This is a genomic window from Xanthomonas sp. NCPPB 3442 (genome assembly GCF_056725145.1).
On the sequence record NZ_CM161514.1, the window covers coordinates 1382907 to 1613592 of the forward strand.

Genomic DNA, 230686 nt, shown 5'->3' on the forward strand with positions numbered 1-230686 from the left:
ATAGGCGATCCAGGCGCATAACAAATGCCCCAGCAGATTGCCTAGCTTTAGGGATGTGCTGGAGTCGCCGCCGATGGCGACATTCAAAGCCAGGCTGGCCATGGCAAGCGAGCGATGAAACAGCCAGTTGCCGTTGCCGGCGGCCATGTCCCAGAAGCCGATCTGTCCCTGATGCCAGGATTGCACCAACAGCAGGTGCTGCTGATCGTCCATCAGGAAGGGACCATTTAGCCCCGGCCAGTAAAGTATGGCGGTCAACAGCGTCATGCCGAGCAGCAAGATGGTCGACTTAAGGGATCTCTTGTCCATTGGCATTATTCTCAAGCAATAAAAAAGAACCCCGGTTTCCCGGGGTTCTTCGTCAAAGCGTACCGATTACTGCTTGGTGCCCTGGCAGGAGCCCGGACGATACTTAGCCTGCACGCTGCCGCCGCAGGTCCAGTCGACCTGGAAGGTCGACGGATCCACCTTGCCGGTCAGGATGATATTGCCGGTCGCGCCGGAGACAGCGCTGACGGCGGTGATCACACAACCGCTGTTGCTGACGCCGCTCACATAGGTAGACGACTGGCTCTCAAGCACGCTGCTGCTGGGGCAGTTGCCATTGTTCGCAGCGACATACTCCGAGATGGTGGTACGACCCGACGAAGCAGCCAGTACGACTTCCGAGACCTTGGCCTTCTTGGTGTAGTCGGAGTAGGCCGGCAGTGCGATGGCGGCCAGGATGGCGATGATGGCGATCACAATCATCAGTTCGATCAGGGTGAAGCCCTGTTGCATATTCTTTTTCATTGATTCGGCCTTGGCTTGGATTGGAATTGGGACTGGATAGAGCACTTCGCTGACCGTTGCCCTGGTTGGCAGGGATCGGGCCGTGGCTATGCCTGACTACCACGTGTTGATCCAAGCAAACGACGTGCCAACTCCAGCAGCTTGCCGTTTAACAAGCGCTCAGGCGAACTCTTCCGGAGATGCAGTTCTACGCGGAGACCAAAGGGGTCGGAAGGTGACCAAATTTGTCACTGTTTCTGGCCCGTTTGCGCAAGTGGTGCGGTCGGTTCGCAGCACTTATGCTGTTCACGACGACACGCAGGCATTCGATGCGCGGTCAGGCCCATCCCGAACGCGGCAATCTGATGATACGTGAAGTAGCTCTAATTTTTTTCGTGACATGCTCGACTATCGGGAGCCAGCTGCTGGTAAAGCATGGGCTGACCCAAATCGCTGCTCGGATGCCAGCGCCCTCGGCGCGCGAGTGGTTATTGGCGGCGGTGCTGTCGCCCAGTGTGATCACTGCGGTGGCGGTGCAGGGCATTGGGTTTCTGGTCTGGATGCTGGTGGTTCGCCACGTCAAGCTGGGTGTTGCGTTTGCGATTTCCGGGGCCTTCTTCTATCTCCTGCTGGCCCTGCTCAGCTGGTTGCTCTACGGGGAGCGATTGACGCCGTGGCAATGGGTTGGGTTGGTGCTGATCTCCACCGGGGTTGCGCTGGTTTCGCTCACCGCGCAGGCAGGCTAAGGGGATGCCCGCCACAGTCGACCATGCGTTCGTAGTGCCCGCATACGGTGATTCGCCTTACCTAGACGCTTGTCTGCGCTCGCTGGTCGCGCAGTCGTCGCCATCGCCGATCTGGATCAGCACGTCCACCCCCAGCCCGCAAATTGCGGGACTGGCGGCGTGCTACGGCGCAAGGTTGGTAGTGCATACCGATGCGCCGCGGGGCATCGGTCACGACTGGAATCTGGCTCTGGGTACGGTGTCTGCGCGCTGGGTCACATTGGCGCATCAGGACGATGTCTATCTGCCCGACTTCGCAAGTGAGACCAAGGCGGCCATCGCGCAGGAGCCTGGTGCCGTATTGATCATGACCGGTTACGGCGAACTGGCGGGCGAGCAGCGGCGCATAATGACGCCGATGTTGGTGGTCAAGTGGATCTTGCAGGAGATGGGTTTTCTGGGGGCATCCGTGATTCGCTCAAGGACTTCGAAGCGGCGCCTGTTGATGTTTGGGTGCGCGGTACCATGCCCGTCGGTGACCGTTCGCAAGGACGCCGGCTGGGGCGTTTTTCGGGAAGATCTTAGGTTGAACCTGGATTGGGACGCGTGGACGCGCGCAGCCGATCAGCAAGGGTCGTTCGTGCGTGTGCGCAAGGTATCCATGCTGCATCGTGTGCATGCAGCAAGTACCACCAGCGACGGGGTGCTGTCGGGCATGCGAGCCAAGGAGGACCTGATGATGTTCCAGCGCTTTTGGCCTCGTGCGGTTGCTGCGTTGTTGGCGCGCGTCTACCGTCTCTCCTACAGCGCTGGGGGATGACGATGCAGGCTGCAGTGCAGTACGCCACCAATGCGTGGCCCAGGACCGACGAGGCCAGGTTCGAGGTGCGCCTGGCGGTTGTCATTCCCTGCTACCGGGTCAGGAGCAAGGTGCTCGATGTGCTGGCTTCCATTCCCGCGCAGGTCGAACGCATCTACGTGGTTGACGATCAGTGCCCCGACGCCAGCGGCACCTGGGTGGAGGAGCATTGCGCGGATCCGCGGGTGGTGGTGTGTCGCAATCCCTCCAACCTGGGCGTCGGGGGGGCCACGATCAATGGCTATCGGTCCGCGGTTGCCGATGGCATGGAGATCATCGTAAAAATGGATGGCGATGGTCAGATGGATCCGGATGCGTTACCGGAGCTGATCGGGCCGATCGTTCGAGGCGAAGCCGATTACACCAAGGGCAACCGCTTCTACGACCTGGCGCAGATCGGCCGGATGCCCAAGATGCGGATTATCGGGAATGCCGCATTGTCGTTTCTGACCAAGCTGTCTTCTGGATACTGGGACATTTTCGATCCGACCAATGGCTACACAGCCGTGCATGCGAGCGTGGTGGCACGCATGCCGCTGGACAAGATCAGTCGCCGGTATTTTTTTGAAAGCGACATGCTGTTTCGCTTGAATATCATCCGGGCGGTGGTGGTCGATGTGCCGATGGATGCACGGTATGGCGACGAAGTCAGTAACCTGAGTGTGCGCAAGATCGTCCTGGATTTCGCCATCCGACATGTACGCAACTTTGGAAAGCGTATCTTCTACAACTATTTCCTGCGCGACCTGTCCCTGGCATCGTTGGAACTGGTTGCAGGCGTGCTGTTCCTGTTCTCCGGTGCGACGGCCGGCGTGTTCTTCTGGCTGCAATCGGCGCAGACCGGGTATTTCAGTTCTGCAGGTAGCGTGATGCTCGCAGCGCTGCAGGTGATCGTGGGGATTCAGCTCATCCTGGGTTTCCTCGCCTACGATATCGCTGCCGTGCCCGCGCGGACTCTGCACCTGCTGGTCAATAGAAAATCGGATGAGGGTAGGCGTGGCTGACTTCGATGAGCGCTACACCAGCTATCAGGCCGATCGTGCCATGCTGAGGAAGCTGGTGCGCAGTGCCTATCTGCGAAGTGCGAAATCGTTGTTGAGTGGCCCGACGCTGGATTTCGGCTGTGGCGTAGGGGAGTTGCTTGGCCGGCTGCCTGTAGGCTCCAGGGGGCTGGAGTACAACGATGCCACTGTTGCGTATTGCCGCAGCCGGGGTCTCCCAGTAGATCACTACGACGGTTTCGCCGATGATTGGCAGTTGAGCGTGATTCCCGATTCGATTCGGTTCGAATCGATGGTGGTCAGTCATGTCCTCGAGCATCTTGAGGCGCCGGCAACAATTTTCAGCAAGCTGGCTCGGGCAGCTCATCGTTTGGGCGTACAAAGACTGCTGGTGATTGTGCCGGGAAAGGCGGGTTTTCGCAGCGATCCCACACACTTGACCTTCATTGATGCCGAGTTTCTTTCGCGCCCTGACCTGTTGGCCGAGACAGGTTTCAGATTGAAAAGGTCGCGCTATTTCCCGCTTGATCAACGCTGGTTAGGTGATTGGCTCACGCATCACGAAATGCAGGCACTCTATGTAAGTAGTTCTGAGGCGCAGCACCTCGCCGCAGGGTTGATCCAGGATACTAGTCACGGATCGATGGATTGATGGATTGTGGGCATGCAGGCGACCAGGCTGGTAGGGCGGTCATGCGCCACTGCCAATGCCGCGATACTATAAACACGGAGAAATTAGGGTAGGACCTATGAATAGCGTCGTCACAGCTAACTTGGCTGGTATTACGGGAATCGCCCGGCGTCTTGTGCAGGACGGTGCCTTGGATGAAGGCGCGGCGCGTGCTGCGATGGATCAGGCCGCTACTGCAAAGGTCCCGTTGCCTCAATGGTTCTCGGAGAAAAAGTTGGTGACAGCTTCGCAGCTGGCGGCCGCCAATGCAGTCGAGTTCGGCATGCCGCTGCTGGATGTATCGGCGTTCGATGCCAACCAGAACGCGGTCAAGCTGGTCAGTGAGGAGCTGCTCCAGAAGCACCAGGTGCTGCCGCTGTTCAAGCGCGGCAACCGGTTGTTCATAGGGGTGAGCAACCCGACACAGACTCGCGCGCTGGACGACATCAAGTTCCATACGAACTTAGTGGTCGAGGCGATCCTCGTCGACGAAGATCAGATCCGCCGGACGCTCGAGCAGTGGCAGGCCAGCAATGCGTCGTTGGGTTCTTCGCTTGGCAACGACGACGAGGAAATGGGGGATCTGGACGTCTCGGCCGGCGACGAGGACATGGGCGCCGGCGGGGATTCCGGGGTCGATGCCAAGGGCGACGACACGCCGGTGGTGAAGTTCGTCAACAAGGTGCTGGTGGATGCGATCAGGCGGGGAGCCTCGGACATCCATTTCGAGCCGTATGAAGACGACTACCGGGTGCGCTTGCGCATCGACGGCTTGTTGAAGAACGTGGCGAAGGCGCCGGTGAAGCTGAACCAGCGCATCGCAGCGCGCTTGAAGGTGATGTCGCAGCTGGATATCGCCGAGAAGCGGGTGCCGCAGGACGGGCGCATCAAGCTCAATCTGTCCAAGACCAAGCAGATCGACTTTCGTGTCAGCACCTTGCCGACCCTGTTCGGTGAAAAGGTGGTGCTGCGTATCCTGGACGGCAGCGCGGCCAAGCTGGGCATCGACAAGCTGGGCTATGAGGCGGACCAGCAGAAGCTGTTCCTGGAGGCGATCCACAAGCCGTACGGGATGGTGCTGGTGACCGGGCCGACCGGCTCGGGCAAGACGGTGTCGTTGTATACGGCGCTGGGCATCCTCAACGACGAGACACGCAATATCTCCACCGCGGAGGACCCGGTCGAAATCCGCCTGCCTGGCGTCAATCAGGTACAGCAGAACAACAAGCGTGGCATGACCTTTGCAGCAGCGCTGCGCTCGTTCCTGCGTCAGGACCCGGACATCATCATGGTCGGCGAAATCCGTGACCTGGAGACGGCCGAGATTGCGATCAAGGCGGCGCAGACCGGTCACATGGTGTTGTCGACGTTGCACACCAACGATGCGCCGCAGACCATCGCACGCTTGATGAACATGGGCATCGCGCCCTACAACATTACCTCGTCGGTGACCTTGGTGATCGCGCAACGTCTGGCGCGGCGGTTGTGCAACAACTGCAAGCGCAAGTCGACGCTGCCTGACAACGCCTTGCTGGCCGAAGGATTCACCCCCGCACAGCTTGCTGCCGGGATCGAGCTGTATGAGGCGGTCGGTTGCGACGAGTGCACCGAAGGCTACAAGGGGCGTACGGGTATCTACCAGGTCATGCCGATGACCGACGAGATCGGCGCGATCGTGCTGGAGGGCGGCAATGCGATGCAGATCGCCGAGGCCGCGCAGGCGATCGGTATCCGCGATTTGCGGCAGTCGGCCTTGATGAAGGCTGCCCACGGGGTGACCAGCCTGGCCGAGATCAATCGCGTGACAAAGGATTGAGTCCAGATATCAGAAGGCTCTACAGCTGCACATTCCTGCCGGGTGTGCAGAAATTATTCCTGGCTGACGTCGCCCATTGAGATTTAATGCCAGCTGGGCGGCGGCATCGTGGACACCAAACCTATCATTCCGCCCCATAGCATCCCATTTTTCGGTCCAGTCGGAGTTGTGGGTGATCGATCACAAATAATCGTTTGATAATGCTCATTGCGTTGACAACGGCCAAGTTGCGTCCAGATAATTTTCGGGCAGGGGATTCCCAAATGCTGTGCTGATCTGAGCCTCGTCGATTGGCAGAGTGCCGAAGGAGTTGCGCAATGATTGAGCTAAAAGCCCATCATTTTGCTGTTTTTCTGTGTGGAATTTTGTCTTGTAGTTCAGTGGATGCTGCGGTCAAAACGATTACGGCTAGCGCTCGTAATGGTGGTTCGACGCAAGGGAGCGCGATAGCGTCAAACTTATCAGTTGTGACCTGCACACAAGCAACTGGAGGAGGGGAGGCGGGCACCTTCTGCTCGGTTCAGGCTCCTGGGTGGAACGGGGTTCTCTCGGTAGGTGAATCGATAGGTACAAATGCCCCAGGTAATGTCGTTCTCAATTGCATCGGTTCCTACGCAGCAAGTGGTGGTGGTCTGAGCTGTGCGGCAAGAATTGATGACACGACGTGTTCACCCGAGCAGACCATCTTTGGCTCTGCGCGGAATGGCAGCTCGTTCCGCGGTCTGGCTCCTGTCAAATCTGCAGCCATCATCCAATGCACTCAGGCCTCGGGCAGCGTTACCGGTACAACCTGTGGCATACAGTCTCCAGGCTACAGCGGAAGTTTGACGCCTGGTCAGTCAGTGGCCTCAAATGGACCTGGGACTGTATCGCTTTCCTGTGGCGGGCAGTACTCGGCAAACGGTGGCGGTCTTTCCTGCTCTGCGCAGGTAAGCCAAGTTTGTCCCTGATGATCATGCGAGTCTTTTGGGAGGCGCTGTCAACAAGAAATCTCGGGCATGATTTCAAGTGAGCTCTTGAAGTCAGTGCGTTTTTCGTTGGAGCTTAGATCTGGCAAGATTTAAGCTCCAATTCCAGATTTTCCAGCGGAACGTAGTTAAGCAGTATCGTAGGTGCAGGACAAGCGACTCGATCATCTGATGCATTCAGTGAGACATTGTGAGCTTTACTGCTGCTGCGAGAACTTCTAACTAGGCAGGGAAGAATTTCTTGGTCAGCATTGGGTGCAAGGCATTCAAGCGTCACGCACGATGCTTTTCCCGGCTACGTGTTCCTTCATAGCGAGGTGCATTGCGAGTGGCAACTCAGTCCATCCCCAGCTTCTTCAACTTGTAACGCAGCGCGCGAAACGTGATGCCCAGCTGCGCCGCAGTCTTGGTCTTGTTCCAGCGGTTTTCTTCCAGCGCCTTCTGAATCGCGGCGCGCTCCAATTGCTCGATGTAGGACGGCAGCGCGGCTGAGGCCGGGTCGATGTCCACGACGGCTTCGCGCGGTTCGGCCGCGGCACCTCCGTTGGGGACAGCCAGACGGTGGCCGCCGTGAGCGGGCAGGCGCAGGTCGGTGGCGCTGATCTGGTCGTCTTCGGCCAGGGCCAGGGCGCGTTCGAGGATGTTTTCCAGTTCGCGCACGTTGCCTGGGAAGCCGTAGTGATTCAATGCGTCGAGCGCCGACTGGGTCAGCAGCGGAATGGGGCGGCCATGGCTGTGCGCCAGGCGCGCGATGATGGCAGCGGCCAGCTGCGGCAGGTCGCCACCGCGTTCGCGCAGCGGCGGCACACGCAACTCGATTACGTTGATGCGGTAGTACAAGTCATGCCGAAAGCGGCCGTCGGAGACCAGGTCGCCCAGGTCCTTATGGGTGGCCGAGAGGATGCGCACATCCACCAGCGATTCGCTGGATGCGCCGACCGGTCGCACCGACTTTTCCTGGATGGCGCGCAGCAGCTTGACCTGCATCTGCAACGGTAATTCGGCCACTTCGTCCAGGAACAAGGTGCCGCCATGCGCGGCCTGGAACAGGCCGGGCTTGTCGGCATGCGCGCCGGTGAAGCTGCCCTTCTTGTGGCCGAAGAATTCGCTTTCCATCAATTCGGCGGGAATGGCGCCGCAGTTGACCGGCACGAACGGGCCGGCGGCGCGTGCGCCTTGTTCGTGGATGGTGCGTGCGACCAGTTCCTTGCCCACGCCGGATTCGCCGACGATGTAGACCGGCGCCTGGCTGCGCGCAACCTTGCCGATGGTGGCGCGCAGGCTTTCCATGGCACTGGAGTCCCCGAGCAGGCGGCTGGCCTGTTCCGGTGGCGGCGGTGGCGGAGCGGGACGGTCGCGATTGTTCAATTCCAGCGCGTGCTTGACCAGGCCGCGCAGCACGCCGATGTCGACCGGCTTGCTGACGAAATCGAAGGCGCCGGCTTTCAGCGCTTCCACGGCCAGGTCCATGCTGCCGAAGGCGGTGATCATCGCCACCGGCGTCTGCGGGTAGTGTTTTGCGATTTCGGTGACCAGTTCGATGCCGTTGCCGTCCGGCAACCGCATGTCGGTCAGGCACAGATCGTAGGGGTTGTTGGCCAGCAACTCGCGCGCCTCGGCCAGGTTCGCCGCGGTGCTGATGCGCAAGCCCATGCGGCCCAGGGTGAGAACAAGCAACTCGCGGATATCACGCTCGTCATCGACAACCAGGGCGCTTTTGGGTTCGTTCATGGGACGCACGATAGCCCAGCGTGATGATGGTCGACAATTGTCGAGCAGGTGGCGGCCCAACGATTCACCTGCTGCGCGGGTGCATCACTGCGGCATTCAGCGCGTTTGCAAGGCGCCGATGCCAGTCGGCGATGTGGGGCTATCGATGGGCTGCGTTGCCAAACGCGTCTGCCTCCGACAGCCTTGCTGGCGTAAGCCCACACGCCCCGCAGCCAGGCACAGCGTTGGGTTTGTGTCTTCGCCAGTTGCAACGTTCTGCTATCGAACAAGTGCCGCGCTGCGCGATATCGCCACATCAGGCATCCCGCTCAGCCGATAGCCGAGCACTCACTTGCCGAGCAATCCGTTGGGTCCTTGCAACGAAATCCGGAAGCACGCACCGCCGCCGGGGACCGCGACATAGTCCAGTTGCGCCTGGTTGGCGCGGCAGAGTTCCTGGGCGATGTACAGCCCCAGGCCGGTGCCGTGCTCGGAGGTGGTGTAGAACGGGCGGAACAGTTGCGCCGCCACGGCCTCCGGGATGCCTGGGCCGCGGTCGATCACATCGATCACTGCCTTGCGCTCGAGGCGCTCGACGTGCAGCTTGACCCGCGCCGGTTCGTCCATCACCCGGCCGTACTTGAGTGCGTTGTGCACCAGCGCGGTGAGGATCTGATGCAGGTGCTTGGGGTCGACCAACGCATGCACGGAGCTCCCCTGGATGCTGGCCTCCAGGATGTCGGTTTCCATCGACAAGGTCTGGCGATATTCGACCACGAAGCGGCGCACGAATGCGGCCAGGTCCAGGTTGTCCGGGGTGGCGCGTTCCCGGCGCGCCAGTGCGAGCACGCTTTCGACGATGCCGTTGGTGCGCTGACATTGCTGGTGGATGATCTGCAGCAGGCGGCGGTCGGCATCGCCGATGTCCGGCGATTCTTCCAGCAACTGCGAGGCGTAGCTGATGGCGGCCAGCGGGTTGCGGATCTCGTGCGCCAGGCTGGCCGAGAAGCGTCCCATGGCCGACAGGGTCAGTGACTCGGCACGGCGCGACACCACCGTGGCATCGTCCAGAAACACCAGCACCAGATCGCTGTCGGCGAGCAGGCGCACGAAGCGCGGCTGCACCTCCGGGCGGTCGGCGCCGAGTTGCAGCGGGGCTTCTTCCTGGCGCCAGCCGCTACGCCAGCGCTGCAGCCGGCGCGCCAGCTCCGGGGTGAGCGCCACCAGCGACAGGTCGGTGGACGGGGTGCGTTGGTCGCCATCGCCCAGCAAGCTCAGCGCTGCTTCGTTGGCCAACGAGATGTGGTTGTGGGTATCCACCACCAGCACGCCGGTGCGCATGCGCCGGATGATCAGCTCGTTGATCTCGTACAGATTGGCGACCTGGGCGCCGCGTTCTTCGGCCAGCATCTGGTTGCGACGGGCGCGGGCGGCGATTTGTTCGCAGATGAAGGCCACCGCGACGTAGCTGGTGGCAAACATCGCAAGCTCGGCCACCGGACGAGTGGCGCCGCCGCCTTCGAGCAGGGTCCACAGGTATTCCAGAAGGATGGCGGCGCTGGCGAGCACCGCGATGCTCATGCCGTAGCGCAGCCGCAACAGGATCGAGGCGGCCGCCACGTTGAACAGCAGCATCATCGCAATCCCGGCGCTGGCACCGGGCAGGGCGTGCGTGGCCAGGGTGGCGGCAAGGATGTCGGCCACTACCGCGCACAGCACGGTGGGGGTGAGGCGGCGTTCGCCGCGGCCCCAGAACAGCAGCGGGATCGCCATGCACAGGTAGCCGATCGCCACGCCGGCGGCCAGGCGCGGGTAGCGCGGATCGGGAATGGCGTCGGACAAGGGGCTGAACACCAGCGCGGCGATCAGGCCGGCCACCAGCACCCGGTACAACGAGAAAAAGTACAGCTCGCGCTGCGGCGCGGACTGGATCCGGGCGATGAGCGATGCGATGGATGCCAAGCCGATTCCCCGCTGGAGCGAGCCGCGAGTATAGGCAGGTGCGCGGCCTGCGCAGCGCTTGCGCACAGAGTCGGCCTGCGCGCAAGCGCTGCGATCGGGCGGCCAATCCCGGGCAATTTTGCGCCGCACGGCGTGGTCGGCCACAATAGGCGGCCCGTTCGCGTCCCATGACGTGCCGCCCCGGCGGTCTGCGTTGCACGCAGCGGTCGTTTCCTTTTCCCACGGTGACGCATGAATTTCCACGAATACCAGTCAAAACAGCTGCTTGCCGAGTACGGCATCCCCGTTCCGGCCGGCAAGGTCGCGGCGACCCCGGACGAAGCGGTTGAAGTCGCCAATTCCCTGGGCAATGGCCCCTGGATGGTGAAGGCGCAGATCCACGCGGGCGGCCGCGGTAAGGCTGGCGGCGTCAAGTTCTGCAAGACCACCGACGACGTGAAGGCCGCAGCCGCCAAGATGCTCGGCACCAAGATGTCCACCTACCAGACCGCCGGCGTCGAGCTGCCGATCAACCTGGTGCTGGTCACCACGGCCGGTGAGATCGTCAAGGAGCTGTACCTGTCGATCCTGGTCGACCGCGGCACCAAGACCATCACCTATATCGCCTCTTCCGAAGGCGGCGTGGAGATCGAGCAGGTGGCTGCCGAGACGCCGGAGCTGATCCACGCGCTCAACGTCGATTTCGTCGAAGGCGTGCAGGGCTACCATGGCCGCGATTTCGGCTTCAAGCTCGGCCTCAACGCCAAGCAGGCCGGCCAGTTCGCCAGCATCATGGTGAACCTGTATCGCCTGTTCAACGAAAAGGACCTGGCGCTGGTTGAAATCAACCCGCTGGCGATCCTGGACGACGGCAACCTGTACGCGCTCGACGGCAAGTTCGACAGCGACGACAACGCCGCGTTCCGTCAGAAGCAGCTGGTCGCCATGCGCGACAAGACGCAGGAAGACGAGACCGAAGTGACCGCGTCGGAGCTGGACATCAACTACGTCACCATGGACGGCAACATCGGTTGCATGGTCAACGGCGCAGGCCTGGCCATGGCTACCATGGACGTGATCAAGCTCAATGGCGGCGAGCCGGCGAACTTCCTGGACGTGGGCGGCGGTGCGAACAAGCAGCGCGTCATCGAAGCGTTCAAGCTGATCCTGTCCTCGGACAAGGTCGAAGGCATCTTCGTCAACATCTTCGGCGGCATCGTCCGCTGCGACATGATCGCCGAAGGCATCATCGCCGCGGTCAAGGAAGTGGGCGTCAAGGTTCCGGTCGTGGTGCGCCTGGAAGGCACCAACGTGGAAGAAGGCAAGCAGCTGCTGCGCGATAGCGGCATGGCCATCATCCCGGCCGACAACATCAACGACGGCGCCAAGAAAGTCGTTGAAGCTGTCAAGAACGCCGCCTGATCCACGACACCGAAGGAACTATCCATGTCCGTTTTGATTAACAAGAACACCAAGGTGATCGTGCAGGGCTTTACCGGCCAGCAGGGCACCTTCCACGCCACTCAGATGGTCGAGTACGGCACCCAGGTCGTCGGCGGCGTGACGCCCGGCAAGGGCGGCACCACCCACATCAATCTGCCGGTGTTCAACACCGTCGCCGATGCGGTCCAGGCCACCGGCGCCGATGCGTCGGTGATCTACGTGCCGCCGCCGTACGCGGCCGATGCGATTCTGGAAGCGGCTGCGGCCGGCATCAAGGTCATCGTCTGCATCACCGAGGGCATCCCGGTGCTGGACATGCTGCGCGTCAAGAACGTGCTGACCCGTTCGCATCCGGACACCGTGCTGATCGGGCCGAACTGCCCCGGCGTGATCACCCCGGGCGAGTGCAAGATCGGCATCATGCCAGGCCACATCCACAAGCCGGGCAAGATCGGCATCGTGTCGCGTTCGGGCACGCTGACCTATGAAGCGGTCAAGCAGACCACCGAAGTGGGCCTGGGCCAGAGCACCTGCATCGGCATCGGTGGCGACCCGATCAACGGCCTGAACTTCGTCGACTGCCTCAAGCTGTTCAACGAAGACCCGCAGACCGAAGGCATCATCATGGTGGGTGAAATCGGTGGCGACGCCGAGGAAGCCGGTGCCGAGTACATCAAGAACCACGTCAAGAAGCCGGTGGTCGGCTTCATCGCCGGTGCCTCCGCGCCGGCCGGCAAGCGCATGGGCCATGCCGGTGCGATCGCGTCCGGTGGCAAGGGCACGGCCGAAGGCAAGTTCGCGGCGATGGAAGCCGCCGGCGTCAAGACCGTCCGCTCGCCGGGCGATCTGGGTGCGGCGATTGCGGCGCTGGTGAAGTAAGTCTTACCAGTGTGGTGTCGCAGAAAGCCGCCTTCGGGCGGCTTTCTGCGTTTACGGGGATACCTGATGCAGATGGCAGGGATTGCGCACTGTACGACGCACGCTGGGCCGACTGTTCGGCTCCATGCCTATGTCGATGCTAAAGCCCTGAATTGCACAAGGAGCGCATCATGCAAAGTGTGTCACAAGTGTGCTACTTTGGGTCCGCCATTCGGTCCCCCGAGGTTGCCATGTCCACGACCACCATCCGTCTGCCCGACGAACTGAAAGCGCGTGTCGCCAGGGCGGCGAAAGATGCCGGAACCACGGCGCACGGCTTTATCGTCGACGCCATCGCGGAAAAAATCGATGCATACGAGCGCCGCACGGCATTTCATGCCGAGGCGCAGCAACGCTGGGCTGCCATCCAGGAGGGCGCCAACACGCTGTCCTGGGCGGACGTACGCCAGTACATGCAGCAACTTGCCGATGGAGACGACCCCGCGCCACCGGTGGCCAGCGCCGTCGAGCGCTGACAGGTGACCAGGATCGTGCTTGCCGCGCGCGTTGCCGACGATGCACGCCGTCTGGTCGCCTATCTGCTGGAACACGATGCAGCCAATGTGCAGCGAAAACTCGCAGGTGTCTTCCAGGCCATCGATGCATTGGCGGACAATCCACTGATAGGGCGCGCGGTGCAGGGCGGATTCCGCGAACTGGTCATCGGTCGCGATGCCAGCGGCTATCTTGCGCTCTATCGTTACGCACCGTTGGACGACACCGTGTACGTGCTGGCGATCCGTTCGCAGCGCGAAGCGGGTTACCTTGAAAGCCTGTTTTGATGGAGTCAGCAGTGACAGCACACACCCTCCGCATCGCCATGGCCCAGTTCGACTTCCCGGTCGGCGGCGTGACGCAGAATACCGATCGCATCATCGAGTACATCGCAGCGGCGCGCGACGAGTTCGAGGCCGACATCGTGCTGTTTCCCGAATTGGCGATCAGCGGGTATCCGCCGGAAGACCTGCTGTTACGACCGGGATTCCTCGCTCATTGCGAACAGGCGCTGGCGCGGATTGCGGCGGCCACGCGCGGCATCGTGGCAGTGGTCGGCTGGCCGCAAAGCGCCGGCAGCGTGGTCTACAACGCCGCCAGCGTGTTGCGCGACGGGCGGATCGAAGCGACCTACCGCAAGCGCGAATTGCCCAACTATGCGGTGTTCGACGAGCGTCGTTATTTCGACGTGGATCCGGATGGCGAGAACTGCGTGGTCACGGTCAAGGGCGTGCAGGTGGGCGTGGTGATCTGCGAAGACCTCTGGTTCGCCGAGCCCTTGGCCAACACGGTACGGGCGGGCGCGGAGTTGGTGCTGGTGCCCAATGCCTCGCCGTACGAGCGTGGCAAGCATGCCCAACGCGATGCATTGCTGGCCGAACGCACCCGCGAGAGCGGGGCAGCGATTGCCTATCTCAACGTCGTGGGCGGGCAGGATGCACTGGTGTTCGATGGCGCCTCGGTGGTGGCCGATGGCGACGGCACCGTGCATCCCGCCGCTGCAGCCTTCGTGGACCAGTGGCTGGTGGTGGACTATGCGGCCGGCGAGCGCAGCTTCACTCCGGTGGTGTGGGTGGATGACGGCGACGAAAGCATGGATGCGCTGGCCTGGCGTGCGGTGGTGCGCGGGCTGCAGGACTATTGCCGCAAGAACGGCTTCAGCAAGGTCTGGCTGGGCTTGTCCGGCGGCATCGACTCGGCACTGGTGTTGGCGATGGCGGTGGATGCGCTGGGCGGCGACAACGTGACCGCCGTGCGCCTGCCGTCGCGCTACACCGCCACCCTGTCCAACGACCTGGCCGACGAGCAATGCCGCGCGCTGGGCGTGAAGCTGGAGACCATCGCGATCGAACCGGCTTTCGAAGGCCTGCTCGGCGCGCTGGGGCCTATGTTCGAAGGCACCCAGCCGGACATCACCGAAGAAAACCTGCAGTCGCGCAGCCGTGGCGTGATCTTGATGGCGCTGTCGAACAAGTTCGGCGGGCTGGTGCTGACCACCGGTAACAAGAGCGAATACGCAGTGGGTTACGCCACCATCTATGGCGACATGTGCGGTGGCTATGCGCCGCTCAAGGACCTGTACAAGACGGAGGTGTTCGGCCTGGCGAAATGGCGCAACACCGTCGGCGGCGCGCCGGTGATTCCGCCGGCGGTGATCTCGCGCCCGCCGTCGGCAGAGCTGCGCGCCAACCAGACCGACCAGGATTCGCTGCCGCCGTACGATGTGCTCGACGGCATCCTGTATCGCTACGTCGACCAGGAGCAGTCGCGCGACGACATCGTTGCGGCCGGCTACGCGGCCGATACCGTCGAGCATGTGCTGCGTCTGGTGCGGCTCAACGAGTGGAAGCGCCATCAGTCCGCGCCCGGGCCCAAGGTGTCGCGGCGTGCATTCGGTCGCGAACGGCGCTATCCGATCACCAACGGGTATCGCGGGCAGTAATCCGGACGGCTGATCCGGTCACTCGGCTGACGCAGTGGCTGCCGCTGCGCTGGCTGACGGCTGGGCGAACCGCGTGAGCAGATCCAGGGGCGGTTTTGGTCGGGCCAGGTCGTACATCAGGCCAAAGTGGCCTTCAGGCCCCTGGATGGTGGCCTGGTCCAGTAATTCGTAGACATTCACCTCGGCCACCACGTCGGCGTAGTTGTCACGCACGTTGCGCAACAGCTGCGCCAGGCTGTCGTAACAGCCCCGATCACCTGCGGTGCCGCCAGTGGTGCTGCCTGTATAGATCTCCGCACAGTTCAGCTCGTTGAAGAACACCGGGGTGTTGTAGGTACGCGCGGCAGTGCGCAGCTGGCCCAGATACAGGTCCGTCCAATAGCCGGCATCCTGGTAGAACGCGTAGTAGTGGAAGCTGATGTGGTCGAAGTTGAAGCCGGCCGCCTTGGCTTTTGCCAAAAACCACAGCGAGCCGTTGCGATCGCCCGGGCAACGCGCGTTGGCGCTGCGATCGTCGCTATTGCAGGCGGTGATGTTGATGGTGAAGCGCAAACCTGCGCCCAGTTCGTCGGAAGCCTGGCGCATGCCCAGATACATCGTGGTCATTGCGGCGATGCGGGTATCGGCTTCGGCGCGGACCAGATCCTGTTCGTTGCCGATTTCCCAGACCTTGATGTCTGCGGCATAGCGGCGTGCCAGCTGGTAGCCGATCTCGCGCGACATCGGGTAGACCATCGGGCGCAGGGTGATGCCGTACTTGCGCGCCAAGGGGACGAGCGCATCCAGCGTGGCGTAATCGCGCGGATCGATATCGAACCGGTAGCTGCGCAGGTTGCGCGCTGCCAGCAGTTTGAAGCGTGCCTCGGCCTGGGTCATGGCGTAGCCGGGACGGCTGTCGTGCGCGTTGACGCCGTAGACGATGGGGGCCGCCGCGGTGGCGCTGGCGGTCAGGGCCGCCAGCGAGAGCATGAGCAGCAACGCGATGGTGGCACGAGACATGCGGCTTCCTTGGCTGGCGCTCGAAGGAGTCGGAGCTGGTTCGGGATGAGTATAGACAGCAGACCCAAGGGCATTGGGTGACCTGGTGCCGGTTCCAGGATGCGCGCACCGGCTCCGGCCATGCGTCTGCGCGCGTGGGAACCAATTGCTCGGTGGGCGCATCAGCGGCGGCAATCGCCGCCGATCGTCGTCGGTGCAGCACTTGCCGTCCTGCCGTCATCGTCGCGGCAACAAAAAAGAGGCCTTTCGGCCTCTTTTCGGTCGTGCGCTGCGCCTGATATCTCAGTCGCGATTCATCTGCGAATTGCTCTGCCCGGTCGCGGCAGATTTTTCGCCGGCAAACGGGTTGAGCTTGCGGATGGCCCACGGGTATTTCGGCCAGTTGCCGGTCAGCCACGGATGCTGCGGGTCGTTGAGCTCCAGCACGCGGCGTGCGTCGGCTGCCAAGGTCTTGTTGCCCAGGTGCGTGTAGGCCTCGGCCAGTACCGCGACCGCGTCGTACTGGAAGGCGCTCTGCGGATAGGTTTCGAGCAGGTAGTTGGCACGACCGGCGGCCGACACCCAGGCATCGCGGCGCAGGTAGTACAGCGCGTTGTCCAATTCGTGCTGGGCGAAGATGTCGCGCAGCTCGATCATGCGCTTGCGTGCGTCGGCGGCGTAACGGCTGTTCGGGTAGCGATCGGTGACGGTATTGAAATCGTTGTAAGCCTGCTGCGGCGAAGACAGGTCGCGGCGGCTCGGGTCCAGCGACCACACGCGGCGCAGGAACACCGTGTCGCGGTTGCTGTTGGCCAGGCCGCGCAGGTAGTACAGATACGAGATGTTGCGGTGGGTCGGGTAGGTCCGGATGAAGCGGTCGACGCTGGAGACCGCGTCGTCGTGCTTGCCGGCCTTGTACTGGGCGTAGGCGGTTTCGATCATCGCCTGCTCGGTGTACGGGCCATACGGGTACTGGGCGATCAGGCGCTTGTAGCTGGCTTCTGCGCCGGCCCAGTTGCCTTTCTCCATCAGGTTATGACCCTTGCCGTAGAGCTGCTCGACCGGCATGCCCTCGTCGGGATTCTTGTCCTTGGCGCCGCGGTGGCAGCCGGTGACGACGAACGCCATGACCAGCATGAGGGCAATCAGGCGCGCAGGCGCGGAAAACGTGGACCGTCGGATCATGGGTCTGGGCAGGACGCATCAGGAAAACGAGAGCGCGATGATAGCCTAGTGGCCTGTCCGGCGACTGACTCCCGCCGCCCGGACCCCCAAATTCCCGCTTTTTGCCCGAGTGCCCGTGTCCATGTCCGACCCATCTGCCGAACCCCTCGACCCGTCCATCCGCCAGGCGATCGTGCCCGACAACGCCGCCGGACGCCGTTTCGACGCGGTGCTGGCCGAGCTGTTCCCGGAATTTTCGCGCTCGCGGTTGTCGGAATGGATCAAGTCCGGCGACGCGCTGCTGGACGGTGAAATGGCGCGCCCGCGCGATACCTTGCGCGGCGGCGAGAGCGTGCAGCTGCAGGTGGTGCTGGAAACCCAGACCCACGCCGCGCCGCAGGACATTCCGCTGAGCGTGCTGTACGAAGACGAGCAGGTGCTGGTGATCGACAAGCCGGCCGGCCTGGTGGTGCATCCGGGCGCCGGCAATCCGGACCAGACCCTGGTCAATGCGCTGCTGTTCCGCGACCCGGCGCTGGCCTCGGTGCCGCGCGCCGGGGTGGTGCATCGCCTGGACAAGGACACCAGCGGCGTGATGGTGGTGGCGCGCACCGTGCAGGCGCAGACCGCGCTGGTGGAGCAGCTGTCCGCGCGCGAGGTGCATCGCCAGTATCTGGCCGTGGTGGTGGGCGCGCTGGTCTCCGGCGGCACCGTCAACGCCCCGATCGATCGCCACCCGCGCGACCGCCTGAAGATGGCGGTGCGCGACGACGGCCGCGATGCGGTCACCCATTACCGCCTGCGCGAGCGTTTCCGTGCGCACACCGCGCTGGAGTGCCGGCTCGAAACCGGGCGTACCCACCAGATTCGCGTGCACATGGCGCACCTGAAGTCGCCGATCGTCGGCGACCCGCTGTACGGCGGCGCGCTCAAGCTGCCCAAGGGCGCTACCGACGAGCTGGTGCACGAACTGCGCAGCTTCAAGCGCCAGGCGCTGCACGCCGAAACCCTGGAATTCCTGCATCCGGTCAGCGGCGAGCCGGTCCGCGCCAGTGCGCCGGTGCCGGCCGATCTGCAGCGCCTGATGACCGTGCTGCGCGAAGACAGCGCACGCGCCGCCGAGCTGGCACGCCGCTGAGATGCCCATGGCTGCGCCCTTCACCCTGCCAGCCGACTGGCCGGCGCCACCGCGCATCCGTGCGCTCACCACGCTGCGTCACGGTCTGGGCGGCTCGCTGCCGCCGTTCGATACGCTCAACCTTGGCAACCGCAACAGCGCCGAAGGCGATGTGCCCGAGCAGGTGGAGCGCAACCGGGCACTGCTTGCCGCGGCACTGCAACTGCCGAGCTCGCCTCAGTGGTTGCGGCAGGTGCACGGCGTGGACGTGGTACGGGTGGATGCACCGCCCGCTGCACCCGATTCCACCGACCACGCGGCGGATCAGCCGCCAGGCGCGCACGAACCGGTTGCCGATGCTGCGGTGACCTCGGCGCCTGGCGTAGTACTGGCAATCCTCACGGCCGATTGCCTGCCGGTCGTGTTCGCTGCCGTCGATGGCAGCGAGGTCGCTGCTGCGCATGCCGGTTGGCGCGGGCTGGCCGACGGCGTACTGGAGCGCAGCGTGGCGGCGATGCGGACGCCACCGCAGCAACTGGTGGCCTGGCTGGGTCCTGCCGCGGGGCCCCAGGTGTATGAGATCGGCGAGGACGTGTTCGGCGCCTTCGTTGCGCACGATGCACAGGCGCAACAGGCGTTTGTCGCCACGCGCCCGGGGCACTGGCGGGTGGATCTGTATGCGCTGGCACGTCAGCGGCTGCAGCGGGCCGGTGTGCCGGCCGCTGCGGTGTATGGCGGCGGGTTGTGCACCATTTCCGATCCGCAGCGCTTTTTCTCGCATCGCCGCGATCGCCGCAGCGGACGCATGGCCACGCTGGCCTGGATCGCGCCCTGAGCGTGCCGCTGTTCGCACAGGTGCTGGGGCAGGACGCGTTCGCGCAACTGCCTGCGCCGGTGCGCGCGCTGCATTCGGTGCAGCAGCGGCAGACCTTCGCCGGCCGGGCCAGGATTCAACGCGGCACGCATGCGCTGGTTCCGTTGCTGGCGCTGCTGAGCCGCTTGCCGCGCACTGGCGAGGTGGCGGTGGAAGTGGATTTTCTGGCCGACGCGCGCGGCGAGCGCTGGCATCGGCGCTTTGATGGCATGCCGATGCATTCGCGGCTATGGCGTCATGGAGCCAGCTTGCGCGAACACCTGGGCGCGGTGCGCTTTGAATTTTCGCTGCAGGCCGATGCGCAATCGTTGTATTGGCAGGCCACCGGCGTGTGGGCGTTCGGGATGATTCGGTTACCTGCCCGCTGGTTCCGGCAGGTGCGCTGCCGCGAGCATGCCGACGGCGGCCGTTATGCGTTTCTGGTGGACGTGCAGTTGCCGCTGGTAGGACCGTTCATTCGTTATGAGGGCTGGCTTGAACCGCGCTGATCAATCGCCTGTTGCGCCACCTGCGGCGCGGGCCACCATCGTCTTCGATGGCGTGTGCCTGCTCTGCAATGGCTGGGTCAAATTCCTGCTGCGCCACGATCGGCGTGGGCGCTATCGCTTTGCTGCCATGCAGGGGCAAGCCGGGCGCGCACTGTTGCAGCAGCACGGTCTGGATCCGGACGACCCTTTGTCGTTTCTACTGGTGGACACCACCGGTGCCTGGACCGATAGCGACGCGATCGTGCGCGTGCTTGCGGGATTGGGCGGGCTCTGGCGGCTGAGTGGGGTGCTGCGCCTGATCCCGCATCGCGTGCGCGATCTCGGCTACCGGCTGATCGCACGCAATCGTTATCGCTGGTTCGGCCGCAGCGATCACTGCATGTTGCCCACGCCCGAGCAGCACGCGCGGTTTCTGGACTGAGGCAGTGCACCCGGCATCGGGGCGCTGGCCTGAGGCGCGCTGCATCGCATTGCGATGCAATTCAATGCGAACCTACGCTGGGACGAGGCGATGCGGCGCATCGCTCGGCTGGCCTCAGCAGCGCAGCTGTTGATGGATGGCATTTCCGCAGAAACCCGGTCGCGCCCGGGTGCGCTCCTACGAATCGCTGCGCATGCCGGGCCTATGCCGCGTTGTGGAAGCTGGCGCGTGCGACGTGGGAGGCGCCGGGACGGGTGTCGGATTGCAGGCGGAAGATCGAGACCGCATCGGCCAGTTCCACGGCCTGTTCTTCCAGGCTGCGCGCAGCGGCGGTGGCTTCTTCCACCAGCGCAGCGTTACGTTGGGTCACCTCGTCCAACTGCGCGACCGTGCGGTTGACCTGCTCGATGCCGCTGGACTGCTCGGCGCTGGCCGAGGTGATCTCGCTCATGATGTCGGTGACGTGTTTGACCGAGCCGACGATCTCGCGCATGGTCGCGCCGGCGCGGTGCACCAGGCCCGAACCCAGTTCCACCTTGTCGGTGGAGTCGGCGATGAGCGTCTTGATTTCCTTGGCCGCATCGGCCGAGCGCCGTGCCAATGCACGCACTTCCGAGGCAACCACCGCAAAACCGCGGCCCTGTTCGCCGGCACGCGCGGCTTCCACTGCGGCGTTGAGCGCCAGGATGTTGGTCTGGAACGCGATGCCGTCGATCACACCGATGATCTCGCCGATCTTGCGCGAGGCGGTGCTGATCTGGCCCATGGTGGCGACCACCTCGTCCATCACCTGGCCGCCGCTCTGCGCCACGTCGCCGGTGCCGACGACCAGGCGATTGGCCTGCAGCGCGCTCTCGGCGTTTTGCTTCACGGTGGAGGTGAGTTCTTCCATCGAGCTGGCGGTTTCTTCCAGGTTGGCCGCCTGTTGCTCGGTGCGCTCGGAAAGATCCATGTTGCCGGCGGCAATTTCCACTGCGGCCTGGCGGATGGTGTCCGATGCGGCCTGGATGCCGCCGATGATTTCGGTGAGGCGGGTGACGGTCTGGTTGGTATCGTCGCGCAAGCGCGCGAAGATACCGTGCGCATCGCCGTCCACACGCTGGGTCAGGTCGCCTTCGGCCAGCGCGCCGATCACGCGCGCCAATGCGGCCAGATGGGTTTCCACCGAGTCGTAGATGCGGTTGATGCCTTGCGCCAGGGTCAGCAACACACCGTCCATGCCATCGATCTGCATGCGACGGCTGAAATCGCCGGCCGAGGCGGCGTCGATGATCTGGATCAGTGCCTGCTCGGCGTTGACCTGCGCGGTGACGTCCATCCACTGCGCGATGGTGCCGAGCTTGGTGCCGTCGGCGGCGATGATCGGGCTGTACACGAAGTCGATCTGGCGGCCGAAGAATGGCGCACGCACGGCCTTGGAGGCATTCAACGCGCGCATGCGGTCGATCGCGGCCTGGCTGTCGGGATAGATGTCGCCGATGCTGCCGCCGACGAAGCCTTCGGCATGGAAGCTGGGACGGAAGCTCTGCACATCCGGCTCGATCAGCTTGAGCATGGCGAGCAGTTTGCGGTTGGCAAACAGCACCTGGCCATCGTCGTCGGCGATGCGGATCATGGTGTCCAGATCGTCCAGCGCCTTGATCACGAACTGGCCATGGCGCAGGCCTTGCTCCATCACATCGATGCGGATGGCGAGCTTGTCCTGGGCATCCTGTAGCGCGTGCAGCAACGGTGCGAGGTCGCCGGAGGCGTTGCGCAGGTCCAGTCGCTGGGTGCGTCCTTCGCCGATCGCCACCACCGCACGCATTGCCTGTTGCAACTGCGTGTCGTGACGCCGGCGCGACCACCACCAGAGCCCGGCGCTCGCCGCGCCCAACACCAGCAGGGCGGGCAGCACGCGCCCGAGCCCGCTCAGGAAGCTGCCGGGTACCAGCGTGGCGGCATAGCAGGCCAGCAATGCCAGCAGCGCGACATGTGCAGCGGCGGGCAGCCATGTAGTCCAGGTGGCGCGCGCAACGTGCCGACCGGCGGGCGGTTGGGCAACGGGGGCGGCATCGTGTGCAAGCGACATAGGCTGAGTCCAGCTGGATGATCTGAGAAGGGGGAGCGGCATCGGCAGTCCATGGCCCGCAATGGGGGTATCGGCGGCTGAGTCCGAATCATGATGATGTGAAGGTGCCGTTCGTCGGAATGTGACAACCAGGTCCCGAAATGGCGTGATGTCCTTGATATGAAAGCGATTTCAGTTCGGCAGGGTATGCGTGCCCGTGGCGATCGATGCGCTAACACGTTGACTCAAATGTAAATTCTGCGTGAAAAATGTCCGCGCGGAGCGAATGCCCGGCATGTCAGCGAACTGCTATTGGGAGCGGGCAAATCCCATCGAAGTTGGGGCTGATTCGGTTGCCAACGGCCTGCGCGCTGGATTCGCACTTGCGCAGCATCTGACTGCCGCATGGGAGCGCCATCCTGGGAGGTTGGCCTGGGTTCGGATGTCTGAAACTCAGGTCTGACAGCAAGCGCGTTGGCCACGCGTCATACGCTGGGCCGACATCGCCGGCTTTGCCCCCAGGTGCCTTCGCCGTAGCGGCAAGCGCGCACAAAAAAACCGGCCGTCTCGCGACGACCGGTTGATTGGTGCATCCGTCGGCCCTGGACCGACGGCAGGCGGCCTATGCGCCAGAGCGCAGCCAGGCGGTGATGCGCAGCGGCCAAGGCAGTGCAGACTGCATGCGCTCATGCGCATCGGCGTACCGCCTGGCCGCGTGGTGCTTGGAGCGCTGCCGTTACTTGGCAGGCGCGGCCTGCGCATCGTCCGGCAGGGCCCAGGCAATGACGCTGTCGCCCGACTTGGTTTCCATGCGGTCGTGTCCACCGACGGCGGCCACGATGTATTGCTTGCCGTTGATGGTGTAGCTCATCGGCGCTGCCTGCGGGCCGGCGGGGACGCGGGTCTCCAGACCTGCTTGCCGGTGCGGGTGTCGAAGCCGCGCATGAAGTCGTCCAGGGTCGCGCCGATGAAGGTCACCCCGCCAGCGGTGGCCAGCGAGCCGCTGTTGTTGGGCGTGCCGATCTCGAACTTGGTCTTGGACGGAATGCCCATCGGCCCCTGGTCGTAACCGGTGCCCAGCGGACGGCGCCAGATCACCTGCTGCGTGCGCAGGTCAACGCCGGCGATGTAGCCCCACGGCGGGGCCACGCACGGGGTGTTGAGCGGCGACATCCACGGCTCCTTGCGGGCGCCGTAGGCCAGGCCCTTCTGCGCCATGTAGCCGGGCGTCTTGCTCTTGCCGTCGAACACCGACACCACGCCCAGCTCATTCATTTTTTCGCGGGTATACACCTGCAGGGTGTACGGCAGGCGATTGCTGTTCATCACCATGATGCCGCGCTGCAGGTCCACCGAAACACCGCCCCAGTTGATGCCGCCGTGGTTGCCGGTGAAGGCCAGCGACCCCTGCAGGGTGGGCGGGGTGAACATGCCTTCGTAGCGCAGTTGCTTGAACTGGATACGGCAGACCAACTGGTCGAACGGGGTCATGCCCCAGGCATCGGATTCGATGATTTTTTCGAACTCGCGGCTCGGCGCGCCCACAGTGTTGGGCATGCCCGGCGAGATCGGTTGCGTGGCAGCGGTCCAGTCGCCGTGGTCGGTTCCCTGCGGTACCGGGATCTGCTTGACCGGCATGATCGGCTCGCCGGTGGCGCGGTCCAGCACGAACACCTGGCCGGACTTGGTGGCCTGGATCACCGCAGCACGCGTACCGCCGCCAGCGATCGGCCAATCGACCAGGTTCGGCTGCGGGCCGATGTCGTAATCCCACAGGTCGTGGTTGACGGTACGGAAATGCCAGCGTTCCTTGCCAGTAGCGGCATCCACCGCAACCAGCGAGGCGGTGTATTCCTCGTCCTGCGGGGTGCGGCCCTTGCCGAAGAAATCGCCGGACGCATTGCCGGTGGGCAGATAGACCAGGCCCAGCTCGTCGTCGGCGGCCATCAGCGACCACACGTTCGGGGTTGAGCGCGTGTAGGTCTGGCCGGCCGGCGGCTCGGCGGTGATCGCCGGGTTACCCAGGTCCCAGGCCCAGCGCAGCTGGCCGGTGAGCGCATCGAAGCCGCGCACCACGCCGGACGGCGCATCGCCTTCCTGGCCATCGCGGACCTGGCCGGTCGGCTGGATCACCACGCCGCGCATCACCACCGGCGGCGAGGTCGGGCCGACGAAACCCGGCTTGGTGTTGCCGGTGCCCGCATTCAGATCGACATAGCCGTTGTTGCCGAAGCTGGTGCACAGCTTGCCGGTCTGCGCGTCCAGCGCGCCAAGGCGGCCATCGACCATCGGCCAGAAGATCCGGGTCGGGCACTCGGCGGTGCCTTCGGGTGCCTGGTAATACGACACGCCACGGCAGGTGGTGGCAGCCACGCCCGCCATCGCCTTCGGGTTGGTCTGCGGATCGAAGCGCCAGCGCTCCTTGCCGTTGGCTGCTTCCACCGCGATCACCTTCTGGGTGGGGGTGCAGATGTAGAGCAGGTCGCCGACCTTGAGCGGGGTGTTCTGGAAGGCGTAGCCCAGCTTGGAGTCCTTGGGCTTCAGGTCGCCGGTGTGGAACTCCCACGCAACCTTGAGATTCTTCACGTTGTCCGGGGTGATCTGCGCGCCGGGCGTGTAGTGGTTGGACAGATTGGAGCCCGCATAGGAGGTCCAGTTGCTGGCGTCGTGATTGGCCGCGACGTTGCCGTCGGGGCTTGGCACGGTGCCGCGGCTGAAGGCCGTGGCGCTGTCGGCCGGCAGCTTGGAGGCATCGGCCAGCTCGACATTGCGCGGCATCAACAGCGGCCACAGGATCAGCGCCGCACCCAGGATTGGCAGCACGCCGGTCACCAGCGCATAGCCCAGGCCGGACAACGGCTGCATGCGACGACGCGCCACACCCCAGAAGGGCAGCAACACCAGCCCCAGCACCGACATCATGGCCAGGCGCGGCACCAAGCCCCAGCCATCCAGGCCCACTTCCCACAGTGCCCAGGCGATGGTGCCGGCCAGCGTGGCGCCAAACAGCCACAGCCCGGCGCGCTTGCCCAGCGCGAGCAGGACGCCCGCCAGGAACAGGGCAATACCCGCGATCAGGTAATACCAGGAGCCGCCGACGGCCACCAGGCGGCCGCCTTGATAGGCGAGCACCGCACCGAGCACGGCGATCACCACGGCATAGGCCACCAGCAACCAGGTGCCTAGCCCACGTTTTGAGGATTGATCAGTCATTTTGAGATGTCAGGAAGGACTCGGGCACCAGCGAGCGGTGGCGAGTCGTGGAGGGAGAGCGATCGCAGGCGCCATCACGCGGCCCGGATCCAGAGACGAACGTTGAACGCTATGAACGCGCAGCCCCTCCCAGGGTCCTCGGCGCTAATCATGTGAATATTTTAGACCCCCACACGCCCTTTGTCCGTGACGGAATAGGAACCAGCGTTCCAACCTGCACGTTTGGCATAGCGGAAACATGCGGATGTCGAACGCTTTGCCAAGTGCGGTCCGTTGCTTGCAGAGCCGGGGTCGACATGCGCTGCTGCTCAGCGCGACCACGATGGAAGCGCAGGGCGTAGCGGCGCACGTGGCGTTGCCTGTGACTGCCATGTCGAGTGCAGCGACAGGCTATCGAGGTCCGAGGTATTCATCCCCTTGCGAGTCGGGGCAGCATGGTCGGACATCGCCGCGGCTCGATGTAGCTGCATCATGCAGGAAGTCCTCCGGGAACTACGGACTTCAGGTTGATTGCGCCGCACCTTCATCGGCCTTTCGGCCACTTTCTTCCTCATGAAGGAGGGCAATGTCGCGGCGGAAGAAGGTTTGTCCTACACCTCAGAGAGCGCTTGCAGATAGCGCTGGCGCCAGTGGTTGATGTTGTTCTTGCGCAGGTGGTCCATCATTGCATGCCAGCGTTCGATGCGGCTTGCCAACGGCATGCTTGCCGCTGTGGCGATCGCGTCGGCCACACCGTCCAGATCGTGCGGGTTGACCAGCAGCGCTTCCTTCATTTCATCGGCTGCACCTGCAAACAGCGACAACACCAGCACGCCCGGGTCTGCCGGGTCCTGCGCGGCCACAAATTCCTTGGCAACCAGGTTCATGCCATCGCGCAGTGGCGTGACCAGACACACCGAGGCCGCGCGATAGAAGCCTGTCAGCGTGGCATGGCTGAAGTTTTGGTTGACGTAGCGCAGCGGCGTCCAGTCCGGCTCTGCATGTCCGCCATTGATGTGGCCGGCGATCTGTTCGAGCTGGCTGCGCAATTGACGGTATTCGGTGACATCGCCGCGCGAGACCGGTGCAATTTGCAGATAGGTCAGGCTGCCGGATTGATCCGGATACCGCTCCAGGTAACGCTCGAAGCCCTGAAAGCGCTCCGGCAACCCTTTAGAATAATCCAGGCGGTCCACGCCGATGGCCAACTGTCGGCCACGCAGGCTTTCGCGCAGATCACGCACCGCCTGCTTGCCGGCAGAGGCCTTGGCCTGGTGGGCAATCAGGTCGGTATCGATCCCGATCGGGAACGAAGAGGCGGTGAAGCGGCGCCCACCGGGGCCTTCCACCATATCGCCTTCCAGAATGCGGCCACCGCCGAACAGGCGCACATAGGCCTTGAAACGTTCGGCATCGCGCTGGGTCTGGAAGCCGACCAGGTCGTATGCGTAGAAGGTACTGAACAGGCGCGCGTGATCGGGCATGGCCTGCACCAGATCGGCCGACGGCATCGGCACGTGCAGGAAGAAACCCATCTTGCAGCCCACGCCCAGCTCGCGCAGCATCGCGCCGAGCGGAATCATGTGGTAATCGTGGATCCACAGCGTGTCGCTGTCTTTCAGCAGCGGCGCGAGTTTTTCGGCAAACAGCCGGTTGACGCGCATATAGCCTTCGCGGGTGGCGCGATCGTAATCGACCAGGTCCAGGCGGAAGTGCAGCAAGGGCCACAGCGTGCGATTGGCGAAGCCGTTGTAGTACGAATCGATGTCGCGCTTGTTGAGGTCCATGGTGACGAAGGTGATGTCGCCTTCGGTCTGCTCGTGCATGCCGCCGCTGTCGCCGCGCACGGTCTTGCCGCTCCAGCCGAACCACATGCCGCCGCGTTCCTTGAGCGCCGCCAACAGGCCAACCGCCAGGCCACCGGCGCGGGTTTCGCCGGGCACCGCAACGCGGTTGGATACCACCACCAAACGACTCATGACGCCTCCTGCCAGCTCCGCGACAAGCGCATCGCTGCGATGATCAAGCCAACATGCGAATAGGTCTGAGGGAAATTGCCCCAGGCTTCGCCGTCCTCGAACGATAGATCTTCCGACAGCAAGCCCAGGTGATTGCGGCGCGAAAGGATGCGCTCGAACAATTCACGCGCCTCGTCCTTGCGCCCTATCGCCGCCAGCGCATCGATGTACCAGAACGTGCAGATGGTGAAGCTGGTTTCCGGCTCACCGAAGTCATCCGGTGCGATGTAGCGGTATAGCGCATCGCCGTGCTTGAGCACGCGACCGACCGCCTCGACCGTGCGCACGAAGCGGCTGTCGTCGTTGGCGACGATGCCGATATCGGCCAGCAGCAACAGCGATGCATCGAGCCGGTGGCCGCCGAGGGTGTCGGTGAAATGGCCGCGCTCCTCGCTCCAGGCCTCGCTCAACACGCGTTCGCGGATGCTGTCGGCACGTTCGCGCCAGTAGCTGCTGCGCTCGGGCAGCACCAGCCGGTCGGCGATCTTGGACAGGCGATCGCAGGCCGCCCAGCACATCGCCGCGGTGTAGGTATGCACTTCGGCACGGCCGCGAAATTCCCACAGGCCGGCATCGGGCACGTTATGCAACGCATAGGCGCGCTCGCCCAGCGGTTCAAGCCGGCGGAAGGTGTCGGCATCGCCTTGATCCTTCAGGCGCAGGTCGAAGAACAGCTGTGTGGACGCCAGCACCACGCTGCCATAGACATCGTGCTGCTGCTGGATCCACGCCAGGTTGCCGCGCCGCACCGGGCCCATGCCGCGGTAGCCGGCCATGGTATCGACTTCGTGTTCTTCCAGTTGCGATTCGAAGCCGATGCCGTACAGCGGCTGCATGGTGCCGTCGGTAGTGGCGATATTGAAGATGTAGCCGATGAACTGCTCCATCGTGCGGGTCGCGCCGAGCCGGTTGAGCGCACGCACCACGAAGGCGGCGTCGCGCAGCCAGCAATAGCGGTAGTCCCAGTTGCGCGGCGTGTTGGGCGCTTCCGGAATCGAGGTGGTCATCGCCGCGATGATCGCGCCGCTGTCTTCGTACTGGCACAACTTCAGCGTGATTGCGCTGCGAATCACCGCTTCCTGCCAGTCCAGCGGAATGGACAGGTAGCGCACCCATTCGCGCCAGTATTCTTCGGTGCGTTCCTGCGCTTCCTGCACGTAACCGGTGAGCGAGCGGGTCAGCGATTCGTCCACGCCCAGCACCAGGCTCACCGGATGGCTAAGCACGAACGGCAAGCCGTCGCGTACGAAGCGCACCGGCACATCGGTGGTCAGGCGCAGGGTGAATTCCGGCAACACCCAACGGATGTGATTGCTGCCCCAGGTGGTGTCCGGCGTGCGGCCGCCCCAGTCGGCCAGCGGGCGGGCGCGCACGATGATGCGCGGGTTGCCGCTCAGTGGCCGGATCTGGCGGATGATGCTCACAGGCCGATAGAAGCGTCCGTTGTTGCGCCAGCGCGGCGCGAAGTCGATCACTTCCAGTTCGCCACCGTGGCGATCGCGCAACACTGTGCGCAGCACGGCGGTATTGGGCAGGTAGTGCTGCTCGCTGCTGGCAAAATCTTCCAGTTCCACGGCAAAGTCGCCGCCTTCGGTCTTGGGCGAAAGCAGCGTGCAAAAGGCCGGGTCGCCGTCGAATGCCGGCAGGCAACTCCACACCACACGTGCCTGCCGATCGACCAATGCACCGAAACTGCAGTTGCCGATGACGCCCAGATCCAGGTTTGGCTCGGTCATGGAGTGCAAACGATCCTGTTGAAGTGAATGAGAGAAGGTGCGCTGTGCTCAGCGGCTGCGTGCGTTGCGTTGCAACCACGCGTGTACGTCGGCGGTGCCACCGACGCGAAAGCGCGCGCTGGTCTGTGCGCGATCGCCGACCAGCACGCTCCAGCCGCCGAGCCGGTTGGCGGCGTCGAAGCCGAATTCGTCAGTGAGGTCGTCGCCGACGAACACCGGGGTGCGGCCGGCGAAGGTGCCGTGCTGCATCAGCTGCTCGACCGCCAGACCCTTGTTGCTGCCTTCGGGCACGAATTCCACCACGTGGTCGCCTGGCTGGAGGCGATAACCGGAAAGCTGTGCGATTTCCTGCTGCGCGAAGGCGAGCACCTCGGGGCCGGCCTGCGGTCGGGCGCGCCAGTGCAGCGCCACGCTGGCACCCTTGTCTTCGACCAGCACGCCTGGATGCTGGTGCGTCAGCGCCGCGGCACGTTGATGCAGGCCGTGCAGCCACTCGGACGTGTCCTGCGGCATGGCCGCGCGTGCCGCGAGATCGCTACGCAGTTGGTGCCCGTGCAGACCGGCGGCCGGCAGCAGCAATGGCGCGAACAGGGCGTCCAGCTGGGCAAGCGGCCGGCCGCTGACCAGCGCAACGGCGCCGTTGAGACGCTCGCTCAGCAGGCCGATGGCCTCGCGCACTTCGGGCAATAGCTTCACCGCCTCGGGGCGGTCGGCAAAGTCGATGAGGGTGCCGTCCACGTCCAGAAACAATGCACAGGCATCGTCCAGCAATGGCGGCGACGGTAGGGGGGAATGCGCGTCTGCCATTGCGCTAGTGTGCGCAATGGGGTGTGAGATTCAGGTTATGGAACGGCGGAGATTCGTGAGTCGGGATTGGGGATTCGCACGAAGTACGATGTTTGCCAATCCCGAATCCCGAATCCCGAATCCCGAATCCCGAATCAGAAGCTGTACCGCACCCGCCCATACCAATACGCGCCGTTGCTGCCGATCGGCGAGAGCACGTCGTAGGGCAGGTTGCCGAAGTAGGCGATGTCGTCGATGGAACGGTCCGAGTAGTTGTCCAGGATGTTCTGCCCGCCGATGGCCAGCGTCCATTGCGTGCCCAGGTGATATTCGGCTTCCAGGTCCAGTTGCCACTCGGCGCCGTAGGTCTGGCGCGGCACGAAGCCGCCACCGAAATCGAACACGCGCGTGGCGCTGCCGTAGCGGTTGACGCGGGTCTGCAGGTTCCAGTGCTCGTTGCTCCAGTTCGCGGCAAGCGAGGCGCGGGTGCGCGGTGCGGCGTCGGTGAGCGTGTTGCTTTCTTCCACGCCGAACAGCACGTACTCCGGGTTCAATGCGAGCAACTGGGCCGGGGTGGCGATGATGTTTTCCAACTCGGTCTTGGCGTAGCTGTAGGTGCCGGTCAGCAGCAGGTCGCCGCCGAAGGCGTACTGACGCCAGTTGGCAACCAGCTCGGCGCCGCGGGTGCGGGTATCGGCGGCGTTGAGGAAATAGCTGGCGCTCTGCACCCCGGTGACGCCGTAGTTCTGCTGCACGAAGCTGGTCAGCGCATCGCCGGTGATGTCTTCGGACAGCGCAATGCGGTCGTCGATATCGATCTGGAAAAAGTCCAGCGACACGTCGAAGTGATCGCCCAGCTTGCTGGTGAAGCCCAGGCTGTAATTGACCGACTTTTCCGGCTTCAGATCGGTGGCGCCCAGTCCGCGCGCGATGGGGTTGTTGACCGACAGCAGGCGACCCTGGGTCAGGCGGCCGGCGGCGTCGTAACCGGTGGAAGTGGCTTCATAGCCGATCTGGCTGAGCGAAGGCGCACGCACGTTGTTGGAGATGGCGCCACGCAGCGCAAAGGCCGGTGCAAATGCGTAGCGTGCGGCCAGTTTGCCGGTCCACTGGCTGCCGAAATCCTGGTAATGCTCGTAGCGGCCAGCCAGGTCGGTGGAGAACTTGTCGCCGAACTGGCTGGAGACGTTGGCGTAGGCGCTGGCCACGTTGCGCGACAGGTCGGCTTCGTCCTGCGGGGTGAGCCCGCCGCCGGCCTGCGAGCCGGTGGGACGATCGGTGAACGGGCCGGCCGCGTAGCTGGCCGGATCGCCGGCGTGGGTGCGGTATTGCTCGCGGCGGAACTCGGCGCCGGTGCCGAAGGTATGGGTGGCGCCGGCGGCGTCGAACACGCGGGTCAGGTCGAAATTGCCCACCGTCTGCGCGAAGGCGAAATCACCGGTCTTGAAGCGTGTGGGGCTGCCGGGTCCCAGCGATGCATTGAGCGAATTGCGTAGCCGGTAGGTGAAGTCGTTGCGGCCGTAGTTGACGCTGGCGTCGTAATCCCAGCTGCCCCATTGCCCGCGTGCACCAGCCACGAGTTGCAGGTCGCGATTCTCGCCTTCGGAGATCGGGCGGTAGCCGTTGGGGTAGATCTCGCGCCAGTTGGCGCTGCCGTCCGGGTAACGGAAGTAATTGGCGCCTTCGGTATCGCGCTGGTTGTAGGTGCCGAAGGCGTAGAACTCGCCGCTGGCGCTGAATGGCACCTTGGTGTTGAGCCAGGCATTCAGGCCCTTGTTGGCGCCATCGCCGAGCACGTAATTGCGCTGGCCCCGCAGCGCCAGATTGGCCGGGGTCTGTTCTTCGAACGAGGGAATCTGGTCGAAGCCGGCGCGGTTGGTGGCCTCGCGGTTCTTCAGCTCCAGGCCGACCTTGAAGAAGCCGCCGTCGTCGCCCAGCAGCGTGCCCACTTTTGCGCTGGCATAGCTGGTCTGGCCGTCGGTGACGCGGCGGTCGATCGGCTTCACGTCGGTGTTGTAGGCGCCGAAGCTGGCTTCCAGTTTGCCGCGCTCGGGGTTGTCGTCCAGGATCACGTTGATGACGCCGGCAATCGCATCCGAGCCGTATTGCGCGCCGGCCCCGTCGCGCAGCACTTCGATGCGCTTGATCGCGTTGATCGGGATGGAATTGAAATCCACCGGCGTGGTGCCCTTGCCGATCTTGCTGTCGGTGTTGACCAGCGCCGAGGTATGGCGGCGCTTGCCGTTGACAAGCACCAGCACCTGGTCGGGCGAGAGCCCGCGCAGCTGCGCGGCGCGGATATGGTCGGCGCCGCCGGAGTTGGACTGACGCGGGAAGTTGAAGGAAGGCAGCAGCGCCTGCAGCGCGCTGCCCAACTCGCCGTTGACCACGCCGGCCTTGCGGATGTCTTCGGCGGTGAGCACGTCCACCGGCACGGTGGATTCCAGCACGGTACGGTCGCTGGCACGGGTGCCGGTGACGATCACGGTGTCCAGGGTGGTGGCACCGGCATCGGCCTGCTGGGCTTGCGCGTTGGCGCTGAGCACGGCGGCGATGGCCAGGCCAATCACCGAAAGGGTGGGGCGGGTCATGCTGTTCTCTCTCCTGCAACTGCAACGCGCCGCGCGGTCGGCATCCGGCCGGGCTGGGGCGCAAGGGGGCGGATCGTCCACATTCATCCGGATGGAAAGATATTATCGCGTTGTTCAGGGCGGCGCGAGATGGCACAGTGCGTGCGCGCCGGCATGAGCTGATATCGGCCTTGCATGAGCCTGCCCCAAGTGCCCCCCAGACCTGTTGTGGAGAAGTCGATGAAGTTGCTGCCGTCTTGCCTGCTTGCCGCCATGCTGGCGTTGACCGCTTGCGCCACCACGCCCGGCACCGTGCCGACCGCGACCACTGCCAGCCTGCAGGGCGATGCAGCGCGGCCGGCGGCGGCACGGGGTTGGGTGCGCAGCGAGTTGTATTTCGGCGTGGGCGAAGAATCCGGCCCGGCCGACCGCCCGCAGACCCGCACCATCGACGAAACCCAATGGCGCGCGTTTCTGGACAAGGAAGTGACCCCGCGCTTTCCCGATGGTCTGACCGTGTTCGACGCCTACGGTCAATGGTTGTTCCGCGGCGCAAAGGAGCCGAACCGGCTGGGCACCAAGGTGCTGGTGATCCTGCACGAGGACACCCCGCAACGGCGCAACGACATCGAAGCGATCCGGCTGGCCTGGAAGCAGGCCACCGGACACCAGTCGGTGCTGTGGTCGCGGCAGCCGGTGGAGGTGTCGTTCTGAGTCCGCTGGCCGGCTTGCGCACCGACAGGTCCGTGCAGTTGCCGACCGCCACGCTCGCCAGCGTCGATCGGCGTATGTCGCGCGTCTTCATGCATTGGCGGGCATCGCGTGCGCAGCCGGCGAGCGAGTGTCTGCGCACCGCTTCGAGCCAGCTGCGCATGCGCCTTGGCTTCTTGCATTTGTCGCCCGTCCGCGCCGCTCGCGCACTGTTGGTTGCGATGGCAGGCGGGCTGGCGTTCGGCGCTGCGGCAGACGACACAAGCCTTCGTCTGACGCTGGATGCGCAGACCCGTGCGACCGCCACCTTGGTCGGCCAGCGCCTGCATGTGGTGCTGTCTCCCGGCGATGCCGAACAGTGGTTCGACGCGAATGTGGACGATGGCGAGGGCGGCGTGCAGCTGCGCAGCGACGACTACAACTTCGACGGGCGCCCGGATCTTGCGGTGTCGGCGATGCTGGGTCAGGTCAACGAGGCGGTCTGGGTCTTTGTGTTCGATCCTGCACAGCGCCGTTTTCATGCGCTCGCTGCACCGACGCGCCCGGCGGTGCAGTGCGAGGGATTCTTCAATCTGGTTGCCGATCAACAGCAGCGCAGCCTGACCAGTTCCTGCCGCGGTGGGCCGATGTGGTATGCGGATGTCTACCGCTACGACGCTGGCGGGCGGTTGTACGTTTGGCGGACGCAGCAGCGGATCGAGTCGCCGCAAATCCAGGCGTTGCTGGATTCGGGAAGCGAGGATGGCATGCCGCTGTCGGTGTGGCCGATGTACGACCCGCGCGGCGTCAAGGTGGCAAGCGAAATCGGTACCACGCTCGAGGAACCGATGCCGGTGCAACTGCACGTACAGGTGAGGCGTTTGCCGCTGTACGCCACGCCGACGGCCACCGTCACCAAACGCTATCTGGTGCGCGGCGATCAGGCCGATGCGCTGGACGTCAGCGCCGATGGTACGCGGTTGCAGGTGCGTTATCGCAGCGCCGGCCGCAGCGACAGCGTGGGCTGGATCGAGGTGGATGCGGCGATGCAGTAGCGGGCGATGGCGCCGGGCTGCCTGCTCACGGACAGCCCGACGGCCCCTGGCCACGACACGCTCTGATCCACCGCGCCGCTGTCGTCCCCGCAATGCAGCGGCTACCATCGGCCGACCCCCACGCTTCTCTGGTTCTCATGTCGGCTCCCTCTTCGCGTCCTGCGGCTGCGCCGCGCTGGTTCGTCGCTGGCGATCTCAATGGTTTCTTCGGCCTGGTGGTCGACAACCTGTCTATCCTTGGCTTCATCGCGATGGCCCTGGTCGGCATCTTCCAGTTCCCGGCCGACGTCGTGTTCCAGCGCATGTTCCCCGGCACCGCGTTCGGCGTGCTGGTGGGCAACCTGCTGTACACCCTGATGGCGCGGCGGCTGGCCGCACGCACCGGGCGCGACGACGTCACTGCCATGCCGCTGGGCCTGGATGCGCCCACCAGCATCGGCATGGCGCTGCTGGTGCTCGGCCCGGCATTTGCCGGCTTCAAAGCGCAAGGGCTGGATCCGCAGGCCGCCGCGATCGCCACCTGGAAACTGGGCATGGCCGCGTTGGTGGTGATGGGCCTGCTCAAGCTGGTGCTGTCCTTCGCAGGCGAAGCGGTGACGCGCGCGCTGCCGCGGGCGGCCCTGCTCGGTTCCATCGCCGGTATCGCGCTGGTGCTGATGGGCTTGCTGCCATTGCTGGAAACGCTCCGTTCGCCGGTAGCCGGCTTCGTTACCTTGGGCCTGCTGCTGTATGTGCTGCTCGCCAAGGGCCGCCTGCCGACCAAATTGCCCGGCGTGCTGGTGGCGTTCGTGATCGGCACCGCGTTGTATTACGGGCTTGGCCTGGCGGGATTGGGTGCCCCCGGCTTCGCCTTGCCGGCGTGGAATCCGCCGCAGATCGTGCTGCCGCTGCCGACGCTGGGCTTTATCGACGGCCTGCCGGCCACGGTGGCGTACCTGCCGTTGCTGTTGCCGTTCGGCTTGTTGATGGTGGTGGGCGGCATCAACGTCAGCGAGAGCGCGCGCGCGGCCGGCGACGATTACCGCACCCGCGACATCCTGCTGGTGGAAGCCTTGGCCACGCTGGTGGCCGGCGTCTGCGGCGGCGTTGCGCAGACCACGCCCTACATCGGCCAGCCCGCTTACAAGCACATGGGCGCGCGCTCCGGTTACACGCTGCTGACCGGGGTGTTCATCGGGATCGGCGGCATGCTTGGCGTGATCAGCGGCTTGGTGCAGTGGCTGCCGCTGGCCGTGCTGGCGCCAATCATCGTGTATGTCTCCATCGACATCACCACCCAGGCATTCCAGGCCACGCCCAGGCAGCATGCCGGTGCGATGGTGCTGGGCTTTCTGCCGTCGGTCGCGTACCTGCTGACGATCAAGGCGCCGGGCTGGATTGCACCGGATCAGCTGGTCGCGCTGACCACCAAGGTCGACGGCCACGGGTTGCCGGAGCTGGCAGTGATCTTCGCGCTGGGCAATGGCTTCATCATCACCGCGATGCTATGGATCGCCACGGTGGCGGCGATGATCGACGGCCGCTTGCGACGCGGCGCGGCGTTCCTGCTGGTAGCTGCCGGGCTGACCCTGTTCGGCCTGATCCACTCGGTGGACCCGCGCGGCGGCATCTACCTGCCGTGGTCGCTGCAAGGCCTGGCGCGGGTGATCAGCTGGCAGTTCGTCGGTGCCTATGTGGCGCTGGCGGCGACGCTGCTGCTGCTGTCGCTGCTGCCGGCGCGCAAGGAGGCGTTGCAGTGACTTATCGGATGCGTGTCGTGCAGAGCATTGTGGCTGGCGCTTTGGTGCTGAGCGCTGGCGCCGCATGGTCGGCGTCGTTCGACTGCAAGCAGGCGGGCACGCCGGTGGAAAAGCGGCTGTGCGCGGTGCCGGCGCTCGGCCAGCTGGACGATCAGCTGGATGAGGCCTACCGCGGCGTGCTGGACACCACACCGCGCGCCTCGCTCACCGCAGTGCGCGATCAGCAACGCGCCTGGTTGCGCCAGCGCAATGCCTGCGCGCAGGACGCCAAGGTAGATGCCTGCCTGCAACGCAGTTTGAAGACCAGGGTCGATGCGCTGGGCAAGACACTCGACGCCCAGCAGCAAACGCTGGACCGCATCATCGCCAGCATCCCGAAAACGCCAGCGGACGCTGCGCGCCAGTTGCAGGGCTACGACGCGCCGCTGGCATCGGCATGGCTGGCGTATCTGCATGACTTCGTGCCCGCCGCTGGCGTGGATGCGGCGTTGGCGAGCGCGCGTTTTGAAAGCGCACGCAAGGCGTTGCGCAAGACCGACGATTTCGCAGCGTCCTTGCTCGACGATGTGGAAGGCGCGCCTGCCATGCAACAGCAACAGCGTGTGCTGACCTTGTTGCGCATGTGGATCGAGCGCGAAGATCGTTCCGAGCGGCCGTATGTGCATTGCTTCATCTTCGCTGCAGTGGGCGAGCCGGCTTATGAGGCGTTCGGCCCGCTCTATGGTTCGACACGCGACAGTTTCGCGCCGATCTGCGAGCCGCCCGGTGGGCTGTTCGCGCGACCGAGCTGGAAACAGCTGGATGACGGATTCGCAGGACTGATCGAAGCCTTGAGCAAGGACGCAGGCACCATTCGCTATGCCAGCTACGCCGAGTGGCAGATCATCGCGCTCCGGGCTGCCGTGTCGCCGGCACTGTATCTGCAGCCGGAGTTGCGCAAGCGCTACGGCAACGATCCGGAGCAGGCGATTGCTGCGTGGTCCGGCGACGACAGCGACTGGCCGGCAGCCGAGCGCAACGCTGCGCGCGCGCTGTTGCCGAAGGTGCGCGCAGAGACGGCCGCCTGGCTGGTAAGCGAAAAGCACATGCCGGCCAGGCAGGCCGAACAGGTTGCCGCTGCAATTGTCGCGGCTTGGGTGAACGCGCGATTGGATTTCGCCGGCTAAGCGGCGTGGATCGCGCAGCGAAGCTTCTGCCTCTCCGCTGCAGGGCCCTTGCCCGCCCACCATCGCAGGACACGCTGCAAGTACGTCTCTGTGGCTCCTTGGCGGCATTCATGCCGCCAAGAATCCCACGACGGTGAGACAGCCGGCGAGCCGGGCGCTGCGTTTCCCATGGTTGCGAGCGTAGTGCGTCACGTCCAGCGTCAAGCGGCTCAACGAGCGACACCGTAAATCGATGGAACCACCGCGGCATCCCACGGTCACACACTGGATGCTGTCGATGTCAGGAGTTCCACGATGCAAAGCAAATCCTCGCGCTGGCCGTGGTTGTTGGCGGTCCCCTTGATCGCTGGCGCCGCGTGGTGGCTGTTCAGCGGCCCGCCCGATCCGCAGGGCACCTTGCCTGCACCCATCAGCCGTACCGCCAGTGCCGTGGCCGCTGCGGTCAGCCCACAGCCGACGCCGGCCAGTGGCGAGCCGCGTCATCCGGTGCCGGCAGCATCGGCCGACGCTGCCGATGCTGCGATTCCTGCGTTGGCGCAAAGCGACGATGCCGCGTGGCAAGCGCTGCTGGCGTTGGTGCAGGACGATGACGCGTTGTCGATCGTATTGCGCAAGCACCTGATCGAACGCGTGGTGGTGATGATCGACAACCTCACCCAACCCAGCATCAGCCGCCGTGCCTTGGTGCTGCAGCCGGTGCCTGGCGAGTTGCAGGTGGCCGGCGGAGGCGATCATCCGGTGCTCGATCAGGCCAATGCGGCCCGCTATGCACCTTACGTGGCCGCATTCACCAGCGTGGATGCGCAGGCCATGGCGCGCGGCTATGTGCGCTTCTATCCGCTGTTTCAGCAGGCGTACGCGGATCTGGGCGCGCCGGATCGTTACTTCAACGACCGCGTCATCGATGTGATCGACCACTTGCTGCGCACGCCTGAGCCGACGCAGCCGATCGGCGTGCAACGCGACGACCGTGGCCGCTACCGCTTCGTCGACCCATCGCTGGAATCGCTGTCGGTGGGGCAGAAGGCACTGCTGCGCCTGGGGCCGACGCAAGCGGCTGCAGTCAAGGCGCAACTGCAGCGGATTCGCACGGCCTTGCTGCAGGGGCGCTGAGGCCGCTGGCTTCCCGCTACCGGAGAGCGAACGCCGCATGTCAGGCGACCTGCGGCCTTCGCACCTGGGTGGGTGCGTACGTACACGACGTAACGCTGCACGCGTCGCTCAGGGTCAGGTGGCGTGGTTGCGTGATCGATCGCGGCAATCAGCACCGCGGGCCGCGCCGCACCCTCATGCGGCGCCAGCCTGTTGCGACCGGCCGCAGCGCCCTCGCTGCCGCTGCCTATGCCGCATCCAGCTCCGGGTAATGGCGGAAGATGCCGTTGGTATTGAAGGACACGCGTCGTTCGGACGCCAGATAGGCCGCAACGCGCGGCCGTTGCGCCACGTGCCGCTGCAGCGCCTTCAGCCCTGGCAAGTTTTTGGCCAACGTCGCCATGCGTTTGGGGAACATGTACTCCAGGCCACTCACCAACTGGAACAACGATAGATCCACGTACGAATGCGTGCCGAGCACGTGCGTGCCGCCAGCCTGTTGCAGTACCTGCTCGAAATAGCCCAGGAATTTGGGCAAGCGGTTTTCACGCAGGTCCTGTGCACGCTTGGCCGCTTCGGCTTGTTGGTCTTCGTAATACAGGCCGGTTGCGATCGGGTGGTGCGTATCGTGCACCTCGGCCACCAGATCGGCGATGGTCAGCTGCAATTGCAGCGCCTGTAGCCGCTGTGGTTCCGAATCGGGCACCAATTGCAGCTGTGGCCCGATAAAGTGCAGGATCGCCGCGACCTGTGCCACCACCACGTCGCCGGCTTTGAGAAATGGTGGTGCGAACGGCTGCGCGCCCACCTGCTCGCCCTGCAAAAACGCCGTCATGACCTCGTCGCCCTGGATACGTGCGACATCGGTGTAGGCCGCGCCGGCGTCTTCCAGTGCCAGTCGCACGAATTCGCCGCGGCCTTGCAGACCGGTCCAGTAATACAGCTGATAATGCATGCGCCGCTCCGCATGTCGGGCGCTGCAGGGTAGAAAAACGATGGCTAGACGGGCGTGATCGATGCGTCAGCAGGTTGTGACTCCGCACAGTTCGGTTGTGCCTGCAGCCAGGCGAGCTTGCACGCACGTGGCTGGCGCTTGAGCGCGCACTCCGCGCGCGAAGCGCTGGCGCGGTCCGGGTACCGGTGGCTGGCGAGCAGCTGCACGGGCGGATTGGCACGCGTGTAACGCGCACCAGTGCCACGCAGATGGGCCTGGAAGCGCCGCTCCAGATCGTTGGTAATGCCGGCGTAATAGCTGCCGTTGCGACATAGCAGCAGGTAGAGGTGCCAGGGCTTGGGAGCATCCATCGGCGCATTATCGCCACTCATGCGCGATTGCGCAGCGTGCATGCATGACAGAGCTTGGTGCATTCGCTACCGCCAACGCACCGGGACTGATTAACCGCCTAAGCATTGGTTACTGGACGCTTGGGGCGCCGGCAGACAGCATGCCGTATCGCATCGCTCGGTCGAGCCGGTCTTGTTGCCTGCACGCCAGTCGTGCGGCGCCGGGCCGGTCGCGCGCAGGCGCAGCAGGCGCTGGACGCGGTGGGCCTGGGCATGCGCGGCAACGCGTGGCCGTCCACGCTGTCCGGCGGCCAACGTCGGCCGGTGGCGCCGGCACGTGCATTGGTGCATCGGCCGCGGCTGTTGCTGCTGGACGAACCGTTGGGGCGCTGGATGCATCGAGCCGTATCGTGATGCAGCAACTAATCGTGATGCAGCAGCAAATCGTGCGGTTGTGGCGGCAGCACGGGTTTGCGTTGGTGTTGGTCACCCACGACGTGGCCGAGGCGAGCGCGCTGGCCGATCGCATCGTGGTGCTCGATCACGGCAAGGTCGGCCTGGATGTGGCGGGCCCGTGCCGCATCCGCGTGCGCCCGGGCTGCCGGCGCTGGCGACGATCCAGGCACAGGTGCTGTCGCGTCTGCTGGGCGCGACACAGGTGCCGGAGCCAGCTGCCCCGAAGGCGCAGATGCGCCATGCGGCACCCCGCGAGACGACGGCACAGGAAGCCTCGCCGTTGCAACGCATCCCCCAGCCCCGCGCGTGTGGGGCTCAGCTCCCGCGACCATACCGGCCCCTGCGCGCCGTTTCACCCACCGCCCAGGGCGACACGCGGCGTGGCTGGCGGGTGCGTCACCCTGCGGAAGCCACCAGCACTTACACCGCCACTTACACCGCTTCGCCAAGCCGCCTGGGCAGCGCCGGCCTGGCCGCTTGCATCTCCAGCACCGGCAAACCTTGAAACCTCGCTCGCCAACCGCATCTGCACGGTATCGCCGGCGGTGCCGGCCACCTGTTCAGAGGATCTCCCATGCGGATGGACAAGCTCACCTCGCGGTTCCAGCAGGCGCTGGCCGACGCGCAGTCGCTGGCTGTGGGCCGCGACCACAACATCATCGAGCCGGTGCACGTGCTGGCCGCGCTGCTCGACCAGAGCGGCGGCAGCACGCGCCCGCTGCTGTCGCAGGCCGGCGTCAACGTACCGCTGCTGCGCGAGCGCCTGGGCGAGGCGCTGGACACGCTGCCCAAGGTGTCCGGGCAGGAAGGCAATCTGTCGATCGGCAACGATCTCAATCGCCTGCTCAACCAGACCGACAAGCTCGCCCAGCAACATGGCGACGCGTTCATCGCCAGCGAATGGTTCGTGCTGGCCGCTGCCGACGATGCCAGCCCGCTGGGCGTGGCGTTGCGCGCGGCCGGTGGCGACAAGAAGAAGATCGAAGCGGCCATCGACAAGCTGCGTGGCGGGGAAACCGTGCAGTCTGAAAACGCCGAAGAACAGCGCCAGGCGCTGGAGAAATACACCATCGACCTGACCGCACGCGCCGAGAGCGGCAAGCTCGATCCAGTGATCGGCCGCGACGAGGAAATCCGCCGCACCATCCAGGTGCTGCAACGGCGCACCAAGAACAACCCGGTGCTGATCGGCGAACCCGGCGTGGGCAAGACCGCCATTGTCGAAGGCCTGGCCCAGCGCATCATCAACGGCGAAGTGCCCGAAGGCCTGCGCGGCAAGCGCGTGCTCTCGCTGGACATGGGCGCGTTGATCGCCGGCGCCAAATTCCGCGGCGAATTCGAAGAGCGCCTGAAGGCGGTGCTCAGCGACCTGTCGAAGAACGAGGGCCAGATCATCCTGTTCATCGACGAGCTGCACACCATGGTCGGGGCCGGCAAGGCCGATGGCGCGATGGATGCCGGCAACATGCTCAAGCCGGCGCTGGCACGCGGCGAGCTGCATTGCATCGGCGCCACCACGCTGGACGAATACCGCAAGTACATCGAAAAAGACGCCGCACTGGAGCGCCGTTTCCAGAAAGTGTTCGTGGGCGAGCCGACGGTGGAAGACACCATCGCGATCCTGCGCGGCCTGAAGGAGCGCTACGCGGTGCATCACGGCGTGGAGATCACCGACCCGGCCATCGTGGCCGCGGCCACGCTGTCCAACCGCTACATCACCGACCGCCAGCTGCCGGACAAGGCCATCGACCTGATGGACGAAGCGGCCTCGCGTATCCGCATGGAGATCGACTCCAAGCCCGAAGAACTCGACCGCCTGGAGCGCCGCCTGATCCAGCTCAAGATCCAGCGCGAGATGCTCAAGAAGGAAAAGGACGAGGCCTCGCGGCAACGCCTGGCTGATCTGGAAAGCGATATCGACAAGCTCGAACGCGAGTTTTCCGACCTCAATGAAGTGTGGAAGTCGGAAAAGGCCGCGCTGCAGGGCACCACCAAGATCAAGGAGCAGATCGAGCACGCAAAGCTGGAACTGGAGGCCGCACAGCGCCGCCAGGACTACGCCAAGATGAGCGAGATCCAGTACGGCGTGCTGCCGCAACTGGAAAAGCAGATGCTGCTGGCCAACGAGGTGGAACACCACGATTTCAAGCTGGTGCAGGACCGCGTGACCGCCGAGGAAATCGCCGAAGTGGTGTCGCGCTGGACCGGCATTCCGGTCAACAAGATGCTCGAAGGCGAGCGCGACAAGTTGTTGCGCATGGAAGACGAATTGCATCATCGCGTGGTCGGTCAGAACGAGGCGATCAAGGTGGTGTCCGATGCGGTGCGCCGCTCGCGTGCCGGCCTGTCCGATCCCAATCGTCCCAGCGGTTCGTTTCTGTTCCTGGGTCCCACCGGCGTGGGCAAGACCGAGCTGTGCAAGGCGCTGGCGGATTTCCTGTTCGACAGCACCGAAGCGATGATCCGCATCGACATGAGCGAGTTCATGGAGAAGCACTCGGTGGCGCGGCTGATCGGTGCGCCTCCGGGCTATGTGGGCTATGAAGAGGGCGGTTATCTCACCGAGGCCGTGCGTCGTCGTCCGTATTCGCTGATCCTGCTGGACGAAGTGGAAAAGGCGCACGCAGATGTGTTCAACATCCTGCTGCAGGTGCTCGACGATGGCCGTCTCACCGATGGCCAGGGCCGCACCGTGGACTTCCGCAATACCGTCATCGTGATGACCTCCAACCTGGGTTCGCACCAGATCCAGGAGCTGTCCGGCGACGATAGTGCCGAGGCGTACACGCAGATGAAGGCGGCGGTGATGGGCGTGGTGCAGGCGCACTTCCGTCCGGAGTTCATCAACCGGCTGGACGACATCGTGGTGTTCCACCCGCTGGACAAGGCACAGATCAAGTCGATTGCGCGCATCCAGCTGCAGGGCCTGGAAAAGCGTCTGGCCGAGCGCGGCCTGAAGCTGGACCTGGACGATGCGGCGCTGGAGCTGTTGGGCAATGTCGGCTTCGACCCGGTCTACGGTGCGCGACCGCTGAAGCGCGCAATCCAGTCGCAGGTGGAAAACCCGCTGGCGCAGCAGATCCTGTCGGGCCAGTACGCCAGCGGCGAGACCGTGCGCGTGCGTGCGCAAGGTGGGCATCTGGAGTTTGGCAAGGGGTGATCGTAGGATGGGTCGTCCCGCAGGATGCGGGGTGACCCATCCTTGTCATGCCGTGGGTCTGTAGTGCGTCCACGCTGCCGCGTTTCGCCCCCCAACGCGTGATTCATCTGGCAAGGAATTTCAGATGCGCCTTGTGTATGTTCCGATCTACATCGGTGTTGCCATGGGAATGGCCGGTAGCCTCTACGCAGGCGACGCGCCGGATATCTTTGCCGCGCTCAAGGCCTATGACGCCAAGGACTATGCGCGTTGTGCCGAGGTGATGGACGCACTGCAGCGCGCGTCCAGCGAACTTCCAGAAAACGGTGAACTTCTGCGTGCAGAATGCCTGGCCGCGGCGGGAAAGACAGACCAGGCCCTGCGGTATCTCGATGTCCAGATTCCGCGCGGGCGGATCTCCATCGATGATCTGCGCAGCAAGGACCTGCCGGGCCTGAATCGGCTGCGAAAGATGGATGGGTGGCCTGCGCTGCTGGCGAAAGCCGAGCGCGTCAATGCGCAGCAGCAGGCAACACTGAATCCACAATTGCGCCAGGAGCTGATCGCGCGCGTAGAGAAGGATCAGCATGTGCGCAATGCGGCGATCGCCGCTGGGGGCAAGCCCGCCGACTGGGCATCCATTGCGCCGGTGGATGCCGACAACACCGCATGGCTCAAGCAAGTCGTCGCGACCCAGGGTTGGCCGGGCCGGCGCCTGGTGGGGGAAGATGGCGCCAAGGCGGCATGGATCCTGGTACAGCATGCCGACGCCGATCCAGCGTTTCAGGCGCAGGTTCTGGCGTTGATGGAAGCGGCGCTGGCCACGCAGGAGGTGGCGCCTGACGATGTTGCGTTGCTCACCGATCGCGTCTTGCTTGCGCAAGGCAAGCCGCAGCGCTACGGCACCCAATTCAAGAACGATGCGGATGGCGGCATGTCATTGCAGCCTACCGAAGACGAAGCGGGGCTGGGCGAACGCCGCCGTCGTATGGGGTTACCGCCCATGGATCAGTACAAAAAGATGTTGCAGGACGCTTACCGACAGCCTGCGCATTGATCGGCGCATTGAGTGGGGGCAGTATCGCCAGGGCCACTGTATGCGAGTGGGTCCGCCATGCCGGACGTGATCGTTGGCGATGTCGTCATGGCGCGCCGTCATAAGAGGCGATGCGGCAGCCGCGTATCGTCGGGCCCTCTATCCAGAGCGAGCCTTGCCATGACCGATCCGCAGTGGAAGCCAGAAACCATCGCCGTGCATGGGGGCTATCGTCCCGATCCCACCACCCGCGCGGTGGCGGTGCCGATCTACCAGACCGTGGCCTATGCCTTCGACGATACCCAGCATGGTGCGGATCTGTTCGATCTGAAGGTGCAGGGCAACATCTACAGCCGCATCATGAACCCCACCAACGACGTGCTGGAGCAGCGCGTGGCGGCGCTGGAAGGCGGCATCGGGGCGCTGGCGCTGGCATCCGGGCAGGCGGCGGTGACCTATGCGATCCAGACCATCGCCGAGGCCGGCGACAACATCGTGTCGTCCAGCGCGCTGTACGGCGGCACCTACAATCTGTTCGCGCATACGCTACCGCAGTTCGGCATCGCTACGCGCTTTGCCGACTATCGCGATCCGCAGGCCTTTGCCGGGCTGATCGACGAACGCACCAAGGCCGTGTTCGTCGAATCGATCGGCAACCCGCGCGGCAACATCACCGACATCGAAGCGGTGGCCGCCGTGGCGCATGCGCACGGCGTGCCGCTGATCGTGGACAACACCGTGGCCACGCCGTCGCTGCTGCGGCCGATCGACTTCGGTGCCGACATCGTGGTGCATTCGCTGACCAAGTATTTGGGCGGGCATGGCAACAGCATCGGCGGCGCGATCGTGGATAGCGGGCGCTTTCCGTGGGCCGCGCACAAGGCGCGCTTCCCGCGCCTCAACGAGCCGGATGTGAGCTACCACGGGGTGGTGTATACCGACGCGCTGGGCGAGGCCGCCTACATCGGCCGTGCGCGGGTGGTTCCGCTGCGCAATACCGGTGCGGCGTTGTCGCCGTTCAATGCGTTCCTGATCCTGCAAGGCATCGAAACGCTGGCGCTGCGCATGGAACGCATCAATGCCAACGCGCTGGCGGTCGCCCGTTATCTGCAGCAGCATGCGCGCGTTGCCTGGGTCAATTACGCCGCGTTGCCGGATCATCCCGAGCATGCATTGGCGCAGAAGTATCTGGGCGGCCATGGCTCGGGCGTGCTGACCTTCGGCTTGCCCGGCGGGCGCGCGGCCGGTGCCCGCTTCCTGGATGCGCTGCAGCTGTTCACACGGCTGGTGAATATCGGCGATGCCAAGTCGCTGGCGACGCATCCGGCCTCCACCACGCACCGCCAGCTCGGCCCGGCCGAACTGGAACATGCCGGTGTGAGCGAGGACACCGTGCGCTTGTCGATCGGCATCGAGCATATTGATGATCTGCTGGCGGATCTGGAGCAGGCGCTGCAGGGGGCGTGAGATGCACACAAGGCTGCGCTCGCACCCTCATCCGGCGCTGCGCGCCACCTTCTCCCGAAGGGAGAAGGGAACAGGCCCCTCTCCCTTTGGGAGAGGGGTTGGGGTGAGGGTACGTAGGCGAAGCCCACTCGTATGTGAGAGATGAAGCTCGGTGGCGGACATGCGTGCAACCAGCATGCTGCTTCCATGCATCGCATGAGGCTTTGCTCCATAGCCTCATCCGGCGCCGCGCGCCACCTTCTCCCGGCGGGAGAAGGAATTGGCAATTCCCTCGTTAGGCGCTTGGCGACGCGCTGCGCCTGGTCGGCCGCCACCCCCGGAGCGGCGCCGCCAATCCTGTTACCATGCGTGCCCCTGAGGTGACTGCCGGCTGACCGGTGGTTTAAACGGGAATTCGGTGCGCGCATCGCCTTGGCGGGACGCAATTCCGGAGCTGCCCCCGCAACGGTGGGCGAGACAAGGGTCTGCACGACACGCCACTGTGCATCGCATGGGAAGGCGCAGATCCGGGGAGCGACCGCTTCCGCTCGCAAGCCCGGAGACCGGCCTGAAGGGATTGACCCGGCACGCGGTGGGCGTGGCCCTGTGCATCCGGTGCTCGCGCGCCGGACGCCTGGCCCGTTGCTGCCTGTCGACCCCATTGCCTCCGCGCGGGTAGGCGCGGTTCCAGGAGCAGCAGTCGATGTCCGTTTCTTCCGTTTTGCCGCGTCGCACCGTGCTGGCCGCGGCGCTGTCGCTATGCGCGACCAACCTGGCGCAGGCCGAGGCTGCCATCGATTTCGACGAGGTGGTGGTGACCGCCTCGCGTACCGCACAGACCCAGGACCAGGCCCTGGCACCGGTCACGGTGATCGACCGCGCACAGATCGAGCGTCGTCAGGTCAATTCGCTGCAGGACCTGTTGCGCGGCGAAGCGGGCGTGTCGCTGGCCAACAATGGCGGACCCGGCAAGGCGACCTCGCTGTTCCTGCGCGGCACGGAGTCGGACCATCTGGTGGTATTGATCGACGGGGTACGCATCGGTTCGGCCACCGCCGGCGGTGCGGCGTTGCAGGATCTGCCGATCGAGCAGATCGAACGCGTCGAGATCGTGCGCGGGCCGTTTTCCAGCCTGTACGGCTCCGAAGCGCTGGGCGGGGTGATCCAGATCTTCACCCGTCGTCCGCAAGGCCGTTTCGTGCCCACACTCAGCGTGGCGACCGGCAGCGACAACGCGCGCCGCTACGGCGCGGGCATTGCGGGGCGCAGCCCCGGCGATCCGAGCGAAGCCGGTGGTTGGTATGCGGTGAACGCGGTGCACGACGAAACCGACGGTATCAACGCGTATCTGGATACCAGCTCCAGCGCCTATGACCCGGACCGCGACGGCTATCGCAACGATTCGTTGAGCGCGCAGGGCGGCTGGCGTTTCAATCGCCAGTGGGATGCCGATGTGCATGCAGTGCGCGCGCAGAGCCGTAACGAATACGACGGTTCGGCATTCGGCGGCAATCTGGGCAAGGGCGTGCAGCAGGCCATCGGCGGCCGCGTGCGGTACGCGCCGAACGAGGCGCTCACGCTCACTGCCAGCGTGGGCGCCAGCGCCGATCTGAGCGATGCGTATTACCAAGGCGCCTACCTGTCGACCTACGACACCCGCCGCAAGCAGGGTGCGTTGCAGGCCGATCTCGACACCGGCCCCGGTCTGCTCACGGTCGGCTTCGATTGGCAGCGGGACGCCATCGCCAGCAGCGACAATTACGATGCCGACAGCCGCATCGACCGCGCCGCATTTGTGCAGTGGCAGCAGACTTTTGGCAGTCAATCGCTGCAAGCCAGCCTGCGCCGCAACGACAACAGCCAGTTCGGCGGCAAGACTACCGGCAGCCTGCTGTGGGGTTGGGATCTGGCCGAGCATCTGCGCTTGACGGCCAGCTACGGCACTGCGTTCAAGGCACCCACCTTCAACGAGTTGTACTACCCCGATTACGGAAACCCGCTGCTCGGGCCGGAAACCTCCAGGAGTGCCGAGCTCGGTCTGCGCGGTCGCTACGATTGGGGCACCTGGACGCTCAGCGCGTTCCAGACCCGTATCGACGATCTCATCGCCTACGACGCGTCGTTGGTGGATGCCACGCACCCGTTCGGGCAGCCGAACAATATCGATCGGGCGCGCATCCGCGGCGTGGAAGCCGGCTACGACACCGCGCTGGCCGGCTGGACCGTGCGCAGCGCGTTGACCTGGCTTGCGCCGCAGGCCGATGGTGAAGTCAATCATGGCAATTGGTTGCCGCGGCGTGCACGCCAGAGCGGGCGTATCGATGCCGACCGCAGCATCGGTGCATTCGGCATTGGCGCGAGCCTGTTCGGTTCGGGTGCTCGCTACGACGATCTGGCCAATACCGATCGGTTGGCCGGCTACGGCTTGCTGGATCTGCGCGTGAGTTATGCAGTGAATGCGGACTGGAAGGTGCAATTTGCCGCCAACAATGTGTTCGACCGCCACTACGAAACCGCACGCTGGTATGCCCAGCCAGGCCGCAATTATCTGCTGACCTTCCGCTACCAACCGGCGCACTGAGAGCAGCCGACGACACGACCGCGCAGCCACCGCATGGTTGCGGGCGGTGCCCGGATCCGCATGGACCAGGCGGATACTGCGTTTGCTCCTGCTGTCCGCATGCGCCTGGCGAGTGCGCGCGACATTGTGTTAGCCCGTCCAAGCGCGCCGCCGACACCGGCTGCGCAGTCGGCGCTTGCCGCTGGATGCAAGGATCGCTACGGTTTGCAGGGGGCGATCATTTGCCAGATGTCTGTTGCGCCATCCGGGTGGCGATCGAAAATCTGAAGGAAACTATCGATGCCGCCTTTATCCCGCTCGTGCGAACGCCTGGTGTTCATCGCTTCGATGCTGCTGATGACCGCGACCCGCTTCCATCATGTCAGTGACTGGCTGCACCTGCCGGATGCCTCCATGGCGGTGTTCTTTCTCGGTGGCCTGGCATTGCGGCGGCACGGCGACTTCGTTGCCTTGCTGGGGTTGTCGGTGGCGATCGATTGGGCTGCAGTGCGCCTGGCCGGCGTCAGCGACTTCTGCATCACGGCGGCCTACGCGGCCTTGCCGGTGGCCTATGGCGTGCTCTGGTACGCCGGGCGCGCATCTCTCGCACGTGGGCGGCCAGGCGCTGCGTCGCTGAGCATCGCCTGGGGTCTGGGCACCTTGGCCGCCGTGCTGTCGTTCTTGATCTCCAATGGCGCGTTCTACTGGTGGGGCGGGCGCTATGCCGACCCGCACTGGGCGCAGTACCTGCAGCGCGCCTGGCAGTGGGGGCCGTTGTTCGTGCGCACGACAGCGCTGTATCTGGCGGTGGTGCTGGCAGCCGCATGGTGCGTGCTGCGCTGGCGTCATCTGCACGCCGCAGCGCCGTTGTCCACGCCATCGGATGTGTCGTGATGGTGGCGCGGCGCGCTGCAGCGACACCGTTGCCGTTGCCGTTGCACGGCACAGCGGCCAGAGCGTGCGGCATCGCACTTGCCGGCTTGATGGTCTGTGCGCGCGGCGAGCATTTTGCAAATGTGGATGCCTTGCCCACGGCCTCATGGGCGGTATTTTTTCTGGCCGGTGCGCTGCTACGCCCGCTGTGGATGTTGCCGCTGCTGTTCGGGATCGTATCGCTGCTGGATCTGATCGGCCTGGCCTCGGGCAGCAGCAGCGACTGGTGCCTGTCGCCGGCGTACTGGGCGTTGGCATTGGCGTACGCCGCGTTGTGGTGGGGCGGGCTACTGTTTGCATCGCAACTGCAGCGCCAGGCCTGGCGTTGCGTCACCGGGCCGCTGTTGGCCTTGCTGATCAGCGGCAGCGCCGCCTATGTGCTCTCCAAGGCCGGTTTCTATTTCCTGTCTGGTCGCTACCCGCATGCCACGCTCAGCGGGTTCATTGCGCGCATGCCGGCGGACTATCCACACGCCCTTGCAACACTGGCCGGCTATATCGGCCTGGCTTTCGCCCTGTTGGCTGCACACCGCGCCGCTGGTGCACGTCCACCCATGGGAGCACGCGCATGACCGCCCCCGAGCACGATGAGGCGCATTACCGCGAACGCGCGCAGCGCAAGAAGGAATTGGTCGACCGGCGCATTGCACGTGCAGTGATCGACCGCGGTGTGCTGCTGGTCAATACCGGCAATGGCAAGGGCAAGAGCTCGTCCGGCTTCGGCATGCTGGCGCGCTCGCTTGGGCATGGCCTGCATTGCGGCGTGGTGCAATTCATCAAGGGCACGTTTTCGACCGGCGAAGAGGCGTTTTTCCGTCGCTTTCCGGATCTGCTCGATTACCACGTCATGGGCGAAGGCTTCACCTGGGAAACCCAGGACCGCGCACGCGACATCGCCGCCGCGCAGGCGGCCTGGCAGCGTGCGCGCGGCATGCTGGCCGATGCGCGCTACGACTTCTTGCTGCTGGACGAACTCAACATCGCCCTGGTGAAGGACTACATCGCGCTGGATGAGGTGCTTGCCGCCGTGGCCGCGCGGCCGCCCGGCCAGCATGTGGTGATTACCGGGCGCGGCGCGCCGGCCGGGTTGATCGAGGTCGCCGACACCGTGACAGAGATGCGCCTGGTCAAGCACGCCTTCAATGCCGGCATCAAGGCGCAACTCGGCATCGAGCTGTAGCCGTGGGCGTGCGCGCGCAATGCCTTGCATGGCTCGGCATGTTGGCTGGCATGCGCCGGGACTGCACGCCATGCTGCTGGTGACTGCCACCGTTGCCGTGCTGCTGGATTTGCTGCTCGGCGAGCCGCGGCGCGGACATCCGCTGGTGTTGTTCGGCACCTGGGCGCAACGTATCGAAGCGCGCCTGCACTCCAACCGACGCAGCGCGGGCGTCCTGGCGTGGTGCGTGAGCGTGTTGCCGTTGACCTGCGTCGCTGCAGTGGTGCAATGGGGGCTGTGGTGCGTGTCGCCCTGGGCGGCGGCCGCGTTTGCCGCGATCACGCTGTATCTGGCGCTGGGCCTGCGTAGCCTGGGCGAACACGCGCAAGCGGTGATCGATGCGCTGCAGGTCACTGATCTGCCTGCCGCCCGCGCTGCAGTGGGTCGTATCGTCAGCCGCGATACGGCTGCGCTGGACGCTACCCAAGTCGCTGCCGCAGCGACCGAGTCGGTCTTGGAAAACGGCAGCGACGCCGTGTTCGCCGCGCTGTTCTGGGGCGTCGCGCTGGGCGCACCGGGCGCGGTGTTGTACCGGCTGTCCAATACGCTGGATGCCATGTGGGGCTATCGCACGCCGCGCTACGTCAACTTCGGCTGGGCCGCGGCGCGCATCGACGATGCGTTGAACTGGCTGCCGGCGCGGCTCACCGCAGCGACCTACGCCGTGCTGGGTCGCACCCGTGCGGGCATGCGCTGCGCGTGGCGGCAGGGACGCGGCTGGAAGAGCCCCAATGCCGGCCCCGTGATGGCGGCGGGCGCAGGCGCGCTGCATGTCCGATTGGGCGGGCCTGCGCCGTACCACGGCCATTGGCAGCCGCGCCCCGCGCTGGGCGAGGGCGCGGCAGCAAGCGCAAACAGCGTGCAACGCGCATTGCGGCTGGTGCGTGCCGGGGTCGCGTTCTGGCTGCTGCTGGGCGCGCTGGCAACCGCGCTGGCGATGCGATGATCGGCACGCGGATGGCCTGGCGTTGCACCAACACGCACCGGCGCACCGTTCACGCCGGCGCAGGTAGCGCCGCTCCATTACCGGGAGTGCGCAATGCTTGAACATGGCGGGCGCCTGCGCCGCGCTGCGCAGGCTTACAACATTCCGCTCGCGCACTGGCTGGACCTGTCCACCGGCGTGAGCCCGTTCGCCTGGCCGGTGCCCGCCATTCCGGAACATGCGTGGCAGCGCTTGCCGGAAGACGACGATGGCCTGGCAGAGTGCGCGGCTGCCTATTACGGCGCGCCGCAGGTACTGCCGGTGGCCGGCTCGCAGGCGGCGATTCAGGCCTTGCCACTGCTGCGCGCGCCCGGCCGCGTCGGCGTACTTACGCCTGGCTACGCCGAGCATGCACAGGCATGGCGGCGTGCCGGGCATCAGGTCGTGCCGATGAGCGCCGCGCAATTGCTGCACGCAGGTGAGACGCTGGATGTGGCCGTGCTGATTCATCCCAATAATCCATGCGCCGAGTGCTTCGATCCCGACACGCTGCTGCAGTTGCATGCGCGGCTTGCAGCACGCGGCGGGTGGCTGGTGATCGACGAGGCCTTCATGGATGCGACCCCGCGACACAGCGTCTGCGCTTTCAGCCAGCGGCCCGGTCTGGTGGTGCTGCGCTCGGTGGGCAAGTTCTTCGGCATGGCAGGCGCACGTGCGGGCTTTGTCTGCGCAGATCGCGCATTGCTGGATGCCGTGCGCGAACGCTTGGGACCATGGACGCTGAGCGGGCCGGCGCGATGGGCCGTACAGCAGGCATTGGCCGATACGCCGTGGCAGGTTCAGGCACGTGCGCGTCTGCACGCGGCCTCGCAGCGGCTTGCGCAGCTGTTGCATGCGCATGCGATCGTACCTACCGCAGGCACGGCGTTCTTTCAGTGGTGCCGGCGCGACGACGCGGCTGCCTTGCACGTCGCGCTGGCGCAACGCGGCATTTTGACGCGGCTGTTCGACACACCGAACAGTCTGCGCCTGGGTCTTCCACCCGACGCCGCGGGCGAGGCGCGCCTGGGCGTGGCACTGCGCCAGGTGCTGGCATGAGCGCGCGCGTCCTGATGGTGCAGGGCTGCACCTCCGATGCGGGCAAGAGCACGCTGGTGGCCGCGCTGTGCCGGTGGCTGCATCGGCAGGGCATTGCGGTGGCGCCATTCAAGCCGCAGAACATGGCGTTGAATTCGGCAGTGACGGTGGACGGTGGCGAAATCGGCCGCGCGCAGGCATTGCAGGCACAGGCATGCGGGCTGGAGCCGCAGACCGATTTCAACCCGGTGTTGCTCAAGCCCGACAGCGATACCGGTGTGCAGGTCATCGTGCACGGGCATCCGGTCGCCACCCTGGATGCGGTGGGCTATCACGCCTACAAGGCGACCGCATTCAACGCCGTGTTGGCCTCGCACACGCGCCTGGTCGAGCGCTTCGATGTGGTGCTGGTGGAAGGTGCCGGCAGCCCGGCCGAGATCAATTTGCGCGACAACGACATCGCCAACATGGGCTATGCCGAAGCGGTGGACTGCGCCGTGATCCTGGTGGCCGACATCGACCGCGGCGGCGTGTTCGCTCATCTGGTCGGCACGCTGGCGTTGCTCTCGGCCAGCGAGCGCGCACGCGTTGCCGGTGTTGTGATCAACCGGTTTCGCGGAGATCTGGCGCTGCTGCAGCCCGGCCTGGCGTGGCTGGAGCGCGAAACGGGCAAGCCGGTGCTCGGCGTCCTTCCGTATCTGCACGGCCTGCAGCTGGATGCCGAAGATGCGGTGCCACGCAACGCGCCGCAGAAACCACAGTCGCAATTGCGCGTGGTGGTGCCGGTGCTGCCGCGCATCAGCAATCACACCGATATCGACGCGTTGCTGGCGCATCCGCAGGTGGATGTGCATTTGATCGGTCCCGGGCAGACGCCGCCGCCGTGCGATCTGATCCTGCTGCCGGGCAGCAAATCCACCCGGCACGATCTGCAGTGGCTGCGCACGCACGGGTGGGACACCGCCATTGCCCGTCACCTGCGCTACGGCGGAAAACTGCTTGGCATCTGCGGTGGTCTGCAGATGCTGGGCACCCATCTCCACGACCCGGATGGCATCGAGGGGGCAGCGGGCAGCAGCCCCGGTCTTGGGTGGCTGTCGCTGCAAACCACGCTGCAGCCGCACAAGCAACTGCATCGCGTGCACGGGCGCCTGCTGCTGGGCGATGCCAGTGTCAGCGGCTATGAAATTCACTGCGGTCTCAGCAGCGGCGCCGCGCTGGCACGGCCATTGCTGCAGCTGGACGATGGGCGTACCGATGGCGCCATCTCCGACGACGGCCAGGTGCTCGGCACCTATGTGCATGGGGTGTTCGACCACCCGCAGGCACTGGCTGCATTGCTGGCGTGGGCCGGTCTGGCGCAGGCCGCGCCACTGGATCTTGCCGCGCTGCGCGAAGCCAGCCTGGAGCGTCTGGCCGATGCGGTGCACACGCATCTGGATACCGCGGCACTGACACGCCTCATCAGCAGGGAACCGGCATGCGGCAACTGATTCTTGGCGGCGCCCGTTCGGGCAAGAGCGCGCTGGCCGAGCGCATCGCGGCAGGGTCCGGGCGCGCAGTGACTTACCTGGCCACAGCGCAAGCCTTCGATGGCGAAATGCATCGGCGCATTGCCCATCACCGCAGCGAACGCCCCGCGCATTGGCAGTGCGTGGAAGAGCCCATCGCGCTGGCGGCGACGTTGCAGGCGCATGCCGCGCCGGATCGCTGCGTGCTGGTGGATTGCCTGACCCTGTGGCTGAGCAATCTGCTCGGCCACCCGGATGCAGGCATGTTCGCGCGCGAGCGCGATGCGCTGCTGGCAACGCTGCCGCAGTTGCCGGGGCAGATCCTGCTGGTCAGCAACGAAGTGGGGCAGGGCATCGTGCCGTTGGGCGAACTCACGCGTCGGTTTGTGGACGAGGCTGGCTGGCTGCATCAGGCATTGGCGCTACAGTGCGAGCGTGTGATGTTGGTGGTGGCAGGATTGCCGATGGTGTTGAAGGAGAGCGCGTGTGAGTAGCGATTGGATCTTTGGTGCCTGCGCAGTGCCGGACGCGCGCATGCGCTCTGCCGCGCTTGCCCGGCAGGAACAGCTGACCAAGCCGCCCGGCGCATTGGGCCGGCTGGAACACCTGGCAGTGCAGCTGGCCGCCTGGCAACGCACCGACCGGCCCGGAGTGCAGCGGGTCTGGATCGCGGTGTATGCCGCCGACCATGGCGTAGCGGCCGAAGGAGTCTCGGCATTTCCGCAGGCAGTGACCGGCGAGATGGTGCGCAATTTCGCACGCGGTGGCGCCGCCATTGCGGTACTGGCGCGCGAGCTGGGCGCGCGGCTGGAAGTGGTGAATCTGGGCGTGGTCAACGACCCCGGCGACCTGCCGCGGGTGCGGCGTGCCTGGATTGCGCCCAGCAGCGCCAATATCTGCGAGCAGCCGGCGATGACGGCCACCCAATTGCGCGATGCGCTCGCCGCCGGCGCCGACAGCATCGCGCAGGCCAAGAGTTGCGATACCCAGCTATTTGTCGGCGGCGAGATGGGCATCGGCAACACCACCGCCGCCGCGGCGCTGGGCTGCGCCTTGCTGTCGCAGTTTCCGCAGGCGATGGCCGGCGCAGGCACCGGCCTGGATGCCGAAGGCATCGCGCACAAGGCCACCGTGATCACGCGTGCGCTGGCCTTGCATGCCGATGCATCGAGCCCGCTGGAGCGTCTGCGCCGGCTGGGCGGATTCGAAATCGCTGCCTTGGTCGGCGCCTATATCGCCGCCGCGCAGGCCGGCATCCCGGTGCTGGTGGATGGCTTCATCACCACGGCGGCGGCACTGGTGGCCACTCGCCTGAATCCCGGCGTGCGCGAGTGGTTGTTGTTCGGGCATCGCTCGCAGGAGCGTGGGCATGCAGCGCTGCTGCGCGCAATGGATGCCGAGCCCTTGCTGCAACTGGACCTGCGTCTGGGCGAAGCCAGCGGCGCGGCGGTGGCGATTCCGCTGCTGCGCAGCGCCTGCGCCTTGCATAACGGCATGGCGACGTTTGCCGAAGCCGGGGTGTCGGACGCATGAGCGCGCAAATCACCTTGTTGCGGCATGGCGACACCGGGCAACGCAGCTATCGCGGCCAGCTCGACGACCCGCTCACCGAACTGGGCTGGCAGCAATTGCGTGCGGCCACTGCCGATGGCACGTGGGACGCAGTCGTGGCGTCCACGTTGCAGCGCTGCGCGTTGTTCGCCACCGAGCTTGCCCACGCGCGTGCCATTCCGCTGCAGCTGGACCGGCGCCTGCGCGAATATCACTTCGGCCGCTGGCAGGGCGTGCCCGTGGCCGACATCGATCGCGACGAAGGGCAAGCGCTGGGCCGCTTCTGGGCCGACCCGCTGCGCCATCCGCCACCGCAGGCCGAACCGTTTACCGACTTCTGCGCGCGCCTGTCGGCCGCGCTCGATGCCATCGTCGCCCGCTACCCGGCACAGCGCGTGCTGGTGGTCACCCACGGCGGCGCCATCCGCGCGTTGCAGTGCCTGGTCGCCGGGAGTGGGTTCTGCCGGATGACCGAACTGGCAGTGCCGCATGCGTCGCTGCATCCGCTGGCCTGGCCGCCGACCGACGCGGCTGGCGGCTTGAGATCGCCGGTCTCATCCGCGGCATTGCCACCGGCGCACGACACCGAATGATCGACGGGCTGCTGGCAGCGATCGGGTTCCTGACCCGCATCCCGGTGCCCGCCCGGGTGTTCACGCGCGCAGGCGCGCAGGCGCGTTCGCTGTGCTGGTACCCGCTGGTGGGCGTGTTGCTCGGTGGGGTGGTGTGCGGGTTGGCCTGGTGCCTGCGCGAGGTGGCGCCGTTGCTGGGCGCAGCGCTGCTGTTGAGCGCCTGGGTATGGCTGACCGGCGCGTTGCATCTGGATGGCCTGGCCGACACGACCGATGCGTGGGTCGGCGGCATGGGCGAGCGCGCGCGCTCGCTGGCGATCATGAAGGACCCCGCCAGCGGCCCGATGGCAGTCACCGCAGTGGTGCTGGTGTTGCTGCTCAAATGCGCCGCACTGGCCAGCCTGCTGGCGCAGGCGCCGACTACGCTATGGCTGGCGCCTCTACTGGCGCGCAGCGCGCTGGTTGCCGCGTTCCTAAGTACGCCGTATGTGCGCGCCGGCGGGCTGGGCAGCGCGCTGTCGGGCGCCCCGCGTGCAGGCCTGTGGCTGGCGCTGAGCGCCGGCACCGCGGTGTGCATCGTTGCCGGGCTGGCCACCGCGGCGTTGTGCGTTGGTATCACCGCACTGGTGTTCGCACTCTGGCGCCGCGCCTGCCTGCAGCGCCTTGGCGGCATGACCGGCGATACCTGCGGCGCATTGGTGGAACTGACCGAAACGGCCGTGCTGGTGACGCTGGCGCTGTGGTCGGCTTGAACAGGCAGGCGCTGCAGCTGACGCAATCGTCCTCACGACTGATGCCCCAGCCCCCGAGTCGTCTGCGCCTGCGTAGCGGCCGTGGGCGCTGCGACCAACGGCATCCGTCAGCGTGCGTCATCTGTTGAGTTCTCCGGCGCAGGTGCAACGCCAGCGTCGCTCGTGGCTTCCCGGCACTCAGAGAAGTCCCTTGTTTGGTCTATAAGCCTAACGAGGGCATTCCGCAACAAGGCTTAGCATTTCCGACGTCGCTGCAGCACAATCGACCTGGAAGCGCCAGGTTCCGGCAGAAGCTTCAAAATTGCGTACTCAAATTTTGAGAACGTCTTGATATCAGTAACATACGTGCGCGGTAGAACGCGAGTTTGTAAAACGGGTAAGGAAGCGCTCATGACACGACAAATCACAAAACTCGTAATCGGTGCGGGCATGATGGTCATCGCAACGCAAGTCGGGGCCAGCAATTTTCTGATCGATATGCAAGGTGCAGCCGGAAAGCGTGTCAACGTCTACGCCAGTGACGCAATTATGGACCACACACCGATCAATGCTGATCTCGCAAATCCTGACTCAAGCCGTGTCATTCAGATTGATTTGACGATGGTCTATGAAGCGGTCGACCAACCCCTATGGTTGGAATATCAACTTCAGTTCAAATGCCCCAAGTCGCTTCGGCGCGGCCGTGGCGCACCCAAGCGCAAGGCTGATTCAACCGGCATATTGGACACGCCGGATTCCGTAGAATTCCGGGTGGCCAGCGGCGCAAAGACCATGAAACAGGATCCGGCGATCATCGATCTCCAGCCCACCGATTGGCAAAGCACGACCAGCTACACGATGCGACAGGCATGGAATGTAGCCTGCAACAGTGCCAGCATTGGCGATGCCAAACAAGCTGCGGTGGTCGATCATGTAATTAAGTCCGATACATTGCGAGCGAAACTGGCAGCCATTGGCTTGAATGGACTGGAACTGGTCCCCGCCGGACTGTCGATGAGTTCGCTTGCCGATTTTACCTGGGAAACGCTGTGGTCTGACGTGCCGAAGCCCGCGATCAATGGCGGCCGCAAGCTGACGCCAGCAGAATCGACAGCGCTCAAGGCAAAATTGGCACAAGCGCAGCAACAAGTAGCCGAAGCCCAGGGGAAGGTGCAGGGCAATCTGGCAGCAATGAAGGCCGATATGGACTTTACTCAGACCGCCGCTGAATACCGTGGAAAAAGGCGTTTATCGCGCAGTGAATCGCTCCTGATCCAGGTGTGGCTGGGTAAGACTGAGCAAGAGGTCGTCGCCGCAAACGGCAACCCCGCTGTCCGTCAGGCCGGGATCGCGCGGACGCTCTCTTATGGGCAGGCCTTTGACAATCGCGTCATGTGGCAGAATCTTGTGACCGGCGCGACTTACAATGGCGGCGGTTATAAAAGTTGCAACGTCCGCTATGCGCTGATCCCGGACAGCGCCGGGATGCTGAGGGTTGCCGATGTGAATATCTTCGTTGAGTCAAGTGGCGACACAAGTGGGATGGGTCGCGCCTGCACCGACATCTTGAACGTGCCAAACGGCTGAAGTGATGGTCTATTTTCGAGCCGCGCTCATGCAAGCCGAAAGCTGGCGATACGCCAGCTGCAACTGGACAACTTTTGACCGGAACACCTCTTTCCCCTGAAGCTGGATGGCGAGCTCATTACTGTCCGGCTTTTCCTGTACCGATTTCTGCACGTCGATGGTCAGCAACAACGCCCCACTGCTCTGGCCAGGCATGCTCACATGGGCGGCCTGAACATTCTGCGTAGGGTGGTTGGTGGATGACAACGTGATCGGAGCAATCTCGGGCTTTGTCACCGGGGGGATTGCCTCGCTGATGAACCAAAGAGTGCCATGACCCTTTTTCGCCATCCCAGCGTCGGCGGGACCGCGAAACGACAAGGTGGAATTTGGCGTGATGAAATTAACCGAGCAGTGGTAACCGGTGTTGACGGGTTCGCGTACCAGCACCCAATTGCCCTCAATCCCTTTGTAGAAGGATTCGCTGAACATCGGCTTGTTCGGATCCGCGCCCCCGAGCAACTCAGGGGCGATTTGAGCAGCGCAGGGGCTAGTCCATGCCATGGTGACTACTAAGCCGATCAGCCAATTCTTCATCTGAAATCGTTCTCCATTCGTTGGTCATTGACATACGGTTTCGTGCATTCTTGTCGTGACCCCATGCAAGCGGCTACGGGCCCATAGCTTAGCCTTCCAGGATTGCAGTGGGAGTTCTACCCCGTTTTCACGGACACTGACAAGAAGGTCGACTCAGGCCATGATGAGTTGTCCGTGTCAAAGCCTAGGAAGGTCAGTGCCGAGTTCAAGCGCGGTGCGGTTGAGCAACGGTTCCGAGCGTGCAGCTTCCAGCATCCGGCGCCATTCCTGCGCTTGGCAGGCGGTGAGCGACAGCCATGCCAAATCTTCCGGGAGCAGCTCGCGACCCTCGGGGAGTGATCAGGCGATCACCGAGGAAATAGAACCGGTCCGAGGGCTGGTCAGATCTATACGCTGATGCGGGTCGAACTCACTCATGCCGCGATCTCATCCTTGGCGGGGGTCTGAGGGCGCAGGCAAGAGCCGAGCCAGAGGCCAACTGATGGATGGTGCGCCGGCAATTGCTGCCGGTCCGGGTAATGCTGCCTGGCGGAAGCTAAAACCGCTAGAAAGTTGCGGAAATCGCACCAAACCCGACATGTTGCTCGTCATTGACATGCAAGAAGCTGGAATTTGAGAGGTCTAGTGGGCCATTCAGACCATCCCTAGGAGAATTGCCACTGGGCAACGATCCGTTTGGCTAACGTCTACGAAATTTCTGCACAGCTACTTCGAGTCACCTCAGGAAATTGCGGCAACAGCATATCTGCCTGTGAGCCTGCCGACGCACGCCTGAGCGTTGTTCGTCCGCAATCGGTAAGTCAATGCCCCTCCGTTAGAAACACCTTTTGCGGCGGCGGGTGCATCAGAAAGTGCTGGTGCGAAATATTCCACGCATACGCGCCCGCCAGCGGGAAGGCCAGGCAATCGCCGGGTGCGAGTGCGGCCACCGGTTGCTGGCGTGCCAGCACATCCTTGGGCGTGCATAACTGGCCGACCAGGGTGACCGGCGTGTCGCTGATCACGGGGGTGCGGGTGCCGCGCAATACGCGGAATGGATGATCGTGCGCCTGCGCGGCCGGCGTGCGGAAGTGATGGGTGCCGCCGCGTGCGATCGCAAACCAGGCGCCGTGGCTGCGTTTGAGATCGAGCACTTCCATCAGGTACCAACCGCAGCTGGCGCTGACATAGCGCCCCGGTTCCAGACGCAAGCGCAGGTCTGTACCGTGTTCGCCCAGCAGGGCGGGTAGCCCGGCACAGAAGCGGGCCCAGTCGAACGACGCGTCCGGTGCCAGGTAGTCCACACCGAAGCCGCCACCGGCGTTTACCCGCAGTGGACCAAGCGCATAGGTCTGTCGCCATTGCTGCACGGTGTGCAGGTAGGCGGCCACCAGATGCAGCTGCGCGGCGGCGCTGCGTTGATGCGACATCAGATGGAAATGGAAGCCTTCCAGGCGCAGCGATGGATTGGCCTGCACTCGCCGGATTGCTGCACCCAGATCGCTTGGATCCAGGCCGAACGGCGAGGGTTGCCCGCCCATCATCAGGCGCGTGCTCTGCGCGCCGGGTACGGCGATATTCATGCGCAGGAATACGGGCACGCAGCGGCCGGCGTGCGCTGCAATTGCTGCCAGGCGTTCGAGTTCGCTCAGGCTTTCCACATGCACGGTGCAGTCGGGCAGGGCGGCTGCCTGGGCGAGTTCGGTATCGAGTTTGCCCGGGCCACCGAACAACAACGGTGCCTGCGGTTGCTGCGCATGCAGCCAGGCGAGTTCGCCGCCGGATGCGGCTTCGAAGCCATCCACGTGCGCTGCCAGCGTTTGCAGAATCGGCGGTTCTGCATTGGCTTTGGCTGCATAGAACAGCTCGCACTGCGCCGGCAGCTGCGCACGCATCCAGGCCGCATGCGTGTCCAATGCCGCCAGATCGTAGACATACGCGCAGATCGGGCCTTCGCAGCGGTCGCGCACCTGCGGCAAGGCAGCAAGCAGTGCGGCGGTGTCGATGTGCAGACTCACGCCGCCACCTGCCGCTGCGCCGTGATGCGGGGGATGGGGTTGGGCAGCGCGGTGTAGTCGGATTGGCGGTCGGCACGCTGCCAGAGACGGGTCCCCAGATTGTTCTTGCCCGGCAGCGGCGCGCCGTCGACCAGACCCTGCAGCGCCGCTTGCGCGCCATGGCGTTGTTGCCAGCGCAGCGCGATCTCGCCCACGCATTGCCATAGCCGCGCTTCGAGTGCGGCATCACCTTCGCCCAGATGAAAGATGGCCTCGGCCAGATTGTTGACCAGCGCGCAATACGCCACCCGGTTCCAGCCCTGTTCTGGGGTGTAGTACAGCGATTGGCGTGCGCGTTCGCCGACGCCGCGCAGGCGCGCCGCCGGCCAGTGATGGGCGAGCAGCTTGGTGCCTTCCAGGTCGCGGACCCACACCCGCGTCGGCCAGCCGTCGGCAAAGCCGATCACGGTGTTTTGCAGATGCGGCTCCAGCGCGATGCCGTGCTGGAACAGCGCGCTCCACACTCCGTCCAGCAGCAGGCCGGCGTAGGCGCGGAACCACAGCAGCGTTGCGGTTCGGTGGCCCATCTGCGCGCTGCCGAGCGCCCGCAGGCGCGCGGCGCACACGCTATTGCCCTGCGCATCGCAGGTGAACAAGGCCGCAGCCACCTGCGGTTGCCAGCGTGCACGTTGCGCGGCGGGAATGTTTTGCCGGTACAGAATGCCGAAGCTCTCCGACAAGGTGCGCGCCGCCAACGGGTCGGCGGCATGCAATGCGGGATCGACCGACGCTACGTCCAGCGAAGTCGCCGCCGGCTCCAGCATCACATCGAAGCCCGGCACCTGTGTGGCCAGGGCACGCCAGCTCGGTGCCAACAGCTCGGTGAGCGCAACCGCGCTCTCCAGTTCGTACCATGCATTCTTGCGCACGCAGTTGGTGAGCCGCACATGCACCGAGCACTTGAGGAAATACGCAAGTTCCGGGTGGTACAGCGTGCGGACCGACGAGGTGGGCCGCAGTGCATCGCCTAATGGGCCGACCGGCGTAATCAGGCCGCGTGCCTGCAAGCTGCGCAGCAAGGGGGCGTCGAGCAGCCGCTGCGCTTCCCAGGGGTGGCAGGGATAGAGATCGTCGCTGCCGCTGAGCTGCTTTAATGTCGCGCGCACGTCGCGTCCCTGGATGCGCAGCAGGCGCGGGTCGATGCGGAACCAGAACAGCTGGAACGACGCGCGCGCTTCCGGTGCGCAGGCCAGCACCTGATCCAGATCCACACCCTCGCGGCTCTTGGGCGTCGGGTGCAGTGCATGCCCCCACAGCATCGATTGTTCGGCGTCGATCATCGCCTCGCCGGTAGCGGCGGCGACCTGGGCCTGGCGCAATAACGCAGCGGTGACGGCCGCGCTATTGGCGCTTTGCGCCAGCAGCTCCGGGTTGATGTCCTGCGCGCTGCCCAGGGCCTGCAACAGGCAGCGTGCCAGCGTTTGCGCATCCAGACTATGCCACGGCTTGCCGGCGCTCTTGAGAAACGGCGCAGAGGCGAACCGGCAGCGGCCCAGGCGATCGGCAAAGGCGATGCGCACGCACAGCGTCCCGACCTCGCCCAGATCGATGCGCAGCCAGCGTTGTTCGGCCACGCGCGGGCCGGGTCGATCCAGCCCGCGATAGTCGAACTGCACCGCACGCTGCGGAATCGCGAATTCGCGCAGATAGCAGTTCAACCAGCAGCTGCAGGCCTGCGCGTCGGCCATGCTGTCGTACCAGGGGTCATGCATCGTGTGCGGCGACATCGGCAGTTCTCCTCGAAGGAAAGCGCACCAGAACGGTGAGCGCAGCAACGGTCGCGGCCAGTGCCGCAGCCAGGAAAGGGGTAGCGGGGCCGGACGCCTGTGCCAGTGCGCCGGCAGCGGCACCGGCGAACACGCCGGCCCATTTGCCACAGGCATCGAAGCGACCGAACAGGCGCCCGGCGCCATGCCCGCTGGCAATGTGCGCCAGGCTGCGGTTGAGCCCACGCAGCCCGAACAACATGCCGAAGCCAAACAACAGCCGCGCTGCCGCCAATGTGACGGCATCGTGCAACAGCGCCTGCCACACGCAGGCCACCGCAAACAACGCCAGGCCCGGCACCAGCCACGCCTCGCTATCACCGCGTCGCCACCAGGGCAGCACCACCAGATAGACCAGATGCGGCAGGCTGTAGAGCAAACCGGCAAGCGCATCGTGGCCGGCGCCGCGCGCAAGCGCATACGGAATGAAATACGGGAATGTCACCACCATCGCGAAGCAGAACAAGAACTGTGCGAGCAGCAGGGCTAGCCACAACGGCGCGGCATGGGTGCGCGGCGATGCAGGCGATGGAGCTGCGTGCCCGGAAGACGTAGCAGCCTTGCCGGCAGTGTGTTCTCGCGCAGCAGGCCGATCGGCCGGCAGTCGCCACGTCAACGCAAACGCCATCAATGGCAGCAACGCCAGTGCGCGATACAGCGATTGCGCAGGACCCAGCGCCAGTGCCACGCCCAGCAGTGCCGGTGCGCTCACCATGGCAAGGCGGGCCGAATACTGTGTCCAGTCCAATGCACGCGCCAACGGGCCGGCCTGCGGCTGGCTGGCCAGATACGCATTGGCCGCCGCCAGCGAGCCGCCACAGGTGCCTTGTACGAGCAGGCCGATCACCAGCCAGGTCAGCGACGGCGCGAAGCCGGCAATCGCAAAGCCCAGCGCCAGGCCCAGTTGTGCGCGCAGCAGCGAACGTTTGCGTCCATGGCGGTCCGCCCAACGCCCCCAGCTGCTTGCCGTCAGTGCGGTGCAGAGCGTGGGCAAGACATACAGCACGCCGCTCCAGCCCACCGCGGCCGAGGGTGCAAGTTCGGCCAACACCTGCGGCAGAAACAGCGGCATGCCCAACGCCGTGAATGCCGCCAGATAATGCGCAGCCAGCACCGGACCCAGGATGCGCCTCATCGCGGCACGCCCGCTTGCCTGCGCGGCGGTTGTCGCGTATCCGCGAACGCATCGCCGAATGGATTGGGCGCGCTGTCGCCGTAGAACTTGTTGATGTCGGTGGCGCCGGTGAGGTGCTTGCTGAGCAGGCTGCCGGCGCTGAGCAGGTATTTCACCGGCAGCCGTGGCGCGGCCAACAGCCGGCGCGCAGGGCCGGTATCGATGCCATCGGCGTCCAGTTGCGCCAGCGTCGCAACGAACTGGTCCTGCAGCTGCGCGTATAACGGTGCGCGCAATGCGGGTTGCCATTCGGCCAGGCCTTCCAGCACCGCCTGCAGATCCAGCTGCAGCACGATCGTGCAGAACATCTGCGCCAATGCCTGTGGATCGTCCACCGCAATACGCGCATCCTGCAGCGGGCCCATTGCATCCGGCTCCGGCAGCGCCGCGCGCAACTGCGGCAGCGCAATCCGCGCAGCGTCGTTGTCCTTCATCAACAGGCGCGTGGCTTGGCCATCGGCATACACCAGCACGCTGTTTTGCTGATTGGCTTCCAGTGCAATGCCATAACGCAGCCACAGGCGCAGATGTACGGCAAGCAGCAGTTCGGTGTAGTCGCGCCACCAATGCAGCAGGTCGCCATGCGCAAAACGCTCGGCAAGATGGATCGCCATCGGGCGGCCATCGGGCATGGGCGCGCATAGCGCAGCCACCGGGACCAGCGTGGCATCGTCCAGCGCTGGGTAGCGCCGCACCAGATAGGCCAGATGCCGCGTCTGCCCGACATGCCCGCCGTGCGACTCGTCGACGAATACGCAGCGGCCTTGCAGCGCAGGATCCAGCGCATCGATGCGCCGCAACGCGCGCTCCATCCAGTGCCCGTCATACAGCGTGGACGGCTTGATCAAACGCAGGTTGAGGGCGCCCAGCGTGCGCATCGGAATGGGCAATTTGAGATGCAGGTGTGGATGCCGCAGCGGCACCAGCGTGCGCACCGACAGCGTGGGGCGCACGTCCAGCCAGGCGTTGGGCGCTCGCAGCACGTTCTCGGGCAGTGCGAAGCCCTCCTGCTCCAGGCGCTCCCACACAAGCGGATGCACCGGCCAGGGCAGATGCGTGGCGGCCATCTCGGGCGGCAGGCCCAGGCTGGCGAAATCCGGCCACAGCTCGGCCGGCGGGGCGCTGGTGCCTTGCGCCAACGCCTGCGGAACCGCCAGCCAACGCAGCGCGAAGGTCGGCGCGAATTCCGGCGCGTAGTGGCGCAGCTCGGCCGCATCCAGCCCGGCCTTGGCGCGCGCGGTGGGATAGAACGGATGGTCGCGGTAGCTGGCCAGTTGGTCGCAGCGGTAGGCGCGCTCGGCGGCATCGCGGTGATGCAGCGCAGTGCGCAACGCCGGTGCCTGCGCGTGGTAGGCCTGCCGCGCCAGCCCGCGGTGCGCGGCGGCGCAGTCGGCTTCGTCGGCGTAGGCGCGATGCAGCTGTTGCGTTTCGCTGTCGAGTTCTGCGCTCAGGCGGTGCAGCCAGGCATGCGCGCCACGTTCGACATGCACGCCGTCGTCGCTGCGCACAATCCAGCTGTCGCCGCAGGCACCGATGTCCTGCAGCACGCCTTGACGATGGATCGGCAGCCACATCGTGCCGCCGGGCAGGTGAGCGATGCGCCACCAGCCGTGCACCGGGCTGGGGTCGGTCCACTGCGCCAGCACCTGCGCATCCGGCACCGCCGCACTGCCGCGGGTTGCAATTCCACGCAGGTCTTCGCGCAGGCAGGCATCGATGATGCGGGTGGCGATGTAGCGTTGGTCGGCCATGCTGCTCATGCGCGCAGTTCCGCGCCGTCGATGCGCCACTGCAGGCCCGCTTCGGCCTGCACCACTGCGTGTTGCAGTGTCTGCGCATCGCGTGCCAACGCACTCAGCACGCCCAGGTAATCCTTGTTGGAATGGCTCAGGCGGATGCGCTCGCCCGGTGCGCGCATCCGCCGGTACTGCACGTCGCTGTGCGCATCGCGCTGGCGGCGGTCTTCGCTGGCGGCGACCAATTCGCCGTCGTGTTCGGCCACGTAGTAGCGCAGCAAAGCATGCGCATGGGCACTGCGGAGCTGTGGCAACGGCAGGCCCAGATGCGGTGCCAGCGCCGCGTTGAACCATTGCTTGGAAAACATCTCGTCGAGCAGGAATTCGCGCCGATCGCCGATGCTGCGGTAATTGATTTCCACCAGCACCGGGCCATCGGCGGTGAGGATGAATTCGCTATGGCACAGCCCGAAGCCGACACCGAACGCGCGCAGCTGTTGCAGCGCCTGCGCGATCACCGGCGTGTCCACGTTGGCATCCCACTGCGCTTCGCATTCGACGAAATGCGGCGGCGGCGACAATCGCACCTTGAAGCCGCCGATGGCTTGCAGGTGCTTGCCATCGCCCAGCGTTTCCAGCGTAAACAGCGCACCTTCCAGCATGCTTTCCAACAGCACGGTGCGCTGCGGATGGCGCTGCCATCCATCGTCCAGGTACGCCTGCAATTGCGCTGCATCGGTGCAGCAGCGCACATCCAGGCTCGCCACGCCCTCGCGGGGCTTGGCCACCACAGGCCATGGAATCTGGGCCGGCAACGCCGCGCCCGGCGCCAGCGTGCAAAACCACGGGCAGGGCAGTCCACGCGCACGCAAGCGTTGGCGCATCGCAGCCTTGTTCTTGGCGGCGTAGCACACCTGCCAGTCCTTGCCCGGCAGGCCAAGCGCTGCGGCCACCAGCGCGGCGCTGGTCTGCAGATGGTCGCTATTGCTGAACACCGCGCGCGGGGTGATGTCTGCATCGTGCAGTACGTCGAGGACGCCGAGCGGATTGAACACATCGCATTCGATCACCCGCTGCGGTGCATGGGCGGGATGCTCGCGGAAATAGGCCAGGTGATCGAGCCGGTGGTCGGTCAGCAACCATACGGGCAGGCCCAGCGCGCGCGCGGCGGGCAGGAAACCTTCGGTGATGGCCGGATGGCAGACATGGGTGAGGATCACCAACGGTGCAGCGGATGTCGCAGTCATGGCAGCTCTCGTTCGACAGGACGGTGGGGGAAACCGGTACTGAACGGGCTGCCTGGCGCCATGGCGGCGTTGGGTGGCCTGCGATACGTCGATCGCATGCCGCGTGCTGCGGCAATGATGCGTGCCTCATGCACGCCGTGTTGTCTTGGCGGCTGTCAGTACGACCGCCGTCGCTTCGCGCGCAACCTACGCCTGTGTGCGTCGGTCGTGTGCAGCGCTTGCCAGGTGATGCAGGTTCAAAACGTGTACTCCAGTCCGGCAGTGACGGTGCGCGCAGGCGCGGCCTGACGCCCCCAGGGGCTGGTGTCCACGCCACGGAACCAGTATTGCCGGTCGAACAGGTTGTTGATCGCCAACGATGCGCTGAACTTCTGTCCATCGCGTTCGAACAAGGTATGGCTCACTTGCGTGTTCCACACCATGTAGGCCGGCAACTGACCCACCGAAGCGATGGCATTCTCCTGCACGGTGTTGGCAGCGTCGCTGAAGGCCTTGCTGAAGTAATAGCCGGAAAGCGCGACAGTGGTGTGACCAAGCGCGTAAGTGCCGCCCAGCGTGATCTGGTTGCGCGAGGTGTAAGGCACGCGCAAGCCGCGGAATGCACCCGATTCCTGGCTGGCATCCAGATAGGCATAACTGGCGTTGAGGGTGAGCGCACGCAGTTGCTCCGGGCTCCATTGCAGTTCCAGCTCGCCACCTTGATGGCGGGTCTTGCCGAGATTGCGGAACACGCGCGTGGTGTTGTCGAGCTGAATCTGCTGATCGAAATCGATGAGGTAGCCGCCCAGCTGGACACGTGTCCGCTCGTTGGGCTGATAGCGCGCGCCCGCCTCGTAATTCCATGCCAGTTCGGCATCCAGGTTGTTGCCGAAGATGATCTGGGTGACCTGCGGCGCACGCATCGAACGCTGCCCGTCGGCGTAGAAAAACCATTGCTCGTTTGCCTGGAAGCCCAACGTCAGCCCCGGCAGGACATCGCGCGTCTGGTTGAGCGTGCTGACGCCGGTGGCGCGATTGAAATAGCGCGAATCCAGGCGTTCGTAGCGCAGGCCCGGCGTAATCGTCACGCGCTCGCCCGGCAGGGTGATGGCGTTGCTGAGGTATGCGGCCAACGCGCGGTCTTCGAACCGCCAATCGCGCACGGTGGTGAACAGCCCGTCGCGCAGACGCAGATTGCCCACCAGAAAATCGATGTCCTCGCGCACTGCACGCACCCCGGCAGTCCACTGCTGACGCACGCCACCGGCATCGCCCATGCTCCAGCTCAGCCGTGGCTCGCTGCCGACCACGCGGAAATCGCGCGGTGCGGTCTGGCGCAGTTGCGGCGGCAGGTCCGAGCGCCACGTTTCGGTGGAGGCCTGGCGCATGCCGACAATGAAATTGCGACTGCTGCGTGCACTGAAGTTGCTCCAATCCAGGCGCACCTCCTGCATCGGACCCCAATCGCCCAGCAGCTGTTCGTAGCTCAGCGACGCACGTGTGGTGCGGCCGTTGAAGCTGTCCAGCGGGCGGGTGGACTGGCGCGGGTCGCGCCGGTAATCGTCCGGACTGAGGGCACCGGCCAGGTCCATGTCGACCAGATAACGCTGCACGCTGGCCTTGAGCAGCTTGGTGTCGTCCAGCCACCATTCGGCACGGACGCGCAGATTGCTGATGTCGGTGTCGCTATGCGCGCGCCAGTACTCGCCATAGGTGCGATTGGCATCGACCTGCATCCCGAAGTTATCGGTGAGATATCCGCCGCTGCTGAGCGCACTGTCCTGCAGGAACCGGCCCTGGCCGCCGGCAGTGACCTTGTGCGCCAGCGTGGTGCTCCACGCGCTCGGGATCTCCTTGCTGACCAGGTTGATCACCCCGCCCACGTTGTTCGGCCCGTACTGCACCGCCGCGCCGCCGCGCACGATGTCGATGCGGTCGATCTGGCTCAGTCCTACCGGAAACAGCGACAGGCTGGTCTGCCCATACGGGGCCAACGCCAATGGAATGCCGTCTTCGAGCACCTGCACGCGACCGCTGCGGCTTTCGTACAGACCGCGCAGCATCAGCTGCGGCAGTGCGCCGGTGCCGGTTTCGTCGAAGATCTTGATGCCGGGCACGCGCTGCAATGCATCGTCCAGAGAACGGTTGCCGCCATTGCGCAACTGCTCGCGGTCGATCACCTGGCGGCTGCCGGCATAACGCTGCACATCGTCGGGTTTGGAGCGACCGAGCAGGCTGCCTTGCACCTGGATCGCATCCAGTGCACGAATCGGCGTGCCGCCACCGCTGGCATCAAGCGCATCGGTCGTCGGCGTATCGCTTGCGCGCGCCAGCTGCGGGAGCGTCAGCGTGCTCGCCGCGATAGCGATGGCCAGGGCGTGGAAACGGAACGTCGACATCTACGGCGTGCTCCTGCAGGCGGGAGGTGATTGGGGGACGGCAAGGCTGGCCAAATGGCCGCGCAGGGCGCGTTGGATCAGCGCGCGGTCTTCGCCGGCCAGCAGCCAGCGCAGCTCCGGCTGCTGCAGCCAGTGCGCACGCTGCGCGTCAGTGCGCGGGTTGGGGCAGAACGGGACGTTTGCAGCAAGACACTGCGCATGCAGTTGCAGCAGCAATTCCCACACCTGCGGATGAGTGGGCTGCGGGCCCAGACCCAGATCCAGCGCAAGATCCAGCGCACCTTCCATCACCAGGGCCACGCCTGGGATGGCAAGAATCTCCGGCAGGGCAGCCACGCCGGCGGCGCTTTCGATCATCGGCACGATACGGGTGTTCGCATTGGCATGCGCAATGTAGGTGGGCAGATCGACATTGCCAAAGCCGGTGACACGGCCGCCGGTGATGCCGCGCCGGCCCAGCGGCGGGAAGCGCGCCGCGGCGATGGCGTTGCCGATCTGCGCCGCAGACTCGGTACGCGGAACCACGATTCCGCGCGCGCCGGCATCCAGCACGCGGCCAATCAGTTTTTCGTCCACCTCCGGCACGCGCACCCAGGCCTCGCAGCCCGACAACTCGCAGGCGCGGATGGCATGTTCCAGCGTGTCGGGCGCGTGCAGCACATGCTCCAGATCGAGCACCACGAAGCCATAGCCGATGCGGCCCAGCAATTCGCAGAGCTGCACGCTTGGCAATGCGTTGAGGATGCCGACTGCAATCGCCATGGAAGAGGCCGCCGAGGAAACGGGCGCTCATCCTGCACTTGATGGGAATGATTATCAAGTGTGTCTAGCGGTCTTTTTGGGTAACCACTGCGGCGTGATTCCGATGGGTTAGCTTGGAGCCTGTAGACAGTCATCCCCCACACCCGGATCGTTGCTGCGCACTTGGAACTGTTCAACAGCACGTGTCTTACGCCGAACCCAATGTTGTTGCTGCCCAGGAAACGCCGTAGCCTTGAGGAAACAAGGCGTTTATCGGCCAACCACTATGTACCGCACTTCAGCCGCGCTGCTATACATCTCTCTGACGATTTCGCTGTGCGCGTGCGGAGCAAAGGAGACCACGATGCAATCGAGGGACGCGCAGGCGCGCGACGAAGACGGCGATCCGATCTATCGGAAGAACCAGCATCCGAAGCAGGCCTATAGGGTGACCATGACCATTGAGAATGCGCCGGGGCCGTTTGGGGCTGCGTCAGCTAAAGCGTTTTACGACATGAAGGATCGTGATCAGTGCGCGCCATTCGATGCTTCATTGGGGATGTCGACAAAGCCAAAAGAACACGCGATACCTGTTGCTTTTCAGAAGATCAACGATACGGTTTTCACGGCGATGATTTATATGGATGGCATGGTCGATGCTGACTACTACGGCAAGGGCGTCTGCCACTGGGAATTTGGAGGTTTCGGTGTTTCCCTGAAGGCGACAGGTGGCAGGGCGGAAACAGCTTTCTCGCCTAGTCTAGAAAAAAAATACTTTGACGAACTTAAGCAAAAAACAACTTTTTTTTGGTCAGGGGGGTATCCCAGGAGTAATTTGGAAGACTATGTCGATTTTGGCGAAGAGTCTGCTGACAAATACGCAGAGCCAAATCGAAGTAACTTATTTCGTATAAATCTCAAGGCGGAAAGGGCGGCCCCATGAGTCTCACCAGCCAGCAGTACGCCGCACTGACCCGCGATGGCTACGACAAGCCTGAAGATACCGGAGAGCGAAGCGCTGTTGTAAATATCGGCGGTCTACCTGTCCGACGTTTGCAATACGTGGACAAGCCGTCAGGCTACCAAGGCGTCATCTACGAGAGAGCCGATACCAGGGAAATAGTGGTTGTCCACCGAGGAAGCGAGTTTGATCGCCAGCCCTTACTGGACGGTGCACTGGCCGACGGTGGGATGGTCGCGACTCGCCACAATGCGCAGGTAGCAGACGCCATCACGTTTACGCAGCGCGCCTTGAAATATGCAGAGCAAAAGCATCTCAGTACCGGTCTACCAATCCCCGATGTGACGGTTGCTGGCCACTCGCTCGGTGGCAATTTGGCACAAGTCACTGCGCATCACTTCGGCCTTAAGGGGCAGACCTTCGACGCCTACGGCGCGGTCAGTCTGGATCGGCGGATTCCGGAAGGCGGCAGCGATGTGATCAATCACGTTATGGCCGGCGATGCAGTCAGCGCCGCAAGCCGCCATTACGGCCAAGTCAAGGTCTATGCCATACCGCAGGAAATTGCTGTCCTAAAGGCCGCGGACTACGTCAACGACCGCAGTGCGCTGGACGCGCGTGATCCGCTTTCGGCGGCTGTCAGGTTGGGTGAATCGCATCGCATGCATAACTTCCTGCCAGTCGATGGGGCCGGCAAAGCGGATACCTCCGTCTTGGAAGACCCTTCAACGCAGCAGCTCGCTCGGCGGTACGCGCCGATGATCGAGAAGTATCGCGGCGACATCGAGACGCTACGGTCCGGCTTGACGGTGTACTCGCGTGGAATCCCTGGGCTGGCCCGCGATGGGGTCGATCACCTGCGCGGTCCGTTGGAACCGGGAACAGGACGTCGAGAGATGGATGCGCCGACCTGGCAACAGCAGATGCAGCAATTCCAGCATGACCGCGAGCGCAGCCATGTGCCGCAGGCGTGGCAGGTGCCGCTCAAGGGAGAGGCGCAGGGAGCGCATGATGCGCGTGCGATGTCGCCGACTCACAGCGGAAATATGCCCTCGTTGAAGGACGACCCAAGCGCATTTCTCGATCGCATGTTGGCCGCCGCACAGAGCGGCGACCGTGATCAGTTCCGTCAGATGACGCAGAGCCTTGCCAATGAGCCGCATGGCCGCGCATTGCACGCCGAGGCCGTCGAGACGGTGAACCAGCAGGAACAGCAGGCGGCCCGGCAGGCGATGCAGGCACAGCGGCAACAGGCCGAGTCGCAGCAGCAAGAGACCATGCGCATCGGCGCACGCAGCCTGTAGTCGTCATCACCAGGAAGACTGGAGGCACGATGGACGTACAAGACCCGATGGCGCTGGTCAGCAAAGCCGCCATGCTGATGGAACAGTTCGAGCGTCGATGCGCCGAACTGGAACAACTTCAACGCCGCCTTGCCCAGCAGTTGGAGCAAGTCGCCCAGTCGTTGCCAAACGTGGTCACCCGTTCGGCCGAGCAGACGCTGCAGCGCGTACCCGACACCTTGATTCGGAGCATTCAGCAGGGCTTGGATCAACCTGTCGCCGGTTTCGAAAAGCGGCTGCAGCAGGCCGGTGGTTTGATCGGGGAAGGCGCGCAATCATTGTCCGATCAGCTCAAGCGCATCGAGCGCGGGCAGCGCCTGCTGCTGTGGAAAGGCGCTGCGGTTGTCCTGGGAGGTCTACTGCTGTTGTTGGGCGGCGGTGGGTGGTTGTTGACCCAATATCGTCAGGAAATACGTGACAATCGGTTGCGTGCCGAGTTGCTGCGCGCTTACAACGGCGCCGACGTAATGCTTTGCGGCGACCGTTTATGCGCGAACGTGGACACCAAGGGCGCTGCGTACGGCGATCGTCGTCAGTACCGACCGGTCAAGCCACGCTGATGTTGATAGCGGCTGTCGTGTGTCTTGGTGACGGCCGCGTGGCGATGCAATCGGCAGTAGCTACCCCATAGTGAGTCCATTGGGTAATGTGCGTCGTCTTGGCGCTGAGCACTGGGGGCATCGAACCAGCAACTGTCACGACGCCGGCACGTTCAACGCGCGGTACGGCGGGGTGGACATCACCATTTCGGCCAGCGAATAGGCCAGTTCGCGCTCGGCCAGTACCGCGCCGTCGGCGCCGTGTTCGAGCAGGTGCTTGACCTCGGCGTCGCTGTGGGCGCGCGCCAGCAGTGTCAGCGAGGGGTTGATGGCGCGCAGCTTGGCCAGTGCTTCGCCGGCTTCCAGCGGCTGCGGAATGGCCAGGATTGCGATCTTGGCATGCTCCGGGCGTGCCTCGGCCAGCACGCGGTCGGCCGCTGCGCTGCCCCGGATGCCGGGAATACCAGCCGCATGGGCCTTGGCGACGTGGTCGCCGTTGTCGTCGATCACCAGCACCGGCACGCCGCGGCTGCGCAGCAATTGCGCCAGCGAACTGCCGACGCGGCCGTAGCCGATCACGATGGCATGCCCATCGGCCGGCAATGGCGGGCCAGGCGGTAGTTCCGGTTCCACGGCGGCGGGCGCGTCCTGCGCCTGCTTGGCCTGCCAGCGGTCCAGCCACGAGAACAGGAACGGGTTGGCCACGATCGACAGTAGCGCGCCGGCCAGGATCAGGTCGCGCCCGGTTTCCGGCAGGATCGCCAGTTGCACGCCCAGGCCGGCCAGGATGAAGGAAAACTCGCCAATCTGCGCCAGACTGGTGGAAATGGTGAGCGCCGTGCCGGTGGGGTGGCCGAACGCGCGCACGATCAAAAATGCCGCCAGCGACTTGCCCACGGTAATGGTCAGAAAGGTCGCCAGAACCTGCCACGGGTGCGCGATCAGGATCATCGGGTCGAACAACATGCCCACCGAGACAAAGAACAACACCGCAAACGCATCGCGCAACGGCAGCGAATCGTTGGCGGCCTTATGGCTGAGTTCCGATTCCTTGAGCAGCATGCCGGCGAAGAACGCGCCGAGCGCGAACGACACACCAAACAACGTGGCCGACACGAATGCCACGCCCAGCGCGATACCGAGCACGGCCAGGGTGAACAGTTCGCGCGAGCCGGTTGCCGCCACTTTTTCCAACGACCAGGGGATCACGCGCCGGCCGATCACCAGCATCGCTGCGACGAACGCCACCATCTTTAGCAAGGTCACGCCCAGCGCGGCCAGCAGCGAGGGCGATTGCGCATCGTGCGTCGTGGCTGGTGCGCCGCTACCGAGCACATCCGCCAGCGCCGGGAGCAACACCAATGCCAGCACCATCACCAGGTCTTCGACAATCAGCCAGCCCACCGCGATGCGGCCGCGCTGGGTGTCCAGCAAACGGCGTTCTTCCAGCGCACGCAACAGCACCACCGTACTGGCCACCGACAGCGCCAGGCCGAACACCAAGCCGTGAATCAGCGACCAGCCCATGCTCCACGCCAGCGCCCAGCCGAGCAGGGTGGCGACCACGATCTGCGCCAATGCGCCAGGCACCGCGATCCACTTCACTTCCATCAAATCGTCGAGCGAAAAATGCAGCCCCACGCCGAACATCAGCAACATCACACCCAGTTCGGACAGCTGGTTGGCGATGGTCTGGTCGGCCACGAATCCCGGCGTAAACGGCCCTACGCACACGCCGGCCAGCAGGTAGCCGACCAACGGCGAGAGCTTCACCTTCTGCGCGAGCGTGCCAAGGATGAAGGCGACCGCGAGGCCGACGGCGATGATGTCGATGAGGCTGGTGTCGTGATGCATTCCAATCCGTTGTGAGAGTGTCCGGGAGATCGTCGAGCCAGCCAACGGCACTGCGCCGGGCGTCGCCTGCGGGCATTGCGTGGTCATGGCTGGAGTCCGGCAGGGGGAACTGGACCGCAAGACAGGTCCGGTTGGCCGGACGCCCATAGTACACAGCGCATGATTAACGCGATGCGACACGCAGCGCATGCGTGCAGACAGATGCATGCGTCAGGTGGCGCGTAAACCGCTGTCGCCTGCGCCTGCGCCTGCGAGCTGAGACGCACGGCGCAAGTCCGGCATGCCGAGTCAACATTGACGACACCGCTTCGCGCTTGCGCAAGGCCGGGGCGCGACGCATACAGATAATCCGGGCATTCCGTGGAGCACCTGCGTCCTTGGGCAGGTGTACGCATGCATCGCCCCTATTTCGGGGGAGATGCCACATGAGCCAGGCCATGCATCTCAGCGATTTGGCAACACCCCAGTTCCGCCACGATCCCTATCCGACATACGCACGCCTGCGCGAAGAAGGCCCACTGGTGCAGGTGGCGGACGGGCGGCTGATGTCCGGCCGCTACGCCGTGGTCGATCGCCTGCTCAGCGACCGTCGGGTCGGTCGCGACTATCTGCAAAGCATTCGTCTGCGTTACGGCGAGGCGGCGGTGCACCTGCCGCTGTTCCAGGGTATGAGCCGCATGTTCCTGCTGCTCAATCCGCCGCTGCACACGCAGTTGCGCGGACTGATGACGCAGGCCTTCGGTGCGCGGCAGATGGAGTCCATGCGTGAGGTAGCCAGCGATACCGCCGCCGGGTTGATCGACGCTTTCCAGGCCAACGGCCACTGCGATCTGCTGGCCGAGTTCGCGTTCCCGCTGCCGATCGCCATCATCTGCCGGATGCTGGATATCGATGCAGCCGATGTCACCGCGCTGAGTCACGCGACCAGCGCGCTGGCGAAAGTCTTCGATCCGATGATGACGGCGGAAGAACTGCAGGCCACCAGCGTTGCGTACGACCAGCTGGCAACATACTTCCACGGCGTGATCGCGCAACGTCGCAGCGCTGGCGGCGACGATCTGATCGCGCGCTTCATCCAGGCCGAGGACAACGGCCGCCGCCTGAGCGAGGAGGAGATCGTCTCCAACGTGATCCTGCTGTTCTTTGCCGGCCACGAAACCACCTCCAACATGATCTGCAATGCGCTGGTCGCGCTGCATCGGCATCCGCAGCAATTGCGCCTGCTGCAGGAAACCCCGGGCCTGCTGCCCAATGCAGTGCTCGAATGCATGCGCTACGACAGCTCGGTGCAGATGGCCACGCGCACCGCCTTGCAGGATTTCCAGATCGAGGGCGTGGCGGTTCCCCGGGGCGCCATGCTGTATCTGATGCTGGGCGCGGCCAATCACGACACGCTGCAGTTCACCGACCCGCAGGTGCTGGATATCCGCCGCCAGCAGGGCCGCGCGCTGTCGCTCGGTGGTGGTATCCACCACTGCCTGGGCAACCGGCTGGCCATGATCGAAGTGGAAGCCGCGCTGGCCTGCCTGCTTGCGCGTCTGCCGGCGCTTCGGTTGGAGCAGCTGGACACGCTGAGCTGGAACGACCGCGCCAACCTGCGCGGTGTCGACACGCTGCTCGCCTCCTGGTGAGCAGCGGCCAGGCAGTGCAGTGACGTGACCAGCCGGGACGGCATCGCAGCGGCAATCACTGCGCTGGCGATCGTCGCGGCAGATGACGCACGGCCGCGGCACCCGAATCGAGATGCCCACAACGACAAACACCGCCGATCACGCGGCGGTGTTTGCGGATACACATGCGCGGATCGGCAGGTTCGCTCGAGCCGGCCGATCAGAAGCGGTATGTCACCCGGCCGTACCAGTAGCGACCGTTGAAGCCGAACGGCGACAACGAGGAATACTGCAGACCGCTGGCGCGATCGTCGTAGCCGGTGGTCAGCTGTGCCTTGGTCGGATACTGGTTGGTGACGTTGTCGGCACCCACGGTGAAGGTCAGCGCCTGCCAGGTGTAGTTGGCCGCCAGATTGAGGATCCAGCGCGCCGAATAGGTCTGGTCCTGGCTGCCGTCGGCCGGATCGCCGATGCGCTTGATCGCGCCATAGCGGGTGGCATTGCCGTTGAGCGAGAAGCCGCCCAAGGTCCAGTCCGCTGCCAGCATGTACTTGGTGCGTGGCGTGGATTCGGTCAACAGGCCCTGGCTGGCACGTCCGAAGTTCGGATTGGACAGCTCCAGGATCTTGGTCTTGTTGTAATTGGCGCTGGCGCTCAGGTTGAGGCTGCCGCCGGCACCGAGATCGGCCCGATAGCTGTTCACCCAGTCGACGCCGCGCGTGCGGCTGGTGGCGCCGTTGACGAAGAATTGCACCGCACCCACCTGGCCGATCGGCTGGGCGAGCTGGATCTGGTCCGAATACAGGATCTGGTCCCAGATGCGGATCTGGTACACGTCCAGCGTCGAGGTGAAGTTGGCGGTCGGCTGCCAGACGCTGCCGATCCCGTAGTTGGTGGACTTTTCCGGGCTCAGCGGACGCGCGCCCAGCTGCACGGCGATCGTGTCGGAAGTGCGATAGGTGCCGACCTGGATCAGCTGCCCGTCCTGCGGCAGGGTCACCACCGAGGCGTAGTTCTGCTGCGCCAGCGAGGGCGCACGGAAGCCGTTGGAAACCGTGGCACGCATGGAGAACGTATCGGTGAATGCATAGCGTGCCGACAGCTTGCCCGAGCGGGTGGAACCGGCATCGCTGTAGTTCTCGTAACGCCCGGCGATGCCACCGGACAGCTTGTCGGTCAGGTCCGCTTCCAGCGCTGCGTAGGCCGCGTTGCTGTGACGGCCGAACTTGCCCGCTACCGAGGGCTCCAGACCGGAGAACACCTGCGCACCGCCGGGGTACGGGGTTCCGGTCTCCGGGTTGATGGTGTCGGGGTCGAAGAAATACGACGCCGGCGAGCCGGCGACGATCTCGTAGCGGTCCTGGCGATGTTCCACACCGAAGGCCAGATTGACCGGATAGGCCAGGCCCCAATCGAAGGACTTGTTGAAGTCGGCGTTGAGCGTGCCTTGTTCGGTTTCGAAACCACCGGAATTGAAGTTCGTCGGCGAGCTGCCCGTGCTCCAGTACAGATTGGTGTTGATGCTGTTGAGGATGTTGAAGGTCATGTCGTTCTTGCCATAGGTGGCCGACACGTCCCAATGCCAGTCGCTGGCCGTGGTGCCCTTGACGCCGAGCACCGCCGAGCGGTCGTTGATCGGGTTGTAGATCTGCGGCAGGAAGCCGTTGGGATACACCGCCTGCACGTTGCGGTCGGTGTTGTCGTAGGCACGGTAGTAGCCGTTGGAGGTCACTTCGCGGCGGCTGAGGCTCAGATGGCCATACAGCTCGACGTTGGGCGTGAAGTCATAACCGAACGCGACCAGGCCCTGGTAGAACCTGGCATCCGGATCGCCATGGCGCTGGTAGGGCACGCCGCTGGGATTGGCGGCGCCGGCAAGCGTGGTGGCGCGATTGGTGTTCTCGCTGCGGTTGGTGTCCATCGAATTCTGGTAATTCCACGACAGCCGCACCCAGCCAGGCGCGGTGTCGCCGCTGGTGGCGCCGAACGGCAGGCCGACCGAGCCGTCGACGCCGTTCTGTGCGCCGTCGCCCTTGTCCATGATGCCGCCATTGACCGAAATGGTGTTGCTGCCGGCCGCGGCGCCATGCTTGAGCACGATGTTGACCACGCCGGCGATCGCGTCGGAGCCGTATTGCGCCGACGCGCCATCGCGCAGCACCTCGATGCGGGCGATCGCCGACATCGGCAGCGAGTTGAGATCGGCCGGCGCTGAACCACGACCGACATAGGGGTTGTAGTTCACCAGCGAGGAGGTGTGATAGCGCTTGCCGTCGACCAGCACCAGCACGTTGTCCGGCGACAGCCCGCGCAGCGTGGCGGGACGGGCGGCGTCGTTGCCGTCGGCGATGGCCGGGCGCGGGAAGTTCAGCGACGGCAACAGCTTGCCGAGCGCGGTGGCGACATCGGTGGCGCCGGTGGCCTGCAGGGACTCCTCGGAGATGATGTCGATCGGCGATTCGGATTCGGCCACGGTCCTGTCGCTGACGCGCGTACCGGTGACGATCAGGGTGTCGAGGGTTTTCTGCGGCTGGGTCGATTGCGACTGCGCACTGGCAGCGAAGGAACAGACGGTGAGTGCGACTGAAATCGCCAGCGAGAGTGCGTTGGAGTTGTGCATGGGAGTCAAGGCTCGAAAGGAGTGATGGACGTAGCGACGAAGCACCGTAAATACCGGGGGAATGCAACTGCGAACGGGTAATCGGCCATGCCTGCGCGCCGCATGCGTCCGCAGGACGGAGCAGTGCGCACGAGTGCAGCAACCGGCAATGCGCGGTGTGGCGCCTTGCGCGCTTTGCTGCGCGCATCCTTGCTGAAGCGGTGCAACGTGCAGCGGAAAGCGTCTAACCTGGCCACCTCATGTGTGCGAGGGTGGCCAGGGACGGTGACGTCGGCGACACGTCAGACATGCAGTGCCGCGCGACTCAAATGCCGGCCGTGACCGACCGGCATTTGGGAGTTACCACTTGTAGTTCACGTTTGCATAGACCAGCGCGCCGTTGAAACCGAACGGCGAGGCGCTGCTGTAGGGCAGGTAGGTGCGCGTGCCCAAGCCGGCTTGCTGGCGGTCAGGATATTCGTTGAGCACGTTGTCGCCACCGATGGTGAAATTCCACGCGCCCAACTTGTAGGACGCGGCCAGATCCAGCGTCCACTTGGCCGCGTAGGTCTGGTCGCTGCCGGCGTTGGTGCCGAACGTACTGAACTCGCCCCAGCGCGTGGCGGTGCCGGTGAACGACCAGTTGCCCGGCGACCAGGTCCCGCCAAGGAAGAACTTGTCGCGCGGCGTGCCTTCGGTGATACGGCCGATTTCGGCGCGACCGATGCGCACCGCACTCGGATCGATCGCCATCAGCGCTGCCGGGTTATCGGCGATGCGTTTGATTTCGGTCTTGTTGTAGTTGTAGCCGGAGGTCAGCTCTGCGCTGCCGCCATCCAGGTTCCAGCGATAGGTGCCGACCGCATCGACGCCTTGCGTCTTGGTGTCTACCGCATTGGTGAAGTAACGCCCGCCACCGATGCCCGGGAAACCATTGGCCTGCAGGTAGTTGCGGACCGCAGTCGAGGTGAGGTTTTCAGACAGCACGATGCGGTCGTCGATATCGATGCGATACGCATCCACCGTGATGTACAGATTCTCCACCGGCTGCAGCACCACGCCCAAGCCGTAATTCTTGGACTCTTCGGCCTTGAGCGGTTCGGCACCGAGCGCGATCGCGGCAGGGTTGTCGGTACGGAAGGTGCCGATCTCGAACGGAATCGCGGTCACCGTGCCGTTGGGCTGCGCCACGTTGAGGAACTGGGTGGCGATCGACTGGAAGTTCTGCTGCTGCAGCGACGGCGCGCGGAAGCCGGTGGATGCAGTCGCACGCACCGCCACCTTGTCGGTAAAGGCATAGCGCAGCGACAGCTTGCCGGTGGCGGTGTCGCCGAAATCGCTGTACTTCTCGTAGCGCCCGGCCAGCCCGGCCGAGAACTTCTCGGTCAAATCGGTTTCCAGGTCGGCGTAGAACGAATGACTGTTGCGGTTGTAGTAACCGGCATCGGAGGGCTTGAAGCCCGGAAACACCTGCGCGCCGGGAATCAACGACCCGTTGGCCGAGGGAATACCGCCGTTGGCCGAGGAAGCCGCATCGCCAGGCGATTCGTTGAATTTCTCGCCGCGCCATTCAGCACCGAAGGCCAGCGTCACCGGATAGGCCAGGCCCCAATCCAGCGTCTTGGTGAAATCGGCATTGAGCACGTTCTGCGTCACTTCCAGCGTACCGGCGTGGAAGTCGGTCGGGCTGGCCAGCCCCAAGCTGTTGTTCAAGCTGTTGCGCACATCGAAGGTGAGATTGTTCTGGCCGTAGTTGTAGCTCAGATCGATGTTCAAGCCACCTTCGGTGGAGGTCTTCAAGCCGCCCACCCACGACACGTCCTTGCTGACGTTGTAGATCTGCGGCAGGAAGCCGTCCGGATAGATCTCCGGGCGGTTGCGATTATCACCGGCAAAGCGGAAATAGCCGTTGGACAGCACTTCGCGCCGGCTCACCATGCCGAACGAATAGAACGTGAGGTAATCGGTGGGGCTGTATTCGCCGTTGAACGAGAGCGCGCCCTGATCGATGTCGGGGTCGCCGTAACGCTGCTCCACACGGCCCTGGAACGGCAACGCGCGGTTGGTCTGATCCGAGTGCCCGGCCTGTGCGGCCAGGTGCACCTTGCCGGTACCGGCGAAGCTGAAACCGGCATCGCCGGACAGTTGGTACTGCTCGCCGTCGCCAGCGCTGTACTTGCCGTAGCGGCCATTGATGCTGCCGCCTTCGCCGCTGCCCTTGAGCACGACATTGATCACGCCGGCGATGGCGTCCGAGCCGTATTGCGCAGACGCACCATCGCGCAGCACTTCGATGCGCTCCACCGCGGCGATCGGGATGGTGTTGAGGTCTGCCGGCGAAGAGCCACGCCCCTGGGTATCGTTGAGATTGATCAACGCCGTGCTGTGATAGCGCTTGCCGTTGACCAGCACCAGCACCTGATCGGGCGACAGGCCGCGCAGCTGTGCCGGGCGCACCGCGTCGGAGCCGTCGGAGATGGCCGGGCGCGGAAAATTGAGCGAGGGAATCGCGCGTGAGAGCGCGGTCGCCAATTCGGTGGTGCCGGTCGATTCCAGTGCCTGCGGCGAGATGATGTCGATCGGCGATGCCGATTCGGCGACCGTGCGATCGGCCACACGCGTGCCGGTCACGATCAGGGTGTCCAGTGTTTTCTGGGCCGGCGCCTGCGATTGCGCAGACGCGGTTGAAGCGGAAAACGACAGTGCAAGAACAACGGCGACTGCGAGTGGACTGGTCTTGCAATTCATGCGGTGACAACTCCGAGTGGGGAACGGATGCATCGCAGGGGCCCCCTCCCGGGCCGCGTCCATCGCGGCAGCTGCGGTGCGTTCTCAACCATTAACCACGCGTAACCGCATGTCAAATTTTGGTTACGTTGCGCAAGCAACTGTCATCTCTGACGTGCTACTGGCAACGTTGTCATCGTGCACCAAAGTGATGCGACGCCTGCACCAGACCTGCTGGGGCAGGCGCTCGCTTGCACCATAGTGGACGGCAATACCAGTTATGAAACTTGTGCATCAGAATGTGATCTGCACCGCATCAGCACTGCGTTGCGCAACACCATGGAAGACCGCTTCGATGTTGTTGCCGTCCGGATCGAGCACGAACGCGGCGTAGTACTGCGGGTGATAGGGGCGCAGGCCGGGCGCACCATTGTCGCGACCACCATGGGCGAGCGCCGCTTGATGGAAGGCATGCACCATTGCCACATCGCGTGCCTGAAATGCCAGGTGGTGGCGGCCGGTGAGCACGCCCTGTGCCACCGTGTCGCGGTCGGAAACGAATAATTCGTCGGCCCAGAAGAACCCATCGCCTTCGCCGCCGACCGGAATCCCAAGAACGTCCAGCACGGCCTGGTAGAAGCGCCGGCTGGCCGGCAGGTCCTGCACCACCAGGTGCAGATGGTCGATCAAGCGTCCGCGCGACAGCTGCGATGTTTCCATGGAGCGTGCTCCGGCAATGACGGGAGCACCGTTGATACCACCGCAGCTGCCGGCAGGTCTTCACCTCGCAGCGATACGGTGCGCACAGTGGCGACCAACGCGTCGCGCGTAGTCCGTCAGGTGCGCGCCGACGGCGACACCAACCGCAGTGCACACAGAGTCGATGCCGCGGCTGCGTCCGCCTGGTGCCGGCAGCGAGTTTGTGTGCCGTTCCAAAAAGACCTTAGGCAGATGCGCACACGCCCCAGGCTGGCCGGGGCGCGTGGTCGACTCTCGATGTCGAAGGATGCAATGGCGACACGCCATGCATGCAGCGACGTTGCATTTGCCGATCACAGCAATGTCTCGCGCTGATCGCGAGATGGCCGATCGCATCGCCCGCCTCACGATCACAAAGACAACCTCGGCTGCTCAAGCGCAGCGCTTACCAGCGGTAGTTGATGCGCCCATACACGTACGCACCATTGAAGCCGAACGGCGACAGATTGCTGTACGGGAATTGTCCGCTGGTGGAATTGGCGAAGTTGTTTTCGTCCGGGTATTGATCCAGCACATTGTCTGCGCCCAGCGTCAGCGTCCAGCGATCGATCTTGTAGCTGGCCGATGCATCCACCACCCACTTGGCGCCGAAGGTCTGGTCGTTGCTCGCGTCCGCTGGGCGGGTGCTGTACTTGCCATAGCGCGTGGCCCCCAGGGCCAGCGTCCAGTGTTCGGAGTTCCAGCTGCCGTTGATCAGGAACTTGTCGCGCGGGAAGCCTGCTTCGATGCGGCCACGCTCGGTGCGGTCGATGCGCTCCAGGCTCAGCCCGTTGGCCGACAACGCGGCCGGGTTGGCGGCCACGCTGCGCACTTCGGTTTCCGAATAGTTATACCCGGCAGTCAGGTCCACGCTGCTGGCGGCCAGCTGCCAGCGGTAGCTGCCCACCACGTCCACGCCGCGCGTACGCGTATCCACCGCATTGGTGAAGTAACGCCCGCCATTGATGCCGAAGATGCCCTGCGACTCCAACAGACTGCGCACGCCCGCGCCGGTCAGGTTGGACGACAGCACGATACGGTCGTCCACATCGATCTGGTACGCATCCACGGTGAGGTAGAGCGCATCAGTGGGCTGCAGCACAAGGCCCAGGCTGTAGGACAGCGAGGTTTCCGCATCCAGCGGCTCGGCGCCGAGCGCGCGCGCCACGGTGCTGTCGGCGGGGAAGGTGCGAATCTCGAACGGGTTCGGGTTGCCGGCCAGGAAGGTGGTGCTGGTGGACTGGAAATACTGCTGCGCCAGCGACGGCGCGCGGAAGCCCGAGGACACCGTGCCGCGCAATGCGATCCTGTCGGTGAACGCATAGCGCGCGGAGAACTTGCCCGAGGCCTGGCTGCCGAAATCGCTGTAGTCCTCGTAGCGGCCGGCCAGGCCGGCAGAGAACTTGTCGGTGAAGTCGGCTTCGATGTCGGCGTACAACGCGTAGCTGTCGCGCGAGTAGCGGCCCGACACGCTAGGAGCGAAGCCGCCGAATCCCTGCGCGCCACCGGCCAGCGTGCCGGCCTGGAAATACGAGCCCACTTCGCCCGGCGACTGGTTCCACTTTTCGTTGCGGTATTCGGCGCCGAAGGCCACCGTCACCGGATACGCCAGGCCCCAATCGAAGCCGCGCTTGACGTCCAGGTTGACGATGTTCTGCGTAGTTTCCAGCGCGCCGTCGTAGAACGCCGTGGGCGAGGTCGGCCCCAGGCTGACGTTGAGCGTATTGCGGGTGTGGAAATCGATGCGGTTGTAGCCGTAGTTGTAGCTGGCGTCCCAGTCCCAACCGCTGGCAGTGGAGCCGCGCACGCCGGCCACCAGCGAACGGTCCTTGGCGTAAGTCTGGATTTCCGGCAGGAAGCCCTGCGGATACACCGACAGGATGTTCTGGCTGCTGCCCGGCGCGCGGAAGAACGCGAACGAGGTGATGTCGCGGTTACTGGCGGTGGCGAACGCATAGCCGGTGATGCTGTCGCTGAAGGCGAATTCGGTATTGGCCGAGACCGCCTGCGCATTGACCTCCGGGTCGCCGATCTTGAACGCCTTCTGGCCGACTGCCGGCTGCGAGACGCTGGGCGCGCCGGCGTAGGCGCGTGCACGGTCGGTCGGGTCCTGCTGGTTGAGCTGGGCGGCCACGTGCAGCCAGCCGCGATCGCCGCCATAGGCCACGCCGGTGTCGCCGGAGAGCTCGTAGTTGTTGCCGTCGCCAGCCGAATACTGGCCGAAGCCGGCTTGCAGGCTGCCGCCCTTTTCTGCGCCCTTGAGCACGATGTTGACCACGCCGGCAATGGCGTCGGAGCCGTACTGCGCCGAGGCGCCGTCGCGCAGCACTTCCACCCGCGCGATGGCCGCGACCGGGATGGTGTTCAGATCCACCGCCGCCGCGCCACGACCGATGGTGCCGTTGAGGTTGAGCAGCGAGGAGGTGTGGCGGCGCTTGCCATTGACCAGCACCAGCACCTGATCCGGCGACAGGCCGCGCAGCTGCGCGGGACGGATCGCGCTGGTGCCGTCGCTCAGGGCAGGGCGCGGGAAGTTCAGCGATGGCAGGGCGCGCGCCAGTGCGGTGGCCAGTTCCGGGGTGCCGGTGGCTTGCAGCGATTCGGCGCTGATGATGTCGATCGGCGACTGCGACTCGGCCACGGTGCGGTCCGATACGCGGGTACCGGTGACGATGACCGTATCCAGGGTGTTGGCCGGGGCGGTCGCCGGGGCGGCGGTCTGGGCCAGGGCGGGTGAAGCAAGCAGTGCAGCGACCACGGCGGTCGCAAGCGCGGAAAGGGGGGCGTTCATGACAACTCCGAAAACGTGGGTCCAGGCAGGACCAGGCAAGGCTAGGCAGGCGGCGGTCGCGGGAGGGCGAACAAGACGGCGGCCACGCTGAAGGCGCTAATTATTCGTTAACGCTAGAATGGCGTCGCAGGAATGCTGCTCATCTGCTCATTCCTTTTCGTTCTATCGGACTGTCCATCAATGATTTCCCTGCGTAACTTCTCGATGCGACGCGGCGAGCGTCTGCTGCTCTCCAACGTCGACCTGACCATGCACGCCGGCTACCGCGTCGGTGTGGTGGGCCGTAACGGCACCGGCAAGTCCAGCCTGTTCGCTGCGGTGAAGGGCGAGCTGGAAGCCGACAAGGGCGATGTCGATCTGCCCGGCAAGGTGCGCACGGCCAGCGTGTCGCAGGAAACTCCCTCGCTGCCCGACCCGGCGCTGTCGTTCGTACTGGGCGGGGACATCGAGGTGTCTGCGGTACTGCAGGAAGAAGCCGCAGCTACCGCGCGCGAGGACTGGGAGGCAGTGGCCAATGCACACCAGAAGATGGCCGAGATCGGCGCCTACGACGCCGAAGCGCGCGCCGGCAAGTTGCTGCACGGCCTGGGCTTCCCGGCCGACACGCACCATCGCGCGGTGTCGTCGTTCTCCGGCGGCTGGCGGGTGCGGCTGAATCTGGCGCGCGCGCTGATGATGCCCAGCGACCTGCTGCTGCTCGACGAGCCGACCAACCACCTGGACATGGATGCGGTGCTGTGGCTGGAGCAGTGGTTGCTCAAGTACCCGGGCACGCTGCTGCTGATTTCGCACGACCGCGAATTTCTCGACAACGTGGCCACCCACACCCTCCACCTGCACGGCGGCACCGCCAAGCTGTACGTCGGCGGCTACACCGATTTCGAACGCCAGCGCATCGAGCATTTGCGCCAGCAGCAGATCGCGCACGAGAAGGAACAGGCCGAGCGCGCGCATCTGCAGAGCTTCATCGACCGCTTCAAGGCGCAGGCCAGCAAGGCGACCCAGGCGCAGAGCCGCATGAAGCGGCTGGCCAAGATGGCCGGCACCGAGGCGGTGCGCGCCGAGCGCGAGTTCCGCATCCAGTTCGCGCAGCCCAGCCGGCTGCCGTTCTCGCTGATCCGGCTCAATCACGTGGAAGCCGGCTATGCCGCTGTGCCGCGGGAATCGGGAATCGGGAATGGGGAATCGCAAAAGCGTGGTTCCAGCGATGCCATTACCGTGCTGCATGATGTTGGATTCGGGCTAGAGGCGGGTGACCGGATTGGTTTGCTTGGGCCCAATGGCGCGGGTAAGTCCACCCTGGTCAAGACCTTGGTGGGCGAACTGGCGCCGCTGGCAGGCGAGCGCAGCGCACATCCGGATTTGCGCATCGGCTACTTCGCCCAGCACACGGTGGAGTCGCTGCACGAAGGCCAGTCGCCGATGGACCATTTCCGCGAGTTGTCGCCGGATGGTTCCAACCAGGCGTTCCGCGACTTTTTGGGGAAATGGAATTTTGCCGGCGACCGCGCCTTCGAAGTGGTGGATGGTTTCTCCGGCGGCGAGCGCGCGCGCCTGGCGCTGGCGTTGATCGCCTGGCAGCAGCCGAACGTGCTGCTGCTGGACGAACCGACCAACCACTTGGACCTGGAAATGCGCGAAGCGCTGGCCGAGGCGCTGAGCGATTTCGAAGGCGCCATCGTGATGGTCTCGCACGATCGCCATCTGATCGGCCTGGTCTGCGACAGTTTCTGGCGCGTGGCCGATGGCGTGGTCGAGCCGTTCGCCGGCGACCTGGACGAATACGCCGCCTGGTTGCGGAGCCGCCCGGCTGCGCAGGGGACCAAGCAGAAGATGGCCGAGGCGGCGCCGACCCCGCCACCGCCGACCAAGCCGCTGCCGCCGAAAAAAGCCGTCAACCCGCATAAGCTGGCCAGTGCCGAAAAGCGCGTCGGCGAGCTGGAAGCGGCGCTCGCTGCGCTGGATCGCGAGCTGGCCAATCCCGGCAACTACGCCGACAGCGAAAAGATGGCGGTGCTCGGACGCGACCGCGAAGCAACCGCGCAGCAACTGGCTGCAGCCGAGGCAGCGTGGATGGAATTGATCGACGGTGCGTAAGCGTCACTGACAAAAACGCCTGCGCAACCGTACGATGGCGTGTCAGATGGTCGTTGCGAGATGTACCAGGCGTACATCGCCGTTGCCGCGCCTGGTCTACACCTAGCGGCTGCCTGCGCGCTGCGTCGTGTTGGCCACGATGAAAGCGCGTGGGTTACGCTGCGCGTTGAGCCACACACGGATGTCGCGCGCATGATCAGCGTCACCATCAGTCTGGAAGACCATCTGGCCGCGCAGCGCTTGCATGCGCGTCACGATGCGAAACGCCTGCTCGTGTTTCTGGCAGTCCTGCTGTTGATCGGAGCGGGGCTGCTGCACCTGAGCGGCGCGAGCGAGATTATCGGCCCGGTGCTGATCGGCGGCGGTGGCGGTGGGTTGCTCGGCCTGGTGGCGTTGCACGTGTGGGGCCTGCCGCGGCGGATCAAACGCCTGCATGCGCAGCAGGCCTCGCTGCGGCATACCTACACCTATGCGTGGGACGAAAACGGTCTGGAAGTCACCTGGGCGGACGGGCATTTCCGCCGGCCCTGGACCGATTACATCCGCGTCCGCGAGAACGACCGGGTGCTGCTGCTGTACCACAACGATCGGCTGTTCGAGCTGTTCTGCCCGCACTGGTTCGCCGACAGGGCGCAGTTCGAGGCGTTTCGCCAGTTGGCCTTGCGGGTGGGAAAGACATCCAAGGCGCTCTGAGAGTGGCAGCGCTGCTCAGCTGCTGACGTGCTGTTGGGCCAATAGCCAATCGCGCAACCGGCGCCCGGCATCGCTTTGCGGCCGCGACCGTAGCCGCGTCAGCCAGTAGCGCCCGGCGTCGATGGTGATCGGGAACGGGCAGACCAGGCGCCCGGCATCCAGGTCCTGGCGAAACATCGGCAACGGCAACAACGCCACGCCGGCGCCGGCTGCCGCTGCGCTGGCCAGGGTAAGCGACGAATCGAACATGCTGCCGCGCGCAGGCACCTCCGTCGCACGCGCCGCGCGGAACCACTGCGGCCACTCATCCAGGCGATACGAGCGCAATAGCGGCACACGCGCCAGATCCTCCGGCACGCGCAAGCCGCGCGCCATTGCCGGCGCGCACACCGGCGCGAAGGGCGCTTCCATCACGGCTTCGGCAACCTGGCCCTGCCAATCGCCATCGCCGAAGCGGATGGCCAGATCCAGGCCCTCTCCGGCCAGGTCGACGCGGTTGTTGTGGGTGGACAGGCGCAGTTCGATATCCGCGTGCGTTGCATGAAATGCCGCCAGCCGTGGCAACAGCCAGCCGGTGGCGAAGGTGCCGACCACGCCCACGCTGAGCACCTCGCGGTAACGGCCATCGGCAAAGCGTTCCAAGGTGGCGGCGATGCGGTCGAAGGCCTCGCCGAGCACCGGCGCCAGCGCGGCGCCTTCGTCGGTCAGCGCTACACCGCGCGGCAGGCGGTGAAACAGGCTGGTGCCCAACTGCTGCTCCAGCGCCTTGATCTGGTGACTCAGCGCGGCCTGGCTGACGCATAGCTCATTGGCCGCGCGGGTCAGATTCTGATGGCGCGCGGCGGCTTCGAACGCGCGCAGGGCATTGAGCGGCAGGCGGGGGCGGGGCATGGGTAGAGATTAGTTCAATTCATGCCTGAGATCGAAACATCGCGATGGTCGGCTGCATCCTGCGCATCGATACTGCGGGCTCTCTCAAGGAGGCAACCGCATGTTGAATCGGCGACAGTTCCTGCACGCAACCGGCGCTGGCGTGCTGCTTGCAGCGTCCAGACCCGCATGGGCACTCACCCCCGCGGTAAACGTGGACGACATGCTGCGGGCACAGTGGGCGCAGATCGAACGTGGCACCGGAGGCCGGCTGGGCATCTGCCTGCTCGACAGCGCCACCGGCAAGCGCCTCGGGCAGCGCGAGGACGAGCGCTTTCCAATGTGCAGCACCTTCAAATTTGTATTGGCTGCCGCGGTGCTGCGGCGGGTGGACCAGGGCAAGCTGACGCTGGCGCAGCAGGTCAGGATCCGTGCCTCCGACATGCTGGAGCATGCCCCGGTGACCGAACGCCATGTCGGCGGTTCGCTCAGTGTTGGCGAGCTCTGTCGGGCCACGATGATTTATAGCGACAACCCGGCCGCCAATCTGCTGTTCCCGCTGGTCGGCGAACCGGCCGGTGTGACTGCGTTCCTGCGCGGTATCGGCGATGCCCAGACCCGCACCGACCGCTACGAGCCGCAGATGAACCGGTTCGCCGACGACGACCCCCGCGACACCACCACGCCTGCGGCAATGGCCGCCACGCTGCGCACGCTGCTGCTTGGCGACGCGCTGCATCCAGCCTCGCGCAAGCAGCTGACCGACTGGATGATCGACAACCGCACCGGCGACGATTGCCTGCGTGCGGGGCTCACGGCCGGCTGGAAGATCGGCGACAAGACTGGCAGCAACGGCACCGACACGCGCAACGACATCGCCATCCTCTGGCCACCGAAGGGAAGCGCGCCCCTGTTGCTGACCACGTACTTGAACGGTGCCAAGGTCGACGACGCGGCACGCGATGCGGCGTTGAAGGCGGTGGCGGTCGCGGTGCGCGAGAGCATCGCGGCGTGAGTGCAAGGCTCCGGTGTCTCACGCGCGTCATTCGCGCATGAGTTCACGACGTGCTTTCTGTTTCTTCAACCCTTCAAGGTCCAATCGTGCAAATCAGGTCGTGTCATGGGTGGATGGCAGTTGCGCTGCTGCTTGTGCATGGGCTCGCACCGGCGCGCGCCTGGCAGCCAGCGCCTGGTCAGGTCGAAATACCGCTTTGGCCGCGCGCGGTGCCTGATGCGGTGCGCCACCCGAAGCCCGAATCGGTGGGCACCGGCGAGGGGCGTTACCCATGGACCAAGCTCAGCGATGTCAGCCGCCCGACGATGACGGTATACAAGCCCAAGGCTCACAACACCGGCGCGGCGGTGCTGGTGTTTCCCGGCGGTGGTTATCAAGTCCTGGCCATGGATCTGGAAGGGACCGAAATCTGCGACTGGCTGACCGCGCGCGGTATCACCTGTGTGCTGTTGAAATACCGTGTACCGAACTCGGGGCCGACCTGGGTCAACGACCGCCGCTATTATCCGAAGGTGCAAACAGCCCTGCAGGATGCCCAACGAGCGTTGGGGATGGTGCGCGCGCGGGCGGACCAGTTGGCCGTGGATCCGCACAAGATCGGTGTGCTCGGCTTTTCTGCCGGTGGTCACCTGGTGGCCGCGATCAGTACGCATTTTGCAGCGCGCACGTATCTGCCGGTGGATGCCGCCGATCGCGTGAGCTGTCGCCCGGATTTCGCCATTGCCGTGTATCCGGGCCATTTGTGGGCGCACGAGGACGAGGATGACGACACCCGCGATCCCACCCATCTGGACCTGCGTCCGGACATTCGCGTCGTCGCCGATACCCCGCCGACCTTCCTGTTGCAGGCGCAGGACGATCACGTGGACGGCGTTTCGCAGGTGCTGGCCTACTACGTCGCGCTCAACCAGGCGGACGTGCCGGTGGAAATGCATGTGTACGCCCAGGGTGGCCATGCCTTCGGTCTGCGCGCCAAGGGGCTGCCGATCGCGCAGTGGCCGCAGTTGGTGGAAACCTGGTTGCACACGATCGGCGTGCTTGATGCGACTGGCGCGCGCTGAGTGTGACTGTGCGCAAGCCTGCTGATCAGGCATCCCCATGTGTACGCAGCGCATACCGCGCTGCAAGACTTGGGACGGCCATCAAAAACCGAGCGAACAGTCGCCAGGAGGGTCTGAGGCAGCGCGCTTAAAACTGCGGTGTAAGAGTGGGAGATTCCGCGTCGAGTATCGGCCGCGCCCATCCGGCGGTGAGCGCTGTGGTCTTGTTAGCCACGCTTAGCCGAGTGCGCCGATCGAGACAGGCATGTCCTGCTGCAATCGCGCCGGCCCACCCATGGCCGGGTCGCTGACGCTGTCTGCACCGGTTTCGATGCGCCCGGCCAGATGCTGGGCCGCGCTGTCGTGGCGCACCCATAGGTCGTACCAGCCGCCGGTTGCTGCCGCCTTCCAGCGCCGCTGCACGGTGGTGTCGGGTGCAAGACTCAGGCGCTCGCGCGGCTGTGCGGCGGTATATGCACCTGGCTGCAGCTCAATCTGCACGGCAGTGTTGCCGCTATGACGTAGCGATAGCAGCACGCAAGTGCAATCGTTCGGATCCTGCGCGATCTCGGCCAGCAGCGGCGCTGCATCGAGGTCGCCGCGGTAATGGCGATGGAAGCCGTTGGGACCGAGCAGCCACAGATCGTAGCGGCCGTCGTAGGTGGTCCACGTGCCGTCCACGATGGCGTCGCTTCCCACTGTGTAGCGGCGTGGAATTGCCGCTAGATCGAAGCGGTCGTAGACATGCAGCACCGCCGCCGCGCCCGCATTGGACATGCGGAGCTTAACTTCGCCGCGCTCGGTCAGGTGGGCCAGCTCCACGCTGGGACGATATGGCAGCCCACGCGAGCGGCGCACGCCGAACGGTTGTTCGGGCGGCTGCAACGTGGCCGGCAACGGCGGCAGTGCGTGTTCGCGCAAAGCGGCCGCGCGCGTAGCGGTTGCACCGACATCCGGCAGCGCGGCGACGAACGCGCGCGTATCGGCCTGGCGGAAATCGAAGGCATTGGTCAAATCGCCGCACACTGCACGCCGCCAGGGCGTGATTTCCGGCGCGGGCACGCCGAAGCGGCGTTCGAGCAGGCGCAGCACCGAGGTGTGGTCGTACACCTGCGAATCCACCCAGCCGCCGCGGCTCCATGGCGAGACCACATACATCGGCACGCGCGGGCCAAGCCCATAGGGCCGCCCGCGTAGCTCGGGAAGATCCACGTTCTGCTCGCCCGGCGCCGGGTGGCGGTGATAGTCATCGTCGGTGGCCAGCGTCGATGCGCCGGCAAACCCGCCCGTTGCGTGTGCATCCGGCGACGGCGGTGCGGGCGGCGGCAGATGGTCGAAGAAGCCGTCGTTCTCGTCGAACATCACCAGCAAGGCGGTGCGACTCCACACCGCCGGATCGGCAGTGAGCGCATCCAGCACGCGTGCGGTGTAGGCCGCGCCCTGGGCGGGGCTGGACGGATCCGGATGCTCGCTGCCGGCCGCGTCGGCAATGATGTAGCTCACTGCAGGCAGGCGCCCGCCCAGTACGTCCTGGCGCAACTGCGCGAGACCGCGCGTGCTCACGCCACGCGCGCGCAATTGCGGATCATGTCCGGGCGCGGCGCTGTACGCCTGTCGAAATGCCGCAAAGCCGGCCAGCGGGTTGTCGGTGAAGTTGTCTGCCATGTCCTGATAGATCTGCCAGGACACACCGGCGTTCTGCAGGGCTTGCACGTAGGTGCCCCAACGATACGGCTCGGCAAAGCCGCCCAGTTCCGCAAAGTTGTCGTGCGAATTGCCGATCACCGGGCCGCCTGCGCGCGCCTGCGGATCGTTGCCGCCGGTCCACAGGAACACGCGATTGGAATTGGTGCCGGTCTGGATCGCAGCGTGGTACGCATCGCAGATGGTGAAGGCGTCGGCCAGCGCGTACTGAAACGGAATGTCCGCGCGCGTGTAATAGCCCAGTGCATGATTGTGCTTGGCGGCAGCCCAGTGCCCGAGCCGTCCATGGTCCCAGGCCTGTTGTGCATCCGGCCAGCTATGCGGGGTGCCCTTGACACGCATGAAGCCGAACTGCGCGGCCGTGTCCAACGCGAATGGCGTCAACCACTGGCGGCCGTCCTCGCTGGGTTGCAGCCACACCGTGCGCGCCGGTGCGCCCGGCAAGGGGGGCGCAGGGATCGGGAAACGGTCGCCGAAACCCCGCACGCCGGGCAGCGCGCCGAAGTAATGATCGAACGCGCGGTTTTCCTGCATCAGGATCACCACATGCCGAAGGTCCTCCAGCGTGCCGCTGCGCCGGTCCGGCGCGATGGCTGCGGCGCGCGCGATGCTGGGCAGCAACGCGGCCGCGCCGCTGGTGAGGCCGGCTTGCAGCAGGCGGCGTCGGGGCAGATCGATCATGTGGGCTCATCGCATCGGAAGGACTGCCCGCGCCGGTGCCTGGTGCGGGCATCGCATAGCATGGCAGTTCGCCGTTACAGGTCCAGCGTCAGGGTCAGGCCGACGGTGCGCGGGGCGGCAATGAAGGCACTGTCGCTACCGTCCACACCTTCCAGATAGCGCTTGTCGGTGAGGTTGCTGACGTTGAGCGCGAGCTGCAGGCCTTTGAGCTGCGAGGTCAGTTGCGAAAGTTCCACACCCAGATTGGCATCGAAGGTGGTCACGCCATCGAGTGCGGCGCGGTTGGATGCGTCTAGGTAGCGCTTGCCCAGGTAGCGTCCGGACACACCGAAGCGCCATGCCTGGCCGCGCCAGTCGGCCGACACCACCAGCGTATTGCGCGGTTGGCCGATCACCTGCGCACCGGGCGTGATCTCCAAGGCGGTATCGCGCGCGGCATCGCCGCTGCCGAGATAATCGGCCTTGTTGTAGGTGTAGGCGCCATTGATGCGCCAGCCGTTGTCCCAGCCGTAGCCCAGCGCTGCTTCCACGCCGCGCGCATGCACACCGCCGAAGTTTTCGTACACGCCATCGGTTTCGCCCAGGTAGTCGATACCGGTGACGAAGTTGGCCGGCACGTACACGATGCGGTTGTCGAAGCGGATGTCGTACAGCGTGACGCTGCCGGTCAACGGCCAGCGGCTGACACGCAGGCCGAGTTCGATGTTGTCGGCGGTTTCCGGTTTCACCCGACTCAGCGCCACCGGGTCGGTTTCGCCCAGCACGCCGGACGCAATCGCGGCGAAGTTCTGCGAGTAGCCGGCAAAGGCCTCCAGGCCCTGCACCGGTGTGGTCCAGGTCAGGCCGGCCGACAGCAGCGGGTCGGACCGCGAATCCGATTGCACATGCTGCGCATCGCCGATGCGGCGGTCGCGGGTCTGGTCGACAAAGAACTGCTTGACGCCCACGCGCCATGCGAATGCGCCGTAACGCATCACGTCTTCGACGTAATACATCTGCTCGTCGGTCTGGTAGTTGTCCTTGAACTGCACCCAGTACGGCTGATGATCGAAGCTGATGTTGGTGCCGACGTTGAGCAGGCGGTGCCAGTCGCGGGTGACGCTGCGTTCAACGCGTTCCAGCCAGGCACCGGCACGCACGGTGTTGTCGATGGCGTCGAGATCGGTGCGCCATTCCACATCGGCCATCGCGCCGGCGCGGTGATTGTCGTAGTGGCTATGTCGATACGATTGCACCGGCATCGAACCGGCCGGATAGCAGGCCGGATTGGATTCGGCCGGCACCGCGTCGCTGCCGGCGCAACCGGCCAGCATGGCGGCAGCCGCGCCCCCGGGGGTGAGGTAATACAGTTTGCCCAGATCGCTGCCGCCATACACGGTATTGCCGCCACGCGCTTCGGATTCGGGTGCGCCGGCGCCATCGTTGCTGACATCCACCAGATACGGCGGAATCCAGTCGCCGCGCCCCTGCATGCGGTGCGCATAGCCGGTCAGCGTGGTCTTGAAACCATTGCCGCCATCCAAGGCGCCACGCAGGTAGCCGAACGTATTCTTGCGCAAGGCACGCGAGCCGGAGCGGTAGTTCTGGTCCAGGTACGGAATGCCGGTGAGCGTGCCGGTCAACAGGTCGTGCTCCGGGTCGCGCGCGAATTGCTCCGGGGTCACGCTGGTGTATTCGGATTCGTCGGCATCGTCGTAGGATGCGTATCCGCTGAGCGTCCACTGATTCAGCACGCTGACGAATTTGCCGGCCAGGTGATCGCGGCTGGTGTGCCCGCTGCCGTCGATCCAGTCGTCATTGCGTGCCGACGAGCCACTGACCCAGGCACGCGTATTGCCGCCGATTAGGCCGGTGTCGTAGCGCGCGTAGTACTTGCGCGCCTGGTTATCGCCAATGCCGCCGATCACGCGCACACGCTGCGTTTCCAGCGGTTCGCTGGTGAGGTAATTCAAGGTGCCGCCCAGGGCTTCGTTGGAGCGCGAGGCGATGTCGGCGGTGCCCTGGCTCACTTCCACCGTTTCCAGATCCGGCATGTCGATAAAGCGATTGGCCTTGGAGCCACCGCCGTACGCCGAGCCGCCATTGGGTACGCCGTCGATGGTGGTGCCGATCTGCTGCGTATCGCGATTGCTGACGAAGCCGCGCATGCTGATCTGCGTGCCCCAATCTGAGGAGCCAAAGGCATCGGCTTCGGTCACCACCACGCCGGGCAGTTCGTTGAGCGCATCGTTGACGCTGCCGAGCACGAACTGGCGGTCCAGCATTTCCTTGCTGACGGTGGTCTTGGAATAGGTCATTGCCTGGCCGACCACCTGCACCTGATCCAGCGTCGATACTTGCTCGTCGGTGACGGCCGGGTCAGACGTTGCGCCGTCGGGAACCTGCTGTGCATAAGCCGGTAGGGTGAGCGGAACCAGCAGTAACGCCAGCGTGGCAGGACGGCGCACGCGCAAGGAGGACATCGAATCCATTGAAATCCACAGCGGGGGAGGGGGTCTGGAAAGACTGTCGCGCTTGCGTTGCGTGATCATGACCGCGCTACAGGCGAGGTCGCGATCACGCGCCGGATGTATGCAACCTCATGGCCAGAGCGAAGACTTGGTTAGCTTGGTTAGCGGCGTTCGGATGCTTCCAGCCGAGCTGACGAGATCTTGGGCCAAGCGGGATGTGGGCTGGTCAACGGGCTGGGTCAAACGCGGAGTCGGTCGATAGCGCGATGCCTCACCGCTTCTGGACACGCCGTGAGCCCATCCCTTGGGGACTCGATGGCGGCATCCATGCCGCCAACGGTCCCGCAATTGGCGAGGCCACCGCACCAGGCAGCGAGCGAAGTTTCGAGATCCAGCACAACCGCGCTGGCCGCAGTGGCAGGTGTGCAGTCCGCTGATCGAATTGTTCGACCATCCTAAAGCCAGCGCGAGAGAGCACGGTCAGCGTTACTTGGTTCGCGGTGGCGTTTCGGTCTGCTGTGTTTCCGGCATCAACTCCAGTGCCGACGGCGTGGTGCGCAGCATCGGGCGGAAGGCGATCGGATGGGGGCGGCGGCGGGTGAAGCGCAGCAGCCGCGACAACGTGAAGCCCGCCAGGGCCAACAACATCACCGCGAAATACACCGGCAACGCGGCCGGGCCGAACTTCTGCATCGCGCCGCCGGCCAATGCAGGGCCGATCGCCGCACCCACGCCATGCACCAGCAACAAGCTGCTGCTGCCGGAAAGCAGGTCTTCGCGCGGCAGGTAATCGAGCATGTGCGCCACCGCGAACGGGTACAGCGAAAACGCCAACCCGCCATAGACGAAGAACAGCACGAACAGCACGGTGGTCTGTGTCTGCACCATCGGCAACGCGGCAGCGATCGCGATGCCGGCGGCCAGCAAGCTCACGGTCACCAGGCCGATGCGGCGGTCATGCCCGTCGCTGATGCGCCCGATCGGCCACTGCAGCACCGCACCGCCCACGATGGCGGTGAGCATGAACATCGCCACGCCGTCGGAATTCAGCCCGATGCGGTTGGCATATACCGGCAGCAAGCCCCAGAACGCACCCATCGCCAGGCCGGAAAGGCCGGCGCCAATCGTGGCCACCGGCGCCAGGGCATACAGCGTGACCAACCGCAGGCGCGATACATGCGGCACCTCGGGCGGGATCAGCCGCGTGGTCATCACCGGCATCACCGCTGCACAGAACAGGATCGCCGTCAGCGTGAACATCGCCGGTGCGCCTGCATCGCCGATGGTGAGCAGGACCTGGCCCAGTGCCAGCGCCGACAGATTGATCGCCATGTAGACCGAAAACACCCGGCTACGCCGGCGTGCGTCGGGCTCGGCGTTGAGCCAGCTTTCGATCACGGTGTACAGGCCGACCAACGCCGCGCCAGTCACCAGGCGCAGCACGCCCCAGCCCCAGGCGTTCAACCAGATCGGATGCAGCAACACCGCAATGGCTGCCAGCGCCGCATAAAACGCAAACGCGCGGATATGCCCGATGCGGCGAATCAGCGGCGGTGCGAAGAAGGTGCCCAGAAAGAAGCCGGCGAAGTAGCCGGACATGATCAACCCCAATGCCCGCGCATCGAAGCCGGCCTGATCGCCACGCACGGCGAGCAGCGTGCCGAGCAACCCGCTACCGGTGAGTAGCAGGGCAACGCCCAGCAGTAAGGCAGTCAACCGCAACATGGATGCGGCCCTCGTGGGGGAAAAGGCGCGTCGATCACGTGTTCGAGTGTAACAGCCTGGTCGGTGCGGCTCGATCGGCGCCGTTGGCGCGTGCGCGGTTTTCGGCGATTGTGCGTGAGGATGTGATTGCCGCAGGTGGTGTTTTGCGATTGCTCGTGCGTTGCTTGGATACGCAACCCATGCATGTGTCGATCGCATGGCGTGCACGCAGAGGTGTTGTGCGCTGCGCTCGCCCCACGCTGCCGCCAGCCACGCCTGCGCGCAGGGTGGGGCGGCATTGCGTCGGTGCGCGCAGCCCATCGGCGTGTGCGGGGCGTCGAAGCGGCCACTGCACATTGCCGCCGTCGCCTGGCGCCGGCCAAGTAGACGCATCACCGGCTGCCTGCTGCCCGTCGCAGGCGGCGCGCTGCCCTTGCCTGCCCGCATGCGTCTAGAATTTGCGCCCCTTGCAACGTCTTCAGCTGATCCCTGCCATGCCCATCTACGGTTTCCAGTGCACTACCTGCGGCCACGCATTCGACCGCCTGCAGAAAATGGCCGACCCCGATCCGCAAACCTGCCCGGCCTGCGCCGCTGCCACGATCAAGCGCCAGGTCACCGCGCCGTCGTTCCGCCTGTCCGGCAGCGGCTGGTACGAGACCGACTTCAAATCGGCCGGCGAGAAAAAGAAGAACCTCACCGAAAGCAGCAGCGCCGGCGGCGATGCCAAACCGGCGGCAACCGCGGAGAGCAAGCCGGCCGCCAAGCCCGCGTCCGATCCGGCATAAGTGGCCGCGGCGTGCAGGTTGCGCCGCACAGCGCGGTTGCGCGTTGCAATGACTCCACGTCGAGCACCGTGCTGCCGGCTGTGTCGCGGAGGATTGCATGGGTGCTTGCCGCCAACCCGGACGGCTGTGCCATCCCACCGCCGTTCGCCGCGGCCAGGACTGCGTTTCCCAGTAGCGCCCGGCATGCGCGGTGGACGATCTTGCTGGCCGGGCCGGTGTCGATACACCCACGTCAGCCGGGCCAAGTGCAGTCCCGGCAAACTGTGGTGAAGCATGGCGGGTAGCCGCGAGGCTGCAAGGCTCTGACGCACGCGTTGCGCGTGCGGTTTGCCGCCCTTCTATGGATCGCCCCGACTGAGGTTGACAGCCGCATCCGCCTGGATGCGTGCCGTGGTCCAGAACGCTGGCGCCGGTGTCTCGCCGACGCGCGCAGGCCTATCTCACCCAGCCAGCCTGCGCGGCCAGTGCATCAACGCGCCTCGAAACGCGCCCGGCAGCCGTCGTTGACCCACACCGTGGCGCGACGATCGTCGTAGCCCCAGGTGCGACCTTCCTCACAGCGGGTGTCCGACAGCTGGCGGGTCAGCACCGGGCGCCCGTAACGGCCATCCCAGCCGCAGGTGCGCAGGCGCCGGTCGTCGCTGGCGCAGGTGATCGCATAGCCGTTGCCGGGGCGGTCATCGCGGCCGCCATAGCCGCCGTCCCAGCCACCGCCACCTCGGGCCTGCGCGAATTCGCCCCGGCAGCCGTCGTCCACCCAGATCCGGCCGCCTTCCTGGCGCCAGTTGCGGCCTTCCACGCAGGGCGTGTTGGAAAGTTGGCGCACCAACATGGCGCGGCGCCAGCCGGTATCGCAGATGTTCTGGCGCTGATCGTTGCTCTCGCAGCGCACCGTTCCAGCGATCCCGCCAACGCCGCCGGGGCCATAGCCGCCGCCCCAGCCGCCACCGCTGCGGGCGTCGACGAAACGGCCGCGACAGCCATTGTCCACCCAGATCCGGCCGCGCTCGCTGCCCCAGTTGCGGCCTTCGATGCAGCGCGTGCCGGAGATGTTTTCCACCAGCACCGCGCGGCCGCGGAACGGCGTATCGCACTCGCGGCGGCGGTTGTCGTTGCTGGAACAGGTGATGCTGGGGCCATTCCAGCCACGCTCCTGGGCGCTGGCAGTGACGCTGGCAAATGCGCCGGTGAGGGTGATCAGGCCGAAGCCGGAGAGCAGCAGGGCAGTGCGCAGCATCGTGTCGTCCTTGGTGCAGGAGGGGCGTGGCGCCTATTCAGCCGGGCACCGACTTAAGCGCCCATGAGCGCCCGCGCATTTGCTCCTGCCGCTCGCCGGCCCCAGAATATCCGGCTTTCCGGCGCTGTCCTGCGTCGGGTTTTCAGCGGAGCTTTCGATGCGTACCCACTTCTGCGGCCTGGTCGACGAGACCTTGATCGGCCAAACCGTCACTCTCGCCGGCTGGACCGACGTGGCCCGCAACCTGGGCGGGGTGTGCTTCATCGACCTGCGCGACCACGAAGGCATCGTGCAGGTGACGGTGGAGCCGGTGGCCGGCGACGACGCCAGCGCAGAGCTGTTCAAGGTGGCCGCCAGCCTGGGCTACGAGGACGTGTTGCAGGTGGAAGGTGTGGTGCGCGCGCGTCATGCGGTCAACGACAAGCTGCGCAGCGGCAAGGTGGAAGTGATCGCCACGCGCATCAGCATCCTCAACAAGGCCGCGCCACTGCCGTTCCACGCGCACGAAAACCCGGGCGAAGAAACCCGCCTGAAGTACCGCTACCTGGACCTGCGCCGGCCGGAAATGCAGCGCATGCAGCGCACCCGCATCAAGCTGGTGCAGGCGCTGCGCCGGCATCTGGATGCGCGCGATTTCCAGGACATCGAAACCCCGATCCTGACCAAGGCCACCCCGGAAGGCGCGCGCGACTTCCTGGTGCCGGCGCGCATGCATCCGGGCGAGTTCTACGCCTTGCCGCAGAGCCCGCAGCTGTTCAAGCAGATCCTGATGGTGGCCGGCTTCGACCGTTACTACCAGATCGCGCGCTGCTTCCGCGACGAAGCGCTGCGTGCCGACCGCCAGCTGGAATTCACCCAGCTCGACATGGAATTCGCCTTCGTGCGCGAGCGCGACGTGCAGGATTTCGTCGAAGACATGATCCGCGCCATTTTCAAGGAAGTGGTGGATGTCGACCTGGCGGCGCAGTTCCCGCGCATGACCTGGGCCGAGGCGATGCGCCGCTTTGGGTCGGACAAGCCGGACCTGCGTATCGCGCTGGAACTGGTCGACGTGGCCGAGCTGGTCAAGGCCAGCCAATTCCCGGTGTTCACCGCTGCCGCCGACGATGCCGATGGCCGCGTTGCCGCGCTGCGCATTCCCGGTGGCGCCAGCCTGTCGCGCAAGCAGATCGACGAATACGCAGCGCACGCCGCCAAATACGGCGCCAAGGGCCTGGCCTACATCAAGCTGTCGGAGACCGGCGAGGTCAGTTCGCCGATCGCCAAGTTCTTCAGCGAAGAATCCTTCGCCGCGCTGCTCAAGCATGTCGGCGCCGGCAATGGCGACATCGTGTTCTTCGGTGCCGGCGGCTACACCAAGGTGTCCGACTTCATGGGCGCGCTGCGCCTGAAGGCCGGCAAGGACTTCAACCTGGTCGCCGACGGCTGGGCGCCGCTGTGGGTCACCGACTTCCCGATGTTCGAATGGGACGAGGAGGCGCAGCGTTACGTCGCGTTGCATCACCCCTTCACCGCACCGGCGGTGGACGATATTGCCGACCTGCGCGCCAACGCCCGCACCGCGGTCTCGCGCGGTTACGACATGGTGCTCAACGGCAACGAAATCGGCGGCGGCTCGATCCGTATCCACCGCCCGGACATGCAGAGCGCCGTGTTCGAACTGCTCGGCATCGGCGCCGAAGAAGCGCGCGCCAAGTTCGGCTTCCTGCTGGACGCGTTGAACTACGGCGCGCCGCCGCATGGCGGCATTGCCTTCGGTATCGACCGCATCGCCGCGCTGATGGCCGGTACCGAGTCCATCCGCGACGTGATCCCGTTCCCCAAGACCACCGGCGCGCAGGATCTGATGACCGACGCCCCGTCGCCGATCGCTGCCGACCAGCTCGCCGAAGTGCACGTGCAGGTGCGCCCGAAGCAGGTCTGACCCGTCATCGCACACACGGCCACGCCCATTGCGTGGCCGTGCTGTTCATGCGCAGCGGGCAGCTGGCGCAAGGCGTTGCTGGCCGATCTGCGCTGCACGCAACGCGCGTATCGAACAACTGCATGCGCAGCGTGGCGTGCGTAACTAACTGCCAAGCAATCGCGCACCGCGATTTTCCGTCACCCTGAGTGCTTGTCAGCAACTGCACCCAAGCTCTAGCGGGTGACGCAGCGCGTTTTTTGCATGCCGCTCCGATACGCGCGGCAATTCCAACGCACGCGGCAACCAGGCCTCTGGGTGGTAAGACCACCAGCCGAGCAGAAGCATCTGGTGCCCGACTCGCAGGGCGCTCGCCCATTCCCCATTCCCGATTCCCCACTTGCAGCAACGCCGCAGCATGCGAGAAGCTGCCGCGTCGACTTGCCAGAGGGGCCCGCATGACCCGCATTCGCCGCGCCACGCCGGACGATGCCGAAGCGCTGTCGCTTCTGGCCGCGCAGACCTTTACCGAAACCTTCGGGCATCTGTATCCGGAAGAGGACCTGCGCGGTTTTCTGGAAGAGACCTATGCCGTGGAGCGCGCGCGCGCCGTGCTGTCGCATCCGGATTACGCGATCTGGCTGCTGGAGATGGACAACCTGCTGGTCGGCCATGCGGCCGCCGGCCCCTGCGGGCTGCCGCACGATCAGGTGCGTCCCGGCGATGGGGAGCTGAAGCGGTTGTATCTGCTGAAGGACTATCAGAACAGCGGCTGGGGCAGCCGATTGTTCGAAACTGCGCTGCAATGGTTGGAGCGCGACGGCCCACGCACGTTGTGGATCGGCGTGTGGTCGGAGAATTTCGGCGCGCAGCGCTTCTACGCCCGCTATGGTTTCGAAAAGGTGGGCGAATACGATTTTCCGGTGGGCAAGATCGTCGACCGCGAATACATCCTGCGGCGGGAACCGAGCCCGTCGCCGCACTGAACGTCCTTCGGATGCCGTCTCCGCCTGCCGTGCCCACGCGCGTGGCTGCATCAGCAGACGCCAGTAGCGGAACGCTGGCCGATGTCCTGCTGGTGCACGGCATCTGGAATTCCCCGCTTTGGTTGCTGCCACTGGCGCGTCGGTTGCGGCAGGGCGGGTATCGACCGGCGCTGTTCGGCTACGCCAGCGTCCTGGGTGGCCCGGCGCAGGCAGTGCCGCAGTTGATCGCCCGCTTGCGCGCGACCGGCGTGCAGGCGCTGGTGTGCCATAGCCTTGGCGGCTTGATCGCCGCGCAGGCCTTGCGTAGTGCGCCTGATCTGCCGGTGCGACGGGTGGTCTGCCTGGGCAGCCCGTTGGCCGGCAGTAGTGTGGCGCGTGGGCTGGCCAGACGCGGCCTGCCACGGGCGATGGGGCGCAGCGCCGACTTGCTGCAACAGGGCCTGGGGTGCTGGGACGGCGCGGCCGAGATCGGCCAGGTGGCCGGCTGCGTGCCGCGCGGACTGGGGCGCTGGTTGGCCCCGCTCGGCGAGGTGTCGGACGGAACCGTGAGCCTGGCCGAAACGCAGCTGCCGGGCCTGCGTGACCACTGCGTGGTCCGCGCCAGCCATAGTGGTCTGCTGCTGTCGCCTGCCGCCGCGCGGCAGACCTTGGCTTTCTTGGATACGGGGCGGTTTCAGCGCTGAGGCCGCCACCGCGTAAGGTGGCGGCAATCAGTCTGTGCGCGGTCTTCAGCGAGCTTGGACACGTCCAAATCTGCTTAGGATCCAGTCGGTCGAGCGCGCAACTCATGCTCGGCTATCCAAGCCATCTGACTAACTGATGAAGCGAAAGGAGCTGCCATCGGCGCATGACGCCACTCTTGCGGCCTCTCGCGTAGCGGCATTCGTCGGGGTGCGCCAGCGCCGCTGTATCCGATAGGCTGGGCCAGCGCTGCGGCTGGCGTAGTGGCGTGTTTTAGATCGCGCCGCAGCGGCTGGGGCGTCAGGTCCCCACTCAGTGGATTGGCGCGTGGCCGGAAACCTCGGCGACCTGTGCTGCTAAGCGCTCAATGGAGTCGTGCAGCTCAACGGCAATCCGCATGACCGTAGCTGCGTGCTGCTGCGCAAGGCTTTCATGGACGCTTGAGCGTCGAAGTAGCTTGATGGGGCATGTCCATGCAGGCGCCGGCAGTTCGGCGTTCGGTGGCCGCGCACACGTTGCGTGGGCCAGTGTAATCGCCTGAAAAGCCGCGGGGCGTACCGTTGCTTCCTGCCAGTATTCGTGTGGATGCACGAAAAAACGGCAATGGAACCAGCGGCACGCCCCTCGGTGTCATCTAACTGGACTAATTAGTTGGGCTGTACTTCCCAGGTTTGGTTGGGATTGCCCAGGCATTCCCACATCTGCACACGAGCGCCGTTGGTCGCGCCACCCGCCGAGTCGTCCAGGCACTTGTTGTTGAGATCACTGCGGATCTGCCCGCGGATACGCCAGGCTTGCGCCGCACTTCCATTGCACGTCGCCATCCGTATGGTATTGCCGTTCGCGCCCGTGGTGCCGCTCGCCTCAAGGCAGTTGCCGCCGTAGCCGATGATCGAGCCGTTCTTGCCCAGTGTCCACTTCTGGAACTTGTTGCCCAAGCAGTCATACAGCTGCACTGCAGTGCCGCTATTCACGCCTCCAGCCATCACGTCTAGGCATCGCCCGCTGGACACCTGGATCGCTCCGGTGGTGGGATTGAAATTCCAGCGCTGGTTTGCGCCACCAAGGTTGTCCCAGGTCTGCAGGCGCGCACCGTTGGCAGAGCTTCCGTTGGTCACGTCCAGGACCTTGCCGCCCGTGGCGATGATGGCGGCCGAGCGGAAGTTCCAGCGTTGGTTTGCAGAGTTCATAGTTTGGTAGAGCTGGATGCTGGCGCCGTTGTTGCTATTTACCCCGGCGATATCCAGCACCTTGTCGGTGCCATTGCTGCGCAGCGAACGGCTGACGTTTTGCCACTGCCACTTCTGCTGCCGCATGCCATTGCATGCCCAGACCTGGGTCTGGGCGCCATTGCCGGTACTGCCGCCCACCACGTCTAAGCACTTGCCGGAAGGTCCGACGATTTGCCCAGGAGAACTGGAGTCATCGAACGGCACGACAGTTGCGCGGAACTGGGTGATGTTGGGAACGGTGAAAATGAAGGCAGTTGCATTGTCGGCTTGGCCGATCACGCCGCAGGCCTGGCCGTAACAAGACATGCTGGCGGGAGTCGAATAGATGTTCACTTCACGCTGGCCATTGATGCCATAGGCCATGACGGTGTGGAAGCTGCCCACATCGCTGCGATGGCCGAAGTTGTAACCCGTCTCGTTTCCGGTTTCCCGCTGGTGCTGCGATCCGAGCAGATGTCCGAGCTCGTGTCCAAGCGTGGTCGAAGGGCAGTAGTAACTGCCGTCGACACCATCGGAAACAATCGCGTACGCATAACGAGAGTCTGTCTGGCCGTTGACCCAGGCGACGCCACAGTTGCCCTGGCTGGTAGCGTCAAAGCGGCGGACCAGACCCACCAGGTCGGCGCCATAGTTCTCGCGAATCTGGCGAATCGGGCGGAAGGCGTCGTTATAGGCCGTTACCCAGGTGAGCTCGTCCAGCGCTTGGGAATTGTCGCTGTTGTTGACGTAGCCGACTTCGATGGTGCCGACCAAGCGATAGCGCGCCTGCACGTTCGCATTGGCAAACGCCTGGTTGGCGACTTCGACCAGATTGGTCAGAACGGTCTCGATGGCCGCTTCGCCACCTCGATACGTCTTGTACTCTGGGGTATAGCCGAGCACGACGTCGATGGTATTGGTCGAGGTCGTACCCGCAGCAGCATTCACCTGATTCAAGCTGGTGAAGTTCGGGACGATGCCGGTGGAAGGTAGGGACGCCAGCGATGAAGCGTTAGCGGTCGGTGGGACCTGCTTGGCGTCGTGGCGCCTGCTGGGGGCAGCCGAGCGAAGGGCTACTTCCGCAGCAGCCATCACATAGGGCTGTCCGTTGACGGTGGAGATTCGATAAACCTGGCCGCCGCTGCTGCCGAGCGAGCCGAAGACCGCATTCTTGCCGAACGTGATGACCGACTCTTCGCCGACCTGCGCGCCGGGCAAGCGGCCAACCCAGGTCCAATTGCCGTTCTTGCCCTCGGTATGACGGACATAATCCATCTCCAGGCGGGTGCCATCCGGCGCGACGACCGTCATTTTGCCTTCGATCGCGGCCCGCAGCGCGTAGCTTTCGCTGATGCGCGCAGGGTAGAGAGCGAAGGGACCTTCCTTGGTCGGGGTCGCATGTTCGACGTAGGAGACCAGGGTGCCTTGGTCCGGGGCGTCGAAATAGCTCGATGCTGCCGCAGCAAGCTTCGCTGGCGTGTGCTGAGATGTTTTCGAGGGGCCATGGCGCGCTGCGCCGGCGGCGGTGGGTATAGCAGCCGCAGATGCATGATCCCACGCGTGACTTCCAAGCCAGGCACCTGCCGCGACGGCGACGCAGGATGCCAGGACGATTCCCTTTTTATACATGTAACGATTCCCCTTGCTGGCTGCATGACCCGCTTTGCTTCCACTCTTTCGCCAACCGCTGATTTGGCCTCGGCGGGATCCGGAGTTAGTGCTCGCTGGTTTTTGAGCGGTTGTGTGATTGAATTACTTCGCTTCCTGCCGATCCCGCGCGCCCTCTCAGGGCGACCGGAGCGATTGGGCCGAAGAAGGCGCCGTCGATGCACGCAAGCGCAAAGACAGCCATCTTGCTTAGCGGCTATGGATGAGCTTTCTTAAAAGGACAAACGGACGGTGAAACAAAATTGTGACATCAATCAAATAAAACACAATTCTAACAACTAGCCTGCGGCAGCGCGGCCGAGGCCGCATTGCAGGATGGTGGCGGTGAACGCTGGGCACGCGGCCGTGCCCGCAAGATGTCGGACGGGGTAAGGTCGACGGGGAATGTGCTCCGGGGATGTGATGTGGGAGCTGATGCCGTTCTGGCGAGCTTTCGGGTATGGCCATGGCCGAGCGAGGGCGCAGTGCGATTGAGCTGGTCCACGCCAGCACTCTTGAACAACATCCGGTCGCAAGCTCGTGCACGTGGCGGCTACGTTGACGTCTACTGGCGTGGCTATGGGCTGCGACCACCGGGACGCGCCAGGCGCTGGCCTTACTGGCTAGTCGCGGTTCCAGCAAGGCGACCGCCGCCACGTAATAGGGCGGCATCAGGTAAAATCCGCGCCCTGTCATTGAAGCCAGTCTGGAACCACCCATGGGTAGAGGTCCCTCGATCGAAGGCCGCAAGAACGCCTCCGACGCCAAGCGCGGCAAGATGTTTACCAAGATCATCCGCGAGATCAGCGTGGCGGCCCGCGCCGGCGGCGGCGACCCGTCCAATAATCCGCGTCTGCGGACGGCCATGGACAAGGGCCTGTCGTCGAACATGTCCAAGGACGTGATGGAGCGCGCCATCAAGAAGTCCACCGGCGAGCTGGAAGGGGTGGAATACGAAGAAGTGCGCTACGAGGGCTACGCGCCCGGCGGCGTGGCGGTGATCGTGGACTGCCTGACCGACAACCGCGTGCGCACCGTGGCCGACGTGCGCCATGCCTTCAGCAAATGCGGCGGCAACATGGGCACCGAGGGCTCGGTGGCCTTCATGTTCAAGCGCCTGGGCGTGCTGAGCTTCGCCGCCGGCATCGATGAGGACACCCTCACCGATGCCGCCATCGAAGCCGGCGCCGACGATGTGGTGGTGTACCCGGAAGACGGCGCCATCGATGTGCTGACCGCCCCGGACGCCTTCGCCCAGGTCAGGGACGCCCTGGTCGCTGCCGGGCTGGAACCGGCGCACGCCGAAATCACCTTCCGCGCCGACAACGACATCGCCGTGGACGGCGAGACCGCCGTGCAGGTCCGCAAGCTGCTGGACATGCTCGAAGACCTGGACGACGTACAGGACGTGTATTCGAACGTCGATCAAGCGGCGCTTGGCGCGTAAATGAAGATGGGGATGGCGGGATTGGGCATTCGGGATTCGCAACAGCGAAGCGACCGCTGCATTGTGTGCGTTGCGCCAATCCCCAATCCCCAATCCCCAATCCCGGCTTCCAGATGACCCGCATCCTGGGCATCGATCCCGGTTCGCAGCGCACCGGCATCGGCATCATCGATATCGACGAGGGCGGTCGCAGCCGGCATGTGCACCACGCGCCGCTGATGCTGCTGGGGGAGGGTGATTTCTCCCAGCGGCTCAAGCGGCTGCTGCAGGGGCTGGGCGAGCTGATCGAGACCTACCGGCCGGATGAGGTGGCGATCGAAAGGGTGTTCATGGGCAAGAGCGCCGCTTCGGCGCTCAAGCTCGGCCACGCGCGCGGCGCGGCGATCTGCGCGGTGGTCATGCGCGACCTGCCGGTGCACGAGTACGCTGCCACCGAAGTCAAGCTGGCGTTGGTCGGCAAGGGCGGCGCGGACAAGGTGCAGGTCCAGCACATGGTCGGCATCATGCTCAACCTGAAAGGCAAGCTGCAGCCCGACGCCGCCGACGCATTGGCGGTCGCCATCACTCACGCCCACGTGCGCGCCACCGCGCAACGCCTGGGCGTCAATACCCAACAGGCCTGGAGCCGCAAGAAATGATAATCGGGATTCGGGATTTGGGATTGGGGATTCGCAACCGCGAGTCCGCGCGCGCTGTGCCGCTTCGTCGGGCTGGGACCGTTGTTGACGGCAGCGAGGGTTCTTGCCAATCCCCAATCTCGAATCCCCAATCCCGGCACCACAACGGCGGTGCCCAATGATCGGCCGTCTGCGCGGGATCCTGGCCTACAAGCAGCCGCCGTGGCTGGTGATCGACGTGGGTGGGGTGGGGTATGAGCTGGAGGCGCCGATGAGCACCTTCTACGATCTGCCCGATGTCGGTCGCGACGTGATCCTGTTCACCCATTACGCGCAGAAGGAAGACAGCGTCGCGCTGTACGGTTTCCTGCGCGAAGGCGAGCGGCGGTTGTTCCGCGATGTGCAGAAGGTCACCGGTATCGGCGCCAAGATTGCGCTGGCGGTGTTGTCCGGGGTCAGCGTGGACGAGTTCGCCCGCCTGATCACCAGTGGCGACATCACCGCGCTGACGCGCATTCCCGGCATCGGCAAGAAGACCGCCGAGCGCATGGTGGTGGAACTGCGCGACCGCGCGGCCGATTTCAGCAGCGGCGCCCCGATCACCGGCCAGTTGGGGCCCGACGCCGTTTCCGAAGCCACCGTGGCCTTGCAACAGCTGGGCTACAAGCCGGCCGAGGCCGCCCGCATGGCGCGCGACGCCGGTGCAGAAGGCGACGAGGTCGCCACGGTCATCCGCAAGGCACTGCAAGCCGCGCTGCGCTGAGCGCGGCCACGAACCATCGCCTGGCCGCAAAGCGGGCGCGGCCGGCACTCGGCATCGACAGGGGCGGCCCGTACACTGCGCATCCTTGCCCGCGGCCAGCCCGTACCTTGGGTGTCTGTGACGTCAGTGCAGGCACCTTCGACAGGTGCTGGCTCCCTCATCATCTTCACGCTGTCTGGCGAAAACTGCCCACCTCATGTCCCACACCCCCAAATCAGCCGGCTCCAGCCACGCGCCCGCCAACAGCCAGACCGCCCTGGTCATCGGCGCGATCGGCGTCGTCTTCGGCGATATCGGTACCAGCCCGCTGTATACGCTCAAGGAAGCGTTTTCGCCGCACTACGGGCTGACCCCGGACCACGACACCGTGCTGGGCATCCTGTCGCTGGTGTTCTGGGCGCTGATGCTGGTGGTCACGCTCAAGTACGTCACCGTGATCATGCGCGCCGACAACGACGGCGAGGGCGGCATCATGGCGCTGACCGCGTTGGCGCAACGCACCCTGCCGGGCGGTTCGCGCTCGATGTACGTGGTCGGCATCCTCGGCATCTTCGGTGCCTCGCTGTTCTTTGGCGACGGCGTCATCACCCCGGCGATTTCGGTGCTGTCGGCGGTGGAGGGCCTGGAGGTGGCTGCGCCCAGGCTGGAGCCGTTCGTGGTGCCGATCACCTTGGTGGTGCTGGGCATGCTGTTCCTGGCGCAGCGCTTCGGTACCGAACGTGTCGGCAAGGCATTCGGGCCGATCACGCTGCTCTGGTTCTTCGCGTTGGGCGCGATCGGCGTCTACAACATGGCCCGCGCACCGGAAGTGCTGCATGCGCTGAATCCGTGGTGGGGCGTGCGCTTCTTCGCGCAACACAACTGGCATGCGGTGTTCGTGCTGGGCGCAGTGGTGCTGGCGGTGACCGGTGGCGAAGCGCTGTACGCGGACATGGGCCATTTCGGCGCCAAGGCGATCCGCCGCTCGTGGCAGTTCGTGGTCCTGCCGATGCTGACCTTGACCTACCTGGGGCAGGGCGCGCTGATGCTGCGCAACCCGGCCGCGGTCAGCAACCCGTTCTACGAGGCGGTGCCCGAGTGGGCGCTGTACCCCATGATCGTGCTCGCCACTGCAGCCACGGTGATCGCCTCGCAGGCGCTGATCACCGGCGCCTATTCGGTGGCCAGCCAGGCCATGCAGCTCGGCTACATCCCGCGCATGCACATTCGCCATACCTCGCACTCCACCATCGGCCAGATCTATGTGCCGGCGGTGAACTGGTGCCTGCTGGCGCTGGTGGCGGTGGCCGTGATCGGTTTCGGCGACTCGGCCTCGTTGGCCACCGCGTACGGCGTTTCGGTGACCGGCACCATGCTGATCACCACCGTGTTGATGATCATCTACGCGCGTGCCAACCCGCGCGTGCCGGCGCCGCTGCTGTGGTTGTTCGCGCTGGTGTTCCTGGCGGTGGACTGCGCGTTCTTCTACGCCAACATCATCAAGTTCCTGGACGGCGCCTGGTTCCCGTTGTTGCTGGGCCTGATCCTGTTCACCCTGATGCGTACCTGGCGCCGCGGCCGCAAGCTGCTGCACGACGAGATCCGCAAGGACGGTATCAAGCTGGACACCTTCCTGCCCGGGTTGATGCTGGCGCCGCCGGTGCGCGTGCCCGGCACGGCCGTGTTCCTGACCGCCGACCCGATGGTGGTGCCGCACGCGCTGATGCATAACCTCAAGCACAACAAGGTGCTGCACGAGCGCAACGTGTTCCTGACCGTGGAAACCCTGCAGGTGCCGTACGCGGCCGCCGGGAAACGGCTCAAGATCGACGCGATCGGCGACGAGTTCTACCGCGTGCATGTGCGCTTCGGTTTCATGGAGACCCCGGACGTGCCGCTGGCGCTGATGCGCTCCTGCGATCAGGGCGGGATCTATTTCGATCCGATGGACACCACCTATTTCGCCAGCCGCGAAACCATCGTGGCCAGCGCCAATCGCGGCATGCCGATCTGGCGCGACAAGCTGTTCGCCCTGATGCATCGCAATGCCGCCCCGGCCACCGGATTCTTCCGCATCCCCGGTAACCGCCTGGTGGAGTTGGGCGCGCAAGTGGAGATCTGAGCGTGGCCGCGCTCAAGTGGATGGTCTACGGGCGCTCACCGAGCCTGGACACCTTCTGGGATGACGCACTCAACCTCGGGCGCGTGCCGGCCACCGAGGCCGCGATCGCGGCGGCGCAAGCGCGGCTCGGTGTCCGCCTGCCGGCCTGGCTGCGTGAGCTGTACGCACGCTACGACGGCGGCGCGGTGCAGATGGCGCGTGGTCAGTCCCTGGAGGAGCCGGACAACTGGCTCAAGGCCGAATGGCTGTTCCCGCGCGCGCGCCTGCTCGGCAGTGCGGAGCTGTTTTCCTTTGCGCAAGTGCGTGCCCGCGAGGAGTACCGCGACGACGCGTTTGCCGGGCTTGCTGCCGGTGGCGATGATCGCCATCTGATCGTCATCGCGGCCGATGACCGTTCGCCGAGCCGGGCGCTGTGCCTGGACTACTCCGCATTCGGTGCCGAGCCCACACTGGTCTACGTCGATGCAGGCGACAAGCGCCGGTTGGCGGTGTTCGCCAACGTGGAGGACCTGCTGGCGCAGTTGGTCGATGTCCACTATTGGTCCCCCGCGTTGCAGGCCAAGCACGACGCAGATGTGGTGCAGTGGCAGCCGCAGCCGCCGGCATTGACCACGTTCTGGAGCGGCGCCGATGGGCGGAACGACGGCGGAGCCGCAGCGGACGCCGATGCCTTCGCTGAGGCCGAAGCACGCCTGGGCGTGCGCCTGCCGGCATTGTTCAAGCGTCTCTACAGTGTCCAGGACGGGGGCGATACCGGCTGGTGCTGGGTGCCGCGTACCCGTTTTCCGTCCGATCACTACGTGGATTGGGAATGCGTGCTGGTTGATCGCGATCTATCGCCGCTGGCGCAGATCCGCAGCGTGCTGGATTTTGCCGATGCCTTCGAAGACCGGAGTGACTTCCGCGCTGCGGCCTGCCTGCACGCCGGCCTGGATCAGGTGCTGGTGCTGTCTTGCCATAACGTCGATAGCCTGCTGTGCCTGGACTACCGCGCGCGCGGCCCGCAATGCGAGCCGGAGGTCGTCTATTTCGAGAACTGGGAAGGGCTGGTGCCGACCTGGCGCGCCGCGCGCTTCGATGCCTTCTTCGCAGTGCTGCGCCAGGCCGAGCTTGATGTCTAGATGTTGGGCCATCCGCGCGCGGCATGAGAAGATGGCCGGATGACTGAGCAGCGCATCATCGCCAGCAGCTCCACCCGCGAAGACGACGCCGCCGATGCGAGCATTCGTCCCAAGCGCCTGGCCGATTATCTCGGTCAGCAGCCGGTGCGCGAGCAGATGGAGATCTACATCCAGGCGGCCAAGGCGCGTGGCGAGGCGATGGATCATGTGCTGATCTTCGGCCCGCCCGGGCTCGGCAAGACCACGCTGAGTCACGTCATCGCCAACGAGCTGGGGGTGAGCCTGCGCGTGACCTCTGGCCCGGTGATCGAAAAGGCCGGCGATCTGGCGGCGTTGCTCACCAACCTGCAGCCGCACGATGTGCTGTTCATCGACGAAATCCATCGTCTCTCGCCGGTGGTGGAAGAAGTGCTGTACCCGGCGATGGAAGATTTTCAGATCGACATCATGATCGGCGACGGCCCGGCCGCGCGCTCGATCAAGATCGACCTGCCGCCGTTCACCCTGATCGGTGCCACCACCCGTGCCGGCCTGCTCACCGCGCCCTTGCGCGACCGCTTCGGCATCGTGCAGCGGCTGGAATTCTATTCCCCGCAGGAATTGACCCGCATCGTGATTCGCTCGGCGGCCATCCTGGGCATCGACTGCACGCCCGAAGGCGCGGCGGAAATCGCACGCCGCGCGCGCGGCACCCCGCGTATCGCCAACCGGCTGCTGCGTCGCGTGCGCGACTACGCCCAGGTCAAGGCGGCCGGGCATATCGATCTGCCGGTGGCGCAGGCGGCCATGCAGATGCTGAAAGTGGATCCGGAAGGTTTTGACGAGCTCGACCGTCGCATGTTGCGCACCATCGTCGAACACTTCGATGGCGGCCCGGTCGGCGTGGAATCGCTGGCCGCCTCGCTGTCGGAGGAGCGCGGCACGCTGGAAGACGTCATCGAGCCGTACCTGATCCAGCAGGGCTTTCTGATCCGCACGGCGCGCGGCCGCATGGTCACGCCCAAGGCCTATCTGCATCTGGGCCTGAAGGTGCCGCGCGAGCGCACCCCGGGCATCGGCGAACCGGGAGACCTGTTTTGACGACGCTCTGCTGGTCGCCAACCTGGGTCGTCACGACCGAAATTCCGTGCCCATGACCATCGAATCCCCATTCTCCAATCCCCAATCCCTGCCGGTATTCAGTTGGCCGACACGCGTCTACTGGGAAGATACCGACGCCGGCGGGGTGGTCTACCACGCGCGCTACGTGGCCTTCATGGAACGCGCGCGCACGGAGTGGATGCGTGCGCTCGGCTACGGGCAGGAGCGTATGCGCCAGGAGCACGACCTGGTGTTTGCGGTCCGCGCGATGCAACTGGATTTCCTCAAGCCGGCCCGGCTCGACGACGCGCTGTCAGTGTCGGCGGTATTGCTGCGATGCAGACGGGCCAGCCTGCTGTTCGCGCAATCGGTCCGTCGCGAAGGCGAAGTGCTGCTGACCGCCGAGGTGCGTATTGCCGCGCTCGGTACCAGCGACTTCCGTCCGCGTGGCATGGACGATGCGCTGTATGACGTGTTGAAAGCTCTAGAAACCCCAGAATCCGATTACTGAGGAACGAACGGATGTCGATTGCATTGCTCCTGGCCCTGCAGGACACGGTAGTGGAAGCACTGCCGCAGGACGTCGCCGCTGCTGCGGCGCAGACCGCCAGCGTGGCGCACAACAGCAGCATCAACTATGTAGACCTGATCCTGCGCGCCAGTATCCCGGTCAAGATCATCGTGCTGCTGCTGCTGATCGGCTCGTTCATCAGCTGGGTGATCATTTTCCGCAAGGCGCGTGCGTTCAAGCTGGCCAATCGCGAGGCCGACGAGTTCGAGAACCGCTTCTGGTCCGGTGCGGACCTGGCCAAGCTGTACGCCTCGGCCACCGACCGCAACCGCACCGTGGGCGGTCTGGAATCGATGTTCGAAAGCGGCTTCCGCGAGTTCTCGCGTCTACGCGACCGCCGCCGTCTGGATGCGCGCGTGCAGCTGGAAGGCGCGCAGCGTGCCATGCGCACCGCGTTCACGCGCGAAGTCGACCAGCTCGAGCGCAACCTCGAACTGCTGGCCAACATCGGCTCCACTGCGCCGTACGTCGGCCTGGTCGGCACCGTGTTCGGCATCATGGTGACCATGCACGACATGGTCAGCAGCGGTGAGCAGGCCGGTATCGCCGCGGTGGCGCCGGGTATCTCCGAAGCGTTGTTCGCCACCGCCATCGGTCTGTTCGTGGCGATTCCGGCCGTGTGGGCCTACAACCGCTTCACCACCCGCGTGGAACGGCTGTCGGTGCGCTATGAGACCTTCGCCGACGAGTTCAGCTCCATCCTGCAGCGCCAGGCCGGCGCGGACGAGTGATGCGCGCTGCCGGCATGCCCCCGCATGGCGTGACGCGGGAAGTGTCCGGCAGGGCCAGTCGCGTCGGTGCGCAGTGCCACGTGCAGGTGTCCCTTTTCGGGGCACCGTGCAAGCGCACTGCCAGCCGGCGCCGAGGACTAATTAGGAACGTTTCGCGATGATCTCCGGTATTTCCCGTCGTAAGAAGCGCAAGCTCAAATCCGACATCAACGTCGTGCCGTATATCGACGTGATGCTGGTGCTGCTGATCATCTTCATGGTCACCGCACCGTTGCTGACCCTGAGTACCGACGTCAGCCTGCCCAGCTCGCGCGCCAAGGCGCTGGAAAGCAAGCAGGACCCGGTCGTGGTGGTGGTCGCTGCCGATGGCAAATTGGCGCTGCAGCTGCCCAAGGGCAAGCCGCAGGCGATGGACGTGGCTGCGCTGCAGGCACAGCTGGCTGCCATCGTGGCGCAGGACAAGGACGCACGTGTGGTGGTGGCCGGCGATCGCGCCGCGCCGTACCAGAAGATCATGGATGCCATCGACGTGCTCAAGCAGGCCAAGGTCGAGAAAGTGGGCCTGATTTCCGACTCCGGCGGCACCGCAGGCAGCGATGCACGCTGACGCACTCCCCACGCAGACCGCGCGCGATGACGGCTGGTTTCGACCGGTCGTCCTGGCATTGGTCGTGCACGTCCTGGTCGCGCTGGTGTTTATCGCCGGCTGGCTGTGGTCGCCCGAACGCTCGGTGGAGCCCGCGGCCGGCGACCCCAGCATGGAGGCCTCGCTGGACGTGTCGGCTGCCGAGGCGCGGGTTGCGCGCCAGGCATTGAAGGCCACGCCGGTCGAGACGCCGCCCCCGCCTGCGCCATTGCCCGAGCCCGCGCCGAAAGACAGCGTGCCGCCGCCGCAGCCGATCCCCGAGCCGCGCCCGCAGGATGCGCCTACGCCGCAGCAGGCGCAGGCACAGGAGCGCATAGCCCAGCCCGACAAGGTCGACCAGGAGCGCGTGGATGCACTGGCCATTTCCGCCGAAAAGGCCAAGCAGGAACAGGAAGCCAAGCGTCGCCAGGAGCAGATCGACCTGACCGAGCGGAAACGCCAGGAAGAGGCCGAGCAGAAATTGCGCCTTGCCAAGCAGCAGGAAGAGGCCGACGCCAAGAAGAAACAGGCGGCCGCACAGCAGGCGGCGGAAGAAGCCGAACGCCAGAAGAAGATCGCCGACATCCGTCGTCAGCGCGCGCAAGCCGATAAGGAGATGGCGCTGGCCGAGCAGAAGTTGCGCCAGGTCGCCGCCGCACGTGCGCAGCAGGCCTCCGCGGCCGCGGCGACCAGCGCGCAGCCGACCGCAGGGCAGGGCGGTACCAGTACCGACCTGTCGGCCAAATACGCCGCGGCGATTCAGCAGAAAGTGTTGGCGCAGTGGGTGCGTCCGCCGTCGGTGCCGCCAGGCCAGAAATGCACCATCAACATCCGCCAGTTGCCGGGCGGCAGCGTGATGGAGGCCAAGGTGGCGCCGGGCTGTCCCTACGACGAGGCTGGCCAGCGTTCGATCGAAGCGGCCGTGTTGAGCGCCCAGCCATTGCCTTACCGCGGGTTCGAGTCGGTGTTCCAGCGCAACCTGACCTTTGTGTTCACTGCGCAGGATCAGTAATCGTTGTCGGGCTGCGGCGGCCACTGGCGCCGCAGCCTGGTGCCACCCCGCGTGATCGCCCATGGGGCTGTCCATGTCGTTACACCATCGCTCGCTCCGTTTTCACGTCAACTCATTCACGATTGCGAGTATGTTCACTCGTTGATTGCTATCCCTTGCACACTTTTCCTGCCCGATCCGAGCCGTCCATGAAAAAACCGCTGCGTTGGCTAGCCGCCTTGACCGCCCTGTTGTTGCCGCTGAGCGCACTCGCGCAGCAGCAAGGTCTCACCATCGATATCGTCGGCGGTAGCGCGTCTGCCACGCCGATCGCCGTCATTCCGATGCCGTATCAGGGCTCGGGCACCGCGCCGCAGACCGACGTGTCCGCCGTGGTCGGCGCCGACCTGGATCGTTCCGGGCAGTTCCGCACGTTGCCGGCCGCGCAGATCGTCGAAAAGCCGACCCGTGGCACCGAGGTGCAGTTCCAGACCTGGCGCACCCTCAAGCAGAACTACATCGTGGTCGGCCGCGTCATGGACGCCGGCGAAGGCGCATACCGGGTCGAATACGAGTTGTTCGACGTGGCCAAGGGCGAGCGCATGCTGGGCCTGGCGATGACGGCGCGTGCCAATGCAATGCGCGATGTTTCGCACCAGATGGCTGATGCCATCTACGAGAAAATCACAGGTGTGCGCGGTGCCTTCTGGACCCGCATTGCCTATGTGACTGCCAGCGGCAAGGGCGGCGCCATGCGTTATGCGCTGATGGTGGCCGACTCGGACGGCTACAACCCGCAGACCATCGTGCGTTCGGCCGAGCCGCTGCTGTCGCCCAACTGGAGCCCGGACGGCAAGAAGCTGGCATATGTGAGCTTCGAGCGCGGCAACTCGTCGATCTACCTGCAAGACATCGCCACCGGTGCACGCGAACTGGTGTCCAGCTTCCGGGGCATCAACGGCGCGCCGTCGTTCTCGCCGGACGGACGTCGCCTGGCGCTGGCGCTGTCGCGCAGCGGTAACCCGGAAATCTACGTGATGGATCTGGGGAGCAAGCAGCTCACCCAGCTCACTAACCACTTCGGCATCGACACCGAGCCGACCTGGGCGCCGGATGGCGGCAGCATCTACTTCACCTCCGATCGCGGCGGTCGTCCGCAGATCTACCAGGTGGCAGCCAGCGGCGGCAGCGCCAACCGCGTGACCTTCCAGGGCAACTACAACGCCACCGCCAGCGTGTCGTTCGACGGCAAGAAGATTGCCGTGGCTCAGGGCAGCGGCAACACCTACCGCATCGCGATGATGGACCGCAGCCTGGGTTCGCCCAGCTGGAGCACGCTGTCGCCGGGCTCGCTGGACGAATCGCCGAGCTTTGCGCCTAACGCCAGCATGGTGTTGTACGCCGCACGCGAAGGCGGCCGTGGCGTGCTGTACGCGGTCTCTTCCGACGCTCGGGTCCGCCAGCGCCTGGTGCTGGCCGACGGCGATGTGAGAGAACCCGCATGGGGGCCTTACCGAATCGCGCATTAATGTTAATATTTCGCTGCGTTAAACCACTCATTGGCCCAGAGCCTCCATAGGTACCCCATGAACAAGTCCACCCGCGTCTTGCTTGTCTCCCTGCTGTCCGTTGCTGTGCTGGCTGGTTGCTCGAAGAAGGTGAAGGAAACTCCGCCTCCTGCGACCGATACCACCGCTGGTTCCTCGGTTCCCACCGGCCCGTCCACCTCTGGCCTGTACGGCCCGGGCGACCTGGATACCGATGCCTGCCTGCGTCAGCGCGTTGTTTACTTCGATCTGGATCAGGACTCCCTGAAGCCGGAATTCCAGGCCATCATGGCTTGCCACGCCAAGTACCTGCGTGACCGTCCTTCCTCGCGCATCACCCTGCAGGGCAATGCGGACGAGCGTGGTTCGCGTGAGTACAACATGGGTCTGGGCGAGCGTCGCGGCAATGCCGTGTCGTCCTCGCTGCAGGCTGCCGGCGGCTCTGCCAGCCAGCTGACCGTCGTCAGCTACGGCGAAGAGCGTCCGGTCTGCACCGAGTCGAACGAGTCCTGCTGGTCGCAGAACCGCCGCGTCGAAATCGTGTACACGGCTCAGTAAGAAGCGATGCGCTTTCGAGTGACATCCCTGTTCGTCGCGGCGGCCCTCGTGGTCGCCGCGCCGGCATACGCCCAGCGAGCCAGTCTCGCTGATCGTGTGGCCGTGCTCGAGCAGCAGCAGGCCAATAGTCAGGCCAACAACGATCTCCTCAATCAGCTGCAGCAGGCGCGTTCGGACCTGCAGGCATTGCGGTCGACCGTCGAACAGCTGCAGCACGACAATGAGCAACTCAAGCAGCAGTCCAAGGACCAATATCTGGACCTGGATGGACGCTTGAACCGGTTGGAAGGCGCAGGTGGCGCAACACCGCCATTGCCCCCAGCGACCGGCAGCGTGACCCCGGCCCCGGCACCTGCCGCGCGGCCCGCAGCGGCGGCAACTTCCGAGAAGCCGCCAACCGTCCATGGCGACCCAGGCACCCTGGCCGTCAGCAACGACGAACGTACGGCCTACAACGTGGCCTTCGATGCATTGAAGAACGGCAAGTACGACGATGCGTCGCAGCTGTTCCTGAGCTTTCTGGAGCTCTATCCCAACGGCGTGTATACCCCCAATGCCTTGTATTGGCTGGGCGAGAGCTATTACGCCACCCGTAATTTCCAGCTTGCCGAGGCGCAGTTCCGTGATCTCGTCAGCCGCTATCCCACGCATGACAAGGCCGCCGGCGGCTTGTTGAAGCTTGGCCTGTCGCAGTACGGCGAAGGCAAGAACAACGAGGCCCAGCAGACCTTGCAGCAGGTTGCTTCGCAGTACCCCGGCTCCGACGCGGCACGCGTTGCGCAGGAGCGCCTGCAGTCCATCCGTCTCGGCCAGCAACTGCGCTGAGCCTCGCGTTCGTGCCTGCCGGCACGGCGCATACTTTGCCCATGAATGCCGCCGCCGTCCCCAGCGAGATCGTCCAGTCGCCATTGCCGCGGTTGAAGATCACCGAAATCTTTTTGTCCCTGCAAGGCGAGGCCGAAGCGGCTGGCTGGCCCACGGTATTCGTCCGCCTGACCGGCTGCCCGTTGCGCTGCCTGTACTGCGACACCGCGTACGCGTTCCATGGCGGGCAGTGGCATGACATTGACGCAATCGTCGCCGAAGTCGCCAGTCATGGCGTGCGCCATGTCTGCGTGACCGGCGGCGAGCCGTTGGCGCAGAAGCGTTGCCTGGTTCTGCTGGAGAAGCTCTGCGACGCCGGTTACGACGTCTCGTTGGAGACCTCCGGTGCGCTGGACGTGTCTGCCGTCGATCCGCGCGTCTCGCGCGTGGTCGACATCAAGACGCCCGCATCCGGCGAGGAGGCACGCAATCGCTGGGAAAACCTGCCGCTGCTGACCGCGCGCGACCAGATCAAGTTCGTGATCTGCAGCCGCGCCGACTACGAATGGTCGCGCGAGATCGTCGCCGCGCATGCACTGGATCGCCGCTGCACGGTGTGGTTTTCGCCCAGCAAAAGCGAGGTGAGCCCACGGCAACTGGCTGACTGGATCGTGGCAGACCGCTTGCCGGTGCGCTTCCAGATGCAGCTGCACAAGCTGCTGTGGAACGACGAGCCTGGGCGGTGAGGATCAGGCGCGTAGCGCAGTGCATCAGGCGACTGCCTTGCGCTGGCAAAAATTACGGACGGTGTTTTGATTGGCTCAGGCAGCCGGGATCCCACAAAGTGGCAAAGACCTGTAAGCCGCTATGCGGTGATGCGTTAGCGTAACGGCGCACCGGTGTCCGCGCGCTCGTACGGGCGAGCGAATGCTGCGAAATTGCGGAACGGATGCCTTCCTGGGGAGCGATGAAGTTCGCTGAAAGCCTTGCTGGAGATGGTGGGCCGTGATGGATTCGAACCATCGACCAAAAGATTAAAAGTCTTCTGCTCTACCGACTGAGCTAACGGCCCACTGACCCCGACATTGCGTCGGGGTGCGCATTCTACCCTACGCGGGCGTCAAGACAAAATGGCGTAGTGCGTGGGGTCGGGAACGCCGGCATCGGCGAAGCCGGCCGCGCGCAGGCGGCAGGCGTCGCAGTGGCCGCAGGCGCGTCCATCGGCATCGGCGCGGTAGCAGGAGACGGTGAGGCCGAAGTCCACACCCAGGCGCACGCCTTCACGGACGATGTCGGCCTTGCTGAGGAACTGCAGCGGTGCGTGCACGCGCAGCCCTGCACCTTCCACGCCTGCCTTGGTGGCCAGGTTGGCCAGCACCTCGAAAGCGCGCACGAACTCGGGACGGCAATCGGGGTAGCCGGAGTAGTCCACCGCATTGACGCCACAGAACAGGTCGTTGGCGCCGACGACCTCGGCCCAACCGAGCGCCAGCGACAGCATGATGGTGTTGCGCGCGGGCACGTAGGTGACGGGGATGCCGTCGCCGCCAGCGTCGGGGACGTCGATGTCGTCGGTCAATGCCGAGCCGCCGATGCTGCGCAGGTCCACGTCGACCACCTTGTGCGCAACGACGCCCTGCGCGGCAGCGACGCGCGCTGCGGCGTCCAGTTCGGACGTATGGCGTTGGCCATAGCGCACGCTCAGCGCGTAGACGGCAAAGCCCTGCTCCTGCGCGAGTGCGATGACGGCGGCGGAATCCATGCCACCGGACAACAGAACAACGGCTTTTTTCATGGCGAATCGGCGATCACTGCGGAATAAGCCCGAAGGCTATCAGGGACGATGGCGCAGGGCGACCGGGAACCGGTCTTCGATCGGCTTCGGTTGGCGCGGGATTGGCCGGTGCAGGCACGAAACAGTGGAATGCGCTTGCGGCGTTGGTCGATTGCAACCGCTTTGTCTGGCGACGGCGCGCGTTTTTGTTGAGCTGGATTTGACGTCAAATACGCATGATCAGGCGTTCACGTAAGTCCATTTATCGTTCGCTTCAATTTTGGAACCATGACGCAATGGCCGAGCATCAGGAAGACGCAGCGAAATCGCGCATTTACGAGGCCCTGCTACAGGCAACACCGGATCTTTTGTATGTGTTCGATATCCAGCATCGCTTCGTCTACGCCAATCAGGCGTTGTTGACGATGTGGGGCATGCGCTGGGAAGACGCCTGCGGCAAAACCTGCCTGGAACTGGGCTACGAGCCCTGGCATGCGGCCATGCACGATGAAGAGATCGAACAGGTGATCGCAACAGGCCAGCCGGTGCGCGGCGAAGTGCCATTCCCGCATACGACCAAGGGCCTGCGCATCTACGACTACATTTTTACCCCGGTGTTCGGACCCGACGGCAAAGTCGAGGCGATCGCCGGCGCCACGCGCGACATCACCGAACACAAGCAGCATGAGCAGCATCTGCAGCTGTTGATCAACGAGCTCAACCACCGGGTCAAGAACTCGTTGGTGATGGTGCAATCGTTGGCGCGGCAGTCGTTCACCAACGCCGGTGGCCTGGCCGACGCACAGGAAAAGCTCGACGCGCGCTTGCTGGCGCTGTCGCGGGCACACGACACCCTGACGCGCGAAAACTGGGTCAGCGCCGACATCCTGGAACTGACCCGCGACGCTGCCGCGCTGTATGAGTCGCACGACAGCCAGCGCTTCACGTTGCAGGGTGATTCCTGTCGGCTTGATCCGCGGCGGGCATTGGCGCTGTCGATGGCGCTGCATGAGCTGTGCACCAACGCGCTCAAGCACGGCGCCTTATCCTTGCCAGCTGGCAATGTGCTGGTTTCGTGGGAGCGCAGCACGCGTGGCGAGCAGGAACTGCTTGACTTGATCTGGCGGGAAACCGGGGGGCCGCCCGTGCAGCCACCCACGCGCAAGGGGTTCGGCACGCGTCTTCTGGAGCGTGGCTTGAAGCACGACCTCAAGGGCGACGTTGAGCTGTCCTTCGATCCGGCTGGCGTGCGCTTCCGCGTTTCCATCCCGTTGCCGCCCGAGCATGCCGAGGCACGGCCATGACCATGCGCGTGCTCCTGGTCGAAGACGAATCGTTGGTGGCGATGCTCTTGGAGGATTGCCTGGCGGAACTGGGCTACGAGGTGGTGGCAACCGTGGCCGACGTGGACGCCGCGTTGCAAGCGGTGCAGGCAGGCAACCTCGACCTGGCACTGCTGGACATCAATCTTGGCGGCACCTTGTCGTTTCCCATTGCGGAAGAACTGGATGCGCGCGGTGTTCCGTATATCTTCGTGACCGGCTATGCGCAGGGCGGGATTCCCGAAAAGTACCGGCACCGGCACGGCCTGCAGAAACCCTTCCATTTTCGTGATCTAAAACATGCGCTATCGCTGCTGCAGCAGCGCAGCGCCGAGTGATCAGCGCGGGTCTTGTTGCAGTTGAACGACATGGGGGCGCTGAGAAGTTCGATATCGCCGACCGCCGCAATGCTCCGGCGTGCATGGCACCGCAGGCATTCAACCGGTTCGGACAGTGACTGGGATCGGTACTTGGGCGTGCATGCGCAGCGATTACCCGGCTAGCGTGGCAGGTGCAGCCAATGTGGCGATGGGTGCCGGAATTCGCAGCGTATGCAGATGCATGGCAGCCCGGCGACGGGCAGGCGGTGAGAACGGTGGCCGTGGTGTCTATCTGCTGCCACGCAAGCTGGTGGCAGCGGCCTCGCGCAGTGCCTGGTTGAGTTGCTGCAACACGTTCGAGCGCACAGCGGCGTACTGCCAGTACAGCGGAACATCGAGCCAGCGGGTGGGGTCGACGATGACGACCTGCTTGTTGCGCACCGCAGGCAGCACCATCGCTTCGGGCGCCAGGCACCAGCCCAGCCCGCGTGCAGCGGCTTCGACAAAACCGGTGGAGGTGGGCAGGTAATGCGTGGGCGGGCTCAGCCGGCTACGCGTGACCCGCCTGACGAAACGCGCCTGCAAGGTGTCCTTGCGATTGAACACCAGCATCGGCGCCTTTCCCAGCGCGTCGGCAGTGAAGCCACCCTGGAAATGCGCAGCGACGAACGCCGCCGATGCGATCGCGTGGTAACGCATCACGCCCAACGCCTGGACATTGCAACCCTGCAGTGGCGCGCGCTCGGAGGTGACCGCGCCCAGCACGCTGCCAGCGCGCAGCAACTCCAGGGTGTGGTCCTGGTCGTCCATCTGCACATCGAACAAGAAGCCGTGCGCCTGGTGGAGCGAAGACAGCGCCTGCAGGAACCAGGTCTGCAACGAGTCGTCATTGACCGCGATGGCGAGGGTACGTGGGTGCCCGGCGATGCCATCGCCAGGCAGGAAGTCGGCAATCGCTTCGGCTTCGAGGACCTGCATGGGCTTGAGCCGGCGCAGCAGCCGTTCGCCGGCCGGCGTGGGCCGGCAAGGCGCCGTGCGCATGACCAGTACCTGCCCGAGTCGGTCTTCGAGCGCCTTGATGCGTTGCGAGATTGCCGAGGGCGTCAGTGCAAGACGCTGCGCGGCGGCGTCGAAGCTGCCTTCGTCCAGCACGGCTGCGAAGGCGGCCAATTGCGGATGCAGAAGATCCATGCGTTCACCTGCATTAGAAATGCTAATCAGCATACAGATTATTTAGTTTTCCTAATTCGATGTAAGGGCACACGATGCGCGCCTGCCTCGGAGACACCACCATGATCGTTCAAGCAACAGTGGCCGGTTTTCTTGCCGGTGCCGGTCTCATCGTCGCGATCGGCGCGCAGAATGCGTTCGTGCTGCGGCAAGGGCTCAAGCGCCAGCACGTGGGATTGGTGGTGGCGATCTGTGCACTTGGCGATATCGCGCTGATCCTGCTCGGCGTTGCTGGAATCGGCGCGTTGGCGCAGCAATACGCGGGCCTGCTGCAGCTGTTGCGCTACGCAGGCGCCGCATTTCTGGCAGTGTATGGGTGGATGGCCGCATGCCGTGCCTGGCGCGGAGATGGCGCAATGTCGCCGGCAGAACACGGCGAAGACCGCTGGCAACGGGCCATGCTCACCTGCCTGGGGTTTACCTTCCTCAACCCGCACGTCTATCTCGATACGATGCTCTTGCTCGGCAGCCTGGCCACGCATTACCCCGGCGCGTTGCGCTGGGCATTTGCACTGGGTGCGTGTATCGCCAGCGTGAGCTGGTTCTCTGGCCTGGGCTATGGGGCCCGCTTGTTGCAGCCGGTGTTCCGGCATCCGCGTGCGTGGCGGAGACTGGATGGACTGATCGCGGTCTTCATGCTGCTGCTGTGTGTGCTGTTGCTGCTACCCGAGCACGCGGCGCTGCGCTAATCGCTCTGGCTGGACGGTGTGATGCAGTATCGCGCATGACTTGCGACGCATCAGAGCTGGGTATCCCGATCCATCGTGATCTGTTGCCGTACACCGCCAGGCCAGGGCCACCGGATCGTCGCTGACGCTGCGATTGCGCGCCACTTCGCGGTGTTTGGGCCGTTTCATCGGCAGCGAACAGGCGGCATTGCCGTGGATGGTGCCCCTGGGATGTGGACGGCGCCGTTGCAACATCCAGGCGCGCCTCCCAGGGCGCGCTTGGGACGAGGTCAGTGGCGTGTTGCGATTGCCGCCGGCAACCGCTTCGGTGCGCTCACGCCAGCTGCGCCTCTGCAGGGCAGCCAGCGGGCCATGCCACTCAGGCGTGGCGTACCTTGTCCAACAGATGCGCGACCGGCGCGGTAGCGCGGGTGTCTGCGCGGCGCGCGTGCCGTGCATCGATCTTGAAGATGGCGACCGCGTCGGTGAGGTGCACGGCTTGTTCTTCCATGGAGCGGGCCGCGGCAGTGGCTTCTTCCACCAGCGCCGCATTCTGTTGCGTGGTCTCGTCCATGTGCGTGATGGTGTGATTGACCTGTTCGATGCCGGCAGATTGCTCCTGCGAGGCCGCCGAAATTTCGCCCATGATGTCGGTGACGCGCTGGACGCTGGCCACAACCTCGCACATGGTCTTGCCGGCGCTGTGCACCAGTGCCGAGCCTTCGGCCACGCGTTGGACGGAATCGTCGATCAGGTCCTTGATCTCCTTGGCTGCGCCGGAGGAGCGTTGCGCCAGCGTGCGCACTTCCGAGGCGACAACCGCAAAACCACGGCCCTGCTCGCCTGCCCGGGCAGCTTCCACCGCGGCGTTCAGCGCCAGGATGTTGGTCTGGAAGGCAATGCCGTCGATGACGGAGATGATGTCGGCGATCTTCTTGGACGAGGCTTCGATACCACTCATCGTGTCCACGACCTTGCCGACCACATTGCCCCCCTCCGAGGCCACGCGTGCGGCGCCGATCGCCAGTTGATTGGCCTGGCGCGCACTCTCGGCATTCTGCTTGACGGTGGAGGTCAGCTCTTCCATCGAAGCGGCGGTCTCTTCCAGGTTGGCCGCCTGCTGCTCGGTCCGCTGCGACAGATCCTGATTGCCCGCGGCGATCTCGCTGGCAGCCGCGTTGATCGACACGGCCGACTGCTGGATGTTGCCGACGATCTGCGCCAGCTGGCTCGCCGTCGCGTTGGCGTCATCGCGCATCTGTGCGAACACGCCGCGGAAGTCCCCGCTCATGCGTGCGGTGAGGTCGCCCGCTGCGATCGACTGCAGCAGTGCCGACAGCGATTGCAGATTGCCGTCCGCGGTGGACATCAATTGGTTCAGGCTCTCCACCATGATGCGGAAATCGAACTGGAAGCGTTCGACATCGCCACGGGCGCTGAAGTCGCCATTGGCAGCCGCCTGTGCCAGGTGCCTGATTTGGTGATTCATCGCCGACAGGTTGAGCTTGACCTGCGACATGGTGTTGCTGAAGGCGGCTTTTTCGCCCGGCAGGGGCTGCATGTCTTCGGAGAGTTCGCCGATGGCATAGCGCCCCATGATGCGCGCCAGATCGTTTTGCACGGCCACGTGCGAGGCCACCAACGCGTTGGTGTCGTTGGCCATGCGGCCGTAGTCGCCCGGGAACACGGTTGCGTCGATGCGGAAGCTGATCTGGCCGTTGTCGTGATGCTTGGCCATGTCGGTCTGCGCCGCGATGAGGTTGCGCAGCTGCAGTTGCATCTTGTCCATGGCCTGCAACAGGCGACCGGTTTCATCCGTTGCGGTGGTGTGCACATCGTTGCGCAGATTGCCTGCGGCGATGGCTTCGGCAGTGCGCGTGGCCTGGCTCAACGGCGTGGTGAGGCTGCGCGTGATCAACCATGCGAGCAGCGCACTGATCACCAGCGCAGCGATGCCGCCGCTGGCCAGGATGATCTTGCCGTTGTGCATCGATGCAACCGCTGCCGCGTATGCGTCTTTGCTGAGGCGGCGCTCCAAGGCCGCATTTGCAGCAATTGCGGCTTGTTGCTCGTCCATCGCCGCAGCGGCAGCGCCTTGCAACAAGGCCTGCGCTTGCTGATTCTGGTCGCGCATGCCGTAGTCGAGAATCTGGTTGTTGAACTTGACCGAGACGTCGCGCTTTTCCTGCACCAGTGCGAGCGCGCTTTTCTCGAGTTCGCTGCTTGGCATCGCAGCCAAGGCATCGTGGGCTTGCTTGTAGCGCGCACGACTCTTTTCGATGATGTCCAGTGCGCGCCGGTTGGCCGCATCGCCGGACACCATCACCACGTCGCGCAAGCCGATCGCCACGTTGGTGTTGGCGTCGAGCATTTCGGAGGACAGCCGGATCCTTTCCATGTTGTTGTTGACGATGGTGTCCAGCTCATAACGCGCATTGGACATGGTGATCAGGCCGGTCGCCACCAGCAGGCCCGACAGCAGAATTAAGATGCCGAAGGCCATTCCGAGGCGACGGCCGACATTGAGGCGTTGCAGAAAGTCATTCATGACCGCTTCCAGGTAGTACAGCTGAGCAGCTCGGTGGATGCGGGGTGCATCGACTCAAGCGTCTTGCCCAGCTAGCGGCCGGATTTGAGGGAGCTAAAGACCGTCGATCGAAAATACTTACCGCTGATTCATTACAGATCGGAAGTTTCCTGACAGCAGTTTCCCGCGTCCTGACACGGGCGCCCCAGGGCGCGAATTCAGATGTGTCTGGCCGGATCGAAGCGTGCCAGGAATGCAGCGATTTTCCGACGTCTTGCCGACATGTGCGCTGACTAACAGACGCGTATGACCGGCCACCGGATTGCATGCAGGGCCAGTGCTGCATCGAACGCTGGGCAACGATCTGCCGCGAGCCCGTGAGCGGATAGGTCGTGCGAGCCACCTCATTGGAGGTGTGCCACGCCGTACGCCGAGCGGATTGCCGCGCCGCAGCATGCATGCCAGTAAGCACCGCGTGCTGCAGCGTGAGCCATCGCGTGCGCAGCGGCGCGACGCGATGGCGATCACTCTTTGCTCAGGCTTCCAGCGCAGCGACCACGTCTGCGTGCAGTTGCTTGGCGCCACTCTCGCTGTTGAAGCGCGCAAAGACTTCTTCGCCGGAGATCAGCCCGACCCGAACCGAGTGGCAATACGACCCGAAGCTTTCGCCAGCATTGAATGGGTCGCTGATGACAGAGATATGGTTGAGGCGGACCCGGGCGGTGCCGAACTGGATAAACATCTGCGATCTCCTGTGTGAGCTTCGAGTTTCCCACGTTGTCGTGCGGTGCAGAAGCGTTTGCCGGTGCCTGCGTGCACACTGCGTTTGCCGTTGCGTTGGTGGCGGGCAATGCGCAACTTGCGCAGGCGCACCGTCCAATGCATTGGGCAACGCTCCATCGCTGCCGTGCAACGACTCACGCGGGCGAGCAGCCAGCACGTACACTGCCGTCCCCTGATGCTGAGCTCGCCCGATGTCTGATCCGATCCGTCTCGATAAATGTATAGCTGCCGCGTTCGGCTGCTCGCGTGGCGAGGCCCAGCAGTACATCGAGGGTGGGTGGGTCAGCGTGGACGGCGTGGTGGTCGAAGAACCGCAGACGCTGGCTACCGCGGCGCAGGTTACCCTGGCCGAAAATGCGGTACTGGCGCCTGCCGAGCCCGCCACCTTGTTGCTGCACAAGCCGGCAGGCATCTGCGTCGATGCCGCGCTGGCGCTGGCCACGCCGGCAACGCGCAGCGCACTGGATCAGGCGGAAGTACGTGTGCTGAAACGGCACTTCCTACGCTTGCACGCACCGCTGCCGCTGGAAGACGCCGCAAGCGGCCTGCTGATCCTGAGCCAGGATGGCCGCGTGCTGCGCCGGTTGAGCGCTGACGCCAGCGCGATCGAGCAGGAATTTCTGGTCGAAGTGCGCGGTGAATTGCGCCCTTACGGCATGGCGCGGCTGGCGCATGGCTTGGTCTATCAGCAGCGCAGTCTGTCGCCCTGCAAGGTGAGCTGGCAAAACGAAGACCGCCTGCGGTTTGCGATCAAGCACGTGCAGCCAGGCCAATTGCGCTACATGTGCGGCGAAGTGGGCCTGGAGGTCGTGAGCATTCGCCGCCTGCGCGTGGGCCGGGTGTCGCTGGGCAAGCTGGCGATCGGTGAATGGCGCTACCTGCCGGCAGGTGAGCGGTTCTGACTGCAGCACGGAGTATGCGGCTGCAGCCGCTGGAATCACGTCGCGCTGTGTGCAAGCGTGCTCAGTCACGGCCAGCAGCGCATGCAGCGATTATTTCTTGTTGCGCTTTTTCTTGGCACGCGTGACCAGAAACAGCACAACGGCAATCACACCGATGACCAGGATGATGAAGGCCGGAGATAAAAACGAATTGTCGCCCATGCGGAACTCCTGACAGTCTTGCGCAGCACAGCGCTGCGATGACCTTAGCCTAGCGAGCGGCCTGCTTGATCGCGTGAAATGCATGGCTTGCCGCAGAAGCGGGCGCATGGTTCCGCCGCATCGATGATTCAGCGCATCGACGTAATTGGCGCGGAAGCTGGCGTTGCCTTGCATCGATCCATGCAGCAATCAATCAGCCACCTGGCACGTGTGGGAGCGTGCCTGTGCAGCGTGATTCGGGAAAGGATGGCCCGGTGCATGAGCGGGTGGCCAAGCAGGCGCTTGCGCAATGATGCGCCCACATCGGCATGCCGCGCGGATTGAGTGCCAGGGAAGGGATGCGCGATCGCAACGACGGTAGAGCTGCGGTCAATCGCAGGACGGGGCAGGTCTTCCAGGCATCAAACCTGGCGACAATTCTTTGGTGCTAAGCGACTGCACGGACGAACGCACGCGCAGATCGCAGGGAAGGCTCGGCCGTTCTGTCGCGCCTTTTCATCCGTGTCCCGGCAGGGGCGTGCTCTGCGCCCCGCGAGTTGAGCGGCCCAACAGGCCTCGCGTCCGGTAGCTGCAGTTTAAATGCGACATCTATCACGTAAATCGGGAGCGAGCCGACACGCTGTCGGGGCGTACCCGACAGCCGTCGCGACGATCTGCGCATGACCGTGGGCTTGTGCCCACAGCCCAGCTCACTGCATCACTGAAACGTAGAGGTGCAGCGGAAGCCGGAACAATCGATCTGCACCGTATTGCCGCTGCTGCAGACCGCGCTGAAGCGCGTGGCGCTGGTGGCCTGCACGGTGCCGCATTGCAGGCCATTGCTGATGCCCTGGGCGCGACTTGCCGCCGACGCGGTCGACATCGCCGGGCTTGCAGGCCCAGCGTTGCCCCCGACACTGGCAGACGCTGCCGCAACGTCTGCCTGCTCGGCGGCTGCCGGTTCGCTCGCCAATGGCAGGGTGACCGCCGACCCGTGCGCGGAGTTGCCTGAACTGGGATTGCCTGCAACCACCACACCGTGCGCGTTCTCGCCCTGCAACGGTTGGCCCCGGTCTTCACGATGGCGGTCGAAGCTCAGCGTCTGCCCGAACACCAACTGGATCCAGCTCGGGTAGGTATAGCCGGTGCCCTTGCTGTGATCGACGATGGCGCCAATCGCCCCGCCGATCAGAATGTTGCCCCAAATGCCCATGTTGGCGCGCGAGATGGAACGGCCGGCGGCATCACGTTGGCCGGGCAGCACACAGGTCACCTCCAGATCGCGCGCGGAACGATGCACTTGTGCGGTCTGGCCGGACTTCACCGTGACGCGGCCCTTGTCGTTGCTGATGGCGCAGTCGGCGCCGGAAACCAGTTGCCCATCGGCCGTCTTGGTGTCGATGCGAATTGGCTGGGTCGCGTCGTTCATGACCGTGGCGCAACCGCTTAGCGCAACCATGGCAATGGCTGCGGTCACTAGATGTCTCATGTTTTCCCCTGGCGTAGGACACGGTACGGCCAGCCGGGCGTTACGCCGCGTCTGTGGTACTACCGTGGTGTGGTCGATCCCCGTTGCCGCCGCATCGCGCGAGGGCTGGCATTTAATACCGGGATTGTGTGCGGCCGTCCAGTCGCGGCCGCTCGTGTTTACGCGACCGGGGTGGCCAGCACGCGGTGCTTGGCCATCACGCTGCGGATCGCACTGAGCAGTTGCTCAGGGGTATACGGCTTTTCCAGAAAGGCCACGCCGTCGGGCAGGATCTCTTCCACGTATTCGACCGCCAGGCCCGAAGTCAGCAGCACCGGCAGGTTGTACGGCGCATGTGCAGTCTTGAGCGCCAGATCCACACCGGTCAGGCCGCCGGGGAAATGGATATCAGAAAACAGCACGTCCACGCGCGGGTCGCTTTCGATCAAGGCCAAGGCTTCTTCGACCGAGCCGGCGCTACGGCAGGTGAACCCATAGCTCTCCAGCACAAGGCAGCTGAGCTGTCGGGTTCCGTCGCCGTCTTCGACAACGAAGACAACCGGCCGTTCCTTGTTCTGTGGCATGAGCTGGTCTCGTAAGGCAGGCCACATTCTCAGCGATGCGGCAGTGAACCCTCTGTCAACGCACACCTCGCCGTATGGTTACCAGCCGAACGGGCCCGGACCATAGCCGCCGGGTGCATAACGCGGGCCAAAAATGGAGCCCTCACCACGTCCGACGCTGATGCTGACGCCAATCTGGTGCGCCTTACCGTCGTCGTCATAATAGGTCTTGCAGGAATTCAAATTCACCGCCTGCCAGTTGCTGTTGCCGCCGCGGCTGGAGTAGCCCAGGCCGGTTTCGACAGCACCATGCAGCTTGCCCTGGCATTGCTCGGCGCGCTCGGCAGCGATGGAAGCGGCACTTGGCCGGGCTAGCGCCGGCTTGGGGCCGCTCTTGTCGCCGTAGAAGGTGCCCGGCGGGTCGTTGCTGTATTCCGGGTCGGAGCGGAGCTGCACCGGGGCTTGCGGAATGCTCAGGTCCAGCGAACGTGCGCTCGCCGTTTCGGGATTGCCGTCGCTGGCTTGGGCCAACGCACTTCCAGCGGCGACGCTGCCGGTGGCAAACAGAGTGACCAGAACAAGCAGGCTGCGTTTCATCGGTTGGACTCTACGAAGAGGGGCTGGCGGCGCGTGCCGGCTCGCCTTGTGAAACTAGCAACGGCTGATTGAATGCGCGCTGTCGATCCTGCGGATTTTTGTGCCGTCTGCGGTGTTGTGTTGACACATGCTGCTGCATCAGCCCTGTTCGCGCACGATCTCGATCAATTGCGCGCCATAACGCGCCAGCTTGCCGCCGCCGATGCCGCCCACCCGCGACAGCGCATCGATGCTGGTTGGCCGTTGTTCGGCGATGTTGCGCAAGGTGCTGTCGTGGAAGATCACGAAAGCCGGCACGTTCTGTTCCTTGGCCAGATCCGCGCGCAGGCCACGCAAGGCGTTGAACAGCGCCAGATCCTGCGGCTGCACCGGCAGGCCGGTGCGCTGCGCGCTGCGCTCGCGCCCGGCAGCCGGGTTTTCGCGGCGCATCATGACCTGGCGCTCGCCCTTGAGCACCTGGCGGCTGGCATCGGTGAGGCGCAGGCCGCCATGACCTTCGCTATCCACCTCCAGCAGGCTGGCGGCCACCAGCTGGCGAAATACCCCGCGCCAGGTGCGTTCGTCCAGGTCGCGGCCGATGCCGTAGGTGCTCAGCTGGTCGTGGCCCAGCTGTTTGATACGTTCGTTTTCGCTACCGCGCAGGATGTCGATCAGATGGCCCACGCCAAAGCGCTGCCCGCTGCGATACACGCAACTGAGCGCCTTCTGCGAGGCTACCGTGGCGTCCCAGGCGGCGGCCGGGGTCAGGCAGTTGTCGCAGTTGCCGCAGGGTTTGGGATAGGTCTCGCCGAAGCCGGCCAGCAGCACCTGGCGGCGGCATTGCATGGATTCGCAATAGCCCAGCAGGTGGTCGAGCTTGGCGCGCTCCAGACGCTTGCGCTCTTCGGCGGCTTCGCCTTGCTCGATCATCTGCTTGAGCAGCACCACATCGCCAAGGCCGTAACACAGCCAGGCTTCGGCGGGGTCGCCGTCGCGGCCGGCGCGTCCGGTTTCCTGGTAGTAGCCCTCCAGCGATTTGGGCAGATCCACGTGCGCCACAAAGCGCACGTCCGGCTTGTCGATGCCCATACCGAAAGCGATCGTGGCGGCCATGATGATGCCGTCCTCGCGCAGGAAGCGGCGCTGGTTTTCTGCACGCACCTCTGCCGGCAGGCCAGCGTGATAGGGCAGTGCATTGAAGCCTTGCGCGCACAGTTGCTGCGCGGTTTCTTCCACCTTGCGCCGCGACATCGCATACACGATGCCGGCCGAGCCACGATGACGGCCCAGAAATTCCTGCAGCTGTTTGCGCGCGTTGTCCTTCTGCACCACCGTGTAGCGGATGTTGGGGCGGTCGAAGGAACTGACGAAGTGGCGCGCGTCCACCAGATCCAGGCGCTCTGCGATTTCGCGCTGGGTCGGCGGGTCGGCGGTGGCCGTCAGCGCCATGCGCGGAATATGCGGCCAGCGCTCGTGCAGCACGGTGAGCTGGCGGTATTCCGGGCGGAAATCGTGGCCCCATTGCGAGACGCAATGGGCTTCGTCGATGGCGAACAGCGCAATGCGGCTACGTTCCAGCAACGAGAGGAAGCGCTGGGTCAGCAAGCGCTCGGGCGCAACGTAGAGCAGATCCAGGTCGCCGGACAACAGGGCGCGTTCCACGCGCTGGGCGTTTTCTGCATCCAGGGTGGAATTGAGGAACTCGGCGCGTACGCCGAGCTGGCGCAGGGCCTCGACCTGATCCTGCATCAGCGCGATCAGCGGCGAGACCACGATGCCGATGCCGTCGCGTAGCAGCGCCGGCACCTGGTAGCACAGCGACTTGCCGCCACCGGTGGGCATCAGGACCAGGGCATCGTTGCCGGCAGCGACGTGTTCGACAATGGCCTGCTGCGGGCCGCGGAAGTCGTCGTAGCCGAAGACGCGGCTGAGCAGTTCGTGAGCGGGGGAAGACATCGACCTAGGATACCGCGCGGGTCAAGCCCTGGCCGGATGGCATGGGAGCAGCTGCGCGCAATGGCAGATCGGAGATTGCCGCGATGTGCTGTATGTCGGCGCGCAGGGGACGCACTGAAGCCTTATGCGGTTGAGATGACGTGGGCTTCGCACCGTACCCTCACCCCAACCCCTCTCCCGGCGGGAGAGGGGCTCAAACCCGAAGGGGCGAAGCCCAGAGGGTTTACTGCAGCAGCGAGCGCAGCATCCAGGCGTACTTTTCGTGGGTCTGCAGACGCTGGGTCAGCAGGTCCACGGTCGGGTCGTCGCCGGCGTCGTCGGCGGTGCCCAGCACCTTGCGTGCGGTGCGGCAGACTGCTTCGTTGCCGCTGACCAGCTGACGCACCATTTCACGCCAGTCGGCGCTGTCGCTCAGGCCCGGCTCTTCCGGGATCGAGGTCAACGCAACGAATTCGCGGTACGAGCCCGGCGCGTTGTAGCCCAGGGCGCGGATGCGCTCGGCCACCTCGTCCAGCGCCGCCCACTGCTCGGTGTACTGGGTTTCGAACATGGTGTGCAGCGAGTTGAACATCGACCCGGTGACGTTCCAGTGGAAGTTGTGGGTCTTCAGATACAAGGTGAAGGCGTCAGCCATGTAGCGGGCCAGACCGTCGGAGATCTGCTTGCGATCGCTGTCCTTGATCCCGATATCGATATGCGGTGCCGACGCAGCAGCGACCGGCAGGGCATCACTGACGACGACGGGCTTATTGGCGTTTTTTTTCTTGGACATGGGATGGTCCTTGCAGGGTGGATGTCTTGGGGAACTGATATGGCGTCACAATAGACAGGCTAAAGGATCAAACGTCATTCAATTTTTCACATTTTTCCATCGATGAGCGCTATCGACTCCACCCTTGCCGACACCTTGCGTGAGCGCCGCCGTGCCGTGGATGGTGCGATGAGCCGCGACCGTGGCCGCTTGCTGGGCCTATGGTCGCGCTGGCAGGGCAAGCCGGGCAACCCGCAGGTGCGCGATGCGTTCGAGCAGGCGCTGGCGGCATCGCAGGCGCAACGCCAGGCGCGGGCCGAGCAGCAACCGGCCATCACGCTGGACGACCAGTTGCCGATCGCGCGCGAGGCCGAGCGCATCATCGCGCTGATCCGCGACCATCAGGTGGTGGTCATCGCCGGCGAAACCGGCTCGGGCAAGACCACCCAGCTGCCCAAGCTGTGCCTGGCGGCCGGACGCGGAGCCGCCGGGATGATCGGCTGCACCCAACCACGCCGGATCGCCGCGCGTGCAGTGGCCGCGCGCGTGGCCGACGAGCTGAAGACGCCATTGGGCACGACGGTGGGCTTCCAGGTGCGCTTCACCGATCGCGTCAGCGATCAGTCGCGCATCAAGTTCATGACCGACGGCATCCTGCTGGCGGAAATCGCCAGCGACCGTTGGCTGTCGTCCTACGACACCATCATCGTGGACGAGGCGCACGAGCGCAGCCTCAACATCGATTTCCTGCTCGGCTATCTCAAGCAGTTGCTGCGCAAGCGCTCCGATCTCAAGTTGATCGTCACCTCGGCCACCATCGATACCGAGCGCTTTGCACGGCACTTCGACGATGCGCCGGTGATCAGCGTGGAAGGCCGCACCTTTCCTGTCGAGGTGCGTTATCGCCCGCTGGAAGGCGATACGGGCGACAGCGACGATGGCGAACACGGCAGCGGCCGCGACGGCGAGCGCAGTGTCAACGATGCGATCGTGGCGGCCATCGACGAAATCACCCGCATCGACCCGCGCGGCGATGTGCTGATGTTCCTGCCGGGCGAGCGCGAGATTCGCGATGCGCACCAGTCGCTGGAACGGCGCAAATACCGCGAAACCGAAGTGGTGCCGCTGTACGCGCGGCTGTCGGCGGCCGATCAGGACCGCGTGTTCAACCCGGGCCCGCGCCGGCGCCTGGTACTGGCCACCAACGTGGCCGAGACCTCGCTGACGGTGCCGCGCATCCGCTATGTGGTGGATCCGGGGCTTGCCCGCGTCAAGCGCTACAGCCCGCGCCAGAAGCTGGACCGGCTGCATATCGAGCCGATCTCGCAGGCCAGCGCCAACCAGCGCATGGGCCGTTGCGGTCGCATTGCAGAGGGTATCTGCTACCGGCTGTATGCCGAAGCGGACTTTGCCGCGCGTCCGGCGTTCACCGATCCGGAAATCCGACGTTCCTCGTTGTCCGGGGTGATCTTGCGCATGCTGCAGTTGGGGCTGGGCAGGATCGAAGACTTCCCGTTCCTGGAGGCACCCGACGAACGTGCGGTGGCCGATGGCTGGCAACAGCTGCTGGAGCTGGGCGCCATCGATGCGCAGCGGCGTCTGACCGCCACCGGGCGCCAGATGGCGCGCCTGCCAGTGGACGTCAAGCTGGCGCGCATGCTGGTGGCCGCGCAGCAACATGGGTGCCTGCGCGAGATGATCATCATCGCCGCATTCCTGGGCATCCAGGATCCGCGCGAGCGCCCGCCGGAAGCGCGCGAGGCCGCCGATAACGCGCATGCGCTGTTTGCCGACGCGCGCTCTGAATTCGTCGGCATCCTGCGCTTGTGGGATGCGTACCGGCAGGTGCATGAAGATCTCACCCAATCCAAGCTGCGCGACTGGTGCAACCGGCATTTCCTCGGTTTCCTGCGCATGCGCGAGTGGCGCGAGCTGCACCGGCAGCTGCGGTTGCTGTGCGAAGAACTGGGTTGGAGCGAAGAGCCGGCCAATGTGATGCTGGCGCCGTTGCTGGCCGGTGCCAGCGCGCCCGTCCGCGAGGACGGCCACAACGTCAACCGGCCTACGCGTGGCCAACTGCACCGTGCTGCGCGGCTGGCGCGCGAAGGCAAGCCGGATCCGAATGCAGCACCTGCGCAACCTGCGCCTGCTGCGACGAACAAGCAGGCCGAGGCTGCCGAAGCCTCGGCGCGGACCACCGAGCGCGAGCGTGCGGCGGCGTATCAGGCGCTGCATCGCGCGCTGCTGGCGGGCCTGCCGACGCAGATCGGTCATCGCACCGAAAAAGGCGATTATCTGGCCGCGCGGCAACGCCGCTTCGTGCCGTTTCCGGGTTCCGCATTGGCGCGCAAACCGCCGCCGTGGATTCTGGCGGCCACGCTGCTGGACACGCAGAAAGTGTGGGGCATGACCAATGCCGCGATCGAGCCGGATTGGGCGATTGCCGAGCTGCCGCATCTGCTGGCGCGCAAGCATTTCGATGCGCACTGGTCGCGTGCGCAGGGGCAGGTGGTCGCTTCGGAACAGATCAGCCTGTTCGGGCTGGTGCTGGCGCCGAAAAAGCCCGTGCATTTCGGCAAGATCGATCCGGCCGCAGCGCATGACCTGTTCGTGCGCCAAGGCCTGGTGACGGGCGAAATCAATACGCGGGCCGCATTCGTGGCCGACAATCTCAAGGTGCTCGAGCAGGCGCGCGAAGAAGAGGCCAAGCTGCGTCGTGCCGGTATCGTTGCCGACGAAGGCTGGCAGGCGCGCTGGTATCTGGATCGCATTCCGGCCGAGCTGCATTCGGCCAGCGGTCTGGATGCGTGGTGGAAGAGCTTGCCGCCGGACAAGCGCCGCAGCCTGCATTGGTCGTTGAACGATCTGCTGCCGGGCGAAGGCAGCGAAGCCGATCGCTTTCCGAAATATTTCCCACTCGGCGATGCGCGCCTGCCGTTGCATTACCGCTTCGAGCCGGGGGCCATCGACGACGGCGTGACGCTGGAGGTGCCGTTGCACCTGCTCAATGCGCTGGATCCGGCGCGCCTGTCGTGGCTGGCGCCGGGCTTCGTCGCCGACAAGGCGTCTGCGTTGATTCGTAGCCTGCCCAAGGCGCAACGCCGCAACTATGTGCCGGCACCGGATTTCGGACGTGCGTTTTACGAGGCATTTAGCATTGCCTCGGCCGACGATATCCGCGGCGAACTGGCGCGCTTTCTGACCAAGGCCACCGGGACGCAAGTGGCAGCGCTGGATTTCGATGAGCAGGCGCTGGACACGCATTTGCTGATGAACCTGCGCCTGCGCGATGACGACGGCAAGGTGCTGGCCGAGTCGCGCGATCTGGACGGGCTGCGTGCGCGCTTCGGCGAGCGCGCGGGGCAGGCATTCGCCGCACGGGCGGGGCGCGCGCTGGCCGCCGAAGGCCTGCGCGACTTTCCGAGTGCGCCGATTCCCGAACAGGTGGCCGGCGAGGCCGGCGTGCCGGCATACCCGGCGCTGGTGGATCAGGGCGACAATGCGGCGCTGCGTATCTTTGCAGACCGCAACGACGCTGCGCGGGCGCATCCGCGCGGCGTGCGGCGCTTGCTGGAAATCGCATTGGCCGACAAGATCAAGCAGGCGCGCAAGCAACTGCCGGTATCGCCCAAGACCGGTCTGCTGTATGCGGCGATTGAATCGCAGGAACGCCTGCGTGGCGATCTGGTCGATGCGGCGCTCAATGCCGTGCTGGCCGATGGCCTGGGCGCCATTCGCGACCCCGGCGCGTTTGCGCAGCGCCGCGACGATGCGGGCAAGCGGCTGTTCGGCGAAGCGATGGAGCGTTTGAAGTTGGCCGAAAGCATCCTGGGCGCCGTGGCCGAACTTAAGCCACTGCTGGAGGCGCCGTTGATGGGCTGGGCACGCGGCAATCTGGACGACATGGAGCAGCAACTGCGCGCGCTGGTGCATGCAGGCTTCCTGCGCGACACGCCGGCCGATGCATTGGCCAATTATCCGCGCTACCTCAGGGCGATGATCCTGCGTACCGAGCGCGCAAAGCGCGATCCTGCGCGCGACCAGGCGCGCATGCTCGAGCTCAAACCGTTCGTGGATGCAGTGGAAGCCGCCGCTGCGCACGGTTTGCAAGACCGCCAAGAGTGGCAGGCGCTGCGTTGGGATCTGGAAGAACTGCGCGTGTCGGTCTTTGCGCAGGAGCTGGGTGCCAAATCCGGCGTTTCGGCGAAGAAACTGTCGCAACGGGTCGCTGCACTGCGCAGTTGAGCCTTCGGTCGGGCATGTATCCGAACAAAGCCGCGTGCGTCTTTATAAGGCACGCGGCGTGCGCCTCCGATGCTGAGAACGGCCCGTATATCGTCGCGAGCAGTCGGCAGATCGGCGCAGACGGTGCGCTCGAAGCCGGGGCGTACAAGCGGTACGCCCGGCTACGAGCACCGACCGCGCCCGCCTGGCGGTGAGCGCAGTCGTTGCTAGCTGCGCTAGAACTTCAGGTGCAGGCTGGCCATGTAGCGGCGTCCGCTCTTGTAGCGTCCGGCCAGGTGGTCCTTGTCGCCCAGATACTGCAGGTATTGCTCGTCCAGCAGGTTCTGCGCATCGACCTGCAGCGACCAGTTCGGGCTGAAGGCATAGCCGATACTGGCGCCGAGTTCGGCGTAATCGTCCACGCTTGCCGGTGCCGCACCGGCCACATAACCGCCGGCCAGATAGCTGTCGCGCCAGTTGTAGGTCAGCCGGGCATTGAGTGGGCCTTTTTCGTAGTAGGGGCTGAAGGCGAGGCTGTTGCGCGATTGGTAGGGCAGGGCATCGCCGGTGTTGTTTTTGCCGGCGGCATAGGTGTAGTTGGCGGTCAGGCCGAAGCCGCTGTCGCCGAACGGTTGCTGGAAGGAGATGTTGAAGCCCTTGACCTTGCCATCGCCGGCGTTGCGCGGCCGCTGGATGCTGTAGTCGCAATAGCCATCGGCGGTACAGCCGTTGCTGCCGAGCAATTGCGCCCAGCTCTGCGGCGCAGTGTCGCGCAGTGCGTTGTACTGGCGCTCCACGCTGGCGCTGGTGTCGATGTAGTTGTCGATCTTCTTGTAGAACACCGACCACGCCACCACCGCTTGCTGCGCGAAATAATATTCGGCAGAGAGATTGAAGTTCCAGGATTCATACGGCGACAGGTCTGCATTGCCGCCGCTGCCGGTCAAGGTGGTGTCGTTGAGGAAGGTGTTGTTGACCATCTGGTTGTACGGTGCCCAGGCGATGACCTTGGCCGCAGCGAAGCGGAATACCCAGTCGTCGCTGGTGTCGTACGACAGCGTCAGCGAAGGCAGCAGAAAGTCTTCCTTGCGGGTGCGGGTCTGCCACAGGCTGCCGGCCTCGGCGAGGGAGGGCGTGCCGCTGTAGACGAAGCCACTGCCTTCGGTCTTGGAATCCACGTAGCGCACGCCGAGATTGCCGCGCAGACCGCCGCCGGAAAAATTCAGCTGCGCGTAGGCCGCATTGTTGGTCTGCTCCAGCGCCCAGCTGTTGTTGAGGTAGCTGGCCGGATCCGGCGCGCTGTAATCGACCGGGCTGTTGCGGATCCAGTTCAGCACGTTGTTGCGACCTGCCTGTATATGTCGGCCGTGATCGGGATAGAACCCCTGCAGATCGGTGAGCCCGATCGTGCCCACGTCGGCCAGGGTGCCGGGGGTGACACCACCATAGACATTGAGCTCGAAGCGCTCGTCATGCTTGCCGTGGCGCACGCCCAACAGCAGTTGATTGAACACGCCATCGAACTGCAGATTGAAATCCAGCTGGCCGTAGGTGTCCTTGCTTTCGGTAGAGAAGATGCCGTTGTTGCCGAACCAGCCGCCGGCCGAACCCCAGTTGGCGGGATTACGTGCCGCTGCGGAATCGTCGAAGCGGATGCCGCGGCGGGTGTCCCAGCTGAAGCCGCCGTTGTAGAACGGCTCGATGAAGTATTGCGAGAGATCGTTGTTCTCGGACTTGCTCTGGCCCACCTGTCCGTTCAAGCCCCAACCCTCGCCGCGGAAGGCGCCGCGCAGGTCCAGTCCTTTGGTGGTCACCTCCGATTCGCGCACGTTGTTGTCGTAGATCACCGTGCCGCCGAGCGGGATCGCATTGGCGCTGGAGTGGCCACTGGTGACCACGCCGTTACGGACGCCGCCAAGTTGGTCCACCGCCGCCACGGTGCCGGCATTCCAGGTCAAAAAGCTGTACATCGACTGGTTGTAGTTGTCGAAGTTCTCATTGATGTACAGGCCGCTCAGATTGAACTCCAGCGCCTCGCTGGGCTTGAGTTGCAGGTTGACCACGGCGCTGTCGCGCTCGCGATCCTGCTGGAACCAGGCCGCGTTGATCGAGTTGGGTACATCCGCATCGGCAGGCACGCCGCCTGCGGCATTGGCGAAAGTGCTGGCCGGTGCGTAGCCGAACACTTCCATGCCGCGGCGGTCGACGCGTTCTTCGTAGTGCTGCGCCGACACCGCAATGCCGAAGGTCTGCGCCGCGTTCTTCCAGCTGTAGAGCAGTGCCGCGTTGGGTTTGCCCTGGCTGGCCTGGTCGCTGTAGCTATAGCCGATGGACGCAGCCACTTCGTTGGCCTTCAGATCCAGCGGCTGCCGCGTGTGCATTAGCACCGTGCCGCCCAGGCTGCCTTCGGTCAGGCGCGCTTCGGAGGATTTGAGAATTTCCGCACGGCCCAGGATCTGCGGGGCCAGCAGGGTGTAATCGAACCCGCGGCTGGGCTGTTCGCCATAAAGCCAGATCGCCTGCGCAACCGGATGCCCGTCCAGGAACGACAGATTGAGGCTGGGGTCGGTGCCGTCGATACTCACGCGCTCGCCTTGTCCGAAGCGCCGGTCCAGGGTGACGCCGGGAATCTGCGAGAGCGCTTCGGCCACGTTGGTGCTTGGGAATTTACCGATGTCTTCGGCGGTGATCGCCTCGGAGATGCCGGTGTTGTTGCGTTTGGTATCGAGCGATTTTTCCAGGCTGGCGCGGATGCCGACCACCTGGACGGCATCCAGGTCGGTGGCTTGCGTGCCAGCGCCGTCCTGGGCTTGCGCAGCGAATGCCAGCGATAGTGCAATGGCGCTGGACAGCAGGGTGGTGCTGTATTTCATGATGTCTCTCCTCATCACGCACAGGGATGGACGGCGGGCTGCCGCTCGCCGGATGCGGGGTCTTGCAGACGCGCGCTCGGGGTGGAACGCGTGGTAGATCGCTTACGACAGCTCGGTGTGGTGTTGCAGATACCAGTTGGCCGCGCCGAGCACGCCCAGTTGCCCGTGCTCGACCAATTTGACCGGGATGCGTTCGAGCACCGCGCGCATGTTTCCCTTGTCCAGGAAGCGCTCGGCGAATGTGCTGCCAGCCAGGAACTGGCCGATCGTCGGCAGGAAGCCCCCGGCCAGATAGATGCCACCGGCAGCGCCGTAGGCCAGTGCCATGTCGCCGACCGCGCTCCCCAGCAGGCCGCAAAAAATTTGCAGGCACTCGCGCGCAAGCGCATCGTTTTCGTGCAGCGCTGCGTGCGTCACGGCGGCGGGCAGGCGATGGAGCGGCGTTGCGTCATGCAGCTCGCACACCGCGTGGTAGAGATGCAGTAAGCCCGGGCCGGAAAGCACGTGCTCGAGCGGCAGATAGTGCCGGCCACGCAACAGGCGTTGCAGCAAGGCGTATTCGTGCGGGTGGGTGCTGGCCAGCGCGACCTGGCCGGCTTCGGTAGCCAGCACGATTGCGCGTGGCTTGGCATCGATCCACAGTGCTGCACCCAGACCGGTGCCGGGGCCGACCACCAAAATCGGCCCGTTGGCGCGCGCATGGCGCGGCGTGGGTCCGCTCAGCTGCAGCACGGCGCGTTGTTCCATCTGCGGCGCTGCGTAGGCCACCGCCTCGAAATCGTTGACCAGGTGCACGTTGCGCACCGCCAGTGCGGTACCGATGCGGCTGGGCGAAATCGTCCAGGGCAGGTTGTTGCTGATGAAGCTGCCATCGTCCAGCGCTACGCCGGCACTGGCGATGACCACCGCATCGACGCGGCGCCGCTGTTGCAGGAAGTCCTCGAGGATGGCCTGGAGACTGGCGTGTTCGGCGCAGCGATAGGTGCGGTAATGCGAAAGCTCGATGGCTGCATCGCGCGTCTGCAGCATGTGCCCGACACGCACATGCGTGCCACCGACATCGGCAGCGACGAAGCTGGTGGCAACGGGGACGTCGGGCGAGGCAGAGGCGTAAGCGGAACGCGAAATCGCAGCCACATTCAGTCCTTTGGTCCGTCTGATCGGCCGATGCCGTCAGCGAGTAGGGGCCTGTGTAGGAGTTGGTGACAACGATGTCAATGGATCAGTCGGGTTGGATCGATCTTGGTGGCGTGCTCAAGTGCAAAAACGTGCCATTTGGCATTGTCTGTGCGGACTTCATTGCGCAACGTGGACAAACGCGTCCAACGTGGCGCGGTGGTTGCCGAAAAGCCGACCCGGCAACTGGCGCATAGCGCTCAATTGCCCGCGAGGTGCTTCAGCCGGCGATCGCCATCGTTCAAGAACTGCGTCAGCGCACGGCGGCAGCGGTGGTCACGCCGGGCAACGTGCTGCAGGCCGCGTTATCGGTGGGCGGTGCCTGGGTGGGGTAACGCTGCTTGCCGACTACATAGGTCTGGCTGGTGGCAACGAATCCGTCCGCGTAAGTGGCTTCGACGAAATACGCGCTCCAGCCGTTCTCCGGAATCTGCACCGGTACCCGGACCGGGCCGCCGCCGGCAAGCGCAATGGGCGTGGCGCTGTAGCGTATGCCGCAGGCGTAGCGGAAATCGCGCGCGTGCGGATTATGTGCACTCCATAGCTGCACCTGCGTTGGCCGCTCGGAGGAGCGGAAGCGGATCTGCGGCGCTTGGCCCATACGCAACACATCGCTTACCTGCGGTAACGGGCGCTGCTGCTGCAGGCGCGTGATAAACGGCACCAGGGTATCGACGACGGAGGCGCGGATATTGTGCGCACTGTTGGGCAGGACGCGCAGCGCCTTGCTGCCGGGTAGTGCGTCATAGAAGAACTGGGTGTTGTCCGGCAAAAAGAAGTCGTCGCCGCTGGCGTTGACGATGTACTTGGGCACCGCCAGCCGCGTGCGGTACGGCGTGTGCAAATAGCTCAGCGGATCTTGCAGCTGCACCAACTGCGCGAAGGCGGGGGTCTGCAGTTGTGAGGTGATGCCCTGCTTTGCATAGGCGTTGAAGGCGATCGGCCAGTTGCCGCCATAGGTGCGGGACATATGCTCCAGCACGGCCGGCATGTTGAGGATGTCGATCACCAATGGCGCCACCGCCTCCACGCGCCGGTCTGCGATGGTGGCGTGCCAGCTGGCCCATCCGCGTTTGGAGGCGCCGGCAAGGACGAAGCGATGGATTCGCAGTGGGGCCAGTTCGCGCTCGGCCAGGCTCATGGTGCGCGCAATCGCGGCCGCCATCGGCACATGCAGCGGCAGTGTCTTGCGCTGCTGCGGCGCCTTGAGAAACAGCGACCAGCTATAGGCCACGCTGTCGTCTTCGCGGCGCGGGGTGGCATCGCCCTGGTAGATCAGCGCCTGGTTGGGGATGTCGCTGAGCGCGATCACCACCGTGCGGGTGCGTTGCGCCAAGGCGGCCAGCGCTTCGGGCGCCAACTCGCTGGCCGGCTGCGCCGCACTGCCATCCGCCGGGTGACGCGTGCCATTGGTTGAGATCAACACCGCGCGCGTGGGCAAGGCCTCTGTCGGCACGTAGATCGCCACGTCATGCTGCCAGCGCGCCGGCGTGACCAGTCCCTCGGGCGACCAGTCCTGCGAGGTCAGTAGGTAATCGCGCCGCTCGACACCGGCCACGCTGCTGGTGCCAACGCGCGTATAGGTCAGCGGTTGCTGTTCGATGGCATCGTGGTAACACACCAGGGCTTGCCCGAAGCCAACGTCCGGTGCATTGGCGCAGCGCTCCGCCGGCGACGCAGCGGACGCGATGGGATCAGCGGGCGCGACGCCTGCAAAGAGTGTCAGGGACGATAGCAGTGCAAGGCTGCAATAGGTCTTCGAGCGCATGCAGGTTCTCCAGAGTCCGTGCGTGTGGCCAGCGATTGCTGCGACCAATCGCGTGGGAAAAACGCGGTTAGCAGTGGCGTCAGCGACGGGTGGGTGGCGCGGTGTGTGCAGGAGTGTACGCGTGGTCGGAATCGGTCAGTAGGACGGCACCTATCGCTACCGCCAATGGGCTGCGTGTGCGCGATGCTGAGTACGATGATTCGGCGCGCCACGTTGGCTGGGCCTGGGCATGGCGGGTGCGCACTGACGCTTGCGCTCTGTCTGCCGCACCGGCGCCGCCTTGCGCATGCGTTGCTCTACGGCGAGCACATTGCAGCGGCTGGTTGCAATGTCGCATGCGCAACGCGCAGCGGCGGGATACGCGCGGCGCATGCCGATGCCGTGGGTGGCAACCGCTTTCGGCAGCCGCGCAAGCTCGGCGGAGGCGCTTACTTGATCCGCCGCACCTTGGCCGGGGTGTTGTAACCCTCGATCTGCAGATACCACACGCCGACCAGACCCGGCTTGATCTTGACCTTGGGTGCGTCCTTGCGCACGCCAGACAGGCTGGCGGCATCGGTCTGTTCCCACTCCTGACCGTTGGCCAGCGTGTAAACGCGGCCCTTGGCGAAGCCCTTGAATTCGCCAACCATCGTGCTCTCGATCGGCTCCTTGCTGCCAAAGTCGAAGAAGCCGCGGTTCTTGACGATCACTTCCTGGCGGCCGGCTTCCTTGGCCTGTTCGACCACCACTGCGGCCTCCTTGGCGACCTTGCCCTGCAGCCAATCGTTGAGCGCAGCCAGTTCGCTCGCATTGAGCTTGTCCAGGCCGGCGGCCTTGAACTGTTCGGCACTCATCTGCGACTGCAGGTCGCCTTGCACCGCGCGTTGCGCCAGGGCAGGGGCGGCATGCAGCGCCAAGGTCAGGCAAACCATCAAGGGAATGCGGCGCGCGAGCGACATGGAAGCCATCCGAAGAAGAGGAGAGGGCTAGTGTAGACGCTGTTGGGGCATGCCGGCGCTGCCTATTCCAGCGGGTCTGCGGTGGCTGCTGCGGGGCGTTCTGGGCGGCGATAGATGAAGGCCGGTGCCGGCGATGCCGACTCCTGCTCGGCGGTTGCGCGCACCTGCGCATGGATGGGCGAACGTTCGCAGACCGGGTCCAGCGTGGCGGCATCGCCGCTGAGCGCCAGCGCCTGGCAGCGGCAGCCACCCCAATCGATCTCGCGCTTGGGGCAGCCCTGGCACACCTCCGGCATCCATGCGGCGCCGCGAAAGCGCACGAATGCCTCGCCGTTGTTCCAGATATCGGCCAGCGAGCGCTCGCGCAGATTGTCAAAGCGCAGGCCCTCGATGGTTTCGGCGGCATGGCAGGGCAGCACGTCGCCGCGCGGGGAGATATTGACGAAGCGTTGGCCCCAGCCGCCCATGCAGGGTTTGGGCTGGCGCGCGTAGTAATCGGGCGTGACGAAATCGATCGCCAGGCGGTCGCCGAGCTGGCGTCGCGCGGTTTCCACCGCGTCGATGGTGGCCAGCAGTTGCTCGCGGCTGGGCATCAGCGCAGCGCGGTTGCGCAGGCCCCAGCCGTAGTACTGGGTGTGCGCCACCTCGATGCGCTCGGCCTGCCATTCCAGCGCCAGCGCGATCATCCCGGGCACGCGTTCGGCGTTATGGCGGTGCAGTACCGCGTTGATCGTCAGCGGCAGGCCGCGGGCGCGGACCGCGGCGGCAAATTCGCGCTTTTTGGACAAGCTGTTGCGGTAGCCGGCGATGCGGTCGGCGCCGGCCGCATCCACGTCCTGCACGCTCAACTGCACATGTTCCAGCCCGGCCGCCTGCAGTTGGTCCAGCATCGGCTCGCCGCCGGCGACGCCGGAGGTGATCAGGTTGCTGTACAGCCCGAGCGCGCGCGCATGTGCGACCAGTTCGGGCAGGTCTTTGCGCAACATGGGTTCGCCGCCGGAAAAATGCGCCTGCAGCACGCCCATGTCGGCGGCCTGCTGCAGCAGCGAGCGCCAGCCTGCGGTGTCCATTTCCTCGCGCAGCGCTGCCAGCGCGATCGGGTTGGAGCAATACGGGCACGCCAAGGGGCAGCGGTGGGTCAATTCCAACAACACCGACAGCGGTGGCGGCGCGATGCTCATAGCCGCAGCAAACGTTTCTGATGCAGGGTATCGGTGAGTTCGATCACGTCCGCTTCGATTTGGGCTGCGTCCGCATCGAATTCTGCAGCCAGCTCCTGCGCGATCTGCGCCAGCGAGCGCGTGCCGTCGTAGCGCTGCGCGACCACCAAGGCGATGTCGTCCAGCTCGACCACGCGTTCGGGCGCCAGCAATACCCACTGGTCGCGCGCACGGTCATGTTGCAGGCGCACGCCTGCACGCAGGGCCGGCTGGCTATGGCGGGTAATGCCGCTCATGCCGCGACCCGGCTGGCGTCGCGGTCCGGCACGAAGGCATCCGGCCAGACGATGCCTGGCGTCACGTAGGCCACATGCAATGCATCCAGCTGCGCCCACAGCACCGAGCACTTGAAATGCAATGCGGCCTTGACCAGCGCCTGTTTTTCGACCGTATCGGCATGCTGCTTGACGTAGTCCAGTGCGAAATCCGAATCGCGTGGCGCCTCGGTCAGGCGATGCTCGAAATAGGCCAGTGCTTCGGACGAGACGAAGTCGTAATGCTTGAGCATGCCGGCCACGCGCTGGCCGATGATGTTGGGCGCGAACAATTCGGTCAGCGACGAGGCGATCGCTTCGAGCAGGCTTTTTTCGCGCACGAAGTGCAGGTACGCCTGCACCGCAAAGCGCGTGCCGGGCAGCAGCGCGCGCCCGGACTCCACCAGCGCGCGGTCCAGGCCCAGCGCGTCGGTGAGATGCAGCCAGCGAGCGATGCCGCCGTCGCTGGCGCTATTGCCGTCGTGGTCGAGGATGCGTTGCCGCCAGATCCGCCGCAGCGCGGGGTCTTCCATGCGCGCCAGAATCGCCGCGTCCTTCAGCGGAATGCAGCGCTGGTACTCGAAGCGATTCAACGCCCAGGCCTGCACCTGGCCTCGGTCGAGCTTGCCGTGGTGCAACAGCGCATGAAACGGATGCTGGTCGTGATACAGGCGCGCGCCGATGGCACGCAGGTCTGCTTCCAGTTGGTCGGGGCTGAGCAGCGCAGTCACAGGGCGATCTCCAGGCCGTCATGGGCAACTTCCCAACCGCTGGCGCGCGCGCTGGCGAACTCGGGCGAGAGGGTGTTGAGCACGGGATTGGTGGTGTTGAGATGGATGAAGATCTTGCGGGCCACGTTCAACGGCGCGAACGCGGCGATGGTGCCATCGGGGCCATCGATGCTCATGTGGCCCATGCGTTGGCCGGTCTTCTGGCTGACGCCCAGCTGCACCATTTCGTCATCGCGCCACAACGTGCCGTCGAAGAACACCAATTCGGCGCTTTGCAGGCGCGCACGCAAGGCGTCGGTCATCGCAGCGCAGCCGGGAATGTAATGCATGCGGCGACGGCCATCGTCGATGGTGAGCCCGAGGGTTTCTTCATCGGACCCCGCCAGGTCGCCGCCACTGCGCGACTCCATGAACAAGGGCACCTTGCCGGGCACCGAGAAGGGCGTGAGCTGTAATCCGCACAGCACCAGCGGAGTGTCCAGCGCGAACGGCTGCCGGCTCACGTACTGCGGATTGACGGCGTCGAAAATGGGGTTCTGCGCGAGCAGGCCCAACACGCGGTTGCTGGCATGCAACGAGAACCGCTGGCTTTCGCGCATCGAGAGCAGCCCGGCGATGTGGTCGATCTCGCCGCTGGTCAGCAGCACCGCCTCGATCGGCGAATGTCGCAGCCCGTGCTGCGGCCACAAGGCCGGTGTCGCAAGAATTTGTTGGCGGAAATCTGGTGAGGCATTGATCAGCACCCAGCGCTCGCCATCGGCACTGACTGCGATGCTGGCCTGGGTACGACGCTGGGCACCGTCTGTTTGCTGCCACGCCCGCAGGCTCGCGGGGGTGTGGCAATTCCACTGCGGGTGCCCACCGCCGGCCGCCGATCCCAAGACGATGATACGCATGGAGAACTGGACCTAATCTGCCGGCAACTGCCGGTCATGCATCAAGAGGAAAGGCGGCAAGGTAAGCGTGAAACGTGCAGGATCAAAACTCGCCGGAGACGTAGCAGTTGATTTCGGCGCCACAATTGACTTCACGAACGACAGGCTTCTTCCAGGTCTTCATACGGCTACCTCGCAGTTGGGAAAAACGCCGCTGGCTGCAGGATGCAACGCACGACGTGCCCCGAGCATAGGCAGGCGGTCTGGCGCAGTTGTAAAGGGCACGTAAAAAGGGGCGTAGGTTCCGATTTCCGTGCGCAGCGCCGTGCCGCTTTTCGCGCCCGGCGGTTACGAATCAAGACGTTGCGGGGTGAACCTGGCCTGAGCACGCGCGTCCTCCCGCACGGCGAGCGCCGCGGTAAAACGCGTTGTGGAGAAGGTGACGCGCACGTTACCGTAGTCGTCAGCCTCCCGTTGTTGCCCGCCGCCGTGTCCACCGCTGTGACCAGTTCCTCATTTGATCGTCTGCAGGCGCTGCTGCAGCGGCCTGCCGTGGCCTCGATCGCGCCGGCAGTGCGCGACGCGCTGGCGCAGGCCTGGCAGGACCTGCCGCCTACGCAGACCGATCGCGTGCCGTGGGCATTGCTCGGCGACACCCTGGATGCATTGGCGCTACTGGCCGCCGACGAAGCCACCCTGATTGCGGCGTTGCTGTTCGACTTGTCTGCCTTGCGCGGCGCGATCGCGGGCCTGCCGTGGCAACCGGCGGAGCGGCGGGTGGCGGTGGAAGGCCTATTGGACGGCCTGGATGCAGCCGATCAGGTCTGGGCGCTGCATGCCGGACGCGAGGCCGGGCGCAACAGCGAAGGGTTGCGGCGTCTGCTGCTTTCCATCATCCACGACCTGCGCGTGGTGCCGATCCTGCTGGCACGGCAGCTGGCGCGCATGCGCGTGGCCGATCGCCTGAGCGAAGATGAGCGCCGCGCGCTGGCCCAGCTCACGCGCGACATCCACGCGCCGCTGGCCAACCGGCTGGGCATCTGGCAGGTGAAGTGGGAGTTGGAGGACCTGGCATTCCGGCATCTGGAGCCGGAGACCTATCGCCGCATCGCCCGCGAAGTGGACGAAACCCGCGTGGCGCGCGAGCGCTACCTGGAAGCGGTCAAGCGCACCCTGTCGGCAGCGCTTGCCCAGCAGGGCCTGCGCGCAGAGGTGAGCGGACGGCCGAAGCACATCTACAGCATCTGGCGAAAGATGCAGAAGAAGCGGCTGTCGTTCGATCAGCTGTACGACATCCGCGCGGTGCGGGTCATGGTCGAGGACGTGGCGGCGTGCTATGCCGCGCTGGGGGCGGTGCATTCGTTGTGGGCGCCGGTGCCGAGCGAGTTCGACGATTACATCGCCCGGCCCAAGGCCAACGACTACCGCTCGTTGCATACCGCGGTGGTCGGCCCGGAAGGGCGCACGATCGAAATCCAGATCCGTACCTTCGAAATGCACGCCCAGGCCGAACTCGGCGTGGCTGCGCACTGGAAATACAAGGAAGGCGGCAAGGGCGGCGAAAAAGCGTTCGATCGCAAGATTTTGTGGATGCGCCAGCTGCTGGAGCAGGTGCAGGAGGGCGAGCATGGCGAACTGGCCGGCGCGCTGGATGCCGAGCTGATCGAAGACCGCGTGTATGCGCTCACCCCCAAGGGCGAGGTGATCGATCTGCCGCAAGGTGCCACGCCGCTGGATTTTGCGTATCACGTGCACACCATGGTCGGGCATCGCTGCCGTGGCGCACGCGTCAACGACCGCATCGTGCCGCTGACCTACCGGCTGCGCAGCGGCGACCGCGTGGAAATCATGACCGCCAAGGAAGCGGACCCGCGCCGCGATTGGCTGCTGGCCTCCAACGGCTTTCTGGCCAGCGGGCGCTCGCGCGACAAGGTACGCGCCTGGTTCCACAAGCTGGACCGCGCGCGCAATGTGCAGGCGGGCAAGGACTTGCTCGATCGCGAGCTCAAGCGCCTGGGCCTGCAGCATGCGGATCTGAGCGTGGCCGCGCGCAAATTCCACGCCGAAAACGTCGACGAGCTGTATATCCAGGTCGCCCTGGGCGATACCGGCCCGAACCAGGTCAGCCGTGCGTTGCTGGAAGCCGAACGTGCCGCGTCCCAGCCGGCGATACCGGCGCCCCCGCGGCCGACCGCGCGGCGCGATGGATTGGGAAAATCCAAATTCACCGTCGAGGGAGTGGGCAATTTGCTGGTGCAGTTGGCGCGTTGCTGCCAGCCGGTGGCCGGCGAACCGATTGCCGGCTATCTCACCCGCGGTCGCGGCATCACCGTGCACCGCACCGACTGTGCGGCACTGGCGCGCCTGGCCGCCGCCCACCCGCAGCGCGTGTTGCCGGTGGAGTGGGGCAAGGCCGGCAGCGGCTACGAAGTGGATGTGCAGGTGCGCGCGGTGGACCGCCGCTGGCTGCTCAAGGACATCACCAACCTGATCGCCCAGGAAGACGCGCACGTGCTGGAAATCAACAGCGACAACGTGCGCGATACCGGCAGGGCGCAGCTACGGCTGCGCTTGAAGGTCAGCGATTACGACCAGCTGTCCGGCCTGCTCGGCAAGCTGGATGCGCTGCCCGGCGTGAGCGAGGTGCGGCGGCTGGGCTGAGGACGCCGCGCACCTGGCAAGAGCACGCGGTTGAAAACAGACAGCACATGAAAGAGGTGAGCTGTGCTTGCCTGACGATTCCCGATTCCCGATTCCCGATTCCCGAAGAGCCCACACCGCCTTCGCAGCCTCCACCGCTACCATAATGCGGTGAACGCGTCCCCGTCAGGTCGCGCCAAGGATGGACGCCACCGTATGTCTCCGCTCCCGCGCTGGGCCAGATCGCCCCGCCTCTGGGCGCCACTGCGCAGCCGTGCGCTCTGGCGCATGGTGTTGGCTCTGTGCGCCTGCTTGCTGCTCACCGTGATCGTGCTGCGCAAGCCGCTGGCCGATTGGCTGTGGCCGGACACGCGCATCCAGCAATTGTTGCAGCGGGGCGATGCGGCCCTGGCACGCGGCCAGCTCAGCGCCGCCAACGGCAACGGTGCGCGCGAACTGTTCGCCGCCGCGCTTGCACTGGACAGCGACCGTGGGGAAGCCCGTACCGGGCTGGCGCGGACCGGCGCTGCTGCGGTAGCGCAGGCGCGTGCAGCGGTTGCGGCAGGCGATGCCGCAGCAGCGCAGCGCGCGCTGGCGCTGGCCACCGCCCTGGAGACGCCGCAGGCGCAGATCGCCCCGGTTGCGGCGCGGCTGCGCGCGCTGCAGGCGCGTCGGGTGGGGCTGGATGCCTTGCTGGCGCAGGCCGCGCTCGCGCAGCAGCAGGGTCGCCTGGACGGCACGCCGGAGAGTGCGTTGCCGCTCTATCAACGCATCCTGACCCTGGCGCCCGACCGCACCGACGCACTGGAAGGCCGCGAGGACGCCCTGACCGATCTGTTGGCGCAGGCACGCCACGCACTGGCGCGCGATGCGCTCGGCGAGGCGTCGGCGTTGCTGGCCGCGGCCAAACGTTACGACCCCGGGCATGTCGACATGCCGCTGACCGAAGGCCAGTACCACCGCCTGCTGGAACAGCGACGTCAGCGCGCGCAGGCCTTGCTGCGACGTGGCCGCCTGGCCCCGGCTGCGCGCGATTTCAACGCGGTGCTGGCCGCCGAACCGGACGATGCAATCGCCCAGCGCGGCCGCGATCAGGTCGCGGACGAGTACGCCGCACAGGCCAGCCGGCAGGCGGCGGATTTCCACTTCGACGATGCGCTGCAATCCCTGCGTCAGGCGCAGCTCCTGGTGCCCGGCGCCGCATCGATCGTGCAGGCCGAGCAAGCGATTGCGCGCGCGCGCGACGCCCAGCGCGGCCCGGACGCGAGCCTGTCGCGGGGCACGCGCGAGCGCCGCCTGCGGGCATTGCTGCAGCGCGTTGCCGATGCCGAAGCGCAGCAACGCTGGATGACACCGCCTGGCGCCAGCGCCTATGACGCCGTGCGTGCCGCGCAGGCGCTGGCGCCACGCGATCCGCGTGTGCTGCAGGCCGCGGCGCGCGTGGTACCGGCCAGCCAACGTTGTTTCGAGGACGAACTGCGCAACAACCGCCTGCGCGCCGCGCGCGGGTGCCTGGATGCCTGGCAGGCGCTGACGCCCAATGCCGATGCATTGGCCGGTGCGCGACGCCGCCTTGCACAGCGCTGGGTGGCGGTCGGGAGCGAACGGCTGGGCCAGGAGGACGCAGCCTTCGCCCGCCGTGCGCAGGACGAGGCGCATCAGCTGGATCCGGGTTTGCCGGAACTTGCCGAATTCACGCGACGGGTCAAGGCGGTGGCCGAACAGCGGTGAGCAGTTGCTGGTGATGTGGGTAACGTGGAAGCCCGCCGAGCGTGTGTCGTCCCAAGGTCTCAGGCCCGTGTTGCATCAGGTACAGGCACAGTCCCACGCTCCAAGCCCCCCTATTTGCATCAGATGCAATGCGTGCTGCAGACGCAGGTGAACCAAGCTGTGCAGCCTTTCAACCGGTACGCGATCAAGCTGCGATGCACACTCCCTTCTCCACCGGGAGAAGATGCCGCGAGGGGCAGATGAGGGTGCGAGCGCAGCAGCGTGATGCGGCGCGAGCGGATCAATCGCCCATCATTGCGTGTACTGCGGCGTTTGGTGATGCAAACGATTCAGACGCCAATCCCTAGCCACCTGCTCACCCCGCAATGAACAACTCGCGCACCGTCGCCCGTGCTGCGTCCAGCGAAAAATGTTCGGCCACGTTGCGCAAGCCGTTGTCGGCCAGGCGTTGCCACAGTGCTGCGTCCTGATACAGCCGCACGATTGCAGCGGCGAAGGCGTCCGCATCGTCGGCGACGCACACATCCTCGCCGTCGCGCAAGTGCATGCCTTCCACCGCGCAGGTGGTGCCGACCACCGGCTGGCCGTGCGCCATGCTCAGATTGATCTTGCCTTTCACGCCCGCGCCAAAACGCAGCGGTGCCACTGCGATACGCGCACTGTCCATGAACGGAACCAGATCCGGGACATGACCATGCAACTGCACGCCGGGGCATTCGTCGGCCAGCAATTTCAGGGCGTCAGGCAGGTCGGCACCGATGCAGTGGAAGAGCACCTCGGGCAGCTGCGCACGGACCTGCGGAAAGATGGCGCTGATGAACCATTGCACCGCATCCACATTCGGCGGATGACGAAAGCCGCCGACGAAGACCAGGTCGCGGCGTTGCGCAAAGCGATGGCCGCTGCCGGCGACTTCATGCAGGTTGGACAGCAGCGCGGTGCGGATGTGCGGCGCATCTGCGCGCAGTTGCGCCTGTTCTGCGGCCGACACCAGCACGGTGACATCGGTGGCCGCCATGATCTCCAGCTCGCGCAGGCGGGTGCGTTCTGCGCTGCGCAGCAGATTGGCATCGCGGGCCAGCTCGGCACCGCGGCGTTCGCGCAGGTAATGCAGGTCGACGGTGTCGAACAAGGTGCGCGCCTGAGGCGCGTATTGCCTGAGCAATGGCAGGCAGGCATGCGCCACGTGGTGGCGTACCAGCAGCACCACCGCAAACCGCGCACCATGGCTGCGCAGCCAGCTGCCGATGCCTTCGAGAAACGGCGCGTACCAGACTTCGACACCGAGTTGCTGCAATGCCTGGGTGTGGCGCCCGGCGTGTTCGCGGCGTGTCGGCACGAAGACGACATGCGCGCCTTCCTCGCGCAGCAGGCGGATCAGGTTGAACTGCCGCAGCGAGCCTGAGTCGCGGTCCGGCTGCGGCACGCACTCGTCCAGGATCAAGACCTGTCGCTGGTGGCGGTGCAGCAGCGCAGGCCCGGGCACGGTGCCGACCGGCAACTGCATTTTCAGCGGCTGCTGCCATTTTTGGGCGAAGACGCCTTGATTGCGCACCTGGTAGGCCTTCACCCCGGTACGCGTATCGGTGCCGTTGCTGGTGCCCTCGTCATGCACCACCACGCTGGCCGGCTGCACCAGCACCTGATATCCGGCCGCGCGGACGGCAAACGCCAGATCGGTGTCTTCGTAATACGCCGGCATGTAGCGCCGGTCCAGCCCGCCCAGTGTCTGCAACAGCGCGCGCGGCAGCGCGATGGCCGCGCCCGAGCAGTAGTCCATCGCGCGGACATATGCATAGCGCGGGTCCTCGGACGATTCGAAGCGGCCGTAGCTCCAGGCGCTGCCATCGGCGAAGACCACGCCGCCGGATTCCTGCAGGCGCCCGTCCGGATACACCAGTTGCGCGCCGACCAGACCGGCGGCCGGATACCGGGCAAAGGTGTCGATCAACCGGTCCAGCCAGCCAGGCTGCGGAATGGTGTCGTTGTTGAGCAGCACCACGAACTCGCCGCGCGCCAGCGCGATGCCGTCGTTGCAGGCTGCGATGAAACCGCCGTTGCTCGCACGCACGTGGTAGTGCAGGCCGGCGATCTGCGGCAACTGTTCAGCGGTGGCGTCGCTGCTGCCGTCGTCCACGACGATGATTTCCACACTCAGCAGCGGCGGATGCGCCGCCAGCGCGCGTAGGCAGGCCAGGGTGTGCGCAATGTGGTTGTAGACCGGAATCACTACCGTCACCCGCGGGGTAGCGCTGTGCGGCAGTGCGAACGCCGCAAATGGGGCGGCCTGCGGCAGCCACAGCGGCGTGCCCAGGGCGACCGGAGGCGCCTGTGTGTGTACGCGAATGCGCTGCCAGGTGGCGCGCCAGCCGCGCGTGCGCATGCTGGCCACGCTGCGGTGGATCAGGCCGAGGACGCGATTGAACAGATAGCGCGCATCGGCCAAAGACATCGACATTGCGTTGGAACTCCAGCGTGGTATGGCAGTGAACGGTGCGAGCAGCGCGCGGGTCGAGGCAATCGTTGCATCTGCCCGCGCAGTGTACGAACCATGCCTGCTGCTGCCGAGAACACGTCGCGCTTGGCGAAGCGGCGTCGGGCGTTTTGTTAGCCGCTCTTAACGGCCGACGGGGCCGGCAGGTCACAGCCATGACAGCGCTGCTAGACTCGCCGGACTCTACATTCTCGCATTCCTGTGCCCCGACGCCACGACAACGACGCTCCCGACGATTTCGAGGACGACACCAACGCGCAAGGCTCCCGCTGGCAACGCAGACTCATCGTCTGGGGATTTGCCGCGTTCGCGCTGGCGCTCGGTTTCCTGATTCCCTATGCGATGTATCTGAACAAGCAGGTCACCCAGCGCTTTGGCGAACTGCGTTGGCAGATCCCGACCCGCGTATACGGCCGGCCGCTGGTGCTCGTGCCGGGCAACGCACTGGATGCGGCCACCCTGAAGACCGAGCTGGACGCGGCGTCGTACCGCGACGACGGTCAGGCGAAGCTGGCCGGCACCTACCAGCAGGACGGCAGCCGCTTCACCATCGCCAGCCGCGGCTACATCGATGTGGATGGACGCGTGCCGGCGCGCCGGGTCGAAGTCAGCCTGGCCGGTGGGCGCGTGGCCAGCCTGCGCGACGCCGGCGACCGCAAGGCGCTCAAAAGCGCACGCCTGGACCCGGCGCGCATCGCCACCCTGTACGGCCAGAAGCAGGAAGAGCGCCGCCTGGTGCGCATGGAAGAAGTGCCCGAGCTGCTGGTCACCGGCCTGCAGGCAGTGGAAGACCGCGACTTCAACAGCCACCACGGCATCGACCTGAGCGGCATGGTGCGCGCGGCCTGGATCATGGCGCGCTCCGGCGGCCAGGTCCGCCAGGGCGCCAGCACACTGACCCAGCAGCTGGCCCGCAGCGGCCTGCTCGGCATCGGCAAGGAACAGACGCTCACGCGCAAGTTCAACGAGATCCTGTATGCGGTGATCATGGAGGCGCGCTACGACAAGCGCACCATCCTGGAGGCCTATCTCAACCAGGTCTATCTGGGCCAGCGCGGCGGCCAGGCGATCCACGGCGTGTCCTCGGGCGCAGAGCTGTGGTTCGGCCGCGACCTCAATTCAATGACCACCGAGCAGATCGCATTGTTGATCGGGCTGGTCAAGGGGCCCTCGTACTACGACCCGCGGCGTAACCCGGAACGCGCGCTGGACCGGCGCAATTTCGTGCTCGGCAAGCTGCACGAAAACAACCTGATCAACGACGCCGAATACAAGCGCGCACTGGCTGCGCCGTTGGGCGTGCCGACCGAGCCCGGCCTGGTCGCCGCCAACCGCTTCCCGGCGTATGTGGACCTGGTGCGACGCCAGCTGGCGCACGACTATCCGGAAGGCGTGCTGCAGGGCGCCGGCATGAGCGTGCTCACCGGCATGTCGCCGTCTGCGCAGGCGTATGCCGAAGGTGCAGTGACCGGCACCATCAAGCGGCTGGACAACAAGAAGCGACCGCCGCTGCAGGCGGGATTGGTGCTCACCGACGTGCACAACGGCGATGTGCTGGCCGTGGTCGGCAGCCGCGATGTGGCCAAGCCGGGTTTCAATCGTGCGGTGGAAGCGCAGCGGCAGGTGGGCTCGTTGCTCAAGCCGTTCGTCTACATGCTGGCCTTGGCCTCGCCGGACCGCTGGGCGCTGTCCAGCTGGGTCGACGACTCGCCGGTGACCGTGCAGCTCAGCCGCGGCAAGACCTGGTCGCCGGGCAATTCCGACAACCGCAGCCACGGCACGGTGCGCCTGGTCGATGCGCTGGCGCATTCCTACAACCAGGCCACGGTGCGGGTGGGCATGCAGGTCGGCGCGGACCGCATCGCGCAGCTGATCCAGGTCTTGGCCGGTATCAAGGCCGAGCCCAATCCGGCGCTGATCCTGGGTACCACCGACCAGAGCCCGTATGGCATGGCGCAGCTGTACCAATTCCTGGCAGCCGGCGGCGAGATCCAGCCACTGCATGCGGTGCGCGGTGTGCTCGACCCGCAAGGCAAGCTGCTCAAGCGCTACGACAAGACCCCGGCCCCGGCCCAGGAAGGCGACTCGGTGGCCGCCAACCTCATCAGCATCGGCCTGCAGCAGGTGGTCAGCGGCGGCACCGCGCGGCAGTTGCTGAGCGATGGCCTGGGGCGCCTGTCGTCGGCCGGCAAGACCGGCACCTCCAACGACGGTCGCGACAGCTGGTATGCCGGCTACACCGGCGACCATCTGGCGGTGATCTGGATGGGCAACGACCAGAACGCAGAGACCGGCCTGTATGGCGCCACCGGCGCGATGCGGGTGTGGTCGAGCATCTTTGCCCGCCTGCCGAGTGCGCCATTGAAAGTCAGTGGGAAAGGCCTGGATTGGCAGTGGGTGGACGCCAGCGGCACCGGCGTGACCGACCCGGGCTGCCCGGGCGCGCGCCAGTTCCCGTTCGTGGTCGGCTTCACGCCGGCCTACGCGCCGTGCGCGGGCAATGCGCCGTCGATCGAAGCTGCGCCCAGCGAAGCGGCCGCTCCTGCCGAACAATCCAGCGGCGGCGGCTGGCGCCGCTTCTTCGGCCTGGAAAAGAAGCCCGAAGACCCTGCCGCCGCCCCCGCCGCGGCTCCACCCACGCGTTGATTGGAATGACCCCATGAACCGACTGCACCGTTTGCTCGCCCTGATCGGCGTCCTGGCCGCACTCACTGCCTGCATCAGCGCACCGCCCGCGCCGCCGCCGACCCCGGTGGACCCGACCACTCCGACCCAGCGGCTGTTGCTGATCGAACGCGAGGCCGGCGCAGACGACACCGAACTGTCGGTGCAGCCACTGCGCGACCCGCAGGTGGATGATTTGCGCGACACCGCCAAGAGCAAACGCCAGGCCGGCGATCTGGCCGGCGCCGCTGCGGCCCTGGATCAGGCGCTGGGCCTGGTGTCGGGCGACCCGGCGATTCTGCAGGAACGTGCCGAAGTGTCCGTGCTGCAGGCCGACTGGCCGGCGGCCGAACGCTTCGCCAAGCAGGCGATCGACCTGGGGTCCAGGACCGGGCCGTTGTGCCGTCGGCATTGGGCGACCATCGAGCAGTCGCGTCTGGCGCGTGGCGAAAAGGAAAACGCGGCCTCTGCCAAGGCGCAGATTGCCGGTTGCACCGTGCCAGGCGTGAAGCGGTACTGAGGCCGGCGATCGGAGCGACTGCGCACGCCGCAAGGCGGGCGGCGGTGGATGCCTGGTGTGGCCGTGTCGTCGCGCGCTTTGGATGCCCGAGCACGTCGCGGTCAAGCTGACGAGGTACTCCTGGCTGCGTGGTGCGGTTTCAGCAAGCACAAGCAGGGCGCCCTACGGTTGCTGGCGCAGCCGTAGGGATGTGCGCACAAGCCCAACCCAGGCAGCGTCATCGCGCACGCGCTAGGCTGTCGTGCTTCCTGCCCGCTTTTCGTTCGGTCCCATGTCCCAACTTGCCACTGCCAGCATCGAAGCGCTCAGCGAGGGCGGGGCGCTTGCGCGCCAGCTTGACGCGTTCGCGCCACGCGCTGCGCAGTTGCGGCTGACTGGAGCCATCGCCGAAGCGTTCGAACAACGCGACGTGCTGCTGGCAGAGGCCGGCACCGGCACCGGCAAGACTTACGCCTACCTGGTGCCGGCCCTGCTGTCCGGGCTCAAGACCATCGTCTCCACCGGCACGCGCGCGCTGCAGGATCAGCTGTTCCATCGCGACCTGCCGCGCGTGCGCGCAGCGCTGGGCGTGGGGCTGCGCAGTGCGTTGTTGAAGGGGCGCGCCAACTACCTGTGCAAGTACCGCACCCAGCAGGCGCGTGGCGAACCGCGCTTTGCCACGCCCGAACAGGTCTCGCAGTTCCAGCGCATCGTGGCCTGGAGCGGGCGCACCCAGTTCGGCGACATGGCCGAGCTGGAAGCCTTGCCCGACGACTCGCCGCTGCTGCCGATGGTGACCTCCACCGTCGACAACTGCCTGGGCACCGACTGCCCGTTCTACAGCGAATGCTTCGTGGTGCAGGCGCGCCAGCGTGCCCAGGCGGCCGATCTGGTGGTGGTCAATCACCACCTGCTGCTGGCCGATCTGGCGCTCAAACAGGAAGGTTTCGGCGAAATCCTGCCCGGTGCGCAGGCCTTCGTCATCGACGAGGCACATCAGTTGCCGGAACTGGCGGCCAATTTCTTCGGCGAAAGTTTCGGCATGCGGCCATGGCAGGAGCTGGCGCGCGACTGCATGGTCGAAGCGCGCCTGGTGGCCGGCGCGCAGGCCAGCCTGCAGGCACCGATCCTGGCGCTGGACGAAGCCTTGCGCAGCCTGCGTGCCGGCATGGAAGGGCTGCCGCCGCGCGGCACGCAATGGCGTGCGCTGGCCAAGCCGCAGGTGCGCGAAGGGTTCGACGCCGTGCTGTCGTCGCTGGCACGGTTGGGTGAATCCCTGCTGCCGTTGCGTGAGGCCTCACCGGGTTTCGACGGCTGCACGGCACGTGCGCAAGAAGCGTTGAACCGCCTGTCGCGCTGGCTCGGCGAAGACCTGCCGGTGGCCGATTTCGCGCAGGATCCGCCGGAAGAGGTGGTCGACAACGATGTGCTCTGGTACGAACTCAGCCCGCGCGGCTTCCGTTGCCAGCGCACGCCGCTGGATGTGTCCGGCCCGCTGCGCGAACACCGCGAAAAATCGCAGGCGGCCTGGGTATTCACCTCGGCCACGCTGGCGGTGGGCGGCGAGTTCGACCACATCGCGCAGCGGCTGGGCTTGAGCGATCCGGTGACATTGCTGCAACCCAGCCCCTTCGATTGGGCACGCCAGGCCTTGTGCTACCTGCCGCCGAACCTGCCCGATCCGGCCGCACGCGGGTTCGGCACTGCCTTGATCGGCGCGCTGACGCCGGTGCTGGAAGCCTCCAACGGCCGTGCGTTCTTGTTGTTCGCCTCGCACCGCGCGCTGCGTGAAGCCGCCGAAGCCCTGCGCGGCGCGCCGTGGCCGTTGTTCGTGCAGGGCGAGGCGCCGCGCGCGACCTTGCTGCAGCGCTTCCGCGATTCCGGCAATGGCGTGCTGCTGGGCTCGGCCAGTTTCCGCGAGGGCGTGGACGTGGTGGGCGATGCCTTGAGCGTGGTCGTGATCGACAAGCTGCCATTCGCCGCACCCGACGACCCGGTGTTCGAAGCGCGCCTGGATGCGATCCGTCGCGAGGGTGGCAACCCGTTCCGCGACGAGCAGTTGCCGCAGGCGGTGATCGCGCTCAAGCAGGGCGTGGGCCGGCTGATTCGCAGCGAAACCGACCGTGGTGTGCTGGTGCTGTGCGACCCGCGGCTGGTGAACAAGAGCTACGGCCGCACCTTCATGAAATCGCTGCCGCCGTTTGCGCGCACGCATGCCATTGCCGATGTGCAGGCGTTTTTCGCGCCGGAACCGGGGGCCCGGGACCGGGCACCCGGGTAAACGCGTGCGTACCGCTTCCGGCACCCGGGTGGGCGTCGTTGCCGGTTGGTTGGCAGGTGTGCAGCGGTTGTCATCCCAGGTCCGTGCCGGCCACTCGTATCGATCAGTTAAACTTTGCGCCCTCCCGGGTCCCCAGTCCCGGGTCCCCGGTCCCGGCTCCCCCCAATGAACGTCCTCGCCTTCGAGACATCCACCGAAGCCTGTTCCGTCGCCTTGCAGGTCGACGGGCGCGTGATCGAGCGCTTCGAACTGGCGCCGCGCCGCCACGCCGAACTGGCGCTACCGTGGGCCGAACAATTGCTGGCCGAGGCAGGCATCACCCGTCGCCAGCTCGATGCGATTGCGGTCGGCCGCGGCCCCGGCGCGTTCACCGGCGTGCGTCTGGCGATCGGCATTGCGCAGGGCATCGCGCTGGCGCTGGATCTGCCGGTGCTGGCCGTTTCCACGCTGCAGGTGCTGGCCTTGCGTGCGCCTGCCGAGGCGAGCCAGGTGCTGGCCTGCATCGATGCACGCATGGGCGAGGTCTATGCCGGGGTATTCGCGCGTAACGAGGATGGGTTGCTGGAACTTGCCCCGGAGCGCGTGTGCACGCCCGATGCGGTGGTCATGCCCGAGACGGCGCAGCGCGTGGCTGGGATGGGAACCGGATTTGCGGCCGCCGACGGACTGCTGCAGCAGCGCCTAGCCACACAACTGAGCAGCGTTGATGCCAGCGCCTTGCCGCATGCCGCCGATCTGCTCACGCTTGCGGTGCCCGCGCTGCAGCGGGGCGAAGGGCTGGCGCCAGAGCGCGTGGAACCGGCGTACCTGCGCGACAACGTTGCACTCACCCTGGTCGAGCAGCAGGCCGCCCGCGCAGCGAAGGCGGCCACCGCCGCGCCATGACACACGGCGATCTCGAACGCGCGCGGTTTCGCGGCTGTCTGCTCGGTCTGGCGGTCGGCGATGCGCTGGGCACCACGCTGGAATTCCAGGCGCCCGGCAGCTTCACGCTGATCGACGACATGCACGGCGGTGGTCCGTTCGCCCTGCGTGCAGGGCAGTGGACCGACGACACCTCGATGGCGCTGTGCCTGGCGCACAGCCTGCTGCATCGGCAAGGCTTCGACCCCGCCGACCAGATGAATCGCTATTGCAACTGGTATCAGCACGGCTACCTCAGCAGCACCGGCCACTGTTTCGATATCGGCAACACCGTCCGCCAGGCGCTGGAGCGCTATCTCGATGGCGGCCCCGCCTAGAGCGTGTCATCCACTTTGAGATGAGTGCGAAGCGGCCTGTGGCGCGTTGAAACAAGGCGTGCGCTGCGGCCCAGGCTGGCTGCCTGGGCAAAGCGCGCAACGCAGTATCGGCGCGCCACAGGCCACTTCCCGGAGGGTTGGCCGTCAGCGGCACGGAGCAGGCGCCGCGCGGCTTGCCTTGGCGGCCAGCCAAGCCGGCGCCACGCAACACCCGCTCCGCACCGCTGACGACCAACGCACCTCATCTCAAAGTGGATGACGTGCTCTAGCGGCAGCGCCGATCCGCGTGCGGCCGGCAATGGATCCCTGATGCGGTTGGCGCCGGTGGCGATGTACTACGCGCATCGCCCCGACGAGTTGGGCGATCGTGCCGCCGACAGCTCGCGCACCACCCATGCCGCCGCCGAGGCGCTGGACGCCTGCCGGTTGTTCGCGGCCCAGGTGCGGGCCGCCTTGCTCGGCGCAACGCGCGAGCAGGTGCTGCGCACGTCTTGCGACGGAATGGTCTCCCCGGCGGTGCATGTCCTGGCCGCGCGCGACCATTTCGCGGTGCGCCTCTGGCACGAATCTCATATCACATGCCAAGTTCTCCAGCACAGGCAGCGCTACCGGATCAGGGAGGTGGCCGACATGTTCGGCCAAGATCACGGCAGCCTCCATGCGTTCGGACTGCGCTAGCGTTCGCAGGCGTTCCACGTACATTGCGTAGGCACGCAGGCGCGGGCCGCGACCCTCACCGTCCCGATATGGGAGATTCCTGATCATGCGCAAGGCAACGCGCAGACGCGCGGCGCTATCAACGTAACCGACATCGGCAACTGGGTCGTAGTGCGGGTGCTCGGTGAGGAATGTCTGCATTCCTTCGCGGACGTCAGCGGCCATCTGCCGTGACGTTGCACCAAGTCGCGCCATGCTTCTTGTTGACAGTCGACTCACGACTTGTTAGCGCAGTTCGGGCGGCATTGCAGAGAGTCCGTCGAAGACCGCGGCTGGATTGTTTTGCGACGGCTGCGCATCGGGCAATGGTCCGCGTGGCGGCGTCCGGGACGTCGTCGGCGTCTCGTCGCTGCGGCTGGTAGATGCGGCAGCGTGCGGCAAACCGGCTCGGTTAATAGGCATCTTGAATCTCCTGAGCGTGGCGACAGCAGCGGTTCGATCTGGAGCGCCGCATACATCTTTCTATTAAGTGAGGAGGCGGCGTCGGGCGGCGCCGAAAATTGCGTTTGTCTACCCGAATGCGATACCGCAGACACACCGAAATCTCTGCGGAGCCTAGGAACGTCATTACGATGCGCGTGCCTGAGGCCTACGCGACCCTCAGGCACATCGACGCCTCACCTCTGAATCATAGTGCCTGTATGCATGCACAGGCCGGACATCAGCAGGCCAATGCGATGCCGCCCAGTGGCGTGTCCGAGTGCAGCATGGGACTGCTTACACCCTCGCCTACCAGAACCGCAAACCTGGCGCACGTTTGGAAATCAGCTTTTCAAGTATTTCATCGCACCAATTCCTGAATTCGACCGATCGTGGCAAGATGGTGTCAGCTCTCTCACGGATTGCGAGGAGCACCGACCGGTGCCTTGCCGGATCGAGAGATTTTGCCTGTTCTGACAATTGCCAAGCCGCCTCAAAGCGCTTTTCAATAGGTAATTGCGACAGTCCGTCGGTCAAACGCATCAGGACCGAGGCGGTGATTTCATGCGATGCCATACGTTCTTGCTTGGACATTCCATCGCAATAAAACTTGGAGCAGGCATTCACCAAGGACTGATGAGCATCAAGGCGCATCTGCGCAAAAGGCAGGTTAATCGACAACTCGGCAAGATGCGGCAACACATCTCGTCCGTTCATCGACGACGCAAGCTTTTTAGCAACTGCCTTGTAACTGTCCCTCAAATTCTCACCCTCCTTCAAAATGGCCTGGTGATAGAGAATCGCCACCGCGCGCGCGCGCGGCCCTGGTTGCTGTGCAGCCACTTCAACGATCACATTCATGCACTCCGGTAGTGGCAGGCGAGTCAGTGCCAGCACCAGCAAGCGCGCGTGAGGAGATAGCGCCCCCAGTCCCGTCTTCTCGGCCTGCTCCATCACCTCCGGCGCCACTTGGTCGTGGGCAGCCAGGGGACTTTGCAATACCGCACGTAACGCCGCCTCGCATTCGGGCAAATTAACGAGTGACTCGGCCAAGTACTCCAATGCACGCAACCCAGACTGCGCGGGAAGTGCGTTGATGTGCGCCAACAAGGTCGTGAACGCCCGACCGCGCTCGGACGCTGTCAGAGGCGCTCCGGGCTGCCCTCCGGGCAAGCGGCTCAATTGAAATATGAAGGGCTCCAGCACAGCCCGCCCTGCTTGCCCGGGAAGTTTGTCGCGATGCGCGAACAACGTCGTGAACGCTTCGCCACGCTCGGATTCCGGCAGGTTCCAGATGCAGTAAGCCAGATCGAAATATGCGCGCGCGCGCGCACTGCACCCCTCATCGCCCACAGACGGCAGGTGCTCCACCAGTTGCATGGCGGCATGCAAGCGCTCAAGACTTCTGACTTCACCGAAATCCGCGATTGGGTTGTAGTCGGGATTTGCCGCCAGGAACCCTTGCAATTTCTCCCGTGCCATCGCCGCTTTCTCAGGCGAGGCTGAGCCAAGGTTTTCCATGCGCTTGAGCCTCAATTTCCTATCACCCGTTTGACGCGCATCAGCACAGAGCGGTGCCATCACTCGGGCGATGTTGTGTATAGGAAATACACTATCGACGTCACTCGAATCGGCGATTGGGTTGCGGCGTGCGGCTGGTGCCTGCAGGGTGTGCGTACGTTCACCGATCTCAGCGGCCATCCGCCGCGAGGTTGATCCGAGCCGCGCCTTGCTTCTATGGTCCAATCGACCCACGATGTTCTGGCGAAGCGTGGGCGGCAGTGCGGAGAGTCTGTCAAAGACCGGGGACCGCTTGTTTTCTACGAAGTGCGGATTCGGCAATTGGGTGCTGGCCTGCGCCTGGGAAGGCTGCCCCTCCTCCGTGTGGCTGGTGGACGCCACAGCGTGCGATAGGCCTGTACTGGTAATCGGCATCTCGGGTCTCCTGAAGGTGCGCCGCGGGGCGGCAGCGGGTTGGATGTTTCGCTTAGCGTTCGCCAAAGCGAGGCCTGTCTGCAGGCACAGTCAGAAGGCGCGTTCGCCCACGCGAACACGACGGCATGCGTACCCAGGCTGCGTAAGCCGACATCTACAGGACGCCCTACGACGGGATCGACCCAGCCGTTGGGTTCTGCGGGACGCTGATGCTCTGGAAGCGATGGAATCAGCCCAATCGGCGATTTGCCTGTACGCAGATGCTGCTCACCGCGATCCTAGTCGCCCGGTTCGGCAATACGTCACCGCAACCTCGCGTACGGCTGCTCGCATCGACATCTACCAGAAACGCCAGCGACTCCAAAAACTCTGACCTGCCGCACGCTTTTCCGCAAGTTTGGAATCCACCTCTCCGAGTAATCGGTCGCAATGCGCTCTGAATTCGACGACTTGTGGTGTCACCGCTTCGGCTTGTTCACGGATAGCAACGATCACCGACCTGTCCCTTTCCAGGTCAAGGCGCGACGCTTGAAAGAGCAATGATGTAGCAGCCAACACGCGTTTGTCTGCTGGCTGTTGCGGCAATGCGCTGGCCAAACGCAGCAGCACCGCGACCGCGATTTCATTCTTTTTGGAGATGTCATCCTGCGATAATTCGCCGCAGGCATTCTGTAACCGCACATGGGTCGCGTAGCGCATCTGCGGATCGGGCAGGACAACCGACAAATCGGCTAGATGGGGCAACACCTCCCCGCAGCGGTGCCGGCAGTGCAGATTCGCGGCACCGGCTACGTGGTCGACGCGCTGTCGGCCGCACTGTGGTGCTTCGCCACCACCGACACATTCGCCGATGCGGTGTTGCGCGCGGCCAACCTGGGCGACGATGCCGACACCACCGCGGCGATCTGCGGCCAGCTTGCTGGCGCGTTCTACGGTGTCCAGGGCATTCCGGCCGCCTGGCGCGAACGCGTGCAGGATGCAGCCGAGATCATGGCGTTGGCCGACCGGTTGCACGCCGCGGCGCAGGTGGCCTGAGACACTGGCCGCCGCGGACCTGCCGCGCCGTCTGCTGCACGCAGCAGATGGCGCAATCGGCCATGTCGTCGCGCGGTCCAGGTTTGTGCGCCAGCCGATCGCAGGTCGTCATTGCCGGCTTGCTGCATGTGCGCGCCGCTATGGCGGGTTGCTGTCGCGCAGGCGTGCAAGAGCGTGACCAGGCTGCGCAGGAGTGCCCGCCTGGCGTCCACGCTCAAGCCGCTGGCATCACGGCACGAGGCGCGCGCGCCGCAGCGCCGCTGATCCTGCGCTTCTGTCTTCTTTCAGGCCTGCGCCGCTCGGCTGTGGTGCAGTGCATGGGGCAGTACACGCCTAGGGGGCTCAGCGATCGTCGTGCAGCTCGCCGCCGGGCAGGAACAGCCAGGTGCGCGTGACCTGCAGGATGTCCACGTCGTCCTTGGTCTTGGGCAGTGGCGGAAACGGCTGCGCCAGTTGCACCACGCGCAACGCGGCATCGTCCAGCAACGGAACCCCGCTGGAGACCAGCACGCGGCTGCTTTCCACGCTGCCGTCGCGGCGCACGCCCACGCTGATGACCACCTTGCCGCCCAGCCGGCGGCGGCGCGCGTCGTCCGGATAATTCAGGTTGCCCACGCGCTCGGCGCGGTCCACCCAGGCACGCAGATAGTTGGCGTATGCGTATTCGCGGGTACTGGCGGAGACGAACTTGCGGTTCGGGCGCTTGGCGTACTGCTCCGAGCGCAGATGCACTTCGGCGGCGAGCCGGGCCATTTCGGCATCGCGCTGGATGCGCTGCGCCTCGGCCGGGGTGAGCGGGTCGGTCTGCGGATTCGGCTGCGGCGTCGGCACGGCCTGCTCGCCACGACGGCTGGTCACCACGCGGGTTTGGGTGGGCTCGGGTGCGTTCACGCTGGTGGCGCGTTGCGCCTGTGGCGCCAGCCCGGTGCGGTCCTGCGGCACCACGCCCGGCTGGCTGTCCCGGGGGCGTTGCGCGGTGGCGTGATCGCCGCCGCCCTGCTGGTTGGCCTGGGCCAGGAAGTCGGCCTGCTTGGGCGTCAACGGCGTGCTGGTCTGGCTGAAGATCACATCCAGCGTCGGCACCAACGGTGCGTCCTCGCTGACCGCAAAGCCCACCCCCAGGATCAGCACGCCATGCAGCAGCAGCGAGATCACCAGCGTCATCATCAGCCGGCGACCGTCGTCCATCGGTGCCGGCAGGGCCGCGGCCGTGCTCATTGCGCGGTGCCGGCCTCGATCGCGTCGAACAGCAGCCCGGCGATGTTCAGGCCGAACTGCGCATCCAGCTCGCGCACGCAGGTGGGGCTGGTGACGTTGACCTCGGTCAGGTAATCGCCGATCACGTCCAGGCCGACGAAGCGCATGCCGCGCCGGCGCATTTCCGGGCCCACCTGCGCGGCGATCCAGCGGTCGCGTTCGGACAATGGCCGGCCTTCGCCGCGTCCGCCGGCGGCCAGGTTGCCGCGGAATTCGTCGCCCTGCGGAATCCGCGCCAGGCAGTAATCGACCGGCTCGCCGTCCACCAGCAGGATGCGCTTGTCGCCGGCCGTGATGTCGGGGATGAAGCGCTGCGCCAGGGTCAGCTTGCGGTTGCCGTCGGTCAGCGTTTCCAGGATCACGTTGAGGTTGGGGTCGCCGCTGCCGCTACGGAAGATCGAGCGTCCGCCCATGCCGTCCAGCGGCTTGAGTACCGCCTGGCCATGCTCCAGCACGAAGGCCTTGAGCGCGGCGGCATCGCGGCTGACCAGGGTCGGCGGGCAGCATTGCGGAAACAGCAGTGCGGCCAGCTTCTCGTTGTAGTCGCGCAGGCCCTGCGGGTCGTTGACGATCTGCGCGCCGGCGCGCTGCGCCATGCTCAGGACCTGGGTGTCGTAGACGAACTCCGCATCCACCGGCGGGTCCTTGCGCATCAGCACCACCTGGCCGGGCCCGAACGCCCGTTCGGCGAACTCGCCCAGCGTGAACCAGCCGGTCTTGTCCTCGCGCACGCTCAGCGGCGCCACCTGCGCCACCGCGCGCCCTTCGCGCAGGCTGAGCCCGCCGGGGCGCACGTAGTGCAGTCGGTGACCACGGCGCTGGGCTTCCAGCAACATGGCAAACGTAGTGTCTTTGGCGATCTTGATGGAGGCGATGGGATCCATCACCACAACGACGTCGAGCGACATGGGGCTAAACCTTTCGAACAAGCTGCCGATGGTAACTTCAAGCGATGGGCGATGGCGCGCCCGGTGGGTCGTAGTGCGCGACTTGCCGGCCGGGACGCACCCAGACGTGGTCGGAACGTCCGCCTGGCGGGGCCCCGGCAACGCACCCTTGACAGTCGATGCGGGTCTTGGGATATACATGCAGTTTCGTAGCGACGTCGGAAGGGATGAAGCGTCGCGCGCCCGGGGATATTTGCATGAGTGAAAACATTGCTGCGGGTGGGGAACTCGCAGGACTGAAGGTGATGGTGATCGATGATTCGAAAACCATTCGCCGCACCGCCGAAACGCTGCTGAAGCGGGAAGGTTGTGAAGTAGTGACAGCAACGGATGGTTTCGAGGCACTGGCCAAAATTGCGGACCAGCAACCTCAGATCATTTTCGTCGACATCATGATGCCGCGCCTGGATGGGTACCAGACGTGCGCGTTGATCAAGGGCAACCAGCTCTTCAAATCGACGCCGGTGATCATGTTGTCGTCCAAGGACGGCCTGTTCGACAAGGCTCGCGGCCGCATCGTCGGTTCCGAGCAATATCTGACCAAGCCGTTCACCCGTGAAGAACTACTGAGCGCGATCCGCACGTACGTCCACGCCTGACCAGGGGGAAAGGCAACATGGCTCGAATTATATTGATCGAGGACTCGCCCACCGACAGGGCAGTCTTCAGTCAATGGCTGGAAAAAGCAGGCCATACGGTCGTCGCCACCGATAATGCAGAAGAGGGGCTTGAGCTGGTTCGCAGCCAGGCGCCTGATCTTGTGTTGATGGATGTGGTGTTGCCCGGCATGAGCGGCTTCCAGGCAACCCGTGCTCTCGCACGCGACCAGGCAACCAAGGACATTCCCGTGCTGCTGGTCAGCACCAAGGGCATGGAAACCGACAGGGCCTGGGGTCTGCGACAAGGTGCCAGCGACTACATCGTCAAGCCGCCGCGCGAAGACGATCTGATCGCGCGCATCAGACAATTGGTGCGTTGATGCGCTCTCCATTCGACATTCTCGAAGACTACGAGCGTCGTAGTCTGGCGCACGCCACGCCGCTGCCGGAACGCCAGTTCTCGGCCGATATCTGGCGCGGCGTGGGGTATCGCGTCGGGACCCGGCGACTGGTCTCGGACTTCCGCGAAGTTGCGGAAATCGTGCCGATGCCGCCGGTCACTCCAGTGCCGGGCGCACAGCCCTGGCTGCTGGGCGTGGGCAACCTGCGCGGCAATCTGTTCCCGGTGATCGATCTGAAGCAGTTCCTGGAGGGCCGTCGCACGGTGCTGCAGGAAGGCCAGCGTGTGCTGATCATGCGTCAGAGCGGCGGCGACGTCGCGCTGACCATCGATGAGCTGTACGGCCAACGCAGCTTCGAGCAGGTCCAGGCGGTGGAACCCGGCGAGCTGGCGCAAGGCCGCTACGCCCATTTCATCGACCGTGCCTTCCGCAACGAGACGCAGGACTGGGGTGTGTTTTCCCTGGCGTTGCTGTCGCGCACTCCTGAATTCCGGCAGGCCGCGGCCTAATCCGCGACCCCGCCACGTCATACAGATCGAGGTCGAACCATGAGTACCGCCCCGGACGCCCGCAAGACCAACAAGCTCGGCAGCGTCAGCACCAGCTTCTGGCTTGGCTTGCTGGTGTTGTCGATGATCGTGTTTGGCGCCAATACCGGCGTCGCGACCTGGCAGGGCAGTCGTCTTGCCGGTGCCGGCACCGGCGCGGCCGACTTGCAGGTGCTCTCGCAGCAGCTGGCCAACCAGGGCCGCGAAGCGGTGTCCGGCGACGCCAAGGCGTTTGCCGCATTCAAGGAAACCAAGGGCCGTATCGACAGCACGGTCAGCGAACTGGATGGCCGTTACGGCCAGGAAAGCTCGATCGCCAGCTCGATGGCGCAACTCAAGGCGACCTGGGTACCGCTGAGCAAAAACGCCGATCAGGTCATCGCCAGCGAACCGGCGGTGCTCGGTCTGGCCGGCAACGCCGAACGCTTCTCCGGCAGCGTGCCGCAGCTGCAGGCGCAGTTGAACGAAGTGGTGCGCGCGATGACGGTCAGCGGCGCGCCTGCCTCGCAGATCTACAACACGCTGCAGCAGGTGGTGGTCGCCGGCACCATGGCACGCCGGGTCACGGAAATGCGCGCCGGTGGCGCCAATGCGGCCGCCTCGGGCGACGCACTGGCACGCGACTCGGTGGTGTTCACGCAGATGCTGGAAGGCCTGCGCACGGGCAACGAAGAACTCGGCATCGCCGCGGTGCGCAACCCGGCCGCGTTGTCGGCGCTGGAGCAGTCGCAGGCGCAGTGGACGACGATGAAGAAAGACGTCGACGCCATCCTCGCCAGCTCGCGCAACCTGTTCGCCGCACAGTCCTCGGCCGCCGCGCTGACGGCCGGCTCCGGCAAGATGCTCGAAGACAGCAAGAAGCTGTTCGATGCGTTTTCGGCGTTCGGTTCGGTACGCGACACGCGCCTGTTCCCGAACTTCTGGCTGGGCGTGGTGTCCGGCCTGGTCGCGCTGCTGGCGATCATCGGCTTCGTGTGGAGCTCGGTGCGCGTGCGGACCCGCGAGCAGGACGTGCGCTACCAGTCGCAGGTGGAATTCAACAGCCGCAACCAGCAGGCGATTATGCGATTGCTGGACGAAATCAGCTCGCTCGGTGAGGGCGACCTGACCGTGAAGGCCTCGGTGACCGAGGACATGACCGGCGCCATCGCGGACGCGATCAATTACGCCGTGGACGAACTGCGCCACCTGGTGACCACCATCAACGACACCTCCGCGAAGGTGGCCGTGTCGACCCAGGAAACCCAGGCCACGGCCATGCAACTGGCCGAAGCGGCCGGCCAGCAGGCCAACCAGATCACCACTGCCTCCGAGCGCATCAGCGAAATCGCGGCCAGCATCGAACAGGTGTCGCGCAACTCCACCGAGTCGGCCGAAGTGGCGCAGCGCTCGGTGGTCATCGCCGCCGAGGGTGCCGGCGTGGTGCGCGAGACGATTCAAGGCATGGACCAGATCCGCGACCAGATCCAGGAAACCTCCAAGCGCATCAAGCGGCTGGGCGAATCCTCCCAGGAGATCGGCTCGATCGTGGAACTGATCAACGACATTTCCGAGCAGACCAACATCCTGGCGCTCAACGCCGCGGTGCAGGCGGCGTCGGCCGGCGAAGCCGGTCGCGGTTTCGCTGTGGTGGCCGACGAAGTGCAGCGCCTGGCAGAACGCACCTCCAGTGCGACCCGACGCATCGAAGGTCTGGTGCAGACCATTCAGGCCGATACCAACGAAGCGGTCAGTTCGATGGAACAGACCACCTCTGAAGTGGTGTCCGGTGCGCGCCTGGCCGAAGACGCCGGCACCGCGCTGACCGAAATCGAGCGCGTGTCCAACGCCTTGAACAACCTGATCAAGAACATCTCCATCGCTGCGCACCAGCAGTCGGCCGCGGCGACGGATATCACACAGACCATGGGCGTGATCCGTCAGATCACCAGCCAGACATCGCAGGGTGCGGAGCAGACGGCCGAATCGATCGGCAACCTGGCTCAGCTCGCTGCCGATCTGCGCCGTTCGGTCGCCGACTTCAAGCTGCCGGCGTGACCACGACGCGGAACGGGAAAGGATCAGCAGATGGCGCGTAGTAGCGTTACGTCGATGCAGGAAGTGACCGGTTGCCGCGCTGGCGGCGAGTCGGTCGTAGTCAGGGGGCTGCAATGAGCGCGCTTCGCGATGCGATGAGTCACGCCGCACTGGGCTGGGTCAAGCCAGAGCTGGACGAGACGTTGCGCCAGGCGCGCAACGAGATCGAGTACTTTGCCGAAGAACCGTCCGACACCAGTCGGATGCGGTTCTGCGCCGGCTACCTGCACCAGGTGCAGGGCACGCTGCGCATGGTCGAGTTGTATGCGCCGGCGATGGTGGCCGAAGAGCTCGAGCTACTGGCCCAAGCCGTGCAGGCAGGGGAGGTCGCCGACCGCGATGAGGCCTGCGCGATGCTGATGCGCGGCACCGTGCTGCTGCCCGATTACCTGGAGCGCTTGCAGAACGGGCATCGCGACATTCCGATCGTGTTGCTGCCGCTGCTCAATGAAATCCGTGCCACCCGTGGCCAGCCGGGTCTGAGCGAAAGCGTGCTGTTCGCGTTCGACCCGCAGGCCGGCGTTGCCACCGAGGCCGAGTTGGATCACGCGCGCGGCAGTCTGAGCGGGCGCAATCGCGAGTTGCTCGACACCGTCGGCAATGCGGTCAAGGAAGAATTGCTGCGCGTGAAAGACGCGCTGGACCTGCATCTGCGCACCGGCGGCGAGATCGGCGAGCTGCAGACCCAGGTCAACGATCTGGGCAGCGTTGCCGACACCCTCGGCATGATGGGCTTGGGCGTGGCGCGCAGCGTCGTCGTGCAGCAGCGCGATGCGTTGGCGCGTGTGGTCGATGGCCAGACCCAGATGGACGAAAGCGTGCTGCTGGATATTGCCGGCGCGCTGCTGTACGTGGATGCCTCGCTGGACGATCAGGTCGCCAGCCTCGGCGCCGACCCGGGCGACGGTACCGAAGTCAGCAACAGTGCCAATTCCTCGGAAGTACGCCGCACGGTCGATGTGCTGGCGCAAGAGGCGATCGCCAACTTCGGTGCGGCGCGCGAACATTTCGTCGCCTTCATCGAAACCAACTGGGACCACGCGCGTCTGGCCGAGGTGCCGCACCTGCTCGGCGAAGTCGGCGGTGCGTTGCGCATTCTCGAGCTGCCGCAGGCCGCCGATTATCTGGAAGGCGTGCGTCGCTACGTCGATCTGGAATTGATCGGCAAGCAGCGCGTGCCCAGCGGACGCCAGCTGGATACCCTGGCCGATGCGATGGCCAGCCTGGAGTACTACCTGGAAGCCCTGCGCGAGCGCCGTCCCGGCCGCGAAGAGATTCTGGATATCACCCGCAACAGCCTGGAAACGCTGCGTTACTGGCCGCTGCCGTCGGGACAGCCGTCCGATTTGCCGGTCGGCACGGACCAGCCGGGCAGCGCGGCCGAGCCGCAGCCGGTGGCCGCCCCGCCGTTGCAGCACGCCGACACGCCGCAGGCCGCCAACGATGCGGCGTCTTTGCCGTCGCTGGAATGGGCGAACGAAACCGTCGTCGAGACGCCGTTCGCTGCCAGCGTGGTGCACGACACCGGCGCTGCCGCGATCGATACGGTGTTCTCCTTCGACCCGGTCGCCGCCGAAGAAACCGTGTCCGGCCAATCGCATGTGCCGTTCACCGTGGCGCCGCTGGATCTTTCGGACGACGGCGCGCAGGCGCCTGGCGACTGGCATCTGGAAACCACGGAGCAGGCCGCGCCGATCGCCACCTCTGCGTTCGACCCGGTGTCTGCCGAGCAGGATGGCAACGAGGTCGCGCAGGTCAGCTACACGGTGGATCTGAGCGCGCTGGAGCAGGAGCACGCCGCCGAGCCGGTGCCTGCCGAGGACGCGCCGCTGCAGATCGAGCAGATCGACCTGCCGGGCGACGCCGATCAGACCGAAGCGCCGTTGGAGTTCATCGCCGAGAACGCAACGCGTCGCGCGCAGACCAGCATCGAAGACGCCTTCTCGCCGCCGCCGAGTCCGCCGCAGGAATTGGACGACCCGTTCGTCGAGCCGGTGCAGGAGCCGCAGGACGTCCCGTCCGAAGCGGCATCCGGGCCGGTTGCCCCGCGCGTGCAACAGGCAGTGGTCAGCGAATTCGAGCTGGACGACGCCTCCGCTGCGTTTCTGGCCCAGCTCGATGCAGCAGCCGCGCAGTTCGACGTGGAGCGCCCGCAGGCGCCGGCACCGGCCGCCGATGCGCACACCGCGCAGGCAAGCTCTGAACCGGTGTCCAGCGAACGCGCTCAGGAGGCTGCCGATGCCGGCATTTTCGGCGGCTTCGGCGACAGCGATATCGACGACGATATCCGCGACGTGTTCCTGGAAGAATTCGACGAAGAGTTGGTCAACCTGGGGCAGCTGTTGCCGGTGTGGCGCGCCGCGCCCACCAACCAGGAAGCCCTGCGCCCGATCCGCCGCGTCTTCCACACCCTGAAGGGCAGTGGGCGTCTGGTTGGCGCCAGCGTGCTCGGCGAGTTCAGCTGGAAGATCGAGAGCATGCTTAACCGCGTGCTCGATAATTCGCGGCCGGCCAGCCCGGCGGTCGTGTCGATGGTCGAACTGGCTTACGAGGTGTTGCCGCAATTCAACGCCGCGCTGCGCGACCAGGGCCGCATCAGCGCCGATCTGCCTGAAATCCAGGGCATTGCCGAGCGCGTTGCTGCTGGCGAAGAGGTCTATTACGTGCCCGCAGCCGCGGCACCGGTGGCCGACGCCGTGGCGATTCTGGCGGCAGCCGCAGGCGTGTTCGTCGCCAGCGGCGGAACGCCGGCTTCGGTGGACAGCGTGCTGCGCGAGATCCTGGAAGCCGAGGTCGCCACGCATCTGGACACGGTGAACGGGTGGCTGCAGGCCAGCCAGGCCGAGCCGCAGTTGGCGACCGAGGACGTGCTGCGCGCCGTGCACACGATGAGTGGCGCGTTCGCGATGACCGACGTGCCGGAAATCACCTTGGTGACGACGCCGGCCGAAAGCTACGTCAAGCGCTTGCTGGCCGCCTCGGTCACGCCGTCGGCGGAAGGGCTCGAAGCACTCACCGCCACTGCTGCTGCGATTGCCACCACGGTGACCGCGCTGCGTGCCGATGCGCCGTTGATTCCGTCGTTCGCACCGTTGACCGAGCGCTTGCGCACGCTGGTGGACAGCTTGCCGGAAGCGCAGTGGCCGCCGCAGGTGTTCCTGGACGAGCTGGACGATGTCGACGCCCCGAGCGCCACGGTAGACGGCAGCGATGCCTCGATCGAACTGACCGGTGCGCAGGATTTGTCGCAGTACCTGGATGCCGGCGCGCTACCGTCCGACGCCCCCGCATCGGCGCAAGATGCCGAAGACGCGCAGCTGCAGCCGGACGATGTGCCGATTGCCGTGGACGAGCTGGCCGAAGCCGAAGCCGAGCATGAGTCGGCACTCGCACTGGACGCGCCTGCACCGCATGCGGTCGACGATGCCGGTCATGCCGCCGTGCACGAAGATGTCCACGCCTCTGCCGAGTCCGTGCCTGCATCGAGCGACGACGCGCTGGTACCGGTTGGTGATTCCGAGCTTGCCGATGCGCTGCACGACGATGCTGCGCCAGCCGAAGGGGCAGACCGGGCCGCATCGCAGGGCATCGACGCACACGACCTGCCGGCCGACGAGCCGCTGGTTGAAGCCGAGGCCTGGGATGCCACCGAACTGCAGCATGCGCAGACCGCACCGCACGATCACGTACCGGGCGAGCACGCGGCAGAGGTGCCCAGTGAGGCATCTGCTGAGCGTGTGTCCGGCGAGCACGACGCTGACGCCACCAGCACGCACGCCGACAGCATTGCGGTAGACGAGCTGGCCGATGCGGAAGCTGCCTTGGGCGATGCGCAGACGCTGGCTGCAGCCGATGCCGAGCAGACAGTGGACACGCACGCACAGCAGGCGCCCGCGCACGACGAGCAAGTTGCAGCGGGCGCTGACGAGGCGGTCAAGAGCATCGAAGCGCTGGAGGCCGTGCACGCCGACGCAGCGTCGGCTGATGACGCCAATGCAACGACCGCGGAAGACTGGACCCCGGAAACCGCGGCGCTGGACAGCGTGTCGTCCGAACAGTCTGGCCATGCCGACACGCAGGAACACGCGGGCGAGCAGTCGGTAGACCAGGCGGCGCAGCACGGCGAGGCAGCGTTGCCGCATGCCGGCGAGCCGTATTCGGGCGAACAGCAATCGCTGGAAGAAGCCGCGCAGCTGGGCGAGCATGCAGAGCTGGAAGCGCACGCATCTTCGAATCAACAGATGGATTCGAACGACGACGCGCCTGCCGATGCGCAATCGCACGTCCACGAGCAAGTGCCGTCTGACCAGTACGTCGACGCCGGTGAGCAGCTGCAAACGCACACGCATTCCGACGAACATGCCAGCGACGCAGAGCACGCGGCCGAACACCTGGACGCCGAAGCCACGCATACCGAAGCGCAGCATTCCGACGCCGAGCATGTGGCTGCCGAGCAGACCGAAGCGGCGCATTCCGACGCCGAGCATGCAGACGCCGACCGAATTGACGCCGCACAGGCCGATGCCGACGTCCTGCCCGATCACACCGTCGAATCGGTGCAGGCATTCGAAATGGCGCATGCGGCCGATCAGGTGGAAGAGGCCGGCGATCCGCAATCGGATACCGCGCCGGAGCTGCACGACACGCAGGCTGTCACCTCCGACGACGCGGCGCAGGCCGATGAGCAGGCCGCAGTCGATGCGTTTGCCGTGGCCGATCACGCCGATCATGCCGCGCGCGCAGAACAGTTCGAAAGCGCAGGACACGCCGCGCACGCGGAACCAACGCAAGCCAGCGACCACGCCGGTGCCGATCAGCATGCCGACGACTCCGCAGATCAGCACGCAACCGACCGCAGCGCCGACGAGCCGGAAGACACCACCACCGCTGCGTTCAGCGCCCCGGTCGAAGATGCGACGCGTGCCGGTGCGGCCAGCAACGATATCGGCGCGGCATTCGATGCCGGCCCGCTGAACTTCGATCAACTCGACGGCGAACTAGTCGACATCTTCGTCGAAGAAGGGCGCGACCTGCTGGACCATTGCGACGGCCTGATCGCCCGCATGCGCGAAGTGCCGGGAGACCGCGATGTCCTCAATGGACTGCAGCGCGATCTGCACACGCTCAAGGGCGGTGCGCGCATGGCCGGCATCAACGCCATCGGCGATCTGGGGCATGCAATCGAATCGCTGCTCGAAGCCGTGGCGGCCAACCGCACCGACATCGATCGCGACGACGTGCGTCTGTTCGAGCGTGGCTTCGACCGCCTGCATCAGTTGCTGACCCGCACCGGCATGCACCGTGCGGTGACGATGCCGACCGATCTGGTGGAAGCCTTCGAAACCCGTACCCGTGGCCGCAATGCCGCACCGCCTAGCGACGCAGATGTCCGCGCGATCGCCAAGGCGTCGGTGGAACCGGCGCCGCTGTCCGCCCCGGTTCCGGTGGAAGGCCAGGCCGAAGAAGACTTCCTGCCGCGCGTGCAGCAGGAGCAGGTGCGCGTGCGCGCCGACCTGCTCGACCGCCTGGTCAACCACGCCGGCGAAGTGGCGATCTACCGCTCGCGCCTGGAGCAGCAGCTGGGCGCGTTCCGCGGCGCCATGGGCGAACTGGATCGCACCAACGCCCGTCTGCGCGACCAGTTGCGACGCCTGGATCTGGAAACCGAAGCGCAGATCGTGGCGCGTTATCAGCGCGAACAGGACCAGGGCGATCGCACCTTCGATCCGCTGGAACTGGACCGCTTCTCCACCCTGCAGCAGCTCAGCCGCGCGCTGAACGAATCGGCAGCCGACTTGGGCGGCTTGCAGGGTGTGCTGGAAGATCTGTCGCGTCAGTACGACGGCTTGCTGCAACAGCAGTCGCGCGTCAGTTCGGAGCTGCAGGACGGCCTGATGCGCGCGCGCATGGTGCCGTTCGACGGTCTGGTGCCGCGTTTGCGTCGTGTGGTGCGTCAGGCAGCCAGCGACACCGGCAAGCAGGTGCACCTGGTGCTGGAAGGCACCCAGGGCGAACTGGATCGCAACGTGCTCGATCGCATGGTCGCGCCGCTGGAACACATGCTGCGCAACTCGGTGGCGCACGGGCTGGAAACGCCCGAGCAACGCCGCGACGCAGGCAAGCCGGAAGAAGGCAGCATTGCGATCCGTCTGCGCCGCGAAGGCTCGGAAATCGTGTTGGAAGTGGCCGACGACGGCGCCGGGCTGGACCGCGAGGCGATCCGTCGCCGCGGCGAGGAGCGCGGCCTGATCGAACCGGGCCAGGAGCTGAGCGAGGCCGAACTCGATAACCTGATTTTCGCTTCCGGCTTCAGCACTTCCGAGCAGGTCAGCCAGTTGGCCGGCCGTGGCGTGGGCATGGACGTGGTGCGCAACGAAGTGCGTCAGCTCGGCGGCTCGGTGGATATCCACTCGGTACGCGGGCAGGGCGCCACCTTCACCTTGCGTCTGCCGCAAACGCTTGCGGTCACCCAGGCGGTGTTCGTGCGCATCGGCGAAACGACGTTCGCGGTGCCGGTGGGCTCGGTCAGCGGTATCGGCCGCATCTCGCGCACCCGTTACGAGTCGGGCGAGGGCGGGTATCACTACGCCGGCGAAGAGTACGTGCTGCACGACCTCGGTTCGTTGGTCGGCCAGGCCGCCGCGCGTGCCGATGGCCAGGCGCAGGTGCCGTTGCTGTTGGTGCGTGCGGGCGACCTGCGTGCCGCGGTGGCCATCGATCAGGTGCTGGGCAATCGCGAAGTCGTGGTCAAGCCGGTGGGCCTGCAGATCGCCTCGGTGCCGGGCATCTACGGCGCCACCATCACCGGCGATGGCCGCGTGGTGGTGATCCTGGACGTCGCCCCGCTGGTGCGTCGTTTCCTCGCCCAGCCGGCGCGGCCGTCGCTGGAAACACAGGCCGAAGCGCAGCGCCAGGTGCCATTGGTGATGGTGGTCGACGATTCGCTGACCATGCGCAAGGTCACCAGCCGTGTGCTGGAACGCCACAACCTGGACGTCACGACCGCACGCGACGGTGTCGAGGCGCTGGAACTGCTCGAAGAGCGCGTGCCCGACCTGATGCTGCTGGATATCGAAATGCCGCGCATGGACGGCTACGAGCTGGCGACCGCGATGCGGGCCGACCCGCGCTTCAAGGCGGTGCCGATCGTGATGATCACCTCGCGCAGTGGCGAGAAGCATCGCCAGCGCGCCTTCGAGATCGGCGTGCAGCGTTACCTGGGCAAGCCTTACCAAGAGTTGGATCTGATGCGAAACGTGTATGACCTGCTGGGGATCGCCCGTGTCCGAGACTAATGGCGCAATGGGAACTCCGGTTGCTTTGCTGGGTCGTCCCGGTCAGGCGCGCGAGCGCCTGCGCGAGGCGCTCGGCCTGGCCGGCGCGCAGGTGGTGCTGGAAGACGAGCCCGCGGCTGTCGACGTGCAGATGCTGCGCGACGCCGAGCCGGTGGCCGTGCTGGTCGCACTCGAACCGTCGATCGAAGACGCGCTCGAAGCGCTGGAGCCGGCCTTCAACATGCCCGGCGTCACCGTGATCTTCGACGAGGCCGAACTGACGGTGCGCCGCGAGGGCTGGGAAGCGCAGCGCTGGGTGCGCCATCTGGCCGCCAAGCTACATGGCCACGCCGACGTGCTGCCGCCGGGCACCGAAAGCGAGCCCTCGCTGCAGCCCGAGCCCGGCCTGACGCTGGCACCGCAGCAGCATTCGGACCTGCAGCTGGATCAACACCTGGAAGCGGCCGCGCACGCGTTCGACAGCGTGCCCGGCGATGCCTTGTTCGCGCATGCCTCCATGCAGGAGGCGGCACCGGCCGCTGTGGAAAAGCCGGGGCTGGCGCTGGGCGATTCCAGTACCTGGGGCCTGGTGGACGAGGTGGCCGTGGTGGTGCGCCCGCGCGCCGAACCCGATGTGGCGGCCCTGTCCACCGGCGGCTTGTCGCTGGTGGATCTGGAGCACAGCGGCAGCGTCACCGGCGCTGTGCTGGTCGTCGCTGGCATCGGTGGGCCGGATGCGATCCGTCGCCTGCTGGCCGCCTTGCCGCCGGAATTCCCGCGTGCGGTGCTGGTGCGCATGACCCTGGATGGCGGCCAGTACGGCAACCTGGTGCGGCAGATGGGGCGCGTGTCTGCGTTGCCGGTCGAACTGGGTGAAGCGGGGCAGGTGGTCGCACCAGGCAAGGTGTATGTGCTCTCCGACGAGGTCGGCGTGCAACAGCATGCCGGCGCGCTGGCGTTCGTGGCACCGGCCGATCCGGCCGGGCTGATCGGCGCGCTGCCGCCGGCCGACAGTGCGGTGCTGATGCTCAGCGGTGCCAACGAGGCGCTGGTGGAGGCATCGCTGGCATTGGCCGAGCAAGGCGGCTGGTTGGCCGGGCAATCCACCGACGGCTGTTACGACCCGGCCGCCGCCGCGCGTCTGGCGCGGCAAGGCATTCTGACCGGCGACCCTGCGCAGTTGGCGCAGGCGCTGGCGCAGCGTTGGCCGGCATAAGCCGGGCGCTCCCATTCGAATCGGAATCATGCGATGAGCTACGCCAATAACGACGAAATCCGCGGCGTCCTGATCCAGGCCGGTAGCGAGCGCGTGCTGCTGCCGAACGCAACGGTGGCCGAGGTGATGTCGCGGGTGGCGGTCGAGCCGCTGCCCGACATGCCGCGCTGGGTGGTCGGGCGCATCGACTGGTACGGCTGGAAGGTGCCGCTGCTGTCGTTCGCGCGCCTCAGCGGCATGGGCGATGAACCCACCGCGGTCAACAACAAGGTCATCGTGTTGAAGGCGCTGGGTGGCAACCCGGCATTGCCGTATTTCGCGCTGCTGACCGCCTCGTTCCCGCAGCTGATTTCGGTGCCGCGCGATGGCCTGCTGGCCGATGCCTCGGAAGATGCGCTGCCCGACGGTGTGCACATGCGCGTGCTGCTGGGCGAGCAAAGCGCGCTGTTGCCGAACCTAGACGCCATCGAAGCGCAGGTCGGCCAGGCGCTTGCGGTCGCTGCCGCCTGAGAGCGGGAGGCCGCCTGCTGCGCTTGCCGTCAGGCGGGTGCAGTGGCCCCGTGCAGCGTGCTGCCGCGCACTGAGCGATGCACAGGGAGGATGTTGCTGACTGTCGGGCGTTCCATCTCACGCACTGGATGACGCCCTGCTTTGGAGACGGCTTGCGGAGCATGATCGGTATGCATCAGCCGGATGCACCTGGCAGCAAGATGACACGCGTGGTTGAGGCGTGGCTGCCATGAGTCCTCCGCTGTTTGCGCCGATCCGCCGCGCCGACGGCGTGGTGCTGTGCGATCTGGCCGTGGTCGATCCGGCTGCAATGGCCGACTACCACACGCGCAACCGCGCTCATCTGGCTGATGCGATGCCGCTGCGGCCGCCCGCGTTCTACACCGTCGAAGGCTGGCGCCGTCTGTGCATGGCATACCGCGGCGCGATCCCTGGCGAGCGCGAGTTGCAACTGGTCTTGTTGCAGGGCGAGCAGGTGATCGGCACCACCGGGTTCACCCAGATCCAGCGCGGCGCGTTCCAGGCGTGCCACATGGGCTATGGCCTGGACGCGGCGCAGCAGGGACGGGGTTTGATCCAGTGGGCAGCCACGCAAGGGATCGCTTTTGCCTTCGGCCAGCTCGGCCTGCACCGGGTGATGGCGCAATACGTTCCGGAGAATCTGCGCAGTGCGCGCGTGCTGCGGCGGCTGGGTTTTCAGATCGAAGGCTATGCGCGGCGCTATCTGCAGTTGAATGGCCACTGGCGCGATCACGTGCTCACCAGCAGATTGCGCGACGACGGCACGCCTGGCGAAGGCGCGGTGGATGATGAGCCGGGTTCAGGGCGCAGCGCTCGAGAGCTCAAGCCGTAATTCATCGGCGGCTAGCGTGCTGTCTTGCGCAAGCTCGATCTGCGTTGGCCGGCCACGTTGTTTGAATTGCTTGCGCAACTGCGCCGCCCAGGTCTGCACGGCCGATGCACTCGGCGTGGCAGCCATGATGCGGATCGTTATCTCGCTCCGACGGAGCTGGCGCGAAGCGCGGATGCTGGGCGACGAAGGGGAAGGCCCAGGCTGGCTCGTCCGTTGGTCCAGCCCCGAGCCAAGCGTGGCTGCGCATCGCATCGTCCGTCGCTTGCCGCCAGCCACATCCATGCATCGGATGCGCAGCGGCCGAGACAGGGTTAGCCCAGCCAAGCAAGGGTTGTGCACGGATCCGCATGCGACAACACCGCAAGAAGGTTTATCCGCACGTCACGCTGTCGCATGATGGAAGGCTGGTGCCGCACTGCGCGGCCGCCCGTTTCCGTCATGGAGTCATCCGCATGCTTCAACGTCGTCACTTCCTCAAGAGCGCCACGCTGGGCGCGATTGCGTCCGGGTTGGCCGGCTGGGGCGCCCGCGCGCAAGCCGCGGCAGGCGCCACGCCGGGCGCGCGGCCGACGGCGCTGCCGCGTGGTGCGGCGCGGGTGATTTCCACCTGGGATTTTGGCGTTGCCGCCAATCAGGAAGCCTGGAAGATTCTCAGCAGCGGCGGTCTTGCGCTGGATGCGGTGGAGGCCGGCGTGCGAGTGCCGGAAGCGGACCCGAGCAATCCCACCGTCGGCCTGGGCGGTTATCCGGACCGCGATGGCCGGGTCACCCTGGACGCCTGCATCATGGACCACCTGGGCAATTGCGGCGCGGTGGCATCGCTGGAAGACGTGGTGCACGCCATTTCGGTGGCGCGTGCTGTGATGGAGAAAACGCCGCACGTGATGTTGGTAGGCGATGGTGCGCGTCAATTCGCCTTCGAACAGGGGTTTCCGAAAACCAAGCTGTTGACCCCAAGCTCGGAAGCGGCCTGGAAAGAGTGGTTGAAGACTTCCAAGTATTCGCCAGAAGCCAATGTCGAAAATCGTGCCTGGCGCGATGCCAAGTTGCCCGGCGGCAAGGACAATCACGACACCATCGGCATGCTGGCGCTGGATACGCATGGCAACCTATCCGGTGCATGCACCACCAGCGGCATGGCGTGGAAAATGCACGGCCGCGTGGGCGACAGCCCGATCATTGGTGCGGGCCTGTACGTGGACAATGAAGTGGGCGGTGCGACCTCGACTGGTGTGGGCGAGGAGGTGATCCGCAACGTCGGCAGTTTTGCAGTGGTGGAAATGATGCGGCAGGGCAAGTCGCCGGCCGATGCCTGCCGCGAGGTGGTGATGCGGCTGATCCGTCGCAAGCCGGAGCTGACGCGCACATTGCAGGTCGGCTTTCTGGCAATGAACAAGCGCGGCGAAGTGGGTGCGTTCGCGATCCAGAAGGGCTTCAGTTACGCGGTGTGCGACGCGCAGCGGCAGGATCTGCTGGTGCCTGGGCAGAGCCATTACACCAGCGAGCCGGCGGCATGAGCGGGTTCGGGTTGGAGGTGGCTGCCGATTCGGTGGCCTCGGCATTGGCCGCGCAAGCAGGCGGTGCAATGCGCGTGGAGCTGTGCGGCGGGCTGGATGGCGGTGGGCTGACACCATCGTTCGGCACGTTGGCGGTGGTGCGCGAGCGTTTGCGGATTCCGTTGTATGTGCTGATTCGTCCGCGCGTGGGCGACTTCGTGTTCGACGCCGCAGAAGTCGAGGTGATGCGCCGTGATGTGGAGCAGTGCGTGCGGCTTGGTTGCGATGGCGTGGTCCTTGGCGCGCTGGACCGGCATGGGCAGGTCGATCTGGCGACAATGCGCGTGTTGATGCAGGCAGCAGGGCCGTTGGGGGTGACGTTTCATCGTGCGATCGATGTCAGTGCCGATCCGTCGCGTGTGCTGGAGGATGCGATCGCGCTGGGGTGCGAGCGGGTGCTGACCTCGGGTGCACGTGCGAGTGCGCTGGAGGGAATCGACACCATTGCCGCGTTGGTGCGGCAGGCAGCCGGGCGCATCGGCATCATGCCCGGTGCCGGGCTTTCCGAGCACAACATCCGCACCCTGCGGCAGCACACCGGCGCCCACGAATTCCATGCGTCGGCGCGTGGCGTGATCGCCGCCCAGGTACCGTCGCCGCACCCGTATATCCGCGATCTGGGCGGCGACTACCAACGGACCGATACCGCGCGGGTACAACGGATGGTAGACGCGTTGCAACGGGCGTGAGACGCGCGCAACGCCCCGCTCGGCGAGCGAGCCGCTACCTGACTTGCGCAAGCACGATGGCGGCGATGCTCGATGGGCTGCGGCGCATCTCGTGTTTGCCCTCTACTGTTGGTGTGGGGGTTCCGGGCTTGTCTGCTGTTCGCTATCAGAGTCGTCGCTGACCTGCTCGGGAATGTGCACAGCGAGCTCGGGAAAGCGCGCGCGGTCTTGCGGGTGTGCGTGGACGATCAGCTCACGGGTCTTCCACATCTGCACTGCCTTGGCCAATGTCGCTACGTCGAGCGGGCTTCCTTCGTGATAAACGAACTGCCCGAGATGATCGACGATGCCCAGGTGCGCGCTCTTCTGCGCCTTCCAGTTGCTGACGTTCGTGTAGTGGCGGGCGAGGCCTTCCTCGCTCGGGTCTTCGATTCTGGGGGATGGGCCTGCCATGTCGCTTACCCGTTGCAGGAACTCAAGATCCCTGCTTTCTGCCAGCATGTCCCGCAATGCCGGAACTTGGCCGAAGGTGGTGACATCGGTAGGGCGTTTTCCTGGGAGATAGGATGGAGCACCTTCCAGAAAGGGATTTCTTTCTTCATCGATGACCGTGCTCAGCATGGCCTGTGCGGTGTCTTCGATGCGTTCGAGCGCAGCGGTACGAAGCAGTTCGCTGGCGGTCGCCGAAGAGGATGGCCCGGCGCGGTCGCCGGCAGCAGAGGGCGAGAGAGCTGGGGTGGTCGGTCCGGTCCGCCCTGGTTCGGCGGGGCGCGCAACTGGACGATGCTGGTCGAGCTGCGCTTGGAGATGCGGCGGCACCAGGATGATGCAATTGGCAGGTAATTGGGCGATCAACGAGGGCAGTCTGGAAAGGTTGACGCAACCTCGCAGATCGAGTTTTTCCAGCTGCGTCAGGCGGTGAATGTCCAGTGGCAGCGTGAGCAGGTTGCTGCAGTCTTTCAGAATCAGTCGCTTCAGTGGCGCACGGCCGCCGAAAATCGGCGGATAGTTGCGCAGCGCGGTACAGCCCCGCAAATCAAGCTCCTCCAACTTTGGCAGGTGATGGATGGCCGGGCCAAGGGCGGACAGCGGGCAGTTGCGTATCTTCAGGCTTTTCAGATTTTGCAGGTTGGCGATGGACGCCGGAAGCGATCTGATCCCGGTCCGTTCCAGCCGTAGGCTCTGCAGGTTGACCAAGCCCTGGTGCTCGCCGGATGCATCGGTGCTTGCCAGGCCTTCGGGAAGTTCCGTCAATTCCGGGCAGGCGCGGATGGAGAGCTCGCGTAATCGGCTGAGGCTTGCGATGGATGCCGGTAGCGAGCGAATCGGATTGCGTGCGAGCGTGAGTGTTTCCAGACCCGCAAATTGCTGCATGGCGTCCGGGAGCTCCATCAACCCTGCCGCGTCGATCGTCATGTGCTGCAGATGCGAAAGACGGAATGCCTGGTCGGGAAATTGCGGCAGCGGAACTGAGCGCAGCTCCAGCGCGACCCGACCCGGTTGGGTTGCGTCCTCCAGCAGGTCGGCTGTCGCCTTCAGCGCCCGGCCTGTGCGTGTCTCGATCTGCGGGTTGTTGCTGTTGGCCTGGCGCCATGCGCTGTGCCAGCGATTGCGATCTGCGTTGTAGTGGCGTTGCCATTGCGACAGCACGTCGCGGTACGGGCGCAGCGCTGTGGAGCGCCGTAAGGGTGAAGCGCCCACGGGCGGTGGCATACGGGGGCGCACCGGCCGCAAGTGTTGCGAGTCGGTGGTGACGGAGTGGAAGCGAGCGCGTTCTATGTCGCTGAGCTGTGGCAACTGAGGCGTCCGCAAAGGATGTCCAGCCGCCTCGTTCATCCGCGCGGCGCTGCCGGATCCGCCGTAGGGAAGCGGGCGGGAGGAGGTGGTTGGCCGGCGAGAGGTCTCGGCAGCGTCAGGCATTGCTGGCGGTCGCCCGGACCGGTCGCCAGGCACATATCTGGTCAGGCCGCCGAGCATGCCGGTAGGGCGCTCGGGCGCGGGGTGTGCGGGTGGGGCAGTGCGCGCGGGCGCATCCGCATTGGACGTAGTCTGCTCCCGCAGTCCGAAAGGCGTGCCCGGCGGGCGTGGTTGATCGACGCGTCGCATCGCATTCCTCGTCTTGGCTGTCGCTCGATGACGATGATTGGCACGCAACGCGATGGGCGAATCGCCAGGGGCGAAGCCATCGTCATCATGACGAAGGATCAGCCGCGTGGCCGCATGCCGTTGTGCAGCGCTCAGACAGCGTGGCGGGGGCGGGTGCCTGGCAGGGGCTGCATGCGCCGAACCGCGTGGGATCGAGCACCACATGCTTGATCCGTCGGCGCTTCCAGGTGTAGCTGACATGCACCAACCCATCGCGGGTCTGGATCACAGCCGGATAAGAAAATTCATCATGGGCGCTGTCTTCCAGCGTCAGCACGCGTTGCCAGTGCACGCCATCGTTGGAGACGGCAACGGCCAGGGTACCGCGGCCGTCCCACCAGTCCTTGCCGGCAATGGCGGGGTTGTAGACCAGTAACGCACGGCCGTCGCGCAGCATCACCGCATCGGTGCCCGAGTTCGGGTTTTCCACGTCCAGCAAGTGCATGGGCTGCCAATGCAGGCCGCCATCGAGCGAGAACGTGCTGAAAAGCTTGTTTTGCTGGCTGCGGCCCAATGCCTGCAGACGGCCATCCGGATATAGCAGCAGGCTGGGCTGGATCGCACCGATCGCCTTCGCATCGTTGAGCGGCATGCCGCGTTGCCAGTGCGCGCCGTCGTCGTCGCTCCATTCCAGGTGCGCGCGCCAGCCGCGGTCTTCGCTGCTGCTGGGCGCCAGGATGCGGCCGTTCGGCAATTGCACCGGCTTGTTCTTGATCGGCCCGAGAATGCCGTCGGGCAACCGCTGCGGTGGCGACCAGTGCGCGCCATCGTCGGTGGAAAGCAGACGCAGCCCCCACCATTGGCGCGGAGTGGGTCCGAGCTTGTAGTACAGCTGCACCGGCCCGGTGGTCGATTGGAACAACACCGGATTCCATGCCGGCACTGCAACGCCATCGACGCCTGCGTGCGCGCCATCGGCAATGCGGCGTGGTGTCTGCCATTGCTGCACGCCGCGCTGAGCCAGCCAGATGCCGACATCGGCCGCACCTTCGTGCTCGCCGCCGAACCAGGCGGCCAACAGGCGACCATCGCGCGTTTCCAGCAAGGTGGACGCGTGTGCTTGCGGGGTAGGAGCCGGGTCGGCGATGAACTCGCTGAGCACGATCGGCGAGGGCGGCGACGCAGGCGATTGGGCTTGGGCAGCAACTACACCCAGGCTTGCAGCAAGGCTCGCAACGAGGCGGCTCAGCAGGCGTGGCGGATGCATCGTGGTCCGGTCCTGTGCGAAGTTTGAAAGACCTTTTTATTATCTCTTAAATACCACGTGGTCCGTCCTTCGGGCGGCTTGGTCGAATTGCACTGCCAGACGTATAGCGATGTGGCCGCTCTGCGTCGGCCTCTACTGGCTGGTGGCGCTTGGCCTAACTGGGCGCGACTATGCGCACGCGCGCACGATCACACAGATGTTGCGACGTGCGCTGAAGCGTGGCGATGCGAGGGTCAGTTGCGCGCAGGCCGGCCGCTATCGGGATGGCATCGCGAGCGTGGTGTGGCGGTTTGTCAGCGGGGCGTTGCGGGGATATGACCGCGATGCGTTGTTAGCGCCGCTGGGACGGCACAACGCAGACCGCCGTGCATCCATTCACTCAGGAGTGCATTGATGGCTTTTCCAACCGCAGTCAATCCGCAGATCACCGATGCCGTCACCCAGGCCAACGTCAAGGTCGTTGGCGAAGCGCCAGCGTTTGCGATGGGTTCGATTTACCAAAGCGTGGCCCATTCGGCCGGCATCCTGTTTCAGAATGCCCTCGCTGCACAACAGCAGCAAACCCCCTTGGCGCAGGCGGCCAACAACCAAGGCGTGATGCAGACCTACGGTGTCGATACCGGCGCTTGCGCGGCAGATGTCGAGAACGTTGCGCAAGGCGGTGCCGCAGACAATCTGAACAGTCTGCTCACCGTGCTCACCTCGTTCGACACTGCAAAGTAACCGCCGCTGGCGACAGCGTCACGGCTGTCCATGCTTGCCTGCGCAAATACCTCGCTCAGGCCGCGTTCTCGTCGCGTGCTTGCGGCGGCAGCAGCGTTTGCGGCTTCTTGGCCGATTCGGTCTGGCACAGGAACGTCATCAGGTGTGCGGCTTCGGCACTGCCCATGGGTTTGCTGTGGATCTGCTCGGCGAAGGCGTTCTGGGTGTGCTCGGCAACGGCGGGAACGGACTCTTGTGCAACGGTGGACGACGACATGCAACGCTCCTGGAACCTGCAATCAAGCCGTCTACGTCGCAAGCAAGCGCATCCGTAACGGAGTCAGCCGGTGATATTGCCTGGAATCTGTGCCGTCCGATACCTCGACGGTATGCGGGCGGCGCAGCGGCACCGGACGTTCTGATAACGGCGGCTGCGGCCAGGTCTAAAGCGCCATCGGCAGAAAACTGTTCCGGCGGTTATTTCTGATTGCGCAACCGGGCCGGGGGCGTTGTGCAAGAACGCGGCGGATCAACAGCAGGATCCGTGCCCGCGCCTGTGTGGCGCAGTAGCAACTCCGCCAGGCCATCGGTGCGACGTCTTGCATCTTGCCCATCCGGCGTGAAGCTACCCAATGGCCGGCTTTCTCCGGGATAAATTGCGCGACGCGTGGTTGGGCCGGAGAGTTCGTTTACGGAATCGCGTGTTCGTCGCAACAAGACTGGCTGGAGAGGACAGGCGCACCATCGCCGCTTCGCACCGGTTGGAGTTTGCTCATGCGTGTCCAACGATCCACTGCACAGCACCTTGTCACAGGCGATTCTGCGGCCGTTGAAACGCCGCCCGCAGCGGAATCGCCGCAAGATCGACAGGGTTGGCCACTTGGGTTGAAAGTGCTGCAGACCCGGCCACTGCCCAGACGCACACGCCGCGATGAGAGCGAGCGACAAGCGCACCACGGAGATGCCAATGCCCGGGTTGCCGAAGCGGAGACCGCCTATGACGTCTTCGTGGTCGCCAAGTACGTGGCCGACCCCTTGCATGGAACCGCGGACAAAACGGCCGAATTGATCAACGACATTCCCCGCCGCGGCGAACCCGAGCAGTCCGCGGACGCTGGGGACTCGGCGCATCCACCCGAGCACTCACCGGCCGAGCATGCAGCGGCACCGGATGGCCACCATCCGCCGCATCCCGCACAGCCGCACTCTGCAGATGCCCCGCATGCGCCGACGCCTGAAGGGCACCATGGGCCACACGCCGACGCCGGGCATCCGGCGGATCCGCACGTGGTTGGGCATGCAGCGGAGGACGGCGTCCTGCACGCCCTTGCCGAGGAAGGCGCGCCGGCAGGCACATTCGATCTGGCGATGAGCCTGGGCATCAGCGGCGCGATGCTGCCGCTGTCGAGTCTTGCGATCTATGCCGCGTACAAGGAAACCCGCGAAGTTGCCGAGCAGCGCACGCACTTGCGGCAGCAGGAACGCCGCCTGCGCGCGGAGCAGGCGACACTGCAATCCGCCTTGGGCACGACAGCGCCTGCAGGCGCTGCCAATGCTTACGCGCATGCACTGAGCGAGGCGATCGAGACCAACGCCTACCTGCAGCGGCGAAATACGCGGGACGGCGCCATTGCCGCAACCTCCATGGCCTCGGCCGGGGTGATCTTCACCAAGGCAGCGAGCGAACTCGGCATCCAGGGCGGGCTGGCAATCGCCAGCAAGAGCGCAAATGCGGCGGGCCTGGTGGGCCACAGTGCCGCGGCCGCAGGTGCGGCCTCTGCGGCGGGCATCGCCGGCAGCTTCGTGCTCGCGCCGTTGGCGAGCGTGGCGGCCACCGCATTGGGGGGCACCTTCCTGCACCAGTCGCGTCGGGAAAGGACGCGTGTTGCCGTGGATGTCGGCAGGGTCCAGCGCTTCCTGCAAGATCTCGAACCTGGCGAACTCAGTCCTGGCGCACAGCGCTACCAGCACTTTGTGAACACCAAGTTGGGCAAGTACGACCGCTTTGCGCATCGGTTCAACCAGTGGAACAAGGGCTTTGTCGTGGGTGGAGTCACCTACACCGCCAGTACGTTGACCAAGGTCGGCGTCAGCGCGGCCGTCGTTGCCGGCGCCACGGTGGCCGCCCCGGTGGGCACCGGCCTGATCATCGGCGCAGGCCTGCTCGGTGCGGCCACGATGGGGGTCGGCAGCCATCAGTTCCTGCTGGCGCACGGCAAGCAGAAGCGCTATCGCAGGTACCAGACCGAGGACATGCCCGGCGTCGATCGCGCGCTGCTGGCGGTGGCGGATCTGTTGCCTGCACGCGAGGCGGAGGGTGCGCCATCCCGGGAAGCGCCCAACGTCGCCGACCAGTTGCCGCCAACTGCGGTGGACGTTGCACTGACGCCAGTGGCGGAGGAAGCGGAGGGGAGCGATGAAGACGATATCGTTGCAGAACCCGATCCCGGCCTGGAGCCGAAGCATCGCCAAGGCGCCTCTGCCGCAGGTGATGCGCAACCGGCGATGCCGGAACCCGCCGCTTCGACTGCCGACAGGTCGGGCGCAACAGCAGCAGATGACGTGGTGCCCCACCATGGATTCGAGTTGCGGAGCGCGCTCTACGCCTGCATCGACGGGCAGGAAAAGGCGCTGGACGCGTTTGTGCAGGCCGGTGCCGACGACCTGCAGAAATTGCATCCGGCCAAGCCGCGCTCGACGGATCCGGGCAAGGGCTCGGGTCGACCGGCACCTGCGGCGCCGCTGGGTCGGCGCATCAATGCAGCCCTGCGCGCTGCAGCGAACTATGGACGCGCGGTATTGACCGGCAAGCCGCAGGAGGCGCGAGGCAAGGCGATGCGCAGCCATGCCAAGCACAGCGCGGTGCTGACCGAAACCGCGCTTGCGCAGTGGCTGCAAACGCCCGGCTCGGTGAAGTCGCAGATTGCCTACATGCAATGCTGCCTTGAACTGCAAAAGAAGTATCTCGACGCCAAGCTCAGCGCGCAGGCGGACCTTCCGCAGCCCGACGTGCACGATGATCCGCATTCTCATGACCAAACGCCGGTGGCGACGGTCGATCAGGCTTCGGAACGTTTACTGGCGCAATTGCACCAGGTGCGCACGCGCGACGCCACCCAACAGCGCGCGATCAGCCTGATGCTGCAGGAACTGGAGATGGCCGAGCAGGAACTGGCGAGCCCAGATGTGCGAAGCCAGGCGCGCGCCGCCGCCAGGATGCCCGGTTTGCAGCAGCGCCTGATCCGGGTGCTGACCTCGAACGCGATCGTGCCGCAAGAAGGCGTTGCAGGGTTCGCCCGGTTCTGCATGAAACAGGCCCGTCAGCACACCACCCATGTGCGCGGCACGCTGCTGGCGACCGAAGTCCAGGCAGCACGCATCCGCGAACAGGCGGCTGCCGCAGCCCCTGCGTCCACGACCTGATGGCGGCTGTGCGAGCGAGCACGCGTCTGCAGCCGCCTTGTAAGACTCACTCTTTCGGCGTGAGCCATACCTGCTGCTTCAGGCCGCGCACGCTGGGGGTGGCGACATCGTCCAGGTCGAAGACCACCACCGTGTTGTCACCCTTGCGCTGGAACGGCGCGGGGAAATACAGCGCGGTCTGCGGGCCGATGTTCCAATGGCGGCCCAGGTTGACGCCGTTGGCCCAGGCAAAGCCCTTGCCGAAGGCGCGCATGTCCAGATAGGTGTCGGTCGGCGTGCCGATGCGCAGGGCGCCGCGGTGAAACGCCGGGCCTTGCACTGCCTTGCGGGTCCAGCCGCGGATGCTGTCGGGCGTGCGCATCGGCAGCGGGAAGGCCTGCCAGCCGGTGAGCTGCTGGTTGTCCAGTAGCACCGGGTCCACCAGCCCGGCGCGGCCGTCGGCCATGCGCGTGCCGTAGTTGATGCGGCCGCTGTTTTCGACCAGCACATCCAGGGTGTGCTGGCCTGCAGGAATCTCTACCTCAAGCGACACCTGCTGCAAACGCCGCTCAACGCTGCCGACCGGCCGTTGATCCACGTACACGCGTGCCACATCGCGCACGTCGCCCAGATACAGCGGGCCCTTGCGCGGGCCAGTGACCGTGGTGCGGTAGAGGATGTAGCCATAATCCTGGCCGAACTGTTCCATCGGCTGCGGGGTGTCGATGGCGATCGGCGCGGGCAGGTTGTCCCAGAGCGAAGCTGATTCGCGCAGCGGCGTGGCCGGCAGCGTGGCGGTGGCGATCGGTGCCGGTAATGCGGGCGGTTGCACGCCGGTCACGCGGGCGATGGCATCGCGCATCAACGCGAATTTGGGCGTGGGGTGGCCGGCTTCGTCGAGGATGGCGTCGTAGTCGTAACTGGTGGTCTGCGGCGCGTAGTGGTCGCTGGGATTGTTCTGGAAATTGGCGCCATTCATGAAGCCGAAACTGGTGCCGCCGATGAACATGTAGAGATTGGCCGAGTGGCCCTGGCGCAGGATCCACTCGAACTCCTCGGCCTGTTGCCTGGCATCGGTGGCGGCGTGCGGCTTGCCCCAATGGTCGAACCACCCGGCCCAGTATTCGCCGACCATGCGCGGTTGATCGGGGCGGAACTTGATCAGTTTGTCGAATGCGCTCTTGGCCTCGCCGGGTGCGAAGTTCACCACCGCCAGGGTGTCGGGCAAGGTGCCGTTGGCGAGCATGTCGGCGCCATCGGACGTGAACAGCAAGGCCTTGTCGAAGCCAGCCTTGACGTACATGGCGCGGTTGTCGGCCATGTAGGCGTGATCGTCGGCATAGGAGCCGTATTCGTTCTCGACCTGCACGGCGATGATCGGCCCGCCGTTGTGGTTGAGTAGCGGCTGCACCTGTTTGGCCAACGCATCCAGATAGGACTGGCTGGCGGCGAGAAAGCGCGGATCGCGGCTGCGGACGCGAATATTGCCCTTGCCGAACAACCAGGCCGGGTAGCCGCCGGCTTCCCACTCTGCGCAGGCGTAAGGGCCGGGCCGCAGGATGACGTTGAGGCCCTGCGCGGCGGCTTCGCGCACGAACGCGGCCACATCGTTGTTGCCGGAAAAATCGAACTGGCCTTGCTGCGGTTCCACCAGGTTCCAGAACACGTAGGTCTCTACGGTGTTCAAGCCCAGGGCACGCGCTTTTTGCAGGCGGTCTTTCCAGTAGGCGCGCGGAATGCGCTGGAAATGGATGGCGCCGGAGAGCACTTGATACGGCTTGCCGTCGCGCACGAACTGCGTGCCCTGCGTGCCGAAGGCGGGCCAGGGCTCGGGTGTGGCAGCGGCGACGGGAAGCGCGAGCGCCAGGGCCAGAACCAGGGGAGCAAGAGTGGTACGCAGCATGGAGGTCTCGATGTAGGTGGGCCGGTGGTGCAGGTGGATGGCAGGCGGCGGTGCTCGCGTTCTGCCCTCATCCGCCCTGCGGGCACCTTCTCCCGCTTGCGGGAGAAGGAAGAGCAATGCCCGCTTGCGGGAGAAGGAAGAGCAATGCCCGCTTGCGGGAGAAGGGAAGAGCAATCCCCGCCTGCGGAATGAGAAAGCAACTTCCACTGGCGAATGAACAAGCGATCCCTGTTTGCGTACACGGGCAAGGGCGTTCCCCATTCGCGCAGCAAGCACCGAACGCGCCGCTTGTGCAAGCGACGTACTGGCATTACGCGAACGACGGTGGCAGATCCTTCTTGTCTGCGCCGAAGGCCGGGTTAGGCTTGGGCCCCATCGCAAACTCCAGCGTGCCGCCGGCGGCGAGCTCGGTGTGACGTAGCCAGGCGCGGGTGAGCGATTTGCCGTTGAAGGTCAGCGACTGCACATAGACGTTCTGCGCGCTGTTGTCCTTGGCCACGATGCGCAGCGTGCGGCCATTGCCCACGTCCAGCGTGGCACGCTTGAACAAGGGGCTGCCCACGATGTAGTTGCCGCTGACCGGGTCCACCGCATACAGCCCCAGTGCACTGAGCACGAACCAGGCGCTCATCTGCCCGCAGTCTTCGTTGCCGGACAGGCCGTTGCGCGCGTCGTGATACTGCTCGCGCAGCAACCGGCGCACCATCGCTTGGGTCTTGTACGGCTGGCCGGCATAGGCGAACAGATACGCCACATGGTGGCTGGGCTCGTTGCCATGCGCGTACTGGCCGACCATGCCGTCGATATCCGGCGGTGCATCGGCGGGCAGTTCGGAACTGGTGGAAAACAGCTCGTCCAGCTTGGCGACGAAACCGTCGCGGCCGCCGTACAAATCCATGTAGCCGTACAGATCGTGCTGGTTGAGGAAGGTGGCCTGCCAGGCGTTGGATTCGGTGAAATCGCGCCACTTGGCGATGTGGCCCATGCCGCGCGGGTCGAACGATGTGGCCCAGCTGCCGTCGGCAAGCCGTGCCTGCACGAAGCCGCTGTCGCGATTGAACACGTTGCGGTAGTTGCGCGAGCGTTTGCGCAATGCGCGTGCATCGGCGCTGGCGCCGGCGGCCTGCGCCAGGTGTGCGCAGGCCCAGTCGTCGTAGGCGTATTCGAGCGTGCGGCTGACCGATTCGTCCACTTTGTCTGCGGGGATGTAACCGAGCCTGCGGTACTCGCCCAGGCCGTGGGTGGTGTCGTCCATCGCACGCTTGCGGTACGCCGGCCAGGCGGCCTTGTAGTCGATCCCGGTAAAGCCCTTGGCATGCGCCTCGGCCAGCACCACGGCGGAGTGATAGCCGATCATGCAGCCGGTCTCCACGCCCTGCAGCGGCCAGATGCCCACGCCGTCCGGGCATTCGTTGGCGCCGCGCACCAGGCATTGCACCAAGTCCGGCACGCGCTCGGGCTGGGCCAGCGTGAGCAGTGGATGGGCGGCGCGGTAGGTGTCCCACAGCGAGTAGGTGCTGTAGTTGTTGTAGCCCTTCGGCGCTGTGTGGATCTGCAGGTCCATGCCGCGGTAGCGGTTGTCCACATCGGAGAACAGCGTGGGCGCCAGCAGGCTGTGATACAGGCCGGTGTAGAAGATGCGCCGTTGCGCGTCGTCATCGCTGTCGATGCGCACGCGGGCTAGTTCCTTTTCCCAGGCAGCGACCGCTTGCGCATGCACGCGCGCGAAGTCGAAGTCCGGCAATTCGGCGTCCAGGTTGGCCAATGCATTGTCGGCGCTGACGGCCGAGATGCCGACCTTGATCAGCAGCGGGGCATCGGCGGCATCGGGGTAATGCAACGCGGCCTTGAGGTGGGTGCCGTCGCTGCTGCGCGTGCCGGCGGGCAGCGGTTGGTCTTCGTTGTACAGCTGCACGTGCTTGAACGGGCGCGACAGGCGCATGGCGAAATAGATGTAGCGGCCCTTGGCCCATTGGTAGACGCGGCGTCCGCCGGTGAGGGTGCGTTCGTCGACCACGCGCAGCTGCGCATCGCTCACGCGGGTGGCAATTTCCGGCTTGTCCTGCATGCCGTGGCACAGGTCCAGCAACACGTGCGCGGGTTTGCCCTTGGGGAAGTGATAGCGGTGCAGGCCGGCCCGCGCGGTGGCGGTGAGTTCGGCATGCACGCCGCTGTCCTTGAGGCGCACGCGGTAGTAACCGGGCGATGCGGCTTCGTCGGCGTGGTCGTAGCGCGAGCGGTAGCCGGCATCCGGGTTGTCGAGCGGGCCGGGCACCAGTTTGACCTCGCCGGTGGCGGGCACCAGCAGGACGTCCAGCATGTCGCCGATGCCGGTGCCGGACAGGTGCGTGTGCGAGAAGCCCATGATCGAGCCATCGGACTCGTGATACCCCGAGCACGAATCCCACACCGCGTTATAGGTGTCCGGGCTGAGCTGCACCATGCCGAATGGCAGCGTGGCGCCGGGGAAGGTATGACCGTGGCCGCCGGTGCCGATGAACACATCCACATGCCGGGTGAGGTCGGCGCGGGCACGCGCGTCGGCCGGAAGCGCGTACTTGCCGGCGCGCGCGCGCGCCAGGCCGGGCAGACCGACGCTGCCGAACAGGGCTGCGGCGATGGCGCCTTGGAGAAAACCGCGTCGTGTTGCCATGTGTGTGATCTCTGATGTCGCGAGGTGGGTGCGCCGTACCCTCATCCGCCCTTCGGGCACCTTCTCCCCATGAAGGGGACCGAGGTCCCGATGGGAGAGGGGAAGGTCAGGCGCTACGCAGCAGCTGGGGTTTGCGTTGATGCAGGTCGATGATCAGTTCGCCGAACAAGGTATTGGCCCAGGCGAACCAGTCGCGGGTGAAGGTGCTCGGGTTGTCCTTGTCGAAGGCCTCGTGCATGAAGCCGGTGCCGGCATGCGTGGTTTTCAGCCACTGCAGGCATTGGCGCAGTTGCGTGTCGTCGTCGCTGGCCAGCGCGTATTGAATGATCGACATCGGCCAGATCGTGCCCATGCCGCTGTGCGGGCTGCCGACGCCTTCGGCCGCTTTGCCGCGCGAGAAATACGGGTTGCGTTCGCTCCAGGCCAGCTGGCGCGTGCGCAGGAACACCGGGTCGGCGCGATCGCAGCAGCCCAGGTAGGCCAGGCTGAGCAGACCGGGTGCGTTGGCGTCGTCAATGAATAACTGGTTACCGAAGCCGTCCACTTCGAAGGCCCAGTACGCCTGCCCGTCGGCATCGCGCTGCTGGCCGAACTGGCGGGTGGCGGTTTCCACTTCGTCGGCCAGTGCGGTGCACTCGGCGGCGAAGGCGGTGTCGCGATGCAAGGCCGTGCTCATCGTGGCCAGCTGCCGCAGCGAGGTGACTGCGAACAGGTTGGCCGGCACGAACAATGGAAACACGCAGGCATCGTCGGAGGGGCGGAACATCGAGTGGATCATGCCGTTGGGCTTGGTCGGCTGGCCGTAGCCTTCCAGCACCAGGGTTTCGGTGGCCAGTGGCGAGGGCCGCTGGAACACGTACGGGCCGCGGTTGTCCTTGCGCTGCTGCTCGCGGAAGGTCTTGACCACCACGTGCATTGCCGCGCGCCAGTCGTCGTCGAACGGTGCGGTGTCGCCGGTGGCGCGCCAGTATTCGTGCGCAATGCGGATGGGGTAGCACAACGAATCCACTTCCCACTTGCGCTCGCCCACGCCCGGCTTCATTTCGGTGATGTCGTTGAGCGACCACTTCAGGCGCTGGGTCTGGCCGTCGGGCAGGAACGCGTTGGCATAGGGGTCGAGCGTGATGCACGCAGCCTGGCGCTGGATCAGGCCATGGAACATGCGCCGCAACGCCGGGTCGCGCCTGGCCAGCGGCACGTACGGGTGCACCTGTGCGGACGAGTCGCGCAGCCACATCGCGTGGATGTCGCCGGTGATGACGAAGGTGTCCGGCTTGCCGTTGCGGGTGCCGGTTTCCACGGTGGTGTCGAGCGTGTTGGGGTAGCAGTTCTCGAACAGCCAGGCCAGTTCGGGGTCGGCGATGCGCGCCTTGATCTGCGCGATCTGCTGCTCGACCGCCTTGCTGACGAAGCGGCGCTGCGCCCTGGGCGGACGCTTGCTGACAAAGCGGCCGGTTGCACTGGACGAGCCGGTGGCGGGCGCGGCCGCGAACGCGGGCAGGGCGCTGGCCAGCAAGCCGGCACCGGCGCTAGCGCCGAGCAACTGAAGGATGTCGCGGCGGGTATGCATGACCTGGAACTCCTTGGATGTCGACAGCAGGCCCGCACGCCAGTGCCGCTCCAGAGCCGCGCGACCTGCCGGCTGAGGATGAGACCTATGCATGACCAATTCCCGATGACCATACAACGTGTGCGCCGAATGTGCATAGTGCGGTCGCACAATTCGTTGCCGCATGCGGACTGTTCGATGGCGCAGTCGCGGGCGGGTCCGCGGTCTGCCCTTTTATATGCAGGCTATATGCAGGCCGCAAACCGCCTTCGGCAACGCCACGCTGGGCGCCACGACCTCCGGCCTGCAGCCCGCACGTCGGCACTCGTCCGGCCGCCCTCCAGCGGCATCGTCAGTGCGATCAATACGCCGACTGGGGCGCATAGGCATGCTCGTCGCTGCCTCCGGCAGCCATGGTGCCTCGTCGACACGCCATCGACACCCGCGCCGCTGTTGTCCACCTGCTCCGGCATGGCCGGCGACTGCGTGCGTCAGCGCGATGTGGCGCCTACTTCGGCAACGGCGAACGCCCCTGGATCGAAAACGGCGCGGTATTGCCGGCCGCGCCGGTACCCGGCTGCCCGCCGCCGACGAACAACGTGTAGTTGCCGGCTTCCACCGCGCGCTGCCCGCTGCGATCCACGTCGCTCAACGCGCGTGCATCCAGGTTGAAGGTCAGCGTGCGTTGCTCGCCCGCTGCAAGATGCACGCGCTGAAAACCGACCAGGCTGCGCAACGGGGACTGCGGACGGTCCGGATATTGCAGATACACCTGCGCCACTTCGTCGCCGGCACGTGCACCGGTATTGCGCACGGTCGTGGTTACCTGCAGCGAACTGCCGGCTTGCAGCGTGGTGGTGGACAGCTGCGGCGCGTCATAGGCAAAGCGGGTGTAGCTCAGGCCATAGCCGAACGGAAACAGCGGCTCGCCCTTGAAGTAACGGTAGGTGCGGCCCTTCATGTCGTAGCTGACGTAGGCCGGCAGGTCCTTGGTGGAGCGGTAGAAGGTCACCGGCAGGCGACCGCCGGGATTGTCGTCGCCGGCCAGCATGCGCGCGATCGCGGTGCCGCCGGACTGGCCCGGGTACCACGCGGCCACGATCGCATCGGCATGCGTCTTGGCCCAGTTCAAGGCCACCGCGCTGCCGCTCATCAGCACCACCACCAGCGGTTTGCCGGACGCCTTTGCCCGTTCGAGCAGCGCTTGCTGCGGGGCGGGCAGGGCGATGTCGTTGCGGTCGCCACCGTCGAAGCCGGGGACATCGATCCGCAACTCTTCGCCTTCCACATCCGGCGACAGGCCAACGAAGGCGACCACAGCGTCTGCCTGTGCCACGGCCTGCTCGGCTTCGGCCAGTTGCGCGGCGGCGGGAGCCAGCCATTCGAGGCGCACGCCCTGATCCTGGCCGCGATGCTCCATTTCCAGGCGAATCTTGCGTGGGCGGGTGTCGTCGAAATGCAGCACGGTTTCCACGCTCCGGCCGTCGGCGTTGTGCATGCCGGCCGGCACGTGCTTGTCTTCGGCGTTGCCGGCAACCACCAGCTTGTCGTCGATATACAGGCGCACCGGGTCGTGCCCGCTGCAGTCGAAGCAACGCGCCACGCGCACTGCCAGGGTGTAATCGCCAGCGCTGGGTGGCAGCAGCTCGCCGCTCCAGCGCACGGCATAGCGGTCGGCCGGTACGCCCTTTGCCGGGGCGACCTGATCCCAGTTGAAGCTCACCGTGCGGTCCTGCCGCACCACGCGTGCAGCACCGCTCATGTCGACGTTGTCGAAATATTCGCCACGCAGTCCCGGCTTGCCATCGCTGCGCAGTGCCGTCTCCGGGATCATGCCGGGCACGCCGGCAGCCAACGGTGCGCCTTGTGCGTAGCTCACCTGCTGCGCACCGAAGCGCTGACGCAGGCCCAGCAGCGGCGTCACCGGCGCGGACGAGGTGCCCTGGTAGTTGGCCTCCAATGCAGCCAGTGCGTCCGCATTCGGGCCGATCACCGCCAGCCGCGTGCCGGCCTTGAGCGGCAACGTGTTGGCATCGTTCTTCAGCAGCACAATCGACTCGGCGGCCGCCTGCAAGGCCAGCGCACGATGCGCCGCGTTGTCCACGTCCTTCGCGCCGAGCCGCGCGTACGGGTCCTTGCGCGGGGCCTCCAGCTCGCCCAGGCGGTAGCGGGCGGCAAACAGGCGCACCAGCGATTGGTCGAGCAAGGCTTCGTCCACTTCGCCGCGCGCGATCGCCGTGCCGAGTTCGCGATAGGCATGCCCGCAGTTGAGATCGTGCCCGGCCTTGAGCGCGGCGGCCGACGAGCCGGCGTTGTCCGGGCGGAAATAATGGAACTGGGTCATGTCGTCGACCGCATCGCAATCGGACACCACAAAGCCCTTGAAGCCCCAGTCGCCGCGCACGCGGCCGTTGAGCAACCAGTCGGCCGCGCACGCCGGGGTGCCGTGCAGCGAGTTGTACGCACACATCACCGAGCCGGCCTGTCCTTCGACGATGGCAGCGCGGAAGGCCGGCGTATAGGTCGCTTCCACATCGCGTGGCGAGACATCCACATCGAAGCCATGCCGGCCCGGCTCGGGGCCGCTGTGCACCGCGATGTGCTTGGGCGTGGCGATCGTGCGTGGATGGTTGAGGTCCTCGCCCTGCAGGCCGCGGATAAAGCCCACCGCCATCTGCCCGGTGAGAAACGGATCTTCGCCGTAGGTTTCCATGCCACGGCCCCAGCGCGGGTCGCGGAAGATGTTGATGTTGGGCGACCAGATGGTAAGACCGGCGTAGCGTTTATGGTCCTTGCCCGGACCACCGGCCTGGTTGAACTTGGCGCGCGCTTCGGTGGACACCACCGTGCCCACCTGCTGCATCAGGCGGGTATTCCAGCTCGCCGCCAGGCCAATCGACTGCGGAAACACCGTGGCGTAGCCGTTGCGCGCGATGCCGTGCAGGCCTTCGCTCCACCACTCGTAGGCGGGGATGCCCAGGCGCGGAATCGCCGGTGCATCGTTCATGGCCTGGGCCACTTTTTCTTCGCGGCTCATTTGCGCGACCAGGGCGGCGGCGCGCTGTTCGGGCGTTGCATCGGTGTTTTTTGCGGCCACTGCCGGTGCAGCGATGAGCGGCAGGGCCAGGCTCACACTGAGTGCAGCGGCAAGACGGCACGGAAAGACGGACAACGACATCGGTTCACTCCTGCGCGGCGGCCATGGCCGTCACGCGTTGCGCTTGGGTCGCCCGCAGTGATGCTGCGGGCAGTGGTCATTACAAATCGCTGACTGCCTTGCGTGCGATGCATTGCATGGAGCCGTCAGCGCTACATGCGGTCTTCGCGGATAAAGCAGCGTGCTTACGCGCGTGCTGCGTCGTCTGCTGAGACCTGTTGCTGGCGGTTTTACTTTGCTTCGGCAGGCTCCGGCGGCGCGCCAGCCAGCGTGGCGGCCAGGTCGCGCACCTGCAGCGTGGATTGCAACTGCGCCAGTGCCGCCTTGCTGCTCACGCGCACGGTCAGTGGCTCACCCGGCAGCAGGTCGAAGGCGTTGTCCGACAGCGTGGCATCCACATCGCCGAACGACAGCCACACCTCGCGCGCCAGCGTGTTGCTGGTCAGGGTGAGTGCGTAGCCATCGCCATCGGCACGCCACTGGCTGTCGATCTTCGCGGCCGGCAATGCAAGCTGCTTGGCCGGCGCGAAGAACACCACCTCGCGCGAGAGCAACGTGTCGCCGTCGAGCAGCTCGAACACCGCGTAGGTGCGCTTGGGATCGGCGCTGCCCAGCAATTGCTTGTCGCTGAAGTTGCCCACCTGCAGGCTGCTCAGCGGTTTGACGCTGGCTTTTTCTTCGCGCTTGCTCAGCACCTTGCCATCCATGCCCATCACTCGCATGCGCCAGCGCGCTGCCAGCGGGGTGGTGCGGTCGGAGACCAGCGACACCTCGGTCTGGCCCTTGTCGTTGCGCAATGCGGCGATCATTTCCGGCGCGTAGAAGCGCCGTGCGTGGTAATGCAGCGCCTTCCAGCGGCCGTAGTAATCCACGCTGGACCACGACGCGCCCGGCCACACATCGTTGAGCTGCCAGTACAGCGAACCCATCGACTGCGGGCGAGAGGCACGCAGATGCGAAGCGGCGATGTTGATGCCTTCGGCCTGCATCAGCTGGCTCAGGTAGACGAAGCTGTCGAAATCCTTGGGCTCGCCGAATTCGCGGCGGATGTACAGCATCAGCCGCTTGTTGCCGTTGCCCTTGTCAAACTTCTGATGCACGCGCATCACCGGCGATTCCGGATCCATGTCGCCGGGCTCGGCAAACGCCCGCACGGTGCGCATGTCCGGGAACGACTGCAGGCCGTACTCGGACATGAAGCGCGGGGTGACGTTGAGGTATTCGGTGACCGGCAGGGCAGGGCCGCCCCACACCTTCCAGTAATGCATGTCGCCATCGTTGGTCTGGTCGGCCGCGCCATCGAAATCGGTGCCCGGCGAGGTGGCCCAGTACGGCACGTCGTTATCGTAGGTGGCCACCACTTCACGGAATACGGTGCCGAACAAGGTGGTCATGCCGCGTTCGATGCGGGCGCGTTCTTCCGGGTCCACCGACTGCTTGAACTTGACCCGGTCGCCCCAGTTTTCCCAGCCGGTCTGCACTTCGTTGTTGCCGCACCACAACACGATGCTGGGGTGATCGCGCAGCCGCTTGACCTGTTCGATCGCCTCCTGCCGGGTGTTCTCGCGGAACTCCACGTCGTACGGCGGCACCGCGCCACCGAACATGAAGTCCTGCCAGATCATGATGCCAAGCTCGTCGGCGACGTCGTAAAAATAGTCGTCCTGGTAATGCCCGCCGCCCCACATGCGCAGCATGTTCATGTTGGCATCGCGCGCGTCCTGCAAGGTGCTGCGCATGCGCGCGTGCGTGACACGTGCGGGGAAGGCATCCAGCGGAATCAGGTTGGCCCCCTTGGCGAAGATCGGGATGCCGTTGATCACGATCTCCATGCTCTTGCCGTACTGGTCTTTTTCGCGGCGCAGCTCTACCGAGCGCAGGCCGGTGACCCGCTTGATCTGCTGGCTGTCGCCATCGGCATCGCGCACGTTGGCCACGAAGGTGTAGCGGTCCTGCGCACCGTAGCCGGCCGGGAACCAGCGCTTGGGCTTGGCGATGCGCACCGCCAGGTCGATGCGGTTCTGGCCGGGATCGACCACCGCGTCCTGGGTGAACTGGCCGACTTTTTGCCCATCCGGGCCCAGTACATCCAGCGTCACCTGCACCGGCCCGCTGCGGCCGGCCTGCAGTTCCAGCTGCGCCTGCAATTGCGCGCTATCGGCATCCACGCGTTGCTGGGCGATATGCAGCCCATCCACCCGCACGGCGTCCCACGCTTCCACGCGCACATCCTTCCAGATGCCGGCATTGACCATGCGCGGGCCCCAATCCCAACCGAAGTTGTACGGCGCCTTGCGCACGTAGGTAGAGCTGTGGCGTGCCTCCGGCTCGTCCCCGAACGCCGAATCGTAGGCGCCCGGCAGCGCATACGGTTGCTTGGCCAGCCACGGCTGGATCTTCTTGATCGGCGAATACAGCTTGACCTCGAGCACGTTATCGCCACGCTTGAGCAAGGATTTCGCATCCACGCGCCACTGCCGGAACATGTTGTCGGCGCTGAGCAGCTGCTTGCCATTGAGGGTGACCTCGGCAAACGTGTCCAGGCCGTCGAACACCAGCTCGACATGTTCGCGCTTGAGTGTGGCCGCATCGACATTGAAACGGGTCTGGTACTGCCAATCGCTCAGGCCCGCCCACTGGATCTTGCCTTCGTTGTCGCGATAGAACGGGTCGGGCACGATCTTGGCGGCGATCAGGTCGGTCTGCACCGCACCGGGCACCTGCGCCGGCAACCACGCCGCTGCCTTCGGATACGTCTTGCCCTGCTCCTGACCCGGCACCAGCCGCACCTGCCAGCCGCTGTCCAGATTCACTGCCGTCGGCGGTGCTGCCCAGGCCTGCGAGATGGCCAAGGCCAGGGCAAGCCCGAGACGGGCGGGGGCGGGAACAAAACGATGACGGGACAGGGGCATGCGTGACTCTCCTAGGGTGGCTCAGCGCGTGGCGGCGGGGGGCGCCTGCGCAGTGGTTTCAATCAGTTGGACGGCGCCGATGGCATACAGGGGGCCGCGGATCGGCGCGGTGAAGCGCAGGCAGAGATCGTGGATGCCGGTGCGTGCAGGCAGTGCGGTTTCCAGGGTGAATTGTTCGCCCAGGGTGTCGCTGCGCGGCAGCTGCACGCTGGCGATCAGATCGCCGTCGCAGCCCAGACGCACTTCCAGCTCACCGCCGCGGGTTTTGGCCGGGTATTGCACGACCTTGGATTGCTCGTGCGCCAGGCCGAAGTTGTTGGGCAGGCGTGCGGCGTCGATGCGGATTGCGCCGATACCGTCCAGCCGTGCCTGCGGATACAGGCGGCAGGCATGGAACAGGTCGACGTTGTACACCGGCGTGTCGGCGCCGGTCATCTCCGGCAGCAGCGGCAGCCGCAAGCCGAGCGCGCCGGTTTCGACGCAGTGCTGCAGTCCCTGCGTATCCACCCGCAACAAACTGGCGCGATCGAAGGTACGGCTGCGCGTGGCCGCCAGCGGCGTGCCGTTCGCATCGAACGCCGTGGCCTTGACCGTGGTCGGCAATCGAATCGTCAACGGCGCGCTGTAGCGCGGCGATGCCGGCGTGGGCTCGCTGCCGTCGATGGTGTAGTGCAGCGTGCCCGCGCCGGCTTGCGTGCTCAGTGTCACCTTGGCCGGCCCGCCGGCGAGCACCGGATTGGGTCCGCCTTCCAGCGCGATATCGGCAGCGAAGGCGCCGTCGCTGTAATCGATACCCAGCGCCTTGTAGCGCTGCAGCTGCGCCGGCATGCGGGCCAGAAAGCTGTTCCAGCTGCGCGCTGCCGGCGGCGACCAGGTCACTTCCGCTATTGCAGATAAACGCGGGAACAAGGCGTGATCCACATGCCACTGCGAGGGGATGTATTCGGACCACAACGCGCCTTGTGCGCCCAGTACATGCCTGGCCTGTTCGGCGCTGAGCTCGGCCGGCACCGGGTCGAATGCGTAGACCTTCGACAGCGGCAACACCGTGAGGCGACCGTTCGGTTCGTCGCTGCGGGTGGTCTGCAGGTTGTCCAGATACAGCCAGTCGCCCGGCGCCAGCACCACATCGTGGCCTTGCTGTGCTGCAGTCACCGCGCCTTCGATGCCGCGCCACGACATCACCGACGCACTGGCCGGCACGCCGCCTTCCAGAATTTCATCCCAGCCGATCATGCGCCGGCCGTGCTGGGTGAGGTAGGCCGCCAGCTGTTCGTTGAACCAGCCCTGCATCGCATGCGCGTCCTTGACCCCGAGCTTGCGCATCTGCGCGCGCACCGCCGGTGAGGCTTCCCATTGATCCTTCACCGCCTCATCGCCACCGATGTGGATGTAGGTCGACGGGAACAAGGTCAGCACTTCGTCCAGCACGTTGGTGATGAAGGTCAGGCTACGTTCGCTGGTGTTGAACAGGTACGGGTTGACGCCCCAGTCCACGCCCACCTGCGTGCGTGCGCCGGGTACGCCCACGTCTTCGGGGTAGGCGGCAACGGCTGCCTGCGCATGGCCGGGCATGTCCAGTTCCGGCAGCACGGTGATATGCAGGCGCGCCGCATAGGCGACGATCTCGCTGATCTGTTCCTGGGTGTAGAAGCCGCCATAACGCTGCGGCGTGCCGTGCTGGCCGGCGCCGGGCGGTGTGCGCCATGCGCCTACCTCGGTGAGCTTGGGATAGCGCTTGATCTCGATGCGCCAGCCCTGGTCATCGGTGAGATGCCAATGCAGCACGTTGAGCTTGTGCAGGGCCATCGTATCGAGCACATGCTTGACCGTGTCCACATCATGGAAATGCCGGGCCACATCCAGGTGCTGGCCGCGCCAGCTGAAACGCGGCCAGTCGCGAATCGTCACCGCCGGCAGCCGGACCTCGCCCTTGCGTGCATCCGGTGTCATCAATTGCCAGGCGCTGATTGCGCCGTACAACAAGCCGGCGCCATCGCGCGCGGCGATGCGCACGCCCCTGGCATCGGCCTCCAGGCTATAGCCTTCCTTGTGCGCTACCGGCGCCTGCGCGCTGCGCTCCAGGCGGATGCTGCCCGGCGATGCGCTGGCTTCGGCGCGCACTTCCAACCGCAGCCCGCGTGTGCGTTGCAGCAAATCGGCCAGATGTTCGGCACTGCGGCGTGCATCGGTATCGCCGGGCACGATCGAAATCACCGTGCCGGCGCCCACCGTGAAGCTGCCGCTACCGCGTTTGACCTCGACTGCTGCGGGAATCAGTGGCAACGGGGTACCCGCAGTGTCTGCGGTTGCGGCAGCAGGTGCGCCGGCGGTGGCAGCGGCCGGCGAGGTGCCTGGTGCACGTTGACCGCAGCCGGCCAGCGACACTGCTGCGAACGCAAGCGCAAGCAGGCGCGAGGAGAACGGCGCGACGGCTGTCAGGCGTGCGGTGGGTGCGGAGTTCGACGTCATGCAATCACATCCCGGTATGGCGGCGGTACACGGCAGCCACGCACAGTAGCAAAGCCGTATCGGAAGACGCAGTGACTGGCGCACGCTTGGTCCCGCTGCGCAGCGTGGGCACCGCGTGGTCATGCGATCACGTCAGGGGCGTCGGTCGCTGCAAAACGGGCGCGGGCAACGCTGGAATCGGAATGCAGCCACGCAGTCCGATTCCTTGCACCAGCCGTGCCCGCCTGATCGCTGTGCCATCGTAGCGTCGGCTGCGCTTAGCGCTGCGCGGTCGGTAGCTCGTCCCACACCTTCGGGTCTTCGGCGCCCAGCACCCAGCAGCTGAAGCCTTCCAGGCCGTATTGCTTGGTCAGTTCGTAACGTGCCTTGAAGCTGCGCGCGTCCGGGCGGAACACCCACTCGCGCATGTCGTCGCGATAGAAGTAGAACCAGGATTCCTGCTCGACCGGATCCCACTGCACGGTGGCGTTCTGTTCCTGCGCCAGCGGGAACGACTCGTCTGCATCGATATACGTTGCGGAAATGTTCGATGCCTCGGTGCCGTCTTCCTTCACCGGGTTGCCGGTGTACCAGCGGTAGCCGTAGGTGGCGATGCCCAGCGACAGCTTGTCCTTCGGCACCTGGGTGATGGCGTAATCCAGGTGCTTCTTCATCCACACCATGCCATCGACCGGGCCCGGCGTGGTCCAGCGCGTGTGCTGGTCGTAGGTCATCAGGCTGACCAGATCCACCGCCTGGCCCAGCGCCTTGAGGTCGTACGCACCGCGCCAGTATTCCCACATCCACTTGGAGAACTGGCCGCCTTCGGCATGACCCGGTGCATTCGGCACCACGGCGACCGACATCTTGAAACCGGCCTTGTGCAGCGCATCTGCGGTCTGCTTGACCATCAGCGTGTAGGCGTCGCGGTCGGTCCAGGCGATGTTTTCGAAATCGAACTGGAAGCCGTAGTACTTGTGCTGCTTGCCGTGGATGAGCAGCGATTCGATCATGCGCTTCTTGGCGGCTTCGTCATGCATCAGCTTGTGGAAGCCTTCGCGACCGGTCGTCATCGACAGGATCGGCATCACCCGCAGCTTGTGCTGCTTGGCGATGTCGTACAGGTACATGTTGGGGGTGCCGTTGACCAGGCCGTTCTGGTCCACGCCGTACCAGGTGGGCACCACCACATCGATCTTGTCGACGTTGGCAATGAACGAGTTGGTCGATTTCTGCGTGTTCATCAGATAGAACAACGCCGTGGGGTTTTTGGCCAAGGCCGGGGCGCAGGCAAATGCCAGCGCGAGCAACATCCAGGTCAATCGCTTGCTCATGAAAGACAACATCCGTCAGGGAGTGGGGGAGGAGAGGTCGATGCGGAAGACGTAGGCACTCTCGCCAACCGGCTTGACCGGCAGGCGCAGATGCAGGCCGTCGGCCCGTTGTTCGAACGGGATCTTCTTGCCGTTTGCCAGCAAGGTCACCGCGCGCACGCCGTCGGCGGCCTTGAGCGAGCGGATCACCGCCTCGCCATTGCTGGGCCAGCCGAGTTCGATCGCATACAGCGCGCCATCGCGCGTGGTGAAGCGGAAATCCTCGGCCGTGTACGGCTTGGTCTTGATGTCCTGGAAGGTGCCGCCCACCACTTCGGTGGGGCCTTCGCCATACACGCGCCACGGCTTGCTGTCGTAGATCGCGCCGCCGTTGGTCTTGAGCCACTTGCCGATCGCCAGCAGGATGCCGCGCTCGGTCTCCGGAATCGAACCATCGGCGCGCGGACCGATGTTGAGCATCAGGTTGCCGTTCTTGGCCACCACGTCGGCCAGCATGTGGATGATGAAGGTGGGCGACTTGTAGGTGTCGTTTTCGATATAGCCCCACGAGGCGTTGCTTACCGAGGTGTCGGTCTGCCAATGCGTGGGGTGGATGCCGGTGAGCTGGCCGCGCTCGATATCCAGCGTGCCTGCACCTTCGGGGAAGGCGCCCAGCTTGTAGTTCACCACCACGCCGCGGTCTGCTTCGGTACGCGCCGCGCCCTGATTGTAGTAATACGCCAGCATCGTCGGCAGGCTGCGGCGGAAGGTGGGGTGGGCGATCCACCAATCGAAATAGATCAGGTCCGGTTGATAGGTGTCGATCAACTCGGTGGTGCGCGCCAGCCAATCGTCCAGCCAGGCCTGCGAGACCGGTGTCCAGTCGTTGGCCACATCGGCATCGTCCTTGCCCGGCAGGCGCACCTGCGCCGGACCATACAGCGCGGCGTAACGCGGATCGTTGACGTCCGAATCGAAGGTGCGCCCGCCATCGAAGAACCAGTTGTGTTCGGCACGGTGCGATGACAGCCCGAAATGCAGCCCTTGTGCGCGGATGGCCTTGGACAACTCGCCCAGCAGGTCGCGCTTGGGCCCCATCTTCATTGCGGTCCAGTCGGATAGCTTGGAGTCGTACAGCGCAAAACCGTCGTGGTGCTCGGCCACCGGCACTACATAGCGCGCGCCGGATTGCCGGAACAGCTTGGCCCAGCCATTCGGGTCGAACTTGGGCGCGGTGAACTTGGGAATCAGATCCTTGTAGCCGGAACTCGCCTGCGGCCCGTAGGTCGCCACGTGATGGGCAAATTCCTTGGAGCCTTGCAGATACATGTTGCGCGAATACCACTCGCTGCCGAACGCCGGTACCGAGAACACGCCCCAGTGGATGAAGATGCCGAACTTGGCGTTGTCGTACCACGCCGGCGATTGATACGCCTTCAGTGCGGCCCAGTCGGGACGGAACGGGCCCTTGCGCGCGCCGGCTTCGGCTTCGCGCACCAGACGCTCGCGTTCGGGCGCATAGGCAGCGGTGGCATCGAGCCACTGCTGGTCGATCGCCTCGGGGCTGAGCGTGGTGGCGGTAGGGGCGGTGGGCGATTGCGCCGCGTTGACGTGCAGCGCGGGCAGCGCGAGCAACAGAGCGAACGCGAGCATTCGGCTCCTGGGTGCAGCTCCGGCGTGGCGGCGGGATGGAGCCGCGAACTGGCGGCTATCGGTCGTCATGGGAACTGCACTCCTGTAAGCGAAACGCGTCGGTCATGCTGCGGCCGCGCGTAGATGGCGAAAGCGGGCCTGGCCACGCCCCCTCGGCGGCGAAGGGGCGTGGCCAGTACCACTCCTTGTTGCGACATCGACCTGCCGCTGCGGACAGCGACAGGTCCAAAAAAAAAGCGCGCCACCGTGGAGGGTCGGTGGCGCGCCGGGTGCTACATCAGAACTTGAAGTTCAACTGGGCCTGGTAGCCGCGGCCGTTCTTGTAGAACGCCGTGGGGGTATCGCGCGTGTTGCTGAAGAGCCTGTAGGTCGAATCCAGCAGATTGGTCGCGCCGAAGGTGATCCCCATGTAGTCGGTGATCTGATACGAGGCGGTCAAATCCAGCTGCTTGTAGCTGTCGGCGAAATCCTGTGACGACAGGCGACCGATCTGGGTGAAATACTTGGAACGGTAGCTGTAATTCACGCGTACGGTCCAGTCGCCGTGTTCCCAGTACGGAATCACGTTGTAGGTGTCGCGCGACAGGTACGGCAGGTTCAGACCGGAGCTGGAGTCGGACTCGGCAAATGTGTAGTTGGCCTGCAACCCGAAGCCCAGACCAAAAGCCTGCTGATAGTTGACTGCGACACCCTTGACCTTGGCATCGGAAACGTTGACCGGGGTGGTGACCTGGTAAGGACCAGCAAGTGCCGGCGGAGCCGGATTCAATTGCTGGGTCGTGGTCACGTTGACGATGTAGGAACTGATATCACGGTAGAACACTTCCCCGGACAGCATGCTGGACGGGGCGAAGTACCACTCGGCAGCCAGATCGTAGTTGGTGGATTCGTACGGCTTCAGGTCCGGGTTGCCGCCGTTTGCCGTCAGGTTGCCAACGCCACCGTTACCACTGTTGATGGTGAACGAGCCAGCAAGGTCGGCGTAACGTGGTCGCGCGATGACCTTGGCTGCTGAAAAGCGCAGTACAGCGTCGTCGGTGACGTCATAGGCGATGTTGAAGCTCGGCAGAGCCTTGCGGTAGCTGTTGGTCTCGGAAACGCGATCGTAGGTCGCTCCGCCGTCGTTGCTCTGCCAGTAGTTCGATTTGTCGCTGGTATCCAACAGGCGCACGCCGACGTTACCGCGCCACTGACCAGACTCGAAGTTCAACTGAGTGTAAAAGTTCTGAGTGATTTCTTTTACGTCGAAGGATGAGCCGAAGTCTGTGCGGAACGGTCCTTGAGGCAAGGACAACAGATAACTACGGACAGCGCCTAGATTGGCGGTGGACCAGGTCGTCAGGTCTCCGCTGGCACCTAGGCCGTCATAGAGGCTGCTCGGCGTGCTGCCGGGGTTGAACTGCGTCAACACGACAGGATCCGTAGTGTTGATGCGATTACTGCGCGCATTCACTCCGTTGTTGTGATTGATGTACTTGTAGCCAAACTGAAGTTTGGTGAACGGCCCCCACGCAAGATCGCGTGCTGCGTCCCATTGGAAATATTTTTCTTCGTCAGTGCTCTGTTGATAGAGGATGCCGCCGGCCTGCATGGCGCTGGCATCCTGTGAGCCTGGAGCAAGGCCAGCCGGGGAACCAGGCAGTGCCCAATTCGCCGCGCCACCGTTGTCGTAATTAACTGCGGTGTTATTCCCGTTATAGGCGAAGTTGTAGCCCCCGTCCTGCATGAGGAACTTCATCAGATATTCTGGGTTCTTACCACCGGTGGCCTTGGTGTCGCCGACTTGGGTGGTGAACACCCACTTTTCACCAGACCAGTCGTGACGAAGGTTCAGGCTCTTGGTGGTGACGGTGCTCTCGCGGTAGTTGGCATCCAGCTGCGCGTAGGGCTGACCAGCTGCGCCATCGCTGACTGTGGCCGAGGTGACGATGCCGTTCTGCACGTTTGCCTGGGTCACCTTCTGAAGATCGTTGTTGCAGGCCGGGCAGACATAACGCGATTGGCTGAAGTTGTTGTACTTGCCCTTGATGTACAGGCCGGTCAGGTTGAATTCGTTCTGGTCGTTCGGCTTCCACTGCAACGCGCCCTGCACGCCGCTGCGTTCGCGGGTCTGCTGGAAGAATGCGCTGTTGATGCCGGCCGGCACGCGCGCGGTGGCCACATCGCTGCCGTCGCCGGTGATGGTGGCGGTCGGCGGAATGTTGGCGCCGGTGGTGTAACCGAAGTATTCGATACCGGCGCGTGCCAGGTCCTGCTTGTCGTGCGTGGCGGAGATCAACGCGCCGAATGTTTCGTCGTCGTTCTTCCAGCTCCACAGCGCCGACCCGCGCGGATTGCCCTCTTCGGAGCGGTCGTTGTAGTTGTAGCCGACCGAGCCGCGGATGGTGTTCTTGGGCAGGTCCAGCGGCTTGCGGGTGTGCACGATCACCGTGCCGCCGATCGAGCCTTCGTCGATGCGCGCTTCAGGGGTCTTGTAGACCTCCATCAGGCCGATGATTTCCGGCGACAGCAGCGTGTAGTTGAAGGTACGGCCGCTGGTATCGGTCGGGTTGCCGCCCCAGTCGCCCGAGGCGATGGTCTGGCCATTGAGCAGCACGCGGTTCAAGGCCGGGTCGGTGCCGTTGATGCTGACCTTTTCGCCTTCGCCGAACTGGCGGTCGACGCTGATACCCGGGAGATGCGACAGCGATTCGGCCGCATTGACGTCCGGGAACTTGCCGATGTCTTCGGCGCTGATCGCATCGACGATGGAGTTGGCCGAGCGCTTGACCGCCTGGCTCTTCTCCAGCGACGCGCGGTAGCCGGTGACGGTGATGGTATCCAGCTCGGTGGTGGCCGATGGCGTGCTGGCCGGGGCTTGTTGTTCTTGTCCGGCAGCCATTGCAGAGCCGGAGCAGTACAGAGCGGCGGTGATACAGAGTGCTAACGTCGTGGTGCGGCTGTGCATGGCTAAACCTCATTGGTTAGTGCTGTGAGCGTGCTGCCCTGCAATAGGACGCAACGCGCTCGGCGTGGCCGGCAAAACAACACGCCCTGACCGATCGCGATGATTGCGCTGGCACGCTTGTTTCGAAGCAGGTGCAGGCGATTCGCGTGGTGAAGGAGGTGTCCCCCGTGTGGTGAAGCGGTGGAGCTAAACGCACATCAGCGAGCGGGAACGTCGGGCGACGCACGACTCGCGAATCTGGAATGCCAGGCGAGGGAATGCCCGTTCTTCAGTACCGAACAGTCCATGGCCCCTCCTGCCAGAACTCCGATTTGAATCGAGTCTCGCGTAGCCCTGACAGCGTTGTCAACACGTCGTCACAGATCTCTGATGTGGCTGCGATTGCGCTGCAATGCAGCATTTTCGGGCGAAAGCCGACTTTGCCTCGCAGCGGTTTGCGCAATACGCTTTGCGAGCGCGACTGCTACCATCGGCGCATACGATCGAAAATGTTGCGCCTGCCCCGGTTCGCCCTGGGGTTGTGCAGGAATCGCCGTTGCGACCGCGTATTTTTGGCGAATGAGGCGCGCCGCCCCGTCCGGGACGCGGTGCGGTTGCCACGGTTGCGTTACAGGGCGATTGCTGACAACGTTGTCTACCCGTTGGCCGTTTGTCGGACAACGCGCGACGACGCCAGCCGCCGCCACTGATCAGGAGAATGCGTGAGCGCAAGCAGTCCAATGGAAGCGGTGGCCTTTCCGCGCCACGAAACCTTCGTTGCCGCCGATGTGGGCGGGACGCACGTGCGCCTGGCGCTGGTGTGCGAAAGCGATGACGCAGGCAAGCCGGTCACGGTGCTGGACTACCGCAAGTACCGCTGCGCCGAGTATCCGGGTCTGGCCGACATCATGACCACGTTCTTCGCGGAACTGGGATGTGCACCAGTCCGCCGGGGCGTGATCGCCAGCGCCGGCTACGCGCTGGAAGACGGCAGCGTGATCACCACCAATCTGCCCTGGGTGCTGGCACCCGAGCAGATCCGCCGCCAGCTCGGCATGCAGGCCTTGCATCTGGTCAACGATTTCGAAGCGGTCGCCTACGCGGCCAATTACATGATCGGCAACCAGGTCATGCAGTTGTCTGGCCCGGCGCAAGGTGCCGCGGGCCCGGCCTTGGTGCTTGGTCCGGGCACGGGCCTGGGCGCGGCGCTGTGGATCCCCAACGGTGCCCATCCGGTGGTGCTGCCCACCGAAGCCGGCCACGCGGCACTGGCGCCGGCCAGCGATCTGGAAATGGCGTTGCTGCAGGAACTGCGGCGCACGCGCACTCACGTGGGTACCGAAACGCTGTTGTCCGGCCCGGGCCTGTTGAATCTGTACACCGCGCTGGCCGCCTTGCGCGGCGACAGCGTGGTGCATGCCACCCCGGCCGACATCACCGCGGCCGCAATGGCCGGCAACGATGGATTGGCGCACGACGCGCTGCAGGCGTTTTGCGGATTTATGGGCAGCGTGGTCGGCGACCTGATGTTGCTGTATGGCGTGCGCAGTGGTGTCTATCTGGCCGGCGGTTTCCTGCCGCAAATCGCCAGCTTCATCGCCGAGAGCGATTTTGTCGCGCGCCTGCTCGACAAGGGCGCCTTGCGTCCCGCGTTGGAGCAGGTGCCGGTGAGCATCGTCGAGCACGGCCAGCTCGGCGTCATCGGTGCTGCCAGCTGGTTCCTGCAGCACGGCCGCTGAGCGCTCGCACATCGGCAGGTGCAGCAAGCCGGCTGCAGCCAGATCGATCACCTCCGCATCCCGCAGGAGCGCACCCAGCGCGATGAGGGGTTACCGATAAACGCCCTGTCGCGCCCAGGTGCGCTCCTACGAGACTGCGCGGGTGTCAGGTCGGGACGCGGTGGACGGAGCCGTCAACATACAAGAGACGACGCCATGCCGAGCAAATTCCCGCATCCCCGTAGGAGCGCACCCGGGCGCGATGAGGCGTTACCGATAAACGCCCTGTCGCGCACCGGTGCGCTCCTACAGTGCCATGGTGCTACAGGTCCCCGAACCGCGACTGCAGCGCCGCAATCGCCGCCAGTCCCGCCGTTTCGGTGCGCAGGATGCGTGGCCCCAGCTGCAGGCCGCTGAAGCCCGCCTCGGCAAGTAGCGCGCGATCGCGCGGCGACCAGCCGCCTTCCGGCCCGATCGCCACGACGACGTGTTGCTGGATGCTCGATGCCAACGTGCCCAGGCGATGCTCGCCCTGTGGGTCCAGCGTCAGCCGGAGCGCATGCGCGTCGCTAGCCTGCGCCGCGTCCTGCAGACCCTGCGGCACGGCCACGCTGGGAAGACGTGCGCGCCCGGATTGCTCGCAGGCCGACACCACCACGCTGCGCCAGTGCGCCACGCGTTTTTCGGTGCGCGCCGCATCGAGCTTGACCTCGGTGCGCTCGGCGATCACCGGTACGATCGCCGCAACGCCCAGCTCGGTGGCCTTCTGCAGGATCAGATCCATCTTTTCCCCGCGCGCGATGCCTTGCATCAAGGTGATGCGCAGCGGCGATTCGTTGGAGAGCGGCTCGGCGCGTTCCACCAGCGCACGTGCATCGCGCTTGCCCGCCACGGTGATGCGTGCGTGGTAGTCGCTGCCGTCGCCGTTGAACAGGATGCAGGCATCGCCCTCGCGCAGCCGCAGTACCCGCAGCAGGTGATTGGCCGACTCTTCCGGCAACGTCACTTCCTGGTCGCAGTGCAGCGGCAGCGCGACATGCGAGCGGGTCAGGCGCATGCGACCGCCTCGGTGATGGCATGGCCGGTGGTGTCGGCCAACAACGCAAGCTGGGCCTCGTCCACGCAATACGGCGGCATCCAGTACAGCACGTCGCCGAGCGGGCGCAGCACCACGCCTTTCTCGAGCGCCGCGCGATACGCCTTCAGGCCGACGCGCGCGGCGGACGCAAACGGCGTGCGCTTGTCGCCGCCCTGGGTCAGCTCGAACGCCACGATCATGCCGGCCTGGCGCACGTCCGCCACGGCCGGGTGTGCGCCGATCTGCGCAGCGAGCTCGCGCATGCGCGCGGCGATGGGTTGGTTGCGCGCAATCACGTCGTCGTCTGCGAAGATCTTCAAGGTCGCCAACGCCGCCGCACATGCCAGCGGATTGCCGGTGTAGCTGTGCGAATGCAGAAACGCACGCTCGCGCGAATCGTCCAGGAACGCGTCGTACAACTGCTGCGTGGCCAGCACCGCCGACAGCGGCAGGAAGCCGCCGGTCAGCCCCTTCGACAGGCACAACAGGTCGGGCATCACGCCGGCCTGTTCGCAGGCGAACAGGGTGCCGGTACGGCCGAAGCCGGTGGCGATCTCGTCGGCGATCAAGAATGCGCCATGGGCATCGCACAATTCGCGTGCGCGGCGCAGATACGCCGGGTGGTACATGCGCATCCCGCCCGCGCATTGCACGCGCGGCTCCAGAATCAGCGCACAGATTTCGCCGGGCGAGCGTTCGAACAGTGCTTGCAACGCATCGGCTGCCTGCAGCGCATAGTCTTCGGCGCTTTGCCCCGGTTCGGCCAGGTAGGCATCGGGCGAGGGCGTGAACATTGCCTCCAGCAACAGCGGCGCATACACGCGCCGGTACAGCGGAATATCGCCCACCGATAGCGCGCCGATGGTTTCGCCGTGGTAGCCGTTCTCCAGTGCAATGAACCGCGTCCGCCGGTGGTCGCCGCGATTGTGGAAGTAATGAAAGGCCATCTTCAGCGCCACCTCCACGCCCGCCGATCCGTTGTCGGCGTAGAACACCTTGGACAACGGCGCGCGCCCGGCCTGGCGTGGCGCGATCGCCAGCAACTGCTCGGCCAGTTGCACGGCCGGCGTATGCGTGAAGCCGGCCAGCATCACCTGTTCCAGTTCGCCGGCCTGGCGCGCGATGGCCGCGCCGATGCGCGGTTCGGTATGACCGAACAGGTTGGTCCACCAGCTGCTCACCGCGTCCAGATAGCGGCGGCCGTCATGGCCGACCAGCCATGCGCCTTCGCCACGCGCGATCGGCACCAGCGGCAGCGTGTGCGGGTGCTCACGCATCTGCGTGCAGGGGTGCCACACCACGCCGAGATCGCGTTGTCGCCAATGTTCGGCAGTTTGTGCGGCTGCAGGGTCTGCTAGGATTTCGGGTTCATGGACATGTCGATGCATCCGCCTATTCTATCGGCCCGCTTTGCGGCTGCGTGCGACGCATGAGCTCGCGTCTGCCGATCATCCACAAGATCACCGATCTGGGCGACGGGCCGTTCCGTCGGCAGCAGCTGGATCTGGAATTTTCCAACGGGCAGCGCCGCATCTACGAACGCCAACTCAGCCAGGGCCACGGCGCCGTGGTGGTGGTGCCGATGCTCGATGCGCAAACCGTGCTGCTGGTGCGCGAATATGCCGCCGGCGTGCATCGCTACGAGCTCGGTCTGGTCAAGGGCCGCATCGACGCCGGCGAAACACCCGAGCAGGCCGCCGACCGCGAGCTCAAGGAAGAAGCCGGCTATGGCGCACGCCAGGTACGGGTGCTGCGCGCAATGACGCTTGCTCCTACTTATATGAGTCACCAATCCTGGTTGGTGCTGGCACGCGACCTCTACCCCGAGCGCCTGGTGGGCGACGAGCCGGAAGAGATGGACGTGGTGCCGTGGCCGATCGCACGTCTGGACGAATTGATGCTGCGCGAAGATTTCTCCGAAGGCCGCTCGCTGGCCGCCTTGTTCATTGCGCGCGAGTGGCTGGAGCGCAATCCATGATCCGCATCCCGATGGAGCTGCGCGAAACCGTGATCGCCATCGCGCGCGATGCCGGCGCGGCAATCATGGAGGTCTACGCCCAGGACTTTTCGGTGGAGATCAAGGACGACGCCAGCCCGCTGACCCAGGCCGACCTGGCAGCCAACCGCGTCATCGTCGAAGGCCTGCGCCGTGTCACCCCGGACGTGCCGGTGCTGTCGGAAGAGTCTGCGCATGTGGCCTGGGAACAACGCCAGTACTGGACCAGTTACTGGTTGGTCGATCCGCTCGATGGCACCCGCGAATTCGTCAAGCGCAATGGCGAGTTCAGCGTCAACATCGCACTCATCCATATGGGCGCACCGGTGCTCGGGGTGGTGCAGGCGCCGGTCGACGGGCGGGTCTGGTACGCCGCGCGTGGCGAGAATGCCTTCCGCCGCGATGGCGACCGCGACGAGATGCTGCACACGCGCACCCCGGCCGCCACGCCCTTGCGGGTGGCGGCCAGCCGTTCTCATCGCGACGCGCGTACCGCCGCCGCGCTGGAGCGGATGGGCGAGATCGACGTGGTCGCGCAAGGGTCGTCGTTGAAGTTCTGCCGCATCGCCGAAGGCGATCTGGACGTGTATCCCCGCTTCGGTCCCACCTCCGAGTGGGACACCGCCGCCGGCCAGTGCGTGCTGCATGCGGCCGGTGGCGTGTTGCTGGCCGGCGCCAGCGGCAAACCGTTCCGCTACAACCGCCGCGACACCTTGCTCAACGGCGACTTCATCGCACTGGGCGACCCCAATCTGCCCTGGCGCGATTGGCTGGCCTGAGCGGCATGCGTGCCGTCTTGGCGACGGCATGGCTGTGCAAGGCCCTGACGCCCTGAAAGGTACACTCCGGTATCCCCGCACGCGCTTGCGTGCCGCGCGCCGTTGCGGTGGTGTGCAACGGCCGCGTACGTCGCTTGCCTCGCGTGGGAAATGCGCTGGCGGCGCACTCACTCAGAGGTTCCAGGAATACACGATGTCTCAGACCCCTTCCACCGGCGATATCCAGCAGCTGTTGCACTTGATGGCGCGTCTGCGCGATCGCGAACACGGCTGTCCCTGGGATGTACAGCAGACCTTCGCCAGCATCGCGCCGTACACCATCGAAGAAGCCTACGAGGTGGCCGATGCGATCGATCGCAACGACCTGGCTGGCCTGCGCGACGAGTTGGGCGACCTGTTGCTGCAGGTGGTCTTCCATTCGCAAATGGCGGCCGAGCAGGGAGCGTTCGGCTTCGCCGACGTGGTCGCCACGCTCAGCGACAAGCTCATACGTCGCCACCCGCATGTGTTCGCCGCGCAACCGGCGCCCGATGCGCAGGCGGTGAGCGCCAACTGGGAGCAGATCAAGCGCGAAGAGCGTCGTGCCGCTGGCAACCAGGACGACTCCGCACTTTCCGGCATCGCGCGCGGGCTGCCGGAATGGCAGCGCTCCACCAAACTGCAGTCGCGCGCGGCGCGCGTGGGTTTCGATTGGCCTGGCCCGGTGCCGGTGTTGGAAAAACTGCAGGAAGAAATCGAAGAGTTGCGCGTGGAATTCGCACGCGGCCCGGTGGCCGACAATCAGGCCCGGCTGGAAGACGAATTGGGCGATGTATTGTTTGTCTGCGCCAATCTGGCGCGCCATGCCAAGGTGGATGTCGGCGCCGCGTTGCGGCACGCCAACCTGAAATTCGAACGTCGCTTTCGTGCGATGGAAGCGCGGGCGCGTGCTGCCGGCACGTCGTTGAACGCGTTGTCGCTGGGCGAACAGGAAGCGTTATGGCAACAGGTCAAACGCGAGGAGCGCAGCGGCGATGTGCCGGCCATCGACGGTTCCGCGGGCGACGCATCGGCCTTGCACGCCCCGCTGTCCCACGCACCGCCTGTAGACAGCGCTGCCGGCAGTGACCCGTCCGTTGGCGGTGAGGCTTCCCGCAGCGCACCGGGGTATCAAACCGGCCCTGATGGCGCCGCCTCCGATACGCCCCGGCAGGCATGACGATCGCGCCGACCACGCTACTGCTGTTTGCCGCGACGGCGCTCGCCGAGTTGGTCGGTTGCTACCTGCCTTATCTCTGGCTGCGCAAAGGGGGCAGCGTGTGGCTGCTGCTGCCCACTGCGCTGAGCCTTGCCGTCTTCGTCTGGCTGTTGAGCTTGCATCCGGAAGCGAGCGGTCGCGTGTACGCGGCCTATGGCGGGGTCTACATCGCCAGCGCGCTGCTGTGGCTGTGGTGGGTGGACGGCGTGACGCCGACGCGCTGGGATCTGCTCGGCGCCGCCTGTTGCCTGCTCGGCATGGCGGTGATCATGTTCTCGCCACGTAGCGCCTGAGCGCGTTTGCATGTGCGCGCACACGTTGATTGCCTTGCGACAGCGGCCGGATGCAGCGGCTGCGCCCGGGCCTGCCCCGCACGTGGCCGGCGTTGGTCGCCGGGAGCGCTGAGCCATACTCACGGAAGCCGCCTTCCGCGACGCAGAAGCGCGCGAACGTCTGGCCGAAGCCCAAGCACGCACGACGCAGATGGTGTCCGACGCCATCGCCATCGCCATCGCCATCGGCAGCGTGCAGGCGATCAACTATTTCGTCGCACAGAAGTATGTGGAAGCGTCCACGGCGCTGGCCACCGCGCCCAACCGGAAATTTGTGCTGATGCCGATGGAATCCAGCGGCATCATCGGTTCGATCGCCGGCGTTGCCGAGCTGGCCAAGGAGGCGGCCGGCAAGCCCGACGCGCCCGTGCGCGTACCGCCGATGCCGCCGCGCGCGGGAGCCTGTGCCATGCGCTGGGACGTGGCGGTCTGGGCAATGCTGGCGCTGCTGCTGATTGCGGCCGAGACCCTGGTGCCGGGTGCCTTCCTGCTGTGGATGGGGATCGCTGCCGCAGCGGTGTGCGTATTGGTGCTGGTGTTGCCGAACATCGCGTTGCTGTGGCAGATCGTGGCATTCGTGCTGCTCAGCATCGTCTCAGTGCAGGTGTATCGCGCCTGGTTCCGCAGCAATGGCCGCCAGAGTGATCGCCGCTGCACAATCGGCGTGCCGAGCAGTTGATCGGCCGCTGCGTGCTGCTCGATCAGGCCATCCACGATGGTCGCGGCCGCGCCAAGGTCGATGATGCGTTCTGGGTGGTGGCCGGCCCGGATCTGCCGGCCGGCACGCCGGTGCGCATCGTCGGCGCCGATGGCATGGGCTTGCTGGTGCAGCCGGCCGGTTGATGTATGCGGGCAGGGCAGGGCATTGCGGTGCCGACCTCGGCGTTGTTGCAGCGCGGCGTAGCGTCGCGCTGCGTTCGCGCCCGCAGGCGGCGCAACCACACAGCGGTATGCCGTTCCCCCAAGCGTGACAGGACGGCGATAATGGCCGTCTTTCCTTTGGAACGGCGCACATGACCCAGAAGACCATCCTCAACGACACCCATCGTGCGCTTGGCGCCAAGATGGTCGACTTCGGCGGCTGGGACATGCCGATCCACTACGGCTCGCAACTGGACGAGCACCACCAGGTGCGCCGCGACGCCGGCATGTTCGACGTCAGCCACATGACGGTGGTCGACCTGCACGGTGCGCGCGTGCGCGAGTTTCTGCGCTACCTGCTCGCCAACTCGGTGGACAAGCTCAAGGTCTCCGGCAAGGCGCTGTACACCTGCATGCTCAATCCCCAGGGCGGGGTGATCGACGACCTCATCGTCTACTACATGACGGAAGATTTCTTCCGTCTGGTGGTCAACGCCGCCACCCGCGAAAAGGACCTGCAGTGGATCGGCGAGCAGGCCGCACGCTTCGACGTGCGGGTGGAAGAGCGCAGCGACTTCGCCATGATTGCCGTGCAAGGTCCCAGCGCGCGCGCCAAGGTCATCGACCTGCTCGACCCTGCCGACACCGCAGCGGCGAGCAAGCTCGGCCGTTTCGCCGCGCTGCAGACGCGTTCGCGCGACGGCATCGATTTGTTTCTTGCGCGCACCGGCTACACCGGCGAAGACGGTTTCGAGATCGTGTTGCCGCAAGAGGCTGCCGTCGCATTCTGGAATGCGTTGCTCGCGCAGGGCGTCAAACCCGCAGGCCTGGGTGCACGCGACACCCTGCGTCTGGAAGCGGGCATGAATCTCTATGGGCAGGACATGGACGATGGCGTTACCCCTTACGAGGCCGGGCTGGCCTGGACGATCGCCCTGGACGAAGGACGCGACTTCATCGGTCGCAGCGTGCTCGAATATCAAAAGGCGCAGGGCGCACCGCGTCAGCTGATCGGTGTGGTGATGGACGAGAAGGGCGTGTTGCGGCATGGCCAGACCGTGCTCACCGCCAGTGGCGAAGGCGAGATCCTGTCCGGCACGTTCTCGCCCACGCTGGGCAAGGCGATCGCCTTCGCGCGCGTGCCGGCCGGCAGCATCGAGCAGCTGCGGGTGGACATCCGCGGCAAGCAGGTGCCGCTGCGCGCAGTGAAGTTTCCGTTCGTGCGCGATGGCCAGGCACAGCCCGGCGTGCTCGGCGACTGACTCGTGTAGCGCCGCGTATTGCGCGCGGCGCTGCGCCCGGGTCCGTATCCATATCGCCATCGCCCCATCGCCGTGCGTGCACCTGTCTTGTCGCGCGGTCTAAACTAGCCACCTGTCCCCAACCATCATCTTTCCCGGAGCACACCCATGAGCGAGATCCCTGGCGACCTCAAGTTCCTCAAATCCCACGAGTGGGCCCGCGTCGAAAGCAACGGTCGCGTGACCGTCGGCATTTCCGACCACGCGCAGGGCTTGCTGGGTGACCTGGTTTACGTCGAACTGCCGGGCGTCGGCGACACCGTACAGGTCGGCAACGGCGCTGCGGTAGTGGAATCGGTCAAGGCCGCCTCCGACGTCTACAGCCCGGTCAGCGGCACCGTTGTCGAGGTCAACAGCGCGTTGAGCGACAAGCCGGAAACCATCAACGAAGACGCCTATGGCGAAGGCTGGATCTTCGTCGTCGAGATCGACGACAAGGAACAGCTCAACGACCTGCTGGACCCGGACGACTATGCCGAGCTGCTCGAAGACGACGATCACTGATCAGGTGTCGTTGCAGCCGGTATCCGATGGCCGCTCATGGAGCGGCCATTTTTTTTGAGCGCGCCTGCGTCGGTGATGCGTGCCTTGGTGCAGCGATGCGGCGCGAGCCGGCGCGCAATCGCAGAGAGGGAGGCGTCGTTCGGTCGACCGCCGACCGCGACGCCGTCGGTGGCATGTCGATGCGGTGGCTCGGCACGATCCAACGTGCATCCACTGCTGGCCCACCTGCACTGCGCCGGATTTCTGACGTGAGTCGTTCGTGAGGGTTTGGCGTGTGCCCGGTGAAAAAATTCTGCGCCATGGCGCCTGTCTCGATCATCGGTTGGTGCACGCGATGGATGCGGTCGTCGGTGCGCGCGGGTGCGTGCATGACGCTCTAGGCGCTCAATAAGTTTGCGCATTTCTGCTCATGCGACGCCGGAAGTGCAGCCGTTGGATAAAAAATTTTCAGCTGGCGGACAGGCGGCAAGCAATGCCATCGCATCGGCTTGACCGCCGTGCCGTCCAAGCGCCCAGGCAGGCACGCAAACGCGCGACACAAAAAAAACAGCGGAAAAGAAGCGCTTTTTTGAAAACGCTGTTGGGCGAGCGCGCTTCTCGCTTGGACGAGTATGTGCAGACGCGGGGTGATTGGCTGGCGTGGACATGGCACGCAGCGATGGTGGGCAAAAAAAAAATTGCAAAAGAGTGTTGACAGTAAAAAAAAGCGTGATTAGGTTTCGCCCAGCAGACATTGCTGCGGAAGAGAGTGAGCAGAATCGACATCGCGCCGACAAGCTTGTTCCGGATGTCCACCGAAGCGCTAATCACGGTGGAGTCGGGTCCGCTTCTCTCCAAGAAAGCAGTTGTCGTTCCGACTACGCACCCGTGTCGCCGTTCGATGCGGGTGTTTCTGTATCCGTTCCGTCGCGCATCATCTGCGGACGGTTCCCGACGACGGCATGCCGTCGCGGGGTTTGGTTCAACTGGGCGTTTCACCTCCATAGTTCACTGACGAGGAGCCAATTACATGGCCACTGCAAAAGCTGCGAAAAAGAAACCCACTGCCAAAAAGGCAGTGAAGAAGACTGCCGCCAAGAAGGCAGTCAAGAAGGTCGCCAAAAAGGCAACCGCCAAGAAGGCAGTGAAGAAGACTGCTGCCAAGAAGGCCGTCAAGAAGACTGCAAAGAAGGCAACCGCCAAGAAGGCAGTCAAGAAGACTGCGAAGAAGGCAACCAAGAAGACTGCCGCCAAGAAGGCAGTGAAGAAGACTGCAAAGAAGGCGACCAAGAAGACGGCCGCCAAGAAGACCGCCAAGAAGGCCGTCAAGAAGACCGCCAAAAAGGCAGTCGCGAAGAAGGCGACCAAGAAGTCCGCCACTAAGAAGAGCGCTGCCAAGAAGCCTGCCGTGAAGAAGGTCGCCAAGAAGAAGCCGGCCGTTCGCAAGAAGAAGGCCGCTCCGGTCGCGCTGCCCGCAACCCCGGCACCGCTGATCTGATCTTGTAATACCCGATCGCCGTAAACATCGAGCTCTCTCCCCGACGCCCAGCGGGGAGGGAGCTTTTTTATGCCTGGCACTGGCGTGGTCGGTGCCAGGCTGCGCGTTGCCAGTCTGCAAACGGTGTAGCTGTTGCGGCCGAGCAACGTCGCTGATTCAAGTTCGCGGCATCGAGGCGCCAGACGCGCATGCCGGTCGGCAGTGCAGACGTCGCCGCGCGATCATTCTGGCTCTGCCGGCCAACCTGGACAGTTGTCGGTCCTTCGCGCGAGGGCACGACAGCACGCCGCCGCTGCCTGACTTGATGGTGGGCCGGCAATGCAGCAGGTCGCAGAGCAAGATAATGCGGCGGACCAAGCCAGGAGATTCCAGAGCCAACCGTTCGGGCTCGCCACGTCGGCACGCCGAACAGATCGGCTCAGTCTCAGCGTTGGTGGCAATGGGCGTTACGCCAGCCAAAGAATTCGGGCATAGCGTGCAATCACGGCCTTGCTCTTGCGCGCCCGGCAGGCATGCCATCGGCGAGCCGCCCAACGCGCATTGGAAACACAGAAACAGCAAAGGCGGCCGAAGCCGCCTTTGCCTACGTCACCGACACGAGGTCAGTGCACGACGTCCACTCAGCGCGGCGAGGCCACCGACTTGCCGGAAGACGCGCCCTTGCCAGCCGGGTCGGGCTTTTCTGCCAGCATGTTTTCGCTGCCGAAGTCGCCATCCACATCGATGTCCAGCCAGCGCTTGGCCGGCAGGCCAAGCGCGCGGTCCAGGATGGTCGGCAGCATGCCCGAGGGCAGGCCGCTTTCGCCGTTCCACAGGATCGCAACACCCAGGTCGCGCTCCGGCAGCAGTGCGACCAAGCCGCGATAACCCTGCACCGCGCCGGCATGGAACACCACTTGATGGCCGGCGTAGTCGAACACGCGCCAGCCCAGCGCATAGCTGGCCGCATCCACGCGCTCGTGGCGCCAGCCCGAACGCATTTCGCCCGGCGTGGAGATCAGCGGCGCGTGCAGCGTCGCAAGCAGCGGTGCAGGCAGCACGTCGGTGCGATGGCCGGTGTGCGCGAGCAGCCACTGCGCCATGTCACTGGCGCTGGCGTTGACGCCCGCAGCGGGCGCCAGACGGTAGTAGGTGGGCTTGGGCGTCAGCGAGACCCAGCCATTGCGGCTGCGCACATGCGGACGTGCCCAGTGCGGGCTCGCCTGGATACCGGCCAGCCCCATGCTGGCGTCGTTCATGCCCAGCGGCTTGAAGATGCGACGCTCTACCGATTGCTCGTAGAAGCTGCCCGATGCGGCGAACACCACATCGCCAACCAGGCTGAAGGCGACGTTTTGATACGCGTAGCAATCGCCCGGTGCGCAACGCAGCGGCGCAGCAGCCAGCTTATGGCTGAGCGAGTAGTAATCGACGTTGGATTCGATATCGCGGTCGTAGGCGTTGCGGGTCAGGCCGACGCGATGGCTGAGCACTTCGGCCACGGTGAGTTGACGGGTGGCGGCGTTGTCGCTGAGCTGGAAGCCCGGCACATAGTCGACCACCTTGCTGTCCCAGCGCAGCACGCCATCGTTGACCAGCAGGCCGGCCATGGTGCCGGCGAAGGCTTTGGACAGCGAAGCCAGGCGAAACACCGTGTGGCCATCGACCGGCTGCGGATGATTGACATCGGTGACGCCATAGCCGCGCGCGCTGAGCACCTTGCCGCCCTGCACGATGGCCATCGCCATGCCGGGCACCCGGTTGCCGTAGGTCAGCTGGTCCGCCATCGATTCGAATGCCGCCACATCGAAACCGGCAGCAGGTGCCAACACTTGGTTGGCCGGCAGCGAGGTGCGATAGGGCAGCGGTGCGGTGGGCGACTGCGCCACAGTGGCCGCCTGCAATGCAGTAGCGGTGAGCGCGGGTGTCTGCGCGGTGGAAGAGAGGGCCAGGGGCAACAACGCCCCGAACAGCCCGATAGCCAACGGTCGGAACCGTCGGCGCGTGCGCATTTCTGTCATGGTTGTCCCGCCTGTTCCGCTGCCTCCGGCGATTCTAGCGCCGCGCTTTGCAATAGCACAAACTGCCGGAAGATGAATGGGCATCGCATTGATCCTATTGATGATTTTAGATTCAGAATTCGAGTATTCCGGTACCGCCGAAGCGTTGCCACGCGCTGGTGCGATACAAGAAGCAAGCAGCGTGCCGGCGCGGAGGGCACCCGGGCCGCAGGCTGCTGCGACTGGTCGCTGGTGGCGCTGCCTCGCATCGGCTAACTTGCGCGCTTCTTTCACAGGTGCTGCCTTTGCCATGTTTTTTCTGTCGGGCCCGCCTGCGCGAGCGGTCGTTACCCCATGACCAGCCCCTCTGCGCCGCGATCTGCGGCTGGCCGTTTGAGCGCGGCACTGCGTAGCTCGCCACCATTGGCATGGTCGTTTCTTTACTTTTTCTGTCTGCTCAGCGGTTACTACGTGTTGCGCCCGGTGCGCGAAGCGATGGGCGCCTCGGCCGACGTAGAGGCGCTCTTTCCCACCGGCATGATCGCGTTCTTCGCCGCGCACGGTGTGCCCTTGAAGGACTTCACGCTGCAGGTGCTGTTTACCTGCACCTTCCTGATCATGGTGCTGCTGCAACCGGTCTACGGCGCTTTGGTCAGCCGCTATCCGCGGCGGGTGTTCCTGCCGGGGGTGTATGGCTTCTTCATCGCCACCCTGCTGCTGTTCTACGTGCTGTTCGACACCGGCGTGCCGGGCCGTGGCATGGCGTTCTTTTTGTGGGTGACCGTCTTCAACCTGTTTGCGGTGGCGGTGTTCTGGAGTTTCATGGCCGATGTCTTCAGCAATGCCCAAGCGCGCAGCTACTACGGCTATATCGGCGCGGCAGGCACGCTGGGTGCGTTTCTGGGCCCGGTCCTGACGCGCGTACTGGTCGAACGTATCGGCATCGCACATCTGATGTTGGTGTCGGCCGGGTTCCTGGCGGTATGCGTGCTCTGCGTGCTGCGCTTGCGGCTGTGGGCCGTTGCGCGCGAACAGGAGGGCCAGCTGAGCTCCGGCGAAGTGCCCATGGGCGGCGATGTGCTCGGCGGCCTCAAGCTGATCGTGCGTGAACCGCTGTTGCGCTGGCTGGCCTTCATGGTGTTGTTCGGCGTGGGCGTGGGGACCTTGCTCTACAACGAACAGGCGGCGCTGGTGCGGCGGCTTTACACCGATGCAGCGGCGGCCACCGCCTATTACTCCAGCATCGACCTGGCGATCAATGCGCTCGCGCTGGTGCTGCAGCTGCTGGTGACGCGCGCGTTGCTGTCGCGCTTTGGTATCGCGCCGGCGTTGTTGATCCCGGGTGTGGCCATCATGCTGGGCTATGCGGCGTTGGCGGCGTCGCCGTTGCCACTAATGATTGCGATCGTGCAGGTGATTACCCGCTCCAGCGAATTCGCACTGGCCAAGCCCGCGCGCGAAACGCTGTACACACGGGTAAATCGCGAGTGGCGCTACAAGGCCGGCGCCGCGATCGATACGGTGGTTTATCGCGGTGGCGATCTCACCTTCGTTTGGGTGCACAAGCTGGTCTCTGCGTTCGGCTCCAGCGCGGTGTTCGGCGTCGGCCTGGTCGTGGCGACCGGCATGACGGTCGGTGCGTTCGGCCTGTTGCGGCAAGCGCGCAAGCTACCCGCCGAGCGCGACGTGGAGACGGACAAGCGCGTTTCCGACTAAGCACCGCGACAGCACATGCGCAGATGCAGCTTGGCGCTCGGCATCGACCAGGCAGGGGGCCTGCGTCTCACACTGGCAGCGCCAGAAGCGCAGGCGCCAGCCCGGTAGTGCAGGTGTGCCGAACAGAACGACCGCAATCGCGGCTATGCTGGCGGCACCATTTTCCGAGGCGGTCTGCCATGTCCCTGTTCGCCATCATTGCCGGCCTGTGCATCGCACTGCTGCACGTCTACATCCTGGTATTGGAAATGGTGCTGTGGACGCACCCGCTGGGTTTGAAGACCTTCCGCAATAGCCTCGAAAAGGCGCAGGCCACCCGCGTGCTCGCGGCCAACCAGGGGCTTTACAACGGCTTTCTGGCCGCTGGCCTGTTTTGGGGCGCACTGGCCGCCCGCGCCGACGTGCTGAGCTTCTTCCTGGTCTGCGTGGTCGTGGCAGGTTGCTACGGCGCCTATAGCGTCAACCGCCGTATCTTCTTCGTGCAGGCGCTGCCGGCGTTGATCGCCTTGGCGCTGGTGTGGCTGCCGTTCTGATCCGGTTGCGGCAGTTGTCCGCTGCACGCAGGAGTGGGGCACTGCTGCGATGAGCTCTTCGTAGCCTCAGCGCCTGACTGCCTCAAGTGCACGACTTGCGCGCGCGTTCGGCCCCTGACACCCGCTCATTTGATGGCCGCCAACTGCGTGGCGTCGCTCACACATGCGTGCTGTCGAAAACTGCAGCTGATCAGGTCTGCAGGCAGCATGCCGGAGACAACACCCATCTCCACAAACAACAACGGCGGGCCGAAGCCCGCCGTCGTCCATTCTCGCCCAAGCTTGACGCCTTACGCGGCTTCGCGCGGCTGTTGCGCCTGCGGCTTGTCGTAGAAGCTGGCCGCACGCAACTCATGCGGATCGAAGTCGTCCACGGTGATGGTGTCCATCATGATCTCGCGCAGCTCTTCCAGCAGCTTGCGCTCTTCCAAGCTGATCACGCCTTCGGCCACGGCTTCGTCCAGCTGCGCCGGGAAATCCAGCGCTTCGATGCCCTTGGTCTTGAGCGCCTTCAGGAACTTGCGCTCCACCGGCTCGGCCATCACCGCCTTGGTCAGGTAGCTGGCAATACGACCGCCCGGATTGTTGGCGCACGGCGTCAGGAACACGCCCTTGGCCAGACGGTCACGCGCCTCGTTGGGCGTCATCAACAGCGAAGCAACGCGATGGCCGAGGCGATCGCCAGGCGCTTCGGCGCGACGGCCAAGCGGGAAGATCAACACCCACATCAACCAGCCCACCGGGCGGATCGGGAAGTTGCGTAGCGCCGCCGACAGCGCGGTTTCGATCTTGTGCACGCTGTCGTGGAAAGCCCAGGCCAGCAGCGGCTGGTCGCTCGCCGGCGCGCCTTCGTCGTGATAACGCTTGAGGATCGCGCTGGTCATGTAGATATGGCTCAGCACATCGCCCAGGCGACCGGACAGCGACTCCTTGAACTTCAATTTGCCGCCCAGCATCAGCATCGACACGTCGGCCATCAAGGCCAGATTGGCCGAATAGCGATCCAGCTTGCGGAAGAACCGACGGGTATATGCATCGCCCGGCGCCGCACCGATGCGCGCACCGGTCAGACCGAACCAGAACGAGCGCACGGCGTTGGAAATACCGAAGCGGATATGACCGAACAGGCTCTGGTCGAACTGCTCCAGGCCACGACGGGTATCGGGATCCTGTGCGGCCTGCATCTCCTTCAATACCCACGGATGGCACAGGATGGCGCCCTGGCCGAAGATCAGCAGGCTGCGGGTCATGATGTTGGCGCCTTCCACGGTCACGCCGATCGGCGCGGCCTGCCAGGCGCGGCCTGCAAAGTTGCGCGGCCCCAGGATGATGCCCTTGCCGCCGATCACGTCCATCATGTCGCTGACCACTTCGCGGCCCATGGTGGTGCAGTGGTACTTGGCGATCGCCGACGGCACCGACGGCACGTCGCCGCGATCCACCGCCGCGGCCGTGGCCTGCGACAGCGCACTGATCGCATAGGCCTTGCCGCCGATCCGGGCCAGCGCTTCTTCCACGCCCTCGAAACGACCCACCGACAATCCGAACTGCTTGCGGATACGCGCATACGCACCGGTGACCACCGCCGCGGCCTTGCTACCGCCACTGGCGGTGGAGGGCAGGGTGATCGAGCGACCGACAGCCAGACACTCGTTGAGCATGTTCCAGCCCTTGCCCACCATCTCCACGCCACCGATCAGCTGGCTCAGCGGGATGAACACTTCTTCGCCATGGATCGGGCCGTTCTGGAACGGCGAATTCAACGGGAAGTGGCGACGGCCGATTTCCACGCCCGGGGTTTCGCGCGGCAGCAGTGCCAGGGTGATGCCGATGTCCTTCTTGTCGCCGATCAGGCCATCCGGATCGTAGGCGCGGAACGCCAGGCCGATCAGCGAGGCGACCGGTGCCAGGGTGATATAGCGCTTGTCGAAGGTCAGCTTGACGCCCAGCACATTGGCGCCATTCCACTCGCCCTTGCAGACGATGCCGTAGTCCGGAATCGAGGTGGCATCGGAGCCGGCGAACGGACCGGTCAGGCCGAAGCACGGCACTTCCGCACCGACCGCCAACCGCGGCAGGTAATAGTCCTTCTGTTCCGGGGTGCCGTAGTGCAGCAGCAGCTCACCGGGGCCGAGCGAGTTGGGCACGCCCACGGTGGAGCTGACCACGCTGGAGATCGAGGACAGCTTCTGGATCACCTTGTGGTGCGCCAGCGCGCTGAAACCCAGGCCGCCGTATTGCTTGGGAATGATCATGCCGAAGAACTTGTTCTTCTTGATGAAATCCCACAGCTCCGGCGGCAGGTCGGCGTGGACGTGGGTGATTTCCCAGTCGTTGATCATCTTGCACAACTCTTCCACCGGGCCATCCAGGAAGGCTTGCTCTTCGGCTGTCAGTTGCGGCTTGGGATAGTTCAGCAGCTTCTGCCAATCCGGGTCACCGGTGAACAGCTCGCCTTCGAAACCGACCGAGCCGGTCTCCAGTGCAATGCGCTCGGTCTGCGACAGCGGCGGCAGCACCTTACGGAAGAAGCCCATCAGCGGCGTGGTCAGCAGCGGCTTGCGCAGGAACGGCAGTAGCACCGGTGCGGACACCAGCACCACCAGCGCGGCGGCCACGAGGGTGGCGGTGAGATTGGCACCCAGCAGCCAGCACGCCACCAGCACACAGGCGCTGATCGCAACCCACGTGGCAAGGCGCATCCGGTGATAGGCAGCGATACCCGCCGCCAGGATGACGAGGAGGAACGGTGCAATGATGCTCATGGTCTTGCTCCAGTGACATGCTCGGTAGTGTTGGACGCTGCGATGGTGCAAGCCGCCGGCAGTGCGTCCAGATAATGCAACACGGTGGCGGTAAACGTGGTGTTGTCGTCGCCTGCCAGCATGTGCGTGGCATCGGGCAGATGCACGTGCTGCGCATGCGGCGCGATGGAGAGGAATTCGGCAATGTTGGCTGGCGTCACAAGATCGCTGCGTCCGCCGCTGATGAGCAGCATCGGGCAACGCACCTGTGCTGCCGCCTCCAGCAATGCATGCTGCTGGAGCTGGGCGTCCTGACCGGCGAGCTCGTCGACCAGGCGCGGATCCCAGTGCCAATGCCAACGCCCGTCGGCACGCTGCCGCAGCAATGCCTGCAGTTGGCCGGGCGTTTTGCGCGGCCGATGCGGCAGGTAGACGGCAATCGCATCGGCGGCCGCATCCAGCGATGCAAAGCCGTCCGGATGCGCGGTCATGAAGCGCAGGATGCGCTCCACACCCGTGGTGTCCCAGCGTGGCGTGATGTCAACCAGCACGATGGCACGAAACAGGCCGGGCCAGCGCGCTTCGGCCAGTAGCCCGAACAAGCCCCCCATCGACGCAGCAACCAGCACCGGTGGCTCGGGCTGCTCGCCGGCCAGCACGATCAGATCGTCGGTGAACTGCGTTGCCGAGTAGGGGTGATCCGCCGCATTGGCGCTGGAATCGCCATGCCCGCGCGCGTCGTACGACAGGGTGCGGTAGCCCCTGTCAGCCAGCGTCGCGGCAGTGGCGTCCCAGGCATGTCGGGTCTGTCCAAAGCCATGCGCGAACAGTACCGACGGCGCGTGTTCGGCACCCCGCATCGACACCGCGAGCACTGCGTCGCCAGCGTTGACGCTGGACAGGGACGCAGTGG

The 230686-nt window shown here is 65.2% G+C and carries 167 protein-coding genes, 1 tRNA gene, 7 pseudogenes and 1 riboswitch (2 of these 176 only partly in view); of the genes and pseudogenes, 99 read left to right on the plus strand and 76 right to left on the minus strand.

Features of this window, described 5'->3' with window-relative positions; genetic code table 11:
* Both AC1POX_RS05990 and AC1POX_RS05995 read right to left on the minus strand, forming a co-directional pair.
* Positions 1-309, minus strand: the 5' end (the start) of a protein-coding gene (locus AC1POX_RS05990; RefSeq protein WP_071117393.1) for a hypothetical protein. 1653 nt of this gene lie to the left of the window's left edge; 309 of the gene's 1962 nt are visible here — the first part of the coding sequence; it begins with the start codon at positions 307-309; its stop codon lies off the left edge, out of view.
* A 66-nt stretch (positions 310-375) separates the two neighbouring features.
* Positions 376-780, minus strand: a complete 405-nt coding sequence (locus AC1POX_RS05995) for a pilin (protein ID WP_372356857.1) — start codon at positions 778-780, stop codon at positions 376-378.
* A gap of 236 nt (positions 781-1016) precedes the next feature.
* On the opposite strand from AC1POX_RS05995, the gene AC1POX_RS06000 reads away from it, so the two are divergent.
* The 5 genes from AC1POX_RS06000 to pilB all read left to right on the plus strand — a co-directional run bounded on the left by AC1POX_RS06000 (position 1017) and on the right by pilB (position 5842).
* The gene (locus AC1POX_RS06000) at positions 1017-1517 is read left to right on the plus strand and encodes an EamA family transporter (protein WP_372356858.1); all 501 of its coding nucleotides are present in this window, start codon (positions 1017-1019) and stop codon (positions 1515-1517) included.
* A gap of 4 nt (positions 1518-1521) precedes the next feature.
* Positions 1522-2316, plus strand: a complete 795-nt coding sequence (locus AC1POX_RS06005) for a glycosyltransferase (RefSeq protein ID WP_005915828.1) — start codon at positions 1522-1524, stop codon at positions 2314-2316.
* A 14-nt stretch (positions 2317-2330) separates the two neighbouring features.
* Entirely contained in the window at positions 2331-3359 is a 1029-nt protein-coding gene (locus AC1POX_RS06010) for a glycosyltransferase (protein ID WP_372356859.1), read from the plus strand.
* Positions 3352-4008: a methionine biosynthesis protein MetW gene (locus AC1POX_RS06015; RefSeq protein WP_157733690.1), complete on the plus strand. Its 657-nt coding sequence runs from the start codon at positions 3352-3354 to the stop codon at positions 4006-4008. The genes AC1POX_RS06010 and AC1POX_RS06015 overlap by 8 nt, the downstream gene beginning before the upstream one ends.
* Before the next feature lie 97 nt (positions 4009-4105).
* A complete protein-coding gene (gene pilB / locus AC1POX_RS06020) occupies positions 4106-5842 on the plus strand; it encodes a type IV-A pilus assembly ATPase PilB (RefSeq protein WP_071117396.1) in 1737 nt (578 codons plus the stop codon).
* Positions 5843-7146: 1304 nt separating this feature from the next.
* On the opposite strand, the gene AC1POX_RS06025 is transcribed toward pilB, so the two are convergent.
* Positions 7147-8601 (minus strand): sigma-54-dependent transcriptional regulator, encoded by a 1455-nt coding sequence (locus tag AC1POX_RS06025; RefSeq protein WP_372356860.1) that lies wholly within the window; start codon positions 8599-8601, stop codon positions 7147-7149.
* 267 nt (positions 8602-8868) lie between these two features.
* Complete coding sequence (locus tag AC1POX_RS06030) at positions 8869-10482, minus strand: sensor histidine kinase (protein ID WP_057681814.1); 1614 nt, start codon at positions 10480-10482, stop codon at positions 8869-8871.
* A 231-nt stretch (positions 10483-10713) separates the two neighbouring features.
* Between AC1POX_RS06030 and sucC the strand changes: the two genes are divergently transcribed.
* From sucC to AC1POX_RS06055, 5 genes are all read left to right on the plus strand, one after another.
* Positions 10714-11883 (plus strand): ADP-forming succinate--CoA ligase subunit beta, encoded by a 1170-nt coding sequence (gene sucC / locus AC1POX_RS06035; RefSeq protein ID WP_007965356.1) that lies wholly within the window; start codon positions 10714-10716, stop codon positions 11881-11883.
* 24 nt (positions 11884-11907) lie between these two features.
* The gene (sucD, locus tag AC1POX_RS06040; RefSeq protein ID WP_029820064.1) at positions 11908-12783 is read left to right on the plus strand and encodes a succinate--CoA ligase subunit alpha; all 876 of its coding nucleotides are present in this window, start codon (positions 11908-11910) and stop codon (positions 12781-12783) included.
* A 170-nt stretch (positions 12784-12953) separates the two neighbouring features.
* Entirely contained in the window at positions 12954-13298 is a 345-nt protein-coding gene (locus tag AC1POX_RS06045; protein ID WP_008577787.1) for a ribbon-helix-helix domain-containing protein, read from the plus strand.
* A gap of 3 nt (positions 13299-13301) precedes the next feature.
* Positions 13302-13604, plus strand: coding sequence for a type II toxin-antitoxin system RelE/ParE family toxin (locus AC1POX_RS06050; RefSeq protein ID WP_008577789.1), 303 nt, complete (start codon positions 13302-13304; stop codon positions 13602-13604).
* A complete protein-coding gene (locus AC1POX_RS06055; RefSeq protein WP_031423861.1) occupies positions 13604-15259 on the plus strand; it encodes an NAD+ synthase in 1656 nt (551 codons plus the stop codon). Before AC1POX_RS06050 ends, AC1POX_RS06055 begins: the two co-directional genes overlap by 1 nt.
* A gap of 18 nt (positions 15260-15277) precedes the next feature.
* Here the strand turns inward: AC1POX_RS06055 and AC1POX_RS06060 are convergent, their stop codons facing one another.
* Both AC1POX_RS06060 and AC1POX_RS06065 read right to left on the minus strand, forming a co-directional pair.
* Complete coding sequence (locus tag AC1POX_RS06060; RefSeq protein ID WP_372356861.1) at positions 15278-16258, minus strand: hypothetical protein; 981 nt, start codon at positions 16256-16258, stop codon at positions 15278-15280.
* Positions 16259-16540: 282 nt separating this feature from the next.
* Positions 16541-17422, minus strand: coding sequence for an outer membrane protein assembly factor BamD (locus tag AC1POX_RS06065; RefSeq protein ID WP_005915798.1), 882 nt, complete (start codon positions 17420-17422; stop codon positions 16541-16543).
* Positions 17423-17543: 121 nt separating this feature from the next.
* On the opposite strand from AC1POX_RS06065, the gene rluD reads away from it, so the two are divergent.
* The 4 genes from rluD to AC1POX_RS06085 are packed head-to-tail and all read left to right on the plus strand — an operon-like array spanning position 17544 to position 20301.
* Positions 17544-18539 (plus strand): 23S rRNA pseudouridine(1911/1915/1917) synthase RluD, encoded by a 996-nt coding sequence (gene rluD / locus AC1POX_RS06070; RefSeq protein ID WP_008577792.1) that lies wholly within the window; start codon positions 17544-17546, stop codon positions 18537-18539.
* A gap of 1 nt (position 18540) precedes the next feature.
* Positions 18541-19353: a peptidoglycan editing factor PgeF gene (pgeF, locus tag AC1POX_RS06075; RefSeq protein ID WP_372356862.1), complete on the plus strand. Its 813-nt coding sequence runs from the start codon at positions 18541-18543 to the stop codon at positions 19351-19353.
* A gap of 2 nt (positions 19354-19355) precedes the next feature.
* The gene (locus tag AC1POX_RS06080; protein WP_029820054.1) at positions 19356-19880 is read left to right on the plus strand and encodes a DUF4166 domain-containing protein; all 525 of its coding nucleotides are present in this window, start codon (positions 19356-19358) and stop codon (positions 19878-19880) included.
* Positions 19867-20301, plus strand: coding sequence for a thiol-disulfide oxidoreductase DCC family protein (locus tag AC1POX_RS06085; protein ID WP_029820053.1), 435 nt, complete (start codon positions 19867-19869; stop codon positions 20299-20301). Before AC1POX_RS06080 ends, AC1POX_RS06085 begins: the two co-directional genes overlap by 14 nt.
* A 202-nt stretch (positions 20302-20503) precedes the next feature.
* On the opposite strand, the gene AC1POX_RS06090 is transcribed toward AC1POX_RS06085, so the two are convergent.
* The 6 genes and pseudogenes from AC1POX_RS06090 to AC1POX_RS06115 form a co-directional block, all read right to left on the minus strand.
* Complete coding sequence (locus AC1POX_RS06090; protein WP_057681818.1) at positions 20504-22372, minus strand: methyl-accepting chemotaxis protein; 1869 nt, start codon at positions 22370-22372, stop codon at positions 20504-20506.
* A 715-nt stretch (positions 22373-23087) separates the two neighbouring features.
* Positions 23088-25525 (minus strand): annotated as a pseudogene (locus AC1POX_RS06095) (glucose/quinate/shikimate family membrane-bound PQQ-dependent dehydrogenase).
* 629 nt (positions 25526-26154) lie between these two features.
* Entirely contained in the window at positions 26155-27522 is a 1368-nt protein-coding gene (otsA, locus tag AC1POX_RS06100; RefSeq protein ID WP_372356863.1) for an alpha,alpha-trehalose-phosphate synthase (UDP-forming), read from the minus strand.
* Positions 27519-29297, minus strand: coding sequence for a glycoside hydrolase family 15 protein (locus AC1POX_RS06105; RefSeq protein ID WP_280300720.1), 1779 nt, complete (start codon positions 29295-29297; stop codon positions 27519-27521). Before AC1POX_RS06105 ends, otsA begins: the two co-directional genes overlap by 4 nt.
* A 48-nt stretch (positions 29298-29345) precedes the next feature.
* Positions 29346-30104, minus strand: a complete 759-nt coding sequence (gene otsB / locus AC1POX_RS06110) for a trehalose-phosphatase (RefSeq protein WP_065627904.1) — start codon at positions 30102-30104, stop codon at positions 29346-29348.
* Positions 30105-30238: 134 nt separating this feature from the next.
* Positions 30239-32674 carry a TonB-dependent receptor plug domain-containing protein gene (locus AC1POX_RS06115; RefSeq protein ID WP_372356864.1) on the minus strand — a complete coding sequence of 812 codons (2436 nt, stop codon included), beginning with the start codon at positions 32672-32674 and terminating at the stop codon, positions 30239-30241.
* A 219-nt stretch (positions 32675-32893) separates the two neighbouring features.
* Between AC1POX_RS06115 and AC1POX_RS06120 the strand changes: the two genes are divergently transcribed.
* From AC1POX_RS06120 to AC1POX_RS06140, 5 genes are all read left to right on the plus strand, one after another.
* A complete protein-coding gene (locus AC1POX_RS06120; RefSeq protein WP_029820050.1) occupies positions 32894-33367 on the plus strand; it encodes a DUF3574 domain-containing protein in 474 nt (157 codons plus the stop codon).
* Positions 33334-34398, plus strand: a complete 1065-nt coding sequence (locus AC1POX_RS06125) for an XAC2610-related protein (protein WP_071118810.1) — start codon at positions 33334-33336, stop codon at positions 34396-34398. Before AC1POX_RS06120 ends, AC1POX_RS06125 begins: the two co-directional genes overlap by 34 nt.
* 137 nt (positions 34399-34535) lie before the next feature.
* A complete protein-coding gene (locus AC1POX_RS06130; RefSeq protein WP_136732868.1) occupies positions 34536-36137 on the plus strand; it encodes a SulP family inorganic anion transporter in 1602 nt (533 codons plus the stop codon).
* An 8-nt stretch (positions 36138-36145) separates the two neighbouring features.
* The gene (locus AC1POX_RS06135) at positions 36146-37303 is read left to right on the plus strand and encodes a lysozyme inhibitor LprI family protein (protein ID WP_372357142.1); all 1158 of its coding nucleotides are present in this window, start codon (positions 36146-36148) and stop codon (positions 37301-37303) included.
* Positions 37304-37597: 294 nt separating this feature from the next.
* Positions 37598-38416 carry a DUF3014 domain-containing protein gene (locus AC1POX_RS06140; RefSeq protein WP_277573640.1) on the plus strand — a complete coding sequence of 273 codons (819 nt, stop codon included), beginning with the start codon at positions 37598-37600 and terminating at the stop codon, positions 38414-38416.
* Positions 38417-38642: 226 nt separating this feature from the next.
* Here AC1POX_RS06140 and AC1POX_RS06145 read toward each other — a convergent pair whose 3' ends face one another.
* A complete protein-coding gene (locus AC1POX_RS06145; protein WP_372356865.1) occupies positions 38643-39350 on the minus strand; it encodes a glutathione S-transferase in 708 nt (235 codons plus the stop codon).
* Between the two features lie 44 nt (positions 39351-39394).
* Positions 39395-39721, minus strand: coding sequence for a GIY-YIG nuclease family protein (locus AC1POX_RS06150; RefSeq protein WP_372356866.1), 327 nt, complete (start codon positions 39719-39721; stop codon positions 39395-39397).
* 180 nt (positions 39722-39901) lie between these two features.
* On the opposite strand from AC1POX_RS06150, the pseudogene AC1POX_RS06155 reads away from it, so the two are divergent.
* From AC1POX_RS06155 to AC1POX_RS06230, 16 genes and pseudogenes are all read left to right on the plus strand, one after another.
* Positions 39902-40427: pseudogene (locus AC1POX_RS06155) on the plus strand (ATP-binding cassette domain-containing protein); the annotation flags it as partial.
* 282 nt (positions 40428-40709) lie between these two features.
* Positions 40710-43295: an ATP-dependent chaperone ClpB gene (clpB, locus tag AC1POX_RS06160; RefSeq protein ID WP_372356867.1), complete on the plus strand. Its 2586-nt coding sequence runs from the start codon at positions 40710-40712 to the stop codon at positions 43293-43295.
* 124 nt (positions 43296-43419) lie between these two features.
* Complete coding sequence (locus tag AC1POX_RS06165) at positions 43420-44331, plus strand: DUF6624 domain-containing protein (protein ID WP_372356868.1); 912 nt, start codon at positions 43420-43422, stop codon at positions 44329-44331.
* Positions 44332-44490: 159 nt separating this feature from the next.
* Positions 44491-45777, plus strand: a complete 1287-nt coding sequence (locus AC1POX_RS06170) for an O-acetylhomoserine aminocarboxypropyltransferase/cysteine synthase family protein (protein ID WP_071118751.1) — start codon at positions 44491-44493, stop codon at positions 45775-45777.
* Between the two features lie 340 nt (positions 45778-46117).
* A riboswitch (cobalamin riboswitch) is annotated at positions 46118-46342 on the plus strand.
* A gap of 117 nt (positions 46343-46459) precedes the next feature.
* Positions 46460-48337: a TonB-dependent vitamin B12 receptor gene (btuB, locus tag AC1POX_RS06175; RefSeq protein WP_372356869.1), complete on the plus strand. Its 1878-nt coding sequence runs from the start codon at positions 46460-46462 to the stop codon at positions 48335-48337.
* A gap of 279 nt (positions 48338-48616) precedes the next feature.
* Positions 48617-49210, plus strand: a complete 594-nt coding sequence (locus tag AC1POX_RS06180; RefSeq protein WP_029820041.1) for a hypothetical protein — start codon at positions 48617-48619, stop codon at positions 49208-49210.
* Positions 49210-49821, plus strand: coding sequence for a hypothetical protein (locus AC1POX_RS06185; RefSeq protein ID WP_338334362.1), 612 nt, complete (start codon positions 49210-49212; stop codon positions 49819-49821). The genes AC1POX_RS06180 and AC1POX_RS06185 overlap by 1 nt, the downstream gene beginning before the upstream one ends.
* A complete protein-coding gene (cobO, locus tag AC1POX_RS06190; protein WP_338334226.1) occupies positions 49818-50429 on the plus strand; it encodes a cob(I)yrinic acid a,c-diamide adenosyltransferase in 612 nt (203 codons plus the stop codon). The genes AC1POX_RS06185 and cobO overlap by 4 nt, the downstream gene beginning before the upstream one ends.
* A 70-nt stretch (positions 50430-50499) precedes the next feature.
* Entirely contained in the window at positions 50500-51414 is a 915-nt protein-coding gene (cbiB, locus tag AC1POX_RS06195; protein WP_008571052.1) for an adenosylcobinamide-phosphate synthase CbiB, read from the plus strand.
* 93 nt (positions 51415-51507) lie between these two features.
* Positions 51508-52491 carry a threonine-phosphate decarboxylase CobD gene (gene cobD, locus AC1POX_RS06200; protein ID WP_184419757.1) on the plus strand — a complete coding sequence of 328 codons (984 nt, stop codon included), beginning with the start codon at positions 51508-51510 and terminating at the stop codon, positions 52489-52491.
* Entirely contained in the window at positions 52488-53963 is a 1476-nt protein-coding gene (locus tag AC1POX_RS06205; protein WP_372356870.1) for a cobyric acid synthase, read from the plus strand. Before cobD ends, AC1POX_RS06205 begins: the two co-directional genes overlap by 4 nt.
* Positions 53951-54475, plus strand: a complete 525-nt coding sequence (gene cobU, locus AC1POX_RS06210) for a bifunctional adenosylcobinamide kinase/adenosylcobinamide-phosphate guanylyltransferase (RefSeq protein ID WP_372356871.1) — start codon at positions 53951-53953, stop codon at positions 54473-54475. The genes AC1POX_RS06205 and cobU overlap by 13 nt, the downstream gene beginning before the upstream one ends.
* Positions 54468-55514 carry a nicotinate-nucleotide--dimethylbenzimidazole phosphoribosyltransferase gene (cobT, locus tag AC1POX_RS06215; protein ID WP_014090830.1) on the plus strand — a complete coding sequence of 349 codons (1047 nt, stop codon included), beginning with the start codon at positions 54468-54470 and terminating at the stop codon, positions 55512-55514. The genes cobU and cobT overlap by 8 nt, the downstream gene beginning before the upstream one ends.
* Positions 55511-56125, plus strand: a complete 615-nt coding sequence (locus tag AC1POX_RS06220) for a histidine phosphatase family protein (RefSeq protein ID WP_218558968.1) — start codon at positions 55511-55513, stop codon at positions 56123-56125. Before cobT ends, AC1POX_RS06220 begins: the two co-directional genes overlap by 4 nt.
* Positions 56122-56856: an adenosylcobinamide-GDP ribazoletransferase gene (locus AC1POX_RS06225; protein ID WP_338334222.1), complete on the plus strand. Its 735-nt coding sequence runs from the start codon at positions 56122-56124 to the stop codon at positions 56854-56856. Before AC1POX_RS06220 ends, AC1POX_RS06225 begins: the two co-directional genes overlap by 4 nt.
* A 429-nt stretch (positions 56857-57285) precedes the next feature.
* Positions 57286-58422, plus strand: coding sequence for a hypothetical protein (locus AC1POX_RS06230; protein WP_218502944.1), 1137 nt, complete (start codon positions 57286-57288; stop codon positions 58420-58422).
* A 9-nt stretch (positions 58423-58431) separates the two neighbouring features.
* Here AC1POX_RS06230 and AC1POX_RS06235 read toward each other — a convergent pair whose 3' ends face one another.
* The 8 genes from AC1POX_RS06235 to AC1POX_RS06270 all read right to left on the minus strand — a co-directional run bounded on the left by AC1POX_RS06235 (position 58432) and on the right by AC1POX_RS06270 (position 70097).
* Positions 58432-58998, minus strand: a complete 567-nt coding sequence (locus AC1POX_RS06235; RefSeq protein WP_008571062.1) for a hypothetical protein — start codon at positions 58996-58998, stop codon at positions 58432-58434.
* 800 nt (positions 58999-59798) lie between these two features.
* The gene (locus tag AC1POX_RS06240) at positions 59799-60995 is read right to left on the minus strand and encodes a type III PLP-dependent enzyme (protein ID WP_372356872.1); all 1197 of its coding nucleotides are present in this window, start codon (positions 60993-60995) and stop codon (positions 59799-59801) included.
* Complete coding sequence (locus AC1POX_RS06245) at positions 60992-62761, minus strand: IucA/IucC family protein (protein ID WP_372356873.1); 1770 nt, start codon at positions 62759-62761, stop codon at positions 60992-60994. The genes AC1POX_RS06240 and AC1POX_RS06245 overlap by 4 nt, the downstream gene beginning before the upstream one ends.
* Complete coding sequence (locus tag AC1POX_RS06250; RefSeq protein ID WP_372356874.1) at positions 62739-63935, minus strand: MFS transporter; 1197 nt, start codon at positions 63933-63935, stop codon at positions 62739-62741. The genes AC1POX_RS06245 and AC1POX_RS06250 overlap by 23 nt, the downstream gene beginning before the upstream one ends.
* On the minus strand, positions 63932-65734 hold the full coding sequence (locus AC1POX_RS06255) for an IucA/IucC family protein (RefSeq protein ID WP_372356875.1): 1803 nt from the start codon (positions 65732-65734) through the stop codon (positions 63932-63934). Before AC1POX_RS06255 ends, AC1POX_RS06250 begins: the two co-directional genes overlap by 4 nt.
* Positions 65731-66957 carry an ATP-grasp domain-containing protein gene (locus AC1POX_RS06260; protein WP_372356876.1) on the minus strand — a complete coding sequence of 409 codons (1227 nt, stop codon included), beginning with the start codon at positions 66955-66957 and terminating at the stop codon, positions 65731-65733. The genes AC1POX_RS06255 and AC1POX_RS06260 overlap by 4 nt, the downstream gene beginning before the upstream one ends.
* A gap of 236 nt (positions 66958-67193) precedes the next feature.
* On the minus strand, positions 67194-69335 hold the full coding sequence (locus AC1POX_RS06265) for a TonB-dependent receptor family protein (protein ID WP_372356877.1): 2142 nt from the start codon (positions 69333-69335) through the stop codon (positions 67194-67196).
* Complete coding sequence (locus AC1POX_RS06270; protein WP_372356878.1) at positions 69336-70097, minus strand: HpcH/HpaI aldolase family protein; 762 nt, start codon at positions 70095-70097, stop codon at positions 69336-69338.
* Between the two features lie 343 nt (positions 70098-70440).
* Here AC1POX_RS06270 and AC1POX_RS06275 point away from each other — a divergent pair, with 343 nt between their 5' ends.
* From AC1POX_RS06275 to AC1POX_RS06285, 3 genes are read left to right on the plus strand one after another with little or no spacing between them, the layout of a single operon-like run.
* Positions 70441-71019, plus strand: coding sequence for a hypothetical protein (locus tag AC1POX_RS06275; RefSeq protein WP_057681851.1), 579 nt, complete (start codon positions 70441-70443; stop codon positions 71017-71019).
* The gene (locus tag AC1POX_RS06280; protein ID WP_033478387.1) at positions 71016-72341 is read left to right on the plus strand and encodes a Tle-like phospholipase domain-containing protein; all 1326 of its coding nucleotides are present in this window, start codon (positions 71016-71018) and stop codon (positions 72339-72341) included. Before AC1POX_RS06275 ends, AC1POX_RS06280 begins: the two co-directional genes overlap by 4 nt.
* Before the next feature lie 29 nt (positions 72342-72370).
* Positions 72371-72940, plus strand: a complete 570-nt coding sequence (locus AC1POX_RS06285) for a hypothetical protein (RefSeq protein ID WP_008571075.1) — start codon at positions 72371-72373, stop codon at positions 72938-72940.
* Positions 72941-73075: 135 nt separating this feature from the next.
* On the opposite strand, the gene ybaL is transcribed toward AC1POX_RS06285, so the two are convergent.
* The gene (gene ybaL, locus AC1POX_RS06290) at positions 73076-74773 is read right to left on the minus strand and encodes a YbaL family putative K(+) efflux transporter (RefSeq protein WP_008571076.1); all 1698 of its coding nucleotides are present in this window, start codon (positions 74771-74773) and stop codon (positions 73076-73078) included.
* 437 nt (positions 74774-75210) lie between these two features.
* Between ybaL and AC1POX_RS06295 the strand changes: the two genes are divergently transcribed.
* On the plus strand, positions 75211-76404 hold the full coding sequence (locus AC1POX_RS06295) for a cytochrome P450 (protein WP_338334361.1): 1194 nt from the start codon (positions 75211-75213) through the stop codon (positions 76402-76404).
* A gap of 199 nt (positions 76405-76603) precedes the next feature.
* Here the strand turns inward: AC1POX_RS06295 and AC1POX_RS06300 are convergent, their stop codons facing one another.
* From AC1POX_RS06300 to AC1POX_RS06315, 4 genes are all read right to left on the minus strand, one after another.
* Positions 76604-79003, minus strand: a complete 2400-nt coding sequence (locus AC1POX_RS06300; protein ID WP_338334218.1) for a TonB-dependent receptor plug domain-containing protein — start codon at positions 79001-79003, stop codon at positions 76604-76606.
* Positions 79004-79342: 339 nt separating this feature from the next.
* Positions 79343-81730: a TonB-dependent receptor plug domain-containing protein gene (locus tag AC1POX_RS06305; RefSeq protein ID WP_014090819.1), complete on the minus strand. Its 2388-nt coding sequence runs from the start codon at positions 81728-81730 to the stop codon at positions 79343-79345.
* A gap of 273 nt (positions 81731-82003) precedes the next feature.
* Positions 82004-82429, minus strand: coding sequence for a VOC family protein (locus AC1POX_RS06310; RefSeq protein WP_008571081.1), 426 nt, complete (start codon positions 82427-82429; stop codon positions 82004-82006).
* A gap of 424 nt (positions 82430-82853) precedes the next feature.
* Positions 82854-85238, minus strand: a complete 2385-nt coding sequence (locus AC1POX_RS06315; RefSeq protein WP_011348289.1) for a TonB-dependent receptor plug domain-containing protein — start codon at positions 85236-85238, stop codon at positions 82854-82856.
* A gap of 180 nt (positions 85239-85418) precedes the next feature.
* On the opposite strand from AC1POX_RS06315, the gene AC1POX_RS06320 reads away from it, so the two are divergent.
* Positions 85419-87335, plus strand: a complete 1917-nt coding sequence (locus AC1POX_RS06320; RefSeq protein WP_372356879.1) for an ABC-F family ATP-binding cassette domain-containing protein — start codon at positions 85419-85421, stop codon at positions 87333-87335.
* Positions 87336-87527: 192 nt separating this feature from the next.
* On the plus strand, positions 87528-88028 hold the full coding sequence (locus AC1POX_RS06325; RefSeq protein ID WP_039416460.1) for a YcxB family protein: 501 nt from the start codon (positions 87528-87530) through the stop codon (positions 88026-88028).
* 15 nt (positions 88029-88043) lie between these two features.
* On the opposite strand, the gene ampR is transcribed toward AC1POX_RS06325, so the two are convergent.
* Positions 88044-88919, minus strand: coding sequence for a LysR family transcriptional regulator AmpR (gene ampR / locus AC1POX_RS06330; RefSeq protein WP_008578086.1), 876 nt, complete (start codon positions 88917-88919; stop codon positions 88044-88046).
* A 100-nt stretch (positions 88920-89019) separates the two neighbouring features.
* On the opposite strand from ampR, the gene bla reads away from it, so the two are divergent.
* Both bla and AC1POX_RS06340 read left to right on the plus strand, forming a co-directional pair.
* Positions 89020-89913 (plus strand): class A beta-lactamase, encoded by an 894-nt coding sequence (bla, locus tag AC1POX_RS06335; protein WP_011348285.1) that lies wholly within the window; start codon positions 89020-89022, stop codon positions 89911-89913.
* A gap of 113 nt (positions 89914-90026) precedes the next feature.
* Positions 90027-90974, plus strand: coding sequence for an alpha/beta hydrolase (locus AC1POX_RS06340; protein ID WP_057681844.1), 948 nt, complete (start codon positions 90027-90029; stop codon positions 90972-90974).
* A 216-nt stretch (positions 90975-91190) separates the two neighbouring features.
* On the opposite strand, the gene AC1POX_RS06345 is transcribed toward AC1POX_RS06340, so the two are convergent.
* The 3 genes from AC1POX_RS06345 to AC1POX_RS06355 all read right to left on the minus strand — a co-directional run bounded on the left by AC1POX_RS06345 (position 91191) and on the right by AC1POX_RS06355 (position 97513).
* Positions 91191-93338: a phosphocholine-specific phospholipase C gene (locus AC1POX_RS06345; protein WP_372164187.1), complete on the minus strand. Its 2148-nt coding sequence runs from the start codon at positions 93336-93338 to the stop codon at positions 91191-91193.
* A gap of 74 nt (positions 93339-93412) precedes the next feature.
* Entirely contained in the window at positions 93413-95869 is a 2457-nt protein-coding gene (locus AC1POX_RS06350; protein ID WP_372356880.1) for a TonB-dependent receptor domain-containing protein, read from the minus strand.
* 405 nt (positions 95870-96274) lie between these two features.
* Complete coding sequence (locus tag AC1POX_RS06355; protein ID WP_372356881.1) at positions 96275-97513, minus strand: MFS transporter; 1239 nt, start codon at positions 97511-97513, stop codon at positions 96275-96277.
* 473 nt (positions 97514-97986) lie between these two features.
* On the opposite strand from AC1POX_RS06355, the gene AC1POX_RS06360 reads away from it, so the two are divergent.
* Positions 97987-98280, plus strand: coding sequence for an FmdB family zinc ribbon protein (locus tag AC1POX_RS06360; protein ID WP_008578079.1), 294 nt, complete (start codon positions 97987-97989; stop codon positions 98278-98280).
* 469 nt (positions 98281-98749) lie between these two features.
* Here AC1POX_RS06360 and AC1POX_RS06365 read toward each other — a convergent pair whose 3' ends face one another.
* On the minus strand, positions 98750-99517 hold the full coding sequence (locus AC1POX_RS06365; protein WP_338339719.1) for a DUF3011 domain-containing protein: 768 nt from the start codon (positions 99515-99517) through the stop codon (positions 98750-98752).
* A gap of 157 nt (positions 99518-99674) precedes the next feature.
* Between AC1POX_RS06365 and aspS the strand changes: the two genes are divergently transcribed.
* The 3 genes from aspS to AC1POX_RS06380 all read left to right on the plus strand — a co-directional run bounded on the left by aspS (position 99675) and on the right by AC1POX_RS06380 (position 103089).
* A complete protein-coding gene (gene aspS, locus AC1POX_RS06370; protein WP_008578077.1) occupies positions 99675-101441 on the plus strand; it encodes an aspartate--tRNA ligase in 1767 nt (588 codons plus the stop codon).
* 437 nt (positions 101442-101878) lie between these two features.
* Positions 101879-102406 carry a GNAT family N-acetyltransferase gene (locus tag AC1POX_RS06375; protein ID WP_277573620.1) on the plus strand — a complete coding sequence of 176 codons (528 nt, stop codon included), beginning with the start codon at positions 101879-101881 and terminating at the stop codon, positions 102404-102406.
* A gap of 11 nt (positions 102407-102417) precedes the next feature.
* Positions 102418-103089 (plus strand): esterase/lipase family protein, encoded by a 672-nt coding sequence (locus AC1POX_RS06380; protein ID WP_031423779.1) that lies wholly within the window; start codon positions 102418-102420, stop codon positions 103087-103089.
* A 645-nt stretch (positions 103090-103734) separates the two neighbouring features.
* Here AC1POX_RS06380 and AC1POX_RS06385 read toward each other — a convergent pair.
* Positions 103735-105927: a ricin-type beta-trefoil lectin domain protein gene (locus tag AC1POX_RS06385; protein ID WP_277573619.1), complete on the minus strand. Its 2193-nt coding sequence runs from the start codon at positions 105925-105927 to the stop codon at positions 103735-103737.
* A 736-nt stretch (positions 105928-106663) separates the two neighbouring features.
* Between AC1POX_RS06385 and AC1POX_RS06390 the strand changes: the two genes are divergently transcribed.
* The 14 genes from AC1POX_RS06390 (at position 106664) to queE (ending at position 119647) form a co-directional block, all read left to right on the plus strand.
* Positions 106664-107392, plus strand: a complete 729-nt coding sequence (locus AC1POX_RS06390) for a YebC/PmpR family DNA-binding transcriptional regulator (RefSeq protein ID WP_008578072.1) — start codon at positions 106664-106666, stop codon at positions 107390-107392.
* Positions 107393-107505: 113 nt separating this feature from the next.
* A complete protein-coding gene (gene ruvC / locus AC1POX_RS06395) occupies positions 107506-108030 on the plus strand; it encodes a crossover junction endodeoxyribonuclease RuvC (RefSeq protein ID WP_057680643.1) in 525 nt (174 codons plus the stop codon).
* A gap of 157 nt (positions 108031-108187) precedes the next feature.
* Positions 108188-108772, plus strand: coding sequence for a Holliday junction branch migration protein RuvA (gene ruvA, locus AC1POX_RS06400; protein ID WP_008578070.1), 585 nt, complete (start codon positions 108188-108190; stop codon positions 108770-108772).
* Positions 108773-108968: 196 nt separating this feature from the next.
* Positions 108969-110873: a potassium transporter Kup gene (locus AC1POX_RS06405; protein ID WP_008578069.1), complete on the plus strand. Its 1905-nt coding sequence runs from the start codon at positions 108969-108971 to the stop codon at positions 110871-110873.
* Positions 110874-110875: 2 nt separating this feature from the next.
* Entirely contained in the window at positions 110876-111994 is a 1119-nt protein-coding gene (locus AC1POX_RS06410; protein WP_011348274.1) for an SMI1/KNR4 family protein, read from the plus strand.
* Positions 111995-112033: 39 nt separating this feature from the next.
* The gene (ruvB, locus tag AC1POX_RS06415; protein WP_031423772.1) at positions 112034-113074 is read left to right on the plus strand and encodes a Holliday junction branch migration DNA helicase RuvB; all 1041 of its coding nucleotides are present in this window, start codon (positions 112034-112036) and stop codon (positions 113072-113074) included.
* A gap of 52 nt (positions 113075-113126) precedes the next feature.
* On the plus strand, positions 113127-113585 hold the full coding sequence (ybgC, locus tag AC1POX_RS06420) for a tol-pal system-associated acyl-CoA thioesterase (RefSeq protein WP_008578064.1): 459 nt from the start codon (positions 113127-113129) through the stop codon (positions 113583-113585).
* An 11-nt stretch (positions 113586-113596) separates the two neighbouring features.
* Entirely contained in the window at positions 113597-114376 is a 780-nt protein-coding gene (gene tolQ / locus AC1POX_RS06425; protein ID WP_008578063.1) for a protein TolQ, read from the plus strand.
* Between the two features lie 157 nt (positions 114377-114533).
* Complete coding sequence (gene tolR / locus AC1POX_RS06430) at positions 114534-114983, plus strand: protein TolR (protein WP_005913652.1); 450 nt, start codon at positions 114534-114536, stop codon at positions 114981-114983.
* Positions 114973-116013 (plus strand): cell envelope integrity protein TolA, encoded by a 1041-nt coding sequence (gene tolA / locus AC1POX_RS06435; RefSeq protein WP_277573617.1) that lies wholly within the window; start codon positions 114973-114975, stop codon positions 116011-116013. The genes tolR and tolA (AC1POX_RS06435) overlap by 11 nt, the downstream gene beginning before the upstream one ends.
* 188 nt (positions 116014-116201) lie before the next feature.
* A complete protein-coding gene (tolB, locus tag AC1POX_RS06440; RefSeq protein ID WP_372356882.1) occupies positions 116202-117521 on the plus strand; it encodes a Tol-Pal system beta propeller repeat protein TolB in 1320 nt (439 codons plus the stop codon).
* A gap of 57 nt (positions 117522-117578) precedes the next feature.
* Complete coding sequence (gene pal, locus AC1POX_RS06445) at positions 117579-118097, plus strand: peptidoglycan-associated lipoprotein Pal (RefSeq protein ID WP_003482562.1); 519 nt, start codon at positions 117579-117581, stop codon at positions 118095-118097.
* 6 nt (positions 118098-118103) lie between these two features.
* Positions 118104-118922 carry a tol-pal system protein YbgF gene (gene ybgF / locus AC1POX_RS06450; RefSeq protein ID WP_007971751.1) on the plus strand — a complete coding sequence of 273 codons (819 nt, stop codon included), beginning with the start codon at positions 118104-118106 and terminating at the stop codon, positions 118920-118922.
* Between the two features lie 41 nt (positions 118923-118963).
* Positions 118964-119647, plus strand: a complete 684-nt coding sequence (gene queE / locus AC1POX_RS06455; protein ID WP_008578060.1) for a 7-carboxy-7-deazaguanine synthase QueE — start codon at positions 118964-118966, stop codon at positions 119645-119647.
* A gap of 250 nt (positions 119648-119897) precedes the next feature.
* Here the strand turns inward: queE and AC1POX_RS06460 are convergent.
* Both AC1POX_RS06460 and queC read right to left on the minus strand, forming a co-directional pair.
* Positions 119898-119973, minus strand: a tRNA-Lys gene (locus AC1POX_RS06460).
* A 48-nt stretch (positions 119974-120021) separates the two neighbouring features.
* A complete protein-coding gene (queC, locus tag AC1POX_RS06465; RefSeq protein ID WP_008578058.1) occupies positions 120022-120696 on the minus strand; it encodes a 7-cyano-7-deazaguanine synthase QueC in 675 nt (224 codons plus the stop codon).
* Between the two features lie 275 nt (positions 120697-120971).
* Here queC and AC1POX_RS06470 point away from each other — a divergent pair, with 275 nt between their 5' ends.
* Both AC1POX_RS06470 and AC1POX_RS06475 read left to right on the plus strand, forming a co-directional pair.
* A complete protein-coding gene (locus AC1POX_RS06470) occupies positions 120972-121979 on the plus strand; it encodes a sensor histidine kinase (RefSeq protein ID WP_218557176.1) in 1008 nt (335 codons plus the stop codon).
* On the plus strand, positions 121976-122335 hold the full coding sequence (locus AC1POX_RS06475) for a response regulator (protein WP_008578055.1): 360 nt from the start codon (positions 121976-121978) through the stop codon (positions 122333-122335). Before AC1POX_RS06470 ends, AC1POX_RS06475 begins: the two co-directional genes overlap by 4 nt.
* A 270-nt stretch (positions 122336-122605) precedes the next feature.
* Here AC1POX_RS06475 and AC1POX_RS06480 read toward each other — a convergent pair whose 3' ends face one another.
* On the minus strand, positions 122606-123508 hold the full coding sequence (locus tag AC1POX_RS06480; RefSeq protein ID WP_277572210.1) for a LysR family transcriptional regulator ArgP: 903 nt from the start codon (positions 123506-123508) through the stop codon (positions 122606-122608).
* A 101-nt stretch (positions 123509-123609) separates the two neighbouring features.
* Here AC1POX_RS06480 and AC1POX_RS06485 point away from each other — a divergent pair, with 101 nt between their 5' ends.
* A complete protein-coding gene (locus tag AC1POX_RS06485; protein WP_372356883.1) occupies positions 123610-124236 on the plus strand; it encodes a LysE/ArgO family amino acid transporter in 627 nt (208 codons plus the stop codon).
* Positions 124237-124594: 358 nt separating this feature from the next.
* Here AC1POX_RS06485 and AC1POX_RS06490 read toward each other — a convergent pair whose 3' ends face one another.
* Positions 124595-126763: a methyl-accepting chemotaxis protein gene (locus tag AC1POX_RS06490; protein WP_031423761.1), complete on the minus strand. Its 2169-nt coding sequence runs from the start codon at positions 126761-126763 to the stop codon at positions 124595-124597.
* Between the two features lie 514 nt (positions 126764-127277).
* Positions 127278-127484 (minus strand): hypothetical protein, encoded by a 207-nt coding sequence (locus AC1POX_RS06495; protein ID WP_008578051.1) that lies wholly within the window; start codon positions 127482-127484, stop codon positions 127278-127280.
* Between the two features lie 232 nt (positions 127485-127716).
* Between AC1POX_RS06495 and AC1POX_RS06500 the strand changes: the two genes are divergently transcribed.
* Positions 127717-128427, plus strand: coding sequence for an rRNA pseudouridine synthase (locus AC1POX_RS06500; protein ID WP_031423759.1), 711 nt, complete (start codon positions 127717-127719; stop codon positions 128425-128427).
* 90 nt (positions 128428-128517) lie between these two features.
* On the opposite strand, the gene AC1POX_RS06505 is transcribed toward AC1POX_RS06500, so the two are convergent.
* From AC1POX_RS06505 to AC1POX_RS06530, 6 genes are all read right to left on the minus strand, one after another.
* Positions 128518-128802 (minus strand): hypothetical protein, encoded by a 285-nt coding sequence (locus AC1POX_RS06505; protein ID WP_372357210.1) that lies wholly within the window; start codon positions 128800-128802, stop codon positions 128518-128520.
* Positions 128803-129325: 523 nt separating this feature from the next.
* A complete protein-coding gene (locus AC1POX_RS06510; protein WP_256127329.1) occupies positions 129326-130036 on the minus strand; it encodes a hypothetical protein in 711 nt (236 codons plus the stop codon).
* 218 nt (positions 130037-130254) lie between these two features.
* Positions 130255-130659 (minus strand): response regulator, encoded by a 405-nt coding sequence (locus AC1POX_RS06515; RefSeq protein ID WP_008578047.1) that lies wholly within the window; start codon positions 130657-130659, stop codon positions 130255-130257.
* A 78-nt stretch (positions 130660-130737) separates the two neighbouring features.
* Complete coding sequence (locus AC1POX_RS06520; RefSeq protein WP_008578046.1) at positions 130738-131235, minus strand: hypothetical protein; 498 nt, start codon at positions 131233-131235, stop codon at positions 130738-130740.
* 138 nt (positions 131236-131373) lie between these two features.
* A complete protein-coding gene (recQ, locus tag AC1POX_RS06525) occupies positions 131374-133170 on the minus strand; it encodes a DNA helicase RecQ (protein ID WP_029820001.1) in 1797 nt (598 codons plus the stop codon).
* A 223-nt stretch (positions 133171-133393) separates the two neighbouring features.
* Positions 133394-133942, minus strand: a complete 549-nt coding sequence (locus AC1POX_RS06530; RefSeq protein WP_003482535.1) for a Dps family protein — start codon at positions 133940-133942, stop codon at positions 133394-133396.
* Between the two features lie 102 nt (positions 133943-134044).
* On the opposite strand from AC1POX_RS06530, the gene hrpA reads away from it, so the two are divergent.
* On the plus strand, positions 134045-138166 hold the full coding sequence (gene hrpA / locus AC1POX_RS06535; protein ID WP_372356884.1) for an ATP-dependent RNA helicase HrpA: 4122 nt from the start codon (positions 134045-134047) through the stop codon (positions 138164-138166).
* A gap of 215 nt (positions 138167-138381) precedes the next feature.
* On the opposite strand, the gene AC1POX_RS06540 is transcribed toward hrpA, so the two are convergent.
* The 9 genes from AC1POX_RS06540 to pqqA form a co-directional block, all read right to left on the minus strand.
* Entirely contained in the window at positions 138382-141018 is a 2637-nt protein-coding gene (locus AC1POX_RS06540; RefSeq protein WP_372356885.1) for a TonB-dependent receptor, read from the minus strand.
* 102 nt (positions 141019-141120) lie between these two features.
* Positions 141121-142155, minus strand: coding sequence for a glucokinase family protein (locus tag AC1POX_RS06545; protein WP_277572570.1), 1035 nt, complete (start codon positions 142153-142155; stop codon positions 141121-141123).
* A gap of 292 nt (positions 142156-142447) precedes the next feature.
* Complete coding sequence (locus AC1POX_RS06550) at positions 142448-143962, minus strand: PhoPQ-activated pathogenicity-related family protein (protein ID WP_277572216.1); 1515 nt, start codon at positions 143960-143962, stop codon at positions 142448-142450.
* Between the two features lie 428 nt (positions 143963-144390).
* Positions 144391-144903, minus strand: coding sequence for a hypothetical protein (locus tag AC1POX_RS06555; protein ID WP_039417084.1), 513 nt, complete (start codon positions 144901-144903; stop codon positions 144391-144393).
* A 62-nt stretch (positions 144904-144965) separates the two neighbouring features.
* Positions 144966-146084: a pyrroloquinoline quinone biosynthesis protein PqqE gene (pqqE, locus tag AC1POX_RS06560; protein ID WP_372356886.1), complete on the minus strand. Its 1119-nt coding sequence runs from the start codon at positions 146082-146084 to the stop codon at positions 144966-144968.
* Entirely contained in the window at positions 146081-146359 is a 279-nt protein-coding gene (gene pqqD, locus AC1POX_RS06565; RefSeq protein WP_008575224.1) for a pyrroloquinoline quinone biosynthesis peptide chaperone PqqD, read from the minus strand. The genes pqqE and pqqD overlap by 4 nt, the downstream gene beginning before the upstream one ends.
* On the minus strand, positions 146356-147108 hold the full coding sequence (pqqC, locus tag AC1POX_RS06570) for a pyrroloquinoline-quinone synthase PqqC (RefSeq protein WP_127167308.1): 753 nt from the start codon (positions 147106-147108) through the stop codon (positions 146356-146358). The genes pqqD and pqqC overlap by 4 nt, the downstream gene beginning before the upstream one ends.
* Complete coding sequence (gene pqqB, locus AC1POX_RS06575; protein WP_372356887.1) at positions 147105-148004, minus strand: pyrroloquinoline quinone biosynthesis protein PqqB; 900 nt, start codon at positions 148002-148004, stop codon at positions 147105-147107. Before pqqB ends, pqqC begins: the two co-directional genes overlap by 4 nt.
* An 82-nt stretch (positions 148005-148086) precedes the next feature.
* Positions 148087-148167, minus strand: a complete 81-nt coding sequence (pqqA, locus tag AC1POX_RS06580) for a pyrroloquinoline quinone precursor peptide PqqA (protein WP_002812057.1) — start codon at positions 148165-148167, stop codon at positions 148087-148089.
* Between the two features lie 290 nt (positions 148168-148457).
* Between pqqA and AC1POX_RS06585 the strand changes: the two genes are divergently transcribed.
* Both AC1POX_RS06585 and AC1POX_RS06590 read left to right on the plus strand, forming a co-directional pair.
* Complete coding sequence (locus AC1POX_RS06585; protein WP_372356888.1) at positions 148458-150644, plus strand: RelA/SpoT family protein; 2187 nt, start codon at positions 148458-148460, stop codon at positions 150642-150644.
* A gap of 267 nt (positions 150645-150911) precedes the next feature.
* A complete protein-coding gene (locus AC1POX_RS06590; protein ID WP_041469761.1) occupies positions 150912-152354 on the plus strand; it encodes a hypothetical protein in 1443 nt (480 codons plus the stop codon).
* A gap of 355 nt (positions 152355-152709) precedes the next feature.
* Here the strand turns inward: AC1POX_RS06590 and AC1POX_RS06595 are convergent, their stop codons facing one another.
* A complete protein-coding gene (locus AC1POX_RS06595) occupies positions 152710-154812 on the minus strand; it encodes a glycosyltransferase (protein WP_372356889.1) in 2103 nt (700 codons plus the stop codon).
* Between the two features lie 237 nt (positions 154813-155049).
* Here AC1POX_RS06595 and mrcB point away from each other — a divergent pair, with 237 nt between their 5' ends.
* The 6 genes and pseudogenes from mrcB to AC1POX_RS06625 form a co-directional block, all read left to right on the plus strand.
* Complete coding sequence (mrcB, locus tag AC1POX_RS06600) at positions 155050-157494, plus strand: penicillin-binding protein 1B (protein WP_372356890.1); 2445 nt, start codon at positions 155050-155052, stop codon at positions 157492-157494.
* A 13-nt stretch (positions 157495-157507) separates the two neighbouring features.
* Positions 157508-158032, plus strand: coding sequence for a hypothetical protein (locus AC1POX_RS06605; RefSeq protein ID WP_008575203.1), 525 nt, complete (start codon positions 157508-157510; stop codon positions 158030-158032).
* 271 nt (positions 158033-158303) lie between these two features.
* The gene (gene yoaA, locus AC1POX_RS06610; protein WP_029819988.1) at positions 158304-160292 is read left to right on the plus strand and encodes a DNA repair helicase YoaA; all 1989 of its coding nucleotides are present in this window, start codon (positions 158304-158306) and stop codon (positions 160290-160292) included.
* A gap of 165 nt (positions 160293-160457) precedes the next feature.
* Positions 160458-161177, plus strand: a complete 720-nt coding sequence (tsaB, locus tag AC1POX_RS06615; protein ID WP_372356891.1) for a tRNA (adenosine(37)-N6)-threonylcarbamoyltransferase complex dimerization subunit type 1 TsaB — start codon at positions 160458-160460, stop codon at positions 161175-161177.
* Positions 161174-161530: pseudogene (locus AC1POX_RS06620) on the plus strand (ADP-ribosylglycohydrolase family protein); the annotation flags it as partial. The gene tsaB and the pseudogene AC1POX_RS06620, both read left to right, overlap by 4 nt.
* Before the next feature lie 270 nt (positions 161531-161800).
* Positions 161801-162085 (plus strand): annotated as a pseudogene (locus AC1POX_RS06625) (ADP-ribosylglycohydrolase family protein); the annotation flags it as partial.
* A gap of 894 nt (positions 162086-162979) precedes the next feature.
* Here AC1POX_RS06625 and AC1POX_RS06630 read toward each other — a convergent pair.
* Entirely contained in the window at positions 162980-164605 is a 1626-nt protein-coding gene (locus tag AC1POX_RS06630) for a hypothetical protein (RefSeq protein ID WP_057680665.1), read from the minus strand.
* 339 nt (positions 164606-164944) lie between these two features.
* Positions 164945-165304, minus strand: coding sequence for a hypothetical protein (locus AC1POX_RS06635; RefSeq protein WP_126952620.1), 360 nt, complete (start codon positions 165302-165304; stop codon positions 164945-164947).
* Positions 165305-165358: 54 nt separating this feature from the next.
* On the opposite strand from AC1POX_RS06635, the pseudogene AC1POX_RS06640 reads away from it, so the two are divergent.
* Positions 165359-165640 (plus strand): annotated as a pseudogene (locus AC1POX_RS06640) (ADP-ribosylglycohydrolase family protein); the annotation flags it as partial.
* A gap of 342 nt (positions 165641-165982) precedes the next feature.
* Here the strand turns inward: AC1POX_RS06640 and tolA (AC1POX_RS06645) are convergent.
* Together tolA (AC1POX_RS06645) and gshB are read right to left on the minus strand one after the other, a co-directional pair.
* Complete coding sequence (tolA, locus tag AC1POX_RS06645) at positions 165983-166858, minus strand: cell envelope integrity protein TolA (RefSeq protein WP_005913700.1); 876 nt, start codon at positions 166856-166858, stop codon at positions 165983-165985.
* Positions 166855-167805, minus strand: coding sequence for a glutathione synthase (gene gshB, locus AC1POX_RS06650; RefSeq protein WP_338334204.1), 951 nt, complete (start codon positions 167803-167805; stop codon positions 166855-166857). Before gshB ends, tolA (AC1POX_RS06645) begins: the two co-directional genes overlap by 4 nt.
* 236 nt (positions 167806-168041) lie before the next feature.
* Between gshB and pilG the strand changes: the two genes are divergently transcribed.
* The 10 genes from pilG (at position 168042) to AC1POX_RS06700 (ending at position 183566) form a co-directional block, all read left to right on the plus strand.
* Entirely contained in the window at positions 168042-168443 is a 402-nt protein-coding gene (pilG, locus tag AC1POX_RS06655; protein ID WP_005913706.1) for a twitching motility response regulator PilG, read from the plus strand.
* Between the two features lie 17 nt (positions 168444-168460).
* Complete coding sequence (locus AC1POX_RS06660; RefSeq protein WP_005913708.1) at positions 168461-168823, plus strand: response regulator; 363 nt, start codon at positions 168461-168463, stop codon at positions 168821-168823.
* Positions 168823-169353 carry a chemotaxis protein CheW gene (locus AC1POX_RS06665; protein ID WP_003482487.1) on the plus strand — a complete coding sequence of 177 codons (531 nt, stop codon included), beginning with the start codon at positions 168823-168825 and terminating at the stop codon, positions 169351-169353. Before AC1POX_RS06660 ends, AC1POX_RS06665 begins: the two co-directional genes overlap by 1 nt.
* Before the next feature lie 39 nt (positions 169354-169392).
* Positions 169393-171429, plus strand: a complete 2037-nt coding sequence (locus tag AC1POX_RS06670) for a methyl-accepting chemotaxis protein (protein ID WP_008575181.1) — start codon at positions 169393-169395, stop codon at positions 171427-171429.
* Between the two features lie 113 nt (positions 171430-171542).
* Positions 171543-178763: a hybrid sensor histidine kinase/response regulator gene (locus AC1POX_RS06675; protein WP_372356892.1), complete on the plus strand. Its 7221-nt coding sequence runs from the start codon at positions 171543-171545 to the stop codon at positions 178761-178763.
* Positions 178764-178770: 7 nt separating this feature from the next.
* A complete protein-coding gene (locus AC1POX_RS06680; RefSeq protein WP_031423728.1) occupies positions 178771-179958 on the plus strand; it encodes a chemotaxis protein CheB in 1188 nt (395 codons plus the stop codon).
* A 33-nt stretch (positions 179959-179991) separates the two neighbouring features.
* The gene (locus AC1POX_RS06685; protein WP_008575177.1) at positions 179992-180468 is read left to right on the plus strand and encodes a chemotaxis protein CheW; all 477 of its coding nucleotides are present in this window, start codon (positions 179992-179994) and stop codon (positions 180466-180468) included.
* A 229-nt stretch (positions 180469-180697) separates the two neighbouring features.
* Positions 180698-181321: a GNAT family N-acetyltransferase gene (locus AC1POX_RS06690; protein WP_008575175.1), complete on the plus strand. Its 624-nt coding sequence runs from the start codon at positions 180698-180700 to the stop codon at positions 181319-181321.
* Positions 181322-181773: 452 nt separating this feature from the next.
* Positions 181774-182838, plus strand: coding sequence for a glycosylasparaginase (locus tag AC1POX_RS06695; protein ID WP_011348236.1), 1065 nt, complete (start codon positions 181774-181776; stop codon positions 182836-182838).
* Positions 182835-183566: a copper homeostasis protein CutC gene (locus AC1POX_RS06700; RefSeq protein WP_029819975.1), complete on the plus strand. Its 732-nt coding sequence runs from the start codon at positions 182835-182837 to the stop codon at positions 183564-183566. The genes AC1POX_RS06695 and AC1POX_RS06700 overlap by 4 nt, the downstream gene beginning before the upstream one ends.
* 102 nt (positions 183567-183668) lie before the next feature.
* On the opposite strand, the gene xopL is transcribed toward AC1POX_RS06700, so the two are convergent.
* Positions 183669-185381, minus strand: a complete 1713-nt coding sequence (gene xopL, locus AC1POX_RS06705; RefSeq protein WP_338334360.1) for a type III secretion system leucine-rich repeat domain-containing effector XopL — start codon at positions 185379-185381, stop codon at positions 183669-183671.
* Positions 185382-185736: 355 nt separating this feature from the next.
* Positions 185737-186897: a sialidase family protein gene (locus tag AC1POX_RS06710; RefSeq protein ID WP_209261295.1), complete on the minus strand. Its 1161-nt coding sequence runs from the start codon at positions 186895-186897 to the stop codon at positions 185737-185739.
* A 393-nt stretch (positions 186898-187290) separates the two neighbouring features.
* On the opposite strand from AC1POX_RS06710, the gene AC1POX_RS06715 reads away from it, so the two are divergent.
* Positions 187291-187620 (plus strand): RebB family R body protein, encoded by a 330-nt coding sequence (locus tag AC1POX_RS06715; RefSeq protein WP_029819972.1) that lies wholly within the window; start codon positions 187291-187293, stop codon positions 187618-187620.
* A gap of 55 nt (positions 187621-187675) precedes the next feature.
* Here AC1POX_RS06715 and AC1POX_RS06720 read toward each other — a convergent pair whose 3' ends face one another.
* Positions 187676-187876 carry a hypothetical protein gene (locus AC1POX_RS06720; RefSeq protein ID WP_008572048.1) on the minus strand — a complete coding sequence of 67 codons (201 nt, stop codon included), beginning with the start codon at positions 187874-187876 and terminating at the stop codon, positions 187676-187678.
* A gap of 497 nt (positions 187877-188373) precedes the next feature.
* Here AC1POX_RS06720 and xopK point away from each other — a divergent pair, with 497 nt between their 5' ends.
* Entirely contained in the window at positions 188374-191022 is a 2649-nt protein-coding gene (gene xopK, locus AC1POX_RS06725) for a type III secretion system effector XopK (protein ID WP_372357143.1), read from the plus strand.
* Positions 191023-191068: 46 nt separating this feature from the next.
* Here the strand turns inward: xopK and AC1POX_RS06730 are convergent, their stop codons facing one another.
* From AC1POX_RS06730 to AC1POX_RS06770, 9 genes are all read right to left on the minus strand, one after another.
* A complete protein-coding gene (locus AC1POX_RS06730; RefSeq protein WP_008572050.1) occupies positions 191069-192904 on the minus strand; it encodes a glycoside hydrolase family 35 protein in 1836 nt (611 codons plus the stop codon).
* Between the two features lie 310 nt (positions 192905-193214).
* The gene (locus AC1POX_RS06735) at positions 193215-195557 is read right to left on the minus strand and encodes a GH92 family glycosyl hydrolase (protein ID WP_372356893.1); all 2343 of its coding nucleotides are present in this window, start codon (positions 195555-195557) and stop codon (positions 193215-193217) included.
* Between the two features lie 106 nt (positions 195558-195663).
* Positions 195664-197127, minus strand: a complete 1464-nt coding sequence (locus AC1POX_RS06740; RefSeq protein ID WP_218210823.1) for a glycoside hydrolase family 125 protein — start codon at positions 197125-197127, stop codon at positions 195664-195666.
* Positions 197128-197614: 487 nt separating this feature from the next.
* On the minus strand, positions 197615-200284 hold the full coding sequence (locus tag AC1POX_RS06745) for a glycoside hydrolase family 3 C-terminal domain-containing protein (RefSeq protein WP_218497059.1): 2670 nt from the start codon (positions 200282-200284) through the stop codon (positions 197615-197617).
* Between the two features lie 209 nt (positions 200285-200493).
* Positions 200494-203175 (minus strand): beta-mannosidase, encoded by a 2682-nt coding sequence (locus tag AC1POX_RS06750; protein WP_131830039.1) that lies wholly within the window; start codon positions 203173-203175, stop codon positions 200494-200496.
* Between the two features lie 21 nt (positions 203176-203196).
* A complete protein-coding gene (locus AC1POX_RS06755; protein ID WP_372356894.1) occupies positions 203197-205647 on the minus strand; it encodes a family 20 glycosylhydrolase in 2451 nt (816 codons plus the stop codon).
* 257 nt (positions 205648-205904) lie between these two features.
* The gene (locus AC1POX_RS06760; RefSeq protein ID WP_014090759.1) at positions 205905-206972 is read right to left on the minus strand and encodes a glycosyl hydrolase family 18 protein; all 1068 of its coding nucleotides are present in this window, start codon (positions 206970-206972) and stop codon (positions 205905-205907) included.
* Between the two features lie 3 nt (positions 206973-206975).
* A complete protein-coding gene (locus AC1POX_RS06765; protein ID WP_218506628.1) occupies positions 206976-208661 on the minus strand; it encodes an alpha-L-fucosidase in 1686 nt (561 codons plus the stop codon).
* A 208-nt stretch (positions 208662-208869) separates the two neighbouring features.
* On the minus strand, positions 208870-211539 hold the full coding sequence (locus tag AC1POX_RS06770) for a TonB-dependent receptor (protein ID WP_078565779.1): 2670 nt from the start codon (positions 211537-211539) through the stop codon (positions 208870-208872).
* A 719-nt stretch (positions 211540-212258) separates the two neighbouring features.
* On the opposite strand from AC1POX_RS06770, the gene AC1POX_RS06775 reads away from it, so the two are divergent.
* Positions 212259-213257: a glucokinase family protein gene (locus AC1POX_RS06775; protein WP_014090755.1), complete on the plus strand. Its 999-nt coding sequence runs from the start codon at positions 212259-212261 to the stop codon at positions 213255-213257.
* Between the two features lie 301 nt (positions 213258-213558).
* On the opposite strand, the gene AC1POX_RS06780 is transcribed toward AC1POX_RS06775, so the two are convergent.
* Together AC1POX_RS06780 and bioA are read right to left on the minus strand one after the other, a co-directional pair.
* Entirely contained in the window at positions 213559-214293 is a 735-nt protein-coding gene (locus AC1POX_RS06780) for a 16S rRNA (uracil(1498)-N(3))-methyltransferase (RefSeq protein WP_008572062.1), read from the minus strand.
* Positions 214284-215702, minus strand: a complete 1419-nt coding sequence (bioA, locus tag AC1POX_RS06785; protein ID WP_011348219.1) for an adenosylmethionine--8-amino-7-oxononanoate transaminase — start codon at positions 215700-215702, stop codon at positions 214284-214286. The genes AC1POX_RS06780 and bioA overlap by 10 nt, the downstream gene beginning before the upstream one ends.
* Positions 215703-215743: 41 nt before the next feature.
* Between bioA and nudE the strand changes: the two genes are divergently transcribed.
* The 8 genes and pseudogenes from nudE to gcvH all read left to right on the plus strand — a co-directional run bounded on the left by nudE (position 215744) and on the right by gcvH (position 221324).
* Complete coding sequence (nudE, locus tag AC1POX_RS06790; RefSeq protein WP_029819959.1) at positions 215744-216292, plus strand: ADP compounds hydrolase NudE; 549 nt, start codon at positions 215744-215746, stop codon at positions 216290-216292.
* Complete coding sequence (gene cysQ, locus AC1POX_RS06795) at positions 216289-217089, plus strand: 3'(2'),5'-bisphosphate nucleotidase CysQ (RefSeq protein ID WP_008572065.1); 801 nt, start codon at positions 216289-216291, stop codon at positions 217087-217089. Before nudE ends, cysQ begins: the two co-directional genes overlap by 4 nt.
* A 193-nt stretch (positions 217090-217282) precedes the next feature.
* The gene (gene mazG, locus AC1POX_RS06800; protein ID WP_372356895.1) at positions 217283-218287 is read left to right on the plus strand and encodes a nucleoside triphosphate pyrophosphohydrolase; all 1005 of its coding nucleotides are present in this window, start codon (positions 217283-217285) and stop codon (positions 218285-218287) included.
* Positions 218284-218619 (plus strand): YnfA family protein, encoded by a 336-nt coding sequence (locus tag AC1POX_RS06805; RefSeq protein ID WP_008572067.1) that lies wholly within the window; start codon positions 218284-218286, stop codon positions 218617-218619. Before mazG ends, AC1POX_RS06805 begins: the two co-directional genes overlap by 4 nt.
* 124 nt (positions 218620-218743) lie before the next feature.
* Positions 218744-219061 (plus strand): annotated as a pseudogene (locus tag AC1POX_RS06810) (SPFH domain-containing protein); the annotation flags it as partial.
* Positions 219062-219067: 6 nt separating this feature from the next.
* Positions 219068-219501, plus strand: a pseudogene (locus AC1POX_RS06815) (NfeD family protein).
* A 170-nt stretch (positions 219502-219671) separates the two neighbouring features.
* On the plus strand, positions 219672-220781 hold the full coding sequence (gene gcvT / locus AC1POX_RS06820; RefSeq protein ID WP_372356896.1) for a glycine cleavage system aminomethyltransferase GcvT: 1110 nt from the start codon (positions 219672-219674) through the stop codon (positions 220779-220781).
* Positions 220782-220928: 147 nt separating this feature from the next.
* Positions 220929-221324, plus strand: coding sequence for a glycine cleavage system protein GcvH (gene gcvH / locus AC1POX_RS06825; RefSeq protein ID WP_003482419.1), 396 nt, complete (start codon positions 220929-220931; stop codon positions 221322-221324).
* On the opposite strand, the gene AC1POX_RS06830 is transcribed toward gcvH, so the two are convergent.
* A complete protein-coding gene (locus AC1POX_RS06830; protein WP_126952652.1) occupies positions 221318-221527 on the minus strand; it encodes a hypothetical protein in 210 nt (69 codons plus the stop codon). The two genes, gcvH and AC1POX_RS06830, sit on opposite strands and share 7 nt — an antisense overlap.
* Positions 221528-222333: 806 nt before the next feature.
* Here AC1POX_RS06830 and AC1POX_RS06835 point away from each other — a divergent pair.
* A complete protein-coding gene (locus tag AC1POX_RS06835; protein ID WP_008572071.1) occupies positions 222334-222801 on the plus strand; it encodes a hypothetical protein in 468 nt (155 codons plus the stop codon).
* 620 nt (positions 222802-223421) lie between these two features.
* Here AC1POX_RS06835 and AC1POX_RS06840 read toward each other — a convergent pair.
* Positions 223422-224801 carry a serine hydrolase domain-containing protein gene (locus AC1POX_RS06840; protein WP_011348211.1) on the minus strand — a complete coding sequence of 460 codons (1380 nt, stop codon included), beginning with the start codon at positions 224799-224801 and terminating at the stop codon, positions 223422-223424.
* Between the two features lie 333 nt (positions 224802-225134).
* Here AC1POX_RS06840 and AC1POX_RS06845 point away from each other — a divergent pair, with 333 nt between their 5' ends.
* A complete protein-coding gene (locus AC1POX_RS06845; RefSeq protein WP_011348210.1) occupies positions 225135-226496 on the plus strand; it encodes an NTP/NDP exchange transporter in 1362 nt (453 codons plus the stop codon).
* Positions 226497-226675: 179 nt separating this feature from the next.
* Positions 226676-227029 (plus strand): DUF1304 domain-containing protein, encoded by a 354-nt coding sequence (locus tag AC1POX_RS06850; protein ID WP_011348209.1) that lies wholly within the window; start codon positions 226676-226678, stop codon positions 227027-227029.
* Positions 227030-227319: 290 nt separating this feature from the next.
* On the opposite strand, the gene AC1POX_RS06855 is transcribed toward AC1POX_RS06850, so the two are convergent.
* Both AC1POX_RS06855 and AC1POX_RS06860 read right to left on the minus strand, forming a co-directional pair.
* Positions 227320-229794, minus strand: a complete 2475-nt coding sequence (locus AC1POX_RS06855) for an acyl-CoA dehydrogenase (RefSeq protein WP_008572075.1) — start codon at positions 229792-229794, stop codon at positions 227320-227322.
* Positions 229791-230686 carry the 3' portion of an alpha/beta fold hydrolase gene (locus AC1POX_RS06860; RefSeq protein WP_065627447.1) on the minus strand. The gene runs 28 nt beyond the window's last position, so the window shows 896 of its 924 coding nt (coding positions 29-924); its start codon lies off the right edge, out of view; the stop codon is at positions 229791-229793. Before AC1POX_RS06860 ends, AC1POX_RS06855 begins: the two co-directional genes overlap by 4 nt.

Coding starts and splice junctions, on each gene's coding strand:
- AC1POX_RS05995 (WP_372356857.1), bottom strand. CDS start 780: ATGCAACAGGGCTTCACCCTGATCGAACTGATGATTGTGATCGCCATC.
- AC1POX_RS06005 (WP_005915828.1), top strand. CDS start 1,522: ATGCCCGCCACAGTCGACCATGCGTTCGTAGTGCCCGCATACGGTGAT.
- pilB (WP_071117396.1), top strand. CDS start 4,106: ATGAATAGCGTCGTCACAGCTAACTTGGCTGGTATTACGGGAATCGCC.
- sucC (WP_007965356.1), top strand. CDS start 10,714: ATGAATTTCCACGAATACCAGTCAAAACAGCTGCTTGCCGAGTACGGC.
- sucD (WP_029820064.1), top strand. CDS start 11,908: ATGTCCGTTTTGATTAACAAGAACACCAAGGTGATCGTGCAGGGCTTT.
- AC1POX_RS06045 (WP_008577787.1), top strand. CDS start 12,954: ATGCAAAGTGTGTCACAAGTGTGCTACTTTGGGTCCGCCATTCGGTCC.
- AC1POX_RS06055 (WP_031423861.1), top strand. CDS start 13,604: ATGGAGTCAGCAGTGACAGCACACACCCTCCGCATCGCCATGGCCCAG.
- AC1POX_RS06060 (WP_372356861.1), bottom strand. CDS start 16,258: ATGTCTCGTGCCACCATCGCGTTGCTGCTCATGCTCTCGCTGGCGGCC.
- AC1POX_RS06065 (WP_005915798.1), bottom strand. CDS start 17,422: ATGATCCGACGGTCCACGTTTTCCGCGCCTGCGCGCCTGATTGCCCTC.
- rluD (WP_008577792.1), top strand. CDS start 17,544: ATGTCCGACCCATCTGCCGAACCCCTCGACCCGTCCATCCGCCAGGCG.
- pgeF (WP_372356862.1), top strand. CDS start 18,541: ATGCCCATGGCTGCGCCCTTCACCCTGCCAGCCGACTGGCCGGCGCCA.
- AC1POX_RS06090 (WP_057681818.1), bottom strand. CDS start 22,372: ATGTCGCTTGCACACGATGCCGCCCCCGTTGCCCAACCGCCCGCCGGT.
- otsA (WP_372356863.1), bottom strand. CDS start 27,522: ATGAGTCGTTTGGTGGTGGTATCCAACCGCGTTGCGGTGCCCGGCGAA.
- AC1POX_RS06105 (WP_280300720.1), bottom strand. CDS start 29,297: ATGACCGAGCCAAACCTGGATCTGGGCGTCATCGGCAACTGCAGTTTC.
- otsB (WP_065627904.1), bottom strand. CDS start 30,104: ATGGCAGACGCGCATTCCCCCCTACCGTCGCCGCCATTGCTGGACGAT.
- AC1POX_RS06115 (WP_372356864.1), bottom strand. CDS start 32,674: ATGACCCGCCCCACCCTTTCGGTGATTGGCCTGGCCATCGCCGCCGTG.
- AC1POX_RS06120 (WP_029820050.1), top strand. CDS start 32,894: ATGAAGTTGCTGCCGTCTTGCCTGCTTGCCGCCATGCTGGCGTTGACC.
- AC1POX_RS06130 (WP_136732868.1), top strand. CDS start 34,536: ATGTCGGCTCCCTCTTCGCGTCCTGCGGCTGCGCCGCGCTGGTTCGTC.
- AC1POX_RS06135 (WP_372357142.1), top strand. CDS start 36,146: ATGCGTGTCGTGCAGAGCATTGTGGCTGGCGCTTTGGTGCTGAGCGCT.
- AC1POX_RS06140 (WP_277573640.1), top strand. CDS start 37,598: ATGCAAAGCAAATCCTCGCGCTGGCCGTGGTTGTTGGCGGTCCCCTTG.
- AC1POX_RS06145 (WP_372356865.1), bottom strand. CDS start 39,350: ATGCATTATCAGCTGTATTACTGGACCGGTCTGCAAGGCCGCGGCGAA.
- AC1POX_RS06150 (WP_372356866.1), bottom strand. CDS start 39,721: ATGAGTGGCGATAATGCGCCGATGGATGCTCCCAAGCCCTGGCACCTC.
- clpB (WP_372356867.1), top strand. CDS start 40,710: ATGCGGATGGACAAGCTCACCTCGCGGTTCCAGCAGGCGCTGGCCGAC.
- AC1POX_RS06165 (WP_372356868.1), top strand. CDS start 43,420: ATGCGCCTTGTGTATGTTCCGATCTACATCGGTGTTGCCATGGGAATG.
- AC1POX_RS06170 (WP_071118751.1), top strand. CDS start 44,491: ATGACCGATCCGCAGTGGAAGCCAGAAACCATCGCCGTGCATGGGGGC.
- btuB (WP_372356869.1), top strand. CDS start 46,460: ATGTCCGTTTCTTCCGTTTTGCCGCGTCGCACCGTGCTGGCCGCGGCG.
- AC1POX_RS06180 (WP_029820041.1), top strand. CDS start 48,617: ATGCCGCCTTTATCCCGCTCGTGCGAACGCCTGGTGTTCATCGCTTCG.
- AC1POX_RS06185 (WP_338334362.1), top strand. CDS start 49,210: ATGGTGGCGCGGCGCGCTGCAGCGACACCGTTGCCGTTGCCGTTGCAC.
- cobO (WP_338334226.1), top strand. CDS start 49,818: ATGACCGCCCCCGAGCACGATGAGGCGCATTACCGCGAACGCGCGCAG.
- cbiB (WP_008571052.1), top strand. CDS start 50,500: ATGCTGCTGGTGACTGCCACCGTTGCCGTGCTGCTGGATTTGCTGCTC.
- cobD (WP_184419757.1), top strand. CDS start 51,508: ATGCTTGAACATGGCGGGCGCCTGCGCCGCGCTGCGCAGGCTTACAAC.
- AC1POX_RS06205 (WP_372356870.1), top strand. CDS start 52,488: ATGAGCGCGCGCGTCCTGATGGTGCAGGGCTGCACCTCCGATGCGGGC.
- cobU (WP_372356871.1), top strand. CDS start 53,951: ATGCGGCAACTGATTCTTGGCGGCGCCCGTTCGGGCAAGAGCGCGCTG.
- AC1POX_RS06220 (WP_218558968.1), top strand. CDS start 55,511: ATGAGCGCGCAAATCACCTTGTTGCGGCATGGCGACACCGGGCAACGC.
- AC1POX_RS06225 (WP_338334222.1), top strand. CDS start 56,122: ATGATCGACGGGCTGCTGGCAGCGATCGGGTTCCTGACCCGCATCCCG.
- AC1POX_RS06230 (WP_218502944.1), top strand. CDS start 57,286: ATGATGGTCATCGCAACGCAAGTCGGGGCCAGCAATTTTCTGATCGAT.
- AC1POX_RS06235 (WP_008571062.1), bottom strand. CDS start 58,998: ATGAAGAATTGGCTGATCGGCTTAGTAGTCACCATGGCATGGACTAGC.
- AC1POX_RS06245 (WP_372356873.1), bottom strand. CDS start 62,761: ATGTCGCCGCACACGATGCATGACCCCTGGTACGACAGCATGGCCGAC.
- AC1POX_RS06250 (WP_372356874.1), bottom strand. CDS start 63,935: ATGAGGCGCATCCTGGGTCCGGTGCTGGCTGCGCATTATCTGGCGGCA.
- AC1POX_RS06255 (WP_372356875.1), bottom strand. CDS start 65,734: ATGAGCAGCATGGCCGACCAACGCTACATCGCCACCCGCATCATCGAT.
- AC1POX_RS06260 (WP_372356876.1), bottom strand. CDS start 66,957: ATGACTGCGACATCCGCTGCACCGTTGGTGATCCTCACCCATGTCTGC.
- AC1POX_RS06265 (WP_372356877.1), bottom strand. CDS start 69,335: ATGTCGACGTTCCGTTTCCACGCCCTGGCCATCGCTATCGCGGCGAGC.
- AC1POX_RS06270 (WP_372356878.1), bottom strand. CDS start 70,097: ATGGCGATTGCAGTCGGCATCCTCAACGCATTGCCAAGCGTGCAGCTC.
- AC1POX_RS06275 (WP_057681851.1), top strand. CDS start 70,441: ATGCAATCGAGGGACGCGCAGGCGCGCGACGAAGACGGCGATCCGATC.
- AC1POX_RS06280 (WP_033478387.1), top strand. CDS start 71,016: ATGAGTCTCACCAGCCAGCAGTACGCCGCACTGACCCGCGATGGCTAC.
- AC1POX_RS06285 (WP_008571075.1), top strand. CDS start 72,371: ATGGACGTACAAGACCCGATGGCGCTGGTCAGCAAAGCCGCCATGCTG.
- ybaL (WP_008571076.1), bottom strand. CDS start 74,773: ATGCATCACGACACCAGCCTCATCGACATCATCGCCGTCGGCCTCGCG.
- AC1POX_RS06295 (WP_338334361.1), top strand. CDS start 75,211: ATGCATCTCAGCGATTTGGCAACACCCCAGTTCCGCCACGATCCCTAT.
- AC1POX_RS06300 (WP_338334218.1), bottom strand. CDS start 79,003: ATGCACAACTCCAACGCACTCTCGCTGGCGATTTCAGTCGCACTCACC.
- AC1POX_RS06305 (WP_014090819.1), bottom strand. CDS start 81,730: ATGAATTGCAAGACCAGTCCACTCGCAGTCGCCGTTGTTCTTGCACTG.
- AC1POX_RS06310 (WP_008571081.1), bottom strand. CDS start 82,429: ATGGAAACATCGCAGCTGTCGCGCGGACGCTTGATCGACCATCTGCAC.
- AC1POX_RS06315 (WP_011348289.1), bottom strand. CDS start 85,238: ATGAACGCCCCCCTTTCCGCGCTTGCGACCGCCGTGGTCGCTGCACTG.
- AC1POX_RS06320 (WP_372356879.1), top strand. CDS start 85,419: ATGATTTCCCTGCGTAACTTCTCGATGCGACGCGGCGAGCGTCTGCTG.
- AC1POX_RS06325 (WP_039416460.1), top strand. CDS start 87,528: ATGATCAGCGTCACCATCAGTCTGGAAGACCATCTGGCCGCGCAGCGC.
- ampR (WP_008578086.1), bottom strand. CDS start 88,919: ATGCCCCGCCCCCGCCTGCCGCTCAATGCCCTGCGCGCGTTCGAAGCC.
- bla (WP_011348285.1), top strand. CDS start 89,020: ATGTTGAATCGGCGACAGTTCCTGCACGCAACCGGCGCTGGCGTGCTG.
- AC1POX_RS06340 (WP_057681844.1), top strand. CDS start 90,027: ATGGCAGTTGCGCTGCTGCTTGTGCATGGGCTCGCACCGGCGCGCGCC.
- AC1POX_RS06345 (WP_372164187.1), bottom strand. CDS start 93,338: ATGATCGATCTGCCCCGACGCCGCCTGCTGCAAGCCGGCCTCACCAGC.
- AC1POX_RS06350 (WP_372356880.1), bottom strand. CDS start 95,869: ATGATCACGCAACGCAAGCGCGACAGTCTTTCCAGACCCCCTCCCCCG.
- AC1POX_RS06355 (WP_372356881.1), bottom strand. CDS start 97,513: ATGTTGCGGTTGACTGCCTTACTGCTGGGCGTTGCCCTGCTACTCACC.
- AC1POX_RS06360 (WP_008578079.1), top strand. CDS start 97,987: ATGCCCATCTACGGTTTCCAGTGCACTACCTGCGGCCACGCATTCGAC.
- AC1POX_RS06365 (WP_338339719.1), bottom strand. CDS start 99,517: ATGCTGCGCACTGCCCTGCTGCTCTCCGGCTTCGGCCTGATCACCCTC.
- aspS (WP_008578077.1), top strand. CDS start 99,675: ATGCGTACCCACTTCTGCGGCCTGGTCGACGAGACCTTGATCGGCCAA.
- AC1POX_RS06375 (WP_277573620.1), top strand. CDS start 101,879: ATGACCCGCATTCGCCGCGCCACGCCGGACGATGCCGAAGCGCTGTCG.
- AC1POX_RS06380 (WP_031423779.1), top strand. CDS start 102,418: ATGCCGTCTCCGCCTGCCGTGCCCACGCGCGTGGCTGCATCAGCAGAC.
- AC1POX_RS06385 (WP_277573619.1), bottom strand. CDS start 105,927: ATGTATAAAAAGGGAATCGTCCTGGCATCCTGCGTCGCCGTCGCGGCA.
- AC1POX_RS06390 (WP_008578072.1), top strand. CDS start 106,664: ATGGGTAGAGGTCCCTCGATCGAAGGCCGCAAGAACGCCTCCGACGCC.
- ruvC (WP_057680643.1), top strand. CDS start 107,506: ATGACCCGCATCCTGGGCATCGATCCCGGTTCGCAGCGCACCGGCATC.
- ruvA (WP_008578070.1), top strand. CDS start 108,188: ATGATCGGCCGTCTGCGCGGGATCCTGGCCTACAAGCAGCCGCCGTGG.
- AC1POX_RS06405 (WP_008578069.1), top strand. CDS start 108,969: ATGTCCCACACCCCCAAATCAGCCGGCTCCAGCCACGCGCCCGCCAAC.
- ruvB (WP_031423772.1), top strand. CDS start 112,034: ATGACTGAGCAGCGCATCATCGCCAGCAGCTCCACCCGCGAAGACGAC.
- ybgC (WP_008578064.1), top strand. CDS start 113,127: ATGACCATCGAATCCCCATTCTCCAATCCCCAATCCCTGCCGGTATTC.
- tolQ (WP_008578063.1), top strand. CDS start 113,597: ATGTCGATTGCATTGCTCCTGGCCCTGCAGGACACGGTAGTGGAAGCA.
- tolR (WP_005913652.1), top strand. CDS start 114,534: ATGATCTCCGGTATTTCCCGTCGTAAGAAGCGCAAGCTCAAATCCGAC.
- tolA (WP_277573617.1), top strand. CDS start 114,973: ATGCACGCTGACGCACTCCCCACGCAGACCGCGCGCGATGACGGCTGG.
- tolB (WP_372356882.1), top strand. CDS start 116,202: ATGAAAAAACCGCTGCGTTGGCTAGCCGCCTTGACCGCCCTGTTGTTG.
- pal (WP_003482562.1), top strand. CDS start 117,579: ATGAACAAGTCCACCCGCGTCTTGCTTGTCTCCCTGCTGTCCGTTGCT.
- ybgF (WP_007971751.1), top strand. CDS start 118,104: ATGCGCTTTCGAGTGACATCCCTGTTCGTCGCGGCGGCCCTCGTGGTC.
- queE (WP_008578060.1), top strand. CDS start 118,964: ATGAATGCCGCCGCCGTCCCCAGCGAGATCGTCCAGTCGCCATTGCCG.
- queC (WP_008578058.1), bottom strand. CDS start 120,696: ATGAAAAAAGCCGTTGTTCTGTTGTCCGGTGGCATGGATTCCGCCGCC.
- AC1POX_RS06470 (WP_218557176.1), top strand. CDS start 120,972: ATGGCCGAGCATCAGGAAGACGCAGCGAAATCGCGCATTTACGAGGCC.
- AC1POX_RS06475 (WP_008578055.1), top strand. CDS start 121,976: ATGACCATGCGCGTGCTCCTGGTCGAAGACGAATCGTTGGTGGCGATG.
- AC1POX_RS06480 (WP_277572210.1), bottom strand. CDS start 123,508: ATGGATCTTCTGCATCCGCAATTGGCCGCCTTCGCAGCCGTGCTGGAC.
- AC1POX_RS06485 (WP_372356883.1), top strand. CDS start 123,610: ATGATCGTTCAAGCAACAGTGGCCGGTTTTCTTGCCGGTGCCGGTCTC.
- AC1POX_RS06490 (WP_031423761.1), bottom strand. CDS start 126,763: ATGAATGACTTTCTGCAACGCCTCAATGTCGGCCGTCGCCTCGGAATG.
- AC1POX_RS06495 (WP_008578051.1), bottom strand. CDS start 127,484: ATGTTTATCCAGTTCGGCACCGCCCGGGTCCGCCTCAACCATATCTCT.
- AC1POX_RS06500 (WP_031423759.1), top strand. CDS start 127,717: ATGTCTGATCCGATCCGTCTCGATAAATGTATAGCTGCCGCGTTCGGC.
- AC1POX_RS06505 (WP_372357210.1), bottom strand. CDS start 128,802: ATGCAAGGCAACGCCAGCTTCCGCGCCAATTACGTCGATGCGCTGAAT.
- AC1POX_RS06510 (WP_256127329.1), bottom strand. CDS start 130,036: ATGAACGACGCGACCCAGCCAATTCGCATCGACACCAAGACGGCCGAT.
- AC1POX_RS06515 (WP_008578047.1), bottom strand. CDS start 130,659: ATGCCACAGAACAAGGAACGGCCGGTTGTCTTCGTTGTCGAAGACGGC.
- AC1POX_RS06520 (WP_008578046.1), bottom strand. CDS start 131,235: ATGAAACGCAGCCTGCTTGTTCTGGTCACTCTGTTTGCCACCGGCAGC.
- recQ (WP_029820001.1), bottom strand. CDS start 133,170: ATGTCTTCCCCCGCTCACGAACTGCTCAGCCGCGTCTTCGGCTACGAC.
- AC1POX_RS06530 (WP_003482535.1), bottom strand. CDS start 133,942: ATGTCCAAGAAAAAAAACGCCAATAAGCCCGTCGTCGTCAGTGATGCC.
- hrpA (WP_372356884.1), top strand. CDS start 134,045: ATGAGCGCTATCGACTCCACCCTTGCCGACACCTTGCGTGAGCGCCGC.
- AC1POX_RS06540 (WP_372356885.1), bottom strand. CDS start 141,018: ATGAAATACAGCACCACCCTGCTGTCCAGCGCCATTGCACTATCGCTG.
- AC1POX_RS06550 (WP_277572216.1), bottom strand. CDS start 143,962: ATGCGCTCGAAGACCTATTGCAGCCTTGCACTGCTATCGTCCCTGACA.
- AC1POX_RS06555 (WP_039417084.1), bottom strand. CDS start 144,903: ATGTCGCTCGCGCGCCGCATTCCCTTGATGGTTTGCCTGACCTTGGCG.
- pqqE (WP_372356886.1), bottom strand. CDS start 146,084: ATGAGCATCGCGCCGCCACCGCTGTCGGTGTTGTTGGAATTGACCCAC.
- pqqD (WP_008575224.1), bottom strand. CDS start 146,359: ATGAGCGGCATTACCCGCCATAGCCAGCCGGCCCTGCGTGCAGGCGTG.
- pqqB (WP_372356887.1), bottom strand. CDS start 148,004: ATGCGTATCATCGTCTTGGGATCGGCGGCCGGCGGTGGGCACCCGCAG.
- pqqA (WP_002812057.1), bottom strand. CDS start 148,167: ATGAAGACCTGGAAGAAGCCTGTCGTTCGTGAAGTCAATTGTGGCGCC.
- AC1POX_RS06590 (WP_041469761.1), top strand. CDS start 150,912: ATGGTGTTGGCTCTGTGCGCCTGCTTGCTGCTCACCGTGATCGTGCTG.
- AC1POX_RS06595 (WP_372356889.1), bottom strand. CDS start 154,812: ATGTCGATGTCTTTGGCCGATGCGCGCTATCTGTTCAATCGCGTCCTC.
- AC1POX_RS06605 (WP_008575203.1), top strand. CDS start 157,508: ATGAACCGACTGCACCGTTTGCTCGCCCTGATCGGCGTCCTGGCCGCA.
- yoaA (WP_029819988.1), top strand. CDS start 158,304: ATGTCCCAACTTGCCACTGCCAGCATCGAAGCGCTCAGCGAGGGCGGG.
- tsaB (WP_372356891.1), top strand. CDS start 160,458: ATGAACGTCCTCGCCTTCGAGACATCCACCGAAGCCTGTTCCGTCGCC.
- AC1POX_RS06630 (WP_057680665.1), bottom strand. CDS start 164,605: ATGCCGATTACCAGTACAGGCCTATCGCACGCTGTGGCGTCCACCAGC.
- AC1POX_RS06635 (WP_126952620.1), bottom strand. CDS start 165,304: ATGCGCTACGCGACCCATGTGCGGTTACAGAATGCCTGCGGCGAATTA.
- tolA (WP_005913700.1), bottom strand. CDS start 166,858: ATGAGCACGGCCGCGGCCCTGCCGGCACCGATGGACGACGGTCGCCGG.
- gshB (WP_338334204.1), bottom strand. CDS start 167,805: ATGTCGCTCGACGTCGTTGTGGTGATGGATCCCATCGCCTCCATCAAG.
- pilG (WP_005913706.1), top strand. CDS start 168,042: ATGAGTGAAAACATTGCTGCGGGTGGGGAACTCGCAGGACTGAAGGTG.
- AC1POX_RS06660 (WP_005913708.1), top strand. CDS start 168,461: ATGGCTCGAATTATATTGATCGAGGACTCGCCCACCGACAGGGCAGTC.
- AC1POX_RS06665 (WP_003482487.1), top strand. CDS start 168,823: ATGCGCTCTCCATTCGACATTCTCGAAGACTACGAGCGTCGTAGTCTG.
- AC1POX_RS06670 (WP_008575181.1), top strand. CDS start 169,393: ATGAGTACCGCCCCGGACGCCCGCAAGACCAACAAGCTCGGCAGCGTC.
- AC1POX_RS06675 (WP_372356892.1), top strand. CDS start 171,543: ATGAGCGCGCTTCGCGATGCGATGAGTCACGCCGCACTGGGCTGGGTC.
- AC1POX_RS06680 (WP_031423728.1), top strand. CDS start 178,771: ATGGGAACTCCGGTTGCTTTGCTGGGTCGTCCCGGTCAGGCGCGCGAG.
- AC1POX_RS06685 (WP_008575177.1), top strand. CDS start 179,992: ATGAGCTACGCCAATAACGACGAAATCCGCGGCGTCCTGATCCAGGCC.
- AC1POX_RS06690 (WP_008575175.1), top strand. CDS start 180,698: ATGAGTCCTCCGCTGTTTGCGCCGATCCGCCGCGCCGACGGCGTGGTG.
- AC1POX_RS06695 (WP_011348236.1), top strand. CDS start 181,774: ATGCTTCAACGTCGTCACTTCCTCAAGAGCGCCACGCTGGGCGCGATT.
- AC1POX_RS06700 (WP_029819975.1), top strand. CDS start 182,835: ATGAGCGGGTTCGGGTTGGAGGTGGCTGCCGATTCGGTGGCCTCGGCA.
- xopL (WP_338334360.1), bottom strand. CDS start 185,381: ATGAACGAGGCGGCTGGACATCCTTTGCGGACGCCTCAGTTGCCACAG.
- AC1POX_RS06710 (WP_209261295.1), bottom strand. CDS start 186,897: ATGCATCCGCCACGCCTGCTGAGCCGCCTCGTTGCGAGCCTTGCTGCA.
- AC1POX_RS06715 (WP_029819972.1), top strand. CDS start 187,291: ATGGCTTTTCCAACCGCAGTCAATCCGCAGATCACCGATGCCGTCACC.
- AC1POX_RS06720 (WP_008572048.1), bottom strand. CDS start 187,876: ATGTCGTCGTCCACCGTTGCACAAGAGTCCGTTCCCGCCGTTGCCGAG.
- xopK (WP_372357143.1), top strand. CDS start 188,374: ATGCGTGTCCAACGATCCACTGCACAGCACCTTGTCACAGGCGATTCT.
- AC1POX_RS06730 (WP_008572050.1), bottom strand. CDS start 192,904: ATGCTGCGTACCACTCTTGCTCCCCTGGTTCTGGCCCTGGCGCTCGCG.
- AC1POX_RS06735 (WP_372356893.1), bottom strand. CDS start 195,557: ATGGCAACACGACGCGGTTTTCTCCAAGGCGCCATCGCCGCAGCCCTG.
- AC1POX_RS06740 (WP_218210823.1), bottom strand. CDS start 197,127: ATGCATACCCGCCGCGACATCCTTCAGTTGCTCGGCGCTAGCGCCGGT.
- AC1POX_RS06745 (WP_218497059.1), bottom strand. CDS start 200,284: ATGTCGTTGTCCGTCTTTCCGTGCCGTCTTGCCGCTGCACTCAGTGTG.
- AC1POX_RS06750 (WP_131830039.1), bottom strand. CDS start 203,175: ATGCCCCTGTCCCGTCATCGTTTTGTTCCCGCCCCCGCCCGTCTCGGG.
- AC1POX_RS06755 (WP_372356894.1), bottom strand. CDS start 205,647: ATGACGTCGAACTCCGCACCCACCGCACGCCTGACAGCCGTCGCGCCG.
- AC1POX_RS06760 (WP_014090759.1), bottom strand. CDS start 206,972: ATGTTGTCTTTCATGAGCAAGCGATTGACCTGGATGTTGCTCGCGCTG.
- AC1POX_RS06765 (WP_218506628.1), bottom strand. CDS start 208,661: ATGACGACCGATAGCCGCCAGTTCGCGGCTCCATCCCGCCGCCACGCC.
- AC1POX_RS06770 (WP_078565779.1), bottom strand. CDS start 211,539: ATGCACAGCCGCACCACGACGTTAGCACTCTGTATCACCGCCGCTCTG.
- AC1POX_RS06775 (WP_014090755.1), top strand. CDS start 212,259: ATGGAAGCGGTGGCCTTTCCGCGCCACGAAACCTTCGTTGCCGCCGAT.
- AC1POX_RS06780 (WP_008572062.1), bottom strand. CDS start 214,293: ATGCGCCTGACCCGCTCGCATGTCGCGCTGCCGCTGCACTGCGACCAG.
- bioA (WP_011348219.1), bottom strand. CDS start 215,702: ATGCATCGACATGTCCATGAACCCGAAATCCTAGCAGACCCTGCAGCC.
- nudE (WP_029819959.1), top strand. CDS start 215,744: ATGAGCTCGCGTCTGCCGATCATCCACAAGATCACCGATCTGGGCGAC.
- cysQ (WP_008572065.1), top strand. CDS start 216,289: ATGATCCGCATCCCGATGGAGCTGCGCGAAACCGTGATCGCCATCGCG.
- mazG (WP_372356895.1), top strand. CDS start 217,283: ATGTCTCAGACCCCTTCCACCGGCGATATCCAGCAGCTGTTGCACTTG.
- AC1POX_RS06805 (WP_008572067.1), top strand. CDS start 218,284: ATGACGATCGCGCCGACCACGCTACTGCTGTTTGCCGCGACGGCGCTC.
- gcvT (WP_372356896.1), top strand. CDS start 219,672: ATGACCCAGAAGACCATCCTCAACGACACCCATCGTGCGCTTGGCGCC.
- gcvH (WP_003482419.1), top strand. CDS start 220,929: ATGAGCGAGATCCCTGGCGACCTCAAGTTCCTCAAATCCCACGAGTGG.
- AC1POX_RS06835 (WP_008572071.1), top strand. CDS start 222,334: ATGGCCACTGCAAAAGCTGCGAAAAAGAAACCCACTGCCAAAAAGGCA.
- AC1POX_RS06840 (WP_011348211.1), bottom strand. CDS start 224,801: ATGACAGAAATGCGCACGCGCCGACGGTTCCGACCGTTGGCTATCGGG.
- AC1POX_RS06845 (WP_011348210.1), top strand. CDS start 225,135: ATGACCAGCCCCTCTGCGCCGCGATCTGCGGCTGGCCGTTTGAGCGCG.
- AC1POX_RS06850 (WP_011348209.1), top strand. CDS start 226,676: ATGTCCCTGTTCGCCATCATTGCCGGCCTGTGCATCGCACTGCTGCAC.
- AC1POX_RS06855 (WP_008572075.1), bottom strand. CDS start 229,794: ATGAGCATCATTGCACCGTTCCTCCTCGTCATCCTGGCGGCGGGTATC.